Origin of the sequence: Tenacibaculum geojense, assembly GCF_042676005.1 — a bacterium.
GTDB classification, from domain to species: Bacteria; Bacteroidota; Bacteroidia; order Flavobacteriales; family Flavobacteriaceae; genus Polaribacter; species Polaribacter geojense.
Genome location: NZ_JBHTJR010000051.1, coordinates 1 through 230686 on the forward strand (window position 1 = coordinate 1; position 230686 = coordinate 230686).

Consider the following 230686-nt stretch of genomic DNA (forward strand, 5'->3'; position numbering starts at 1 on the left):
GCTTTTTCTTGCGTAAACTGTTATTCATAAAATAAGTCTTATTGGTGTAAACTTATTTTAGGACGGGACAGGATTAATAAAAAAGGCTCTCGATAATCGAGAGCCTTTTTTATGATTTGTAAATCTAAAATTATTTAGCAGGTGCCATTTTAGATTGGATAGCGCTCATAGTAGCTTTGAATTTAGCAGCAGCAGCTTCATCTAAGTTAGCTAATAACTCTTTACCTTTAGCAGCTAATTCAGTACCTTTTTTAGCTAAATCTGCATTTTTTACTACATCACCTCCAGCAGCAATGTACTCTTTTGCGTACTCAGCATAAGACTTTAAATGCTCAGTTACTTCTGCGTTTTCAAAAGATGGAATTTCAACACCTTCTAAAGCAGATTCAACAGATTTTTTAGCCTCATCAGCAGCTTCAGTTACAGCGTCAGCAGCTTCGTTAGCAGCATCTTTTGTAGCTTCTGCAGCCTCAGCAGCAGCGTCTTTTGCCTCGTTAGCAACAGCTTCAGTAGCGTTTTTTGCATCGTCAGCAGCTTTTTCAGCTTTCTTACAAGAAGTTGCTAATAAAGAACCAGCAACTAAAACAGATAAAATTACTTTTTTCATTGTTAATGATTTTTAGTTTAAGATTGTATAACAAATGTAACATTTTGATTGTACTAAACAAATAAAATATAACTTAATTAATGCATACCTTGTTTAAAATCAAAGCTAAAAGCAATACTGTATTTTATCGTTATAACGTACATTTTTTTATACTCTAACTAAACTTACAATTATAATTTTTAGTATTTGGTACTTAAAAAATATTCTTATTTAAAGCTGTATACACCTATACTGTATCTGAACTAAATTGTTTATCATATAAATTTTTGTAATAACCATTCTCCTTTGCTAATAATTCTTGATGATTACCTTTTTCTACAATTACTCCTTTGTCCATAACTATAATGGTATCTGCTTTTTTAATTGTAGCTAGTCTGTGCGCTATAATAATTGAAGTTCTATCTTTAGTAATTTCATCAGTTGCATACTGAATCATTTGTTCTGAATGTGTATCTACAGAGGAGGTTGCTTCATCTAAGATTAAAATACTTGGCTTACTTACAAAAGCTCTTAAAAATGCAATTAATTGACGCTGCCCCGATGATAACATAGCACCTCTTTCTTTTACATTATAATCGTATCCGTTTGGTAAACTCATGATAAAATCATGAATGCCTATTTGCTTTGCTGCCCTTTCTACCTCTTCTTTTGTTACTGTTTCTTCTTTTAAGGTAATATTGTTAAGAATACTATCAGAAAATAAAAAAACATCTTGTAAAACAACAGCTACTTGTTCTCTTAATGTATCTATACTATAGTCTTGCACAGGCGTATCATCAACTAAAATAGTTCCACTATCAATTTCATAAAAACGACTAATTAGATTAATGATTGTAGACTTTCCTGCTCCTGTTGCCCCAACAATAGCAACAGTTTCTCCTTTTTTAACTTCAAATGAAACACCTTTAAGTACTTCTTCACCTTTAACATAGCTGAACCTAACATCTTTAAAAGTGATATCTCCTTTAATTTTATTTGCTGACGTTGTTCCTGATTTATCAATAAAACTATTCGTATCCATAACCTTAAACACTCGCTCTCCAGCAACAATTCCCATTTGTAACTGGTTAAACTTATCAGCAATTTGCCTAAGAGGTCTAAATAACATTTGAGCCATTTGTATAAATCCTAATATTGCACCAACAGTAATTCCATTACTTTTTACAACTTGAGCAATTCCGTTAGCTACTGAACTTGTTTCACTATAGTTCTCTATAACTTGCAAACCTCCAAACCATACAATTAAACCAATTGCTATGGATGATAATATTTCTGCAATTGGAAAGAAAATAGAATAATACCAAACCGTTTTAATATGAGCTTTTTTGTGCTTATCATTTATTTCCATAAAGTTTTTATACTCTATTTTTTCTCTATTAAATAATTGCACAATTTTCATACCTGTAACACGCTCCTGAACAAAACCATTGAGGTTTGCTACTTGGTTTCTTACATCTTGGAATGTTGCTTTGATAGCTATTTGAAATATTTTGGTTGCATAAATTAAAATTGGCATAACCGACATGGCTATTAATGCTAATTTCCAATTAATAACAAACATTACTACAATTACCACTAGCATTTTTAAAACATCACTAACAATCATAAAAACTCCTTGAGAAAAGAAGTTCGCAATTGTTTCTATATCTGACACCACTCTGGTTACCAATCTACCTACCGAGTTGGTATCAAAATAAGTCATTTTAAATTGCATGATATTTCTGAAAATTTTAGCGCGCATATCTCTAATAATATGCTGCCCAACCCAGTTTGCGTAGTAAATAAATGTAAACTGAAGAATTACCTGAATAATTAATACTACTAACATTAAAATAGTGTAGTACAATAAATTATTCACATCTTTTGTAACCGTAAAATCATCTACCGCCCAATGTAGAATAACAGGGCTGGCTGCTGAAAATATAGATAATAAAATGGTAGATATAGTTGCTACCCAAAACTGTACACGATATCTTTTTGCAAAACTCATCAGTCTTGCAAAAATTTTCATATCAAATGCATTTCCTGTATTATTCTTGCTCAAAACTTATATAATCGTATGCTACTTTGGTTAAAAATAATCCTTTTGCTGGAACCGAAACACCAGCATTACCTCTGTTTTTACTTTCAATAACATTTCTAAAGTCTTCTACAGATTTCTTTTGCAAGCCTACCTCTAATAAAGTACCTACAATGGCTCTTACCATATTTCGTAAAAACCTATTTGCAGAAATATAAAAAGTTAATTCATTGCCTTTTTGCTTCCAATACGCTTCTGTTACCTCACAATTAAAAGTATGTACATCTGTTTTAACTTTAGAGAAACATTCAAAATCTTCGTATTCTAATAAAATTTTAGCGGCTTTATTCATGGCATCAATATCAATATTTTTATAATTAAGTTGCCATGTAGTGTCTAATAAAAACGGATTTCTACCCATCCAAATTTTATATTCATAACTTCTACTTGTAGCGTCAAATCTCGCATGTGCCTCGTCATCAACAACTATGGTTTTGTAAATTACAATATCGTTAGGTAAAATGGCATTTAGCTTATATGTAAAATTTTCTTGCAACACTTTATTAGTATCAAAATGTGCAAACATTTGAGAAGCATGTACACCTGCATCTGTTCTACCTGCTCCTACGATATTTATTTCCTCTTGTAAAATAGTACTAATTGCTTTATTTATTTGCTCTTGTACTGAAATTACTTCGGGTTGAATTTGCCAACCGTAATAGTTTTTTCCGTTGTATGAAAGCGCTAAAAAATACCTCAAAAAACTGTTATTTTTTAAATAGCTAAACTACGGATTTTATTTGGTTATTTGTACTTTAGTGGTGTGAAGAAAATTTTACTTTTATCAGATACGCACAGTTATATTGATGATCAAATATTAAAATTTGTAAAACTGGCCGATGAAGTATGGCATGCTGGAGATATTGGTGATTTAGCAGTTACAGATACTTTAAAAAAACACAAACCGCTTAGGGCTGTTTATGGTAATATTGATGATAAAAATGCTAGAGCAGAGTTCCCTCTTGATAACCGATTTGAACTTGAAGGCGTAACTATTTGGATTACACATATTGGGGGATATCCTGGGAAATATAATCAGCGAATAAGAGAGCAATTACATTTAAACCCTCCAACAATTTTCATTTGTGGACACTCGCATATTTTGAAGGTTCAATATGATGAAAAATTACAGTTATTACACATAAATCCAGGTGCAGCTGGTAAGCATGGTTTTCATAAAGTTAGAACTATGGTAAGATTTGAAATTGATAATGGAAATATCAAAAATATGGAAGTTATAGAACTATCTAAGCGCTCTTAGGAACTTGGTTTCTTACTACTGGAACTTTTATTATAATTTTAGTACCTATATTTTTAGCAGATTCTATTTCAAAACTTCCATTTAGCATATCTACTCTCGCTCTAATTTGGTTCAACCCAATTCCGTCTTTACTTTTATTAGTATCAAAGCCTTTTCCATCATCTTTTACCATAATGGTTAGCATACTATCTTCTTCTTCCATAGCTATATATGCTTTTTCTGCTTTGCTATGTTTTAAAATATTATTTATTAACTCTTGAACAATATTAAAAATTTTAATTTCATATTCTTGAGCATACCTATTAACATTAGAAATTGCAGTAAAAAAGCGTAAACTTGAATTAGAATACTTTTTGGCGGCATCTTTAATAGCATATTCTAAACCGAACTTTAACAGTACAGACGATACTAAATTATGAGATAACTCCCTTATTTTTTGGGATGCTTCTAATATAATTTGTTGTGATTTCTGAATTTCAATTGGAACTTCATCTCCTTTAAATTGCTTTTGTGTCGCTTGTAAATGCATATTTGCTGATGATAGTAACGCACTCACATTATCATGTAAAATTTCTGCAATTTGTTTTCTTTCAGTTTCTTTACCATCTATTGCAGCATTAATAATTTTTGCTTGAGAATCTGATTTTAGTTTTTCTAATTTACGTTGTTGCTCTAGCTCATTTTCTGATAGTTTTAAACGTAAATTTTTTTGCTTTAACTTGTATAAGTTAGCTATATACAAAAACAGTAAAGACACTAAAATACCTACAACGCCAATTATCCAATTATTTCTTTCTAAACGTAGTCTTTTGTTTTCTTCGGCTTTTTTTACTAGATCTATATTGTGTCTTAATTGTATTTTTTTTATATCAGCCTTTAATTTTTTTTCATTTAAACTATCTCTTATACTATATGACTTAGTAACATATTCATATGCTGTATAATCTTTTAAATTATACAGAGACCAGGCCATATTATCATATAATGATTCTTTATATTCTACTGACTGTTTATCATTTTTATCCTCAAGTATTTCTAAAGCTTTATTATAAAAATATTTTGCTTTTAAATAATCTTTATTTTTAACATGAATAGTAGCTAAATTAGAATAACTGGCAGCTAAAGATGACAAATTATTTACTTGCTTATGTATTTCAATTGCTTTAGTCAGATAATTTATAACTAATTCAGACTCTGAATCGCTACTTATATATATTGCTGCTAAGTTTCCATAAGCATTTCCTTCTATTTTTCTGTATTTTGTATTAATTTGGTTATTAGAAATTATTTTTTTTAAAAAATAAATTGAGCTATCTTTAATGTTAATTTTATAATAAGCTGCTGATAGTTTTAAATAAACATTTCCTCTTAAAACAGCATCTTCATCAGTAATTTGTTTATCCACAAAGTTATTATTAAAACACCCTAAAGACCTCTTAAAATAATTAATAGATTCGTTATAATTTTCAGATTCAAAATATATACCTGCAATTAATGAGTATATTTCAGCGTTATAAAAAGAAGATGATTTTTCAGTATTTATAGCATCTAACAAATACTTTAAAGATTTAGAATATTCTCCAGATTGATACAACTTTTTACCAATTGTATATTTTTTATACTTTATATTTGAGGTATCGACTTGAATTATAGCAGAAAAAGCCGAGTCTAACGACTCAGCTCTTGCTTGTGAAAATAAAAATACAAATATAAGGGGGACTAATATTTTCGAATATTTAATTTTATTAATCAATATTTAATGTTTAAATTACTCTGTAACAATTATGACTCTTGGCACCTTTTCTGTGTAAAATGTTTTAGAGGAATATTTGCTTGTGAAATTTCCAGATAATTCATTTACAAAATCAATTTGTAGTTTATCAGAACTTTTTCTATAAATTTTAGAATATCTTTTAGACTCACTATCTCCAGACTTTAAAACAATTTCATGTATATTATCAACATCAGAATAGTTAAATTCAACATCAACGCTTTCTTTAGTAACAAAAATTAATTTATATTCATCATTTCCCATATCAGAAATACTGTAACTATCAAGATAAGGCGAGGATTCAATAAATTCGTTATTTTTAGATAAACTAATAATTCCATCTTTAATAAAAATAGATTTCTTTTTAGCATTATTCTCGTAAAACCCTACTTTTAATTCATTATTGTTTAAATCAATATTTTTAGATGAGATAGACTTGCCAACCTCTTCTGGAGCTTTACTACCTTCATATAAATAAATTTCGTTATAGCCGTTCTCATAATTTTTAACGAAATCAGAAACCACTGTTTCATTAACTTTGTAGTCTATAGTAAACCTTCCGTTTATATCTTTCTTTATTTCATAGCTCTTTAAAAGTGCTGTCTCTTCTATTCCTGCTTCATCTTCTGAGGTACATGATGTTAAAAACACCACACCTAACACTAGTAAACTAACTATTTTTTTCATAATAAATATATTTTAGAGGATTTGTTTTATTATTTAAAAATGTTTGGCAACATATGCTTTATAGTTTTAAGGAGTATTTTACGGGGAACTTCTATAAAATAACTGAAGGGAGACTTTAAACTATATTGTTTTTGACCGCATACATTGCCAAACCTACCACATTTCTTACTTTTAATTTTTTGTATAAGCTTCTTCTATGTGCCTCTATCGTTTTTACACTTACATCTAACTTCTCGGCCATTTCAGAAGTACTTAATTCTTGTGTTATTAATTTTAACACTTCAATTTCTCTATCGGTTAACGGTTCGTCTACAACACTTTTGATAGTTTCATCTGTTTTAGATTCGTTAACAAATAGATCAAAAAGGCTACTTTTAATATCATCACTATAATATTGTTCACCTCTATAAACCGATTTTATTGCTTTAATGATATGCTCACTTGCTGAACTTTTTTCAATAAACCCATTGGCACCTAAAGCTATCATTTCTTGCACTAATTTCGGATCACTCAATCCAGACAATATGATGGTTTTTTGGTTTGTACTTCTCTTTTGAAAAGTTTTCAAAACCGATATACCATCCATTTCTGGCATATTAATATCAAGAATTAAAACATCAGCTTTATTTTTCTTAGACCAATCTACAACTTGTTTACCAGTTAAAGAAAAACCTTCTATCTCAATATTATCATCTGTATTTAAAAGAGCTACAACGCCTTCTATCAATATCTTATGATCATCGGCTATATGAACTTTGATTTTTTGTTTCATCGTTACGTTTACAAATTTATGAGGTTACTACGTTATGACCAAATTACAAACACCCTCAATTTACACTAAGGGTTTACCCTAATCATCTAAGGGAAAACCCTAATAAGATTTTTAAAGACCAACTTTAAAAACCTTATAATATATTCAAAAATAAGGAATTAGCATATAACAAAAAACCGAGAATAATTCTCGGTTTCTTTTCGCACTAAATATACTAAGATGTTAGGGTTATCGTAATCTATCAACAGATTTTACAAGATCTTCGTCCTTTTTTATAGCCCTATTTGCAAAAAACAAAAGCAAAATAGCTAAAACTGGAACAAACATCCCAATACCTTTCTCAGAAACAGAAGCTTCTCCAGGTAAAGTTAGTGATACATATATCAATACTCCTAATAAAATAAGGTTTGTCAAAATATTTAAACGCCCCATAACAAATTGTAACTGTCTATTTTTAAATAAAAAAATAGTTACTATTGATAATAAAGCAGAACTGTAAAACAATACAGGTATTAATAAAGATGTAATACCACTTGAAAATAAATCATTAATATATACATCTTTAGATGCAGTAGTCCAAACACTTGTATATTGTGTTAAAACCCCGGATAATAATCCGGCAACTAATAAATGTATTGATTGTATTCTTTGTATCATTTTTTTTGAATGGAAGGCAAATGTAATACTTCTTTTTTTAAAAAGAAACTTTACAAATTAAATTATTTGTATATATTTGCTACAGTTAAACCTCACACAACAGACATATATTTCATATTTCTGTGTTAATCAAAAAGAACTTAACAACTTAACAAATTCCCCCAAAAAGGATTCTCATTAATTAATTTATATTTCTAATGTTCGAAATCTCGGATTTAAAAGCTAAAAAGCTGGCAGAACTTCAACAAATTGCCAAAACTATTGGACTGACAAAAGTGAGTCAGCTAAAAAAATTAGATTTAGTTTACAAAATTTTAGATGCGCAAGCAGAAGCTACAGGAAAGGTAACAACTGAAGAAAAAACAGAAAAACCTAAAAGAAAGCGTATATCTAACTCAACAAAACCAGAGCAAAAAGAAAAAGCTCAAGAAAAAGCTCCCGCTAAGCCTAAAACTGTTGAGAAAAAACAACCTGTTAATAACAACAAAACAGAAGCTGTAGAGAAGAAAAATACTACAGAAGAGGCAAAACCTCAAAACAACAAACCTCAAAGAAGACAAAACAATCAAAAGAATAATAACAACAATAATAAAAATCAAAAAACACAACGTAACCATAAAAATGGTAATAAATACCGTGATCCTGATTTTGAATTTGATGGTATTATAGAAAGTGAAGGTGTATTAGAAATGATGCCTGACGGATATGGTTTTTTACGTTCTTCAGATTACAACTACCTATCATCTCCTGATGATATATATGTATCGCAATCTCAAATCAAGTTATTTGGTTTAAAAACTGGTGATACCGTTAGAGGAAATGTTCGCCCTCCAAAAGAAGGAGAAAAATACTTTCCTTTAATAAGAGTATCTAAAATTAACGGATTAAATCCAAATATTGTTCGTGATCGTGTTTCATTCGAACATTTAACTCCGTTATTCGCTAATGAAAAATTTAATTTAGCAGAAAAAGGAAGCTCTCTTTCAACTAGAATTATCGATTTATTTTCTCCTATTGGTAAAGGTCAACGTGGTATGATTGTAGCACAACCTAAAACTGGTAAGACCATGTTATTAAAAGACGTGGCCAATGCTATTGCTGCCAATCACCCAGAAGTTTATCAGATTGTTTTATTAATTGATGAAAGACCTGAGGAGGTAACTGATATGCAACGAAGCGTTAGAGGTGAAGTGGTTGCTTCTACCTTTGATGAACCAGCAGATAAGCATGTTCGTGTAGCAAACATTGTTTTAGAAAAAGCAAAACGTTTAGTTGAATGTGGGCACGATGTTGTTATTTTATTAGATTCTATAACTCGTTTAGCTAGAGCATACAATACCGTTGCTCCTGCGTCTGGTAAAATATTATCGGGTGGTATTGATGCTAATGCATTACACAAGCCTAAACGCTTCTTTGGAGCTGCTCGTAATATTGAAAATGGTGGTTCTTTAACTATTATTGCTACTGCTTTAACTGAAACTGGTTCAAAAATGGACGAAGTTATTTTTGAAGAATTCAAAGGTACTGGTAACATGGAACTTCAATTAGAACGTAATATTGCTAACCGTAGAATTTATCCTGCTATCGATTTAATTAAATCTAGCACACGTAGAGATGATTTATTACTAGATGACAAAACAGTTCACAGAATGTGGGTATTACGTAAATATTTAGCTGACATGAACCCTATTGAGGCTATGGAGTTTATTAATGAGAAAATCAAGTTTACAAAAAATAATGATGAGTTTTTAATTTCTATGAACGGATAGTAAAACTTTGAAACAAAAAAATCCCGCCAATAGCGGGATTTTTTTATATTGGATAGATCACTTTCTGTAAAGCAACATCATGTTCATCAACATCTTCAATACTAGTAATTGGCTCGAAAAAGTTTAAACCTATGGTTTTTACAGTTGATTTACATTCTTTTAAAAAACGATCATAAAAACCTTTTCCGTATCCTACTCTATAATTTTTAGCATCAGAAATTAACATAGGCACAAATACTAAATCAATATTTTCAACAGCTATTCTTTCAGCATTTACTGGCTCAGGAATTCCATATTCATTTACTTCTAAGCGAGTATTTTCATTATACAAGTAATGTTTTAATGTGTTTGTTTTAAAATCACTTTTACTAATTACAATGGTTTTGCCTAACACTCGTAAAAAATCTATTATAGGCTGTGTATCTATTTCATGTTGCTTTTCAATTGATAAAAAAACATGTATGTAGGTAACCTTTGAAAAATCCAGAAAAAAAACCTGTTTATATATGTTTTTCTGAAGACTAATAACTTGTTCTTTAGTTAACTCTTTTCGCTTTCTTTTGTAAAGTTTTCTTAGTTCACTTTTTTTCATCATGCTAAAGTGTTTAATTCTTTTTGTAATTTTTTAGTTAAACCTTTAACCACAAGATTATAAGAATGATCTATTAATTCGAAAGCTAAATCATCATTAACATCATTATTTAACAAAACGGTATTCCAATGCTTTTTATTCATATGAAAGCCTGGTTTTACTGATTCGTATGTATTTCTTAATAAAACAGCTTTATCTGGATCGCATTTTAGATTGATTTTAGGCTCACCTTGCTCCCACTTATTTAAACCAATCAATGCAAACATTTTTCCCATAACTTTAAACACTAAAGTTACATCATCAAAAGGAAAATGTTCGGTTACTCCTTTTTTTTGAATACAATATTCTCTGAGTTGATCTATATGCATTATTCTATTAGTTTTTGCTCCGAAGGCGGTAATTCTAAAGCAGAATAATCTAACTTCCAACCAATAGTTTCAACTAAATTTTGCATTAACAAAATAGCCTCTAAAGCTTCCTGATTTGCTGTTTGCATTAAATTACTTTCTGGGATCTTTTGTAAAATATGCTCTTTAGCTTCTTTGTTTACCTGAGTTAAATCTTCTGAATTAAACTTATTTAACAAACCGTTTTGAATATCATAAAAACGAATATTGGGTTCTATTGACAAAACTTCTGGCTTAGGAAAATCTGACAAAACAATAGTTTTATTTTTAGTGTTAGATGTCATTTTAATTTTTCTAAAATCAAAACCAATATGAGTTTTTGCATTAATAATTATAATGGCTTTCTTTCTGCTAGAAATTAAACCTAAAAACTTTTCTTGTGTGTTTTCATGATGATAGATTTCAGCAAACTCACCCTCTACTGTAATTAATTTTGATACTTTTTTAATCTTATCCAACAAAACAACCGATTGCTTTTCGGTTAAACTTTTCTTTTGAACAGCTGTAAATTTTTTAAATATAAAGTAAGAGGCAATTGTACCTAATGCCAATCCTAAAAATAATAACTCCATAACACGAAGTTACAAATTTAGTTTGGTACTTAGTACCTTTTGGTATAACTTAGCTTAGCAGCTTTGAGCTAATGTAAATTATGAGAAATCTATTTTTTTTATACACATTTTTTATATGTTTTGTTTCTTGTGACAAAACATATAACAACACTCCTAATATTAAGGTAGATTGGAGTAAACGGACACTAAAAAGCCTTAGTAAAGATTCCTTGCAAAATGGCGCAAGCTATTTGGCAGTTTATTCTGAAATTTATAGTAAAACGGAACATAGGTCTCATAATTTAACTGCTACTGTTAGTATAAGAAATACCAATACAACTGATAGTGTTTATATATCTAAAGCTACGTATTATAATACAGAAGGAAAAGCTATTAGAAATTATATAAACCAACCTGTTTATATAGCTCCAATGGAAACTGTTGAAATTATTATCAATGAAAATGATGATGAAGGCGGTTCTGGTGCTAATTTTATTTTTAATTGGAGTATTCCTAAAAAAACAAATACTCCTTTATTTGATGCTGTTATGATATCTACCTCTGGGCAACAAGGTTTATCTTTTACAACTCAAGGAAAACAACTTAAAAATTATGATTACTGAAATAATTACTAGAATACTTTTTTTAATTGTGGTGATTGACCCATTAGGATCGGTTCCTGTTTTTTTAGAGGCTACAAAAGAACTTGATCAAAAACACAGAAAAAAAGTAGCGATTAGAGCTAGTGTAATCGCTTTTTTAATTCTTTTATTTTTTATTGTTGTAGGTCAAATAATTCTTGAAGGGATGAAAGTTTCTTTAGATGCTTTTCAAATATCTGGTGGTGTTATTCTCTTTTTATTTGCATTAACTATGGTTTTTGGTGAAAGTAAACCTGAAAGCGAAAAACACATGATTACCGATTATAAGCATGTTACAATTTTTCCTGTAGCCATTCCATCTATTGCTTCTCCTGGATCTATTATGGCCGTTGTTTTACTAACCGACAATAATCTTTACACAATACACCAACAAATTACCACTACTTTTTTAGTAATGATTGTTGTTAGTATTACCATGTTAATATTACTTGCTGCAGGTTTAATTCAAAAAAGAGTGGGTGAATATGGTATTAGTGTAATTAGTAAAGTTATGGGACTAATACTTGCTGCATATGCTGTACAAAGTATTTTAAGCGGATTGAAAGATTTTTTTATGACCAACGCTTAGTTTTTATTAATAGCATATAAAATAGGTTTACTTGGTGTAGCGTCATTATGAAAGGGAGCTATCATTAAATTTAAAAAATAAGTTCCGTCAATTACTTTTGTTGGCACATAAATAAACTCTGTAATAGTAGCGCTTAATCTTATCTCGCCTTGCGTATTCCAAAACGCATTGTGTGATAACAACAAACCATCATCCTTTTCCTTATCTACAGAAGGCAAATCTATTAACAAATGCTCTATTCCGATTTCTCTCAAATAAATTGCTGCATCTTCTAATAAATAAGTAGGATTGGTATTAGAATATCGTTTACTCTTCTTGTTATTAGAGTTTGGCAATGTTCTTATTACTAAAGCCTCACATTGTTTATCTTTCAATAAATATGTTAATTGGTCTTTGGTTATCACAGTATCATTTCCATGTTTTTCAGGTGTAATCGAAACTACCTCTGCTAAAAAAAAGAACTGTTGTAAATATTGGTTTACAGAATACACCTTTTCAGTGATATGACCTACACACTCTGTATGTGTAATATGCGAATGTGGATTGAAATGAATACTATTAAAATTAACCGAAGAGCCTTCGGATACTTTTAAGGCCTGATCATTAAACTTTTCAGGATAAATTTTAGGATCATCAATATACCAAGCATTAATATTTGGCGTATTCACATCTATAGGTATTGAAATATCTATAGGTTTAGATAAATCTACCAAATATGTAGTGTTTTTATGGTTGATATTAACAATCATTATAAATTTAATTTAAATAAATCACTTGCAATTCCGTCTGTTAAAAATTTCCCTTTTCGAGTAGCTTTTAACGTATTATTTTCAATATACAATAAATCTTTTGCAACAAACTTCTCTGATTGCATTTTTAAATATGCTAAAAATTTTGGTCCAAAATCTTCTCTTACCTTAGTAAAAGAAACACCCCAAATAGTTCTTAAACCTGTCATAACATATTCATTATAGCTATCTGTTACAGAAAGCTCTTCAATTTCAATCGGTAATTTTTGCTGCTGAATACTATTTATATATTTTTTATTATTCGCTATATTCCAACCCCTTTCTGAACCGTTAAATGAATGTGCAGATGGACCAACACCCATATACTTTTTACCTTGCCAATAAGCAGAATTATTTTTGCTGAAAAAATTATCTTTTCCAAAATTTGAAAGTTCGTAATGCGTAAAACCTTCATTTGTTAAAGTATCTACCAATATTAAAAATTGCTCTTGTGCTTTTTCATCATCAACATCATCAATAATACCCTTTTCTATAAAGCTTGCTAAAGCTGTTTTTGGTTCTACTGTTAAAGCATAACTTGAAATATGAGGAACACCAAATGACAATGCTGTTTCAATATTTTGTTTCCATTCATCATTAGTAGTATTGGGAATACCATATATCAAATCAATAGAAATATTATCAAAATACTGCGTAGCTGTTGCTAGACATCTTTTTGCCTCTTCAGCATCATGCGCCCTATTCATTAGTTTTAAATCTTTTTCAAAAAAAGATTGAATTCCTATGCTTAACCTATTAACTTTTGAGTCTGCAATTTCAAGCAGCCTTTCTGTAGTTAAATCATCTGGATTTGCTTCTAAAGTTATTTCAGGACTTTTAACCACCTTATAATTAGCATAAACCGTTGCTATTAATTGGTTTATTTCATCTGATGATAAAATACTTGGTGTGCCACCTCCAAAATAAATAGTTGCTACTTGCTCGTTTTTAAATGTTTCTTTTCTTAAAATTAGCTCTTGTTGAATTGCCATTAACATCTCTTCTTTATACTTTAAAGAAGTAGAAAAATGAAAATCGCAATAATAACAAGCTTGCTTACAAAACGGTATATGAATGTAAATTCCAGACATTAGTTTTAACTAATTTTATTAGGGTTTTGCTTTACAAACGCAGCCCAACCAGTATAATTTTTACCTCCTATTTTTTTTCCTGAGTTATAATAGTGACATACAGCAGCTGCTAAACCATCTGTAGCATCTAAATTTTTAGGTAACTCTTTTAAATTTAAAACAGATTTTAACATTAAAGCTACCTGTTCTTTACTGGCAGTACCTTTACCTGTTATTGCCATTTTTATTTTTCTTGGTGCATATTCAGTTACCGGTATTTGTCTGGATAACCCAGCAGCCATTGCAACACCTTGTGCTCTTCCCAATTTTAACATAGATTGGACATTTTTACCAAAAAAAGGAGCTTCTAAAGCTATTTCATCAGGATGATAAGTATCAATTAATTCAATGGTACGCTCAAAAATTAACTTTAACTTTAAGTAATGATCATCGTACTTTTTTAACATCAATTCATTCATTTGAACAAATTCCATCTTTTTACCTACCACTTTTATAATCCCAAAACCCATAATGGAAGTTCCTGGATCTATACCTAATATGATTTTTTCTGTCTTCAAATTATCATTTATTTAACCTCTAAAGAGGTAAATTTAAAAGTGTTTCCATCAAACAATCCTTTATCTGAAAGTTTTAATGAAGGAATTACTAACAACGCCATAAATGATAATGTCATGTACGGAGCTCTTAACTTACTACCTAAATCTTTTGCCATTTTATCAAGTTCTGCATAAGCTTTACCAATTTCTTCTGCAGATTTATCAGACATGATTCCTGCAACTGGTAAAGGAACTACTTTTTCTTTAGAAGAAGTAACTGCACAAATACCGCCTTTGTTTTCAATAAGCAAATTTACTGCTTTACAAATCAATTCGTCAGACACTCCTACAGCTATAATATTATGAGAATCGTGACCAACAGAACTAGCAATTGCGCCTTCTTTTAATCCAAAATTTTTAATAAATGCTATAGAAGGTGACGTATTTTGATAACGATTTACTACTGTTATTTTTAATACATCATTCTTAATATCTGAAACTAAATTCCCATCTTTTAATAAAGAATCTGCCTCTATTTCATTCGTTACTAATTCTCCATCTAACGCTTCAATAACTCTAATTTTCTCTGATGCTGAATGAAATTCAAAATCAGAAACATTCTTCTTTTTAATATTAAAGTTATTAAAAACTTCAAAATCAACATGTTTTACAAACGATTGTCCATTGTCAGCAACTAATTCACCATTTATATAAGTTTGAGATACCTCAAACTTTTGTAAATCTTTTACTACTATAAAATCGGCAGCATTACCCTCTTGTAATAATCCTACTTCAAGATTATAGTGTTTTACAGGGTTTATACATGCCGCTTGTAATACTTTGAAAACATCTATTCCTTTGGCAACAGCTCGCTCGCATAGTTGATTAATACCTCCTAACAATAAATCATCAGGATGTTTATCATCAGAACAAAACATCATGTGTTCATAATACTCAGGAAGCAGATTAATTAAAGCCTCAAAATTTTTGGCAGCACTTCCTTCTCTAATAATCACTTTCATTCCTTTTTGTAGCTTTTCTAAACCTTCTTCATAAGTAAAACATTCATGATCGGTATAAATACCTGCCGATATGTAAGTATCTAAATCTTCACCTCTTAATCCTGGTGCATGACCATCTACAGGTTTATTATAATGTTTAGCCCAAGCTATTTTTTTAAGTACCTCATCATCATTGTATATAACTCCTGGATAGTTCATCATTTCAGCTAAATACTTAATATCAGGATTTTGCATCATATTTTTAATATCATCAGCATCTATAATCGCTCCAGCACTTTCAAAAGAAGTAGCTGGCACACATGAGGGTGCTCCAAAATTGAATTTCAACGGAACTTTTTTTCCGTTTTCTATCATAAAATCAACTCCTTTTACACCTAATACATTAGCTATTTCATGCGGATCAGATACCGTGGCTACTGTTCCATGAAGCACCGCTATTTTAGCAAATTCAGATGGAACCAACATAGAACTTTCTATGTGAATATGTGCATCAACAAAACCTGGCAAAATAAAGTCTTCAACTGAGTGTTCAGCTTTTCTGATTGCTATAATTTTTCCTCCTGTAACCTCAACTTCTCCTTTGTAGATATGTTTATTTAGTATATCAACTATATTTCCTTGTACAATCATAATAAGATTTATTTACTGCTAAAATACTGAGTATTTTCCATAAAAAAAGCATCCATAACGGATGCTTTCTTAGTATTTATTTTTAATTAAAATTAAGCGATAGGCCCTCCTTTAATAATCTCTTCGCTTGCCATTTCTTCAAACTTAGCAAAGTTTTTTCTAAATGAATTAGCTAATTCTTGAGCTTTAGCATCATAAGCAGCTTTATCTGCCCATGTTTCTCTAGGGTTTAATACCTCGTCTGGAACGTTTTTACATGTTATTGGCATTGATAAACCAAAAATTGGATGCTCTACAAAAGTTACATTATCTAAATTACCTTCTAGAGCTTCAGTAATCATAGCTCGTGTATACTTTAACTTCATTCTGCTTCCTGTGCCATATGCACCACCAGTCCATCCTGTATTTACTAACCACACATTAACCCCTGCATCTTGCATTTTCTTACTTAGCATTTCTGCATAACGTGTTGGGTGTAGTGGCATAAATGGAGCACCAAAACAAGCAGAAAAACTTGGCAATGGTTCATTAATACCAGCTTCTGTACCTGCTACCTTAGCAGTGTATCCAGAAATAAAATGGTAAGCAGCCTGTCCTGGAGTTAATTTAGATATTGGAGGTAATACTCCAAATGCATCGGCAGTCAAGAAAAATATATTTTTAGGATTCTTTCCTATTGATGGTACTTTAATATTTTCTATATGATGAATTGGGTAGCTTACACGAGTATTTTGCGTAATAGAAGTATCGTGAAAATCTACATTACCATTATCATCCATGATAATATTTTCTAAAATAGCACCTTTCTTAATAGCACCATAAATTTCTGGTTCTTTTTCTTTAGATAAATCAATTACCTTAGCATAACAACCACCTTCAAAATTAAACACTGTATTTTCTGAAGTCCAACCATGTTCGTCATCACCAATTAAACTTCTGTTAGGGTCTGTAGATAAAGTAGTTTTTCCTGTACCTGATAAACCAAAGAAAATTGCTGTATCCCCTTCTTTACCAACGTTAGCAGAACAGTGCATTGGTAATGTATTTTTATATACTGGTAAGATGAAGTTTAAAGCAGAGAAAATTCCTTTTTTAATTTCACCTGTATAACCTGTACCTCCAATTAAAGCAACTTTTCTTGTAAAGTTTAAAATAGCAAAATTATGTTGACGTGTTCCGTCTTCTTCTGGATTTGCCATAAAACCTGGAGCGTTAATTACAGTCCATTCCGGAGAAAAACCTTTCAATTCTTCTTCTGTAGGACGTAAAAACATGTTATTAGCAAACATATTACTCCATGGATATTCATTTACCACTCTAATATTTAAGCGATAATTATCATCTGCACATGCATAACTATCTCGAACAAATACTTCTTTTTCGGATAAATAAGCAGTTACTTTATCGTATAATTTGTCAAACTTTTCTGAATCAAAAGGAATGTTAATATCACCCCACCAAATTTCATCTTTGGTAATGTTGTCTTTAACAATAAATCTATCTTTAGGAGATCTTCCTGTAAATTCACCTGTATTTACGGCTAAAGCTCCAAAGGCAGTTTCTTTTCCTTGTTCTTTTTCAATGGTTTCGTTATGTAACTGCTCAGGAGTCAACTGGTAACGCACGTTGGCATTTTTAATTCCTAAGTTGTCTAACGAAATCGTTTTCGTTTCAAGATTTGTCATCTCTAATTTATTTAGCTGTGTTAAATGTTCGACAAAAATAAGTCTTTTTGTTTAAACAGACCTTGGTTGACTCATTTTTGTCAAATTTTTACTTTTTCTCCCTGTTTTTAAAGAATATAGCAAGCATTACTAACCACGCAACTACTAAAACCATCCCACCCAAAGGTGTTATAAACCAAATGTTTTTAGCGGGGATTCCTAACAAATAAATAGCATAGATTGATCCTGAAAATAATACAACCCCCAAGCTAAAAAGTAAGGTTAAACTTCTACTTTGTTTTGGAGAAAAACCTTTAAATGATGCTACAAACAATAAAACTATAGCATGGTAGATTTGATATCGAACTGCTGTTTCAAAACTATTTAAAGCTTCTAGAGTTAAAATCTTTTTTAATGCATGAGCTCCAAAAGCACCTAAAACTACAGCCAACATCCCAAAAGCTGCTCCTATTGTTAAATTTTTATACATTTTTGTTTTATTTGTTAAATTTCAAACTTATTTTACCGATATTGTGAATCCAAATTTAACAACAAAAGTACAGCATATATTTATGAGACAAATATTAATCATTGGAGCAGGAAGATCTAGTTCTTCATTAATTAAATACCTTTTAGATAAATCTGAACATGAAAACTTACATATAACCATTGCTGACGTAAGTCTGGAATCAGCAAAAAAAAGAACTAACAATCACAGTAAAGCCACTGCAATTGCTTTAGATGTTTTTGATAGTGACAGCAGAATAAAAGCTATTGAAAAAGCAGACATTGTTATTTCTATGCTACCAGCTCACTTACACATTGAAGTAGCTAAAAATTGTGTAACCCTTGGTAAGCATATGGTTACAGCCTCTTATATTTCAAAAGAAATGAAAGCGGTACATGAAGAAGCAACAGCTAAAGGATTAGTTTTTATGAATGAAATTGGTTTAGATCCTGGAATAGATCATATGAGCGCCATGAAAATTATTGATGAAATTAGAGAAAGTGGTGCTGAAATGTTACTATTTGAATCTTTTTGTGGTGGTTTAGTTGCTCCTGAAAGCGATACTAACTTATGGAATTATAAGTTTACTTGGAATCCAAGAAATGTTGTATTAGCAGGACAAGGGGGAGCTTCTATGTTTATACAAGAAGGTACTTACAAGTATATCCCATATCATAAACTATTTAGAAGAACCGAGTTTTTAACTATTAATGGTAGCGGTAAATTTGAAGCATATGCCAACAGAGATTCTTTAAAATACAGAAGTATATATGGTCTCGAAAATATTCCAACAATGTATAGAGGTACTATAAGAAAGGTTGGTTTTTCTCGTGCTTGGAATGTATTTGTTCAATTAGGTATGACAGACGATACGTATACTATTGAGAATTCAGAAAACATGAGTTATCGTGATTTCACAAATTTATTTTTAGCATATTCACCGTCAGATTCTGTTGAATTAAAGTTTAGATCATACTTAAAAATTGATCAAGATGATATTATGTGGGATAAATTTGTAGAGCTTGATATTTTTAATCCGAATAAAAAAATAGGTTTAAAAAATGCAACTCCTGCGCAAATTCTTCAAAAAATATTAATGGATTCATGGACACTACAGGCCGATGATAAAGATATGATTGTTATGCATCATAAATTTGGTTACAAAAATCAGCATGGCAAGCATCAAATTGAAAGTAGTATGGTTATTAAAGGGGATGATCAAACATATACTGCTATGGCAAAAACTGTAGGATTACCTGTTGCTATGGCAACATTACGAATTTTAAATGGTGAAATTACTACTCCTGGTGTACAATTACCTATAAGTAAGGAAGTTTATGAACCAATATTGAAAGAATTAGAAGAATATGGTATTACTTTCATTGAAAAAGAGGTACCTTATTTAGGCTATAACCCTGAATCTGTTAAAGGATAATACTCTACATTTTCAAATAAAAGTCTTTAGTTAACTCAATATAGGCATCAGTATACTGGTGCCTTTCTTTTTCAATAACAAGTTGTTCTTCTTGTACATCTTTTATAATAAATGAAAATTCAAGCAAACTTCTAACAATTTCAGATTTTTCATTTCCCTTAACTCTACAAACTCTGTTTAAAAACAATCCTATTTCCTCAGCTAATGCAACAAAATTAGCTTCTTCTTTACATGGAATTATTACTGAAAACAAACCGTTTTCAGCTAAAATACTTTTTACTCCAATTAATAAATCTTGAAAAGATAACGAACTTGTAAAACGTGCTTTATTCCTAGAATCATTTTCAGTTTCATAAGTATCTGTATAAAAAGGAGGATTTGCAACAATTAATTCGTAAACATCTTCTTCTTCACTCAATTCTTGTGCAAATTCCTGAAAAGATGCATTATAACAAAACAAACGATCTCCCCAATCAGACTGTTCAAAATTTTCTACAGTTTGTTCGTATGCTGCCTCATCAATTTCAACAGCATCAACAGTCATAGCATTTGTACGTTGTGCCAACATTAAACCGATTATACCAGTACCCGATCCAACATCTAGAACAGTATCTGGGTAATGATTAATACTACACCAAGCTCCAAGCAAAACAGCATCTGTACCAATTTTCATGGCAGATTTATCTTGATGAATTGTAAATTCTTTAAAACGAAAAGGTTTCATTAAAATAATTTAGAAAGTATATTTTCTGCATTGAAAAACAGAAATAAAAAAAAGGCTAATAATAAAACTAGTAACAATCCTTTTTTGGGATTCGATTTTTTTCTGCTACCAAATCTACGTTGAAACTTCATAGGGTAAAATTACTTTATTCTTAATTTTTCAATTCTAGGTATTGGTCCTGTACACCTGTCTTTATGACAAGCAATACAAGCATCAACCATGGCATTAAATTGTTGTTCTTGTTTTTCTGAAGCTACCTCAAAAATATCTTGCTGCATTTTTAAAAAATGATTAGCAAAAGTACTGTAAGTGGCGTCTAAATCTGTGCTATCTGTATGTTGCGCTGTATGAATTCCGTAATAAATAGAATCAAAAGCGCCTATACTTTTATTTTGCTCTATTTTATGCTTTAGCTCTTTATTTTTAGCTAACATAGTACGCATCAAATCAGCCATTTCAGAGGTTTTATACATATCGAAGTTTGTAGGAACCTCTTGTACAATTGTTACCTTTTGTTTTTTCTGCTGACAATTCGTAAATAGAACAATAAACACGAACAAGTAAATATACTTAGTCATTTTCTTCTGTAGATGATTCCTCTGCTTTTGCTTCTAGTAAAACACCATCTGCTAAAAATGAATAAGTAATTTTAGGTGATGTTATTTTTGCTATTTCTTCGGCAGACTTACCTGCGTCTTTAGCGTAATGTTGTAACTGAGCTACAGAAATTTCATCTTTAAAAGCTTTACCATTTAGTACAATATCACTTCCAGCTGCATTAAAAGGCATAAAAAATGCATAATCTTTAAACTTTACAAATGTTTCTTGCTCATCAGTCAACGGAACTTTAATCCAACATCCTTTTTTCTGGCACACCTCAGCTACTTTACCTGTAAACTTTACTGTAATAGTATCTCCCGTATTCATCGTTGCAAATTTATCTGATAAATCTTTATGGGTTATGGCATTATCAGCATCTATTTTAGCTCCAAACGAAACAAAAGTTTTTGTATTTTCTTTAGAATTGTTTTCAGTTTTTTCATTTTTACATGCCATTAAACTCAAACCTAAGCCTAACACCAAACAAAGTACCTTCTTCATTATTAACTAGTTATAAATATGTAAGCAAATATACAATAATCGCCTACATATGGTAGTAATTTAGACTGAAAAAGTGATATTGATTTCTTATTTTTGTGGAAACTACTAATACTTATTCATATATGAACACTTCAGACATTCAAATTACTCCAATTCAACAATCAAAAATTAACTCTGTAGATTTTAACAACTTAGCTTTTGGTGCTGTTTTTTCGGATTATATGTTTGAGTGTGATTTTAAAGATGGTAGTTGGCAAAAACCTAAGATAAAACCTTATGGACCAATAAGCTTAGATCCGTCTGCTAGAGTATTCCATTACGGTCAAGCTGTTTTTGAAGGAATGAAAGCTTATAAAGACGATAATGATGACATCTTTTTATTTAGACCTGATGAAAATTTTAAAAGAATTAATAAGTCTGCAGAAAGATTAGCTATTCCTGCTTTTCCTGAAGATTATTTTTTTAATGGATTAACACAGCTTTTAAAATTAGAAAAAGATTGGATTAAAAAAGGATTAGGGAATTCATTATACATTCGTCCTTTTGTAATTGCTACCCAACCAGCAATCTCTGCATCGCCTGCAAATGAATATAAATTTATGATTATCCTATCACCAGCCCAAGCATATTATTCTGGCGAAGTTAAAGTTATTTTTTCTGAAAAATATAGTAGATCTGCAGATGGTGGTGTTGGATTTGCAAAAGCAGCTGGTAACTATGCTGCACAATTTTACCCTACTAAATTAGCTAATGAAAAAGGGTATCAACAAATTATTTGGACAGATGCTAGCACACACAACTATTTAGAAGAAGCTGGAACCATGAACATCTTTTTTAGAGTTGGTGACACATTAATTACCGCTCCTAATAATGATAGGATATTAGATGGTGTAACACGTAAGTCTGTAATTCAAATTGCAAAAGACAATAATATTGATGTAGAAGTTAGAAGAGTTTCTGTGGCTGAAATAAAAGAAGCTGCAAGAAAAGGAGCATTAAAAGAAATTTTTGGATCTGGAACAGCTACGGTTATAAACCCAATTGTAGCATTTAGCCATGGTGGTGAAGATTTCGATTTACCTAAACAAGAAAAATCATACGCTAGCTTTTTTAAAGAGAAACTTACAAGCATTCAATATAACATTTCTGAAGATCCATATGGTTGGCGTTTTAAAATATAAACCAATGTTAAATTATTATATATCAAACTCCTTGTAATTTGTAACAAGGAGTTTTTTTATATATTTGCAATACTTCCCCTTGTTAATCAACGAACTTAACAAAGCTATATGAAAAATATATTACTATCTTTATTAATAATTGCGTTAGCCTTTACAGCTACCTATATTATTATTGATGAGCTTGAGTTTAGTAAAAGGGGAAACAGTAATTCCATAGCTGTTACTCCAACAAACCAAGAAGATTCAGAAGAGCCTTCCGACGAGGAATTTTATGATGACGAACCCACTGAAAAAAGAGTTGTTCATAACTCTATAGACATTTCATCTTTCATAACAGATGTTAAAACTTGGGAAAACTATTACAAAGAAAACATCGACCTTTCTTACGATTTTATTCCGCTTAACGCAGATGGAGAAGAGATTGAGAAAGAAGATTTTTTAACTGAATTACAAACAGGAAATTATATTCCTGTTAAGCTTCCTGAAATGGAAGTTATGTATCAATTACAAACCTTTGACCCAAAATTGCATCAAAAAATATCAAAAGCTATTAAAAGCTCCGCTTCTTTACACTACACCTATTATATGAAAGAAGGAAGAAGTTTTCCTATTTTTGATTTTAAAGATTTATATGGAAACGAGTATAACACGGAGAATACTTTAGGAAAAATTACCGTAATAAAGTGCTGGTTTATAAATTGTAAAGTTTGTGTTGAAGAATTCCCAAAACTTAACGAACTTTTTGACAGATATGAAGGCTACGAAGATCTAGTTTTTTTTAGCTTAGCATTTGATGAGCCAAATAAATTAAGAAAATTTTTAGCTAAAAAGCCTTTTAGGTACCCTGTAATTGCCAAACAAAAAGATTTTATGAACGACCAAATTGGAGTTAAACAATACCCAACTCATATTATTTTAGATGAATATGGCAATGTTTTAAAAATGGTTAATAACGTAGATTCTTTAATTACAACTTTAGATGAAATTATGAACGGTGGACAAATTGCCGATTTAATGACTCATTAACAGTACATACTAATACAAGTAAAAACGCACCCAGTTGGGTGCGTTTTTATTTATCTAAAATAGCTGAAATATTAGGTTTGAAATAATTAGGCCCTTTTAACACTTTTCCATCTTCGCGATAAATCGGTTTTCCATCTTCTCCTAGTTTACTCATGTTACTTTTTTGAATCTCATTAAAAACCTCTTCTATTTTATACTGCATACCATGTTCTATAATAGTACCACATAAAATATAAAGCATATCACCTAAAGCATCTGCAGTTTCAACTAAATCATTATTGTTTACAGCCTCTAAATATTCTTCATTTTCCTCTTTCATTAAGTTAAAACGTAAGCGCTTTCTATCTTCGCCTATATCTACTGTTGGCTTTTCATGAATTCCTAATCCAAAAGCTTTATGAAACTCATAAACGGCTTGTATTTTATTTTTCATATGTTAGTTTGATGATGTTTAAATTTGTAATTTTGCTATTACATTTAATATATATTTATGTTTACTACTGGTAGAATTATTTTTGCTTCATTTTTTATTATTTGCTTTGTTGCTTTAATGATTTACAGCTATAAAAAAGATGCAAATAATAATCAAAAGCATTATCAAAATGCCGCTTTATATGTTGCTATTGGTATTTTAACCGTTATTGGTTTGTTGTTTTTGTCTAAATTTTTATTGAAAGGTTAATTACATTCATTATACCTAAAGCAATTAGTGGTGTGATCATTAACCATTCCTGTTGCTTGCATATGTGCATAAACAACTGTAGATCCCACAAATTTAAACCCTCTCTTTTTTAAATCTTTAGAAATTTTATCTGATAAGGGCGTAGTTGCTGGGACATCTTCTCTATTAACAAAATTATTCTGAATAGGTTTACCATCCACAAAAGCCCAGATATATTTTGAAAAAGAACCAAACTCTTCTTGAACTTTTATAAATGCCTGTGCATTTGATATGGTAGCTTTAATTTTCAGTTTATTTCTAATTATTCCAGCATCTTGAAGTAATGTTTCAAATTTATCTTCAGTATAATTAGCTATTTTTTGATAGTTAAAATTATCAAACGCTTTTCTAAAATTTTCTCTCTTTTTTAAAATAGTAATCCAGCTTAAACCCGCTTGAAAAGTTTCTAAAATTAAAAATTCAAAAAGCGTATCATCGTCATAAACAGGAACTCCCCATTCGTTATCATGATATTCTACATATAATGGATCTTTTGTAACCCAAAAACATCGGTTTTTCATACCTCTTAATTTTGAGTTAAAGTTATAGTTTATACGTTAAAAAACAAGTTCGAAAAAAAATTAAATCAACTATTTTGTATGAAAAGGGTTACATTTACGTCTCACTAAAACAAATAAATTATTTTAGTTTTAATATCATGAAAAAAATAATATTTCTATTTCTTGCCTTGATTTCATTTTCTGGCTTTTCACAAATTTTTGAGCCTATAAAATGGAAAACTGGTGTGCAGAAAATTTCAGATACCGAATATTACTTAATTACCACTGCTACTATTGATGATGGTTGGCACTTATATTCTCAAGATGTGCCTAAAGGCGGGCCTCGACCTTCTGTTTTTTCATACAAATCCAATGAAAACTACGAATTAATTGGTGAAACTATTGAAGAAGAGGGAATCACAGAAGAAGATCAAACCTTTAAAATGGTTATAAAATATTTTGCTAAAAAGACAACTTTCAAGCAAAAAATTAAACTATTATCAGAAAAAACAAAAATAGACGCTGATGTAGAGTTTATGGTTTGTAATAACGTACGTTGCTTACCTCCAAAAGTAGAAACATTAACCTTTATAGCTCCAGCTGGTGCAAAATTTAATACCGATTCAGCCAAAGAAACTGTAAATGCAGTTTCTAACCAAGAAGCTAATATGCTTTTATATGGTATTAATGATGGCGATATTAAACAACCTGTAGTAGATTTATCTTCTGATGAGAATACTGCTGCCGCAAATACATCTGTAGAAAAAAAGAACGAAGGAAGTAATCTTTGGAGTATTTTTGGACTTGGTTTTATTGGTGGATTATTAGCATTGTTAACCCCTTGTGTTTTCCCTATGATTCCTCTTACCGTTAGTTTTTTTACTAAAAAAGACGAAAGTAAAGGATCTGGAGTTTCTAAAGCTTTATTATACGGGTTTTTCATCCTTGCCGTGTATTTATTACTAAGTATCCCTTTTCATTTATTAGATTCTATTAACCCAGACATTCTAAATGAAATATCAACCAATATTTGGTTAAATATTATATTCTTTGTCGTTTTTGTATTTTTTGCTGGATCGTTCTTCGGTTTTTATGAATTAACACTACCTAGTAGCTGGACAAACAAAACCACACAAGGAGAAAGCGCTGGTGGCCTTTTAGGTGTGTTTTTTATGGCCTTAACACTAGCTATTGTATCATTTTCATGTACCGGACCAATTTTAGGATCCTTACTAGCAGGTTCTTTATCTTCTGATGGTGGCGCTTGGCAGTTAACATCAGGCATGGCTGGGTTTGGTTTTGCTTTAGGCTTACCTTTTACCCTATTTGCAATGTTTCCTAATATGTTAAAATCGTTACCAAAATCTGGTGGATGGATGAATACTGTAAAAGTAGTTTTAGGCTTCTTAGAATTAGCTTTAGCATTCAAATTTTTATCAAATGCCGATTTAGTAGCACATTGGAACCTATTAAAAATTGAGCCTTTCTTAATTTTATGGATCGTAATTTTTGGTGGTTTAACATTGTATTTATTTGGAATTATTAAATTCCCGCATGATTCACCTCTTCAAAAAATAGGAATTCCAAGAATAGCAATTGGTGTAATAGTAGCTGCTTTTACTATTTATTTAGCTTCTGGATTTAGAATTAAAGAAGAAACTAAAACCTTCACACCTTTATCTTTATTAAGTGGGTTAGCGCCTCCTGTTGGTTATAGTTTTTTATACCCTAACGATTGCCCAAATAACTTAACTTGTTTTAAAGATTTAAAAGAAGGGATGGCATATGCTAAAAAAGTTAACAAGCCAATAATGTTAGATTTTACGGGTTACGCATGTGTAAATTGTAGAAAAATGGAAGAACATGTTTGGCCTGTAAAAGAAGTAGACGATGTTTTAAGAAATGATTATGTATTAATTTCTTTATATGTAGATGATAAAAAAGAACTACCAAAAGAAGAACAAATTGTAGTAAATAGAATTAACGGTGGAACCAGACAATTAGTTAACTACGGACATAAATGGTCTCACTTTCAAACTATATTCTTTAAAACGAATACACAACCATATTATGTTCTATTAAACTCAGATGGATCACAAATGCTTAACCAACCTGTTGGTTATACCCCCGATGAAAGCTTATATTTAGATTGGCTTAATGACGGTAAAGAAAAAGCAGAAGATTCTTTAGATAATCTTTTTAACACCTCAGATTTAATAAACTAAATAAATTAAGAAACGCCAAAGTGCGTTTCTTTTTTTTATCTTTATAAGTAAGAATCCTTACTTTATGAAAATCAAATATTTTCTTTTTTCAATTTCTCTAATAGTGTTTTTAGTAACCTGTAATTCTACTCAAAAACTCAATAATAACAATAATGAAGAGCCTGTTGTAATTGCAAATGATAGTTTAGAATACGAAATTATTATTATAGATCCAGGATTTAATCTTTACTTAAATTCTGTTGCAAGACCAAAAGGCTTTTACTCACAAAACTATCTCGAAAATAAAAACCAATTCTTTGTTGCTGCATGGAATTATAGAGCAAATAATCCTCTTCAATTCAATCCTTCTATTTATGAAAACGTAATAGAATATGATAACAATGTAGATTACGGCTATGATGTAAACTATAAATTATTCAACTACTTTTTATTTGCTCAACAAAAATATCGAATGCAGTTACGTTAAGCTTTTTAATTTGTTAAAAACGTATATTTGCTTTTAAAAATTAACCATTAACCATGAACTTTTTACGCAATTTAATAGCGGCTATCTTAGGATTTTTTATCGCTATATTTTTATTATTCTTTTTGTTTGCAGGTGTTGCAGCTATGGCTGGATCTGATGATCCTGTTGTTGTTGAAGCAAACTCTATTTTAGAATTAGACTTATCATCACCAATTAAAGATTACGCACCCAAAGATGAAAACCCAATAGCACAAGCTTTAGAGCTTGATAACGAAAAACTATCTTTAGACAAAATAATTAATGCTATAGAAAACGCTAAAACAGATACTAATATTAAAGGAATTAGTATTAACACAGGATTAGTAGGTGCAGGAATGGCGCAAACACAAGCTATTAGAAATAAACTAGAAGAATTTAAAGAAACTGGTAAATTCATATATGCATACAATGATATTTATACACAAAAAAATTACTACCTAAGTTCAGTTGCTGATAGTATTTTTTTAAATCCTGTTGGAGCTATCGAATTTAATGGACTTTCATCTGAAATTTTATATTATAAAGATTTTGAAGATAAATATGGTATTAAAATGGAAGTTGTAAGACACGGAAAATACAAAAGTGCGGTGGAGCCATATTTAACAAATACCATGAGTACTGAAAACAGAGAACAAATCACTTCTTTTTTAAAATCTATTTGGTCAGAAGTACTAGAAGATATTAGCAAAAGCAGAAAAGTTTCTGTAGAAAATTTAAACACATTAGCTGATAACTCAGAAGGAAGAAACGCTACTACAGCAAAAAATGCTAAATTAATAGACGAAGCTATTTATGTTGATGAATACGAAGCTAAATTAGAAAATGCAGCAGCTATTAAACCTAACATGATTACCCTTGAAGATTATATTAAATCTGGAAAAGGTAGAATATCATCTACAGCAAAAAATAAAATTGCCGTAATTTATGCTCAAGGAGAAATTATTTACGGGAAAGGTGATGAAAACTTTATTGGACAAGGAATTATAAATAAAGCTATTAAAAAAGCTCGTAAAGATAAAAATGTAAAAGCAATTGTATTACGCGTAAATTCTCCTGGAGGAAGTGCTTTAGCTTCTGAGTTAATATGGAGAGAGCTTGAACTAACCAAAACAGAAAAACCAATTGTAGTTTCTATGGGTAACGTTGCTGCTTCTGGTGGGTACTACATTGCCAGTAACGCTAACAAAATTGTTGCAGAACCAACTACCATTACAGGTTCTATTGGTGTTTTTGGAGCCATTCCAAACGTTCATAGCTTTGCAAATAATATTGGTATAAATGCAGAACAAGTATCTACTAATAACAGTGCCAACTACAGTCTTTTTGAACCTATGAACCAAAAGTTTTATGATTTAACAAAAGAAGGTGTTGAAGATATTTATGAAACTTTTGTAAATCGAGTTGCTGATGGAAGAAAAATGTCTTTTGAAGATGTAAATGAAATCGCGCAAGGTAGAGTTTGGACAGGTAAAGAAGCTTTAGAAAATGGTTTAGTTGACAAACTAGGAAGTTTAAATGATGCTGTTGAATTAGCTGCTGAGTTAGCTGCTATAGAAAATTATAGAGTTCGTAGTTATCCAAGCTATAAAAAAGACTTTAAAGATGCCTTAAACTCTTTCCCTTTTATTAGGTCACAAAAGGAAACTATATTAAAAGAAGCTTTAGGAGCAGAAAATTATAGATTATTTAATACTGTTAACAATTTAAAAAACAACAAAGGTATTCAAGCAAAAATGCCATTTGTAATAGATATTAAGTAAATAAAAAAAACGCTCAACTTAAGTTGAGCGTTTTTTTTATTTATAATGAAAAGGCTTCTTTTACCTTATCTACATAATCTAATTTCTCCCAAGTAAACAATTCAACATCTATAGTTTTAGATTCTCCATTTGGTTGCACAAATGTTTTTTGAATTACTTCATTAGTTCTTCCCATATGCCCGTAAGCGGCAGTTTCACTATACATTGGTGTACGTAACTTTAAACGTGTTTCAATAGCGTGAGGACGCATATCAAATATCTCGGCAACTCTTGCTGCAATTTCACCATCTGTTAAATTAACTTTAGAAGTACCGTAAGTATCTACAAAAATACCCATTGGCTCTACTACTCCAATCGCATAAGACACCTGAACTAAAACCTCATCGGCAACTCCTGCTGCCACTAAATTTTTAGCAATATGACGTGTTGCATAAGCAGCACTTCTATCTACCTTACTTGGATCTTTACCAGAAAAGGCTCCACCTCCATGGGCTCCTTTTCCTCCGTAGGTATCAACAATAATTTTTCTTCCTGTTAAGCCAGTATCTCCATGAGGTCCGCCAATTACAAACTTACCAGTTGGGTTAATGTGATATTTAATATCATCATTAAATAAAGCTTGAATATCAGCTGATAATTGTGCTTTTACACGCGGAATTAAAATTTCTTGTAAATCTTTTCTAATTTTAGCTAACATTTCTTCATCCGCACCAAAATCATCATGCTGTGTAGAAATTACAATAGCCTCGATCCTTTGTGGTACATTATCATCAGAATACTCTATAGTTACCTGACTCTTTGCATCTGGGCGTAAATATGTAATTTCTTTACCTTCTCTACGAAGTGCAGCTAATTCTTTTAAAATTAAGTGTGATAAATCTAACGCCAACGGCATAAAATTTTTGGTTTCATTAGTTGCATAACCAAACATCATCCCTTGATCTCCTGCTCCTTGTTCTTCTTTACTAGCTCTATCTACACCTCTGTTAATATCGTCTGATTGTTCATGAATAGCAGAAAAAACTCCACATGAATTTCCATCAAACATATACTCACTTTTTGTATATCCAATTTTATTTATAACATCTCTAGCAATCTTTTGAACATCTAAATAAGCTTTAGATTTTACTTCTCCTGCTAATACTACTTGACCAGTAGTTACTAAAGTTTCACAAGCAACTTTGGCATCTTCATCAAAAGCTAAAAAGTTATCTATTAAAGCATCACTAATTTGATCTGCAACCTTATCTGGATGTCCTTCTGATACACTCTCAGATGTAAAAAAATATGACATGTTTATTTATTTTTAATTAGTAAATAAAGAGGTGATTATAAAATGATTGCAATAGCATGAAGCAATAAAGAAACTGCTTTAGCATTTTTTACTGAGGTTGCAATCAGACTCAAATCTTTCCTCTATTTCAGCATGCAAATTTATAACTTATGATTTGTTTATGGTAAAAAAAATGCGTTAAAGTTTGGATTTTAATTTTTTATAACTGAATATTTGCACAGAAGAAGTTCAAACACTTATCGATTTAATGTTATCAAGAAAGGTGGAGGGAATAGACCCTATGATACCTTAGCAACCCTTTGACTACTCAAAGAAGGTGCTACATTCTACCCTAAAAATTTTGGGATAGATAACAAAAAGAAGTTTTTTCGTATTTCTTACGGAATATAAATTTCTATAAATTCTTAATAACATTTTTCTATAAGCATCATCGTAAAAGATGTGTTTTGACTTTTGGTTTAATTATTAATTATTTCAAAAAGAAGAAAAATGAGTACGCAAAAATTTGAAACTTTAGCATTACATGCAGGACACGATGTTCAACAAACCTTAGGAACAAGAGCAGTTCCAATTTATCAATCTAGCTCTTATGTTTTCAACAACTCAGATCATGCAGCAAATCTATTCTCATTAAAAGAATTAGGGTTTATTTACACCCGTCTAAACAATCCAACAAACCAGATATTGCAAGATCGTTTAGCTGCTTTAGAAGGTGGTGTTGGAGCTGTAGTATTTGCTTCAGGAACTGCTGCAATTTCAACAGGATTATTAACGTTATTAAAGGCCGGAGATCATATTGTCGCATCTAGTAGCTTGTATGGAGGAACGTATAACTTGTTAAAAGTTACCTTACCAAGATTAGGAATTACAACCACATTTGTAGATGCATCAAATCCAGAGAACTTTAAGGAAGCTGTTCAGGAAAATACGAGAGCTTTCTTTGTGGAATCGTTAGGAAATCCAAAACTTGATGTATTAGATTTAGAAGGAATTGCTGAGGTTTCTAAAGCAGCAAAAGTTCCGTTTATTGTTGATAATACTGTGGCAACACCATCATTATTAAATCCATTAAAACACGGAGCGAATATTGTAATTCATTCACTTACAAAATATATTGGCGGACAAGGAAACTCTTTAGGAGGAGTAATTATCGACGGTGGAAATTTTGATTGGGATAATGGAAAGTTTCCTGAGTTTACAGAACCATCGGCAGGATATCACGGATTAAAATATTACGAAACGCTTGGGCAGTTATCATTCACTTTTAAATTAATTCTAGAAGGATTAAGAGATTTCGGAGGAGCGTTAAGTCCAACAAATGCATTCCAAATTATACAAGGTTTAGAAACGCTAGGTGTTCGAATCAAGCAACATAGTGAAAATGCGTTAGCTTTAGCAAAATGGTTAGAGCAGCAAGAAGAGGTTACTTGGGTAAATTATCCTGGATTAGAAAGTAGTCCTTATAAAAAATTAGCTGATAAATATTTACCGAAAGGTCAAAGTGGAATTGTAACCTTTGGTGTAAAAGGAGGATACGAAAGCGCCAAAACAGTTGCAGATAATACGGAGTTATTCTCATTACTAGCCAATATTGGAGATACAAAATCTTTAATTATTCATCCAGCGAGTACAACACATCAGCAATTAACAGATGAAGAACAAGAAGCTTCTGGAGTTACTAAAGATTTAATTCGATTATCAGTTGGTATTGAAAATCTTGAAGATTTAAAACAAGATTTACAAGAAGCATTTGCCAAAATTCCAAAATCAGTTTTAGCGTAGAACGGTGAAAAACAATTTATCTCATATAAATATTCTTAGTTATGTTACTGAGAGTGGTACTCAGTTCTCTGATATACGATTAAGTTATCAATTATTTGGAAGAGAATTGGGTACTGCACCAGTAATTCTAGTAAATCATGCGCTAACAGGAAATAGCAATGTTGCTGGAGATTCTGGATGGTGGAAAGATATTATTGGAGTTGATAAAGTTATTGATATCAATTCATATTCAATTCTTTGTTTTAATATTCCAGGAAATGGTTATGACGATTTTTTAATCGACGATTATAAAAGTTTTGTTGCTAGAGATATTGCAAAAATTTTCCTTTTAGGATTGAAAGAACTAGGAGTTGAGCAATTGTTCGCTTTAGTTGGAGGATCACTTGGTGGAGGAATTGCTTGGGAAATGGCAGTTTTGCATCCAAATATTACCAAGCATTTAATTCCAATTGCGACAGATTGTAAATCTACAGATTGGTTAATTGCGAATTGTCAAATTCAAGAATTATTTCTAACAAATTCAAATAATCCAGTACATGATGCTAGAATGCATGCAATGTTGTGTTACAGAACTCCGGAGTCATTTAAACAACGATTTCATCGAAGTAAAAATGAGGAATCAACTTTATTTAATGTAGAAAGCTGGTTGTTACATCATGGGAAAAAATTACAAGAAAGATATCAGTTGGCTTCTTATAAATTGATGAATCAATTATTAAAAACAATAGATGTAACAGATGAACATAATGATGAAGAAGTTTTGAAATATATCAACGCAGAAATTCACATCATAGGAGTAGATTCTGATTTGTTTTTTACGGCAGAAGAGAACAGAGAAACATTCAAAGAGTTAGCACAAAACAATACTAATGTAACGTATAATGAGATTAATTCGGTACATGGACATGATGCGTTTTTAATTGAATATGATCAATTAGAAAACATATTTGCACCAATATTTAACGAGAACGAAAAGACTAAAAAAAATGAAGGTTTTAAAGTTTGGAGGGAAATCATTATCAAATGAAGGAATATCAAAAGTCATAGATATTATTGAAAGTAAAATTGATAATGGTGATAGAATTACAGTAGTTGTTTCTGCTAGAGGAAATGCTACTAATGAATTAGAATCAATATTACAAAAAGCTTCTTCAAGTGAAGTATATCAAGAACAATTAGAGGCGTTTAAATTAAGCCAAAGGCAAATCACACCACTATTGGATTTCAATCCAGAGTTTAATAAACTAGAGAAGTTGTTAGAAGGAGTAAGCTTGTTGGAGGATTTTAGTACAAAAGTAAAAGATGAAGTATTAGCTCAAGGTGAATTAATTGCCATAAAAACGGTAACTGAGTTATTACAACAAAGAGGCATAAATGCTAATGCTACTGACGCTCGCTTATTGCTAAAAACAGATGAGAGTTTTGGAAATGCACAACCTATAGAAGGAGTTTCTAAAGAAAACATTGTCAACTATTATAAAAAACATAATGGTACAACCGTAAACGTAGTTTCTGGATTTATTGGTTCTAACTTGAAGAATGAAACAACAACTTTAGGTCGAAATGGAAGTAATTATACAGCATCATTATTGGCAAATTATTTAGATGCAGATGAATTACAAAACTATACACATGTAGATGGAATATTTACAGCGAATCCTGATTTGGTTTCAGATGCTAAGAAAATTGAAGAATTATCATTTTCTGAAGCGAATGAATTAGCAAATTTTGGTGCGAATATTTTACATGCAAAAACCATTATACCATTAATTGAGAAGAATATCAATTTAAGAATCTTAAACACATTCAATCAAAAAGATGAAGGTACTTTAATAACGGCAAAGTCTTCAGCAAAAGGAATCAAATCAATTTCTGTTTTAGATAATGTAGCCTTATTAAATTTTGAAGGAAGAGGTTTGTTAGGAAAAGTTGGTGTGGATGCAAGAATATTTAAATCTTTAGGAAGTCATGATATTAGTGTGAGTATTATTTCTCAAGGATCTTCTGAAAGAGGAATTGGATTGGTAGTTGACAAAGAAAAAGCGGAATTAGCTGTTAAAGCATTGAAGCACGAGTTCGAGTATGACTTGAAAACCAAAGATGTAAATCATATTAGTATTGTGAACGATGTAGCAGTAATTTCAATAATCGGTCAAGATTTAAGTGAGTTTCATTTACCATACAATGCGCTTATTCAAAACCAAATCGTTCCGTTATTATTCAACAATACCATTACTGGTAAAAATGTAAGTTTAGTTGTAAAGAAAGAAGAACTTCATAAAGCTGTAAATGTAATACATGGACAAATTTTTGGGGTAGCTAAGAAAATAAATATTGCTGTTTTTGGTAAAGGTTTAGTGGGAGGAACTTTAATTGAACAGATCATAAAAAGTACGCCTGCAATTTTAGATAGAAGAAAAATTCAACTGAATATTTTCGCCGTTGCAAATTCTAAAAAGGTATTGCTTTCTCAACACGGAATAGATGAAAATTGGCAAGCGAAATTAAATGAAAGTTCGATTGAAAGCTCTGTAGATGAAGTTATTGATTTTGCAAAAGCTCATCATTTAGAAAATCTAATTGCTGTTGATAATACTGCGAATCAAGATTTTATTGAAAATTATATTCCATTAGTTGAAAATGGGTTCGATTTAGTTTCATCGAACAAAATAGCCAATACCGTTTCTCATTCTTTTTATAAAAAACTAAGACAAGTTTTAGAGAATAATAAGAAAACATATCTCTATGAAACTAATGTTGGAGCTGGATTACCTTTAATCGATACGATTAAATTATTACATGATTCTGGAGAAAATATTACCCGAATTAGAGGTGTGTTCTCTGGTTCTTTAAGTTTTATTTTCAATAAATATTCAGAAGAAAATGTTCCGTTTGCAACTGTACTTAAAGAAGCAATAGAGAATGGATATACAGAGCCGGATCCTAGAGAAGATTTATGTGGCAATGATGTAGCCAGGAAACTTTTGATTTTAGCGAGAGAACTCGATTTGGAAAACGAATTTGAAGACATCCATATAGAGAATTTAATTCCAGAAGAGTTCAGAGATTCTAGTGCAGCTGAGTTTATTGATAATTGTGATAAACTAAACGATCATTTCAATAAAATTAAAGATGGTCAGGAGGAGAATCATGTATTACGATATATAGGAGATTTACATGGAGATCTTCAACAAACTAAAGGAAATTTAGATGTAAAATTAGTTTCTGTCCCAGAAAATACTCCTTTAGGAAGTTTAAAAGGTTCAGATGCCATATTTGAAATATACACAGAATCTTATGGAAATCAGCCTATAGTTATTCAAGGAGCAGGCGCTGGAGCGGAAGTTACAGCAAGAGGTGTTTTCGGAGATATTTTAAGATTAACCAAAAAATAACAAAATGAATATTGAATTATCCAATTATAACAAACATTTAGTTTTTGAAGCTAAAAACCAAACTGGTTATTCATTGCTAGTAGGACAAACCGTGGATCATACTCAGGTAAATGCGATTCGTCCAATGGAATTGATGTTAGTGAGTTTAGCAAGTTGCAGTAGTATTGATGTGGTAAAGATTTTAAACAAACAAAAGGTTTTTGATTTTGAGTATGATGTTTCAATAGATGCTTCTCGAGAAGAAAATCAAATTCCATCAATATTTAAAGAAATTACAATTACCTACAGTTTCGATGGTGAAATAAGTAGTAATAAAGTGAAAAAAGCAACTAACCTAGCATTAGAAAAGTATTGTTCAGTTGCAAAAATTATAGAGCAAACTGCTAAAATTAATTACAAGGTAGTTTTAAATAAAGAGGAAATATGAGCCAGAATTTCGAAACACAAGCAGTAAGAATTCAAACAGAAAGATCTCAGTTTTCTGAGCATTCAACGCCATTATATTTAACATCGAGTTTTATTTTTGAGGATGCTGAAGATATGAGAGCTTCGTTTGCGGAAGAAAAACAGCGTAATCTCTATAGCCGATTTTCAAATCCAAATACGACTGAGTTTGTAGATAAAATTGTTGCTATGGAAGGCGCAGAGGCTGGTTATGCTTTCGCAACAGGAATGTCTGCTGTGTTTTCAACTTTTGCGGCGTTGTTAAATTCAGGAGATCATATTGTTTCTTCTCGTTCTGTATTTGGATCTACTCATAGTTTATTTACAAAGTATTTACCAAAATGGAATATTGAAACAAGTTATTTCAAGGTTAACGAAGTAGACAAAGTTAAATCATTAATTCAACCGAATACTAAAATATTATATGCAGAATCACCAACAAATCCTGCTGTTGATGTTTTAGATTTAGAGTTATTATCAATTATTGCAAAAAAGCACAATTTGTTATTGGTTGTCGATAATTGTTTTGCTACGCCATACCTACAGAATCCTATTAAGTTCGGTGCTGATTTAGTAATTCATTCAGCAACTAAGTTAATAGATGGTCAAGGTCGTGTTTTAGGCGGAGTTACAGTTGGAAAGGCTGATTTGGTTAGAGAAATCTATTTGTTTTCTAGAAATACTGGACCTGCAATGTCACCATTTAATGCTTGGGTACTTTCTAAAAGTTTAGAAACTTTAGCAGTTAGAGCAGATAAACATTGTGAAAATGCATTAAAAGTTGCCCAGTTTTTAGAGAGTCATCCAGAAGTGAATTTTGTGAAATACCCGTTTTTGAAATCTCATCCACAATATGAAGTTGCGAAAAAACAAATGCGTTTGGGCGGTAATATTGTGGCATTCGAAATTAAAGGAGGATTGGTAGCTGGAAAAAGATTTTTAAATAATATAAAACTTTGTTCTTTATCTGCCAATTTAGGTGATAGTAGAACTATTGTTACACACCCCTCCTCTACCACTCACAGTAAATTAAGTGAAGCTGAATTATTAGAGGTTGGAATTACATCTGGTTTAGTAAGGTGCTCGATAGGTTTAGAATGTATAGATGATATAGTTGAAGATTTAAAACAAGCTTTGAATAATTAATTAAAACAAGAAAGTATATATTTGTAATATGCTTTCTAAAAAGACAAAATATGGTATAAAAGCACTCACTTTTATTGCTAGGCAAGAAAAAGGAGTTAAAGTTCAGATAGCAACAATATCTGAAAGCGAAAATATTTCCCATAAATTTTTAGAAAGTATCTTACTTACCTTGAGGAAAGCAGGTATTTTAGGCGCAAAAAAAGGTAAAGGTGGTGGTTATTATCTTATACAAGACGCCTCAGAAGTAGAAATGACAAAGGTTATTAGAACACTTGAAGGTCCTATAGCAATGGTTCCATGTGTGAGTCTTAACTTTTATGAAAAATGTGCCGATTGTCCTGATGAGGACAAATGTTCTGTTCATAAATTAATGATTCAAGTTAGAGATAACACATTAAATGTTTTAAGAAATACTTCTCTTGCTGATTTAGTTTAGTACCTAAACAATAACTTCTATATTGTTAATTTTCAAATATTAATTTTGATTTTTAAAACATGTCGTTATATTTGCATTCTAATTACCCTACTAAACCGATAGGTTAAATATGATAAAATACCATGTTTTTAAAAAAATTAGATCCTAAAAACAACAAAAATCAAGAACAACCTTACAGAAGCGTTCTAAAATCAATTAGCTGGAGAATCATTGGTACCATAGATACAATGGTTATTACATGTATTATAACTGGTAAATTAAACCTTGCATTATCTATTGGCGCTATTGAATTAATAACTAAAATGATGTTGTATTTCTTCCACGAAAGAGTTTGGAACATCATAAAATGGGGAAAAACAAATGAATAAAACTAAATACAATAACAATCCACTAGAAAGTGAAGCAATATATATTCTTCGTGAAGTTGTAGCGCAGTTTGAAAAACCAGTATTGTTATTTTCAGGAGGAAAAGACAGTATCACGCTCGTTCGATTAGCACAAAAAGCATTTTATCCTGCAAAAATACCTTTTCCATTATTACATATAGATACAGGCCATAATTTCCCTGAAACAATTGAATTCAGGGATAGATTGGTCAAAGAACTAGGTGTGGAATTAATTGTACGAAATGTGCAAGACAATATAGATGCAGGTAAAGTAAAGGAAGAAACTGGAAAGTATTCAAGTAGAAATATTTTACAAACAGAAACTTTATTGGATGCTATTGAAGAATTCGGATTCGACGCTTGTATTGGAGGAGCAAGAAGAGATGAAGAAAAGGCAAGAGCGAAAGAACGAATTTTTTCTGTAAGAGATGATTTCGGACAATGGGATGAGAAAAATCAGCGTCCAGAATTATTCGATATGTTGAATGGAAGAATCGATTTAGGTCAAAATGTTCGTGTGTTTCCAATTTCCAATTGGACAGAACTAGATGTTTGGACATACATTCAGAAAGAAGCAATTGAAATTCCGTCTATTTATTTCGCCCATAAACGTGAAACATTTGTCCGTGATGGATTAATCTGGTCTGCAAATGATGAGGTGGTGTATAGAGAGGAAGACGAATTAATCGAAGAGCGTACTGTACGTTTTAGAACAGTTGGAGATATGAGTTGTACAGCAGCTGTTATATCAGATGCAAGTAACATTGATAAAGTTGTTGAAGAAATTAGAGCTTCGAGAATCTCGGAAAGAGGTGCAAGAATCGATGATAAACGATCGGAAGCGGCAATGGAAAAAAGAAAACAGCAAGGATATTTTTAAACAAAACAATATTTAAAGGAGCGAACAGACTGTAGGGGAAAATATTTTGGGGATTATGTATTAACGAACTTACAGTCTCAGCTCTCTAAACACTATATAAAATGAACGTACTTAAATTAGCAACAGCAGGTAGTGTAGATGATGGGAAAAGTACTTTGATTGGTAGAATTTTATACGATACAAATTCCTTAACAGAAGATAAATTAGAGGCAATAGAAGAAAAAAGTAGACAACGTGGATTTGACTATTTAGATTTTTCTTTAGCTACCGATGGTTTAGTAGCTGAGCGTGAACAGGGAATTACAATTGATGTAGCTCATATTTATTTTTCAACACCAAAAACTAGTTTTATTATAGCAGACACTCCTGGTCATATTGAGTATACAAGAAACATGGTGACTGGAGCTTCAAACTCACAAGCATCAATCATTTTAGTAGATGCAAGAAATGGAGTTGTTGAGCAAACATATCGTCATTTCTTTATTAATAATTTATTACAAGTTAAGGAGGTTGTTGTTGCTGTAAATAAAATGGATTTGGTTGATTATTCAGAAGAAAAGTTCAATCAAATAAAAGGAGAAATAGAATATTTAGCTGAAAAAAGCGACTATAAAAATCAGAAGATTACATTCATTCCTATTTCTGCATTACATGGTGATAATGTTGTAAACCCTTCATCGAATATTGATTGGTATACCGGTAAAAGTATTTTAGAATACTTAGAAAGTTTAAATCTTGAAGAAAATGAGAATGACGCTCAAGCTCGATTTCCTGTTCAATCTGTGATTAGACCAAAAACAGATGATTTTCATGATTATAGAGGATATGCAGGAAAATTATACGGTGGTAATTTAGCTGTTGGAGATAAAGTAACTGTATTACCATCAGCCATTGAATCTACCATAAAAAGCATCCATTTTTTTGACCAAGAATTCAATGAAGTAAAGAGTGGAAGTTCGTTTACATTAACTCTTGAGGACGATGTAAATGTAAGTAGAGGAGATATGATTGTAAAATCAGGAGAAGAACCTCAAATTACAAAGCAGTTAGAGGCAACTATTTGTTGGATGGATAAATCACCATTACAAACTTCAGATAAATATTACATCAAGCATGGTGTAAATGATGCTCAAGTAAAGATTACAAGTCTAGAAAATATAATTCATACTGATTTTTCGGGAAAGGATGAAAACCCTTCAAAACTATCCTTAAATGAAATAGGTAAAGTTCAACTAAAGTTAAGTAAGCCTTTACTTGTCGATAGTTATAAAGAGAATAAATCGAATGGAGCTTTTATTCTTATCAATCCAAAAACTAATAATACATCCGGAGTAGGTTTTATAAACTAAAGAAATCATGGCAATTATTATAACAGACGAATGCATCAATTGTGGGGCATGTGAGCCTGAATGCCCAAATACAGCGATTTACGAAGGAGCTGAGGACTGGAAATACAGTCAAGGGACATCCTTGGAAGGAGATATTGAGCTATTAAATGGAGTGAAGCTAAATGCTGATGACGAGCAAGAGCCAATTTCTGATGAATATTATTTCATAGTACCAGATAAATGTACAGAGTGTAAAGGATTTCATGAAGAACCGCAGTGCGCAGCTGTCTGTCCAGTTGATTGCTGTGTTCCAGATGAAAATCATGTTGAAACCGAGGAAGAATTATTAAACAAGCAACAGTTTTTGCATAAGTAAATAGGAAGTCATGCAAAGTTTTAGAAGCGAAATAGAAAACCCAATTGTAGAGAAAGATATCCTAGAGTTGGAAAGAAAAATCCGTCTTTTTAAAGAGGGACAAATAGACGAAGAACGATTCAGAAGTTTACGTTTGGCTCGTGGAGTTTATGGGCAAAGACAGTTAGGCGTACAAATGATTCGTATCAAGTTGCCGTATGGTAAAGTTACGAGTGAACAGTTACATCGAATTGCAAATGTTTCTGATGAATTTTCTAGAGGAAGATTACATATCACAACACGTCAAGATATTCAAATTCACCATGTAAGTTTAGATCGTACTCCAGAATTATGGGCACAGTTAGAAAAAGATGATATTACCTTACGTGAAGCATGTGGAAATGCAGTACGAAATGTTACAGCATCCGAAACAGCTGGGATTGATATAAATGAACCTTTCGATGTGACACCTTACGCGCATGCAACATTTCAATTTTTCTTGAGAAATCCTATTTGCCAAGAAATGGGAAGAAAATTTAAAATGTCTTTTTCTGGAACAGAAGCAGATACTGCTTTAAGCTTTATGCACGATTTAGGTTTTATCGCAAAAACGAAGAAGATTGGAGATACAGATGTTAAAGGTTTTAAAGTATTATTGGCAGGAGGTTTAGGTTCTCAACCAAGACATGCAGATGTTATGTATGAATTCTTAGAGACTGATTTGTTAATTCCAACTATTGAAGGTGTTTTACGAGTTTTTGATCGTTATGGTGAGCGTTCGAAAAGAGCAAAAGCAAGGTTAAAGTTCTTAGTTAAAGATTTAGGATTAGATGGGTTTTTAACCTTGGTTGAAAATGAGAAAAGAGCATTAGCATATCAAACATATCCAATTGACACTTCAGATTTTGAAACCGATATCATTTTTAAGTCAGAGGAAGTTCCATCTGTGATCATTGAAAACGAATCGGAGTATAATGCATGGAAAAAATCAAATGTAATACCTCAAAAACAAGAAGGATTATATGCGATTGGAATTAAGGTTCATTTAGGGGATTTTTATACGGATAAAGCTCGGCTTCTTGCGGATTTAATTAAGAATTATGCTGCAAATGAATTACGTTTTACACTGCGTCAAAATATTTTAATCCGTCATGTAAGAGAAGAGCTTCTACCATTCTTTTATTCAGAACTTAAAAAACTAGGATTTGCCGAAGCGGGTTATAATAGCTTGGTTGATATCACAGCATGTCCAGGAACGGATACATGTAATTTAGGAATTGCTAGTAGCACAGGAATTGCGGTTGAACTTGAAAGAGTGTTGAAAGCAGAATATCCTCAATATATCAATAATAAAGAAGTCACTATTAAAATTAGTGGTTGTATGAATGCTTGTGGTCAACACAACATGGCTCATATTGGTTTCCAAGGAATGTCAATTAAATCAGGACCATTAGTAGCTCCAGCATTACAAATTTTGTTAGGTGGAGGAGTTTTAGGAAATGGTCAAGGTCAATTTTCAGACAAAGTAATTAAAGTACCAAGTAAAAGAGGTCCAAAAGCTTTAAGAATATTGTTGAATGATTTTGAAGATAATAGCAATGAACATGAAGATTTCTTAGCGTACTATGATCGTCAAGGAAAAACGTATTTCTATGATATTCTAAAACATTTATCAGATACCACCAATTTAACGGAAGATGATTTTATCGATTGGGGACATGATAAGAATTATGTGAAAGCTATTGGAGTTGGTGAATGTGCTGGTGTAGTTATTGATTTGGTTGCCACTCTTTTATTTGAAAGTGAAGAGAAAATTGAAAACGCAAACGAAGCTATCAAAGATCAAAAATGGTCTGATAGTATTTATCATTCTTATGCGGCAATCGTAAATACAGCCAAAGCATTATTAACTGCTGAAGGAGCAAAAACCAACACGCATGCTGGAATTATCTCAAACTTTGATGAAGTATTTGTAAATACAAATAAAATCAATATTGATGGAACGTTTTCAGAATTTGTATATCAGATAAATACTAATGAACCTACCGAAGCTTTCGCTAAAAAATATGCAAAGCAAGCGACTGAATTTTATTCTAAAGTAGATGTTTACAGGAAAGAAGTAGTAGAAAGTTAAAAGTAGAAATAATGATTGCACAACCAAAACTAACAGTCGTAGGAGCTGGGCCAGGAGATCCTGATTTAATTACTTTAAAGGCAATTAATGTTTTAAAGGAAGCTGATGTTGTGATGTATGATGCCTTAGTGAATTCGGAGTTGTTGAGATATGTGAATCCAAGTGCAGAACAGATATTCGTTGGTAAAAGAAGAGGTTGCTATCGTTATCAACAAGAACAAATCAACGAGTTAATTGTTGAGCGTGGTTATTCGCATGGACATGTAGTTCGGTTAAAAGGTGGAGATCCTTTCACATTTGGACGTGGAGCAGAAGAAATGGAATACGCCGCGGAAAACGGAATGAATGTAGCGGTTGTGCCAGGTATTTCATCATCTTTAGCCGTTCCTGCTTATCAAAATATACCACTAACAAAAAGAGGAAGTTCAGAGAGTTTTTGGGTTATAACGGGAACTACAAAATTTCATAAATTATCTAGTGATGTTGCTTTGGCAGCAAAGTCAAACGCAACGGTTGTCATACTCATGGGAATGGGAAAACTGTCTCAAATAGTTGAACTTTTTCAAAAAGAAGGCAAGAATGAATTGCCTGTCGCAATTATTCAAAACGGAACAACCATAAGGGAAAAAGTAGGAATAGGAACAGTTGGAACTATTGAAAATGTAGTAACGGAGCAACAACTAAGCAATCCAGCAATAATTATTCTTGGAGAAGTTGTTAATCATCGTCATGAGTTAGTAAGAATACAAAATAGTATAAAGAGTGAATTCACAAAATCAGCTTAATATGAGTGAAGAAAGAAACAATTTATATCCTGTTTTTTTAAAAGTAAAAAATCTGGAAATTCTTATTGTGGGTGGTGGTTTTGTGGCAGAAGAAAAATTAACCTTCTTACTAAAGTCAAGTCCCGATGCAAAAGTAACAATGGTTTCTCCAATGTTTAGAGAAGGAACTTTAGAACTCGCTAAAAAAGGAGATGTAAAGTTTATTGAAGATGTTTATAAAACTTCCTATTTAGAAGGAAAACATATGGTGATTGCAACCACTGATAAACCAGCAGTAAATGTTCAGGTATATATGGATTGTAGAGAGCAACAGAAGTTGGTAAATGTGGCTGATAATCCTCCATATTGTGATTTTTACATGGGTGGAATCGTAACAAAAGGAAATGTGAAAATTGCGATTTCAACAAATGGGAAATCACCAACAACGGCAAAAAGATTACGTCAGTTTTTTGAAGAAGTAATTCCAGATAAAATTGACGATTTGGTTAAAAACCTAAATGATTACAGAAAAACAATAAAAGGAAACTTTGAACAAAAAGTAGAACAACTAAACGAGTTCACAAAGAGTTTAGTAGAAAAGCAAGAGTAATGATAGAGACAGATATACTGATTATTGGAGCAGGGCCAACAGGTTTATTTACAGTTTTTGAAGCAGGATTATTAAAATTGCGTTGTCATCTAATAGACGCATTACCACAACCAGGTGGACAATGTTCGGAGATTTATCCTAAAAAACCGATTTATGATATTCCGGCTTATCCAGAGATTTTAGCTGGAGATTTAACGGAAAAACTATTAGAGCAAGGAAAACAGTTTCAACCTGGATTTACCTTAGGAGAACGTGCTGAAACCATCGAAAAACAAGAGAATGGTAGTTTTATTGTCACTACAAATAAAGGAACAAAACACAAAGCTCCAGTTGTAGCAATAGCAGGAGGATTAGGAAGTTTTGAACCAAGAAAACCTCAAATTGAAAATTTAGCAAAATTCGAAGATAAAGGAGTTGAATATATGATTAAAGAGCCTGAACTGTATCGCGATAAAGATGTAGTAATTGCAGGAGGTGGAGATTCAGCTTTAGATTGGTCTATTTTTTTAGCAGATGTAGCAAAGTCAGTTACCTTAATTCATAGACGAAATGAATTTAGAGGAGCTTTAGATTCTGTAGAAAAAGTTCAAGAGCTTAAAAACTTAGGTAAGATTAATTTAATTACTCCAGCTGAGGTGAAAGGAATTCTTGGAGATGATCATGTAACAGGCGTTGTGGTTGAACAAAAAGATAAGGAACCATTTATTTTAGATACCGATCATTTTATTCCATTATTCGGTTTGGCACCAAAATTAGGTCCAATTGGAAATTGGGGATTAGAAATAGAGAAGAATGCTATTAAAGTTGATAACTCATTAGACTATCAAACAAATATTCCTGGAATTTATGCAATTGGTGATGTAAATACATATCCAGGTAAATTAAAGTTAATTTTATGTGGATTCCATGAAGCTACTTTAATGTGTCAAAGCGCATATAAAAGAATTTTCCCAGACAAAAAGTATGTGATGAAATACACAACTGTTGGAGGAGTTCAAGGTTTTGAAGGAACAAAAAAAGAAGCACCAAAAGCAGTGGTTAAAGCTATTGAGTAATGGAACAAGATGTTACTATAAAAATTAAAGACCGCGATGGTGTAATTCATGAGGTAGTTGCTCCGACAGATATGGCAATGAATCTAATGGAAGTTGTTCGTTCTTACGAATTAGCTCCAGAAGGAACTATTGGTATTTGTGGAGGAATGGCTATGTGTGCATCGTGTCAATGTTATGTGAACTCTAATCACGAGTTGCCAGAAATGACTGATGATGAAGATGCAATGCTAGCAGAAGCTTTTGATGTACAAGATAATAGTAGACTGGGTTGTCAAATTCAAATAACGCCAGCATTAGAAGGGTTAGAGGTTGAATTAGCGCCGGAGAGTTAATAATTTAGGACTACTATAAAATGATCATTATTCAGTATCTTTAGTTGCGACAACATAAAGGTTGTTAAGATAGTTCTAAGTAAGAAGAAGATTACGATTATTAAGAAAAAAATGAAGTTTAATAACTACAACTTAACCCTAAAAGATGATGTAGCAGTTTTTACAAAACAGTTATTTTATGCTTTGTTTGACGATGTTTGCCAAGAGAAGGCTAAGCGTTTAAAAAATCAATTTATAAGTATTTTAGAAGGTTTGTCTGTTGAAAAACCTGAAGATATATGGTCTTATTATCAAAATTCATTTTGTGACATACGAAAAAAGTTGGATTTAGATGCTCAAGCATTTGAAAATACAGATCCTGCCTGTAAAAGTTTAGGAGAAGTTTATTTGGCTTATCCAGGATTTCATGCTATTGCTATTCATAGGCTAAGTCATGAATTGTATAAAATGAAAGTTCCGATTTTGCCCAGAATGATGAGTGAATACGGTCATGGTTTAACTGGAGTAGATATTCATCCTGGTGCAGTTATAGGTGATGCATTTTTTATTGATCATGCAACAGGAGTTGTCATTGGAGAAACAACCATAATTGAAAACAATGTTAGTATTTATCAAGGTGTAACTCTTGGTGGAATCCAAGTAGCCAAAGAGCTTGCAGAAGTAAAAAGACACCCAACAATAAAAAGTAATGTGACTATTTATGCAAATGCAACCATTTTAGGTGATGTTACAATTGGAGAAAATTCTATCATTGGAGCAAATGTTTGCATAACACAATCAATTGAACCAAATTCAAAAGTAATTTATAAATCTCAAAATAGTATTTATACTTAAAAAGAATTATATGAATTCAAAAAATATTACACATTTTGTGGGAAATACTCCTCTTGTAGAGGCTACAAAATTATTAAATAAGAAAAACGTTCGTTTATTTTTTAAACTTGAAGGTCATAATCCTGGAGGTAGTGTAAAAGATCGTGCTGCCTATTTCATGATTTCAGAAGCTTTAAAGAAAAATAATATAAAAAAAGGTGACACATTAGTAGAAGCTACTAGCGGAAATACGGGTATAGCACTAGCTTTAATGGCGAAAGTATTAGGTGTAAATATGGTGTTGGTAATGCCAGAACACGCAACTATTGAGCGTGTAAAAACAATGCGAGCGTATGGCGCAGAAGTTATTCTAACACCTTCTGAAGCAGGAATGGAAGGAGCTATTGATCATGCATTAGAATTAAAATATAAAAAAGGATATTTCAGACTGAATCAGTTTGATAATTTTGATAATCCTAAAGCGCATTATAGTACAACCGGACCAGAAATTTGGAGAGATACTGAAGGTCAAGTAACACATTTTGTTTCTGCTATGGGAACAACAGGAACTATTACTGGAGTTTCAGACTTTTTGAAGGAGCAAAATAAGAATATTCAAATTGTTGGAGTTCAGCCAAAAGAAGGTGCTCGAATTCCGGGAATTAGAAAATGGCCAGAAGAATATTTACCTGCTATTTTTAAACGCGAAAAAATAAATCAAATCTTGGAAGTTAGTCAAGAAGAAGCAAAAGCAATGACTGTTCGTCTTGCTCATGAAGAGGGTATTTTTGCTGGGATGAGTAGCGGAGGAGCTACTGCTGCGGCTTTGAAACTGGCAGAAACGATCGATGAAGGTATAATTGTTTCCATAATTTGTGATCGTGGAGATCGATATTTATCTTCAGATATATACGAGTAAACGGATTCGTTTTGTTCGTTATTTTTAAACAATCCTTTGTAAAACAATCAGATTAATTTATTATTTAAAATAAGTTAATTACATTTGTCAAAATTAGTTCATTAACATTTTTGTTGTTATCAAGAAAGGTGGAGGGAATAGACCCTTTGAAGCCTTAGCAACCCTTTGTATATACTGAAATTGTTTCAGAATCACAAAGAAGGTGCTACATTCTACTGTTCACACTGAATCAGTTTCAGTATTACAGAGAGATAACTCAAAGGAATATCTACTTCTCTTTTCCTGATAACAGCATTAATCTATAATATCAGGAATGTCACATACAATTTATAAAGAAATTCAAAAAAGAATATTGGTCCTTGACGGCGCCATGGGAACAATGCTTCAGGAATATAAATTCACTGAAGAAGATTTTCGTGGAGAACGTTTTAAAGGTCATCCTTCACCATTAAAAGGAAATAATGATTTGTTATCCATAACTCAGCCGGAAGCGGTTAAAGATGTTCACAGAAAATATTTAGCTGTTGGAGCTGATATCATAGAAACCAATACTTTCTCCGGAACCACCATTGCAATGGCCGATTATGAAATGGAAGATTTAGTTTATGAGTTAAACTACCAATCGGCTAAAATTGCGAAAGAAGTAGCGGAAGAATTTACACTAAAAACACCTGGTCAACCTCGATTTGTAGCGGGTTCAATTGGTCCGACAAATCGAACAGCCAGTTTATCTCCAGATGTTAACAAACCAGAATATCGTGCTGTTACTTTTGATGAATTGCGAGTTGCATATAAACTTCAAGTTGAAGCTTTAATAGATGGAGGATCAGATGTTTTATTAGTAGAAACTATTTTCGATACACTAAATGCCAAAGCTGCATTATTTGCTATTGAAGAAGTTAAAGAAGAGCGTAATATTGATATTCCTGTGATGGTTTCAGGAACTATTACGGATGCAAGTGGAAGAACGCTTTCAGGACAAACTGTAGAGGCTTTTTTAATTTCAATTTCACATATTCCTTTATTAAGTGTTGGTTTTAATTGTGCGTTAGGAGCCGAACAATTAGAACCTTATTTAAAGAGATTGTCCCATAATACACATTTTTTTACGTCTGCTCATCCAAATGCAGGATTACCCAATGCTTTTGGAGAGTATGATCAAAGTCCAGAGGAAATGAAGAGATTAATTGAGAGTTTTCTCGAACAAAACTTAGTAAATATTATTGGCGGTTGCTGTGGAACCTCTCCCGCTCATATTGGTGCAATTGCCGAAGCAGCGAAGAATTTTAAACCAAGAAAAACTGTTGTAGAAGCATATGGAGAATAGGTATTTAAAATTATCAGGATTAGAACCATTAATCATAACACCTGAAAGTAATTTTATAAATGTTGGAGAAAGAACAAACGTAACAGGATCACGTAGATTTCTTCGTCTAATTAAAGAAGAAAAATATGGAGAGGCGCTTGCGGTAGCACGTGATCAAGTAGAAGGTGGTGCACAGATTTTGGATGTAAATATGGATGAAGGAATGCTAGATGGTGTTCATGCCATGGTAACATTCTTAAATTTAATTGCTTCTGAACCAGACATTGCTCGAATTCCAATTATGATTGATAGTTCTAAATGGGAAATTATCGAAGCGGGATTGCAAGTTGCGCAAGGAAAATGTGTGGTGAATTCTATTTCTTTGAAAGAAGGAGAAGAAGCTTTTATTCGTCAGGCTAAGTTGATTAAAAGATATGGAGCTGCAACTATTGTAATGGCTTTCGATGAAGTTGGTCAGGCTGATAATTATGAACGTAGAATAGAAATTTGCGAACGTTCGTATAGAATTTTAGTAGATGTTGTAAAATTTCCTCCAGAAGATATCATTTTCGATCCTAATATTTTCCCTGTAGCAACAGGTATGGAAGAGCATAGAAAAAATGCAATTGATTTCTTTAGAGCTACCAAATGGATTCGAACCAATCTACCATATGCCAGTGTTTCTGGTGGTGTAAGTAATGTGTCTTTTTCTTTCAGAGGAAATAATGTTGTTCGAGAAGCAATGCACTCAGCTTTCTTATATCACGCTATTCAACATGGAATGAATATGGGAATTGTGAATCCAACAATGTTGGAAGTTTATGATGAAATTCCAAAAGATTTATTAGAACATGTGGAAGATGTTTTATTAGATAGAAGAGATGATGCTACAGAAAGATTGTTAGAGTTCGCTGAAACAGTAAAAGGAATAAAAAAAGAAGATTCTTCAAGGCAATTAGTTTGGAGAGAAAACTCTTTACAAGACCGTATTACGCATAGTTTAGTAAAAGGAATAGATGCTTTTATTGAAGAAGATGTTGAAGAAGCTCGTCAAAGTGTAGAAAGACCAATTGAAGTTATTGAAGGTCATTTAATGTCTGGAATGAATGTGGTAGGGGATTTGTTTGGAAGCGGAAAAATGTTTTTACCTCAAGTGGTAAAGTCAGCTCGTGTAATGAAAAAAGCTGTGGCATATTTACAGCCATTTATAGAGGAATCAAAAGACAGCGCAGCAAGTTCAGCGGGTAAAATTTTAATGGCAACGGTAAAAGGAGATGTTCATGATATTGGTAAAAATATTGTGAGCGTTGTACTTGGGTGTAATAACTACGAAATAGTTGATCTTGGAGTTATGGTTCCGCCAGAAAAAATTATTGAAGTAGCACAAAAGGAACAAGTTGATGTAATTGGTTTAAGTGGATTAATTACGCCTTCTTTAGATGAAATGGTATATCTGGCCAATGAAATGGAAAAGAAAGAAATGAATATTCCATTGTTAATTGGAGGAGCAACTACTTCTAAAGCACATACAGCTGTTAAAATTGCTCCGAAATACACAAATTCTGTGGTGCATGTAAACGATGCATCAAGAGCAGTAACGGTTATAGGAAATTTATTACAGGAGAATAATACTATTTATAAAGAGGAAATTCGAAGTGAATACAATAAGTTTCGAGATCAGTTTTTAAATAGAACTAAACAGAAAAATTATGTAACCATTGAGGAAGCAAGAAAGAACAAGTTTCAGATTAATTGGGAAACATCAGAAATTACAAAACCTGATTTTTTAGGTTCTTATGTAATCGAAAACTTAGACTTAAACCTTCTTATGGATTATATCGATTGGAGTCCATTTTTTAGATCATGGGATTTACATGGAAAATTTCCAGACATATTAACCGATGATATAGTAGGTAAACAAGCAACCGAATTATATGAAGATGCGAAAGTATTATTAAACCAAGTTATAGAGGAAAAACTACTAAAAGCTAAAGCAGTTTTTGGCTTGTTTGAAGCGAATTCTGTTGAAGACGACATCGTTGTAAACGCAGATGGTAAAGAATTTACATTCCTTACGCTTCGTCAACAATTGAAGAAAAGAGAAGGAGTACCAAATATTGCGTTGTCTGATTTTATTGCACCAAAGGATTCAGGAATTCAAGATTATTTAGGAACATTTTGTGTAACAGCTGGTTTTGGAACGGCTGAGCTTGCTACAGAATATGAAAAGAATAATGATGATTATAATTCCATAATGATTAAAGCAATTGCGGATCGTTTTGCAGAAGCTTTTGCTGAATATCTTCACGAGGAAGTTCGTAAAAAATACTGGGGTTACGCGACTTCAGAAAACTTGTCGAATGAAGAATTAATAAAGGAAAATTATAAAGGAATTCGTCCTGCTCCTGGCTATCCTGCATGTCCAGATCATTTAGAGAAAAATACGATTTGGGATGTATTAAAGGTTGAAGAAAAAATAGGAGTTCAACTTACTGAAAGTTTAGCAATGTGGCCTGCAGCGAGTGTTTCTGGTTATTATTTCGGAAATGCAGAAGCTAAATATTTTGGACTAGGAAAAATAAAAGAAGATCAATTAAAAGATTATACCGAACGAAGAGGAATTAGTGAAGATTTAACTCGAAAATGGTTAAGTCACATTATTGCCGATTAATATATAGCGATGAGCAAAAAGTTTATAGAATTAAAATTAGGAAGTCATCAAATTGTTCATGGATTTGATGAACAACATAAAGAGATAATAGAAGAAATTAAAGTAGAAGGCTATAACAAAAAGCTAGTCAATATTGAAAGAATAAAATCGATAAGTGAAAAATTCATATTAACAGATTATGCGCACGGAAGATGGATATATTGGGAATATGAAGGCGATTTTGAAACCATTAAAAACAAAGTTCTTTAAGAAAGATCAATACAATGAAAGTTACAGAACACATAGAACAATCTAAAGGGAAAACTAGATTTTCATTTGAAATATTACCTCCGTTAAAAGGTCAAAATATAGAATCAATTTTTAATAATATTGATCCTTTAATGGAATTCAATCCACCTTTTATTGACGTCACATATCATAGAGAAGAATATATTTATAAAGAATTAGAAAACGGATTACTACAAAAGCAGGTTGTGAAAAAACGACCAGGAACTGTTGGTATTTGTGCTGCAATTCAAAATAAATACAATGTAGATGCAATACCTCACGTATTGTGTGGTGGATTTACAAAAGAGGACACAGAAAACTTTTTAATCGATTTGGATTTTCTGGGAATTGATAACGTTATGGCATTACGCGGTGATGCTGTTAAAAGCGAAATTTATTTTAAACCTGAAAAAGAAGGTCACCAATATGCTAGCGATTTAGTAGATCAAATTGAGTGTTTAAATCATGGAAAGTATTTGGATGAAGAATTACAAAATTCAGCACCAACAGATTTTTGTGTAGGAGTTGCAGGTTATCCTGAAAAACACATGGAAGCTCCAAGTTTAGATTCAGATATTCATTTTTTGAAGAAAAAAATTAAAAAAGGAGCGGATTATATCGTAACTCAAATGTTTTTCGACAATCAAAAATATTTTGAATTTGTTGATAAATGTCGTGCAGAAGGAATTACCGTGCCAATTATTCCAGGATTAAAACCGATTTCAACAAAAAAGCAATTAAATATGATTCCTCATCGCTTTAAAGTTGATCTTCCTGATGATTTAATTATGGCTGTTGTAAATTGTAAAAACAACCAACAAGTACGAGAAGTTGGTGTGGAATGGTGCATCAATCAGAGTAAAGAATTGATAAATAACGGAGTACCTTTTTTACATTATTATTCAATGGGAAAATCAGATAACATTAAAAACATAGCTTGTAAAGTATTTTAAAGTTATAAAATAGTTTAGAGTAAGTACTAAACATTCATTTAACATTAATTTTTAAAACTGGTAAACTACACTCATTGTAAAGTAATTAGTTTTGCAAAAAATAAAAGAAATGAAAAAATATAATTTAGAAATTAAGTTCATGTTTCAGCTTTTAGCATTGGCTTTTTTCTCACTAATGCTGGCTTATTTTTTATAACCAAAACACTCTAACAAGGTATCAGTAAGACTAATAACTGTATAATAAAAACCAATTTGACAGGGGTTGTAATAGTCAAATATTTGTTTATTTTTGTACATTATCAAATTGATTTATAATTATAAACCCTAAATAAAATGGCTTTAGAAATTACAGATGCGTCTTTTGAGGAAGTTGTATTAAATTCAGACAAACCAGTATTGGTTGATTTTTGGGCAACTTGGTGCGGACCTTGTAGAATGGTAGGACCTATTGTAGACGAAATTAGCGAAGAATACGCTGGAAAAGCAGTTGTTGGTAAAGTAGATGTTGATGCTAACCAAGAATTTGCAGCAAAATATGGTGTAAGAAACATACCAACTGTTTTAATATTTAAAAACGGTGAAGTTGTTGCTAAACAAGTAGGTGCAGCTCCTAAAAAAGCGTATACTGAAAAAATAGACGCAGCTTTATAAAATAACACATACATCAATAAAAAAGGTTTGGCTAATGTCAAACCTTTTTTTATTTTTAAGATCTATGATAGATCTTACGCAACCTCAAAACTCAGAAATAAAAAATCTAGATATTCTTGCCAAACAAGTAGTTGAAGGTTTTATAACAGGTATGCACAAAAGTCCATTTCATGGATTTTCTGTAGAGTTTTCTGAACATAAACTATATAACAAAGGAGAAAGCACCAGACATATAGACTGGAAACTTTTTGCTAAAACAGAAAAACTGTACACCAAAAAATATGAAGAAGAAACAAATTTAAGATGCCATATTATTATAGATAATTCAGCATCTATGCACTACCCTATCAGCAATAATAACAACCTTAAAAACCTTAATAAAATTGGCTTTACGGCTGTAGCAGCGGCTTCTTTACTAGAAATACTTAAAAAACAAAGAGATGCTGTAGGTTTAAGTATATATGCTGATTCTTATGAATTTTATGCCCCTGAAAAAGGAAGTGAACGGCATCGAAAAATGATTTTACAGCAATTAGATACTTTATTACAAACTAAAACTGTAAAAAATAAAGGAACAGAAACGTATCAATATTTACACGAAATAGCAGAAAAAATTCATAGAAGGTCATTAATATTTGTCTTTTCAGATATGTTTCAAACATCTAAAAATCATGACGAATTATTTGAAGCTTTACGTCATTTAAAGTATAACAAACACGAGGTTGTATTGTTTCATACCTATGATAAAGAATTAGAATTTGACTTTAATTTTGATGACACTCCAAAAAAGTTTGTTGATGTTGAAACAAATGAGGAAATAAATTTATATGCTAATTCTATTAAAGAAAAATATAACACTGAAGTCGCTCTTTTTTTTAGCAACCTTAAAAACAAATGCTTACAATATAAAATTGATTACGTTCCTGTAAATATTAGAAAAGGAGTTACACCAATACTCACTTCATATTTAATAAGCAGGCAAAAATTTTTATAAAATTAAGCTTATTAATTAAAAAAAGTTTTTATATTTGCATCCGCTTAGCGCAACGGTCTGGTAGTTCAGCTGGTTAGAATACATGCCTGTCACGCATGGGGTCGCGGGTTCGAGTCCCGTCCAGACCGCTAAAGTTCAAAAACATATTAAAAATATTTGCTAAATGCAAACGGTCTGGTAGTTCAGCTGGTTAGAATACATGCCTGTCACGCATGGGGTCGCGGGTTCGAGTCCCGTCCAGACCGCAAAAAAGCTCTTCAAATTTTGAGGAGCTTTTTCTTTTTACAGTAATTTCAAGGGCTTACTCCTACTCCACTATTCTTTATTTAATTCTTTAAAACAATACTATTTGGTACACTAAACAAAAATTTAGGTGCACAAAAAGAGTTACACTTAAAATTTTATAATTTATTTAATATAAACTTGTACTTCTTTCAAATCTTGACTCATTATTACTTGTCTTATTTGACAAGTGAATAAATGATATAAATTTGTTTAACTTTATGCCATATATGACAATAAGGAATGTTTATTTAAAATGCCTAGAAGAAAAGTTACTAAACCAATAACTAAAGAGTATGCAGATAAACTTGATAATTATATTAAGTATAAACTTGAACCAAAGTTAGATAGAGAAGCTACTTTTCAAGATTTAATTGAAAGTATGATAAAAGCTTCTACTTATCAAAAAGTAGATGATGCTTATAATGTATTAGCTGAAACTTGGGTTAAAACTGGTAGAGAGATAGATAATGTAGAAGTTATATATAAAAGATACTTTTTAAAAAATGAGAAAATGGAGGTGAAAAAAAGTCAAAATAATAATGAGAATACAAATCATTCTGAAGCTTCTAAAAAGAAAGAAAGTAAAGGGTGTTTACTTGCCGCTGGACTTGTATTTGGAATATCATCTATAAGCCCTTTAATAACTTTAATTTTTGGAGGAGACCCAAGAGGATTAGAAGGAGTTGATTATGAAACTGGAGAAACATATAGTGTTATATCAAATTTGAGGTATAGCTTCATAGCATTAATAATTGCTTTAACTTATTATTTATGGGCTCATTATTTAAATAAAACCCAAGAATAACATTTTAATAAAATACATATCAATTATTATGAATAATAAAAATCTAGTCATAAATAGACTTTTAATATTACCTTTATCATTATTAGCATACTTCTTAATATTTCTAGTTATACCAATAATTATTTGTTGGTTTTTAGACAATATGACTTTCAATTTATTTGATAACTTATCTATGAATATTGCTAGAATAGTATCTTCATTAATAGCAGGGTATTTATTTGTTATTGTAGGTGTAAAACTAGAGCCTACACATAAAAATAAGGTAGCTTTAATAATGACATTATTAATTTTAGTAAAGCTACTTGTGTTTGGTTATTTAAGTATTGTTGGAAAAGAATTTTTCATATTATTTTTAAATATACTTGAATTATTTTCTGGTTTTGTAGCATATAAGGCTACTATACATAATGATGAAAAATAAATGATAACAGAATACTTACATTATAAGCTTAAAAGTTGTTATGACTTAAATAAGTCTGACTTGGTGTATCTTACAACTTTACCAAATAAAGTTAAGATTTATAAGAGTTTAAAATCAGAGTTATCTATTCTAGATAGAATTATATCAGTAACAATTTATGTGAGCTTTTATGATAATGAACTAATTGCTGTTACTTACAATACATCTAATGAGAATTTTAACTCTTTACATCAGTTTATAAATTCATTTGCGAATAATGAAAATGAACTTTTATTTGAAGATGTTCTTGGGGGTAATTCAGACTTATTTTGTATTCAAAATGATACAGCTATACATTTAGATTATAAACAAAATGATAGAATTGATTTTAAAGTAGCAGTACCTATAAATAATAGGAAAAATAAAGTGTTTGTATGATTTTAAAAGAACTTCCATTTAAAATAGGTATGTAGTATGAAAATTGGGAGTTTGATCTAGAATTAGTGCATACACATGGTAGTTATGAAGTTTATAAATATATAAAAAATGATATTTTGGAAATTAATGGAGTATTAGTGATTTATATTCATTTATACTTTAGTTTAGATATATTATTAAAAATTATAATTAAAACTAAAAACCAATTAATTACTATTAAGTAAATTAATTTAAAAATTAAATAAATTATGAAAAAAGGAATCTTACTTTTAATTACAATAATTACGTTATTTTCTTGCGGAAATAATGAAGATAATGTACAGTCAGGTTTGATTGGAAAATGGAAAAAAACAAGTGAAACTAAAGAATATCAAAATGGAGAAATAGATGAAATTTCTTTATCTGAATGTGAATTAAAAGAAACTTTAGAATTCAAATCAAATAATCAAGTTTATTTAACTAGATATTCTGGAGTTAACTGTGAAGAGATGACTAACCTAGAAGGAACATATTCTTTTAATACATCAAATAATGAATTAACTCTTCCTGGAGATAATAAACAAATTGTAGAAATAATTGGAAATGATATGAATTTTAAGTTTAGTGTATCAGGTGTTGAAAGTTATATTAAAACAATTAACTATACTCGAATAGAATAAAGGAAAAGGCATACATTTAGGGATACATCAATAATTTAATCTTTTATAAACCATATAAAGACTCATAAAATTTAAAAAGTAGAGAGTCCCGTCCAGACCGCAAAAAAAGCTCTTCAAATTTTTATTTTGAAGAGCTTTTTTCATTTTACCTCACTCCTACTTATAAAACACCTTTTTTAGTTACTTTACCTTAACAAACATTAAAATACGAAACCCTAAAGAAAAATAAGAATACACGAAAAAATTATGTTTAAAAATTAATATTTACCTATTTTTAAACGATTTTATTTTAAAGTTCATAAAACAATAAAAAATTACATATATTTGGTAAACCAATTTGGAAAACCAATAATTGTTTTATGAAACTTAAACTTTACATTTTAATAACAACTACCCTATTTCTCTTTATCTCTTGCAATAAAAAAAACAACCGAAAAATAGTTGTTAATAATAAAGAAGCTTTAAAACAAGCCATCAAAAAAGCAGAGCCAGGAGACCATATTATACTTAAAAATGGGATTTGGAGTGACGTTTCTATAAAGTTTAAAGCCAACGGAACAAAAGAAAATACTATTATTTTGAAAGCCGAGACTCCAGGAAACGTATTTATTGAAGGAAAATCAAACTTAACTATTGGCGGACAATACTTACAGGTTAAAGATTTATATTTTAGAAATGGCCACACTCCTACTAATTCTGTAATACGTTTTAAAACAGATAACGAAACTCCAGCCTTTAATTGTAGTGTTACCAACTGTGTTATTGAAGAGTTTACACAACCTAGCAGAGATATAAAAGATCATTGGATAGAACTTTGGGGACAACACAATACCGTAGCCAACAACTATATTGCTGGAAAATCTAACCAAGGACCAACACTTAGAGTTTTCTTAAAAGGCAACGAACACATTAACAACCAACATCAAATAATTAATAATCATTTTGGACCAAGACCTAGAAAAGGTGGGCCGAAATCTGAAACTATGCAAATTGGAGACAGTTACACCTCTATGACTCCTTCTTATATAAACGTTTCAAATAATTATTTTGAAAGATGTAATGGTGAGGTTGAAATTATCTCCAGTAAATCTAATTTCAATGTATTTAAAAACAATATTTTCTTTGAATGTGAAGGTTCATTAGTTTTAAGACATGGAAATTATGCTACTATAAACGGTAATGTATTTATTGGTAATATTAATTCAGAATTTATTGGTGGCATCAGAGTTATAAATACGGGCCATTGGGTAACTAACAATTATTTTATCAATTTAAAAGGAAAAGAATTTAGAGCTCCACTAGCAATTATGAACGGAATACCTAAATCTCCCTTAAATAGATACAATCAAGTTACAGATGTTGTTATAGCATATAATTCATTTATAAATACTCAAACTCCATTTCATATAGGTGTGGGTGCTAACATAAGTCAAGCTGAAGTATTACCACCTAGTGAAATTAGATCTGCAATTCCTGAAAGAACAATTATTGCTAATAATTTAATACATAACCAAAACACAACCCATAATGTGGTTAAAAACTATGATAAAATTGAAGGTATTCAGTTTTTTAACAATAGTACAAATACGCAATATCAAAAAGAATTAATTAAAAATGGAATTACATCTGAAGATATCAATTTAAAACAACATGATACTTTAATTTTTTATCCTGATAATTACAATAAAGATTTATACAACGGATTCAATTTTAATAAAATTACTACCGATATTTTTGGAAACAAGAGAAGTCTCGATAATAACAATATTGGCGCAATAGTTAAGGCGGATCAAACTACTTCTTTTTCAAACTTTAATTATGGTACCACATGGTACCAACCAAACCAGAACAAATACAATTCTAAAAACCATCTAGTTAACACAAACGAAGAACTACTAAAAGCAATTGATATATCAAAAAATGGCGATACTATTTTACTCAACGCAAATATATTTAATATTAACAAGAGTATTGCAGTAGATAAAAACCTGATTTTAAAGGCAAAAACTACAGAACAAGTTACTATAAACTTTACAAGCTCTAATTCTGCTTTTGAAATGCATCCAAAAGGAAAACTTAAAATTCATAATATTGAAATAGTAGGAAATAAACAACAAGATGCTTTTAAAACTTTAGATAAAAATATGTCTAAAGCATATGATATATTCTTAAATAATGTTTCTGTAAAAAATTTTAAAAGCGTTTTAGAAACTTCCAAAGGCTCTTTTGCTGACACTATTTCTATTATAAATTCGAAGATTAGTCATTGCAAAAAAGGATTATTATTAAATAAAGAAACCAACGACAAGGGAGATTACAATGTTGAATTTTTAATTGTAAAGAATACTCATTTCGATTCTGTTTCAGAAAAAATTATTGATTATTACCGTGGCGGTTATGATGAATCTACCATTGGCGGTAATTTATACTTTATTGGCAATACAGTTACCAATTGCGGAAAACAAGAAAAAGATAACATCTTAATAAAAAACAGAGGGATTGTTCAAGTTTTTTTACATAACAACACATTTATCAATAATCCTGTTAAAACAATTGCCGTTTTATGGGGAGAAAAAAATGATACTCCTAAAAATAATTCAATTAACAACTCAGGAGAAATTAAAATTGTTCAAAATTTAAAATTAAAGCTAGTATACTAGTTCAAATAATGAAACCAATAACTTACTATATTTTTCTTGTTTTACTTGTTAGCTTAGTAAGCTGTAAGCAAACAAAAGTAGAACGTACTAATAAAAATAATTTAGAACACCCAAGACTTTTACTAACCGCCTCTGGTGTTAAAGAGATTAAAAATAATCTTGGTACTATACCTCTTTTTGACAACACACTAAGCGAAATAAAAAAAGAAGTTGATACTGAAATAAAAAAAGGAATAGATGTTCCTATTCCAAAAGATTTATCTGGTGGTTACACGCATACTACACATAAAAAAAACTTTATAACACTTCAAAAAGCTGGCGTTTTATATCAAATATTAAATGATGTTAACTATGCTGAATATGTTAAACAAATGTTGCTTAGCTATGCTAAAATATACCCAACACTTCCAGTGCATCCAAAGGAAAGATCATATGCTAGAGGTAAAATATTTTGGCAATGTTTAAATGATGCTAATTGGCTAGTTTATGTAAGTCAGGCTTATGATTGTGTGTACAATTACTTATCTGTAGAAGAAAGAAAAATTATAGAAAACGATTTATTAATACCAGTTGCCAATTATATTTCTATTGAAAATCCTCAATTTTTTAATAGAATTCATAACCATAGTACTTGGGGAACCGTAGCTGTAGGAATGCTAGCTTTAGTTTTAGATAATGATGAATTATTACAACGCGCATTATATGGAATTCCCTCAGATAATCTGTCTGAAGATATGCGTGACAATGATGGAGGTTACATAAAAAAAGATAGGCAAGATGTTGGTTTTTTAGCCAATTTAGAAGAACCTTTTTCTCCCGATGGTTATTACACAGAAGGACCTTATTATCAACGTTATGCCATGTATCCTTTTTTAGTATTTGCGCAAGCTTTACAAAACAATAAACCTGATTTAAAAATCTTTAACCACAAAAACAGCGTATTACTTAACGGAGTTACAGCATTAATTAATTTATCTAATAAAAATGGTGAATTCTTTACATTAAATGATGCTCAAAAAGGCATGTCTATAAAATCAAATGCTGTGGTTACCGCAGTTGATATTGCGTACAAATCTGGAAACAAAAATCCTGCTCTTTTAAGCATAGCACAACAACAAAACAAAGTAACTTTGGACGATGCTGGATTAGCTGTTGCGTTGGATTTAACGAAAAATATACAAAAGCCTTTTGTTAAAAAGTCTGTAGAATACACAGATGGAAATGATGGAAAACAAGGTGCCGTAGGCGTATTACGTTTAAAAGACCTAGAATTAGTATTTAAATACACTTCACACGGCTTAAGTCATGGTCATTACGATAAATTATCTTATTCTTTCTTTAATAACGGGGATGAAGTAGCTCAAGACTACGGAATGGCACGTTATGTTAATATTGAACAAAAAGGTGGTGGAAATTACTTAAAAGAAAACAAAACTTGGTCAAAGCAAACCATAGCTCATAACACAATAACACAAAACCAACAATCTCACTTTAACGGAAAATATAAAATAGCTAGTGAAAAACATTCTGACAGATATTTATTTGATGTTAACAACCCAAATATTAAAATCGCTAGTGCAAAAGATAATAATGCTTACAATAAAACTTCACTACATAGAACCTTGGCTTTAATCCATGAAGAAACCTTAAACAGTACGTTTCTTTTGGATATTTTTAAAATTTCTTCAAACAAAACACACAGTTATGATTTGCCCTTGCATTATCTAGGTCAGCTCATACAAACAAATTTTGACTATCAAAAACATCAAAACCCAAAGGTTTTTGGCACTCAAAACGGATACCAACATTTGTATGAGGAAGCGAATTATCAAACTAAAAACGAAAATATTAGTACAACGTGGTTACATAAAAATAAATTGTACACTTATACCACACTAGCAAATGAAAAAGACAGTTTATTTCTAACAAGAATTGGCGCAAATGATCCTGATTATAATTTACGATCAGAACCATCTTTTATACACAGAAAAAAAGGGAATAATATATTATTTACTGGAGTTCTAGAACCTCACGGATCTTACAATACTTCTACAGAACTCGCAACCAATGCTTATAGCCATATAAAAGAAATTAAAACAATTGTAAATACACAATACTATACAGCTGTAGAAATAACGTTTAATAACAAGGTATCAAAAATGTTTGTTATAGCGAACAATAATAACGATTCAAAAATTGAACATGAATTAGATATTCAAAATAAAAAAATAACATGGACAGGTACATATACTTATATAGAAATACATTAATCTTAAAAAAATAAAAAATGAAATCATTCGGATCAAGTAAAGAATTTATACTAGACAAAGACTTAGATTGGGAAGTTGTTGGTGAAGGAGTAAAAAGAAAAATAATGGGCTATGATGATAAAATAATGCTTGTAAAAGTACATTTTAGCGAAGGCGGAATTGGTTATAAGCACGAGCATTATCATTCACAGGTAACTTATGTAAAAAGCGGCGAATTTGAGTTTAGCATTGGTGATGAAACCAAATTAGTTAAAGGTGGCGATACTGTTTACATACCTCCACACGTTTTACATGGCGCTATTTGTAAAAAAGAAGGAATTTTAATTGATGTTTTTAGTCCAATTAGAGAAGATTTTATGGAATAGATAATATCATTTAGATAAATTTCAAGTTTTATCAAAAAAAGAAACATTTTTTTATCAAAATATTTTTTTAAGCATAAAAAAACAGTATATTTGGAAAACCAATCTGGATAACCAATTTGGAAAACCAAACAAACAAGATGCTTAAAGTTATTTGAATTCGATTAAAAATATTAAAGGATAAGTAACGTGCTTTTCCTTTAATATTTCTTCAAAATTCTACCATCAATTACAAAAACAGCATTCTTAAACTAAACACCGTTGGTGTTAAAGTACATTATTAAACTATAATAATTATGAAATTTAAGTATAGAATCGCGTTATTACTGGCGTTCTTATGCAGCATTTCAATTTACTCACAAGATAGTTATACATTATCTGGAGTAGTTACTTCAAAAGCTGATAACTTAGGACTTCCAGGAGTTTCTATTAGAATTAAAAATTCTAAAGTTGGAACAGAAACTGATTTAGATGGAAACTTCTCCATCAAAGTATCAAAAGGGAATGTTATCGAAATCTCTTCATTAGGTTTTACCACACAAAACATTACCATTACAAACCAAAAAAAGTTAAACATAGTCTTAACAGAAAATACTGATGTTTTAGAAGAAGTAGTAATTGTAGGTTATGGTAAACAGAAAAAATCTCACTTAACAGGAGCTATTTCAAAATTAAAAAATGAAAAATTAGACCAAATTGCAGTATCAAGAGTAGATGACGCTTTAGTTGGCCAGGTATCTGGAGTTCAAATTGCTGCTACTGAAGGAGAAGCTGGTTCTGCACCAACTATTCGTGTAAGAGGAATTGGTTCAATAACAGGAGAATTAAGTCCATTAATTGTTGTAGATGGATTACCTGTAGACGACGATTACTTGAGTGCGTTAGATATGAATAGTGTAGAATCTTTTGAAGTACTAAAAGATGCTGCCTCTACAGCTATTTATGGGTCTAGAGGTGCACGTGGTGTGATAATGATTACCACCAAACAAGGAAAAGAAGGAAAAACAAAATTTAGCTACAATACCTACACTGGTTTAAAACAGGCCAGACAAAGTGATGCCTATTATTTAACAGTTGCCGAAACTGCTGCTGCAGAATTAGCCGCTACCGGTAGTATTTCTGATAGAACACGCTACAAAAGACTTATTGGCGTAGATACAAATTGGCAAGACATTATATTTGATGGAGGAATTATAACAAATCATTCATTTAGTGCTAGAGGAGGTAATGAAAGCACAAAATTTAGTGCTTCTGTAAATTATTTACATGATGAAGGTGTTTTATTAACCGATGATTTTAAAAAGTATAACTTAGATTTAAAAGTAGACACCAAAGTAAGTAAAAAACTATCTTTTGGAGCAAGAGTAACCCCAACGTTAACTGACAGAAGAAGGTTTGATGGTTCTACTCATGATATTTTGCGACAACCATCTTGGTTACCTGTGTACCTAGATGCAAATACCATACAATTTGTTAACAGAACGCGTGACAATGGAAAATATGCTAATGTACAAATAGGTGATTACGCAATTCAAAGAATGTTTGATGATTTTGACTTAGCCAATGGTATGCCAATGCCAAATGGAGGCGCTGGTTTAGACATCAGTAATACATCTAATACCAACCCTGCAGCAAAAGTTTTAGAAAGAGATAGAACTGATGATAAATTTAAAATTTTTGGTTCTATGTATTTAAAATATAAAGTAGCTAAAGGATTAAGTTTTAGAACAACTTTTGGAGGTGATCTTCAATATACCAAATACAGAAGATGGCAAGGCGTTGAATCTCACAGAAATGGTGCTGCTAATGCATCTCTAGAACTATTGAACACTAATAGAACTCACCTATTAACAGAAAACTATTTTACTTACGACAACGATTTCGGAAAACATGAATTGAACGCTGTAGTTGGTATGAGTGCTGAAAGTTGGGAAACAGAATTAAACGGATCTTTTGGTTCTGGATATACATCAGATTTACTACAAACTTTATCTGCTGCAGACCAAACCACCGTAATCTCCGAGTCTGAAGCTTATGAAGAACGTTTATTATCGTTCTTTGGAAGAGTTAACTATTCATATGATGATGGTAAATATTTAGCTTCTATAAGTTTACGAACTGACGGATCATCTGTTTTTGGACCCAACAATAAATATGGATTTTTTCCGGCAGCTTCTGTAGGATGGAGCTTACATAAAGAAAACTTTTTAAAAGAAAGCAAGTCTGTAAATAACTTAAAAGTTAGAGTTAGTTATGGTATTACCGGAAATAAAGATTTAAGAACCTTTCCAAGAAACTATCAAATAGAGAGCTATCCGTTTTTATCATTGTTAGCGCCTAGTACTGCTGTGTTAGATGGTACTGTTACACAAGCTATCAATCCTATTAACATTGCAAACCCTGATTTACGTTGGGAAAAATCAATAGAATTTAATCCAGGGGTTGATTTTGGATTTTTTAACAACAGAATTACTGGTTCTTTAGATTACTATATAAAAACCAGTAAAGATTTAATTATTGACAATCCTATTTCAACAACAACAGGTTTTGCAAGCTCTTTAGTGAATATTGGTGAGGTAGAAAACAAAGGTTTTGAATTAGAGTTAAGTACAAGAAATATTAGTAATGAAAGCTTTAAATGGTCATCTACTATTATAGCTTCAAGAAATGAAAATACACTTGTTGATTTTGCCGACTCTAACAGACAAATTCAAAATGTAGATTCTAAGAGAGCCGCAGAATGGATAAACTTAGTAGGAAACCCAATCTCATCATTTTATGGTTGGGTGGTTGATAAAGATATTCCTTTAGAATACATAAACAACCCATATCACCCAGTAGGTGCTCAGCCGCAAGATGTATATGTAAAAGATTTAAATGGTGACGGCCTAATTGATGATGATGATAAAACAATTCTAGGCGATCCGTATCCAGATTTAATTTGGAGTTTTGCCAACAATTTTAATATAGGAAACGTAGACTTTAGTTTTATGTTTCAAGGAAGTCACGGAGCTCAGGTAAGAAATATGGGGGATCAATATATTTTTAATCACTTTAACAGTGCCCAAGATTTTGATCCTGTTACTACACCAAATCAACAATTTATAAAAGAGAAAATATTTACTAATGATATCGTGCAAGATGCTTCTTACATAGCATTAAGAAACGTAAACCTTGGGTATAATTTTAAGTATGATATGTTACAAAAATTAGGACTATCTAGGTTAAGAGTATACGCTACGGGACAAAATTTACTGTATTTAACAGCAGATGATTACACAGGTTTTAATCCAGAGTCTATTAACACAACAGTACCTGGAACTTACGGTTATCAAAGAGCTGGTTCACCTGTATTTAGTACAATTTCTTTAGGAGTAAATGTCGAATTTTAAACAACAACCATGAAAACAATCATAAAAATACTAATCTTATCATTATCTGTATCGTTGATTTCATGTAGTGATGATTTTCTAGAACCAACACCAACTTCTGTATTAACAACTGAAAATTATTTTAATACTCCGGAAGAAGTAGAAACCGCTGTTATAAATATGTATGATGCTATACAAGGTGTAAACTCAACTAGATCAGAAGATAATCATGGAGTGATGTATGAGTTTTATTTAACTGAAATGAGAAGTGATAATACCAGAACAAAATCTAGCGAAGGAGAAGCAGCTCAGTTTGAAAATTATAGCATACAACCAACAAATGGTATTGTAAACGATTATTACGCAAGTTTTTACAACGTAATTTACAGAGCAAATGTAGTATTAGCTAACTTAGAAGTTGCAGGAGCCTCAGCAACTAAGTTTGAAGCAGAAGCTAAATTTGTTAGAGCCTATGCGTATTTTAACTTAGTAAGACTATTTGGGGATGTACCATTAGTGGAAACCATTATTTCTCCAGAAGATAAAACAACAGCATATACAAGAGTAGCAACCTCAACCATTTATGAATTAATAGAAAATGATTTATTAACTGCTATTAACGGATTATCTGACGAAAGTAAATACAGAGCCTCTAAAGCTGCAGCTGAAACGTTACTCGCAAAGGTATATTTAACGTTAAGCAGGTATAGTGAAGCTCAAGCTTTATTAGAATCAGTAATGAATCCCTCTCGCGGATTCTCATTAGAGCCTAATTATAAAGATGTGTTTTATAATGAAGGTAATAATGAAATTATTTTTACAATAGGATATTTAGGAGATTCGGAAGATAGTCAAAACTTTTCTGCAGAGTGGTTAAATGCTGTAGGAAGAACGAGTGGAGTGAATTACGTTACTAACGATGCTAAACAAGCGTTGGATGATTTAGGTGGTAACAGAACCGCTTATTCATACAGAGTAGATCAAGCGCAAATAACACAACATCAAGTTGTAAAATATTTACCTAACGGAGATGATAACCTAGGTATACTACCAACTTCTTCAGACCCTACAAAAGCAGGAAACGACTGGATTGTTCTTCGATATGCAGATGTAATTTTAATGCATGTAGAAGCAATTATGGCAGGCGCTGCATCAACAACAAGTTCTACAGCTATAAACTCTATGCAATTAATTAGAAACAGAGCTGGAATAACCACACCTATTACAAGTATTAGCAAACAAGAATTATTAGACGAAAGACGTGTAGAGTTAGCTTTTGAAAATCACAGGTTATTTGACCTGATAAGAATGGGAGAAGCTGAAAACACTTTAGGTACTTTCTCAGCAAACAACGGATTATCTTTCTCATCTACAGATTTATTATTACCAATACCACAAAGAGAAATTAACCTAAGTAATGGTTTACTTACTCAAAACCCTGGGTACTAACAAAAAATTACATCTTATGAAAAGTATTCAAAACACCTACAATTTAATCACAAAAACAAAACACATATTGGTTATAATAGTAATAACTATTTTAAGTTCATGTGATACTAATGATTTACCAGAAGCAGGCTCTATACCAGATGCTACTCCTCCCAATGCTTTATTTTCAGCATCTCAAAATGAAGGTCCTGGTGAGGAATGGAAAACCTATAGCTTTTCCAATCAATCTGCAAGTGCAACTCAATATAGTTGGGACTTTGGTGACGGAAATTCATCAACAGAATTTGAACCACAAAACACCTATCCTGGAGAAGGAACTTTTACAATTACCTTAACTGCTATGGATGAATTAGGAGTTACTAGTTCGTACACAGAAACTATTGAAATTGTTGAACCTGAAATGCCGTCAGCTATCATTCCAGATATTTTAGAAGCAAGCTTTGAAGATGGTATGTTAGAGGGTGGAACAGGAGATGGAAGAGATTCTTGGAGAAATTCAGATTTAGGTGGTGTAATACAAATTACAAGCAGTCCAGTTCAAAATGGCTCTCAAGCAGCTAAACTTCCATCTGATGGTAGTAGAATTGCTTATCAAAAACTAATAGTATCACCAAATACAGATTACACGCTAACTTATTATTATACCATAAAAACTTCTCCAGTAGGAAGTATTACCGTTAATATATTAGAAGGTGGAAATCATACCGATATAAACGCAATACAAGCAGCTACAATTGCTTCTTTTGAAGGCACAGACCAAACTAGTGCTAGCGATTATGTTCAAGTAAACTTAACTTTTAACTCTGGTAATAATTCAACTGTATCAATATTCGTATCTAATCAAGGTGCAGAATCAAGAATCGATAATTTTTCAATAACAGCTAACTAATATCTATGTCTTTTAAAATAAATCCTAAAATATACGTATTAGCTGTTTGCTCCATATTCCTAACTACTTCTATTAGTTGTCAAAACAATAATGAAAATCAAGTAGAAAGTGAAATTCCAAACAATAACAACTATATACTACCAAACATAGATTTGAGTAATTGGAAAGTTACATTACCAATAGGAAATCCCACGGAAGTGAAACCACCAGAGATTTTAAACTATGCAACAAATGAAACTCTAAAACCTTTTATGTACAACGATTCTATAAAAGGAGCATTAGTTTTTTACACCTACCCTGCTGCATCAACAGCTAACTCGTCATACTCCAGAACAGAATTACGAGAACAAATGGTACCAGGAAGTAATAGCACAAACTGGACTTTTCCACAAGGTGGATATTTAAAAGGAGAATTGGCTATGGGGGAAATTACAAAAGATGATAATGATAATTATCACCGAGTAATAATTATGCAGATTCATGGAAGATTAACCAATGAACAACGTGATTTAATAGGACAAAGTGATAATAATGCCCCTCCTGTTCTTAAAATTTATTGGGTTAATGGAAAAGTAAGAGTAAAAACAAAAGAATTGATTGATTTAAATGCCTCAGAAACTGATATTTTAAGAACTAATTCTTGGACAGACGATGAAGGATATACATTTCCTGAACATGTAGGCTTTGATAAATTTACATTAGAGGTAAAAGCTTCTGAAGGAAAAATGGAAGTAATTTTAAATGGAAACTCTAAAGTTTACGAGAATATTCATATGCAAAAATGGAGTGTATTTGAAAATTATTTCAAAGCTGGTAATTATTTGAATACAAGAGACTCTTGGGCCAAATCTAAAGTAGAATATTACGCACTAGAAGCATCACACTAATTATTTAATCCGCAATAGCTTAGTTATTAAAAATTATTAAATTAAATTTGGTAAACCAATTTTAATATTAAGAATATGAAGTTAGAAAGTATCACCAAATTAGAAAACAAAAGTGTAGTTAACACTATTCTATTGCAGATTAAAGAATTAATTAATCGTAAAAACCTAGAACCTGGAGATAAATTACCGTCTGAGAGAACACTTTCAGAAAAATTTGAAGTAACAAGAAGCACTATTAGAGAAGCTATTCAGAAACTAGAATTTTACGGAATATTAATATCAAAACCACAAAGTGGAACATTTGTAGCCGATATTGGTGCAATTGCCATGAACGGAATGATAGATGATATTGTTAAACTAGATGAACCAGATTTTAAATCGTTAGTAGAAATGAGAATTCTATTAGAATTAAAAACGGTTAGGCTAGCTGCATTAAGAAGAACAGAAGAAGATTTACAAGAAATAAAAAAAGCATTGGATGCCTTTACAGCAAAAGCAATGAAAGGCGAAGATGCTGTACAAGAAGATTTATTATTTCACTTAGCCATTGCTAAAGCAACAAAAAATTCAGTGATGAACACTTTTATGCTAAGCATTACACCAGAAATTATTACAAACTTTAAAAAATATCATGTTTGTGATGACGACACCCCTGAAATGCGTATACATGAACATCAGGAAATTTACAATGCTATAAAAGATCAAAACTCAAAAGAGGCTAAAGAAAAAATGAAAATTCATTTTAAAGAACTCTATCAATATTGTTACAATATTGATTAATTAAACTAATACATGAAAATTAAAGGACTTAGATGGTGGATAATTGGGTTAGTATGTTTAGCCACAATTATTAATTACATAGACAGAGCTGCACTAGGAATTATGTGGCCTGCTATGAAAAATGATTTAGGAATGACCGAAGAAGATTATGCCTGGATCATAAATATTTTTACCATAACATACGCAGCAGGTAAATTTATTTCAGGAAAAGTATATGATAAAGTAGGTACTAAAATTGGTTTTGTACTTTCCATTTTTTTTTGGTCATTAGCATCAGTCCTTCATTTTTTCGCAAAAAGTGCAGCATCATTAGGTATTTTTAGAGGTTTATTAGGGGTTGCCGAAGCTGGTAACTGGCCTGGAGCTGTTAAAAACAATGCCGAATGGTTTCCTGTAAACGAAAGAGCAGTTGCTCAAGGTATTTTTAATGCCGGTGCCGCAATTGGCTCAATAGTAGCCGCACCAACCATTTCTAGCCTTTTTGAGGGCTTTGGTTGGAAAATTACCTTTATTATTATTGGTACTTTAGGATTTATATGGATTATTCCTTGGTTAATATTCAACAAAAGCTTACCAAATAAACATCCTTGGATTACCGAGGATGAAAAACAACATATTATTGAAGGCAGACACGCATCTAAAAAAGATTTAGAGAATAGTAAAAGCCTTAAAGTAATTGAAATTTTATCATTTAAAGAATCTTGGGGGGTTATCGCTGCTCGGTTTTTTATTGAACCTATTTGGTGGTTGTTTGTTTTTTGGATGCCTATTTACCTCAACAATGAATATAACTTCAACGTAAAAGAAATTGGTTACTATGCCTGGTTTCCTTACGTAGGTGCTGGTATAGGAAGTATTGTTGGAGGTTGGTATGCTAAAAAGCTATTAAAATCTAATTCTGTAGATAAAGCTCGTAAAAAAGTGGTAAGCATAGGTGCTGCAATCATTTTTGTATCTATTATCATCACTATTTTTTACGCAGATACCCCAGAAAAATTTGTATCATTTGTGTTTCTAGTACTGTTCGGATTCCAATTCGCAATTAGTAACATTCAAACAATTCCAAGTGATTTATTAAGCGGAAAATCAGTAGGTACACTTGCAGGTTTAGCAGGGAGTTTTGGCGCTGTTTCTGTAATTATCATGAACTGGCTTATACCTAAAATTACGGTAAACTCATACCAACCAGCATTCATCATTTTAGCTGTATTGGCTCCGCTATCGGTATTATCTATCTACACATTAATCAAAGAAATTAAACCTATAAATAATAAATAATAAAGTACAAAATGGAGAACTCAAATCAGAAAGTAGCAATAGTAACAGGAGCCACAGGAGGTATTGGTTTTGAAGTAGCTAAAAGATTATGTAAAGACGGCTACAATGTTATTTTAAATGGAATAGATCATGAAGCAGGAGCTAAAAGAGTGGATGAACTTACCGCAGAAGGTTTAAAAGCTGAATATTTAGGTTTTGATGTTACTAATGAAGATGCTGTAACAACTAACATTCAAAAAATTGGTGATAAATATGGTAAAATAGATGTATTGGTGAATAATGCAGGTGGATTAGGTGGTAGATCTCGTTTTGAAGATATGACTACTGAATTTTACAGAAGTGTTATGGCATTAAATTTAGATTCTACTTTTTTTGCCTCAAGAGCTGCAATTCCCTATTTAAAAAAAGGAGAAAATCCTACAATTATTAACTATACATCTAATGCAGGATGGAATGCAGGTGGACCAGGCGCAGGTATTTACGGTACTTCTAAAGCAGGTGTTCATGCTATAACAAGAGCTCTTGCAAAAGATTTAGCGGAATATGGAATCCGTGTAAATGCAGTGTCTCCAGGTACTATAGATACACCTTTTCATGCTCAAATTAAATCTACAAAACCAGAAGTATTTGCCTCTTGGAAAAACAATATTTTATTAGGTAGATTAGGTCAACCAGAAGAAGTTGCTGCTGTTGTTTCTTTCTTAGCAAGTAAAGACGCTTCTTTTATTACCGCTGAAACAATTCAAATTGGTGGTGGTCAAGCATTAGGAATTTAATTTTTTAATTTTAAATGAATAAAGTAGTTTCTTTTGGTGAGATAATGTTACGCTTATCTACCGAACGACATTTACGATTTTCTCAAGCAAAAACATTCGCCGCCTCATATGGAGGTGGCGAATTTAATGTTGCCGTATCATTAGCCAACTATGGAGTTAACGCTAATTTTGTAACTAAAATACCTGCTAATGACATCGGTGAATGCACAATTAAAGAAATGCGTAAATTAAATGTTGGTTTAGATAATGTAGCATACGGTGGTGATCGTTTAGGGATTTATTTTTTAGAAACTGGTGCTGGTACAAGAGGTAGTAAGGTAGTATATGATAGAGCATATAGTTCTTTTGCTACCATGAATGATAATGATTTTAATTGGGATGAAATTTTAAAAGATGTCACTTGGTTTCATTGGAGTGGAATTACTCCAGCAATATCTGAAACTGCCGCAAAACAATGTCTTAAAGCCATACAAACAGCTCATAAATTAGGCATTACAATTTCATGTGATTTAAATTACCGTTCTAAACTATGGAATTATGGTAAAGAACCTCATGAGGTAATGCCAGAATTATTAAAATACAGTAATATTATTTTAGGTGATATAGATACCGCTTATTTTATGTTAGGTAAAAATAAAGTTCAACCTAATTACCAACATAAAGATTCTTTACCAACATTATATGATGCTTTATTTGCTATCTGCCCTAATTTACAAATAGTAGCTACTACACTACGTTATACCGTAAGTGCTTCTCATCAAAGAATAGGCGGAATTCTTTACAATGGGGCACAAGTGTATAATGCTACTATTAAAGAAGTAACTCCGGTAGTTGATAGAGTTGGTAGTGGTGATGCTTTTATGGGCGGACTTATTTATGGTTTATTAAGTTATAAACAAGATTTTCAAAAAGCTTTAGATTTTGCTGTAGCAGCTTGTTGCTTAAAGCACACAATTTCTGGAGATTATAATTTAGTTACTGTTGAAGAGGTTGAACAAATGATGCTTGGAGAAGCAACAGGTAAAGTTTCTCGATAATTATGATAACACTAAGGCAAATATCTAACATAACAGGGTTCTCTGTTTCTACGGTTTCCAAAGCTTTAAATGATGGTATTGATGTTAGCCTGGAAACAAAAAAATACATTCAAGATATCGCTATCCAAAATAATTATGTTCCTAACAAAGCAGCTATTTCTTTAAGAAAAAACAAAACCAATATAATAGCAATCATACTACCGCAAGTTAACCTTGGAATTTATGGTGAAATATTGTTCATTATGCAAAAATTAGCCTCAAACTATGAGTATAGAATTATGATATTTCAATCGCTAAGCGATGAGTGTAGAGAACAAAAATGCTTAAAAGAAATTAATGATGGTAGCGTAGATGGTGTTATCGTAATTTCATCAAAAGAAAATAAAAAAAATTATCAACCAACAATACCAGTATCGTATTTAAAAGTGGTTGATGATAATTTAGACGATTTAAAAAAACAATGTATCAATAACTTTAATCAGTTATTAAATAAAATAGCTTAATGGCACAATTTACTAGAATACAAGTAGCAGAAACAATGAAAAAAACGGGACTTGTTCCCTTATTTTATAACAACGATATAACCATTAGTAAAGAAATATTAAAAGCTTGTTACAAAGGAGGTGCTCGTTTGTTAGAGTTTACTGCTAGAGGTGATTTTGCCCATGAAATATTCTCAGATTTAGTAAAATATGCCAATAAAGAGTTACCCGAAATGATTATTGGTGTGGGATCTGTTACCGATGCCGGTGCAGCATCATTGTATATGCAATTAGGAGCTAATTTTATTGTAACTCCTGTATTTAGAGAAGATATTGCTTTGGTTTGTAATAGAAGAAAAGTTTTGTGGTCTCCTGGTTGCGGATCACTTACTGAAATTGCTAGAGCTGAAGAAATGGGTTGCGAAATTGTTAAACTATTTCCAGGCGGTATATACGGCCCTAACTTTGTAAAAGGTATCAAAGGCCCTCAACCCTGGACTTCAATAATGCCTACTGGCGGTGTTTCACCTACAAAAGAAAGTTTAACTGAATGGTTTAGCGCTGGTGTTACTTGTGTAGGAATGGGTTCTAAACTTATTACTAAAGATATAATAACTCATAAAAACTATAAACAACTAGAGATAAACATAAAAAACGTATTAAATATTATAGAAAATATAAGAACTTAAATTATGTGTTTCTTTTACAGTTCAGTACTTTTAAAACCTTAATTTTAATGACTGAATGATGCAATACAAACCTGTTTTATATATGCTAGTAAGTGCAATATCTTTTGCTTTTATGAATGCTTTGGTAAAACACTTAACCAATTTTAGCGTATATCAAGTAGTTTTTTTTAGGTCAATAGGCACATTAGTTTTTACCTCGGTTTTTATTGCTAAAAATAACATCTCCTTTTTAGGAAATAATAAAAAACTGTTAATTGCCAGAGCTTTTTTGGGAGTTGTATCAATTACCTGTTTTTTTGAATCTTTAAAATATTTACCTGTTGGCACATCAGTGTCATTAAGGTACACCTCGCCTATTTTTGCCGCTATTTTTGCTCTTTTTCTATTAAAAGAAAAAATTAAGTTAATACAATGGTTATTATTTTTATTAGCTTTTTTAGGAGTACTTATTATAAAACAATTTGGTGGAGGTTTACACGAAATTGGTTTGCTTTTAATAATAATATCTGCTATTACTCTTGGCTTTATATTTGTTTTAATAAGAAAAATGGGTAGTACAGAAAATCCGTTAGTTATTATAAATTATTTTATGCTTTTTGCTTTTATTTTTGGCGGAATAATGAGTGTTAGTAACTGGCAAAACCCAACTAGTAACGAGCTTATTTTACTCTTAAGCTTAGGTGTTCTTGGTTACATTGGTCAGTATTATATGACAAAAGCTTTTCAAGCAAATGAAACCAATATTATTGCCCCGTTAAAATACTTAGAAGTAATTGTAGTAATTATTATTGGAGCTGCCTGGTTTAATGAAATATATAATGTTTGGTCTTTACTTGGTGTACTATTAATTATTAGTAGTTTAAGCTTCAATATTTATGTAAAAAGTAAGAAGCAAAAATAAATGTTAATTTTAGCTAAGAATATTTGTTTTTTTCATTTTAATATTTAGATTTGCTTTCTATTCAATAAAGAAGATATATACATGTTACAAAACGTATGGCAAGGTTTCTATTTTTACTTTTACTATTTCAGTAAGAGAAGAGACTTTGTATATGTAATGTAAATAACATTTAATAATAATATAAATATAAAGTCTCGATAATATCGAGGCTTTTTTTTTGCACTTATATGAAAAAAATAGCCATTCAAGGTATAGAAGGTAGTAACCATCATATTGTTGCTAATGCGTTTTTTAACAAAGATATTTTGTTAGATAAATGCATGTCGTTCGACTCATTAGTAGATAGTGTTATGAGTAAAACAAGTGACAGTGCTGTTATGGCTATAGAAAACTCTATAGCAGGTTCAATAATACCTAACTATGCCTTAATTGATGCTAACAACCTTCATATTATTGGTGAATATTATCTAAAAATAAGCATGAATTTCATGGCTTTACAAGGGCAGTCAATTGAAGATATTAGAGAAGTTTACTCTCACCCAATGGCTTTACTTCAATGTAAAAAATACTTTAAAAGCCTACCACATATTAAGTTAATAGAAGATAAAGATACAGCTGAAGTAGCTAAAAGAATACAAAACAATAAATTAAAAGGAGTTGCGGCTTTAGCAAGTAAAGAAGCAGCAGAAATATTTAATTTAAACATATTAGCGGCAGATGTACAAACCATACAAAACAACGCTACTCGTTTTGTAATTGTTCAAACTAGCAACTCTGCTATTCCATTAAAAGAGATAAACAAAGCCTCTCTTAAGTTTCAGTTAAATCACAAAAGAGGGAGCTTAGCATCTGTATTAAATGTTTTGAGTGATTGTAAATTAAACTTAACAAAAATTCAATCGTTACCTAGAATTGAAACACCTTGGAAATATTCATTTTTTGTTGATGTAACTTTTGATGATTATAAAAACTTTGCAAAAGCAAAATCAATTTTAACCATAATGGCAGAAGATTTAAAAGTATTAGGAGAATATAAAAACGGTAACGTATGATAACATTCGCAAATAGATTACAAACCGTTGAAGAATACTACTTCTCTAAAAAACTAAGAGAGGTTCGTGAGTTAATTGCCAACGGAAAACCAATAATAAACATTGGTATCGGTAGCCCTGATTTAAAACCTCCTAAAGAAGTTTTATCTGCAATTTCTGATAGCCTAACAGATGCTACTGCACATAAATATCAGAGTTATCAAGGACTTCCAGAGTTTAGAGAATCGGTAGCTAATTTTTATCAAAAAAAATATGGGGTAACTATTAATCCTAATTCAGAGGTTTTACCCTTAATGGGAAGTAAAGAAGGCATATTACATATTTCATTAGCTGTTTTAAATGAAGGCGATGAAGTATTAATTCCTAATCCAGGATACCCTACTTACACTTCGGTTACCAAATTAATAGGAGCCCAACCAATTTTTTACAATTTAACAGAAGAAAATAATTACCAACCAGACTTTGAGGCTTTAGAAAAATTAGATTTAAGCAATGTTAAAATGATGTGGGTTAACTATCCACACATGCCAACAGGTACTATAGCCTCTGAAGAAACTTATAAAAACCTTATCAATTTTGCCCAAAAACATGAAATACTTTTGGTTAATGATAACCCATATAGTTTCATTTTAAACAATAATCCTACAAGTATTTTAAGTATCAAAGGAGCTTCAAAGGTAGCGCTTGAATTAAATTCTTTAAGTAAAACTTTTAATATGGCAGGATGGCGTGTTGGTATGTTATTAGGTAATCAAACATATTTACAAGAGGTTTTAAAAGTAAAAACACAAATGGATTCTGGAATGTTTTACGGAATTCAAAAAGGAGCGATAGCTGCTTTAAACACCTCAAATGAATGGATAAACGCTCAAAACAACATTTATAAAAAAAGGCAACAACTAGTTATTCAATTAGCTGAAAAGTTACATTGTACTGTTCACAAAAATGGAGCTGGTATGTTTGTTTGGGCTAAAATTCCAAACGGAAGAAAATCGGAGGTATTTATTGATGAAATTTTACATCAATATAACTTGTTTGTTGCACCTGGTAGCATTTTTGGCAGCCAAGGAGAAGGATTTATTCGTTTCTCATTATGTGTTTCTGAAAACGATATTCAACAAGCCTTAAATAATGTACAAAACTTAAATAGTAGTAGTTAGTATGAATGTATTTGTAATTGGAATTGGACTCATTGGAGGAAGTTTGGTGTTGGATATTAAAAATGAATATCAAAATGCTACTATTTACGGTATTGATAATAGTGAAGAACATTTAAATAAAGCTTTAGCTTTAAATATTATTGATAAAAAAGCCACTTATAAAGATCTTGATATAGCAGATATTGTAATTATTTCTATTCCAGTAGATGTATCTTTGCATGTGATACCTAAAGTATTAGATGGTGTACATGATAATTGCTTGGTATTAGATGTTGGCTCTACCAAAGAATTAGTATGTAAATCTGTAGAAAACCACTCAAAAAGAAGAAATTTTTTAGCAGCTCACCCAATTGCAGGTACCGAATTTTCTGGACCAACGGCAGCTATTAGAAACTTATATAAAGGAAAAACAAATATTATTTGTGAGGTTGAAAAAACAGCTTTTAAATTACAAGAAAAAGCATTAGAAATATTTTCGAAATTAGGGATGCGAATACGTTATATGGATCCAAAATCTCACGACAAACATATTGCTTATGTATCTCATTTATCTCACATAAGCTCTTTTATGCTTGGTAAAACGGTGATTGACAAAGAAAAAAACGAGCGAGATATTTTTGATATGGCAGGAAGTGGATTTGCCTCTACTGTTCGTTTAGCTAAAAGTTCACCAGCAATGTGGACTCCTATTTTTGAACAAAATAAAGAAAATGTTATAGAAACATTAGAAGAATACATTCAAAATCTACAACATTTTAAATTGCTTTTAGCAGAAAATAAATTCGATGCAATATATGCAGAGATGGAAAATACAAATCATATAAAACAAATTTTAAACGGAATTCAAGAAGTTAAACTTCAATAACAACAACAAAAACATGGAAAATAGCAAAGAATTGAGAACTTGGTTAGATAATTTTGGATTAGATCATCCATTAGTAATAGCAGGACCTTGTAGCGCAGAAACAGAAGATCAGTTATTAAAAATAGCACACGAGTTAAAAGAAACAGATACTACGGTATTACGTGCTGGTATTTGGAAACCAAGAACAAGGCCAGGGAATTTTGAAGGTGTTGGAGCTTTAGGATTAAAGTGGTTACAAAAAGCCAAAGCAGAAACTGGTTTGTTAACAGCTACGGAAGTTGCTAATAAAGATCATGTTAAATTAGCTTTAGAACACGATATTGATATTTTATGGATTGGTGCTAGAACAACTGTAAGTCCGTTTATAGTTCAAGAAATTGCTGATGCACTTGAAGGCACAGACAAAATTGTGTTGGTTAAAAATCCCGTAAATCCAGATTTAGCCTTATGGTTAGGTGCTATTGAACGTTTATATACTGCAAACATTAAAAACTTAGGAGTTATTCATAGAGGGTTTTCTACTTATGAGAAAACTCGTTATAGAAACAATCCTAATTGGCAAATTCCTATTGAATTACAAAACCGTTTTCCAGATTTACCATTAATATGTGACCCTTCACACATTGCAGGAAGACGCGATATTATTTTTGATATCTGTCAAACAGCATTAGATTTAAACTTTGATGGTTTAATGATTGAAACTCACTACGATCCTGACAACGCTTGGAGTGATGCAAAGCAACAAATTACACCTGAAACTTTGAAGCGAATGACTGTTGATTTAAAAATTAGAAAAGAAACAGACACAGAGGCTGACTATCAAAATGCTTTAGCAACTTTACGTACTCAAATTGACGTGATTGATCATCAATTAATTGAAACCTTGGGTAAAAGAATGCAAATTGCTGATAAAATCGGAGAGCTTAAAAAAGAAAAAAATGTAGCTATTTTACAAACCAAAAGATGGAATGAAATTTTAGGTAAAATGATATTAGAAGGTGATGAAAGAGGTTTAAGTGAAGAATTTGTTTTACGTATATTTAAAGCTATTCATCAAGAAAGTATTAATCATCAGGAAAAAATAATTAAATCATAAAAAAGCGCCCTATTGGGCGCTTTTTTATTTCTTTTTTGTGTATGATAATCGTCGTGATGCCTTTCTCATTAATTTATTAATTAAATCTTCGGGGCTACTTCCTAAACTACCTCTAACTTTTTTATTGTAATTCCATAATAAAACTCCATCTTCCGCATTATGAACACTCATATTAATGGTAGCTGAATTAGTTGTTCCCCAAAAACCTACTAACAATCCCAATGCTACTGAGGCTCCTTCTGACATTGGTTTATCAGTTTTATAATCTCCACTAATAATAGCATCAACCTCTAATAAATTAGCTAGTTCTTGAGGTGTATATTCTATTAAATTTTCTTGTTTAATGTTGTTCTTTCTTAACTTTGCCATAGTAACATTAGGATCTTGTACTTCAATCGTTTGCATATCCCCTCGTTTTTTTCTTTTTAAAAACCATGAATACATTGCTTTCTGAATACTTTTACCTTCGGCTTTTTCAAGTCTAATTAAATCATCATTAGACATGTTTTTCATTTGATTTTTTCTTAACTTAACCTGTGCATTAAAAGGCAATATAGCTATGCTTTTATGATTTTCAGATATTTGATCAAAACTAGGGTTTTCATACAAATTAGTTTGCCCTATTACATGAAGAGTCAAAAAAAAACTCAATAACAAATAAATCTTTTTCATAATATTTTGATTTTTTAAAATTCAGGAGCGAATATAATGTTTATAATTTTATTATTTCTCATCTTTGTTATATGACAGGAATTGTTTACAAATCTACCGGAAGCTGGTATTGGGTAAAAGCAGATAATACTTTTTATAACTGTAGAATTAAAGGTAAATTTAGAATTAAAGGAATTAAAAGCACCAACCCAATTGCTGTTGGCGACAAAGTAGATTTCACCATAGAGACTAAAAATGATGAAGATACTGGCGTTATAATCAATATACATGAACGTGAAAACTACATTGTTAGAAAATCGGTTAACCTATCAAAACAAACTCATATTTTAGCAGCAAATATAGATCAAGTATTCTTACTTATTACTATTAACAACCCTCCAACATTAACAACTTTTATTGATAGATTTTTAGCAACTGCAGAAGCTTATTCTGTAAAAACTATATTGGTATTTAATAAAATTGATAGTTACAGTATTGATGAAAAAGCAGAAATATTATACTTAAAAGACATTTATGAACCTATTGGTTATAAATGCATTGAAGTTTCTGCTATTGAAAAGAAGAATATAGAACTTGTTAAAAATCTAATGACTGATAAAGTAAGTATGTTTTCAGGACATTCTGGAGTTGGTAAAACTACTTTAGTAAATGCCATAGAGCCTGGCTTAGACTTAAAAACTAAAGAAATTTCTGAGCAACATAAACAAGGGCAACATACAACAACATTTGCTGAGATGTTTGATTTAAGTTTCAACGCTCAGATAATAGATACTCCGGGAATAAAAGGATTTGGAGTGGTTGATATGGAAAAAGATGAATTAGGTGATTATTTTCCTGAATTTTTTGCTTTAAAACAACACTGTAAATTTAATAATTGCATTCATGTTAACGAACCTCATTGTGCAGTTAAGCAAGCTTTAGAAGATGATGAAATATCGTGGTCAAGATATAAAAGCTATCTTCAAATACTAGAAGGAGAAGAAGAAAATTACCGAACAGACATTTGGGATTAAACCTAAACTTATGAAAGCAGTAATTCAACGAGTAAGTCAAGCAAGTGTCACTGTAAATAATCATTGTATTGCAAAAATTAATACAGGACTACTCATATTAATTGGTATAGAAGATGAAGACAATCAAGAGGATATTAACTGGCTATCAAAAAAAATAGTAAACCTTAGAATTTTTAATGATGAAAATGGTGTTATGAACAAATCATTAGTAGATGCTGACGGCGATGCAATAATTGTAAGCCAATTTACACTCCACGCATCAACCAAAAAAGGAAATAGACCAAGCTACATAAAAGCCTCAAAACCAAATACTGCAATACCAATTTATAAAAGTTTTATTAGTAAATTTGAATCTGAGTTAGGTAAAAAAGTACAAACAGGAGAATTTGGAGCAGACATGAAAGTCTCCTTATTAAATGACGGTCCCGTAACAATAATTATTGATACAAAAGACAAAAAATAATTTCCAAGGAAAATAAATTTTAATATATTTGCCATGGAAAATAAATTAAAAACCATTAAATCTCTCATAAATTATGAAAAAAGTAATTTTATTAGTAGCAGTAGTTGCTACAACCTTAATTTCTTGTAAAGGAGAAAAAAAGGAAAAAGTTGAAACTAACGAAGAAGTAAAAGTTGAAGAAACTGTTGCTGAAGTAGCTGAAGCTAAAGTTGACAATGTTGATACAGCTAACTCTTTTTTAACATGGAAAGGTACTAAACCTACAGGTGCTCACAATGGAACTGTTGCCTTAAAAAGTGGATCTTTAGTTGTTGAAAATGGAGAAGTAAAATCTGGAGAATTTATTGTTGACTTAAATGCTATTACTTGTTTAGACATTGAGGACGCTGAAACTAACCAAAAATTAGTTGGTCACTTAAAAGCTGCAGACTTTTTTGATGTTGCTACTTACCCAACTGCAAAATTTGTAATTGCTTCTGTAGAAAACAATGAAGGTAAATTAGCTGTAACAGGAAACTTAACGGTAAAAGATGTTACTAAAAGCATTACAATTCCTGCAACTTTAACAGAAGCTGATGGTGTTTACACTTTTAAGAGTGATACTTTTAACATTGACAGATCTGAATTCAATATTAAGTATGCTTCTAAAAAGTTTTTTGATAACTTAAAAGATAAGTTTATTGATGATTTAGTAGAAATGTCTTTTGAAGTTAAAACTGTAAAGTAATTTCAATTAGAATAAATTAAAAAACCGAGTAGTAATACTCGGTTTTTTTATTTAAATAAAAGCTTCAACTTCAAAGAGGTTTTTAAAATGATGAAGTATTTTTTCTTTAACTTCTGCCATAGGTAATTTTTTACCTAATTCAGCTTCCATTGATGTAACAGCTTTTCCACGAATACCGCATGGTACAATATTATCAAAATACCCTAAATCAGTATTTACATTAAGTGCAAAACCATGCATGGTAACCCACCTACTTGTCCTGATACCCATTGCACATATTTTGCGAGCAAAAGGCGTACCTACTCCAAGCCAAACTCCTGTCTCACCTTCACTTCTTTCTCCTTCTAAACCATACTCAGCAATAGTTTTTATAATGGCTTCTTCTAAAAGTCGTAAGTATTTATGAATATCTGTAAAAAAGTTCTCTAAATCTAGAATAGGATAGCCAACTATTTGTCCGGGACCATGATAAGTAATATCACCTCCTCTATTAATTTTATAAAAAGTTGCTCCCTTTTCTTTAAGTTGATCTTCATTTAGTAACAAATGTGCCATATCTCCACTTTTACCAAGCGTGTAAACATGTGGATGTTCAACATAAAGAAAATAATTTGGTGTAGCTATTTCTGTACCTTCTCTCCTATTTTTTATTTTTAAATCGACAATACTTTGAAGTAACTCGGTTTGAAAATCCCAAGTTTCTTTATAATCTTTTTGATTAAGTTCAATTAAATCAACCTTTTTATTCATATATTTCATTAAATTGCACACAAAATTACAGAACATTAAGATAACACTCTATTTTTAAATCTTAAAAAATGAAAAAAATTACCTTTTTTTACTTGTGTTTACTGGTATCATTTACCGTAAGTAGTCAACAAGTTTGGAACAAGACCAATGAAACAGGAAAAACACTAGGTATTTCTACTAGTAAATTCGACCCAGAAAATTCATCAACTTACAATTTAGATTTTAATAAATTTAAATTGATTATCGCTAATTCACTTAAAAACGGGAAAACTCAAGGAAAAAATATTCAAATTCCAAATGAAAAAGGTAATTTAGAAACATTTGAAATTTTCGAAAACTCTGTATTTGCACCTTCATTAGCAGCTAAATATCCTGAAATAAAGTCTTACATTGGTCATAACAAAAAAACAGGGGCTATCTTAAGAATGAGTGTTAGTCCTAAAGGGGTTCAAACTATGGTTAATTATAAAAATAAACCTACCATTTTTATGCAACCTATCGAGGGTGAAACAACTAAATACATTGTTTACAATAGATTATCTAAAGTAAATCTCCCAAAAGAAGATTTTATTTGTTCTACTGCAGACGAACTTGTTGAGTCTGATAACAATTTAAATTCTCTAAGTAGAGACGCAAATGATCAAACACTTAGAACTTTTAGAATTGCCATCTCCGTTAATGGAGAGTATACTACATACCATGGAGGAACTGTTGAAGGTGCTTTAGCAGCTATAAACGCCACAATGACGAGAGTAAATGCTGTTTTTGAAACTGACATGGCTGTAAGATTTGAAGTTCAAGATTTCCCCCAATTAATATACTTAGATGCTGAAACAGACCCTTACTCTGAAAGTTTAAGCGCTTGGAATGTGGAGTTACAAAATACTTTATCAAGTACAATTGGAAACTCCGCTTATGATATAGGTCACATGTTTGGAGCTTCAGGAGGTGGAGGTAATGCTGGTTGTATTGGCTGTGTATGTGTGGATGATGATATTACTGATAACAGTGACAGAAATAAAGGATCAGGAATAACTTCTCCTGCTAACGGTAGACCGGAAGGTGATACCTTTGATATCGACTATGTTGCCCATGAAATTGGTCATCAGATGGGGGCAAATCATACTTTCTCACACCAAACAGAAGGTACTGGTGTAAACGCTGAGCCTGGTTCTGGATCTACCATAATGGGGTATGCGGGTATTACAAGTTCTAATGTTCAACAAAATAGTGATGATTATTTTCATTATCATAGTATTAGACAAATTTTAACAAATCTTGAATCTAAAACTTGCTGGCAAAACAACAGCCCTATAACGTTAGTAAATAATCCTCCAATTGCAAATGCTGGTAACAATTATACAATTCCAGCTGGAACAGCATATGTTTTAAGAGGTACTGCAACTGATAATGATAGTGGTGATAATCTTACATACTGCTGGGAGCAAATAGACAACGGAAGGGTAACTAGAGATATATTTGGGCCTACTTCAACTGAAGGAGCACAAGCAAGATCACTATATCCTTCTTCTAACCCTGACAGATATATTCCAAAACTATCAAGAGTAATCGCAGGTCAACTTATTGAATCTAATCCAAATTCTGGTGATGACTGGGAAACTGTTTCCGAAGTGTCGAGAGACTTAAACTGGGCTTTAACTGTGCGAGATCGAATGCCAACTGCTACTGGATTAGGAGGTCAATCTAGTTATGATTTAATGACTATAAGTGTGGATGATTCTGCTGGCCCATTTATTGTAACATCTCAAAGCACAAACGAAACTTGGAATGTTGGTGCAACTAAAATAGTTACTTGGAATGTTGCTGGAACAAACTCAGGTAGTATTAATGCTCAAACGGTCAATATTAAACTTTCTACTGATGGTGGTCTTACATTCCCTTTAACATTAGCTAGTAATATTGCTAATAATGGTAGTTACGATGTTGTAGTTCCTGATACAGGAAGTGATTCAAACCAGGCTAGAATAATGGTAGAAGCCAATGACAATATCTTTTATGCTGTAAATTCATCAAATTTCACAATAGAAAAGCAAGATTTCATTTTTTCTGTAGATACTCCAGAACAAAACATTTGTTTACCCGTAAACGAAGTACAGTATTCGTTCATTTATAAGACTTTTAATGGATTTAATTCTAATACTGTTTTTTCAGCATCAAACCTGCCAAGTGGTTCTGTAGCTAGTTTCAACCCTGTATCTGCCTCAGAAAACAACACTCCTGTTACAGTTACAATAACTACACAAAATATTAATACTGGAAATTATAATATTAGCCTAGTAGGCACCTCAGGGACAATAACGAATTCTGAATCTGTTTTTTTAAATGTATATGATAATAATTTTGAAGTACCAACCTTAACATCACCAAATAACAATAGTAATAATATTAGTTTACAACCCGAATTTAGTTGGGTAAATGATGTTAATGCACAGTTTTATGAAATACAAGTTGCTACTGATAGTAATTTTACTAATGTAATAATTGCTGATACATCTTTAAATAATCAATTTACACCTTCTTTAGCTTTGCAAAACTCAACTACATATTATTGGAGAATTAAACCAATTAATGATTGTGGTGAAGGTGATTACTCTGCAATATTTAGCTTTTCAACAATAAATTGTAGTGCATGTGAATCTTCAGGTAATACATCATATGCTACAAGTACTACTCAAGTAACTTTTAACACCATAAACAACTCTAGTGCTAAAGAAAATGGTGCCTATTCTGATTTTACCTCAATAAGCACTACTATTGCTAGAGAAAGTTCACACGAACTATCGATAAATGTTAATACTGATGGTAACTATACAACACATACTTTAGTGTGGATTGATTGGAATCAAGATTGTAATTTCGACGACGCTAACGAATCATTTGATTTAGGAGAAGCTACAAACGTAGCTAATGGAACGACAAACTTATCTAACTTAATAGTAACTGTTCCTGTTGATGCCGTATTAGGGAATACTGTAATGAGGGTAAGTACACGTTATAATTCTGACCCTACATCATGTCAAAATGGATATGATGGTGAAGTAGAAGATTATACTATAATTGTAGATAGAGGTGCTTCTGTTGAAGATTTCTCTTTTGGCAACTTTAATTTATATCCGAACCCATCTTCAGGTTTAATGAAATTAAGATTCGAGAAAGCTTCAAATGATAATGTTAATATCTCTATATTCGATATCAGAGGTAGAGAAGTTAAAACAGAAATTTATAATGATAATTCTACAATTTTTTCTCAAGAACTAGACTACAGTAGTTTATCTAGCGGTTTATATATTCTTCAAATTAAAAATGGAGGCAAACAAACTAGTAGAAAAATAATAATTGAATAATTTATAAAATAAAAAAGCGAGCTATTGCTCGCTTTTTTATTTTATAAATTATATTGAACACTAAAAGTAATATACCTTGGCTGAATAACATAAGCTGATGTACTATTAAATATGGTATTAGAACTATCTTGATTTAAAGATTTTGTATCTAATATGTTAGTAACACCTATTTTATACTCCCATTTACTATTGTCTTGTTGAAATGTTAAATCTGCATCCCAAAAACTAAATTCATTAAGCGTTTCAGAATCATTTCTATAATTATTGTACGTATACTTTGTGCTAAAAATTAAATCATTAGTTAAAAAGGTATCAAAATTAATAAAAGGACTATGAGTGGTAAACTGATTAATAATACCTCCTTGATCATATTTATTAATACTTACGTTATAACCAACGTCAAAATTTGGGGCATTTCTGAAATTAGAACTTAATCTTGTTCTATATGATTGTGTAAAAGAATTTGATTCTCTATTTTCGTTTTCTCCACTTATAGGAGAAAAAAATAGGTTATTTGATACTGAATACGATACATTCCCTCCTAAAGTTACTTTAAACTTTCGGTAACTTTTCTGAAAATCTGCATTGGCTGCAATAGTTTCATCAGGAAAAACAGAATTTATTGAAGTAGAAACCTGATCCACACCATCAAATGCAGTTAAACCTTTAATAACTTCAATTCTTTTATTATAAGTTACATTAGCAAATACATTTGTATAATTAAACATGTTAAAACTATAGTAACTTAGATTTACATTGTGAGAAAGTGCACTTTCTAGTGTTCTATTACCTGAAAAAAGCCTGTTGTAATTATTAAATACAAAACCTTCCGCAATATTATTAACGTCTGTAAAACTTACTTGTTGACTGTAATTTAAACGTAAAGTTTCAGATTTTTTTAAAGAAACTTTTATAGAAGCATCAGGAAGAAGCTTTGTAAAACTATTGTCAAAAACAGATCCTAACTGACTATTTTTAGCACTGTATTGATGTAAAGTAATACCTTGATCAAACGTAAAAATTCCTGCTATAAATTTATAATGCAAGCCTGCAAAATAATCATCAAAAGAATAATTAACATCATTTACAGTTGACGGATTGGTTATATTATTTTGAGTACCATCTTGTAAAACTTCGAAAATATCCGAGTTAAAATCTTGAGAACTTATTGTTGTTCCTAATGTTAAGTTTAAATTACTTTTAGTATTCAATACATAATAGTAATCTAACTTTGCATCTAGTTTACTTGTGTAAACTCTTTTATTTTGGGAAACATTATAAACACTTTGACTTGTCAATCCTAATTGGTTTGCAAATGATAATTGTGACAAGGCTGCATTATAAAAGGGATCTTCGTTTTGCCATAAATGTTGCCCTTCAAAAGCAAAAATATTACGTTCATCTAAAGTGTAATAATAGTTCACATTTTGATTGATTGAGAACGGATTTTGTGAAGTTATTTGATTTACAGGAACTGTTGTTGATTCATCTGTTACTGTAGTTCGTATCGATGTTAATTGCTGTAATTCGTTCTGATCTGAAATTTTAGCAAAAACATCATAATCAAATTGATTATTGGTATTCGGTTTATATGATGAGCTCAATTTTATTAATGCTAAATCATTTTGTTGATTTGTATTTGTAGCTGTTGTTTCTTTAGCTATCGCGTTTGAATTATTCTCGTCTGGTAGAATATAATTTCTTATTGTTTTTTCTTCCATATCTGTATCTGTACCAGAATAAATAGCAAACCCACTCAAATCCCAAGTTTTTGAGGGAGAATAACTAAAATTTAATGCTCCAAAGCGAGTCTCAATTTCTTTAGCTCTATCATTTCTCATAGTCAAAAAACCAATATCGGAAGAAGCTACATTAAAGCTTGTTCCTCTTCCTCCTGCTCCTCTAAAACCTCCGGTAAACTTAAAATAGTCTCTTCGAGTGAATGGTATTTCTCCAATGTTATTAAAATCAGTAATAATATTAACACTGTATTTAGGATTGTAATAAAATAATTTAGGATGAAGCAGATATCTAAAGTCTTTGGTAGCCATTCCCATACCAGCAGTTACATCTCCAAACCAAAAACTTTTTTTACCCTCTTTTAATTTTAGATTAATAACTATATTATCTTCATTATCTGTAACAGAACTCATTTGTCTAACTTCACTATGATTTTTTAGTACCTCAACTTTATCTATAGCATTGGCAGGAATATTTTTAGTAGCTAGTTTGGAATCTCCATCAAAAAAGTCTTTTCCTTCAACCATTACTTTTTTTACTGTTTTTCCTTCTACTTGAATTTCACCATCATCATTTACCTCAACACCTGGTAATTTATTTAAAACATCCTCAAGTTTCTTTTCTGTACCACTTTTAAATGAGTCAGCATTATAAACAATAGTGTCTCCTTTTACAGTTACTGGCATTTTAGACACAATTTCTACCTCATCTAATGCATTATCAAAGGTCATTACTATATCTTTTGTTAAATCTTGAGTAGTAGTTGTTACAGGAACTTCTGCCGTTTTCATGCCTACATAACTTACTTTAATTAAATAACTTGAATTTTGTTTTAAATTCAGTTTATAGTTTCCGTAAGCATCTGAAAAACCATAAGAATCAAGCTTTTTAGTATCTGTATTAATTGCAATTAAATTTGCCATTTCAAGATTTTCACCTATACTATCTTTAACAACACCTGACAGTTTAATCTGAGCATTAGCATAGCCTGCAATTAGTAAAATTGCATATATAATTATTTTTTTCATGTAGTTAGTTGTTTCGAGTAAGTTATCTTCTAAAAGGTCTTCCCCCTCCTCTTCTGCCGCGCCACATTTCACGCATTTCTTCCATTTTTTTCTTTACAATACTATTGTATTCTTCTCTAGTAACTTCTTCTCCTTTTGTAGGCTCTTCAATTTCTAGCTTTTCTTTAGTATTTAAAACTACTTCTGTGCATAAAACTGTGGTATTTCCAGAGTTTACCTCTAAAATTAATCCTGGCAAACCCCAGTACATACCAGGACCATTACTGACAGGTATTTGAGGTGTATACCATGCGGTTACTAATATCTGCTTAGGCATTTCAATTTCATCTGTCACCGTTTTAACATGGGTAGAATCTTTTGATTTATTATCTCTTCTTCCTCTTCTACGCATATTTCTCCAATCAAAAGCATCAGTTGATTTTAACATGGTAGCTTTATAACATATATATTCACCAATTTGTTTGGTTTCAGCTGTCATCTCCCATTCTGGTAATGATTCTTCTTCTTGGATCAAAAACTTTTTACCAAAAAACTCAATAGACTCTAAAAACTTTTTTTCTGAAGTATTTTTATATTGAACACCTCCTGAAAAACCTCCGAAACCAAAACCTCCTCTTCCAGGTGCCTCTAGTTTTTCTTCTTCTTTATAAATAGATGTTGTTTTATTAAAATTTAAAACATATGTTTTTTCTAACATATTTTTCATTCTATCCATAATTCGTTTTTTCTGCTGTTCGGACATTTCTCGATTACCAAACCGAGACATATCAAAAGAAGTTTTTGACTGATATACAGCTTTTCCTTGAAATTCTTTTTGGGAAAAAACTGTAAAAGAAATACAGATAAGTAAAAAAGTAATAATTGATTTCATGTAGGTTATTTTAAGTAAAACTATAGTTAATTATAGTTAGACTTACATATAAACCAAAGGTTTAATCACTTCATATAATTATCCTTGAATTTCTATATGGATAGCATCACCATTTTTTTTAGATTTTCTCTTATTATTAAATCGCTCCATCATCTCTTTGGTTTTCTCTATCATTAACTCATCAAACTTAGCTTGCGATATCTTTTTCCCTTTTTTAGGTTTTTTAATTACAATTTTGTCTTTTGGATTAAGTACTAATTCCGTACAAGCAATAGTTTGTTTACCTTCTTGAATTTCTAGAATTAAACCTGGTAAACCCCAATACATACCGGGACCATTACTTACAGGTATTTCAGGAGTGTACCAGGCAGTAGTTGTAATATCAACTATTTTTTTAGTTTCCTCTTTTTCGCCATCAGTAATTATAAAACTTTTATGTGCTTCTTTTCTTGTTTTTAATGCTTTATAACAAGTATAATTTCCTATTTTTTTTGTTTCAGAAGTCATTTCCCAAGCAACATCCGTTAAAGCATCTTCTATAAGAAATCTTTTTCCACTAACTTCTTTCTTATTAGTGTAATTTTTAGCTGATATATTTTTATATAAAACATCATTCCCTCCATCGTCTCCGATCATAAAAACTTGTACTCCGCCTGATTGTGCTTCTGAACTAAGCTTTTTATTTTGTGTATAAATAGATGTTGTTTTATTAAACTGAAGTGTATATGTCTTTTCCGACATTTTTTTTAATCTTTCTTTTAATTTCTTTTGAAAAGACTTATCAACTACTCCTTTATCATTGCTAACATTAATAGAAACAGCGTTATGAGTTTTATATACAGCTTTCCCTTGAAAATCTTGAGCTTGTAAAGTAAAATATGACAAGCATATAACGGTAAGTAATAAAGTTTTCATTTTATATGTTTTAGTAATTAATTTTAATCTAGTTTAACCATAAGTTTAGTAGCTTTTTTAAGCATATTGATTAATTTATCTAAATCATCAACTTTTCCTTTAATTTCAAATTCTTTGTTACTATTTTCTGTAGATTTTGATAAAACTCTACATCCTATTTTTACTTCATCTTGTTTGTTATTGTTCGCAAAAATTTCTTTAACATCATTCCATTTAATAGTTTTTAATTCTTCTGAACTATCTACCGTAAATATCAAAGAGGTTACTCCTTTACTTTGTACATATTCAGCTATATTTTTCTTTTGCGCATTTAAATTTATTACTGATAAGAAGGCAATTACAATACTAATTTTTTTCATGATTAAATGTTTTTAAATTTTTACACTACAAAAATCATCTCAAAAAAACTCTTAGAGGGTTAACAAGTGTTAACGAGTGTTAACCGGTAAAAATGTTAATATATAAATGGTACTTTTGAAATATGAAGTCAAAAAAACATAGTTGGATTTTATATTTTATAACACTTACAGTTATTACAACAATAGCTATTCAAGTTTATTGGAATCATAAAAATTATCAAGAAAACAAACAGCGTGTTATTAATGAAGTACAAATTAGCTTAGACAATGCTGTAGAGGAATATTTTGCACAAATTTCTAAAGAGAATTTTTACGCCATTGTTAAAGGTGATGAAAAAAAATCTGATAAAGACGCTATGAAGGGTATTTGGAAAGATATTTTTGCGAACATTGATACTAAAAAAGAAAAAAAAATAGCAAAAAAAGATACTGCTTCTAACATAGATTTTAAAATTACTTCTCTAAGTATTAAAACAGATTCTCAAAAAGAATTTTCAGATATTTCATATTCTTTTGATACCGTTTTAAACTCAAACAAAAAACTTCAAGAAAATAAAAAACCGAAAGACCTTAAGGTTTTTAAAGGTAAAAAAGCTACTGATAGTTTAAAATTAATTAAAGGGTTAGAAACCATATTTATTGCAGTTCAAAGTGACTCTATAAATCCAAAAGAAATTGATTCTATCTTGAAAAAACAGTTAGCTCAGAAAAAAATTTATATTGATTTTGGTCTGCAATATTTTAAATCTGATACTTTACAATCGGATCTTTTTAAGACCCCTATTAAAGTATTTAACACCATTGAATCAAAATCAACTTTTTTAGGTTCTGACAAATCCTTTAAAATGTCATACTCCAACCCTTCTCTAGAAGCTTTAAAAAGGAGTGCATTAGGCATAATATTGTCTTTTATTTTATCACTATCTGTAATTTCAAGCCTATTTTACTTATTAAACATCATTAATAAACAAAAAGAATTAGCTGAAATAAAAAACGATTTAATAAGTAACATAACTCACGAATTTAAAACACCTATTACAACAGTATCTACTGCACTTGAGGCTATTAATCATTTTAACGGAATTAATGATATTGAAAAAACTAAAAACTATTTATCAATATCAGAAAACCAAATAAAAAAACTGCATTTAATGGTTGAAAAGTTATTAGAAACAGCCACATTAGACAGTGAAAAACTTCTTTTAAAAAAGGATGAAGTTGAACTAATATCTTTGTTAGAAAAACTCACAAAAAAACATCAGTTATTAGCTTCAAATAAAGAAATTTCATTTTCAACAAACGTCAAAAAACTTTACATCGAGTTAGATGAGTTTCATTTCGAAAATGCAATTTCAAACCTAATTGACAATGCTATAAAATATGGTGGCGATTTTATTGATGTTTTAGTAATTTCTGAGAGGGATATAATTACTATTTCTGTATCTGATAACGGTAAGGGAATCGATAAAAACCAACAGCAAAAAATATTTGACAAATTTTACAGAGTGCCAAAAGGAAACACTCACGATGTAAAAGGTTTTGGAATAGGACTTTATTACACTAAAAAAATAATTCAAAAACATGAAGGTGAAATACAGCTAAATTCATCTTCAGAAAAAACAGTATTTAAAATCACATTGCCTAATGGATAATAAAATAAGATTATTATTAGCAGAGGACGAACCTAGTTTAGGTCAAATTGTTAAAGAAAGCTTAGAAACAAGAAATTTTAAAGTAACCCATGCACTAAACGGTGAAGAAGCCTATGAATACTATAAAAATAATGAATTTGATATTTTAGTATTAGATGTAATGATGCCCAAAAAAGATGGATTTACCTTAGCTAAAGAAATTAGAAATGAGAATAAAAATATTCCTATTATTTTTTTAACCGCTAAATCTCAAACCAAAGATGTAATTGACGGTTTTAACCATGGAGGAAACGATTATTTAAAAAAGCCCTTTTCTATGGAAGAATTAATTATTAGAGCTTACAGTTTATTAGACAGAGTTACTGTAAAAAATAACTTTCAAAACATTGTTATTGGTCAATACATTTTTAACTATGAAAAACAAAAATTAATTTTTAATGATGAAAACTTCCTATTAACCCACAGAGAAAGTGAACTTCTATTTCATTTAACTCAAAGAAAAAATGAAATTTTAGATAGATCATTTATCTTAAATAAACTTTGGGGAGACGACGACTTTTTTAATGCTAGAAGTATGGATGTTTTTATTTCTAAGCTAAGAAAAAAACTAAAAAAAGATCAGAATATTCAAATTATTAACATTAGAGGTTATGGCTATAAATTGATGTGCTAATTCCTTTTCAAATTAGAAATAAAGTGTAATTTTACCAATGCCTTTACAAGCAACCCTTAATTATATAAACCTATATTAGTCAATAAATTATGCACGTAGCCATTGCTGGAAACATTGGAGCAGGTAAAACTACTTTAACTAAATTATTAGCAAAACACTATAACTGGGAACCTCATTTTGAATCTGTAGATGAAAATCCGTACTTAGATGATTTTTATGCAGAAATGGAACGCTGGTCTTTTAACTTACAAGTGTACTTTTTAAATAGTCGTTTCCGTCAAGTATTAGAGTTACGTAAATCTGGTAAAAAAATTATTCAAGATAGAACCATTTATGAAGATGCACATATATTTGCACCTAACCTTCATGCAATGGGATTAATGACCAATCGTGATTTTAGCAACTATTCTTCATTATTTGAATTAATGGAAAATCTAGTTACGCCTCCAGATTTATTAATTTATTTACGTGCAGATATCTCTACACTAGTAGGACAGATTCACAAAAGAGGTCGTGATTATGAAAGCTCAATCAGTATTGATTATTTAAGTAGATTAAATGAGCGCTATGAAGCCTGGATTAGTAAATATACAAAAGGTAAACTATTAATTATTGATGTAGACAATTTAGATTTTGTAGACAATCCAGAAGATTTAGGTTATATAATTGACAGAATAGATTCTCAATTACACGGTTTATTTTAAACCACGCTTAAATTCGCTCAATAAAATAGCTGTAGCCGTAGCAACATTTAAACTCTCGGTTTGTTGTAAATCTCCAAATCGAGGTATTGTTAAGGCATTGTCTATTAAACTCCTTATTTCTGTAGAGATACCATTTGCTTCATTCCCCATAACTAAGATGGCTTCTTGAGGTAAGTTAACTGCATATACATTCTGTCCATCCATATCTGCAGTAAAAACAGGTAGATTTGTATTTTCTATATAATTCAGTAAATCTACATACTGAATACTAATTCTTGTTAAAGACCCCATAGTAGATTGTACTACCTTCGGGTTATAACAATCTACCGTATCTTTAGAACAAATTAATTGTTCTACTCCAAACCAATCACACAATCTAATAATTGTCCCTAAGTTTCCAGGATCATTAACAGCATCTAAAGCTATTATTAAACCATTACCCTCACGGGGTTTAGTTTCTGGTATTTCAAAAATCCCTAAAACTTTATTAGGAGTTTTTAAATTACTAACTTTTTTTAACTCTTGCGCTGTAATGTTGGTAATTGTACCATTATAATTATCTGTAGTAAAATCATCAGTGGCAAATAACGCATGAATTTTTAAAGAAGAATTCAATAATTCATTAACCACCTTAACGCCTTCAGCAACAAATAAACCGTTTTTAGTTCTATTTTTCTTTTGCTGTAAGCTATTAATTAATTTAATTTGATTTTTAGATATACTCATTAGATAATTTTTAACAAGTATTAACCACAAAAAATAGTATTTTTGGTGATTAATGCGAGGCGTAAAGTTAATGAAAAAACTTTCTTTTTATTTTTTACTTATTCTAATCTTTAACTCATGTAGCACTATAAAACATGTACCTGATAATGAGTTACTATTAGCTAAAAACACCATTATTGTTGATGAGAAAAAAACAAGTAAAGAGAAAATACATGAACTTCTTCTACAACGCCAAAACGCAAAAGTATTTGGTTTCTTACCACTATCACTCTACTTTTATAATTTAGGTAACCCAAAAGGATCTAAAGATGTTGAAGAATGGAAAGAAAATCATCCGCAACTTTACAAATTATTTAAAGATGTTTTTTCAGAAAAACAAAGCATATCTGTAGCCAGAACATTTATAGGATTAAATACTTGGTATTTAGAAAATGGACAAGCTCCTGTAATAATTAATGATAAGAAAACAAATGCTACTATTGACAACCTTACCAATTACTTTTTTACCGAGGGTTATTTCAGAAATCATGTAAGCGCAACAAAAGATATTTTAGGAAATAAAAAAGGAGCTATAACTTACCGAGTTTTAAAAGGAAAACCTACTTTTTTAGATTTAATTTACACAACTATTGAATCCCCTATTTTAGATTCAATCTACCAAGCGAACAAGCAGAATAGTTTTCTTAAAAAAGGAGAGCAATACAAAAACCAAAATTTTATTGATGAAGCCGACAGGCTTGTAAAATTATACAGAAATAAAGGAATCTTTCATTTTAATGAAAACAGTATTTTATTTGAACCTGATACATTAGATAATTATCAAAAAACAGATGTTGAAATAAAAATTTCTAATCGCTTAATTGAAAGTAAAGGTGAATACTCTTCAAAACCTTTTAACATTCAAAAGGTTAAAAAAATTAATATTTATACAGATTATACATATAATCAACGTTTTGAGCCTTTAAATGATTCTACTAATTATAATGGAGTCAACTATTTTGCACACAAAAAACTAAAATACAATCCAAAATACTTATCACAGTCTATATTTATTCAGCCTGATCAAATTTATACAGACTCGCTAAGAAACTTAACAAGATTACACCTTCGTGGATTAAAAAACTTTAAAACCACTTCAATACGTTATCAAGAAATTAACGATAAAGAATTAGAAGCTAATATTTACTTAACTCCTATAGAAAAATACACACTAGGCTTAGAGACGGAGCTATCTAGATCTAATATTCGAAACTTCGATATTTCAGCTAAATTTTCCATATTAAATAGAAACACATTTAAAGGTGCTGAAATATTTAGATTTTCTGTATTAGGTTCATATTTTAATTCAAGAAATGGACCTGGTTGGGAACTTGGTTCTAACATTTCATTACAAGTACCAAGATTTATGGCCCCTTTTGGACTGCACAAATTTGTACCTAAAAGCATGATGCCTAGAACAACTTTTCAAACCGGAGTAGCTATTCAAAAGAATATTGCTTTAGACAAACAAAGTATTTCTTTAGGTATCGATTATAAATGGCAATTTACTGAAAGAAAAAGCATTCAAGTAGAACTACTAAATGCTCAATACATCAGAAATTTAAACGTTAATAATTATTTTAACATTTACCGATCTGAATACAACAAACTTGTAGAAGTAGCGGAAGCTGATACTAGTTATACATTACCAGAAAACAACTCAGAAAATGCTTCAGAAATTGTTTCTTTTATGAGATCTGTAGCATCAGACGGAAATTTTAGAAACAATAACCCAGAAGAATATCAAGAAAACTTAAATGTTTTTAATCGATATCGAATCATTTCATCAGACTTTTTAATTCCTGAAATAGCCTACTCTTTTACCTACAACAATAAAGAAAAGGTCTCAGATTCTGATTTTTCATATTTTAGAGTTCGACTTGCAAACTCAGGTAATATAATGGGACTTTTATCCAATCAAACCAATATAAATGGCCAAAAAACTGTTTTTAAAATCCCTGTTGCACAATACTTTAAAACAGATATTGAGTATAAAAAATATTGGGATCTAGGAAGAGATAATGTTTTAGCACACAGAACATTTTTAGGCGCTATTGTTACTTACAACAACTCTAACATTCCTTTCAACAGAAGTTATTTTGCTGGAGGATCTAATGATATTAGAGCTTGGAGAACCTATGATTTAGGACCAGGAACACGCCAACCTGGGCTTGAATATAATATTGGAAGTTTAAAGTTTTTAACCTCTTTAGAATATCGTTTTCCAATGGTTGGTAGTTTAAAAGGAGCTGTTTTTTTAGATGCTGGGAATATTTGGGATATTACCAATTCTTCTTTAGTAGATGATGAATCTAGATTTGACGGACTTAAATCTTTAACAGATATGGCTGTAGCATCAGGATTTGGAGTACGTTATGATTTAAAATTTTTAGTATTACGATTAGATCTTGGTTTTAAAACCAGAGAGCCATATAAACAAAACAACCGTTGGTTTCAAAACTATAATTTTAGTAATGCAGTTTATAATATTGGTATAAACTACCCTTTTTAACCATCACTTTATCATAAAAATAAAGCAACACAAACAAAAAAAGTGTAGATTTGTTTTTCATATCAACCAACAACTAAAAAATAAAACAATGATTAAACCAGGAGTTGCCACAGGAAGAGAAGTTCAAGAAATTTTTCAACTAGCTAAACAAAAAGGCTTTGCGCTACCCGCAGTGAATGTAGTAGGTTCTAACACCATTAACTCAGTATTAGAAACAGCAAAAGAGGTTAACTCACCTGTAATTATTCAATTTTCTAACGGAGGTGCTCAATTTAATGCAGGAAAAGGTTTATCTAATGAAAATGAAAAAGCAGCAATTGCTGGAGCTGTAGCCGGTGCAAAACACGTGCACTTAATGGCAGAAGCTTATGGCATACCTGTTATTTTACACACAGATCACGCAGCTAAAAAATTATTACCTTGGATAGACGGTTTATTAACCGCTAGTGAAGAGCACTTTGCCCAAACTGGGAAACCATTATACAGCTCACACATGATAGATTTATCTGAAGAGCCTTTAGAAGAAAACATAGCAATTTGTAAAGAGTACCTAAAAAGAATGAGTAAAATGGGTATGACTTTAGAAATTGAATTAGGTATTACTGGTGGTGAAGAAGATGGTGTTGATAACACAGATGTTGATAGTTCTAAACTTTACACACAACCAGAAGAAGTAGCATACGCATACGAACAATTATTAGAAGTAAGTGATCAATTTACCATTGCTGCCGCATTCGGTAATGTTCATGGGGTTTACAAGCCAGGAAATGTAAAGTTAACTCCTAAAATTTTAAAAAATTCTCAAGAATATATTACAGAAAAATACAATGTTCCTGCAAACACCATTGACTTTGTATTCCACGGAGGATCAGGCTCTACACTTGAAGAAATTAGAGAAGCAATTGGTTACGGTGTAATAAAAATGAACATTGATACAGACCTTCAATATGCATTTTGTGAAGGAGTTCGTGATTATATGAAAGAAAAATCTGCATATTTGCAGGCACAAATAGGTAACCCAGAAGGAGACGATGTACCAAATAAAAAGTATTACGATCCTCGTAAATGGTTACGCGAAGGTGAGCAAACCTTTAAAGCCCGTTTAAAAAAGGCGTTTGAAGATTTAAACAACATCAATACCCTTTAATATTTGGGCGTTTCCTAAAGGTCGCGCTTTCACTACTCGCTTTTTGCTAAAGCCAAAAGAGCTCAAACAAACCGCTCTATCGCTAACGCAGAAACAAGTAAAAATTAAAGAAAAAGAAACCAAGAAACAAAAAGTAATCAGAAGCTAATAACAAAAAACTAAACGTATTATGGCTTGGTTTAAACGAAAAGACAAAGGAATTCATACTCCTACAGAAGAAAAAAAAGACACTCCAAAAGGCTTGTGGTATAAAACCCCAAGTGGAAAAATAATTGACACCGACGAACTAAAGAAAAATCTTTATGTTAGTCCAGAAGACGGTTACCATGTTAGAATTGGTAGTAAAGAGTACTTCGAGTTATTTTTCGACAATAATGAGTTTACAGAATTAAACGAAGAGTTAGATTCTAAAGATCCTTTAAAGTTTGAAGACACGAAAAAGTATCCAGACAGAGTTAAAGCAGTTCAGAAAAAAACTGGTTTAAAAGATGCTGTTAGAACAGCTGTTGGAAAATCTTACGGTAAAAACATTGTTATTGCAGCAATGGACTTTGCATTTATTGGTGGCTCAATGGGGAGTGTAGTTGGTGAAAAAATAGCAAGAGCTATCGATTATGCCATTGAAAACAAGTTACCATTTTTAATGGTTTCTAAATCTGGTGGTGCTCGAATGATGGAAGCATCACTATCATTAATGCAATTAGCTAAAACATCTGTAAAACTAGCACAATTAGCAGATGCTAAGTTACCATACATTTCTTTATGTACAGATCCTACTACCGGAGGAACCACTGCTTCATTTGCTATGTTAGGTGATATAAATATTGCAGAACCAAATGCTTTAATAGCTTTTGCTGGACCACGTGTTGTAAAAGACACAACTGGTAAAGATTTACCAGAAGGTTTTCAACGTTCTGAATTTTTATTAGAACACGGATTTTTAGATGCCATTTATGAGCGTAAAGATTTAAAAAAGCAGGTTAATTTATATATAGATTTAATACAGAATCAACCTGTAAGAGCATAAAAAAAGCCAGCGTTTCGCTGGCTTTTCCGTTTTTAACTATCAAAACTACGGTTAAAATCTTCGTAAAGTTACTACTCTACTATCACCGTTTTCATTACTCAAAATTGCTGAATTATCACAACTTCCATCACCAAAATCTAACGAATAAATTACGCCGTTTTTTGTTATTTCTGTTACTCCACTTACAATAAACCTACACGCAAACTCTCTTCTTAAATTTTCAACTATATTTCCTGTAAATACAGTACCTAAAACATTAGTGTATTGCCAGTTTCCTGAAATAGAATAAACATCATCACCTCTTTCTCTAGTATCAGCTCCTGCAATCATTTCTCTAACTCTAGTTCCCGTCTTTGTTACTGATGCACCATTTTCAAAAATCACAGTAATATCAACTGTATGTGTAGCCTCTCTATTACCATTTTCATTTTCCCTAACTTTTACTACTGATTTACCACCTTGAATTGCATTACCTTCAATCATAAAGTTTTCAAAAGAGATTGTTTTTGAATAACCTTCTGAAGTTTGAACGTATTCTATAATAATGATCCCAGAAAATTCTCTTCCCCAATGACTCATGCAACTATCACCAAAATCTAACGTAATTGTTTTACTATTAGCATTTTCAACTACAGTTCTAGTAACACAATCTGAAATACTACTAGTTGATGTAGATCTTCCTAATAAATTGTAGTCATAATCATCCTCTTCTAAAACATTGTCAATATCAGAAGTGATATCATCAGTTAAAATAGAATTTTGAATTTCTTGATTTGAAAGTTCATCGCTGCTTAAATTCTCCCCATTATCAGAACACGCAACTAATAACATAGTACCAACTATTGAAAGTAAACTAATTTTTAAGATTTTAATTTTCATAATATAAATGTTTAAAAAAGTTAATCTGCTATTTAGACTAAACACTTCTCAAAAGGTTTAATTTTTGTTAAAAAAAACTTAAAATCACACAAAAAATAAGCTGATAATTATACTGTATTTTTATAAAAATTAATTGTACATTTGCAACTTCAATGAAGATCATTGAGTACATTAAAATCATTTAAACAATATTGGTATGTATTTAACTAAAGAAGTAAAAGAGCAAATTTTTGCAAAACACGGTAAAGGAGCTAATGATACTGGTTCTGCCGAAGGTCAAATTGCGTTATTTACGCACAGAATTAACCACTTAACTGAGCACTTAAAGCAAAATCGTAAAGATTTTAACACTGAGCGCTCATTAGTAAGAATGGTTGGTAAGCGTAGAAGCCTTTTAGATTACCTTAAGAAAAAAGATATCAACAGATATCGTGCGATTATCAAGGAATTAGGAATTAGAAAATAATACCTACGTAAAAGAGGCTGGAATATTCAGCCTCTTTTTTTTATATTGCAAAAGTATTTATTACTTCCATTGGAACAACAACAACACCTAACAACAACAACAAAAACAATTAAAAAAATTAGAACAAAAACTGTATGATTCCACAAGTATTTACCCAAGTAATAGAACTTGGAGATGGAAGAACCATCACATTAGAAACTGGTAAATTAGCCAAACAAGCAGATGGTTCAGTTGTTGTAAGAATGGGAGACTCAATGTTATTGGCAACAGTAGTATCTGCTAGAACAGCGGCTCCTGGTATCGATTTCTTACCTTTAACTGTTGATTACCGCGAAAAATTTGCGGCAGCAGGACGTTACCCTGGTGGGTTTATGAAGCGTGAAGCAAGACCTAGTAATGAGGAAATTTTAACCATGCGTTTGGTTGATCGTGTTTTACGTCCATTATTCCCAAAAGATTACCATGCTGAAACGCAGGTAATGATTCAATTAATGTCTCATGATGATAATGTATTACCTGATGCATTAGCAGGTTTAGCAGCATCTGCAGCTATTCAATTATCAGACATTCCTTTCGAAGCTCCTATCTCAGAAGTAAGAGTAGCTAGAGTAAACGGAGAATTTATTGTAAACCCTAGTCCTTCACAATTAAAAGAAGCAGACATCGACTTAATGGTTGGTGCTTCTAACGAATTTGTTGCAATGGTAGAGGGTGAAATGGATGAAGTTTCTGAAGAAGAAATGGCAGAAGCTATCCGTATTGCTCACGAAGCAATTAAAGTACAATGTGATGCTCAAGTTGCCTTAGCTGAAGCATTTGGTAAAAAAGAAACTCGTGAATATGATGCTGAGGCTACCAATGAAGAATTGGCTCAAAAAATTTACGATGCTGCATATCAAAAGTGTTATGATATTGCAAAAAAAGGAACTTCTAAACAAGAAAGAGGTGAAGCATTTTCTTTAGTAAAAGAAGAAGTTATCGCTATGTTTACAGAAGAAGAGTTAGAAGAATATGGAGACTTAGTTTCGAAATACTTCAATAAAGCTCAAAAAGAAGCTGTAAGAAACTTAACTTTAAATGAAGGTTTACGTTTAGATGGACGTAAAACTACAGATATTAGACCAATTTGGTGTGAGGTAGACTATTTACCAAGCACTCATGGTTCATCAATCTTTACACGTGGGGAAACACAAGCATTAGCTACCGTTACTTTAGGTACCTCTAGAGATGCTAACATGATTGATTCACCTACTTTACAAGACGAAGAACGTTTTTATTTACACTATAACTTCCCTCCTTTTTCTACTGGAGAAGCAAGACCTATCAGAGGAACTTCTCGCCGTGAAATAGGACATGGTAACCTTGCACAACGTGCATTAAAAGGTATGATACCTGAAGATTGTCCATATACAGTTCGTATTGTATCTGAAGTATTAGAAAGTAATGGTTCTTCATCTATGGCAACAGTTTGTGCTGGTACGATGGCATTAATGGATGCCGGTGTACAAATGAAAAAACCTGTTTCTGGTATTGCTATGGGATTAATTTCTGATGGTGATAAATATGCAGTTTTATCTGATATTTTAGGTGATGAAGATCACTTAGGAGACATGGACTTTAAAGTTACTGGTACTGCAGATGGTATTACTGCCTGTCAAATGGATATTAAAATCAAAGGATTATCTTATGAGATTTTAGTTAAAGCCTTAATGCAAGCTCGTGATGGACGTTTACATATCTTAGAGAAATTAACAGATACAATTACAACTCCTAACCAAGATGTAAAAGCTCATGCTCCTAAAATGGTTAACAGAACAATCCCTAATGACATGATTGGGGCATTTATTGGTCCTGGAGGTAAACATATTCAAGAGTTACAAAAGGAAACTGAAACTACTATTGTAATTAATGAAGATCCGGTTACAGAAGAAGGTATTGTAGAGATATTAGGAACAAATCAAGAAGGAATTGATAGAGTTCTTGCTCGTATTGATGCAATGTTATTTAAGCCTGAAAAAGGAAGTGTTTACGAAGTTAAAGTTATTAAAATTTTAGATTTTGGAGCAGTTGTTGAGTATACTGAAGCTCCAGGAAACGAAGTTTTACTTCATGTTAGTGAATTAGCTTGGGAGCGTACAAATAACGTAACTGATGTTGTTAACATAGGTGATGTTATTGACGTAAAATACTTTGGTACGGATCCTAAAACTAGAAAAGAAAAAGTATCACGCAAAGCATTATTACCAAAACCTGAAGGTTATGTTTCTAAACCAAGAAACAATAACAATAAAGGTGGTGATAACCGAAACCGAGATAATCGTCGTGAAGATAGAAAGCCACGTACCGATAAAAAAGAAGAATAACAACCTCTTTTTATATAAAATTAAAAATCGCCAACAATTTTGGCGATTTTTTTTGTTTTCAACGCAACCTTTTTTGTTTTTATATACTACAAGTTAAAGACTTATAAAAACATACACTATGAAAACAATATTTTTCCTTAAAGCCTTACTCATTTTACTAACAACATTTTTATTTAGCAATTGTAATAATAATGATGAATTTCCTGAGGACATAATTAATATTACAATATTAAATAATAAAGAAGAAACTTTTACCTCAATGAAAATTGAGGTTACTTCAACCTATGAAGGTCAAAACGAAATTATTGAACGTGGAATAGCCTATAGTACAAATACTAATCCTACAATTAATGACAATATTATTATTAAAACTAATAATACATATACAGCATCAATTTTTAATTTAACTGCTAATACAACTTACCATTTTAGAGCATATATAAAAACAGATGATAAAACTACTTATAGTGATGAAAAAACATTTAAAACACTCTCATTAGATGATACTTCCTGGAAAGTAACCACAGTTTACCCTAACTCTAATAATTATGAAATTATATCACAGGTAGATTTTTTACAAAATGGAACTACAAAATTTGACGAGATAGACTTTCCTGGCACATATACAACTTTAGGAACATGGTCTTTAAACGGAAACAATCTTACCTATATTTGGGAAGGGAATAACTCAAATAATTCAACTTATATATATTACGGTGTTTTATCTGGAATGAGTATAGAAGGAACTTATTCTCATATACATTTATCAGATGGTATTTGGAGTGCAACTCCGTTATAACACGATGAATCTAAACTGGTTTAACTAAAAATGAATGTTCTACACATGAACTTTTCATTTTTAAACATTTTACAGAGTATTAAACAAAAAAACACGATCATGAAAACACTAAGATCATCAATTAAACTATTAATTATTTTAATAATATCATCTTGTAATCTTGATGAGGATTCTCATACTTTGAACAGCACACGAAGTTTAAAAGTAATAAAAAAGGATTATTACACTAACAATATTCTAACTAGCTCTAAAAAAAATAATTTTTCATCAGATAAATTAATTAACATTCAATATAATAACGGTAATTATTATAATATATATTATGAAGGAGATTTAGTTTCAAAGATTTTAGAGTTTAATGCAAATAATCAATTACAATGGACAAGAGCATACAGTTACAATAGTTATGGTAAGCTAACACAAAAAAAAATAACTCCAGGTCCTGCTTTAAGAAAGCAATATGTCGAAGGGCAAAAAGATATTGTATATGATGGAAACCTAGTTACTCATATAGATTCTTGGTCTGATGGTAGCAGAGAATCAAAAAACATAACTTCTTTTGATAACGAAGGTTTAATCTTAGAACATAATGAACTTAATGCACACAACATAACTGCGTTTCAAAACATCTATGAATATCAAAATGATAATTTAGTTAGTAGAATTAGAAAAACATATAATACTATTAGAACTGAAGAAACATATAATTATTTAGATAAAAAAAGTTCAAAAGAGTATAGATATATCGAATATTTATTTGGTAGTCACTGGAGAATTAATAGTTTTCTTGACAACGAAATAATGGGTTTGTATAACTACGAAATTTATGAAGTAAGTGATAATTATATTTCAAATCATTATTATTTTGATCATACTACAAATATATCAGTAACGAGTACATTTAGTTATGAATTTGATTCTAATGATTATATAACAAAGCAAACTAAAAACACTAATTCTGAAGGCTCTATATATAAAACAATTACTACTTATGAATATGAATAAAAAATGTTTGTAATACAGTATAAAAAATTAAACTATTCTTTTATTTATCATAACAACTAACCAACTGTTTGAATATAGAAAAACTCATAAAAAATTGTGCAAAAGGAAATAGTAAATCACAAAGCATCTTGTATGAGAAATACAAAGATGCTTTATATGCTATATCACTAAAGTACTGTGCAACTAAAGAGGCAGCACAAGATAATTTACAAGATGCCTTTATAGAAATATTTAAAAACATTAAAAAATATAATGGCAAAGGTTCATTTGAAGGATGGATAAAAAAAATAACAATTAATAAAGCAATTGACAAATTCAAATATGATATTAAAACAAAACCTTTAGATAATTTTTTATTTAAGGAAAAACAAGAAGAAATTACTTTAAATAATATAGACAACGTTCCTCTATCAATTATTTTAGAATATATTCAAAATTTACCACCTCAATATAGATTAGTTTTTAATTTATATGAACTTGATAATTACTCTCACAAAGAGATATCTGAACTATTAAACATATCAATTGGGACTTCAAAATCAAATCTTTTTAGAGCTAAAAAATTATTAAAAACAGCTATTGAAAAATACCAAAATAAAGTTAAACATGAAGCATAAAAACGAAATAGGATTGGTATTAAAAAAACGCTTAAATGAACATTTAGGGTCGCCTGATGAAGAAGTATGGATCCAGATAGAATCAATATTAAAGCGAGAAAAGAGAAAAAAAATTAAACGATTAATTTTAATAACTTTTCTAATTATAAGTTTTTGTCTTTCTCTATTTATAGTTAATAGTCGTCCTATAACAAGAAAAAACAACAATAAACATGAGATTATTGTAGATAAAAAACATGAAGAAAACACAGATAAAGCATCAAGTAAAAGCACTTTTCATTCAAGCAATTTAAATAAAAACTCTAAAGTAAAGAGTACCAAAATCACTAAAAATAAAACTAAACTAAATAAGAAAAAATCATTAAAGAATAACAAAAAAGAAAAAGTATTTAAAATAGAACTAGATCCCAATGGTTTTGTATTACAAATTAAAAATGAAATTGAAAAGCTTCATATTAATGTTCAAAAAACAAATGAAAAAGACCCAATTGAAAAATTAATAAAAACGAGTGTTAGTATTAACAATGGGATTAATTATTTCAACTCTTATTCAATCAACAATAGTTTAAACAATAATTTGGCAAACAACCCTAATTCAAAAAAATTATCATATAATTTTGGTTTATATATAAATTTTCAACTTAAAGATATATACTCAATTAGAATTGGAGCACAGTACTTAAGTTTAAATAGAAATATTAACAATATTAATATAAATAGTAATTCCCCACAGCTTATATCATTTAGAGAAATTAACAATTTAAATTCAGAATACATTAATAGCAATCTTGAATTTCTATTTAACAATGATCAGAATATTTCGTTAAATGAAACTATCAAATACTTAGAAGTGCCTGTTGAATTTGGTTATACTTTTTATAACTCTGAAAAATCTAATTTTAAAATATTGTTAGGATATAGCCAATTATTTCTTAGAAGTGCAGAAATTTGGGGAAGCTCTCCAAATACAAATAATTTCTTTATTGGTGAACTTAAGAGTGTAAGTAAAACTAATATTTCTATCAATTTTGGCGTTTTAAATAAAATTAAACTTTATGATAACTTCTATTTATATCTTGAATTGAATTATAAGAATTATTTAAATACCTATAACACAAAAGCTATCAACTCAAAACCGTTTAATATTAATTTTCAAACAGGTTTTATATTTGATTTAAAATAAAATTGTTAACAAAAGCATTAGTATTTATATTATTTTTTTAGGGTGGTTTTCGTTTCTTTGCACTCTAAATAGATACGCTTTTTTTACATTGAAAATCCAACGAATTACATACCTCTCTTTAGGAACAAATCAAGGAAATAAACTTGAAAATCTTCAAAAAGCAATCAACATAATTGCTAATAAGGTGGGTGCTGTTTTAAAAATTGCTTCCGTATATAAAACTCCATCATGGGGTTATGAAGGTGAGGATTTTTTAAATACTTGTATAAAAGTATCTACCTATTTACCTCCTGAAGCTTTAATGCGTACGCTATTAAAAATAGAAAAAGAATTAGGTAGAGTAAGGCAAGACTCAAATAAAGGATATAGTGACAGGTTAATAGATATTGATATTTTATTATTTGATGATGAAATTATCTTTTCAAAAACTTTAATTGTTCCGCATCCGAGAATGTTAGAACGAAAATTTGCTCTAGCACCACTAGCGGAAATTGCTAGAAATGTAATTCATCCTATAGAAAAAAAGCACTTATATATTTGTTTGGAAAACTGTCTGGATACATCAGAAATTTCTTGTACTAACGATAAGCTTACTAGACCAATTCCTATTACAGAAAAATACAATTATATTGCTATAGAAGGTAATATTGGAGCTGGAAAAACGTCATTAGCCAATATGATGTCTGATGAGTTTAATGCAAAATTAGTTTTAGAACGATTTGCTGACAATCCATTTTTACCAAAATTTTACAAAGATGAAGAGCGCTATGCTTTTCCTTTAGAAATGAGTTTTTTAGCTGATAGATACCAACAATTATCAGACGATTTAGCTCAGTTTGATTTATTTAAAAATTTTATCGTTTCTGATTATTATATTTTTAAATCTTTAATTTTTGCACAGGTAACACTACATAAAGATGAGTATAAGCTTTACCGCAAAATGTTTGATTTAATGTATAAAGAAATTACTAAACCAGATGTGTATGTATATTTGTATCAAAACACAGAAAGGTTATTGCAGAACATCAAAAAAAGAGGGAGAGATTATGAACAAAACATTGAAGCTAGCTATTTACAAAAAATACATGACGGCTATAGTAACTTTATAAAAACACAACAAGATTTAAATATTTTAATTATTGATGTGTCTGAACTTGATTTTGTAAATAATGAAGAAGATTATCACTTTATAATCAACAAAATTAAAAATCATAACGCATAAAAAAACAGCCTTTCGGCTGTTTTTTTATTTCTTTATTAACTCTAATTTTTCTGCAAAATATTCACAAAAATCACGCATGGTTGCACTCATTTTCTCATCATTAGTAGCTCTTTCAAAGGTATTTGCCATAGACACTAATGTTTGATGAAAAAATTGCTTCATTTCATCTACAGGCATATCTTTCGTCCATAAATCCATACGCAAAGTATCTTTTTGCTTATGATCCCAAACAGATAGCATGATTGCTTTAGATGCTTCATTGGTAATACCTCCATCTTCTGCATTCCATGTTATTTCTTCCGGAACTCTGTTTTCATCTAATCCAATTGTAAAAGTTACTTTTGATGTATGTGCTGTTGCCATTATCTTTTGGGTTTGTATTTTGATTTTTTAAAAATTTCGTCTTCATCAGCCTTTAAAAGCTCAGGCAAAGATACGTCATTATTTCTCATATAAGATCTTACAATTTGCCAACCTACCCAAACACCTACGCTACCTGGAGATAACCTATCATACTCTGTATAAAACTTTGAAAACGGCGCTAAGTCTAAAAATCTTCTATTTAATTTAGTGTCGGTACTATATAAAAGCTCTTTGTCTATAAAATAACGCCAAACCTCTTCTTCATTATGTAAAATCCAATTATACTTTTCAGTAGAATATCCTGCTTTTTCTTTATCAGACACAGAAGGTAAAAATAAATCCATTACATACATTTTTTTTCCTTCATAAATCATTTTATCTATAAAAGTTCGTTTGGTATTTGGTAAAACTTCTTGATTAATAATTGCTGAAGCCACATCAACTATTAAGTGTTCTTTATCTAAGTTTTCTTTAATATAAAACGGGTAATCTTCATAAAAAGGATGATTTGTACCTAAATAAGCATCTATAGATATTAATAGTAAACTATCAGCATAAACTACTCTATTATCGTAATCCACATTGGTCAGCATAGTAATAACGTTGGGTTCTTTAAACGAATTGTTATAATGCTTTATATGTTTAAATAACAACGTTAATTCTTCTTTTTGCTGAGAAAAATCTTTATAAATCTTTTGCGTTTCGGCAAATAATTCTCGCTCATCAGAATCATTAATTTTCTGCAACCATATGCTATCTGGTTGTGGAGGAAATAACAACGGATATTTAGATTTTATTTTAGGTAAAGTACTACTATCTGCGGTATAAAAATCAATATCAAACCTTTTTACAGTAAAATCTACTGGAATAGAAGATACATCTATATCATTATTTTTTCTTGAATTACAAGACAGTATACTAGTTACTGCAATTAGTATGAATAGAAATTTTCGCATTATCTTAGCTGTTATATTAAATTGAACATCAAAATTAAAAAAATAGTATAACATGAATACACCAAAAGTTGCTAATCATATTGTTAATTGGTTAAAAGATTATGCTGTAAACGCAAAAGTTAAAGGATTTGTTGTTGGCGTTTCTGGAGGAATAGATAGTGCTGTTACCTCTACATTATGTGCTAAAACAGGCTTACCTACTTTATGTGTTGAAATGCCTATACACCAAGCACAAAGTCAAGTTAATAGAGCTCAAGAACATATTGCACAATTAAAAAATCGTTTCAAGAATGTATCTGACACTCGTGTAGATTTAACAAGTACTTTTGAAGATTTTATAAAATCGGTACCAGCAGTAGAAACTTCACCACAAAACGATTTAGCTTTAGCGAACACTAGAGCTCGTTTACGAATGACTACTTTATATTATTTTGCTGGTTTACAAGCTTTGTTGGTAGCTGGAACTGGAAATAAAGTGGAAGATTTTGGTGTTGGTTTCTATACAAAGTATGGTGATGGAGGAGTTGATTTAAGTCCAATTGCTGATTTAGTAAAATCTGAAGTATTCCAATTAGGTGCTTATTTAGAAGTGCCTGAATCTATACAAAAAGCACAACCTACCGATGGCTTATTTGGTGACAGTAGAACAGACGAAGACCAAATTGGTGCTTCTTATGATGAATTAGAATGGGCCATGCAAATGCAGGATGCTGGTAAAACTGCAAATGATTTTTCTGGACGTGAACAAGAAGTGTATAAAATATACACTCGTTTAAACACAATTAACCAACATAAAATGATTCCAATACCTGTTTGTGAAATTCCTAAAGAATTAAAGTAGGTTAGCAGAAATCATTAACTGTTTAATTTTTTTGTAAGTATGCTTTTTTTGCCCGTTAGAAATTTTAAATGGTAATTGAACTAACAAAAGAAGCAATTGCCCTATTTGTTGCAATTTTCTCATAGTTTTCAGCTTTCTTGATCTTTTATTTCTTTTCTTTTCTTAGGGGAAGGGATTGCTAAAGTACAAAAAAATATAAAGTAACTACTAAAAAAATAGTACCAGTTTTTAAATCACACGATTAAGCTTTTCAAATAATAATTTTTTTAAATCTGTATAACCCGATATTTCTTCTAGATCGGGTTGTACTTGATTTTCTCTTATTTCTTCTAAAATACCATTGATTTTCTTTTCAATTAGTAATCTTCTAATATTTAATAAAGCGTCTGTAACTAATTTAGGGAGTATTTTATGAGTTTCGGTTACAAAAATCTCTTTTCTACTCCAATCACTTAAAGTATATTTCTCTTCATCCATTAAAATATTGGTGACTAAGTTTGCTACCTCAGGATTTTCATGAGTAATTAATTGCTCTATTGAAATTTTTTCATCTTGATTTAACTGATGAATCAATTCAAAATAAATCACTTGAAAAAGATCATTTGTAAATGCTATTTCGTCTTCTTGTAAGTTTAAATAAATTTCGTTACAAACTGTATTCCTATACTCTTCTTTTTCTAAAGTATGGCGACCGTATTTATCTACTGCATCTATCCAGTTTATAAAATCTATTTCTTCATTTCCGTATAGTAATAAAATTCTAATAATTTCTTTTTCTAAAAGAAATAAGCTGTCTACTTTAGGTTTTGTTGTTTCTTTTACCGGCTGTAAAACAGGAGTAGGTTTACTTTTTTGAATATTTTGTGCATCTGTTTTACTAACCAACTGTGCAAGCTCACTAAATAAAACACGCTCAGAAATATCCATAACACGAGCACATTCTTGCACATAGACTTCTCGTTGTATTGCATCTGGAATCTTTGCTATACTAGACACAATATCTCTGATTAATCCTGCTTTTTTAACAGGATCATTTTCTGCGTCTTTCATTAATAAAGACACTTTAAAATCTATAAAATCTTGAGCTTTATCTGTTAAGTATTGTTTTAATTCTGCATCAGAGTGAGATTTTGCAAAACTATCTGGATCTTCTCCTTCAGGAAAAGAAACCACTTTCACATTCATTCCTTGCTCTAGAATTAAGTCTACACCTTTAATTGCTGCACGTATTCCTGCTGCATCTCCATCAAATAAAACAGTAATATTATTTGTTAGTCTATGAACTAATCTAATTTGATCCGGAGTTAATGCTGTTCCGGATGAAGCTACTACATTTTCTATTCCAGATTGATGAAAAGAAATAACATCTGTATATCCCTCTACTAAATAACAGTTGTCTTGTTTTGCTATTTCTTTTTTAGCCTGATAAATTCCATATAAAATTTTACTTTTATGGTAGATATCACTTTCTGGTGAATTTAAGTATTTTGCAGCTTTTTTATCATTGGTTAAAATTCTACCTCCAAAGCCGAGAATCCTACCAGACATACTATGTATAGGAAACATAACACGCCCTTTAAAACGATCAAATTTTTTATCCTCTGCGCCACCCTCTTTAACAATGGTTAAACCTGTAGATTTTAAATATTTAAGGTCGTAACCCTTCTGAAGTGCTGTTTTGGTAAAATTATCCCATTCATCTTTACAATAACCTAAATCAAACTTAGTAATAGTATCTTCTCTAAAACCACGTTCTTTAAAATATGATAAACCAATAGCTCTACCTTGTTGAGTATTCATTAATACTTCATGAAAGTAATCTTTTGCAAATTTTGAAACCAAAAACATACTTTCACGTTCGTTAATTTGTTGTTTTTGCTCATCCGTTTGCTCGGTTTCTTCAATTTCTATATTATACTTTTTAGCTAACCATTTTATAGCTTCTGGATAGGTATAATGCTCATGTTCCATTAAAAATGAAATTGCATTTCCTCCTTTACCTGTACTAAAATCTTTCCAAATTTGTTTAACAGGTGACACCATAAATGAAGGTGTTTTTTCATCTGTAAACGGACTTAACCCTTTAAAGTTACTTCCTGATTTTTTCAGCTGAACAAACTCTCCAATTACCTCTTCTACTCGTGCTACTTCAAAAACACTTTCTATGGTTTGCTTTGATATCATTTATAAAAATAAAAACCTCACAAACTTATAAAAATTATGTGAGGTTATTAGTGTATTAAATGGGTTATGCTATGAGGCTGCTTTTAATTTTTGTAACGCTGATTTTGTAATTCTACTTTCTGCGTACTCTTTAGTTACTGCAAACTCTTTAGTATCAGAGCTTGGTAACTCAAACATTGCTTCGGTTAAAATAGCTTCACATAAAGACCTTAATCCTCTTGCTCCCAACTTATATTCTATAGCTTTTTCTACAATATAATCTAGAGCTTCATTTGTTACGGTAAAGCTCACATCATCCATTTCAAAAAGCTTTGTGTATTGCTTTATAATCGAATTTTTAGGTTCGGTCAAAATAGCTCTAAGCGTTTTAGCATCTAATGGATTCATATAGCTTAATACTGGTAAACGCCCTATTATTTCTGGTATTAAACCAAAGCTTTTTAAATCTGCTGGAATGATATATTGTAATAAGTTATCCTCATCAATTTTATCTTCTTCAATTGATGCACCGTAACCTACTGCTTGACGATTTAAACGCTTGCTAATTACTCTATCTATACCAGAAAACGCACCTCCAGCAATAAACAGAATATCTTTAGTATTAACCTCTATAAACTTTTGCTCAGGATGTTTTCTACCTCCTTTTGGGGCTACATTTACTAACGATCCTTCAAGTAATTTTAATAAAGCTTGTTGAACTCCTTCTCCAGAAACATCTCTAGTGATAGATGGGTTATCACCTTTTCGGGCAATTTTATCAATCTCATCAATGAAAACAATTCCTTTTTCAGCTTTTTCAACATCATAATCAGCAGCCTGTAACAATCTGCTTAAAATACTTTCAACATCTTCTCCAACATAACCAGCTTGCGTTAAAACTGTAGCATCAACAATTGCAAAAGGTACATTTAACATTTTTGCGATTGTTTTGGCTACTAACGTTTTTCCTGTTCCTGTTTCTCCAACTAAAACGATGTTAGATTTTTCAATTTCAACCTCATTATCATCATTTTTTGTTTGTAACAATCTTTTATAATGATTGTATACAGCAACAGCCATGGCTATCTTGGTTTCTTGCTGACCAATAATATATTCATCTAAAAAGGCCTTGATTTCTTTTGGCTTTTTTAGTATTAAATCTTTAGATAGGCTCGTTGTTTTTGCTTCTGCAATTTCCTCCTCAACAATACCATGAGCTTGTTCGATACATTTATCACAAATATGGGCATCCATACCTGCAATTAATAAATCTGTTTCAGCTTTTTTTCTTCCGCAGAAAGAACAGTTTAAATTTTGATCTTTTGTCATTCTTTAATTATTAACGTAACCTAACGTTGTTATTTGTCGTTATTTTCTAGCTAAAATTTCATCAACCATACCATATTCTTTCGCTTCATCTGCTTTCATCCAATAATCTCTATCAGAATCTTGATTTACTTTATCGAATGGCTGCCCTGAATGGTTTGCAATAATGTGATATAATTCGTCTTTTAACTTTAAAATTTCACGTGCTGTAATCTCAATATCAGACGCTTGACCTTGAGCCCCACCTAACGGTTGGTGAATCATGATACGAGAATGTGGTAAGGCAGAACGTTTTCCTTTTTCACCTGCACACATTAATACGGCACCCATAGATGCTGCCATACCTGTACAAATAGTTGCAACATCTGGTTTAATAAACTGCATAGTATCATAAATACCTAAACCTGCATATACCCCTCCACCTGGCGAATTAATATATAATGAAATGTCTTTAGTAGCGTCAACACTCTCTAAAAATAATAACTGAGCTTGAATAATATTTGCTACCTGATCATTAATACCAGTACCTAAAAATATAATTCTATCCATCATTAAACGAGAAAACACATCCATTTGTGTTATGTTTAATTGACGCTCTTCCATAATATATGGAGTTAAACTACTGGTAATTTTATTATAATAAGTACTACTAATTCCATGGTGTTTAGTAGCATACTTTTCAAATTCTTTTCCGAAATCCATATGTATTTGTTATAATTTATCTTAACAAAGATAAGAAGATTTCTTTTAAATAGTTAAGTTGTATAGTTAGCATAAAAAGAAAAAAACCGACTGGGGAAGTCGGTTTTTTCTACTCAATCGGCCAATGCTAAATAGAATAGGGATCATTAATTGTGGGGATAGCCGATGAGTAACTATTATATTTGCAATTCAAAAGTATATAACTATTTAAAACAACCTAAAAAAAGGGAGTGACAAAAAGTGACATTTACCTAAAGAGCTTGAATAAAGCACTCTAACTCTTTATTTTTGGGTATATTCATTTTTTTTTCGAATTCTATATCGTAATGATTTTACAGCGTCTATACTTGAATTTCTGATCGCTGCAATCTCTTTTATAGACAAATTTAAGCGTAAAAAGGAGCAAATTTCTCGTTCAGTTTTGGTTAATTGAGGGTAAAGTTGAATAATTTTTTGATTAAAATTATGATTTACTTCGTCTATTTTTTCTTGTAGTGCAGATAGTTTGTTTTCTGTGCTAATTTGATTTTGAATTGTAAGTAATAACTTATTAGTATACTCTTTCAATACCGTTGAATCAGCCTCATTTTTATCTTTTTTAATTTGAGAGGATAATGTTTTTAAAAATTCTAAACGCATAGAATTATCAGCTATTAAACTCTTAAGCTCTTCTTCACTTGTTTTAACTTTTTCAGTTAATTTCTCTTTACTTTCCTTTTCAATTTCAACCTCAGTTGCTAATATTCTAGATTTAGACTTATAAATTCTTGTGATTAACAATGCAACTAAAAAGGCTATTAATGAAACAATTATAATAATAAAGCCATAAAGTTGATACTGCTTTTCCTTATTACTAGCAACTAATTCAAGCTCCTTCTTTTTAATAGCAAATTCATTTTTAAGCTCTAACTCTTTTATTTGCTCTTGTTTTTGAACATCAAAAATAGAATCTGAGTAAATTTTATATAACCTATGCTGATTATAAGCTTGTTTATAGTTTCCTAGATCAGCGTACAATTTACTTTTTAAACTAGTGATTCTACTAAGCCTATATTTAAAACCCTCTCTTTTAGCTATTAAATATGATGAATCTAGGTATTTTAAAGATTGTGAAAAGTTTTTAATTTTACTAAACGAGTAACCAATGTTAAAATATGTAGTGGCAATATTAGCATTACTATGATTTTTCTTAATATATGATAGGCTTGATAAATGAACTTCTAACGCTTTATCATATCTTTTTTCTAAACCATAAAGAATCGCCAAATCATTTTTAACATTAGAAACTTTCTTTTTATTATTTATTAAATTAAAAATTCTTAAAGCGTTATTGTAAGAAAGGTATGATGAATCTATTTTATTAAGTCTTCTGTATGTTCCACCAAGAAAATTATATGCACGACCTAAAACTAAAGAGTCATTAATAGATTTGGAAATAGCTATCGCTTTGTAATAATATCCTTTCGACTTATCTAATTGTTTTAAGTATTTATAGCATAGTCCAATTTTTATATAAGTATCTGCTTCTCTTTCTTTCCTTGTAGTATTTTTAAATAAGTCTGCTGCTTTGTAAAAATGATTTAACGCTTTATTAAAATCTCCTTTTCTATAGGCAACACTTCCTAACCCATGATTTAAAGCAGCTACATGTTTTTTATTATCGATATTAACTAACAAACTAGCTCTATTAATGTAAACTTCAGCCGTATTAAGGTCTTTCTCTAAATAACTCTTAAATTGATCAAATAAGAACTGAAATTTATAAGTATATGTTTGATATTTTGTTAATTCTTTATCTATAAAGACATTAGGATCATCTATTTGCGCATTTATTGTAAAGGTAAGTAGTAAAAAAAATACTAGAATAGGGGATTTATAAAACATAAAATAAATATATATTAAAAAAGCCAGCGTAATAGCTGGCTTTATATATATAAGAAAATTTTAACATTTTATCCTCCAAAGTCGTCAAAACGAATGTTTTCATCTGGAATACCAAAATCTTCACCCATTTTTTGAACAGCTTTGTTCATTAACGGTGGTCCACAGAAGTACAATTCGATATCTTCTGGTGAATCATGCTTACTTAAATAGTTATCTATCACACAATTGTGTACAAAACCTACAAATCCATCTCCTTCTCCGTCAATACTATCTTTAACTTTCCAGTTATCTTCTGGTAAAGGTTCAGATAATGCAATATGGAATTTGAAGTTAGGGAAGTCTTTTTCTAACTGATAGAAGTGATCTAAGTAGAATAATTCACGCTTAGAACGTCCACCATACCAGTAAGAAACTTTTCTTCCTGTTTTTAAGGTTTTAAATAAGTGATACAAGTGAGAACGCATTGGTGCCATACCTGCTCCACCACCTACATATAACATTTCTGCTTCAGAATCATTAATAAAGAACTCTCCATAAGGTCCTGAAATAACAACTTTATCTCCTTTTTTTCTTGAGAATACATAAGAAGATGCAATTCCTGGATTAACATCCATCCAACCGCCTTTAGCTCTATCAAAAGGTGGTGTTGCAATACGTACGTTTAACATAATTTCACGACCTTCTGCTGGGTAAGAAGCCATAGAGTAAGCTCTTTCTACTAACTCATCATTCTTCATTACTAAAGGCCATAATTTAAACTTATCCCATTCAACTTGGAACTTGTCTGGAGTTTCATGCTCATCTGGGTGAGCAGTAATATCCATATCAGAGAACTTTACTTCACATGGTGGAATTTCAATTTGAATGTATCCACCTGCTTTGTAGTTCATATCTTCTGGAATTTCTACAACAAACTCTTTAATAAAAGACGCTACGTTATAATTACGAACAACAGTAGCTTCCCATTTTTTAATACCAAAAATTTCTTCTGGTATAGAAATGTCCATGTCTTGCTTTACTTTAACTTGGCATGCTAAACGTGCTCCATGTTGTAATTCTTTTCGTGTAAAATGTGGAGTCTCTGTAGGTAATGCTTCTCCACCACCTGCATTAACGTGACATTCACACTGAATACAAGAACCACCTCCACCACATGCTGATGGTAAAAAGATTTTTTCATTACCTAAAGTAGATAATAAAGTTCCTCCTGATGGTACTTCAATAGTTTTTTCTCCGTTGATGGTAATTTTTACCGGTCCAGACGGAGCTAATTTTTGCTTTACAAATAACAATAAAGCTACTAACAATAATATTACCGTTAAAAATGCAAATACTGTTATAGCAACTGTTCCTCCTGTGCTTACTTCTAAAAACATCATTATTCTGTAATTTCTTTAGTGTTATTAGCTAATTCTTCTGCTTTTGGTGTTTCTTTTTTCACTTCCTCTTCAACTTGCACCTCTACAGTTTCTTGTTTTTCTTTCTTCTCTTCATCTCCACCAGTTAACATACCACCAAAACTCATAAATCCGATAGCCATTAAACCTGTAATGATAAAAGTAATTCCTAAACCTCTTAATGCAGGTGGTACTTGAGAGTATCTGATTTTTTCACGGATAGCAGCAATTGCTAAAATTGCTAAAAACCATCCGATTCCAGAACCTGTACCATATACTAAAGATTGCGTTAAAGTTGGTATTTCACGAGATTGCATAAATAATGAACCTCCTAAAATAGCACAGTTTACAGCAATTAACGGTAAGAAAATACCTAAAGAGTTATATAAAGCAGGCGCAAATTTTTCTACAATAATTTCTACCAATTGTACCATGGTTGCAATAGTTGCAATAAACATAATAAATGATAAGAAACTTAAATCATACCCTGCATATTCTGCTCCTAACCAAGATAATGCTCCTGGTTGTAATATATATTGATCTAATAACCAGTTTACAGGTACCGTAACTGCTAATACAAAGATTACAGCTGCACCTAAACCAACGGCTGTAGATACTTTTTTAGATACTGCTAGGTAAGAACACATCCCTAAGAATGTTGCAAAAACCATGTTATCTATAAATATCGATTTGAAAAATAATTCTAATAATTCCATATTTTTTTCAGTTATCAATGATCATTTACCAGTGAATAGCTACTGATCATTATTCATTGACTTAATCTTCAATTAAAGCTTTGTTTCTTGAACGTTGTACCCAAATAATAATACCTACAACAATTAATGCCATTGGTGATAATAACATAAATCCGTTGTTTTCATATCCTAGAGCATATAATCCAGTTTTTTCAATTGGATCTCCTAATACTTTAAATCCTAATAAAGTACCAGAACCTAATAATTCTCTAAAAAATGCTACTAATATTAATATTACACCGTAACCTAAAGCGTTACCAATACCATCTAAAAATGATTTCCAAGGTCCGTTACCTAAAGCGAAAGCTTCAAAACGTCCCATAATAATACAGTTTGTAATAATAAGACCAACGAAAACCGATAAAGTTTTACTAAGCTCATAAGCGAATGCTTTTAATACCTGATCTACAATAATTACTAAAGAAGCAACTACAATTAACTGTACAATAATTCTAATTTTAGAAGGAATAATATTTCTCATCAAAGAAATAATTACGTTTCCTACGCCTAAAACAAATAATACTGAGATAGACATTACAATAGCAGCCTTTAATTCAGCAGTAATTGCTAATGCTGAACAAATACCTAATACTTGAATAGTAATTGGGTTGTTATCTGCTAACGGATCTGTTATTAATTTTGCGTCTTTTTTTGATAAAAGTCCCATAATTATTTTAAGTTTTTAAAGTAAGGTACGTACTGAGCTAACTCAGATTTAATCATTGCCGTAACTCCGTCACCGGTAATAGTTGCACCAGCAATTGCATCTACCTCATTATCTGTTTTATCTTCATTCTTTGGATCATTGTTACCTTTTTTAACAACAATACCCTTAAAGTTTCCATTAGACATCATTTCTTCACCTTTAAAATCATCCATGAAAAAACGTTGTTTAATGTTAGCTCCTAAACCTGGTGTTTCTCCTTTATGATCAAAGAATACTCCTTGTACTACCATGTTTTTATCCATAGCTACATAACCCCAAATAGCATCCCAAAGACCTTTACCTCTAATTGGAGCGATGTAATACTGTTGTCCATCCTTTTCTCCAACAAATAATGGTAACTTTCTTGTTTTACCTTCTTTTGCTAAGGTTTGTTGCTTTTTAACATCAATTAAAAAAGCTTTATCATCTTCAGAAACTTTATCTCCTTCAATCACTAATTGCTTAGTGATGTATTTATTAAACTCTTCTGGTGCATTTTCTGCAGATACAAACTCTACACTTGTTTCATCGTTTTGATTAACACCCATTGCATACAAAATGTTTTGTTGTCTTTCTGTACGCTCATTTGCATTAATTAACGGACGTAGTGAAGATGCTGTAAAAGCTAATAACGCACCTACTACTAATACCATTCCAATAGCAAATAGTATTGTATACACATTACTGTCTGTTCTTTTACTCATAATTAGGCAGTTTTAGCTTTTAAACGTTTTAATCTTCTTTTTACATTTCCTTGAACCACATAGTGATCAATAGTTGGAGCAAAAACATTCATTAATAAGATTGCTAAAAATACTCCTTCTGGGTATGCTGGGTTAAATACACGAATCATAATAGAAATAAATCCTATTAAAAATCCGTAAATCCATTTTCCTTTATTCGTTTGTGATGCTGTTACTGGATCAGTAGCCATGTACACAGCTCCAAATGCTAAACCACCAATTATTAGGTGTTCATACCAGTCAGCACTCATTAATCCGTAAAATTTACTTGTGTCAGCAATAATTCCGTTTGCAGCAATTGCATTAAAAATCATTCCCATTACAGCAGCTCCTAGGAATGTAGAAACAATTATTCTCCAGCTTCCAATCTTTGTAAATATTAAGAAAGCAGCTCCTACTAAAATTAAAAATGCTGAAGTTTCTCCTACTGAACCTGGAATAAATCCGAAGAACTTATCAAACATAGAGTAAGCCACTTCTTGATTTTGTGCGTAACTACCTAAAATAGTTTCACCCGAAATAGCATCAGCAGAACCCGCTTTTGCTACTGCATCGTGCACCCAAACTTTATCTCCTGACATCCAAGTTGGATATGCAAAGAATAAAAATGCACGAATTGTTAATGCAGGGTTTAAGATATTCATTCCTGTACCACCAAATACTTCTTTACCAATAACAACTCCAAAGGCAACAGCAACGGCTAACATCCAAAGTGGTAAATCTACTGGTACAATTAATGGTACTAACATTCCAGTAACTAAGTATCCTTCTTCAACCTCGTGTCCTTTAATTACTGCAAAAATAAACTCAATTAATAATCCAACTCCATAAGAAACAATTACTAACGGAAGTATTTTCACAATACCAATCCATAAGTTATCAAAATTCCAGAAGTTCGTTGAAAAGAAATTTCCTGCTACGCTTTCAATTTCTCCAGTTGCTAAATGATGTTGGTAACCTGCATTAAACATTCCAAAGATTAAACAAGGAATTAATGCCATAATTACCGTATTCATTGTACGCTTTAAATCGTCTGCCGCTTTAATATGAGTACCACCGTGAGTGGTTTCATTTGGCAAATATAAAAAGGTATGGATTGCGTTAAACGCAGGAGCCATTTTCGTCCCTTTATATTTCTCTTTTAAATTATGTAAATTTTGTTTTAAGCCCATCTTATCCTAATTCTTTCATCATTAAATCTAAACCTTCACGAATAATTTTCTGGTGTGGTTGTTTAGATACACAAATAAATTCAGTTAATGCGAAATCTTCAGGAGCAATTTCGTAAGCTCCTAAACCTTCCATTTCATCAAGATCTTTATACATACATGCTTTTAACAATTGCATTGGATAAATATCTAGTGGAAATACTTCCTCATAAGAACCAGTTACAACAAACGCTCTATGCTCACCGTTTGTATTGGTATTTAAGTCATATTTCTTCTTTGGATTTAACCAAGAGAATGTTAAAGCTCTTGAAGTAGATATTTTATTAAACACTGGCTTATTCCATCCGAAGAATTCATAATCATCCCCTTCTGGAATTGCAGTTACTTGATTGTCATAATATCCTAAGAAACCATTTTCACCTACTTGCGCTCCACTCAATACATTTCCACTAATCACACGTGTGTTGTCATTGTTTAAGTTACCCTTAACAACATCAATCATTTGAGCACCTGCAACTGCTGTAACATATTTAGGCTCGTTAAACTTAGAACCTGTTAAAGCAACTGTACGTTGTAAGTTTAATTTTCCTGTTAATAACAATTCACCAATTACTACTAAATCTTGAGGAGTAACAACCCAAACAACCTCTCCTTTGTTAATAGGATCTATGGTTGCAATTTGTGTACTTACATTTCCTACTGGATGCGGACCTGATACTTTATGTACCTCTGCTCCTTTTAAGTTTGCTAATGGTGAATTAGATGACCCTACAGATACATGAACCTTGCCTGACGTTAACTTTGTTAACGCAGTGATAGCTGCCTGTAAAAACTCTTCTTTACCTTGCAAAACATAATCGTAGTTTGCAGCTAATGGAGCACTTGCGTAAGCAGATACAAATATTGATTTTGGCGCTTGGTTTGGATTAGCAACCACGTCATAAGGACGTTGCTTAACAAATGGCCAACATCCTGATGCAAAAAGATGACTTTTCACCTCTTCTCCAGACATTGAAGCAACATCTACTTTACCAAAATCTTTGTAATCTTGAGTACCGTTAGAAGTAATTTTAATTTCAAGAACTTTTCTTCGAGCTCCACGTACAATCTCTGTAACTTTACCACTTACCGGACTGGCAAATAAAACACGCTCATCACTTTTATCATAAAAAAGTGCCTCACCCGCTTTTACTTCAGTTCCTTCTTTTGCTAAAATCTTTGGAATAACGCCGTGAAAATCGCTTGGTTTAACAGCAAAAACACTACCTAATGGAAGTTCGGTAGTTACCTGTTTCGCCTCACCAACGAGCTTAATATCAAGCCCTTTTTTTATACGGATGTCTTTTGACATAGTAACTATATATTTGATTTCCTTTAAAAACACGCAAATTTAAAAATTTTGAAATCGACTTACAGCTAATTGTCATTTTATATCGTTTTAAAACGCTTATTTATACCTATTCTAAATAATTAATTATGGCTTTGGTCTATAATTTGATACTTTTGTAAGCATGAATTTAAAAATCAAATGGCTGTTAACCTGTTTTATAATTTGCATAACTACATCAGCACAAAATATTAAAACAGTTCAATTAAGACCTCTTGGCTCAAAAGCCTACGCCCCAATAACCAGGTTAGGCAATGTATTAGAATTATCTTTTGATGATTTAGATGCAGATAACAAACGTTATCAGTATAAAATTCAACACATGACTCCAAATTGGACTCCAAGTGATATACAATCTAACCAATATATTCAAGGGTTTGACCAAGATTACATTATCAACGTTACCAATTCATTTAACACCTTACAAGACTATACACATTACCAGGTTCAATTCCCTAATGAAAACACTCGAATAACAAAAAGCGGCAATTATTTAATTTCGATTTTAAATGATTATGATGAAGTTGTTTTTACAAGAAAATGTGTTTTTTATGAAGACTTAGCTACTGTTGGTGTATCTGTGTTAAGAAGCAGAAATATTAACTACGTTAATGAGAAACAAACCGTACAGTTTATTGTAAACCATCCTAACATCAATATCCAAAACCCTAATCAAGAGATTAAAGTTAGTGTTTTACAAAATCACAATTGGAACATTGCCAAAAACAATATTGAACCGCTATTCATTAAACCTTATCAACTTGTTTATAATCACACCATGAAAACAAATTTTTGGGGCGGAAATGAGTTTTTGAATTTTGACAATAAATACATCAGAAACACAAGCTTAAACATTGCAAAAACCTCACGAGAAGATGTTTTTCACAATTACTTATATCCAAACGAACCTCGAGAATACAAACCATACACCTATAACCCTGATATTAACGGACAATTTATTGTAAGAACATTAGATGCACAAGATACTGATACAGAAGCAGATTATGCAACTATGCATTTTACCCTTGAAACCATAGAACCTTACAATGAAGATGTTTATGTGTATGGAGCTTTTAACAACTTTGCGTTAAATGAAGAGAATAAAATGGAGTACGATAATGACATTGCAGCTTACACTTGCAAAATTCCAATAAAACAAGGATTTTATAATTATACTTTTGTAACAAAGAATAACAACACACCTAACATAACCCAAATTGAAGGGTCTTTTTATCAAACTGAAAATGAATATACAGTAATTGTTTATTACAAGCCTTTTGGTGAAATATACCACAGAGTTATTGGTGTAGGTTTTGGTTACTTTAATCAAAACCAATAAAAAAACCATCTATGTTTGAACAAATTACCAAAGGCATAAAAATAGCCGTAAAATCAAACTATAACGGCATGATTCTGCATGATGGCAACCATTATCATGCCTTTAGTTATTTAATTAGTATTACAAATACTAGTAAAGAAACGGTACAACTTTTAAAAAGATATTGGACTATTAATGACAGCCTTCATAATACTGAAAAAATTGAAGGACCGGGTGTGGTTGGCGAAACACCAATAATCCCTCCCAATAAACAATACAAATACACCTCTAATTGTTTCTTACAATCAACTGCTGGATCTATGTTTGGAAGTTATAAAATGATAAATATTGATACAAACGAGGCTTTTTTAGTAAGAATTCCTAAATTTCAACTTTTTACAACCTCTATGCTAAACTAAATGAGCAAACAACTAACCAATTACAAAAATCTACACTGCTTAAATTGTAACTATCCTTTTTTTGGACATGAAAAATTTTGCCCTGAATGTGGACAAAAGAACAAAAAGAAAAAAATAACATTTGGTAATTTTGTTAGTGAAATATTTGCTGGTTTTTTTTCTTGGGACACCAAGTTTTGGCGAACCATTCTTCCTCTTTTAGTTAAACCAGGTAGGGTTACAGATGATTATATAAACGGAAAAAGAGCACGCTATGTAAATCCTTTTCGATTTTACATTACCACCTCAATTATATTCTTTTTAATTCTAAGCTTAACAGATGGCTACACCAAATACAACAAACTAAATGGTAATGAAGACACCCAAAAAACATCATTGTTTGGTTTAAACGTCAATAAAAACGATGAAGATTTTGACTTGGAAGATTTTAGTAATGATTTTTTTGACAAACTCGAAAAACAAGAAAAGGAAAAAGATTCTTTAAACAAACTGGTAGCAAACGGAATTATTACAACTGCTCAGAAAGACTCTATATATAACTTAAAAAAAGGAAGGGCTTCGTTTTCTGTTTCAGGAAATGGTAATAATTTAAAGTTCATACTTTTTAAAAGAAAACATCCAAAAATGAAGATTGACGATGCTTTAGATTCTTTGAAAGTAGAAAAAACTTTCATGAATAGGTTTTGGTATTCTAGATCTGATTTTTTTCACAGCATGCTATCTGATGAAGAAGCGAGTTATGAATACATGAATAAAATTATTTCTTACAGTTCAATTGCTTTATTTGTTCTGTTACCTTTATTTACTCTGTTTTTATTATTGTTATACATTAGAAAGAAAAAACACACATATATAGAACATTTGATATTTGTTTTTCATATACAAACAGTATTTTTTATACTTTTTACGCTTTTTGTTTTACTGAAGTTAATTACTAACTCTTCAGATGCAATACTGATTTTTACTTTATTATTTTTAATATATCTATTTCTATCAATGAAAAACTTTTACAAACAAAGCTACTCTAAAACCTTAGTTAAGTTTGTAATATTAAACGGAGTTTATGCTGGTTTAACTATGCTTGGAATGATTGCGCTATCTTTTATAGCGTTTGCATTGTATTAAAAGTAACATTCTTATAATCATGTACCTTACCTGATAAAAAATCATGGTACAGCACTGAAATTGTATTATTATTTTTTTTTACAGAAGTTACACTAACAGTCTCTACTTGAGGTCTTTTCATTTTTAAAGACACATCTGGAGAGCCTAACTTATCGTTTTTATGAAACTGTAAAATAGATTCTTGTGAAAAGTCGTTAGTATCATTTAGCCAATTCTTAAACCAAGACTTTCGTAACTGCTTCATTTCATCATCATATAAAGTAGCACTAGACCAAATGTGGGGTTTGGTATTACTTAGCTGTTGAAAATGCTTTGTTTGACCTGTCCAAACCAACTCATAATACTGTAAATTACTATTCCAATCAACCAAAACAATAGTAAACGGCTCAATATCTTCAAAAACATAATTTTCTATCATAGAAACTGCATCTTCAGACGCTAGTAATTCTTTAACTACAACACCTCTACTTAACCTATAACTATCCTTTCTTACATGTTTTTCATAACCACCATTTAACAAACATATCAGTCTTTTTTTCTCACTTAACCCAATCCAGGTACCACCAGCTAATTCATCTTTAGGAAATAACATGTTGGTTTTATTCTCTGTATATAATTTAGGAGGAATAGTTTTCCTTTTGGGAGTTTCATCTCTATTGGATGTTAAAATAAAATCAGAAGAATTTACAGGAAACAAAGTTACTGTACACATATGTTAAGGGATTTACAAGCACAAATATACAACCTAGATCTGTACTTTTAGTGTCAGTTAAAAATCGTACATTTACACTTCAAAATTATCACAATTAAACCAATAAACAAACAACCATGGGAAAAGGATTTTTCAATGTACCAGTAGCTGTTAACGAACCTGTAAAAGGATACGCTCCTGGAACACCAGAAAGAGAAGCCGTTTTACAACAATATAAAGCCTATTTTAACGGTTCCGTAGAAGTACCAATGTACATCGGACACGAAGAGATTAAAACTGGAAACACTAATAATATGACTCCTCCGCATGATCATAAACATGTAGTAGGAACCTATCATACTGGTGGAAAAGAACATGCCAACAAAGCTATTGAAGCTGCTTTAGAAGCTCGCAAAGACTGGTCACAAATGCCATGGGAGCAACGCGCTGCAATATTTTTACGCGCTGCAGATTTAATTGCAGGTCCATACCGTGCAAAAATTAATGCTGCAACCATGATTGCACAGTCTAAAACAATCCACCAGGCTGAAATTGATGCTGCTTGTGAATTAATTGACTTTTTACGTTTTAACGTAGAATACATGTCTGATATTTACGCAGAGCAACCAAACTCTGACGATGGAATTTGGAACCGTGTTGAATATCGTCCGTTAGAAGGATTCATTTACGCTATCACACCATTTAACTTTACTGCTATTGCTGCAAATTTACCAGCGTCTGCAGCAATGATGGGTAATACAGTTGTTTGGAAACCATCTGACAGTCAAATTTTCTCTGCACAAGTAATTATGGAGGTATTCCAAGAAGCAGGCTTACCAAACGGAGTTATTAATATGATCATGGGAGACCCTGTTGAGATTACTGATACCGTGTTAAGCTCTCCTGATTTCTCTGGATTACACTTTACAGGATCTACTTTTGTATTTAAAGAATTATGGAAAAAAATTGGAGAAAACATCCATACATATAAAACATACCCAAGAATTGTTGGAGAAACAGGTGGTAAAGATTTTATAATCGCACATCCATCTGCAAACCCAAAACAAGTAGCTACAGGTATTTCAAGAGGTGCTTTTGAATTCCAAGGACAAAAATGTTCTGCGGCATCAAGAGTATATCTGCCAAAATCAATGGCTAACGAAGTATTAGAATTTGTTAAAGAAGATGTTGCTTCATTTAAAATGGGATCTCCTGAAGATATGAGTAACTTTATTACTGCTGTTATTCACGAAGGATCTTTTGACAAATTAGCTAAATATATTGACCAAGCAAAAGCTGATAGTGATGCTGAAATTATTGCGGGTGGAAACTATGATAAATCTAAAGGATATTTTATTGAACCTACTGTTATCTTAACAACGAATCCTAAATATACTACCATGGAAACTGAATTATTCGGACCAGTAGTAACTGTTTATGTTTATGAAGATGCAGATTGGGCTAAAACTTTAGAATTAGTAGACGGAACTTCTGAATACGCCTTAACAGGAGCTGTATTCTCAACAGATAGATACGCTGTTGCTGAAGCTACAAAAGCTTTAGAGAACTGTGCTGGAAACTTCTATATCAACGACAAACCAACTGGAGCTGTTGTAGGACAACAACCTTTTGGTGGTGCTAGAGCTTCTGGAACCAATGATAAAGCAGGATCAGCTCAAAACCTATTACGTTGGGTATCTCCTCGATTAATTAAAGAAACTTTTGTTTCTCCAAAAGATTATAGATATCCTTTCTTAGGAGAATAAAGTTTTTATTCTGAAATGTCACCTTTAGCAGAGTCGAAAGGTCTTTCAGAATATCATTATAAAACAAAAACCAACCTCAAATGAGGTTGGTTTTGTTTTTATTCATTAAAAGATTATTAAGCTAGATATAAATCTTTATAGCTATTGATATAACTTTTAAGCCTTAAAAATTGATTCTTTGATCCTTTAAACCTCACTGTTTCTTTGAAGTTTATATATCCATATTTATCCAAAAAACTACCGATAGAAGTATTCAAAAAAGATGAAGACATCGATAGGTCAGAATCTACATATAAAAGTAATTGTTCTTCATTTAGATATGCCTTTTGTAGAGCATCAAACAAAACAAGTCCTTCTTTATTTGAACTTGAATTTCTCACGATATTTTTTAACACCAAAGTTTTCATCAGAAAAAATATTTTAATTACCACCTACAAATTCTATGCAAAAATAGAATTAAATATACAATTCTTTTATTAAAAATCAAATATTTCATCTAAATCGTCTTTTTCAACAAAAGTATTCAAGTCAACCTCTACTTTAATCAAAGTACCTGAAAAATCAAAGTCAACCTCCCCTGAAACATACATTTTACCAGCAGACTTTTCTACAAAACCATTGTTAGATAAAATCAGTAATTTACCATTAGATGTTTCTGTAAGTTCTAAAATATTACTCAACCCAAACCCCCTATTTCTTGGAGTTGAATTTATAGAAAACCCTCTCTCTAATGATTTTAATATCGCTTTCCAATCCTCTAAAGGCTTTTCTTCCTTAGATGCTTTATCATTATTAATTGAAGTTGGAATCCCTATTCCAAAATCACAAACTGAAAACGAAATTTTATTATTCTTAGGGTAATACTGCGTAATAATGTAACCTGTAACCGGAGATCTAGAATGATCAAAAACGTTATTAAAAACTTCATCCATATTGGATGATAATGGTATTAAATCCTTGTTGTTTGTATATCTTTCAAAGTATTGTTTAGCATACATTGAATAAGTATATATCATGTCTTCTGATATCTTCCAAAGGCAAAGGGTAGTTCTATTATGAGACAAAGTAAATTTTGTCCTATCAAAACCTTCCTTCCAATACTCCTTAAACTTTACATTAAACAAATGATTATTAAACCTTTCTGTCCCACCAATAAATTTAACCTCACAATTTGTGATATAAAAACTCTCAATTAAACAAGCTAAAATCACAAAATCATCCGTTTCCATAAAACGAACATTATTGAAATCTACTATTAACAAATCAACATCATTAACATAATTCAAACTCTCTTTTACAAATTGAAACCAGTCTCTTGCCTTTTGATTGGATGGAACTTTTAAAATATACTTTTTCATTAACTTTTTTGATAAAAATAACCGTTTTACAAGAAAACATATACTAAACCAAAATAAAAAATTCTTTTTTAAAAGAAGTAAATTTACTTCTATCCTCTTTTAATATACCTTTGCAAAAAAATAATATATGCAGTTTTCTGATTTACCATTACATAAAAACATCTTAAAAGCAGTTGCTGAATTAAGATTTCATTCACCAACCGTAGTTCAACAAAAAGCTATACCTGTTATTATAGCTAAAAAAGATGTTATTATAGCTGCACAAACTGGAACGGGTAAAACTGCCGCTTTTGCATTACCTATAATAAACCAGTTAATTGAAACTCAAGACACTGAAAAAGGCGAAAAAAAAATTAAAGCATTAATTATTAGCCCCACCAGAGAACTTGCACATCAAATAAACGAAAACTTTAAAGCTTTTTGTAAATACACTAACCTCAGAACCACAGTTGTATATGGTGGTGTATCTTTAGAGCCACAAAAAGATGTATTAAAAAAAGGAGTAGATATTTTAATTGCTACCCCTGGAAGACTTTTAGACTTGCACAGGCAAGGTGAAATTGATTTAAGACTTCTTAAAACATTAGTAATAGACGAAGCTGATTTAATGCTTGACATGGGCTTTATTAACGATGTTCAAAACATCGAAGAGTTATGCCCACGTAAAAAACAAACACTGCTGTTTTCCGCTACAATGCCTGATAAAATTGTTGCTTTGGCTAGCACAATTCTTCAAAATCCAGAAAAACTTAGTGTAGCATCAACAGAAACTAAAGCTAAAGAAATTGGTCAGTTGTTATATTACGTTCCTAAAAGAAATAAAACAGATTTATGTTTACAGCTATTAAGAACAGAAATTAATGGAAAGGTTATAATATTTAGACGTACAAAATTTGGAGTTGATAAATTAGAACAAACTTTACAAAAAAATGGATATCAGGTTACAAGCTTACACGGTGATAAAAGTCAGAATTTAAGAAATAAAGCTATTGAAGATTTTAAAAACAACAAAGCTCATATATTAATCGCTACAGATGTTGCTGCTAGAGGTATTGACATAAGCAAGGTAGATGTAGTTATTAATTTTGATTTACCAAACATTGCCGAAACCTATGTTCACAGAATAGGAAGAACAGGTAGAGCAGGAAAATCTGGTTTAGCTATCTCTTTATGTAGTATAGACGAAGTAGCTTATGTTAAAATCATACAAGCTTTTATTGGTAAAGATTTAAAAGTTATTGAAGATCATCCGTTTCCAGTAAAAAAACCCAAACCTAAAAAACAACCCAACACTATTAATCCAAATAAGAAAAGTAGAAAATCTAAAAACTCTAAAAAAAACAAAAAACGCTGGTATTAACCAGCGTTTTTTTATCCTTTATATTTAATTGGTAAATGAACCACTTTTTTAGTTTCAAAAAAATCTTCATCAAAAAAGTTTGGCAAATCATAAATAGTTGCACTTGGAAACTTAGCTAATTCTTCAGTCAAATCTCCACCTTTTAAGTATAAAATACCATTTTTAAGTGCATGATTCTGCTTTTTTTGAACCTTGTTTTTTACCCAACGATGAAAAGTTTCCATTTGAGCAACAGCTCTACTTACAATAAAATCATAGGTTTCTTTTACCTCTTCTACTCTACCATGAGTAGTTTTTACATTTTCAAGCCCTAAACCTTCTTTAACTTCGTTAACAACCTTTATCTTTTTCCCAATAGAATCTACCAAATGAAAGTTGGTTTCAGGAAATAAAATTGCTAACGGTATTCCAGGAAAACCGCCTCCAGTTCCAACATCCATAACAGCGCTACCCGGTTCAAACTGCATAACCTTGGCTATTCCTAAAGAATGTAAAACATGACGTAGATATAATTCATCAATATCTTTTCTAGAAACCACATTAATTTTCAAGTTCCAATCTTGATATAATTCTTGTAGTTTAGAAAACTTTGCTATTTGATCTTCGGTTAAATCCGGAAAATATTTTAAAACGATTTCCATAATACTAATTTCAACCGCAAAAATAAAAAAGTATTCATCAAATAAGTTACTTATACAACAAAACAATAATTATCGTTAAAAAATTGCGTTATAAAAATAGTTGATGCAAAAAAGATGTATTTTTACCCACTTTAAGAACGATTATGAAGCAAGTACAATTTTCCCGAATAGATAAAACAAAATTTTTTAGAACCCTTAATAAAAGAGTTAACACATATTTTAAAGAAAATAATATTAAAAGAACTGGTAACTGGAAACTATACACCAAAGCAATAATAATGTTTGCTATGTTTTTAGTTCCGTTTATTTTAATACTTACAGTAAATATGCCACAATGGGTTCAACTTTTACTAACCATTGTTATTGGCGTTGGAATGGCTGGTGTTGGAATGAATGTTATGCATGATGCTAACCATGAATCTTTTTCTACAAAAAAATGGGTAAATAAATTAATGGGGAGTAGCATTTACATTTTAGCAGGAAATGTATATAACTGGAAAGTTCAACACAATGTTTTACACCACACCTACACAAACATACCAGAACATGATGAAGATATTGATGCTGGAAGAATTATTCGTTTTTCTAAAAAAGCAGAATGGTTACCAATTCATAAATTTCAAAAATATTATTCACCTGTGTTATATGGATTATTAACAATTAACTGGGCAATTACTACAGATTTTAAACAAATGCACCGATATTTAAAAAGAAAATTATCTTACGGTGAGTTTCCTAATCCAGCAACAGAATGGACAAAATTAGTGGTCTCTAAAATTGCATATTACTTATTATGGTTAGTATTGCCAATAGCCGTATTAAATGTAGCATGGTGGAAAGTATTAATTGGCTTTTTTGTTATGCATTACACAGCTGGTATTATTTTAAGTATTATTTTTCAGTTAGCACATATTGTTCCTTCAACAGAAATGCCTTCTCCAGATGAAAATGGTAATATGAAAAATACATGGGCAATTCATCAATTATACACTACTGCTAACTTTGCGCCTAAAAATTGGTTTATTAATTTTTATTCTGGTGGATTAAACCATCAAGTAGAACATCATATTTTCCCGAATATTTCTCATATTCATTATAAAAAAATAGCGCAAATTGTTAAAGAAACAGCTAAAGAATTCAATTTACCTTACAACGAATATAAAACCACCAGAAAAGCTATTATTGAACATTTTAGACACATAGCTGAGCTGGGTAAAAAACCTCAATTAGCATAAACACAACACAATGTCACAACCATTATCTAACAAAATTCAAAGTTTACCAGTTTCACAAACTTTAGCAATGGCTGCTAAAGCAAGAGAATTAAGAGCCGAAGGAAAAGATATTATTAGTTTAAGTTTAGGTGAACCTGACTTTAACACACCAGATTTTATTAAAAATGCGGCTATAGAAGCTATCAATCAAGATTACAATTCGTACACTCCTGTAGATGGCTATGCAGAGCTTAAAGAAGCAATATGCACCAAATTTAAACGCGATAATGGTTTAACATACCAACCCAATCAAATTGTTGTATCTACAGGAGCAAAACAATCTATTGCTAATGTAATGCAAGTATTATTAAACCCAGGTGATGAAGTTTTATTACCTTGTCCTTATTGGGTTAGTTACTCTGCCATTGCAACATTATGTGAAGCAGTTTCAGTAGAAATACCATCTACTATTGAAACCAATTTTAAAATTACCCCAGCACAACTTGAAGCTGCCATTACACCAAAAACTAAGTTAATTTTATTTAATTCTCCCAACAACCCAAGTGGAACTATTTACACAAAGGAAGAATATGAAGCGTTAGCTAAAGTATTAGAAAAATATCCTCAGATATTTGTAATGTCTGATGAAATATACGAGCATATCAACTACGGAACTAAACCTTTTAGTTTTGCAGCTATCGAAAGTATGTACGAAAGAACAATAACAGTTAACGGATTAGCTAAAGCATTTGCTATGACTGGCTGGAGAATTGGCTATATTGGTGCTCCAGACTGGATTGCAAAAGCTTGTACAAAAATGCAAGGGCAAATAACTTCAGGAACCAACTGTATTGCTCAAAGAGCTGCCATTACAGCTGTTTTGGCAAATCCAAGTCAAATTCAATACATGGTTACAGAATTTGAAGCCAGAAGAAACATGATGCTTGATTTATTAAGCAAAATTAATGGCTTTAAATTAAACGTACCAGAAGGTGCCTTTTATATTTTTCCAGATATTTCTGACTTTTTTGGTAAAACCATAAAAGGAAAGGAAATAAAAAATGCCGGTGATTTTTCTATGCTTTTACTAGAAGAAGCAAATGTTGCCACGGTTACTGGTGAAGCTTTTGGAGAACCAAATTGCATCAGAATCTCTTATGCTGCTTCTGAACTACAATTACGTGAGGCTGTTAAAAGAATTAAAGAGGTAGTAAGCTAAAAATATTACTATTACACGTAAAAAATGCTTGAAGAAAAAACTCTTCAAGCATTTTTTATTAAAAAGGTAACTTTAGTTTATTTGCTTTTTTCTTTTTAGACTTTTTTAGGTATAAAACCTTTTTATCGTAATCTATAAAGGCTTTTCCTTTTTCTAAAACATCTGCACCAATAATTCCATGAACTTCTGAAGCATTATGATGTTTTAAAGCGGTATTTACATGAGTTAAATCAAACAAAACTAAGTCTGAATTTTTTAATTTCCAATCTCCTATTTTTAGAATATTATTAGAAGATTTATGAGTTTCCATATCTGTTGCTCCAGCACCCGCTGCTTTTACATCACTTTCTTCTGTAATAAGTTTAAAATAATCTTTTAAATCTAACCCAACACACGAGTTTGATGCTCCAGTATCCAATATAAATACTCCTTTTACCCCGTTAATTTTTGCAGATAACTCTAGATGATTCGTTACCATTTTTTTTAACTTAACTCGTATATATTTCTTTTTACGTAATACTTTTTTCAAACTTGCCATTTCTCGTACTTTTGCACTCGCAAAGATACAGTACTATTTTATGATTACAGATACTCACACACACTTATATTCAGAGCAGTTTAATGAAGATAGAGATGAAATGATACAACGTGCTAAAGCTGCTGGTGTATCTCGTTTTTTTATTCCTGCCATAGACAGTTCATATACAGAAAGTATGATGACACTTGAAAAGAACTATCCGAATGATGTTTTTTTGATGATGGGTTTACACCCAACTTCTGTAAAAGAAAACTTTGAAGAAGAGCTTGCTCATGTAAAACAATGGTTAGAGCAAAAAGATTTTTACGCAATAGGTGAAATTGGTATCGATTTGTACTGGGATAAAACATTTTTAGCGCAACAACAACAAGCTTTTAAAACTCAAATTCAATGGGCAAAAGAAAAAAAACTACCAATAGTTATTCACTGTAGAGATGCTTTTGATGAAATTTTTGAAATTTTAGAAGAAGAAAAAAGTGAAGATTTATTTGGAATTTTTCACTGCTTTACTGGAACATTAGAGCAAGCACAAAAAGCAATATCGTATAATATGAAGCTAGGAATTGGCGGTGTAGTTACTTTTAAAAATGGTAAAATAGATAAGTTTTTAGATCAAATTGATATTAAAAATATTGTTTTAGAAACCGATTCACCCTATTTAGCACCTACTCCTTTCAGAGGCAAAAGAAATGAAAGTAGTTATATAGAGCAAGTTGTTGGTAAATTAGTTGATATATACGGGCTTTCTTTCGAAGAAATTTCCGAAATTACTACTCAAAATTCAAAAGACGTTTTTGGTGTCTAAAACACAAATAGCATATTATAAATCTCCTATCGGAACTCTAGAAATAACTGGAGGTTCTAAGGGAATTTATAGTATTATTTTTGTTGATGAAACTTCAGAAAATCCTTCTCAAGTAATAGCTACAGAAATACAAAATTGCATTCAACAGTTAGATGAATACTTTAAAGGAACACGTAAAGAATTTGAACTAAAATTAGCCCCAAAAGGAACTAAATTTCAAGGAAAAGTTTGGAAAGAGTTACTAAAGGTACCCTATGGTAAAACAAAAAGCTACTCACAACAATCTATAGCATTAGGCGATGTTAAAGCCATTAGAGCAGTTGCAACTGCCAATGGAAAAAACCCTATTTCAATTATTATTCCATGTCATAGAATCATTGGCTCAGACGGATCTTTAACCGGATATGCTGGTGGTATTTGGAGAAAAAAATGGTTGTTAGAGCACGAAGGTGTATTGAAAAAACAAACAAGCTTGTTTTAATTTAAATTTCTTTTTTCAGCAAAAAACTTCTTTAATAAAAAACTACATTCATTTTCTAAAACACCTTTTATTACCTTTGTTTTTGGGTGTAATCTTGTATTTAATACACTAAAACCTAGTTTAGGTTCACTAGCCCCGTAAACTATTTTTCCTATTTGAGCCCAATAACTAGCTCCAGCACACATTTGACAAGGTTCTAACGTTACATAAAGTACACAATCTTTTAAAAATTTACCCCCTAAATAATCTGAAGCAGCGGTGTAAGCTTGCATTTCTGCATGTGCTGTAACATCATTAAGTGTTTCTGTTAAGTTATGAGCTCTTGCAATAATTTGTCCATTTAAAACAATTATTGCTCCAACAGGAACTTCCCCCTTATCAAAAGCAGTTTGCGCCTCTACAAGCGCTTTTTTCATAAAATAAACATCATCAAAAGGCTCCATAACTTATAAATCGATATTAGCTAAACAAAAGTAACTAATTTTTATAGGCTTTCAATTTTGTTAAAATGGTTATTTTTACCAAAAATTTATAATTTGATTTCTTTAGAAACCGCTACAAATAAAAAAATTTACTTTGCTTCAGATCAACATTTAGGAGCCCCCACTAATGAACTTAGCTTCCCTAGAGAACAAAAATTTGTTCAATGGCTAAACGAAGTAAAACATGATGCTTGCGCCATTTTTTTACTTGGGGACTTATTTGATTTTTGGTTTGAATACAAGAAAGTTGTTCCTAAAGGATTTGTCAGGGTTTTAGGAAAACTAGCAGAAATAAGAGATTCTGGTATCCCTATTTACTTTTTTGTAGGTAATCATGATTTATGGATGCATGATTATTTTGAAAAAGAGTTAAACATTCCTGTTTTTCATTCTCCACAAGAATTTAAAATTAATAATCAACTTTTTTTAATTGGTCATGGTGATGGTTTAGGACCTCACGACAAAGGCTATAAACGAATGAAAAAAGTATTCACTTTCGCACCTTTTAAATGGTTGTTCAGGTGGTTACATCCTGATTTAGGAGTTAAACTCGGCCAATATATGTCTGTAAAAAATAAAATGATTTCAGGCGATGAAGATTTTAAATTTTTAGGAGAAGATAAAGAATGGCTTGTTCAATATTGCAAGCGCAAACTAAATCATAAACATTATGATTATTTTATTTTTGGACACCGACACCTTCCTTTAGAAATTCAGTTAAAACCAGATAGTAAGTATATAAACCTTGGTGACTGGGTGAACTACTTTACATTTGCAGTTTATTATAACAAAGAGTTGTCTCTTGAAAAATATTCATAAAAAAGCCTCATGTTACATGAGGCTTTTTTTTAAAACTATTAAAATCTAAATGTAAGTCCAGCTTTAAAAGTCATACCATTAAAGCCAAATTGATTTACCTCCCAAGGATATTTAAATCTTCCTCCTAAATCGGTGACTACATCTCCTTTTGTATCAATTTCATCTGGATACACATCAAATAAATTATTTATCATCACATTTGCAGAGATAACTTCTGAAAATTTATAACCTAAAGCTAAATCTGTTACTGTTTTACCTGAAAAAGTTTGATCTTTTGAAGGATCTGATGCATGCTGCCATGTTACTTCTCCAAAGTAAGTATTATTTAATGACGTTGTAAAATTACCTACTTCATAATTAGCTCCAAATAATAATTTTGTATTTGGTCGAGAGCTAGTAATTCTAGACTGTTCTTTTCTATTAAATATTTTGTTTTTATAATTTTCTAAACTCTCAGGAGTATCTACCTCTCCTTCTAACTTAGTTCTATTAATGTTTAATGCCATATTTAAAGCAAGTTTCCCTGCTGCAAAATCTATATTTCTATATCTCATCGTATAATCAAACCCTTGGGTAATTGTATTAACCGCATTAATAAAGAATTTTAGACTCGTTATATCATTATTATCAAGTATTTCTTCAACTGCAGCATTAGTATTACCAAAGTCATCTGTAGCTCCAATTTCACCAGTAAATAAAACCCTATCATCAACAGTTACATGATAATAATCTAAAGAAATAGTAAAATCTGAAGATGCTTTTACTGTTAAGCCTGCTGATATGTTATTAGAGGTTTCAGCAAACAATGGTTTTACCCCTAAGCTCTTAACTACTGGACTAACATTATTAAAAGTTCCTTGATTTGAGATAGTTTGATTAGATACTAAAGTCTGAACATTACTTAAATACACTTGATGCAATGAAGGCGCTCTAAAACCTGTACTGTATGAGGCTCTCAAAACCCCTGCTTCACCTACTTTTAATCTTGAATTTAATTTCCATGAAAAATTATCTCCAAAATCAGAGTAATTTTCATAACGAATGGCACCTCCAATTAAAAACTTCTCAGTAATATCCCAATCTAATGTAGAATATGCTCCAATATTTGTTCTAGTTTCACTTAAAGCATTCCCTGGTTGTAATCCCGGAAAAGACTGTGCTCCACCGTCAACATATGAAGCTTCTTCTCCTGCTTCAACATCAAATTGCTCTTGACGTCCTTCTAAACCAAAACCAACACTAACTTTCCCAAAAGATCTGCTAACATCAAAATTACCTACAATATTACTAAAACCATACCCTCCTGCATTAAAAACAATTGGACTAGCTGCACCCAAACTCGGATTAATAGTATTTCCTATAGTGTAATCTACTGTATTACCACCGTAAGTTGCACTTGCATCTGCATCAAATTCTCCTAATTTAAATTTCACTCCTCCCGTAAATAAAACATCAATAATATCTGTTTCAAAAGTTGGCTGAAAACCATTATAATCCTGGCCGTCTGGCGTTAATAAACCAAAATCATCTGTAATCCAGTATGGAGGCCTGTATAAGGCAAAACTCTTTCCTAACCTATAATCCATACCACCAAATGCATACAATGTTGTATTTTCAGATAATGGATACTCTGTATTTAAATACAAATCTCCTTTTGTCATTTGAGGCTGACCAATAATCATTCCTAAATCAGGGTTTTCACGTGTCCATTCATTATCAACTCCAAATAAGTCATCTCTTCCTGGCTCACCTGCCCTATCAGTATAATCTTGATGATATCCACTTAATGTAGCATTCAAAAAACCTCCTTCTCCAAAAGTAAAAGTATGATTCACATTTGCTCCTGCGTTGAACCCATCTCCTTCTTTAGTAATACCAGAACTTACATTAACTTCCGTGTTTTTTATATTCTTTTTTAAAATAATATTTACAACACCTGCAACAGCATCAGATCCATATTGAGCAGACGCTCCATCTCTTAATACTTCTACTCTCTCTATAGCAGCAGTTGGAATACTTTTCATATCTGTACCTACTTCTCCTTTTCCTGGAGTATCATTCACATACACTAACGCACTTTGGTTTTTCCTCTTGCCGTTAACTAAAACCAAAGTTCTACTCGGGCCCAAACCCCTTAAGTCAGCTGGATCAAAATGTGCTGTAGCATCAGATACTGTTTGATTACTTGCATTGTAAGATGGCACAGCATAAGTTAACATTTGGTCTATATTATTTTGACCTGTTGATTGTAATTCTCTAACACTAATATTATCAATAGGTACTGCTGAATCTAAAATAGTTCTTGGCTTCGATCTGTTTCCTGTTAAAACAACCTCATCTAAAACATTACCCTCCTCTAAAACAACGTTTAAAACACCACCTGAAACCTTTTTTTCTACAACATTAAAACCAATGGATGAAAATACTAAAATAGACGGACTGGATTTTAAATTCAAATTAAACTCTCCTTCTAAGTTGGTAGAAGTTCCATTTGATGTCCCTTTTTCAACTACATTCACTCCTGGTAGTGGCTCTCCGCTAGTATCGGTTACCTTTCCTTTTACAACTTGCCCTAACAATGAGAAAGAACATAAAAACAAGAAAAGCCCTAACGTGCTTCTAATCGATAAATTTTTCATACTCTAGTTTAGATTTAATGTTTACATTAACAAATCTTTACATTTTTTTTAACAAAAACAAGCAAAAATTAAAAATAGATCAGTTTTTAAGTTAAAAAAAACAATAAACAAAACCGTAAAAGCCGTTTAAGTAACTTTTTATCAAAAACAACCCAACTAAAAACAATCTTTAACCAACTTTTAACAACTAAAAAATTGTTATTATTGTAGCTTTGTTTTCACAACCCTTAACCTTAATTATAAATTGTAATATGGATATAGATGTAAGAGCCATTAATGAGAAAATCGAAAAAGAAAGTGCTTTTGTTGATATTCTTACTGCTGAAATGAACAAAGTGATTGTTGGTCAAAAGCAGATGATTGAAACACTTTTAATAGGTTTATTAGGAAACGGCCATATTTTACTTGAAGGTGTACCTGGTTTAGCAAAAACATTAGCTATCAATACTCTTTCTAAAGCTGTAAATGGATCTTTTAGCAGAGTACAATTTACACCAGATTTACTTCCTGCAGATGTAGTTGGTACTATGATTTATAATGTTAAAGAAAATGACTTTTCTATTAAAAAAGGTCCAATTTTTGCAAATTTTGTTCTTGCTGATGAAATTAACCGTGCTCCTGCCAAAGTACAATCAGCTTTGTTAGAAGCCATGCAAGAACGACAAATTACTATTGGTGATGAAACTTTTAAACTAGACGAACCATTTCTTGTAATGGCAACACAAAACCCAGTTGAACAAGAGGGAACATATCCATTACCTGAAGCACAAGTTGATCGTTTTATGCTAAAAACTGTAATTGAATATCCTAAATTACAAGACGAACAACTTATCATGAGAATGAATTTAAATGGAGGTTTCCAAAAAGTAAACCCTGTTATTTCTATTGATCAAATATTAAGAGCAAGAAGTGTAGCTAACGAAGTTTACATGGATGAAAAGATTGAAAAATATATCTTAGACATTATTTTTGCTACACGTTTCCCTGAAAAATACAATTTAGAAAAACTTCAAGGTTTAATTAGCTTTGGTTCTTCACCTCGTGGTAGTATTGCTTTAGCCAAAGCTGCTAAATGTTATGCTTTCATCAAAAGAAGAGGTTACGTAATTCCTGAAGATGTAAGAGCTGTTGTTTACGATGTTCTAAGACACAGAATTGGAATCACTTACGAGGCTGAAGCTGAAAATATTACATCTGTAGATATTATAAACACCATAATAAACGAGATACAAGTCCCTTAAATCTATCCCCATAGATTATTATTAATTACCCCCCAAAAAAATGACATACAAATTAACAACGTACAAAACCTTACGAGGTAAGAAAAGAATTTTAGAAATCCCTAGAAAAAAAAGCACAGAAGCAATTGTTTACTTAGATGAAAAACCATCATTTTATGTGGATTGTTTTGATTTACAAACCGAATCTAATGTTATAATGAATAGCTTGGTATTATGCCAGCAAAGAAGCATTACAGAGGTTGTAAAAGAAATTGGAAAAAAGAATAATGTTAATTTATCAATAAAAGAAGCTCCGATATTTGCTGTTGAAAGTTCGTATGAAATGAAAGATATTGAGCTTCCACCGTTGCCTGAAAACTGGTTAAACTAATAGATGAATACCAAAGAATTATTAAAGAAAGTTCGAAAAATTGAAATAAAAACCAAAAGATTGTCTAACCACATCTTTGGAGGTGAATACCATTCTACTTTTAAAGGTAGAGGTATGACTTTTTCTGAGGTTAGACAATATCAATTTGGTGATGATGTTCGCTCTATAGACTGGAATGTTACTGCCAGGTATAATGAACCTTATGTAAAAGTTTTTGAAGAAGAACGAGAACTTACCATGATGTTAATGGTAGATGTTTCTGGCTCCGAATTCTTTGGTACCACCAATCAATTTAAAAAAGATACTGTTACAGAAATTGCAGCTACATTAGCTTTTTCTGCCATTCAAAACAATGATAAAGTAGGCTTGGTTTTATTTAGTGACCAAGTTGAACTTTTCATACCTCCTAAAAAAGGAAAAAGTCATGTACTTCGTATCATCCGAGAGTTAATTGAATTTTCTCCGAAGAGCAAAAAAACAAATATTAATGAGGCCTTAAAATTTCTTTCTGGTGTTATGAAAAAGAAAGCTATTGTTTTTGTTTTATCTGATTTTATGGATGATAATTATGCTAAGACACTAAAAATAGTTGGCAACAAGCATGATGTTACTGGTATACGTATTTATGATTCTTTTGATGAAGAATTACCTAACTTAGGAATGGTGCCAATGCTTGATAGCGAAACTAGTTCCGTACAGTTAGTAAACACCAGTTCTAAATCTGTACGAAATCAATACAAAGCAAACGCATTACAGTTAAAAGATGAATTTATCAATTCATTTAAAAAAAGTGGCTCGGGTACAATCAATATAAATACCAATGACAGCTACGTGAAAAAATTGTTGAGTTATTTTAAAAACAAAGCATAAGTTGAAAAATTACCTAACATACCTATTTTTATTTGTAACCTGTTTATGCTTTTCACAATCACCTCTTGTAAAAGCAGAAGTAGATACAACATCAATACGAATTGGAGAACAATTTGAATATAAAATTACTGTTAATGAAACAGACAATGTAATTATTCCTAAACTAAATGAAATATTAGGTTTAGAAGTTGTTGACACTTTAAAAATAGACACTCTAAAAAATAAATTAGTTAGAAAATATATTTTAACTGGTTTTGATAGTGGAGCATATTATATTCCGCAACAACAAGTATTCATTAAAAACCAAGCTCATTTAACAGATAGTTTACTTATAAATGTTGCTTCCATAGCTATAGATACCACAAAAGTTCAAAAGTTTCCTATAAAAGGGATTAAAGCTGAACCTTATCAGTTTGATGATTTTAAAAATACAATTTACTGGATTTTAGCCATCTTTTTAATAGTTGGAACAGTTTTATATTTTGCTCTAAAAAGAACAGACAATCAACAAACGTACACTTCAGAACCTTTGTTAGCACCTTACCAAGAAGCAATAAGAAGCCTTAAGCTTTTAGACGGAAAACTTCTGTGGCAAAATAATAAAGTAAAAGAATATTACAGTGAACTTACAGATATTATTAGGCATTTTATAGAACGCGAACTACATGTTCCAGCGCTAGAGACTACAACTGATGGATTGTTAGAAACGTTAAATGATTTTAGTGGCACTAAGGCTATTGATACTGATAAAGAAACCTTACAAAAGCTTCATAAACTATTACAACAATCTGATTTAGTAAAGTTTGCAAAGTCCAAACCTTTAGCTCATGAAATTGAAGCAGATAGAAATATTGCAGAACACATAATAAAAAACATAAAACCGAAAGAAATTGATACAGAACAAGAAATAGTTAATCTTCAACCAGTTGTGATTGTTGAAAAACCTATTGTTCAAAAACCATCAATATGGGTTAAAATTGTAGTTATCTCTCTTTTATTAGCCCTAGTAATAATTATTGCTGCCTATGTAGGGAAACTTGCTGAATTGTCTAACACCATAAACAATACTGTACCTTATGCTCAATAATTTTGAATTCCATAGTCCAGAGTTTTTTTGGCTGTTAATAGCTATTCCGCTACTAGCTGTTTGGTATTTTTACAACCGAAGAGAAGAAAGCGCAACGCTAAATATTCCTTCTACACGTGGCATAAAACCAACTATAACTGCGCAACTAAAACCTTTATTATATGTTTTAAGGTTAGCAGCATTATCAGCTTTAATTATTGCATTAACAAGACCAAGAAATGTTTCAGTAAGTAAAAAAACCAAAACAAATCGTGGTATTGATATTGTTATGGCCATAGATGTTTCTGCAAGTATGCTTGCTAAAGATCTTCAACCTAACAGACTGGACGCATTAAAAAGAGTAGCTACAGATTTTGTGAATCGTAGACCAAATGATAGAATTGGTATTGTTGTGTATGCTGGTGAAAGCTTCACGCAAACCCCAATTACAAGCGATAAATCCATAGTTAAAAGAACAATTGCTGAAATTAAATGGGGACAGTTAGAAGGCGGTACAGCAATAGGTATGGGTTTAGGTTCTGCAGTAAACAGACTTAAAGAGAGTGAAGCTAAAAGTAAAGTAATTATATTGCTTACAGATGGAGTTAACAATGCTGGATTTATTGATCCTGTTACGGCTACAGAATTAGCAAAAGGTAATAGTATTAAAGTATATACTATTGGTATTGGTACTAACGGAATGGCTCCTTTCCCTTGGGCTAAAGACCCAAGAACCGGAAAATTATCATTTAGAAATCAGCAAGTTGAAATTGACGAAGATTTACTGAAATTTATAGCGAAAGAAACAGATGGCAAATACTTTAGAGCTACCAATAACGAAAAATTAAAAGCTATTTATAACGAAATTGATAAGTTAGAAAAAACTAAAATAGAAGAATTCAAATATTATAATTATACTGAAAAATTCAGATTATGGATATTTTTAGCAGGTATTTTATTACTTATTGAATTTGTTTTAAGAAATACTTTATTTAAAAGTTTTATATAAAAATCAGCAAAAATGTATAAGTTAGAAGAACCTATCTATTTTTATTTATTTGCAATTATACCCATTTTAATTGTGGTGTTTTTGTTGGTTTCATGGTGGAAAAAAAGAACACAAAAAAAATATTTTAATACTACTTTATTAAGCAGGTTAGCTCCGTACAGCTCTAACTTTAAACCTAGGTTGAAATTGTTTTTTTTAATACTAAGTTTTAGTTTTTTAATAATTGCTTTGGTTAACCCTAAAATGGGCACACAATTAAAAACTGTAAAACGCGAAGGAGTGGATGTAGTTTTTGCACTTGACGTATCTAAAAGTATGTTAGCCGAAGATATTGCTCCTAATCGTTTAGAAAAATCAAAGCAAATAATATCAAAAATTATTGACAAACTAGGAAGTGACAGAGTTGGAATTATTATTTACGCAGGAAATGCCTACCCGCTGCTTCCAATCACAACAGACCATGCTGCTGCAAAAATGTTTTTGCAAAACGCAAATCCAGACATGGTATCCAGCCAAGGAACAGCAATTAATGAAGCTTTAGAGTTAACTTCTACTTATTATAATAATGAAGAACAAACGAATAAATTTTTAATCATAATTTCTGACGGAGAAGACCATCAAGAAGAAACTAAACAAATTGCTCAAAATTTAGCAAATACTGGTGTAAAGCTTTACACTATTGGTGTTGGTACAGAAAAAGGTGGGCCAATTCCTATTAAATTAAACGGATCTTTAATCGGTTATAAAAAAGACAACAAAGGCGAAACCGTAATTACCCAAAGAAAACCAGCTGTTTTACAAGGTATAGCAGACGCCTCAAGTGGAATTTATATAGATGGAAATAAAACAGATGAACCTGTTAAAACTATTGAAAAAATTATAGCGAACGCTCAAAAAAGCGAGTTTGAGACGCAACAATTTTCTGATTATAAAGATCAATTTCAATGGTTCATTGCACTTGGACTTCTGTTTTTAATTATCGATGCATTTGTTTTTGAAAAGAAAACTAAATGGCTGAAAAAAGTAGATTTATTTGATGAAGAAAAGAAGTAGAAGTATGAAAACACTAATCAATTTACTTATCATAATTTTATTATGTAGTTCAAGCTTTACTTGGGCACAAAAAGACACGCTACAACTTAACCGAGAGGCAAGATCTTTACTTAGAAAAGGAAACAAGCTTTATAATAAACAAAAATTTAGTGAAGCTGCTATTGCCTACAGAAAAGCTTTGGGTAAAAACAGTAACTACGATAAAGCTACTTATAATTACGGAAACGCTTTATATCAAAGTAAAAAATACAAAGAAGCTGTATCTGAATACGAGACTACCATTAAAACATCTAAAGATAAATATGCAAAAGCACAAGCTTATCACAACATGGGCAATGCATTAATGGAACAAAAACAATATCAGGGAGCTGTAGATGCCTATAAAAATGCATTAAGAAATAATCCTAAAGATGATGAAACTCGTTACAATCTTGCTGTTGCTCAACAAAAATTAGATGAGCAACAAGAAAAAAACAACCAACAAAACAATAATAACAAAGACGACAAACAAAACAAAGACAATAAAGACCAAAACAAGGATAAGAAACAAAATAAAGATCAACAAGAACAAAACGATCAGCAACAAGATAAACAGCAAGACCAAAAAGAGGGTGGCGATAATGATGAGAATAAAGATCAGAAGGAGAAAGAAAATCCAAAAGATCAAAATCAACAACAAAAAGGAGATAATAAAGATCCTAACAAGCAACCTAAACCTCAACCTGGTAAAATGACGCCTGAGCAAATGAAGCAGTTATTAGAAAGTTTAAATAACGAGGAAAAGAAAACGCAAAAGAAAATGAACGTTCAAAAAGCTAAAGGTAAAAAAGTAAATCAAGAGAAAGATTGGTAAACTTTAATATAATTTTAAGAGTAAACACTTAACAATCAATTAAATTATTGTTTTAAAATTTAGTTATTTTTATCCGATTTTTGAATACCAATGAAGCTGAAACTTAACATATCAATATTAGTATTTTTTATTAGTCTTTTTTCTTATTCCCAAGATGTGGAATTTAAGGCTACTGTTAGTAAAAATAAATTAGGTGTAAACCAACGTTTACGTGTAGAGTTTTCTATAAACAAACAAGGAGCTGATAATTTCAAAGAGCCAAATTTTAAAAACTTTAAAATTGTTGGAGGACCGAGTCAATCTGTAAGTCAATCATGGATTAACGGAAAAGCCAGCTTTAACCAATCATACACTTACATTATTCAACCATTACGTCAAGGAGAATTTAATTTACCTCCTGCAACGATTGAATATAAAAATGAAACATTAAAAACAGAACCTGTAAAAATTATTGTTACGGAAGCTGTTAAAATTCCAAAAAATCCTAACGACCCTAATTATATAGCGGAGCAAAACATTCATTTAGTTGCAGAAGTTTCTAAAGGAAATCCTTATGTAGGTGAATCTGTATATGTAGAGTATAGAATTTATTTTAGCGATAATATTCAAATATATGACAACGCAATAACAGAGGCTCCTAAATATAATGGTTTCTGGAATCAAGAAATTAAAAGAAATGGAATGCCTGTTAAAAGTACAATGTACAATGGTGAGCAATATAATTATGCCGTATTACATAAAGCATTATTAATTCCAACTAAAAGCGGCAAACTAACTATTGAACCAATGAAAATGGATATTCTAGTGGCTGTACCAACTGGAAGAGGAGATTTTTTTGGAAACGCAATTGTTAGGCAGGTTAAACGTGAGTTTTCCTCAGCTAAAAAAACTATAAACGCCAGAGCACTTCCTAACGAAGGTAAACCTGTTGATTTCACAGGAGCGGTTGGAGACTTTACTTATAGTGTAGATTTAAGTAAAACAAATCTTAAAGCAAATGAATCTTCAACCATAACAGTACAAGTAGAAGGTACAGGTAACTTAAAATTAATAGAACTACCTAGTATTGAAACTCCAAAAGAGTTAGAAGTATACCAACCTGAAAGAAAAGAAAAAATAAGTACTACTTCAAAAGGTTTAAGAGGTTATATAGCCAATAAATATACTGTAGTACCAGAATACAAAGGAAAATATAAAATACCTGGCACATCTTTTAGTTATTTTAACCCTGATGAAGAAAAATATTACACCATTTCTTCTGATGATTTATATGTAGATGTTTTAGAAGGTAAAGAGCTTACAACAACAAACAATAATACTGTTGTAAAACAAACCGTAACAGGTGGTAATAACTTTAGATTTATTCAAACTAAAAGTAATTTTACACCAATTAATACGTCTTCATTTTTTAATAGTACTACTTTTTATATTTTATTATTACTTCCATTAGTAGTAATACCATTAGTTATACTTCTTTACAAGAAAAAAGAAGAAAGAGATGGAGATGTTATGGGGAATAAAATTAGAAAAGCAGATAAATTAGCTAAAAAATATTTATCAGAAGCCCAGAAACAACTTGGCAATAAAGAAGCTTTTTATGAATCTTTAGAAAGAGCCTTTCACAACTATTTAAAAGCTAAACTAAAAGTTGAAACTGCAGACATCAGTAAAGAAAGAGTAACTAGTTTATTAACTAACAAAAAAGTAGACAGCAGTACCATTAACCAATTTATTGCTATTTTAAATGAATGTGATTTTGCTCGTTACACTCCGATAGATAACGTACAAATGAACGAGCAATACGAACAAGCAAAACAAGTAATAACCCAACTAGACAAACAGTTATAATGAAAAAAGTATTTTTAATTTTATTATTTGTAGGTCAAGTTTTGTTGGGACAAAATACCAACGAATTATTTACTAACGCAAATAATTTATACAAAAATGGCAAATATGAAGAAGCCATAGAGCTATATAAAAAAATAGAAAATAATGGATTAATTTCATCTGAATTGTATTACAATTTGGGTAATTGCTATTATAAACTAAACAAAGTAGCTCATACAATTTATAATTATGAAAAAGCGTTACAGATAGACCCAACTAATGATGACGTTAAAAACAACCTAATTTTTGCAAAAAGATTAACTCTTGATAGAATTGAAGAATTGCCTAAAAGTTTATCGCAAAAAATAGAAACAGCAATATTCTCAAAGATCAGCTACAATACATGGGGAATAATTGCAATATTATTTTCTAGCCTTGCAACCTTATTATTTTTAGCATACTATTTTTCTGATAAATCATCATTAAAAAAACTATATTTTACCTTGAGCGTTGTTTGTGTATTATTTTTACTAAGTAGTTTTGGTATTGCTAAGCACCAATATAACAAAGAGAAAAACACTACTGAAGCCATCATTTTTACTGAAGAAATTATAGTTTTTAATGAACCTACACAAAGTGCTGATGAAGCTTTTAAATTACATGAAGGCACAAAAGTTTTAGTTTTAGATGCTGTAGATGAATGGAAAAAAATTAAATTAGCTGACGGTAAATTAGGATGGATTATTGCGAAAAACATCAAAGAATTATAATTCGCAATATTATAATTCTTATTTTCGTAACAATTCCATGAAATCTAAAAGACACATATTTTTAAAGTATTTACTACTATTACTGCTCTCTTTAAAAGCAGTTTATTTTGTGTCTGAGAATATAAATATTCTTGATAATGATATTGAACTATGTTCTGAAATAGATCAAGATGAAAATGAAAACGATAGTAAACAAGAACTTGATGAAAATGAAAAAATAACTCATCAACACAGTACTTTGTTTAAACTTCAAATTCAAAACACCAATAACAACAATCATTTTATAATAAAACACTACAAAACACTGCTTGTAGAGTTTACTACTCCACCACCAGAAAAACATACTTATAATCAGGTTTCATAAATAAATTTAAAAAACAGAAGTTGATAAATAACTTCTTTAAACCCTTATAATATGTTTAAAACATTAAAAAATGATTTACCCGCAAGTGTTGTGGTATTTTTTGTAGCATTACCATTATGTTTAGGTATTGCTTTAGCCAGTGGAGCTCCATTATTTTCAGGATTAATTGCTGGTATTGTTGGAGGAATTGTAGTTGGTGCTATCAGTGGCTCTAAAATTGGAGTAAGTGGACCCGCAGCTGGTTTAGCGGCTATTGTATTTAGCGCAATAGATAATTTAGGTAGTTTCGAAATATTTTTAACAGCTGTAGTTTTAGGTGGAATTATACAATTAATACTAGGTTTAGCTAAAGCGGGTGTAATTGCGTATTTCTTCCCTTCATCAGTTATAAAAGGAATGTTGACAGGTATTGGTATTATCATTATCAAGAAACAGATTCCTTATTTCTTTGGCCATGAAACACCAAGAACTGTTGGTTTTTTGGAATTCTTTACCTCTTTGGATAAAACTAGGATGAGTCCAATTATAATTGGATTAATAGGATTAGGTATTTTAATTTTATGGCAACAAGTATTAAGTAAAAAAGGAAAAATATTTCAATTAATACAAGGTCCTGTAGTCGCTGTGGTTATAGGTATTGTTTATTATTTTGCAACTTTAGGAAATAGTGATTTAGCATTAAACGCTGTTGAATTGGTAAGTGTACCAGTACCAGATAGCGTTGATTCGTTTTTTGGTCAATTTACTTTTCCAGATTTTTCAGGTATAACAAATCAAGAAGTTTGGATTGTTGCTTTCACCATTGCAATTGTTGCTAGTTTAGAGACTTTATTATGTGTTGAAGCTACCGATAAATTAGATCCGGATAAAAATGTAACTCCTACTAACAGAGAACTATTTGCACAGGGTGCGGGAAATATTTTTTCAGGATTAATTGGAGGTTTACCAATTACACAAGTTATTGTTCGTAGTTCGGCAAATATTCAATCTGGAGGAAAAAGTAAAATGTCTGCTATAATTCATGGTTTCTTTTTATTAATCTCTATTATTTTAATTCCAACTTTATTAAACAAAATTCCATTATCTGTATTAGCAGCTATTTTATTTATTGTTGGTTTTAAGTTAGCAAAACCTTCAACATTTATGAATATGTTTAAGTTAGGATGGAAGCAATTTATTCCTTTCATGGCAACTGTACTACCAATGGCAATAACAGGTGATTTATTATTAGGTATTGGGTTAGGTTTAGCTGTTGGTATTGTGATTATTTTGTATAAGAACTATGAAAATTCACATTTTTTACATAAAGAAGGAGAAAAAGGACATGTTAAAATGACATTAGCCGAAGAAGTAACCTTTTTTAATAAAGGTGCTATTTTAAAAGAATTAGATAGCTTACCAGAAAATTCTGATTTAGTATTAGATGTTACCAATACTAGGTATTTAGATAATGATATTATTGAAATTTTAGAAGATTTTGCTCACAAAGCAAAAGAAAGGCACATTAATATCAAATTAATTTCTGAAAGAGGTATTGTAGAAAATCCTGATAGTTATATAGAATTTTTTAAATTAAGACCAAAATCAGCATAACTAACAATTAAAACTTATAAAATGAGAAATAAAGCATTATCAAAAGATATTCAAGTAGGATTAACTCCTAACGCTGTTTTACACGATTTATTAGCGGGTAATGAGCGTTACACAAGTAATAATATAACAGCTTCAGACGTTCCTAGCTTAGTTGAACAAACAACTAACGGACAATTTCCTAAAGCAGTAATTTTATCATGTATAGACTCTCGTGTTCCTGTAGAAATGGTTTTTGATCAAACTATCGGAGACGTATTTGTTGCTCGTGTTGCAGGAAACTTTGAAAACGTTGATATTTTAGGAAGTATGGAGTACTCATGTAAAGTAGCTGGTAGTAAATTAGTATTGGTTTTAGGTCATGAAAGCTGCGGTGCTGTTAAAGCTGCTTGTGATGGCGTAGAGCTTGGAAACATAACTGCAATGTTAGATAATATTGTTCCTGCTGCTAAAATGGCTTCAGAAGAAGTAGATGGTGTTGCTGATTCTTCTAACAGTGCTTTTGTTGCTAAAACTGTAGAAAATAACGTAAAATTAACCGTTGAAAGAATCCGTGAAAAAAGTCCAATTTTAGCAGAAATGGAAAAGAATGGAGAAATTCAAATAGTTGGCGGAGTATATTCATTAACCACTGGAAAAGTTACCATGTTGTAAATTTTAAATTTACATAATAAAAAAGTCCGAAAACTAAATTTTCGGACTTTTTTATTATATGGTTTCTTTGGATTTTGATTCTTCTTTAGTTGCATCGGCCTCTTCCTCATCACCTTTTATTATTGACGGAAACAACATTGGTGCAATTTTTTTTACAGGCCTATACAAAATAGATTCATTTAAACCTTCTTGAGATACAAAAGGAATGGTATCATTCATTTTTCCAAAAAAGATAAATATTACACTTAAGATTAATCCTATTTTTAACGCTCCAAATACTCCTCCTAAAATTTTATTTAAAATACCTAAAGATGCAAAATCTGCAATTTTAGTTAATATTTTACCTAATAAAGCTATTACTACTATAATTACAACAAAAGTCGCTGCAAATGCAGCAAGTGTAATATATTTTTCATCCCAACTTACACTTGTTTTTAACCAATCTCCTATAAAATAAGAAAAGTGAATAGCTCCATAAACTCCAGCTACCAAAGCAACCAAAGAAGCAACCTCAACAAAAAGTCCTTTCATTAAACCTCTTACAAAACCAAATAAAAGCAAAGCCGCAATGATAATATCAAATGTATTCATAGTGTAAAATATTTTAACAAATATAGTAACTGGTTTGTATCTTTGCTACAATTAAAAATTATGAATAAAGACATTAATTTAAAAGAAAAGTGGGATACGCTTGTAAACTCTTTATCTAATGAGTTTGCTGATGGTGATGATTTAAATGTAGATGGAATAATCTATTTAATTGGTGTTCAAGAACTAGGACAAGGACATCGATCTTTTAAAAAAGATGAAAAAATAAACTTAATGCATATTGCTATTTGCAAATTATTAGAACCATACGGCTATTATGAATTTGATTATTTTGATAATGATGGGTGGCCACACTATAAAACCTTAACGGAACTTCCGAATTTAAAACCTGGCGAACAAACTGTATTAATTAAAGAAGCAATTATTAATTACTTTGAAAGTATAAACTATTTTTAAGTAACAGACATTTTTTTAATCAAGTACGAAAATAACCTAGGAAAATAACGTTTAACGTATACACCAAATTTTTCTTTAGCACCAGCAATATAAGCTTCCTCTTTATTAGTAATGATAGCATTTGTCATTAATTTAGCAAATCTATCAGGATGTATACCAGAATCGGTTGCCAAATCCATTTTATTTTGTGGAGATCCATCGCCAGTCAATGCATTTATAGATATATTAGTAGTTACAAAGCCAGGACAAATTAAGGTTATAATGATATTATACTTTGCAACTTCTGCTCTTAAACTATCAAAAAAACCATGAAGCGCATGTTTTGATGCCGCATAAGAAGAACGCAACGGAGTACCTATTTTACCTACAATACTAGTTGTTACAACTAATTGACCTGATTTCTTTTCTATAAAATAAGGCAGTATAGCTTTTGTTAGTGCAACAGTTCCTAAATAATTTATGTCCATAATTCTTTTATCAACATCAATAGAAGTGTTTTCAGCTAATGAACGTTGACTAATGCCTCCGTTATTTACTAAAATATCAATGGTTCCAAAAAATGATAGGGCTTCAGAAACTTTTTCTTCTAAATTATTATAATTTTCAAGGTCTAATGGTAAAACACTCACCTCCTTAGAATTGCTACACAACGATTTAACTGCATTTAATTGTGTTATATTTCTAGATGATAAAATTAATTTTGTATTTTGCTGCGATAAGTATATCGCTAATGATTTACCAATACCAGAAGATGCTCCAGTGATCCAAATAACTTTATTTTTCACTTGCATTGTAAGGTTTTTTAATTGCAATGTACTTAATATTAAATAAGAAATAGTAATTTTGGTACGTTTATTGAAATGTGTACAGTGAAAATTAGAATATATAATAAAATAAATCCCTAAATGATGAAAAAAATTCTTGCATTATTAGTATTTGTTACATCTATTGCAAATGCTCAATTCTCTATAAAAGGAACAATGACCCCACCAGATAAAGGTGATTGGGTAATTTTATATAAAATTGAAGGAGCTAAACAAAAATTTATAAAAAACGAAACTGTTCAGTTTAGTAAAGTGAATATTGGTGGGAGAGAACAAGAAATTGCTCGTTTTGAATTCAAATTACCTGCTGACACTAAACCAGGAGCATATCGTTTAACATACAGAGACCGAGGAGCTGGTTTTGTTGATTTTTTATTTAACAAAGAAGATGTTGAATTAATTTTTAACCCGCAATATCCTGACGAGTCTGTTATTTATACTAAATCTTTAGAAAATAAAGTATACCGTGAGTATATGGATGCTTTATCTTTAACGCAAAGAACGGTTGATTCTTTACAAGTTGCTTACTTAAAAGATCCTTCCAAAAGTACCAAAAAACAGTATAAGAAAGCTGTTGAAGCTGTTGAAGATATGCAAGATATTTATGAAGGTAAGTCTAAAGGAATGTTAGCTAATCATTTCATCAAATCTTCAAAGTCTTCTAATCCAGATAGTCCATTAGATGACACACAAGAATATTTAAACTCGGTAGTTGATAATTTCTTTAAAAACATCGATTTTTCAGATGAAAAATTATACTACTCATCATTCTTTATTGACAAAATTACGGACTATGTATTTTATTTAAACGTTGCTGAAGGTCAAGAAGCACAACAAGCTTTGTATCAAAAATCTATTGATAAAGTAATGGACGTTATCAAAGAAGATAAATTACGAAAAGAAGTGATTGAGTATTTAGTAACACGTTTTACTAATGCTAGAAATTCAGGAGTAGTTGATCGTCTTTTTGATGAATATTACAGCAAATTACCTTCTGAGATGCAAGACAATAAATTTAAAGATGAAAAATTAAGTTTATTAACTGCTTCTGTTGGAAGAACAGCACCAGATTTTTCTTGGACAGAGGAAGGAAAAGAGTATAAATTATCTACTATTAATGAAGCCGATAAGTATTTATTAGTATTTTGGAGTACTGGTTGTCCTCACTGTGTTGATGAAATTCCTTTATTACACAAAGAAATGCAAGCGTATAAAAATGTTTCTGTAATTTCTTTTGGAATTGAAAATGAGGTTACAGAATGGCAAGAGTTTGTTAAAAACTTACCTAATTTCCATAATGCAGTTGGAACACACCCTGATTACAAGTTTGATAATGAAACAGTAAAAAAATATAATTTAACTGGAACACCTTCTTATTTCATTTTAGACAAAGACAAAAAGATTATTGCTTTACCTAATGGTTTAGAGGATGTAAAAGCTTATTTAAACGAACTATAGGGTTCTAAAAATATTCTAATAAAAAAGACACTGATAACAGTGTCTTTTTTTTATGCTAAAAAAATAAAAAGGCATCTTCAATATGTTTAATATCATACGAATTTGAATCTTTTAAAATGGCTATAATATCAAAACGTACATCTGAATTTATATTATTATGAACAATATAATGATCCATTGCACTTATTAAAAGTTTTATCTTTTTGGGAGAAACAAAATCTTGTGGATTACCAAAATAACTAGATGATCTTGTTTTTACTTCTACAGCAGCTATAATAGCTTCTTTTTGGACAATTATATCTACTTCTGCTTTTAAAAATCTATAATTTGTCTCTAAAATTTTATAGCCATTTCTCTTCAAATAATCAATAGCTATTGCCTCTCCTTTATTACCAAGATCATTGTGTTGTGCCATAGTTTGTATTATATTTGAATAACTGCTAAAAAAAATAATGAATAAAAATATTGGAAATTTAGACAAAACCATAAGAATTGCAAGCGCTTTAATAATAGCTGGACTTTCTTATTTTAACATAATAACCGGTGTACTTGAAATTACACTTTTGCTTATAGCTATTATTTTTCTTGTAACTAGCTTACTTAATTTTTGTCCTTTGTATAAAATATTTCGTTATAGTAGTTGCAAAAAAGAATAACTATTAGTTAAAAACTACTTTTCCTTCAGTTTTAGTAATAGCAACATTAATATTTCTACCAAAAATCAAGGCTCGATTATCCGGTTCATGTCCAGCAGGAAAATCAAACAAAACAGGAATCTGTTTTGGAACTACAGCTAAAACCAAATGTTCTATAGTGTATCCCCAAGGCGTAGTGTTTTTTTTAATTTTAGTCATATCACCTACAATTACTGCCTTAACTTTATTAAAATACCCCGCTCTTTTCAGACTTTGCAACATTCTATCTACAGAATATTTATATTCACCAATTTCTTCTATAAATAAAATTTTTCCATTGGTATTTAATTGACTTTCGGAACCCAACATCGATGCTAAAATTGCTATATTTCCTCCAACTAGCACTCCATTAGCCTCTCCTGTTCTGTTATTTTTATTTGCTTTTATCGTATAGCTCAACCTTTCTCCAAACAATGCTTTTTTAAAGGTGCTAATTGTTTCAGGGATATCAGAAGGTAAATCTTGCATACTTGTTCCCATCATTGCATGTAATGTTTCATATCCTAAATTATGAATATGATTGTGAAACGCTGTAATATCAGAATAACCAATTATCCATTTTGGATTTTTCTTAAATTGAGTAAAATCCAATTTATCTAAAATCCTTACAGAACCATAACCGCCTCTTGCACTCCAAATAGCTTTGATATTTGGATTGTCTAATGCATTTTGAAAATCTTGGCAACGTTCTTCATCTGTACCAGCAAAATGATAGTTTTGGTTAAACATGTGTTTACCATACACTACATGTAACCCCCAACTTTCTGCAAGTTCTTTTGCTTTATCAATAACATGTTTTCTATTTTTTAAAATTCCAGCAGGAGCAACCATTGCAATAGTATCTCCCTTTTGTAAATAGGGCGGAGTAATTAATTTATTATTAGCTACCTGAGAAAAAGCCGATGAACTCATCAATATAAAAAATAAAACGGTTAAATATTTCATAAACAATAGTATTAGTAAATTTTAAAAAGGTAAAATCTACATCAGTAAATGTACCAAATTATACCAGTTTAAAAAATTGCTTTTTTGTACTTTTGCCCTTTAATTTAGCACAAAACATGAGTACACCAAAAAAATATACAATTACTGCAGCTTTACCATATACTAACGGGCCTATTCATATTGGTCATTTAGCCGGAGTTTATGTACCTGCAGATATTTACGCAAGATATTTACGTTTAACAGGAAACGATGTTGCTTACATATGTGGTTCCGATGAGCATGGTGTAGCCATACCAATGCGTGCTAAAAAAGAAGGAGTTTCTCCTCAAGAAATTATAGACAAATATCATGGTATAATTAAAAAATCTTTTGAAGATTTTGGAATTTCTTTTGATAATTACTCAAGAACTTCTAATAAAATACATCATGAAACAGCATCAAACTTTTTTAAAAACCTATACAATTCTGGAGAGTTTGTTGAAGAGGTTTCTGAACAATTATACGATGCTGAAGCAGATCAGTTTTTAGCCGATCGTTTTGTGGTTGGAACTTGTCCGAAATGTGGAAATGAAGAAAGTTATGGAGATCAATGTGAAAAATGTGGAACAAGTCATAATGCTACCGATTTAATAAATCCTAAATCTGCAATAACAGGAAATGTTCCTGTGTTAAAACAAACAAAACACTGGTTTTTACCATTAGACAAACATGAAGCTTTTTTACGTGAATGGATATTAGAAGGTCATAAAAACGATTGGAAATCAAACGTATTAGGACAAGTTAAATCGTGGATTGATGACGGTTTACGTCCACGTGCCGTAACAAGAGATTTAGATTGGGGAATTCCTGTTCCTGTTGAAGGAGCTGACGGAAAAGTACTTTACGTTTGGTTTGATGCGCCAATTGGTTATATTTCTTCTACCAAAGAATGGGCTGCAAAAGAAGGTAAAAATTGGGAAGACTACTGGAAAGATGAAAACACAAAATTGGTGCACTTTATTGGTAAAGACAATATTGTTTTTCACTGTATCATTTTCCCATCTATGTTAAAAGCACATGGAGATTATATTTTACCAGAAAATGTGCCTGCTAATGAATTTTTAAACTTAGAAGGAAACAAACTATCCACTTCAAAAAACTGGGCTGTTTGGTTACATGAATATTTAGAAGAGTTTCCAGGACAACAAGATGTATTACGTTACACATTAACTGCAAATGCTCCTGAAAATAAGGATAACGATTTTACTTGGAAAGATTTTCAGGCTAAAAACAATAATGAGTTAGTAGCCATATTTGGTAACTTTATCAATAGAGTAGTTGTATTAACCAATAAATATTACAACGGTATTGTTCCTGAAGCGAGTGATTTATCTGAAATTGATGAAGAAGTTTTAGAGCAATTACAACAGTACCCAGAAATAATTGCCAAATCTATTGAACGTTATCGCTTTAGAGAAGCTTCTCAAGAATTAATGAATTTAGCCAGACTTGGTAATAAATATTTAGCCGATGAAGAACCTTGGAAGGTTATTAAACAAGATGAAGAACGTGTAAAAACCATTATGAATGTAGCCTTACAAATTGCCACAGGCTTAGCTGTATTATCAGAACCTTTTATTCCGTTTACTTCAAATAAATTAAAATCTATATTAAATATTGATGCAAGTTTAAGTTGGACTGATGTAACTACAAAAGACACTTTAATTACTGCAAACCATCAAATAGGAAAAGCAGAATTATTATTTACCAAAATTGAAGATAAAACTATTGATGTGCAACTAGAAAAACTAGAAGCTACAAAAAAGGCTAATGAAGCAGCCAATAAAACTGTAGAACCACAAAAAGACACCATTGAGTTTGATGATTTTACGAAAATGGATATTAGAATTGGTACTATTTTAGAAGCAGAAAAGGTTGCAAAAACAAAGAAATTACTAAAATTAAAAGTTGATGTTGGTATCGATATTAGAACTATTGTTTCAGGAATTGCTGAAAGCTTTAACCCTGAAGATATAGTTGGACAACAAGTAACAGTTTTATGTAATCTTGCACCAAGAAAAATTCGTGGCGTAGAAAGTCAAGGAATGATATTAATGACGGATACTCCAGACGGAAAATTAGCATTTGTAGAACCTCAACAAACTATTCAAAACGGAGGACAAGTTTGTTAAACTTATTTAGAAAATAAACATTAAAAAAAATTGCTATTGAGTTTATTTTTAATAACTCAAATATTTTGTTTTGCACAACAGATAAAATTGGAATTTCAGTTATTGAAATGGAAAATGGTTATTAAAAATAACTCTTAGTGATTTTGTTGTTAGGGCTCAAACTAGTGCTACTAGGATAGGAATGACTGGTTTGGAGGAATGCCTGTATTATACTAAAGGAAACTATAATCCTAAAAGAAAAGTATATAAACCTCAAAAAAATAAAAAGAATTAAGATCAATAACACATTATTAAACAACAATTCAAAGTGTTATTTATAAAGTATATAAAAATTGAATATGAAATTTAGAATTTTAACAACATTGGTTTTCTTGGTCACTTTAACAACTAATAGTCAAGAAAAATTAGGTTATTTTTTCAACAATCTTAAGAAAAGTAGCTACTCCATCAATATTAAAGAAATATTTCCTGTAGTTAATCAGCAAAATGGTAATACTGTTGTTTTTTTAAAAGATGCTAAAAATATTTATGCTTATAAACTAAATGATAGTTTTAAAGTAATATCTAAAATTGCTTTAGAAAATTCAAAAAGAAAATTCAAAACCTTGTTAGGTTTCAGCATTTCTGATAACGAAGATTATAGTTTATACCTATCAAATAAAAGCAAAAATAAATTTATTAGAACAACTTTTTCTTTTAAAAATAAAAAATCATCGTCAAGAGAGTTTACGCTAGGAAATAATGAAGAATTTGTTCAAACTGCTTCTTTAAATAATAAGTTTTATCTAATTACATCAAAGAAACACTCTGACATAGTTAATCTTCACATTCATCAAAATGAAAATTCTGAAAGTAAAAAGATTGATTTTTCAGATCAAAAAATTATTGATAAGCTCGGACAAGGCACATACGTTGGTAATTTACTATTATATAAACCTTTTATTGCTTCTGATGGCTTTGTAAAAAACAAAAAATCCGAAGAAATAATTAAAATTGATAGTGATGTTCCTAATGCTATTGAAATAGTTTCAAAGACTAATAAAATGTATCTAAATAAAGATCAAATTATTTTCACTTTTGATAGCAGCAACAAAAATACTCAAGCTATTGTTATAGATCCAGAAAAATATAAAGGTACGTTCAAATCTTTTCCAAAAGATTTAAGATCGGCCAAAAAAACAAACTCTTTTTTTGTTGATGAAAAAATATTTATCAGTACAACAAATAAAAACAAGCTGTTTTTACAAATTTTCGATTTTAATTCAGAAAAGCTTTTAAAAAAATATACTATTGAAAAAGACAAACCAATTAGTTTTAAAAACACACCTATTATTCAAGAAGGTGGTGCATATACTATGGTGAGAAAGTTAGAGAGTGCTAAAAAATTTCTACGTAAAATAAATGCAGGTGAGTTTGGAATATCTGCAAGAAAAACAAATAACACGTATAAAGTAACTATTGGAGGTTATGTAAAAAAAGCTTCTCCAGGTCAAATGGGAGCAATGGGTTTTTCAATGACTATGTCTGGTTCCTTTTTAAGCCCTACTTTTAATGCATTTGTTTCTTCATCAAATACAAGATCTATAAGAATAAAAAGCCTGCTTGACTTAAACTTTGAGCATGTTAAAGATAAAATTCCAGACAATGTATTTGATAAAATTAATGATTACACTTTTAATAACTCTCTAGAAACTACTATATTTAAGTATAAAGACTTTTATATAAAGGGTGAATATAGTCAAGGGAGTAAATTATTTACTTTAAAGAAATTTACTGACTAACATTTGTCATGCTCAAAATAGCTTATCACGAAATATACAATCATCCTTTGCCTGAAAATCATCGTTTTCCTATGGAAAAATATGACTTATTACCTCAACAATTAATACATGAAGGCACTTGTATACAGGATAACTTTTTTGAACCAGAAATACCCAATAACAAACATTTTTTTACAGTTCATACTCCCGAATATTTTTTTGACTTATTAAATATTACATTATCAAAAAAAGAGGAACGTAAAATTGGTTTCCCTCTAACTGAGCAATTAGTAGCCAGAGAAATGAAAATTGCCGATGGCACTTTAAAAGCTAGTGAATATGCCTTAAAGTTTGGAGTCGCTATGAATATTGCTGGCGGAACACATCATGCATTTTCTAACAGAGGAGAAGGATTTTGTATGTTAAATGATCAAGCAATTGCAGCAAAATATCTTCAAAACTATTATGGTTTAAAAAAAATACTAATTATAGATCTAGATGTGCATCAAGGTAACGGAACTGCGGAAATATTTGCGAATGATAGCAGTGTTTTTACATTTTCTATGCATGGAAAAACCAACTATCCGTTTCATAAAGAAACATCAAACCTTGATATTCCACTAGAAAACAATACTACGGATGAAGTTTACCTCGAAATTTTACAAACACATCTTTTTAATCTGATTAATACCGTAAAACCAGATTTCATCTTTTATCAATGTGGTGTAGATATTTTAGCGAGTGATAAACTTGGTAAACTTAGCATTAGTTTAGAAGGATGTAAAGAAAGAGATCGAATGGTATTACAAACTTGTAAAAATTATCAAATACCAGTTATGTGTAGTATGGGAGGTGGGTACTCTAAAGAAATTAAAACTATTGTTGAGGCTCATGCTAACACCTTTCGCTTAGCGCAAGAAATATTTTTTTAAAACACTTTATACACATACCTCTTAAAAAGGCATTTTTTGTTTCTTTGTCATTCAATAAAATAAGACCCCTTTCTTATTACAAAAAAGAAAAAAGCATGCAAATTATTCAATATATAACAGCACAATCGTCGTTATCAGAAAAAAGTATTACAAATACCTTAGAACTCTTACATGAAGATTGCACCGTTCCGTTTATTGCTCGTTACCGAAAGGAAAAAACTGGAAATTTAGACGAAGTTGAAATCGGACTTATTGTAAAACTTAAAGAACAATTTGAGGCATTAGAAAAAAGAAAAAAAGCAATTTTAAAAGCACTTAAAGAACAAGAAGTATTAACAAAAGAGCTTGAAAACAAAATACTAAATACAAGTGATCTTACAGTTTTAGAAGATATTTACTTGCCGTATAAGAAAAAACGCAAAACAAAGGCTGAAACAGCACGAAATCAAGGTTTAGAACCATTGGCAAAAATACTAATGAGTCAGCGTAATGATGATGTTTCTTTTGTAGCTTCAAAATACATTAACAACGAAATCACTTCCGAGGAAAAAGCGCTAGAAGGTGCTCGATTTATTATTGCTGAATGGATAAGTGAACGTACCGATGTTAGAAACCTAATAAGACGAGAACTTGAACACTTTTCTACCATTAACACAAAGGTTAAAAAGGCCAAGAAAGAAGACGACAGCGCGTTAAAATTTAAAGATTATTTTGATTGGTCTGAGAATTTAAGTAAAATCCCATCTCATAGACTGTTGGCTATTTTAAGAGCAGAAAAAGAAGGTTTTATTCGTGTAAAAATCACAATTGATGATGAACGTGTTTTAGAAAAAATAGATAGGAAAGTCATCAAAAATAATAACGAAAGTGGCGCCGAAGTTCAATTAGCTATTGATGATGCTTATAAACGTTTATTACTTCCCTCTTTAACTACTGAAGCAATGAATATTGCTAAAGAAAAAGCAGATGATTCTGCCATTCAGGTATTTACAAAAAACTTAGAACAATTATTGTTAGGTGCACCATTAGGAGAAAAAAGAATTTTAGCACTGGATCCTGGATATAGAACTGGTTGTAAGGTTGTTTGTTTAAATGAACAAGGTAAATTATTATACAATACCACAATTTTTCCGCATCCGCCTCAACAAAAAACTACCGAAGCTGCTTATACAATAGAACATTTAATTGAAAAATATACTATCCAAGCTATTTCTATTGGAAACGGAACAGCATCCAGAGAAACAGAGAGGTTTATTAAAAATATAAAAGCTACAAAAACACTTGAAGTTTTTGTTGTGAATGAAGCAGGAGCTTCTATATATTCTGCATCAAAAATTGCAAGAGATGAGTTTCCAGACCATGATGTTACCGTTAGAGGTGCTGTTTCTATAGGAAGACGTTTAGCAGACCCATTAGCAGAGTTGGTAAAAATTGAGGCTAAATCTATAGGTGTTGGTCAGTATCAACATGATGTAGATCAAACTAAACTTAAAAAATCATTAGATACCGTAGTAGAACATTGTGTGAATAAAGTTGGTGTTAACATTAATACAGCAAGTGCTTCTTTATTAAGTTATGTTTCAGGTATTGGTCCTAAATTAGCAGATAATATTGTTAGTTATAGAAACGAAAATGGAATTTTTAAAAATAGAAGCGAAATAAAAAAAGTAGCAAGATTAGGAGGCAAAGCTTTTGAACAATCGGCTGGTTTTTTACGTATAAAAAACGGAACGAATCCTCTAGATGATTCCAGCGTTCATCCTGAGAGTTATGCTTTAGTAGAAAGTATTGCTAAAGATTTACAAACCAAAACTCAAAATTTAATTGGTAATACCGCTACCTTAAAGCAAATACACTTATCAAAATATGTTACCGATAAATTTGGACTACCTACTTTAAAAGATATTATAAAAGAATTAGAAAAACCTGGTTTAGACCCTAGAGATACCGCTAAAGCGTTTTCTTTTGATGACAGTATTCAAACTATAAATGATATTTCAACCGGGTTAATTTTACCAGGTATTGTAAATAACATTACAAATTTTGGTTGTTTTGTTGATATTGGAATTAAAGAAAGTGGTTTAATTCACATTTCTAATCTTTCTGACACTTATGTTAGTGATGTTAATGAACATGTAAGCTTACAACAACAAGTAATTGTAAAAGTTTTAGAAGTTGACCTTCAACGTAAAAGAATCCAATTACAATTAGTTAAAAAATAACTCTAAAACTTCCATTTTCAATGGAAGTTTTTTTATGGAATTCCTAAAACGGAAACTGGCAACTCTTTTAACCATTTGTCACCATATTTTTCGGTTAGTAGTTCATAAATTAGTCTATTTCTTGTTACAGCTTTATTATACAAATCTGGTGATATTACACAATTGTTTGTTTCAACACCTACATTATATTTTTCTTTAAACTCATTTAATCCTTTTGGATTATTATCATATATTCCAAAAACTGTAAAATTAAGCCCTTCGTTCTCTAATTTTGTGGCTAATTGATGTTTATTACACCCTACTTTTTCAGTTGAAAAAAAAGAATTACGAACATCAAGATTCTTTAAAACAATGGTTATAACATTTTTTTTAGAGGTGATTTTTTTTGGTTGAAGAATGTATGTATAAAACGCTGGTGCATAAAAATTAAAAGTATACTTCCCTTTTCTAGGTAGTTGAACCGTAAAATTATCAGTATTATTAATCGTTACTTTTTTTGACAATTCATTTATTACCAATTCACCATATACCATCTCTTTATTTGTAGTATTTAATAATTTCACTGTTAAAGATACTTCCTTAGCAAATATTGATGTGTAAATAAAAAAGACCGAAATTAATACATATATTTTCATAATACTTATTTAACCCTAAAGACGAGATAAAAATTAGCATGTTGCATTTTATACTGAATTTTTAACTACTAAAACTAAATCCAATCAGAATCTTCTAATGTAAAAATTTCGCTAATTTCAACTTCGAAAATCTGAGCTAACTTTAAAGCTAAAACAGTTGAGGGCACATATTTACCTAGCTCCATGGCATTAATTGTTTGTCTACTAACCTTTGCTAATATAGCAAGCTCTGCTTGAGTTATATTCTTTTTTGCTCTCTCAACCTTAATGTTATTTTTCATAATTAGCTGATTGTTTTAATTTAAAAATTTGCCAATTAAATTTTATTATAAAAAACAATAAAACTGTAAACATATTTAATATCATAACCCACAAAAAAGAAAAATCATAAATAAAGAGAAATGAAAATAATAAGATTCCGTAATTAACATATACTGCCCAAACTAAAGATTCCAATCGAATTTTTGAAATGTATTCATCTTCTAATCTTTCTTTAGAAAAAGCAACGAGTACCGAGCTAAAAATTATAAAAATTGCTAAAATCTCATCAAGGATATTATTCTTAACAATTCCAATGAACGATTTATTTTCGCCACGTAAAATTTCGTCTATAAAAATTGCAGGCATATTAAAATCTAAAAAGGTTGGCTCATATTCATAAAAAAGGGTAACCAAACCAATAATTGAAGAAGGAATAAGTATAAACAAGCCTAACCTTTTAAAGTTACTAGGAAATAAAAAATTTACTTTCATAATATTACAGATTTGTTCTACAAATGTAAAACAAACTAACCTAAAAGACAAATAAACTTTACTTTTTAAAAGTCGAAAAATTTATTTTAGAAAGAATTTAATTATTTAGTATTTGTTGGATTTCTCTAAGCCGAATTTCTACTTGCATTAATGTTTCCAAAAAGAGATCTTGTTACCATTTTTTCAAAAACTTCTACTTCTGCTGTATTTTTTTTATCAATTTTTTCAAATTCTTGAAGCTTTTTTAGTGCGTATTGCTGTATTGTTAACAAAGGGAGTACAATAGATTCTCTGACCTCTATTGATGCCTTACCTGCTGGTTCATTTTCCATCAACTCTTTATAACCAGACAATTTTAACAATAGCTTTTTTGTTACCTTATATTCATCATAAATTATGTTCCAAAATGGACTAAACTCTATATCATCAGACATATATTTTGTTAATGCAAAAAATGATTTTGTAAGAGACATCATACTGTTTGCTAATAAAGCTCTAAAAAAGCTTGAGTTTTTATAAAACTGTGCTACTTTATCCCATTGATTAGTTTCCTCAAAATGTCTTAACGCCGTTCCTACTCCAAAAAAACCAGGGACATTTTGTTTTAACTGACTCCATGATCCTACAAAAGGAATTGCTCTTAAATCTGAAAAGATTAACGTATCTGAATTTGATCTTTTAGATGGTCTACTGCCAATATTTGTTTTTCCATAATATTTTAGAGTACTCATTCTTTCTAAATACGGAACAAACATTGGGTGATTTTTAAAATCTGTATATTTTTTATAACTAATTTCTGCCAATTCATTCATTACCGATATATCATTTTCAGTCAATCCTAGATTGGTACTTTGCAATCGGTTAGAAACTCCAGAACTAATTAATTGCTCCAAATTGTACTGCGCACTGTCATTAGTGCCAAAATTAGAGCTAATTGTTTGTCCCTGAATAGTTAACTGCACCTCCTTATCTTCAATAGTAGGACCTAAAGATGCATAGAATTGATGTGTTTTACCTCCTCCTCTGGCAGGTGGTCCTCCTCTACCATCAAAAAACACTACATCAACATCATACTTTCTAGAAATAGTAGTCAAGGCTTCTTTAGCTTTAAAAATAGCCCAATTCGCCATTAAATAACCTCCATCTTTGGTTCCGTCGGAGAAACCTAACATAATCGTTTGTTTGTTATCTCTATTTGATAAATGTTTTCTATAGTTTCTATTTTCATACAACTGTTGCATAACTTTTGGAGCATTTTGCAAGTCATTTACAGTTTCAAAAAGTGGCACAACATCTACCGTTAAGTCTGTATTAAAAGCTACTAATTTTAACATTGCAAACAGCTGCATTACATTTAAGGCGGTTTGATTATTACTAATTACATACCTATTGGCTCCTTTTTCTCCGTTTTGTTGCTGAATTTGTTTAACTACTTTTATTGTTTTTAGTGTATTGTACACTAAATCGTCATGTTTTGTAATTTCTATATCAACAGTAGTATTTACTTCAGATAAAATCTGGATTTGTTCTTCTGAAGATAAATCGTGATAATTGTCTGGAAAAATAGTTAACCCGTTAGCTAAAGTTGCATCTACAAAAGAAGTAAATACTTTATGATGAACTCTACTATCTTGACGAATATCTAAAGACGCAAAATGAAAGCCAAAAAGTTTAATTTTATTGAGCAAGTTGTTAATATCACTTAAATATAAAGATTGATGCTTACTTAAAATATCTTGTTTAACATTCTCTAATTCTTTTAATAGTACAGAAAGCTCAATAGTATCTAATTCATCATCATCAAAACTACTTTTGTAAAGCATTTTGTCTAATAATTCCATTTTATCTATTACTTCTTTAAACGTAAGTTTTCTTTTAAGCTTTCTAATATCTTTATAGTAAGATTTTAAAATGGTTTGCTTTAATCTGCGAGCAACTTTTTGAGTAATTTCTGGTGTCACAAAAGGGTTACCGTCTCTATCACCTCCTGGCCAAAACCCAATATTAATAATCTCATTAGAAATATCTGATGATTCAAAAATATTTTGTTGTATGTAGTCAAAAATGCCTCCAAATGAATCGTAAAAAACATTTTCTAAATACCATATTAAACTTACAGCTTCATCATACGGGGTTGGTTTTTGTCTATTTAAAAATGGTGTTTTACCTAATTGAGCCAATAATGTGTTTATTGAATTTAAATCATTCTTTTTTATTGCTTTGGTAAGATCTGTAATAATCCCTAAAACAGCACCAGGATAAAATTGTGTTGGATGCGCTGTTAAAACAATTCTTACCTTAAAATCTTCTAAATACTGTTGAAGTTCTTTTAGTTTATTTTGTAGCAAGGCACTTTCTTTTAAACTGCGTAGTGTACCTATTCCATCCATATTATTAATAACAGGAAATGCTGCATCCTCTATAGCATCAAACAAAACAACCTGCCTTTCTATATATTGAATAAACCTAAAAAGTAAATTTATTTTATCTTTTACTGAACTATCATCTAAATACTTTCTAAAAAAAGTTTCTACAATAGTTGTTGGGTCTTTACCTTCGTTAAAACCTTGTTTGCATGCATCATGAAAAAGAGGTAATAAAACACCTGTTTTTGATATTGCATCAAAAGGAAGGGTCATGAAAATACTATTGTAAATTTGAAATCTAGATAATACGTTTTCATTAAATCGGACCAATTTTGGCTGCGCAGACATATGTATTTTTTTCACTAAAGATAATAAAAAAAGACACCTAAGTGTCTTTTTATTACAACATCAATAACTCATTACATACTACTTCTGTTACATACCTTTTTTCTCCTTGATTATTCTCGTAACTTCTATTTGTTAACTTCCCCTCTATTAAAACTTCGCTCCCTTTATCTAAATAATTTTCAATAATTTCAGCTGTTTTATTCCATGCAATAACGTTATGCCATTGTGTATCTGTAATCTTTTCTCCTTGTGCGTTTTTGTAAACTTCATTGGTAGCTATAGAAAACTTTGCTAATTTTTTACCAGATTCTAATGTTATCACTTCTGGTTTCATTCCTAAATTTCCAATTAACTGTACTCTGTTTTTTAGTGCATTCATGTTATATTATTTTTTAAATTAAACAGTTAAGACTCATAATTACAACTAATTACACTGCAAATATCTATACTTACTTCTTTTACTGTAAACTATTAAACATTTGCTTTCGTTAGTAATTAGTTGTAGTCGTTTACATTCATATAAATTCGTATATTTACACAAGTTCAAAATCAATTTTTTTATGAAAGCATACAGAAATGAAAAGTGGAAACTTTTCAATTTAGGTAATTGCGATCTTGAAAAAGAAGAAATAATGGTTTCGAGCTATGGGAGAGTAAAAAAGAAAAAGAAAGGCGAAGAAGAGTTTAAGTTTTATGATAACGGTATAATTAATAATTTTGAAACATTACGTTATTATAAAAAAGGCAAAAAAAAGAACGACAACTATTATGTGCACAGAGCTATGGCACAGTTGTTTTTAGAAAAGGATGCTGATGATAAACGATTTGTTATTCACTTAAATCATGATTTAACTGATAACAGAATTGAAAATTTAAAATGGGTTAACCAGAAAGAGTTAACTAAACATCAAGTTACCAACCCAAAAAGAATTGCTGTTAAGCATCAGCGAACAAATTGTAAACTAACTGAAGGAAGAGTTAGATTGATTAAGAAAAAAATTTTTGACCCAAATAGAAAGACCAGAATGCGCTTAATTGCTAAACAATTTGGTATTTCTGAAATGCAATTATACCGCATAAAATCGGGCGAAAATTGGGGTAGCGTAACAGACTACTAAATAATAATTGCTATGGATAATAGAAATTGCTTGGAATGCAATGAACCTGTTGTAGGAAGAATTGATAAAAAATTCTGTTCGGACTATTGTAGAAATACTTACAATAATAAAGTTGATAAAGATTATAAAAATCTTATCAGGAACACTAATAACAGACTTAGAAAAAATTATAAAATTTTAACTGAATTGAATACCACTGGTAAAACAAAAGTTAGTAGACGTAAATTGTTTGACCGTGGTTTCGATTTTCAGTTAGTTACATCTTTGTATACCACAAAAACAGGTAATACCTATTTTTATATATATAACCAAGGGTATTTAAACCTTGAAAACGACATGTGTCTTTTAGTGAAACAAGACTAATTTATTTCCAGGTATTAGCTTTTAATTGTAACGCTGCTTTTAACACGTCTTTTTGGCTAATTTGCCCCACTAATTTTCCGTTATCTACAATAGGAAATCTTCTTCTTTTAGAAGCTAAAAATTTATTTGCAGCATCAAAAATATTCATGTTACCGTCTATAGTTTCTACATTTTTAACCATTGCATTTTCTACTAAATTATTTTTATCTACTGGCATGTTATAATATCTACTTTCAGAAATTTGCTTAATACAATCTCCTTCAGAAATTATACCTACCAATTCATTTTGTTCATTAACCACAGGACCTCCAGAAATTTTATTAGAAATTAATGTTTCAATTACCTCTTCTATAGTTTGATGCGTTTGAAAAGTAATTAATTTTTTAGTCATGTAATCAGATACTAAAATAGGTTCTTGAACCTCTATTGTTTGTGTACTTCTTTTACCTTGAAAACTTTTAATAGCCATAGTTTTTAAATTTAAATTTTATTAAATATACTGATTTTTAGTTAGTTATAAAATTATTTTATCTAATGCTATTTTTTTTTCTACTTTTAGTGCTATAAATTACACTATGAAAACGACAACCAAACCACTCACACTACTATTATTAATTTTAATAGTTTTTTGGAGCTTTTCTGAATTAAAACCCTCATATAATTCGGTAGAAAACCAAACAGATCCCACAAAATTTTCAATTAATTCTGCACTATATCATTTAAAAAACATTTCGCAAAAACCACATGCCGTTGGTACCGACGAACACAAACACGTACAACAATATCTATTTAATGAATTAAAAAAAATTGGTTTAACACCGTCAATACAAAAAGCAACTGTTTTTAATAAAAGTTGGAAAGCAGGCACTAGTGTTGAAAATATTGTTGCCAAAATAGAAGGAACAGCTAATACCGAAAAATCATTACTTGTTTTATCTCATTATGATAGCAACCCACACTCTGCAATTGGTGCAGCCGATGCAGGTTCTGGAGTTGTAACTATTTTAGAAGGAATTAGAGCTTATTTAGCTTCAAATAAGCCTCCAAAAAATGACATTATAATTGTTTTTTCTGATGCTGAAGAGCTTGGCTTATTAGGGGCTCAAGCTTTTGCTCAACAACATGAGTTTGCAAAAGATATTGGCGTAATTTTAAACTTTGAAGCCAGAGGTAGTGGCGGCCCAAGTTATATGTTAATGGAAACTAATGGTAAAAACAGTAAATTACTATCTGAGTTTTTAAACGCAAAACCTAACTTCCCTCTAGCAAACTCATTAATGTATAGTATTTATAAAATGCTACCTAATGATACTGACTTGACAGTTTTTAGAGAAGAGTGTGACATTAATGGTTTTAATGTAGCTTTTATTGGAGACCATTTTGATTATCATACAGTCCAAGATAATTATTCTAGATTAGACAGGTCTTCATTAGCTCATCAAGTAGATTATTTCACAACTTTAGTTCCTTATTTTGCCAACAGTGATATTAGCAACTTACACAGTGATACAGATTGGGTATACGCTAACTTTCCTCTCATAAAAATAATAAATTATCCTTTTGCATGGGTATTACCTTTATTAATCATAGCTTCTTTACTATTTATTACTTTATTAATAATGGGTATTCGCAATCAAAAAATAAATATTAAGGATAGCTTTAAGGGAATAATTCCATTTTTAGTAAGTATTTTACTTTGTACCAGTATCTCCTATGGTTTATGGCAAATAATTTTAATTGCACATCCTTACTATCAAGATATTTTGCATGGTTTTCCTTATAATGGATACACATATATAGCTGCTTTTTGTAGTTTGAATGTATATATTGTTTTTAAAACCTATAACTATTTCACTGCTATTAAAAGAGAGAATTTACTAATTGCTCCAATATTTTTCTGGCTAATCATTAATTGTTTGATTTATTTATATTTAAAAGGAGCAGGATTTTTTATTATTCCTGTTTTTATTGCCTTATTGTCTTTAACTATCTTGATTTTTTCCAATATTAAAACACATAAAAAACCGTTATTATTTACTCTTATAGCCATACCAACTATTTATATGCTAACCCCAATTATTAAAATGTTTCCTGTTGGCTTAGGGTTAAAAAACATTTTTATATCCGGACTATTTATAGCATTAACAGCAAGCTTATTAACACCTATATTTCATCAATATAAAAAGAAAAATGGATGGCAGTTTATATTTGGTGTTGCTAGTATCATACTATTTTTAATAGCTACGTTTAATAGCAAGTTTTCTTATGACAAGAAAAAACCAAATAGCTTACTTTATGTTCAAGATGATGATAATAATAATGCATACTGGGCTACTTATAATAAAACTTTAGATGCTTATACAAAGCAAATTTTTGATACGGATTATGAGCAAGGTGGTATAAAAAACGCTGAAACGAAAAGTAAATACAACTCAACTTTTAGTTATCATAAAAAAACTAAAAACAGAAACATTAAAAACTCAGAGTTAACTATTTTAAAAGATACTATAGTAGGCAACCTAAGACTTATTGACCTATTAATTACACCAAGTAGAAAAATAAATAAATTTGAAATTTATAATAATCAAAAATTAATTATATCTAAATTAACAGCAAATACGGCAGAAATTATTAACTATAAAACCATGGTTAATAAAGGTACTTTATTAATTTATCATATGGCTAGTTCAGATACTAGTTTAAAAATCTCTATGGCATTTGATAAAAATGAGCACCCTAACTTAACTATTAATGAAGTCTCAAATGATTTGCTAACGCATCCCAGTTTTAAATTAACTCCCAGAACTGAAACCATGATGCCTATGCCTTTTGTTACCAATGATGCTATAATATGTACTAAAACTATTAAATTATAAAAACAAAAAAGCTCAGTGTAATACTGAGCTTTTATATCTTTTAAATAAAAATAATTATTCAATTTGAGTAACACGCAAAGTATTTACCATACCACGAGCTTCCACCGGCATAGATGTTAGGTTTATTACAAAATCGCCTGTATTTACAAACCCTTTCTCTTGAATAATTTCATTGATATCTTTTACGGTATCATCTGTACTCAAATCTCTATCATAATAAAAAGCTCTTACACCCCAAAGTAAATTTAGTTTTCCTAAAATTCTTCTTTCTGATGAAAATGCTATTACATGAGATTTTGGTCTCCAAGCAGATATTTGAAAAGCAGTATAACCACTATTTGTTAATGTTGAAATTGCTGAAGCTTTCATATCATCTGCCATTAGCGCAGCATGATAACATACTGATTTAGTTACAAATCTATTGGTGCGTACATGTGGTGGCTCAATAGGTACTTTAATTAATGGAGAAAACTCAACACTTTTAATAATTTCTGTCATTTTTTCAATTACCTTAAGTGGATGTTTTCCTACCGATGTTTCTCCTGATAACATTACTGCATCTGCACCATCCATAATTGAGTTAGCTACGTCATTTACCTCTGCACGAGTTGGTACAGGGTTCTCAATCATAGTTTCCATCATTTGAGTAGCTATTATTACTGGAATACGAGCTTTTTTAGCGCGTTGCACTAAACTTTTTTGTATTAATGGTACTTCTTGCATTGGTACTTCAACTCCTAGATCTCCACGTGCTACCATTAGTCCGTCACAATAAGGTATTAAAGCATCAATATTTTCAACAGCCTCTGGCTTTTCTATTTTTGCTATTACAGGAACTCTATATTGTGATTTTTGTTTAATTAAATCACGTAGCATTCTTAAATCTTCTGGATTTCTTACAAACGATAAAGCAATCCAATCAACTTCTTGTTCTAAAGCAAAAACAACATCTTTCTTATCTTTTTCGGTAAGAGCAGGTAGTGATATATTTGTATTAGGTAGGTTTACTCCTTTTTTTGATTTTAAAGGACCTCCAACTACCACTTTAGTAACTACTTCTTTTTCTTTATCAGTAGAAACTACCTCAAAATTTAATTTACCATCATCTACTAAAATACGTTCTCCTGGTTTTACATCTTTAGGAAAACGTTGGTAAGTCATAAATGCTTTTTTAGCGGTTCCCTCGCATTCTTCTGTAGTGAAAGTAAAGGTATCTCCAGCTTTTAACACAACTCCTTCTTGCATTACCCCAACACGTAATTTTGGCCCTTGTAAATCGGCTAAAATAGCTACGTTATACCCTTTTTCTTTATTAATTTCTCTAATACGCTTAATTTGTTCTTTAACATTGTCGTATTGAGCGTGCGAAAAATTAATTCTAAAAACATTCACACCAGCAGTTGCCATTTTGGAAAGTATTTCTTTATTGTTGGTTGCTGGACCTAGTGTAGCTACTATTTTGGTTTTTTTGTTGTTTGGCATAGGTTAAAAAATTAAGGATTCTTTAGATTTTAGTGTGTTTGTTTCTATAGAATATGAAGTTATCACTTGCGGTAATTTGTTAATAGCTTCTACTGTTTTAACAATATATTCATAATCAAATTCACCATCTATTTTAATAAAAAAATCAACTCGCTTTTTTTCTGGAATTAAATATACTTTAGTATCACTTTCAGGAAACAAACCAGCAGTATTAGACTGTATTTTTGTTTTGAAAACGTTAGATATTAGATACCAATCGAAATGTTGACTCGCATTTTTATTTTCATAAACCGCAAAAGAGGAATTATAATTTTTATTTTCAAAATCTAAATTATAGCTGGCTCTTTTAAAATTTGTTTTTAAATGCTGATTTAAGAAAAATGCTAGTTTATAATCTTCTAAGGTGGTATGAATACCTATTAACGCATAATCATTATCAGAAAAATCATCGATTTCTAACGAATAAACAGGCATATATAACTTATATTCTACGTATGCTAAGTTACAGAATGTATTGTAATTTTGTAAGGAAAATAACGAAAACGTTTTCGTCTAAGTGCTATGTATTGGCTATTTGTTTTTGAAATGCAAAGTAAACTCTTTTGGCAGCCATTTCTTCTGCTTTCTTTTTAGAAGTAGATCTACCTTTGGCTATTTTTTGTCCATCAATTGTAATTTTAACACTAAAATGTTTTACTGATTGATTTCCGGTATCTTCATAACTTTCAAAAGAATATCGTCTTTTTGTTTTTTGGCACCATTCAATTATTAACCCTTTATAGCTTGTAATTTTACCTTCTAAGTGTTGTAAATCTACATAAGGAATAATAACTTGTTCGTAGATAAATTGATGACAATAGTTATACCCTCTATCTAAATATATAGCTCCTATTAAGGCTTCAAAAATATTACCATGAATATTTTCTCCAACCTGATCATTGGATACATTACTACGAACAAATTTAATTAACTCAAGCTCTTTACCTAGTTTGTTTAAGTTTTCTCTGCTTACTACTTTGGAGCGCATTTGAGTTAAATACCCTTCGTTTCCTTTAGGTGCTTCTTTATATAAATACGAAGCAATAACGGAACCTAAAATAGCGTCTCCTAAAAACTCAAGCCTTTCATAATTAATAGGCTTTCCATTTTTGTCGGTCATTTTTAAAGACCTATGGGTAAAAGCCTTTTTATAATGATTAAGCTTTATAGGTTTAAAGTTCAGTAAATTTTTTAGTTCGTAGAAGAATTCCTCATCTTCTTTGTTTTGAGTATTTACTATTCTACGAATAAAATTCATTAATTAGTCTAACTTTTTGAAGGCAATACATGCATTATGTCCGCCAAAACCAAATGTGTTACTAATAGCTACTTTAATATCTCTTTTTTGGGCTTTATTAAGAGTTAGATTTAATTCTGGATTGATGTTTTCATCAACTGTAGTATGGTTAATAGTTGGAGGAACTATTCCGTGTTGCATTGCTAATATAGACGCAATAGCTTCAACGGCTCCTGCAGCTCCAAGTAAGTGCCCAGTCATAGATTTTGTAGAGTTAATATTGATGTTTTTAGCATGCGATCCAAAAACTTCAGATATAGCTTTTAACTCTGCTACATCACCTAACGGTGTAGAAGTACCATGTGTATTAATATGATCTACCTCTTCAGGTTGTAAACCTGCATTTTCTAAACAGTTTTTCATTACTGCTATTACACCAATTCCATCTGGATGTGGTGCTGTCATGTGGTGAGCGTCTGAAGACATTCCACCACCAACTACTTCTGCATAAATTTTTGCTCCACGAGCTTTAGCATGCTCATATTCTTCTAAAATAATTGCTCCTGCTCCTTCTCCTAACACAAAACCATCTCTAGTAGCATCAAACGGTCTTGATGCTGATTCATGATCTTCATTATTCGTAGATAAAGCATGCATGGCATTAAAACCTCCCATACCAGCAATAGTCACTGCTGCTTCACTACCTCCAGTTACAATTACATCACAGTGCCCTAATCTAATATAATTTAAAGCATCTATCATTGCATTTGCTGAAGACGCACATGCAGAAACTGTTGTGTAATTAGGCCCCATAAATCCATTTTTAATAGATATATTACCTGGAGCGATATCTGCAATCATTTTAGGAATAAAGAAAGGATTAAATCTAGGTGTACCATCTCCTTCGGCATAGTTTATAACTTCATTTTGAAAAGTTTCTAAACCACCAATTCCGGCACCCCAAATTACGCCTACTCTAAGCTTGTTAATTTCGTCTAGATTTAAATTAGCATCTGCAATTGCTTCGTCTGAAGCAACCATGGCATATTGTGTAAATCTATCCATTTTGCGAGCTTCTTTTCGATCCATATGTTCTCTTGGATCAAAACCTTTAAGCTCGCAAGCAAAACGAGTTTTGAACTTGGCAGCATCAAAATATGTAATAGGTGCAGCCCCGCTAACTCCGTTAACTAAGCCATTCCAATATTGTTCTATATTATTTCCTATTGGCGTTAATGCGCCAAGTCCAGTTACGACAACTCGTTTTAATTGCATATAATTCTTACTTTTTTGCTTCTTCTATATAGCTAATTGCTTGACCTACTGTTCCAATGTTTTCAGCTTGATCATCTGGAATTTGAATATCGAATTCTTTTTCGAACTCCATGATTAACTCAACAGTGTCTAATGAATCTGCTCCTAAATCATTTGTGAAGCTAGCTTCGTTAGTTACTTCGTTATCGTCAACTCCTAATTTATCAACGATAATTGCTTTTACTCTTGATGCAATGTCTGACATAATTTTCTAATTTTAAAATTTTAAATCGGGACAAAAATACGAATCTTACCTTTTTATTCTAATTTTTCCTCAAAAATGTGATGTCTAAATTAAAAAAATCTTTTGGTTTATTCTATCCCTTTGTTAATAATTATTCTTTTTTTTGCAGTAACAACGCAACTTTGACACTCATGAAACGTATTGCTATTTTTGCTTCTGGCTCTGGAACTAATGCCGAAAATATTATAAAGTTTTTTCAATCTTCAAAAACTGCCACTGTTACTCGTGTTTTGTCTAACAACGAGCATGCCAAAGTTTTAGAAAGGTCTAAAAATCTAAAAATCAACACCTTTACTTTTAACAAAGATCTTTTTTTTAATAGTAATAACATTGTGAACCTTTTAAAAGAAGAAGCAGATTACATTGTATTAGCTGGTTTTTTATGGAAAATACCAGCTAATATTATTAATGCTTTTCCTAATAAAATTGTAAATATTCACCCAGCTTTACTTCCGAAATACGGCGGAAAAGGCATGTACGGAATGCATGTTCACAAAGCTGTAAAAAACAATAAAGAATCTGAAACTGGTATCACAATTCACTATGTAAATGAGAATTATGATGAAGGTGCTATTATATTTCAAGCAAAAACAGACGTAGAAAACGATGATACTCCAGAAGATATTGCACAAAAAGTACATGCTTTAGAGCATAAATATTTTCCAAAAATTATTGAAGAACTTATTCGTAATAATGAGTAAAAAGAAAAAATATTACGTTGTTTGGAAAGGAAAAAAAACTGGTGTTTTTTCTTCTTGGGATACTTGCAAAAAGCAAATTCATGGTTTTGAAGGGGCGCAGTATAAGGCTTTTTCTAATAAAGAAGAGGCTGAAAAAGCTTACACTAAAAGTTACAATGACTATAAAGGCAAAGACACAAAAAAACCAACTATCTCCGCTTCAGAAAAACTAAAATACGGCAACCCAATTCTAGAAAGCCTATCTGTTGATGCTGCTTGTGCTGGCAACCCAGGAAAAATGGAGTACAGAGGCGTTTTAACAAAGTCTAAAAAACAAGTTTTTATTCAAGGCCCTTTTGAAAACGGTACAAATAATATTGGAGAGTTTTTAGCTTTGGTTCATGGATTAGCATTACTTCAACAAAAAAAACTTTATAATTACCCAATTTACACCGATTCTAAAATTGCTATGTCATGGATACAAAAAAAACAATGCAGAACTAATATTACATTTAATAGTTCTAACAAAGAATTATTAGCAATGATTAAAAGAGCGGAAGAATGGCTTCAGAAAAATACATTTAAAAACCCCATACTAAAATGGGAAACAAAAGCTTGGGGAGAAATACCTGCCGACTTTGGTAGAAAATAATTATTTAGATTCTGCTAATTTTAGTAAATAATTTGAAAGTGACATTAGTTCACTTGGTGGGTTATCATGATCAAACTGACTTGACACATATTCTTTACCCTCAAATTTAATTGTTATCGTAGTGTGCATAGCACCATCAAAAAGTCGTTGATTAGTTGGTGATTTTAATGATGAAATTTTATCTAAATCAATTAAAGCGACCTCTTTATTAAGTTTACTCAACTCTTCAGGTGATAATTTAACAGTTTGAGAATCGTTTTGAGTTTTATGAACTAAACTAGCTTTAGTTACGGTTATAGCATTAATTCTTCCTCTTGTATGCGCATCATAAACAATTTCTTCAAATGATGATTTTACCTCACTAGAAGCAGACTCTTTTTTCGTTGCACAACTCATTATGCAGAATAATAAAATTGATATATATAATTTTCCCATATTGTAAAGTTACAAAAAAGAGGTTTACATATTGCAAACCTCTTTTAATTACATGTTATAATTCAAAACTAATTTAACATTGAAGCTCTTGCACCTCCAGATTGAAATATAGCTCGCATTCTAGCTTTTTGACCTTCAGAGAACATATACATACAAGCATCATCTACATAATCCATATAATTCATTGTCATATCATTAGATCGACAGTTAACCGTTGGGTATGATGGACATCCGTAATTTGGCCCATCTGATGAAGGTGTATCTGCTACAAAATCATCTTGACGACATCTTCCGTCTCCCCAAATGTGACGTAAATTTAAATAATGACCAACTTCGTGAGTCATTGTACGTCCTTTATTAAATGGAGCCTGAACATATCCTGTTGTTCCAAAATATTGTGGTGCACAAACTACACCATCTGTACTTAAACTACCCCCAGGAAACTGAGCATATCCTAAGATTCCACCACCAATATTACATACCCAAATATTTAAGTGTGTTTGTGGTGTTACAGGAGGATAAGCAGATTTTACAGCATCATTAGTACCCCAAGATGTTCTTGTATTTGCGTATCTAAAGGTACCTGCTAATGTAAAGTTAATTTCTGCATCTGCTGCTAATCCAGCAAATTCAGCTGGTGCATTGCTCACATCTGAGTTTTGCTTTCTAAAATCAGCATTTAAAACACTCATTTGTGATGCAATTTGGTTATCACTAATATTTTCTTGTGAATTACTGTAAACAACATGAACATAAACAGGAATATTTATAACTCCTAAGTTATCTGTTCCGCCTCCACCAGTGTCTCCACCTCCGGAACCTCCACCATTACCTTTTCCAGGTTTTTTGGCAGCAATAAACCTTCTTGTTGCATACTCAACATCATACATTTTCTTAAATAAGTCTGGATTTTGCTCTAATTTCTCATTCAGAACTCTCATAGAGTGACACTTCTCAGCTCCTCTACTTTCGTCATTAGCTTCTGTATGAACATAAAAATCGCTCATATCAATTGCTTGTTCTTGAGTTAATTCAACATCTTTTTCGTTAGTTTCACAACTTATCATAAAAGTCGCTACTGCCGCTACAGTCAAAAAGATTTTCTTCATTTTGTAAAAATTTTAAATTGTTAGTATTTAATCCCTTTTTCATGTAGCAACTTATAATACTTTAACAAAAACAAGAATTAAATATATATTTCACTTAACTTTTGTTAACTTATTAAAGATGCTGCAATATATTCTTTTTTGTCTTATATAAAAAATATTTTAAAACTTTTGTTAAAAAGTTAAAAACTCAGCAAAACAAAGACCTTATGGGTACAAATACAATAATAAAACTTGAAAATAATTGCAAAAAATTGTTTAAAACCCAACAAAGTGAATCATATATGTTATTTTTGAAACAAAAAATGTATTGTTAAAAATAAAAAAAGCAGCCAAAAACTTGACTGCTTTTTTACATAGTATAATATTTATGCTATTTATTAACTCAACATAGCTTTTGCCTTTTTTACTGCTGAAACTAATAAATCTACTTCTTCTTTAGTATTGTAAAATGAAAATGATGCTCTAACTGTACCAGGTATTTTAAAATAATCCATAATTGGCTGTGCACAATGATGCCCTGTTCTTACAGCTATTCCAAGTTTATCTAAAATAGCACCAATATCATAAGGATGTATACCATCAATATTAAATGATATAACAGAAGTTTTATAAGCCGTTCCGTAAATTTTTAATCCATCTACTTTTAATAGTTCATTTGTAGCGTACATTAATAACTCATTTTCTTGAGTCTGAATATTATCAAAACCAACAGAATTCATATAATCAATCGCTGCTCCAAAGGCAATACCTCCACAAATATTAGGTGTTCCGGCTTCAAATTTATGTGGTAATCCTGCATAAGTAGTTTTTTCAAAGGTTACGGTAGCTATCATTTCACCTCCTCCTTGATAAGGTGGTAACATTTCTAACAGCTCTTGCTTACCATATAACATACCTACTCCTGTAGGGCCACACATTTTATGTGCGGAAGTAACATAAAAATCAACATCTAACTCCTGGACATTAGGCTTTAAGTGCGGACAAGCCTGTGCACCATCTATTAAAACATAAGCTCCAAATTTATGAGCTCTATGGATAATTTCTTCGATCGGGTTTATTGTTCCTAATGCATTAGAAACATGATTACAGAAAACTAATTTTGTTTTATTTGTTAGCAATTCATCAAACAAATCCATTCTTAAAGCACCTTCTTCATCCATAGGTAACACTTTTAAAACAGCACCTGTTTTTTCACACATCATTTGCCAAGGCACAATATTAGAGTGGTGTTCTAATGCCGAAACTATTACCTCATCGCCTTCTTTTAATATAGATGCAAAACCAGATGCTACTATATTAATACTTTCTGTAGTTCCTGAAGTTAGTATAATTTCATAGGCATGTTTTGCATTAAAATGCTGTTGTATTTTAATGCGAGCCTCTTCATATTTATCTGTTGCTTCCTGACTTAATGTATGAACCCCTCTATGAATATTAGCGTTATAATTACTGTAATAATCTACAATTGTATTTATAACCGACTGTGGTGTTTGTGATGTTGCTCCGTTATCTAAATATACTAATGGTTTTCCATGCACTTTTCTATTTAAAATAGGAAAATCTGCACGAATTTTATCGATATTCAACATAAAAATCATATTTACAACAAAGGTACTGCTTGTTTATCAAATCAACAATCAAACAATTAAATTCTTATTTTTGAAAAAACCTCAATCATGAAACTAATTAAAAGAACCTTTTTATTACTAGCAACTGTAATAACACTTATTATATTTTTTAATTATCCTAAGCTTAACATTATTGCTGGCTACTCTGCTAAAAGTACTGCTTCTTCTGTATTTTTAGCAAAAAGATCACTATCACTAACCGATAAAACCGATAATAATTTTTCTCCTATAAATTTAGCTAACGATATTGTTTCTGAAATAAAAAAAGAAGCAACAGCTACCGCAATTGGTCTACTTAAAAGAAAAGCTTCATACAGAGACGGACTTGGTGCTGTTTTAATTCCAAATAAAAAAACAAAACTTGTTAATAACAAACCAAAAAGATCTACTCCAGACTTAAAAACACCTTTCCCTTATGGAAATAAAGCCCCAAAAGACACAGTATTTAATAATATAAATTACACCAAAATTAGAAGCGCTGTAGATGATATTTTTAACGACAGTACGCAAACTAGAGCGGCACTTGTAATTTATAAAGATCAAATTATTGCAGAAAAATATGACACCGGTTTCGATAAAAACTCATTATTACTTGGGTGGTCAATGACAAAAAGTATTACGAGTACTATTTTTGGTATTTTACAATGCCAAGGTAAAATAAACATTCAAGATAACGCTCCCTTCGATGAATGGAAAAATGATGAGCGTAAAAACATTACTATCCATAACTTATTACAAATGAATAGCGGTCTGGAATGGGATGAAGATTATAATTCGATTTCAGATGTTACAAAAATGCTTTTTTTAGAAGAAGACATGACAAAAGTTCAATTAGAAAAGCCCCTCATAGGAAAACCAAACGAGCGCTGGAACTACTCTTCCGGAACCACAAATTTACTGTCTGGTATTTTGAGAAAACAGTTTGATTCGCATCAAGAGTATTTAGATTTTTGGTACACTAATTTAATTGATAAAATAGGCATGAACTCTATGGTTATAGAAACAGATGCTAAAGGAAATTATGTAGGTTCTTCATACGCATGGGCCACAGCAAGAGACTGGGCTAAGCTTGGACTACTATACTTACATAACGGAAATTGGAATGGTACAAACCTATTTGATAAAGACTGGGTTAATTATGCAACCACACCCACTCCAACATCTGATGGATGGTATGGCGCTCAAATATGGTTAAACGCTGGTAGTAGATACTCAGATTTACCTAAAAATATGTTTTCTTTTGATGGATACCAAGGACAGTATGTGTTTATTATTCCTGATTATGATTTGGTAATTGTTCGATTAGGACTAACTAAAAACATCGATTTTAATCAGTATTTAAAGAAAATTATTAATTCTATACAATAAAAAAAACCGGAGCTTTACTCCGGTTTTTTTGTTTTATTAAACATCTATAGACTTACTACTGATGTAAAAATCTTCATAAGTTTCTAGTAAACTAATTATTGCAGATATTAAATCTTGTGTTTCTAGTAGTAAACTAAAATATAAAGTAGTGTTTTTTGGACTTGTTTCTGTTGTTCTAATTCTTTCTACTTGCTTTTCAATAGAATTAGCAACATTCTTTAACAAGCTACGCTTTTCTGCTAAGATATTCGCCAAATCATCTAAAGACTGTTTATCAAAAGCTACGCTAATTCTCTCTAACAACCTTGACAATTCATTAGCTATTTCTTTCAAATCTGCCAACTGACCTTTTTTAAGATTCTTATGGTTATTGTTTACATGCTTATAAGTAGCTCTAGATATAAAACTAATAGATTGAGCAACATCTTGAAGATACCCTAAGATTAAGATATAAAATCTACTTGCTTGAACTGAAGAATCATCTAAAGATTTAATAAAATAGAAAACACCATCTTTTAAGTTATCAATCTCATCATTTAAACGAGTAACGTGTTTGTCTGTTTTTCTTAATTTATTTAAATCATGATTCGCTAAATCATTTACAACATTAGAATATAATTTATTAACTCTATTAGCAACCTCTGAGATATGACTTGAACTTTCCTCAATAACTCCATTGATAGAAATTAACTCAGCTCTTTCAGCAAATATTTGTTTTTTCTCTTCTTTTGCCTTTTGAGTATATTTTAATGACGACCTTACCAACATACCAATTACTAATAGTAACATTACTGGTACCATAGCAACATGCCAACTTATAAAATATGCTACTAATCCTGCAGCAGTAAAAGCAATAATAGCGGTTAAAAACCAACCACCAATTACATTAAAAACTCCCGCTACCCTGTACACAGCACTTTCTCTTCCCCAAGCTCTATCAGCTAAAGATGTTCCCATAGCAACCATAAAAGTAACATAAGTGGTAGAAAGCGGTAATTTCATAGAAGTTGCTATAGAAATTAACACACTGGCCATAATTAAGTTAACTGCTGCTCTTACTAAATCAAAAGCAGGCAGCTCATATGTTTTATCTTTTGGTAATTTTATAATTGGTTTTTCAAACTTACTATTTATGTAACCTTGCGTTTTTGTAGGTAAAATAAAATTAAAACCCTGGTTTGCAAACATAGCTGCTCTTACCACAATTCTAGATAAGTTATTCGGTTGAAACTTCTCTTGCCCATCACCTTGTCTAGACAGGTTAATTCCAGTTTCTATAACTGCACGCGCTTTTTTTGAAGTCCACAATGTGATTACCATTATTAAACCTGCTAGTAAGAGTAACCATGTATTTGAAGGTACTTTATTTGCTAAAACTCCCATTGAAAATTGATTTGCATCTAGCCCAGATGCTTGCCATGCCTCATAAGAATTTAAAGCTGCAATTGGTACTCCGATAAAATTTACCAAATCATTTCCAGAGAAAGCCATTGCTAAAGAAAAAGTTCCTACCGCTATGATTGCAACTAATATGTTTACTTTAAAAAACTTTATTAAACTATATGATAAAAGTGAAAAAATAGCAAAACTACCTACTATAATGGCAGCAGTATTACCTTCTATAATACTAGAAATACCACCATAAAAAGGTGTTCCTTTTAAACCTTTAATTATAATAAAATATGTTATAGACGTGATAGCAAAACCACCAAAAAGTGCATTAATATAAACTGGTCTTTTTTCAAACTCAAAAGAATAAATTAATCTAGAAAAATATTGTACTATCGCACCTACTGTAAATGCTACCAGTACAGAGAGCACAATACCTAATATAATGTCTGTAGCGGTTTCATGATTAATGTAATTCCAAATTTCTGAAACTGAATGATCATTTCCTGATATTTTAATTAAGGCAATTGCCACAGAAGCTCCCAAAAGTTCAAACACAATAGATACTGTGGTGGAGGTAGGCATTCCTAAAGAGTTAAAAATATCCAGAAGTAAAATATCGGTAATCATAACTGCCATGAATATGTACATAATTTCATCAAACATGAACATATTTGGATTAAAAATACCTTTACGAGCAACTTCCATCATACCACTTGAGGTAACCGCTCCAAAGAAAACACCAACACTGGCGATTATCATTATTTTTTTTACAGGAATTGCTTTTGATCCAATGGCAGAATTTAAAAAGTTCACCGCATCATTACTAACCCCTACAACTAAATCTAAAATTGCTAGTGCTGCCAAGGCAACAAGCATTAAAATATATGGATCTCCCATTATAAAAATTTAAAACTCGACAAATTTATAAACCCTCATTGTCCGCAATGTTAATTTAATGTTAACAAATAAAGTTTAAGCTATATAATCAGTTATATTTTGAGGACCCTCCAACACTGTTCTTTGAACCTGCATAACTCCTTCACTTGTAGTTATTAAGTGCCATTTTATTAATGTAATTTGATTGTTTTCGATCTCTAAACCTGTTATACAACGTGGATGTACACAGCTACCATCATTAAAATAAGGCAATTCTTTAGGTTGAGGAAATCTAGGTCTGTGAGTATGACCTGTTATTAAAACTTGATTATTATTGTTTAAAATCCATTTTTCAATATGTCTTTCTACACGAATTAACTCTCTAAAATTTTTAGCGGGACTTGTTGGATCATCTATCCCTAAAGTTTGTAATGGTCGCCATAAAACTCGAACCAAAAACCTACTTAACTTCCAAAACCTATAATTAAACCAATCTGCCTGATGCCCGTGAAGTAAAAATAAACTTTGCTTATTTTCTGTTTCTAAACGAATCGCTTCGGAATACGATGCGTTTACTAATAATTCTTTTTGCTGACCCGTAGCCGCATCATAATAGTGATGAAGATTTTTTCTTATATTTTTTGGTTTTTTATAATCCATATCATGATTTCCCCAAATAAAATGCAATCTATCTTTATCATGAAATTTCTTTAACAATAAAAAAACATCTTTATTAGCTCTAAAAATTTTATCGAAAGAGTTTTCCCAAAGCTCATCACCGTCACCAAGTTCTATATACGTAAAATTGTTAGCAAAATATTGTGACAGTGCAAACTGATATACATACCTATTACGAGCAAAATCATCAGCAAAACCATTATCCCCTCTATGACAATCTGAAAACAACACATATTTTGTATTGCTGTTTAATGGAAGTTTTTTAGCATTTTTAAATGCCTTAGTTATTCTACTTTGCGCAGACATTGTTTTATTATTTTTGATAAAGATGCATAGAAAAACCCAAGTTTTAAAACTCAGGTTTATTACTTTTTAATCAACTGTAACTTTAATATTATCTAACTCAAATGTGCCATCAAAATTTTCATCACCACTACCAATATATTTAAATGCTATATAAATTGAAGAGGTTTCACATGATAAGTCTACAATTCCAGAAGAATACCATGATGAGAATAAATCACCATCGTTTACTACATAAGCATTTGATAAAACTCCCCAAGTAGCGTTAGAAACTCCCGTTTCTGTTCCATCCCAGTCAGCTGAATATAAAACCTCCAAATTACTTCCATCTGCATAGCTATTTGAAGTTTCAAAACTTAGCGTTATCAAATCATATGAATTTAAGTTAATCTCTGGACTAATTAACCAAGTAACAGAACTTACATCTTGAGAGCGATAAGAACCAATTCTTGCAGAAACCCCTTGAGAGGCATTGGTACCGGTTTGAGTATATGTTTCCCATAAGACCGAACCTTCTTCATTATAATTCAACCAGCCTTCTAAAGCAACAGGGTTTGATACAGGGTGTTCTTCAAAATTTTCATAAAACAACACAGTGGAAGCCTCTGAAGCTAAAACACCACAATTCAACTCTACAGGATCACACCTATTCTCATCAGTAAAATCAATATTAGTTGGAGAATTAATAAGTAACACATCAAAACCATCTGTAAAATCTCTACTTAAAACTCCGCTAATATTACCTTTATTTCTATTTACTGTCAACGATTTAAAATCAGCGAAAGTACTTGTTTCAAGCATAATACTAGCATTTCCTACACAACTTTCAACTGTTCTTAATCCGCTATATTCATCAGTAGCTTCTCCCGCAAAGGTTAATCCCAAATCTCCTCTATAAAACTGTGTTTCATCTAGTTTGATAAAAGTATTATAGTCTGAGTCCTGAATTGTTGAAATTGTTATTGTTTTAGGAATTATGGTAGCTACCTCAACACCTCTTAATACAATATTTTTATATTCATACGCTTGAATTTGACCTACAGAAGTTCCTTTTCCAATAGTTAAAACACCATTTAACTTTCCAATAGATAAATTTTTTAATTTGATAAAAACTTTTCTACCAAATTCATACGTTTGATACAAACCTGATTGATTTATTGAAACCCTAAAACCAAGTCTATCATCATCAGACGATGCTTCTTCGCCACTTGTATTTTGAACTATCAGCTCTTCAAAAAAATTCCCTGCTTTATCGCTAGAAACTACATAACCCTCTATATACAGGTCTTCTTCAAAAACTACCACATCATCTCCATTTAACAAAGCTTGCTCATAAGCAGCTTTAACTGCTCTAAAAGTTATTTTTTGCAAACCACTCATGTCTGGGTTTTCTGTCACATTAGCAACAGGAATATCAAATGATTGATTATCAACACAAGCTGCAATTAATAGTAGCATCGACATAATCAATCCTGTAAATTTTATCTTTTTATTTTTCATTTTTATAGCTTTTAATTAAAATCTCACATTAACATTCACAAAATAAGTAGCACCTCTACCATACCAATACCTGGAACCAAATACAGGGGTTGCTAATGCTTTATCATCTCTTAGTTGTCTAAAATTTGCATTCCGTCCATTTTCAAAACCTCCTGTTTTGTATGTTGTATTTAACAAATTATTTACACTGGCAAAAACACTTAGGTATTTGTCTTTTATTTTCCATGATTTTCCTCCAATCAAGTTAACTACCATGTAGCTATCTATTTTTTCTTGAGTTAGTAATTGCTTTGCCAATTCTGAATCATAGTCATTGAAAACTTGTCCATCAAAATCTGTATAAAAATTAGCACTACGCTGAATAGGACTTATACCTATAAATGCATTTGAGAAAAAATTTGCAGTTGCTCCAAACCACCAATAATCTGGATCTGAATACTCAAACCCTACTGAAAATGCTTGTTGTGGTCCAGTAGCTGTTTTGTAATTTTTTAAATACGTTTTTCCAAAATATTTTCTTCCAAATTCATCAGCATCTTCATCACCCACAAAATTTTCAGATGATATGTATAAATCTGGATTATTACCATAAGTATACTTACCAACTGCTGCTACGGCTTTTAACTTAAAAGTTGATGTAGCTTGATACTCCAAAGCAAATTCTCCACCTATATAATTTGTGCTAATTCCTTGCAATGCCTCTTGAATAAATGCAGTATTATCACCTCCTATTCCATCTGCATAAAAGAATGATATTTTATTAGCATCTTTAACTTGTGTATAAAAACCAGTAGCTTTTGCCTGAATTTTTGGTAAGCGTAACACATAACTAGTATCAAAACTTACTATTTTTTCTTCTGATATGTTAGGTACTATAGCATTATTTTCTCTTGAGTTTGAAAATGTATTATTGATGGTTGGTGCCTTAGTTAAGTAAGCAGCATTCATCATGAATAAATGTCGACCTGTTAACTTGTATGTAACTCCTGACTTTATTCCTAAACCAGTAAAAGCTACCTTCTCACTTTTTCCTAATGAAGTATTTATAAAACCTCCATTTTGATACAAACCCTCTCTCTGATATGAGGTTTGAGTTAAATTAATACCTATATTTACATCTAACTTATGATAATTAAACTGTGCTTGTGCAAATGCTTTAAATATATTGGAGTTTATAGTATAATTATACCTAAAAGTATCACCAGTTTTTACAATTCTATTAGGGGAAAGAACATTATTTTGAATTTGATCTGGATTGTTTTCTAAGTCTTGTGCAAAAGTGTCTACATCTAAATATCCAGTACCTCCTAACAAGTCTAAAACGTTAGCAAAATTTTGCGATTTCAGCTTTTGATACCCTAATGATCCATTAATTGTTAAATGATCATTAACCTTTGTATTCATTATTGTATTAAAAGAAAGCGTAGTGTCATCTACTCTATCTTCGTACTGAATAAACACAGCGTTCTCACCTCTTTCTGCACTATCTATATTGGTTTGGTATAATGAATTCCAATTAATTTGACCGTTACTTAAAAACTCCTGCTGTAAACCATAAGCTATCCCTAAATTATCAGGATATTCTCTAACAGCATAACTTGGTAATTTTTGATAATATGTAGGATCAGGATTCGTTCCACTTCCTTCTGGAAAACCTGAAGAAGGATTGATATCTGATCCATTAAACTCTAATCTAGAATTACCTATTTGCCCCCATTGATAAGCAAGATTGGTTTGCAAAAAAGTTTTATCGGACAAATTCCAGTAGTGATTTAAAATAATTATGGGCTCTATTACTTTATTAATTCTAGAGTTTCTAATTTCTCCATTTTGAACTCCCCAATAAGAATTATATTTAATATTCTTTAAGTCAAAAACTTCTTGTGTGTTAGAAGATGATTTCCCTCTTACATTTGGTGCAAATATTGATGTTAAACTTAGCGTATGTTTTCTATTAATTTTCTTTTCTGCTGACGCAAATACTGAATACGCATTGTAATTTGTTCCATCCACAAATCCTTCTTCTCCAACTCGTCGACTAGCAGATAGTGAAAATGCCCAATTATTTTTTAACAATCCTGAACTGTAAGTAGCCATTACCCTATGCTTATAACTCCGATTGGCACTAGCATAGGATATTCTTATTCCGGGAGCTTGATCGGACGGCCTTGTATTTATGTAAGTTGCACCTAAAACTCCACCAAACGTATATACTGAGGGAGTTAGAAAACTACTAAACTCTTGATTTCTGGTTACATCATTCAAACCATCCCAATTACTCCATTGAGGTCTGCCGTTTATCTGTTTATTCATTTCAATACCGTTAAGTAATACGGTACTGTTTTCAGAGCCTAAACCTCTTAAACTATAAAACGAACTTCCAAAATCAAAGGCAGCTGTTCTTAAATACAAATCTCGAGAAGCTTGAAGTAAACCAACAATGTTATCAGTAATTGCCGTATCATCATTTAATTCATCATCTGTAAGCGTAATAATACTAACATCTTGATTAACCTCTTCAAATAAATCAAGCATGAAAACATCTCCTAAATCAATATCTTCGTCTGAAACAATTACCGTATAATTTTGATTCTCATACCCAACTTTCGAAAAAGTGATAGTATGCTCTCCCGCTGGCAACTTTTGAAGCTTAAATTTCCCTATGTTATCGGTACTACTTGAAATAGTAGTTCCTAATACACTAACTGTAACTTCTGGTAATGGTTTTTGATTGGCATCTGATTTCACGACACCTTTTACAGTATTTTGTGCTTGTAGATGAGTAAATAACAGGAAGCACAAAACAACTGTTATAATTTTTTTCATAACAATAGTTTTTCAATTTCTTTTAGCAATTCTAACATCAAAATTACATTTTTTGACATAAAAACCTAATTTTCAGTAACAAAAATGAATTTTTATAATACTTTTGATTTTAAAAACTCTGCTATGAGAAAAGTTTTGACAATACTTTTTTTAAGTATTTATTCCTTTGTCTTTGCTCAAACTAAATACACAATAAGAACAGTTGCTTTTTATAATTTAGAAAACTTATTTGACACTATAAATGCGGTTAACTCTTTGGATGAAATGAGCCCTATATTAAAAATGAAAGGCAATAAATCTGAAGTTTACTGGGATAAAATTGATAAACTAAGCTACGTGCTATCACAAATAGGATCTGACAAAACAAAAACCAGCCCAGCTATTATTGGAGTTGCTGAAGTGGAAAATGATAGTGTACTTACTGATCTTATTAATAGCAATCATCTTAAAAATAAAAAATACGACTTTATTCATTTTAATTCTCCTGATAAAAGAGGCATTGATGTAGCCTTACTTTATCAAAAAAAGTACTTTAAACCAATACATTATCAGAAATTTAATCCTAATATATATCAAAACAACTATAAAATATATACCAGAGATATTTTATGGGTTGCTGGTTATTTAGATAATGAACTTGTTAATATTATTGTAAATCACTGGCCTTCGAGACGAGGTGGAGAAGCAACTAGTAGCCACTTAAGGCAAAAGGCTGCATATAAAGTAAACCAAATTATTAGTAGTATTAAAAGTAATGATGCCAATGCAAAAATTATAATTATGGGTGATTTTAACGATGATCCAACTAACGATAGTTTTAAAAAAGTTTTAAGAGCTAAAGCAAAAAAAAGTGGATTAAAACCGGATGATATTTATAATCCGTTCGAAGGCATGTTTAAAAAAGGAATGAATACACTTGGACATCGCGATCAAATTAATTTATTTGATCAAATCTTAACAAGTAGTTCACTGGTAAACACCAATAAAAATGACAATTACAGTAACTTTAAAATTTACAAAGCTGGTATTTTTAATAAGCAATTTTTAATTCAGCAAAAAGGTAAATTTAAAGGATATCCTTTCAGAAGTTTTAACTGGAATTCATACACTGGTGGATATAGTGATCATTTTCCTGTGTATATTTATTTAATAAAAGAAATGGACTAAAACCTAAAATCAGGTTTTAGTTTTTACAAATATCATTTATATACTTGTTTAATTTAACCTGAAAGAGGGTGCCTTTTAATAAATCTTCAATCTGTTGTAATTCTGATAACGATACTGCTAATGTTACTTTACTCAGAGGTGTTTGAAGTAAAATTGATTTACAATTAGGCCCCATATCACAGTTTTTACATTGTTTTTGAAACTTTGCTTCCGTTATTTTATCTGTAAACAATTCTAATTCTTCTTCAGAAAGATGAAAACCAATATCTCTGAAAATAATTTGAGTTAAATCTGTTTCTATATGTGTCCACTGAAAAGAAATACCTATAGCATTGTCGTAAATTTTAATAATATTTTCCATAACCTTAATTGTTATTATCTCAACAAATATAATTATTTAGAATAAATCTAAATAATTATTTAAGGTCTTTTATTTGCAGTTGTATAGATGTTTTACCATTCCATGTATTTTCATCTAAACAATAGGCTAAATCGAATTGGTTTTTTGTTAAAGAAAACTTTTCTCCTAAACCAAAACCAATACAGCCAAAAACAATATTTGGAGTTCCTTGAAAAACAGATAATTTTAAATGAGATTCATCTGCTCCAACCTTTTTTCCATATCCATTATCACGTAAACCACTTGTAACAAAAACAGGTCGCATATTCTGTGGACCAAACGGAGCCATTTGTTGAATAATTCTATAAAACTTGGGGGTTATATCAACCAAGTCTATTTCAGCATCAATAGTTATTTCAGGAGTTAACAACTCTTTGGTTATACTTCTTTTAACTACTTCTTCAAACTTCGCCTTAAAATTTAGATAGTTTTCTGGTAAAATTGTTAATCCTGCAGCATATTTATGCCCGCCAAATTGCTCAATAAATTCCGAACATTGATCTATGGCATTATATACGTCAAACCCTTTAACGGATCTTGCTGATGCTGCTAACTTATCTCCACTTTTTGTAAAAACAATAGTTGGCCTGTAATAAGTTTCTGTTAATCTAGATGCTACAATTCCTATAACACCTTTATGCCAATTTTCATCAAACACTACCGTTGTAAAAGCAGCCGTTTCATTATTACTTTCTATCTGAAGTAATGCTTCTTTTGTAATTTCCTTATCTAACTCTTTTCTGTCCGAATTATAATTTTCTATGGATGAAGCTACTTCAACAGCGGTATCAAAATCCATTTCAGTAAGTAGCTCTACAGCATGATTTCCATGCTTCATTCTTCCTGCAGCATTAATTCTTGGTGCTATAATAAAAACTACATCGGTAATTGTTAACTCTTCTTTTTTTAATTGATGTGTTAAAGCTTTTATACCATTTCTTGGACGTGAATTAATAACCTGTAAACCATGATAGGCTAACACCCTATTCTCACCAGTCATAGGTACAATATCTGCTGCTATGGCTGTAGCAACTAAATCTAAAAACGGCACTAAATCATCAATAGTTTCTCCCTTATTAATACCTAATGCTTGTAATAACTTAAAACCAACTCCACAACCACATAATTCTTTATAAGGATATTCACAATCTAATCTTTTTGGATTTAAAACTGCAACTGCATCAGGAATTTCATCTCCAGGTTTATGATGATCGCAAATTATAAAATCGATGTTTTTAGAAGATGCATAAGCTACTTTATCGATAGCTTTTATACCACAATCTAATGCAATAATTAATGTAAAGCCATTATCGTCTGCAAAATCAATCCCTTGATAAGAGACACCGTAACCTTCTTCATATCTATCCGGTATGTATGTAGCTACATTGGGGTAATATTTTTTTAAATAGGAATACACTAAAGATACTGCAGTGGTACCATCTACATCATAATCACCAAAAACTAATATATTTTCGCTGTTAGAAATAGCCTTTTCAATTCTTTCAACCGCTTTGTCCATATCTTTTAATAAATACGGATCATGCAAATCTGTTAACGACGGTCTAAAAAAATTTTTAGCTTTCTCAAAAGTTGTAATTCCTCTTTGAACTAATATGGTAGCAATTTTTTTATTCACAGATAATGAAGCTGCTAACTGTGTAACAAGCGCATCATCTGGTTTTGGTTGAAAAGTCCAACGCATGTAAAGTTATTTATTTTGAAAAATGAATATGAGTGGTAACCGTGGCAAATTTTCTAAACATTTCTAACACACCACAATATTTATCGATAGATAAATTTACAGCTTTTGTAATTTTTTCCTCATCTAAATCATTTCCAAAAAACATATAATCCACATGTACTTTATCATAATATTTTGGATGCTCTTCTGTTAAGTCAGCATTAATTTTAATTTGTAAATCATAACCAGAAACTTTCATTTTTTCTAAAATCATTACCACATCTAATCCAGAGCATCCTGCTAAAGAAGATAACATTAATGCTTTAGGAGAAGCACCAACTTCATTACCGCCTAACTCTTTAGAAGTATCCATTAAAATGGTTGCTCCGTTTGGATTATCACTTTTAAATAATCTATTATTTTTCCATTCAGTAGTTACTGTATGTGTTGCCATGTTTGCTATTTTTTTTGTTTCTTGTGATTAAATACAAATTTACTTAATTAAAACTAGAAAAAATGCCATTAGTAACTCCGTTAGATCCAAACCATGATGAAGAAACCAAGCGTTTAGCTGACTTTTATAATGAAACATTAGGCTTTTGCCCTAATTCTGTACTAACCATGCAACGCAGGCCAGAAATTTCTAAAGCTTTTATCAACTTAAACAAAGCTGTAATGGCCAATCATGGTCGTGTTACTTCTGCTTTAAAAAGAATGATTGCTTGGGTTAGTAGCAATGCTACTGGTTGTAGGTACTGCCAAGCTCATGCAATTAGGGCTGCAGAAAGATATGGAGCTGAGCAGGAAAAATTAGATAATATTTGGGAATATAAGACTCATTCTGCTTTTTCTGATGCCGAAAGAGCTGCACTTGATTTTTCATTAGCTGCTTCTGTAATTCCAAATAATGTAGATGAAAATATTAAAACCGAATTATATAAATATTGGAATGAAGGTGAAATAGTTGAAATGTTAGGTGTGATTTCGTTATTTGGATATTTAAATAGATGGAACGACAGCATGGGAACCAGTATTGAAGATGGCGCTGTAGAAAGCGGTGAGCAATACCTTGGTAAACATGGATGGAACAAGGGTAAGCATATTTAAAAAAAAAGGCTCGCAACAAAAGCGAGCCTTTTTTTATTAAGTAGAACAATTTATTGTTTTTTTAATAAATCTCTAATTTCTGCTAATAAATCTTCTTGAGAAGGTCCTTTTGGAGCTTCTGGAGCCGGTTCTTCTTTCTTCTTTAATGCATTTACGCCTTTTACCACCATAAACATTACAAATGCTACAATAATAAAATCAATAACATTGGTTAAAAACTCACCGTATAAAACAGCAACTTCACCTGCTATTTTACCTTCTGCATCGGCTACACCTTCTTTTACAACTAACTTCAAGTCTTTAAAATCAGCTTTAAAAATTAAACCTATTAACGGAGATACAATACCTCCTGTAAAAGAAGTTACAACTTGCTTAAAGGCTGCACCCATTACAAAACCAACTGCAATGTCTACAAGGTTACCCTTCATTGCAAACTCTTTAAATTCTTTTAACATTCCCATAAATATTCTTTTTTAATAGTTATTGAACTGGAAAATTAAGAAAAATTTAACGTTTTACCAATCTTTTAATTCGTTGGGATAAACCTGTTAGAATTTCATAAGGTATTGTTTCACATTTATGCGCCATGTATTCTATATGTTGCTGATGATTAAAAACAATAACCTCATCACCTTCTTTACAATCTATTTTTGTAACATCAACCATAATCATATCCATACAAACGTTTCCTATAATTGGTGCTGGCTGATTATTAATAAATACAAATCCATTTTTTTTACCTAACCTTCTGGAAATACCATCAGCATGACCAATAGGAATAGTGGCCGATTTAGTTTCTTTTGAAGCTACAAAAGCTCTATTATAACCAACAGTTTCTCCTGGTTGAATAATATGAATTTGGGAAATAATTGACTTTAAAGTATGTGTATTTTTTAGTTGTGCTGTTTCTTGTTCAGAGTTTCCAAAACCATACAACCCAACACCTACTCTTACCATATCAAATTGAGCTTTGGTATAATTTACCACACCAGATGTATTAAGTATATGAATCATCGGCTCATACCCTAAATGTTCATACATCTGCTTAACAGTGTATGCAAAATTATTAATTTGATTTACGGTAAATTCTTGCTCACTCAAATCTTCACTAGCAGCTAAATGTGAAAAAATTGATTGAACCTTAACGTTATTAGATTGCTTTAACTCTGCTATAATGGTTGGCACATCTGTATGCCAAAACCCCAATCTATTTAAGCCTGTATTAAATTTTATATGAACAGGATAATTCATTAACGGAGCTTCATCAGCATACTTTAAAAATGCATCAAAAATTTTAAAGCTATATAAATTAGGTTCTAAACCATGTTGCACTAACAATGGTATATTAGGTATTTGAGGGTGTAAAACTAAAATAGGAGTTTTAATACCTGCTTCTCTTAAAGCAATACCTTCATCTGTGTATGCAACAGCAAAATAATCTACTTTCTCTTGAACTATTTTAGCTACTTCTACAGCTTCACTCCCATATCCAAAAGCCTTTACAACAGCTAAAAATTTGGTAGTAGGCTGTAATTTTTGTTTAAAGTAATTGAGATTGTGTAATAATCCATTACTATCTATCTCTAACACCGTTACATGGTTATTCATACCTTATTCTTCTTCTTGATTATGTGTTGCCACTTTTTTCATGGCTTTAAAATAGGCTGCTCTACTTAAAGGCTCATACTCTAATGTTTCTCCAAGTAAAACTAAATCATCACTTTGCGCTTTTCTGTAGCTGTAATGAGCTAAATTACCAGTTCTGGTACAAACAGCATGTACTTTTGTAACATATTCTGCTGTTGCCATTAAAGCGGGCATTGGTCCAAAAGGCTTCCCTTTAAAATCCATGTCTAAACCAGCAACAATAACACGAATACCTCTGTTTGCTAAATCGTTACAAACGGCTACAATTTCATCATCAAAAAATTGAGCTTCATCAATACCAACAACATCAACATTGTTTGCTAACAATCTTATATTTGAAGATGCAGGCACTGGCGTAGACCTAATTCTACTATCGTTGTGAGATACTACTTCTTCGTCATCATATCTAGTATCTACGGCGGGTTTAAAAATCTCAACACGTTGCTTTGCAAATTGTGCTCTTTTTAATCGTCTGATTAATTCTTCTGTTTTACCAGAAAACATGGAGCCACAAATTACCTCTATCCACCCAAATTGTTCTGTATGATTTACTGTATTTTCAAGAAACATTTTGTAATTTTAAAGCTCGAAACATTATTTTTGTGCGCCAAATGGCAACGAGCAAATTTATTAAAATTTAACAGCATAAAATAAAAACCGTCTATAACTTATGCACAAAAAATTAGCATCAGACTTAACCAGTTTAGCACACAGTATTTTACAAATGAAAAATAAAGAAGATGTGCTTGCTCTAAAACAAAAAGCGCACGAAGTGTACGAAAAACTTGCGTTATTAGCGTATGTAGATGAATATTTAACCACTACACCCAATGCTGATGTTAGTAAGGAAGAGTTAATTGAAAAAATTACATCTGCAGAAAAAAACCAGACATTAATTTCATTAGAAAGAACAGCAAAATTAGAAGCCGAACCAATAACGGAAATTGTTACAGAAAATAACAACTTACCTATTGAAGATAATTTATTAGAGGAAGCTGCTAATGATATTTCTGAACAAGTAATTGAAGATGTAGCAGAAGAAATTATTTCTGAAGATAAAATAGAACAAACTACAGAAGAAGTTATTGAGCAACCTTTTGATGAATTAGAGAATTTACTTTTTGGGGATCCTGAAATTAAAGATGAGGCTACTTTTATTGAAGAAACTAAAAGTCCATCTACACCCACTTTAGAAGATGAATTAAAAGATACGTTATCTGTAGATGTTATGGCTGATTTATTTCAAAAAGTAGAAACGCCAAAAACAATTAATGACAAACTTCAAAATACAATTCAGATAGGTTTAAATGATAGAATTGCCTTTGTGAAAAATTTATTTGACGGAAATCAAGAAGATTTTAATCGTGTTATATCGCAATTGAATACCTTTGACAACGAAAAAGACGCGAAAAAATTTATTTCGAAAATGGTAAAACCAGATTACGATTGGAGTAGTAAAGAAGAATACGAAACGCGTTTATTAGATTATATAGAGAGAAGATTTGCGTAGGCAAATTATAAATTAAATACAAGTTCATGTTTACTACAAAAGCAAACAAAATATTTCAAGAGGTAATTAATGATTATCATATTAAAGATGACGTTTACCAATCATTCACCAATAAGTACAGTGAAAAAGACGACTTAATTGCTCATCTATTATACAGAAAATGCTGGATAGACACTGTTCAATGGCATTATGAAGATATTATTAGAGATCCAAATATTGAGCCAGTTGCTGCCTTAGATTTAAAAAGAAAAATAGATGCATCTAACCAAGACAGAACTGATATGGTTGAGTATATTGATGCTTATTTCTTAGATAAATACAAACACATAACCCCAAAAGAAAACGCTGGAATTAATACTGAAAGTCCTGCCTGGGGAATTGATCGTTTATCAATTTTAGCACTTAAAATTTACCATATGCAAGAAGAAGCAACAAGAGAAAACGCTTCTGAAAACCATAGGGTAAACTGTCAAAAAAAATTAGATGTTTTATTAGAACAAAGAGTAGATTTATCTACTGCTATTGATACTTTACTTACAGATATCGAAAACGGAGATAAATTCATGAAAGTGTACAAGCAAATGAAAATGTACAATGATGATGAGTTAAATCCAGTTCTTCGTTCTCAAAAATAACCCTTTTGAGTCACAAAAAAACAATACACATTTTAGTAATTCGTCTCTCAGCAATGGGAGACGTTGCTATGACTGTACCTGTATTAAGAGCATTACTTCAACAAAACGCTAACTTAAAAATAACGGTTGTCACTCGCGCTTTTTTTAGTCCTTTTTTCGACGAATTTGAAAACATAACTTTAATAACACCAGATTTAAAAGGAGAACATAAAGGTTTCTTTGGGATACTTCGATTATTTAAAAGTTTAAAATCCCTAAAGTTTGATGCTGTTGCAGACCTTCATAATGTATTACGCTCTAAAATACTAGTAACTTTATTTAGAATAAATGGTACGACTTGTGCGCAATTAAACAAAGGAAGAAAAGAAAAAAAATTGCTTACTAAAAATGATGTAACAAAAAAACTACACCCATTAAAAACTATGCATCAGCGTTATGCGTTAGTTTTTCATAAGCTTGGTTTATCTTTGGATTTATTAACAATAAAAACTATTCAAAAAAGAAAAGTTAGCACGCCTTTTTTTAACAAATATAAAGGCAAACCTGTAATAGGAATTGCTCCATTTGCAGCATTTAAAAGCAAATCATTACCAATTAATATTCTTGAACAAATACTCCAAAAATTAAATTTTACAGAAGTTATACTATTTGGAGGTGGTGATAAAGAAAAAGAAATTTTAGAAAAGGTTGCTAAAAAATACAGCAATGTTACCTCTATTATTCAAAAAGTAACATTTAAAGAAGAATTAGATATTATAGCTAATTTAGATGTAATGATTGCAATGGATTCTGGCAACGGCCATATTGCCGCCATGTTACAAACTCCAGTTATTACCATCTGGGGACTAACTCATCCTTATCTTGGTTTTACAGCGTTTAATCAACCAAAAACACATCAAATAACACCAGATTTAACAAAATACCCACTCATTCCAACGTCTGTTTACGGAAATAAATTTCCGGAAGAGTATCTTACATGTTTTAACACTATTAATATTGATAAAATTATCGATTTAGTAAAAAAACATACTCGTACTAAAAAAGAGTAAAAACTAAAAGTCTTCACTCTTTTTTAAACTAATCAAGTACTTGTTTTAAAGCCTCTATAGTTTTTTTACTATTACCTACAAAAATTTGATCGTTCACTACAAAAACAGGACGTTTTAAAAATGTATACTCATCTAAAATATACTGACGGTAGTCTTGTTCTTGTAACTTTTGATTTTTCAAATCCATTTCACGATACAATTTTGCTCGTTTATTAAACAACGCTTCATAACTATTTGTATAGCTATAAAGCTCTTCTAGTTGCGAAGCAGTGATAGGATTTGCCTTTATTTCTTGTTTTTCAAAACCTTCAATATTTACTTCTTTTAAAATTTTTCTACACGTGTCACAAGTTTGTAAAAAGTACACTTTCTTCATGGTAATTAAGTATCTTTAGCAACGCTAAAATACTAACAAAATGAAAACCCAGTTCAATATTCTAAGAAAAACAAGAGAATTAGTTTTAAAAAACATTGAAGGCTTAACTCATGAGCAGTTACATGTAATTCCTGAAGGCTTTAAAAACAATATTATTTGGAACATTACTCACTTAGTTGTTACGCAACAATTACTTCACTATAAATTATCAGATCTGCAATGTTTAGTTCCAGATGAATTAATTGACGCATATAGAAAAGGTACATTTCCATCAGAAACAATATCTGAGGAAGATTTTGAAGATATTAAAGAATTATTTTTAGGACTTCCTGATACTTTGGAAGAAGATTTTAATGCTAATATTTTTGAAACTTATCAAGAATATCCAACTAGTACTGGCTATGTTTTAACTGATATACAAACTGCCATTGCTTTTAACAATTTACATGAAGCGATGCATTTAGGAGTTATAATGTCATTAAAAAAGCTGGTATAATTATGAAATTTAACACCAAAACAATTCACGGAAATCAACATCCCGAAGAAAGTACTGGAGCTGTGATGGTGCCTGTTTTTCAAACCTCAACATATGCACAAAATAGTCCTGGTAACCATAAAGGATATGCATATTCAAGAGGTAAAAACCCAACCCGCTTTGCTTTAGAAAACGCAATAGCATCATTAGAAAACGGAACTCATGGTTTTGCATTTGCTTCTGGTTTAGCTGCTATTGACTGTGTTTTGAGAACATTAAATCCAGGTGATGAAATTATTGCAGGTGATGATTTATATGGTGGAACTTACCGATTATTTACTGAGTTGTTTCAAAAATACGGATTGAGCTTTCAGTATGTAAATATGGATAAACCTGAAAATGTAGTCAATGCTATTTCTATTAAAACAAAATTAATATGGATTGAAACACCTACCAATCCGTTAATGAAAATTGCCGATATTGAAGCAATAACTAAAATGGTTAAACAAATTAACAACACTATTTTAGTTGCTGTTGATAACACCTTTGCTACTCCTTATTTACAACGTCCTTTAGATTTAGGTGCAGATATTGTAATGCATTCAGCTACAAAATATTTAGGCGGGCATTCAGATCTTGTTATGGGTGCTTTAGTAGTAAAAAATAATAAGCTTGCAGAGCAATTACACTTTATACAATTTGCGGCTGGTGCTATTGCAGGCCCAATGGATTCTTTTTTAGCTTTAAGAGGTATTAAAACGTTACACGTTAGAATGCAAAGACATTGTGAAAATGCAATGTTTGTAGCACAATTTTTATCAAGTCACCCTAGTATCGAGACTGTTTTTTACCCTGGATTGACTAATCATTCTAACCATGAAATAGCCAAGAAGCAAATGGATGATTTTGGCGGAATGGTCTCTTTTCGTTTTAAAGAAGATACTAAAACTGCTGCTTTTTCTTTTTTAGAAAAAATTAAAGTATTTACCCTAGCAGAATCTTTAGGTGGTGTAGAAAGTTTAGCTAATCATTCAGTTACTATGACTCATGGATCTATACCAGAAGAAGAACGCTTAAAAGTTGGTATTACAGATTCTTTAGTTAGATTAAGTGTAGGTATTGAAGATATTGATGATTTAATTGCTGACTTAGATCAAGCTTTATCTAAATAAAAAAATCCGAAGTAAAAACTTCGGATTTTTAGTTTATTTGATGTTTACAAGCTTTTATTTAGCTTCAGCATATCTTCTTTCTACTTCGTTCCAGTTAATTACATTGAAAAAAGCATCAATATAATCAGGACGACGGTTTTGATAATTTAAATAGTAAGCATGTTCCCAAACATCTAATCCTAATATTGGAGTACCTCCACAAGTTACTCCTGGCATTAATGGATTATCTTGGTTTGGAGTAGAACAAACCTCTACTTTACCTCCTTTATGTACACATAACCATGCCCATCCTGAACCAAACTGAGTTGCAGCTGCTTTAGAAAAAGCATCTTTAAAAGCATCTACAGAACCAAATTCAGCTTCAATAGCATCTTTTAACTCTCCAGATAAACGACCTTTACCTTCAGGGTTCATTACTGACCAAAATAATGAGTGATTGTAAAAACCACCTCCATTATTACGAACAGCAGCATTGTTCATATCTAAGTTAGTTAAAATATCCTCGATAGATTTATCTGCTAAATCTGTTCCTTCGATAGCTGCATTTAATTTAGTTGTATATCCGTTGTGGTGCTTAGAATGGTGAATTTCCATTGTTCTAGCATCAATATGTGGTTCTAACGCATCATAAGCGTAGCCTAATTCTGGTAAATTGAAAGCCATTTTTTATGTTTTTATTGGTTAATAAATCTTTATTGTACGAATTTACCATAAAAAAACAGGACTAACAACCGTTAGTCCTATATCATTTTTATATCTGTATAAGAAATAACTATTCTTTAATACATAGGTTTTTCATTTGCAGAATATTCGCTCATAAACTGCTCTGCTTTTTCAACTAATAATTTACTTCCACAATAAAAAGGTACTCGTTGGTGTAATTCTGTTGGCTTAATATCTAAAATTCTAGTAAAACCATCGGTAGCTTTTCCTCCTGCTTGCTCACAAATAAATGCCATAGGATTACATTCATATAATAAGCGTAGTTTTCCTTTAGGTGTAATTGCTGTAGCAGGATAAATATAAATACCTCCTTTTATCATATTTCTATGAAAATCTGACACTAAAGACCCAATATATCGAGCAGTGTAAGGTCTTCCGTCATCTTTATTCAACTCTTTACAATATACTAAAAATCGCTTCATTCCTTCTTGAAAATGAGTAAAATACCCTTCACTTACCGAATAAATTTTACCCATTTCTGCATAAGTCATATTGGGGTGCGATAAATAAAATGTACCAATAGCTGGATTTAACGTAAAACCGTTAACACCATTACCTGTAGTAAATACTAACATAGTAGAGGTGCCATACACTACATAACCTGCGGCTACTTGCTCACTTCCTTTTTGTAAAAAATCTTCTTTAGTAACAGGAGTTCCTACTGGTGAAACCCTTCTGTAAATAGAAAAAATAGTTCCAACAGAAACATTCACGTCTATGTTAGATGATCCATCAAGCGGATCCATCATTAACACATATTTATTATTATTCGATTTATCTTTTCCTTCAACCACTACATAATCATCTTCCTCTTCACTAGCAATACCACAAACAATTTCTCTATTAATTAATGTTTGTTTAAACAAATCATTTGCTAATACATCTAGTTTTTGCTGTGCTTCTCCTTGAACATTAACATCTCCAGCTGCTCCTGTAATATCAACTAATCCTGCTTTTCTGATTTCGTGATTAACTACTTTGGCTGCTAAACGAATCGAGTTAATTAATCGAGACAACTCACCTGATGAATATTTGAAGTCTTTTTGTTTACTGATGATAAACTCACCAAGTGTCATGTGTTTGTTGTTCATATCAAATTTTTGTGTTGTGTGCAAAGATGCCAACTTTTTTAAGCAACTACAACGATTTCGCTAAATAATTTGGGGTTAAAATTTTTATTTACATTCGCAGACTATGAAAACCCTTATCATGAAAAAATTATTTTTATTAGCAGCTATTCTATTAACCTACAGTAGTTTTGCTCAAAGCACAGATTTAGACAGAGAGTATTTTAACGTCTCTTTTGTTAAATTACCAAGTAAGCCAATTTTAGAAAACGATAAAAGAACGTATTCTTTAAACTTAAACGGTGTTACCATTAAAGGTTTTACAAAGGTTAATAAACCTGGTACCTTAGACTTAGATTATAAATTTACCGGAACTACATCTAGTGAAGTTAAAATTGAAAAAATTAAGCATGAAAAGAAAGATGACGATGGTAACGTAATTTCCACTTCGTACACCTATCAAGCTAAATCTAAATTTACTTCTTCAGCTACTTTAAATGTTATTAATTCTTTTAATAACAATAGCTATGAACAATCTTTTCAAGAGTCAACTGATTACAAAAGCTCAGAGTTCAACAGCTATTACAAAGCAGAAAGACACTATGCTAATAACAAATATGAAATAAAGAATAACTACAGAAATCAACACAGAAAAAACATTAAAAATAGAGTTCGTAATTTTTTAAACGATAAATACGGATATCAACCATATAAAGGTAGAGACTTCTTGTGGATTTTAGGTTCTAAAAGACATCCTGAACACGCTAAACATCACGAAGCTTTCAACAACATGAAAGAGATTTTTAGTAAAATGAAGTTTGACAAACCTATGACAGAAATTGAAGCAGCCCTTGCTCCTGTTATTACTTATTTTGAAGAGGTAATCCCAAGATATCCTGGAACTAAAAGAAAAATGAGAAAAGTTAAATATGCTAGTTATTATAATTTAGCTAACATATATTACTTTTTAGATAAACCTGAAAAAGTAAAAGAATACGGTCAGAAAATTATAGACAATGGTTATGATAAATCTGATGGAAAAAAGTTCATTAGATACGGAGATAATCTTGCTAACATTCTAGCTACTAACAAAATGACTTCTCGTCATATGGAAATTATCACTGAAGATAATAGCAACGAAGTTAGTGAAGCTCCAGAAGTAGCTGAAGAACCAAAAGAAAAACCTTTATTAGAACTTAATAAAGCCTTTTTAATTACTCAAAAAAATGACACTTTACAGGTAGATGTTGAAACTAAAAATATTGCAAGCATTGGTTACGACGTTAAGACTGTTGTTTTTGACACTAATGGAACACCTGTAGGAACAAGAACCAAAAAAGCTGAAGGATGTAAAGAAATTTTATTTGTTGATGGTTTACATTACAAAACCATTAATTTTAATGAAGCATCTAAAAACTCTGTTAGTATTGGTGGTGGTTCTGGTAAATTATGTAAAGTTTTATTTGAATCCGATAAGATCAATTTATATCAATTTAATAATAAAGAACTTATTATAGTAACTCCAGGTGCTAAAAACGGAAAATCTACATCAAGTGCAGGATTTGTTTTTGGGTTTAATAAAAGATTAAAGAAAATGGCAGAAAATTGTCCAGCCGTTATAGAAAAAGTTAATGCTAAAACTTATAAAAACACCTCAGAGAGTTTGTTACAATACTGTAAAGACTTAACTAGTTGTTCTAAATAATTTAGATTAACATACATACTTTTTAAAAGCATGAATCAATTGTTTGATTCATGCTTTTTTATTTTACTGTTTATTTTTAAACAATTTGTTAAAAATCTAAATTTTCAACAAAAAAATTTAGATGTGTTGTAAATTCGTATTTACTTTACAAGCCTATTATAAAAAGTATCTTTGTCAAAAAATTACAAATCATGAGTTTTACTATAAGACCTGGTAAAAAAGAAGACGTATCCGCAATTTTAACCTTAATTAATGAACTAGCTGTTTTTGAAAAACTTCCTAATGAGGTAGAGTTAACAGAAAATGATTTAATTAAAGATGGTTTTACTAATAATCCAAAATTTAAAACCTTTGTTGCTGAAGAAAATAATACCATAATTGGAATGGCTTTATTTTATGAACGTTATTCTACCTGGAAAGGAAAAACCGTGCATTTAGAAGACTTAATGGTAACCCAAAGTAAACGTGGTATTGGAGCTGGAAAAGCATTGTATAGCGCAGTGCTTAAATATGCACATGAACAAGGATGTAAACGTGTTGCTTGGGATGTTTTAGATTGGAATACGAACGCCATTAATTTTTACAAAAGTACTGGAGCAAAAGTTTTACCAGACTGGAGAGTAGTACACATGAATGAGCAAAATTTAGATACTTTTATTAATGAGAATTTTTAAGTTTGGAGGAGCATCAGTAAAAAACCCTGATGCAGTTAAAAATGTAGCTGAAGTTTTACAACATGAAGGAACAGAAAATACCTTAGTCGTAATTTCTGCTATGGGAAAAATGACAAATGCTTTTGAAAAAGTTGTAGAAGCTTATTGTTATCAGAAAGAAAATTTAGAAAACGCTATTTTATTCATAAAAAACTTTCATCAAGAAATGATGGAAGGTCTCTTTGATAAAGATCATGATGTATTTTCTATTGTAAATAATTTATTTGGTGAGTTAGCTGGTTTTATGGCCACCAATAAATCTTTAGACTATAATTATATTTATGATCAAATTGTAGGATACGGTGAGTTATTATCAACCACTATAGTTAGTCATTATTTAATTAGTATTAACATTGAAAACAATTGGTTAGATGTAAGAAACTGTATAAAAACAGATGCTAACTACAGAGATGCTAAAATAAATTGGGAAGCTACACAACAAGCTATTCATGAGCAAGTAACACTTTCTAGTTTACACATTACACAAGGTTTTTTAGGTTCTAATGAAAAAAACGATACAACTACGCTGGGAAGAGAAGGATCTGACTATACAGCTGGTATTTTTGCTTATTGTTTAGATGCTGAAAGTGTAACTATATGGAAAGATGTTCCAGGAGTTTTGAATGCAGACCCAAGAGTTTTTGATAATACCGAGTTATTAACCAAAATATCTTATACCGAAGCTATTGAAATGGCATTTTACGGTGCATCTGTAATTCACCCAAAAACCATACAACCTTTAGAACAAAAACAAATTCCATTGTTTGTTCGTTCTTTTGAAAATGTAAATCAACAGGGCACTCAAGTAACCAAAGCAATTGGTATAGAACCCTTAACACCTTGTTTTATTGTTAAGAAAAATCAGATTTTAATTTCGATTGCAGCTAAAGATTTTTCTTTTATGGTAGAAGATAATATTAGTCATGTTTTTCAAAAATTACATGAACATAAATTAAAAGTAAACTTAATACAAAACTCTGCCATTAGTTTTTCGGTATGTGTAGAAGATAAATTTGGTAACTTTCAACAGTTTATTAATGATTTACAGTATTCATACTCTATAAAATCATACCATAACGTTGCATTATATACCGTTCGTCATTTTGACAATAGCGCTATTGAAAGTATTTTAAAAAGAGGCAAGTCTATCATCAGACAAATAAACACTGAAACCGCTCAATTAGTAATTCAAGAAAACGTATAATCAAACGTTTTTTCTTCTATATTTGCAATTAGCTCTAATGAGAATGGTATGGGTTTAGTTTCATCTAAAGAAGTTGCAAAAGCAATTAAAGTTGATAAGTTCGGTATAGTAGGAACTTTTATTGGTTGGCTGTTAATGAAGATATTACGTATCTCAACAGCTAATAAGGTATACAACAAACATAAACACAAGAATGACCTTGAGTTTTTAAATGGGTTGTTAAATGAATTTCAAATTGAGTTTGAAATTCCAGAAGAAGACTTAAAACGTATTCCTAAAGAAGGACCTTTTATAACAATTTCTAATCATCCACTGGGTGGTATAGACGGGATTTTATTGCTTAAGCTTTTGTTAGAGCACAGAACTGACTACAAGATTATTGCTAACTTTTTACTTCACAGAATTGAGCCTTTAAAACCATATGTGATGCCGGTTAATCCGTTTGAGAATCACAAAGATGCTAAATCGAGTGTAGCAGGTATAAAAAGTGCATTATTACATTTAAGAGAAGGAAAACCTTTGGGTTTGTTCCCTGCTGGTGAAGTTTCTACATACAGAGATGGTAAACTTATGGTTGACAAACCATGGGAAGAAGGTGCTGTTAAGCTTATAAAAAAAGCAAATGTGCCTGTAATTCCTATTTACTTTCATGCAAAAAATAGTAAGTTATTTTATTTCTTATCAAAAATTAGTGATACGCTTCGTACTGCTAAGCTTCCTTCTGAGCTTTTATCACAAAAAAAACGTGTTATAAAAGTTAGAATTGGAAAACCTATTTCTGTAGCAGATCAAAATAATTACAAAAACATACCAGATTTTTATGAGTATTTACGTAAGAAAACCTACATGCTTGCAAATCCTTTTAGTAAATCTCAAAAAATTCTTTCAACACAAAGTTTAAAAATACCTAAAAAGGCAAAAAAGATCAGCTCTCAAAAAAGCCCTGATTTATTTGTTAAAGAAATTACAGACTTAAGAGATACTGGTAAACGCTTACTTGAAAGTAAAAACTATGAAGTGTTTTTCTCTTCTGCAAAAGAAATACCTAATCTATTGCATGAAATTGGTCGATTACGTGAAATTACTTTTAGAGAAGTTGGAGAAGGAACCAATAATTCTATTGATTTAGATAAGTTTGACAAATATTATCACCATTTAATTTTATGGGATAATAAAACAAATCAATTAGTAGGTGCCTATAGAATGGGGTTAGGTAAAGAGATTTTTAAAAGGTTTGGCATTAACGGTTTTTATGTACAAACTTTATTTAAAATAGAGCCAGAATTGCACCCAATGATGGAACAAACCATTGAAATGGGGCGTGCTTTTATTATAAAGCAATACCAACAAAGACCTATGCCTTTATTTTTACTTTGGAAAGGTATTGTTCATGTTACCTTACGTTATCCTGTTTACAAATATTTAATGGGTGGTGTAAGTATTAGTGATCAGTTTTCTGATTTCTCCAAATCGTTAATGATTGAATTTATGAAATCTCATTATTATGATCCGTATGTAGCCCAATATATTCATCCTAAAAAAGAATATAAGGTTAAGTTAAAAGATGTAGATAAAGACTTTGTTTTTGATGCAACACAGTCGGATATGAATAAGTTTGATAAGGTTATTGATGAAATTGAACCAGGAGCTTTAAGAATACCTGTATTAATTAAAAAATACGTTAAGCAAAACGCACGTTTAGTAGCCTTTAACGTAGATCCAAAGTTTAACAACTCTGTAGACGGTTTAATGTACATAAAGGTTGCAGACTTACCTGAAAGCACTGTTAAACCAGTATTAGAAGAGTTCCAAGAAGAACTTGAACGTAAAGCTGCAGAAGAAGCTGCTAACAAATAATAAAAAAGCGAACCAATTGGTTCGCTTTTTTAGTATTACTTTTTTCCAAAAAGACGTTGAAAAAAGTTTTTGGCTTTTCCTTTAACCTCTTTCATCTCTTCTGCAGCATCTTCCGCAAAATCGGCTAATTTCTCTCCAGCCTCTCCTGCTAATTCCGCAGCTTTTTCACCAACATTTTCTAGAGCCTCTTTGGCCTTTTGAACTTCTTCGCTATCTAATATTTCATGAACCTTTTCTTTAGCTTCATGAAAAGCTTCTTTAGCATCATCGGCAAAATCTGCTAATTTTTCTCCTGCTTCTCCTGCTAATTCAGATGCTTTTTCTTCAGCATTTTTAGCAAAACTTTCAGCTTTTTCTGATAAATTATCTAAAGAGCTTTTAACTTTTTCATCATTTGATGATGCTTTCTTTTCTTCTGACATTATGTAAAATTTTTAGGGGTTACTAATTAAAACCATGGTTTACTATTGGTTTGATAGGTATAAACAAATTCTTCATCGGTTTTGGTTAAATAAATAATTCCTTCTATCAATCCAATAAGTCCAGTTACTGCTGTAGCAATACCAAAAGTAATTATAGCAGAAATTAATAATAACAAACCTTGTTTAGTATAGCCTAAAACAAATTTATGTACTCCTAATGATCCTAATAAAATAGCCAATATTCCTGATATAACTCTTTTACTTTCTTGATTTGGTATATTATTACCTTTTTCATCCACAATATTCATAGTTTCTTAATTTTAAGTTAGTTCTTAAATTTATAAAAAAACCTCAACAATTTTGTATTGTTGAGGCTAATAATGATTAATTGTGAATTAATCGAACTATCAAAACAATTTTTTATTGTTTTTCATTTTCACTTCTGTCTATAAAAGCTATATCTCTAGTATTTTTTTGAACTGCAATTGCTGCATATATACTTAACAAAAAGGAAATGGCATAAAATCCCTTTTCGCTCAAAGCTAATTCTGCATTCCATAATCCTATTATCAATAATAAAATAGCTATAATAGTAGTTATCCAGCTTATACTATAATACAATTGTGTTACTGCTATTCCTTCTAATTTATCTCTAACAGATTTCTGAACAGATATTACAGAAAACAGACCGAAAAGTAGAATTGTAAAATAGTATCCTTTCTCGTTTAATAACATTTCTGCATTCCATAAACCAATACAATAACTAACTACCCCAATACATAATGAAGCCCATGATGCTCCCACAAAAGCAGCTGTTGGTTTTTGGTCAAATGCTTTGTTTTCTTTTTTCTTTTGTTTTTTAGATGTGGTTTCATTACCAGAAACCGTTGTTTGATAATCCATAATAATTAATTTTAAATAATTACATGGCAAAGATGGAAGGTTGATAGGTGATTAAAAAATAAATTTATTTTAAAAACTGACGATTTAAAATATATTAAAATTAATTATAATCAAATAATAAAGTACTTTTACAAAAAATAACTGACTATTTATTATGAGTTTAGAAACTATAATTTCTTCTTTTTCTGATGAAAATGCGAATAAGTTTTTGATGTATTTACAAAAGAAAAACAGGAGAAGTGATGTAAAAAACTCAACACTTTTTAAGTTAATTTATACACAAAAGTTTACATCTAAAGAAATAAAAAACCAATTATATAAAGCAGACACTAATAACGATGCTTACCATGCTTTAAGAAAAAGATTACATCAAACTATAATAGATTTTTTGGCTGCTATTAATTTAGAAGAAGAAAACTCTGAGAAAACAACAGTAATTAAGTACATACTAGTTGCCCGTTCTTTTTTACAACAAAATCATTATAATGTTGGTAGTAAATTATTAGATAAAGCTCATAAAATTGCAGACAATAGTCAGTTATATCCGTATTTAAACGAGATCTATCGTTTACGTATTCAATACGCTCATTTAAATCCAAAAGAGGATCTTGAAAAATTAATTGATCAGTTCAATAAAAATCAAAATTTATTAAAATTAGAAGAGCAATTAAATATTGTATATGCTAAGGTAAAAGCTATTTTATATAAAATTAGCAATAAGGGTGAAGTTATAGATTTTCAGAAAATTGTATTAAAAATTCTTCATGAACAGCATATAGACATCAATAAAAATCTATCTTTTAAATCATTTTATCAATTACTTAGTATTGTTAGTATTTCAGCCTTTATTTCTAAAGACTATTTACAAATAGAGTCTTTTATGCTAAATACTTATGATATTTTACGTAAACACCCTAATAAAGATAAAGAACGCTTTTATCATATTCATGTACTATATATGATAGCAAATACTTTATTTAGAACTAAACAATTTAAAAAATCCATGTATTTTTTAGGTTTAATGAATAATGAAATTGACAAAAACCCTAAGAAATATGAAGCTGTTTTTAAATTAAAGTATGAATTACTCTATAATTTAAATCTAAACTATACCAATAATCAAGACATCGCTATTAATCGATTAGAAAATTTACTGGTTAAAAAAAGAAAAGATTACGAAACTACTTTGGATTTATTTTTAGCGTTAATTGTATTTCTTTTTCAAAAAGGAGCTGTAAAAAAATCATATAAATTAATAACAGAACTATATCATACAGATTCTTGGTATGAAGAAAAAGTAGGTAATGAATGGGTAATTAAAAAGAATTTAATTGAAATTTTACTTTTAGTAGAACTTGATTATTCTGATTTATTTGATAATAGGCTAGCAAAATTTAAAAGACAACATGGTGCTTTTTTAAAGAAGATTGGACAAGAACAAGTACTCATCTTTTTAAAATATGTTGAATTATTTTTTTACAATCCTAAAACTGTAACTACTATTGATTTTTACAATAAAGTAGAAAACTCGTTTAGATGGATTGGTGCTAAAGAAGAAGATATTTTTGTAATGAGTTTTTATGCTTGGCTAAAGAGTAAAATGATTCAAAAACCTATTTATGAAACCACATTAGCTTTAGTAAAACAGGCACAAGACTTATAAAAAAGCTTGATCATTAGGTTCCCATAGTTCAATTTTATTCCCTTCTAAATCTAGTATCCAGCCAAATTTACCATAGCTATACTCTTCTACTTTATCTATTACCTCAACTCCATTTTCTTTTAGTTCAGCTAATAATTCATCTAAATTTTCTACTCTATAATTAAACATAAAATCTTTAGAAGATGGCTTAAAATAATCAGTATTTTTATCAAACGGACTCCATTGTGTTGAAGCCTTTTTACCTTCATTATCTTTCCACCAAAAAGTACACCCCCAATCATCTGTATTAAAACCTAAATTCTTCTTATACCATTCTTTGGATGCTGTTGGGTTATCAGACTTAAAAAAAACACCGCCAATACCTAATACTTTACCTTTTTTCATATTAAACTTACTTTTTAATACTTTCTTCGTATTTAACAATCCATTCTTTAACTGATATTTTACGACATAATTCAGCTATTAAGTCATACGGAATTTCATCTATCTTCTTAAATCGTATACAGCTTTTTCCCATATCTAGCTTTCTTTTACAATGCTTTGGATACTCGTTTACAAACCAATCGTGAATATCTGGCATAGCATAAATTCCGCTATGATATAAATTAACAGAATTCTTTTGAGAAGCAAAACTCATAAACGGCAATGGCTGCTCTGGTGAACAATGATATCCTTCTGGGTAAATATCATGAGGTACATAATAAGCAATCATCCCATATTGTATTCCTTCATTAAAACCATCAGGTAAATTATTTGTTATTACAGTTCTTAGTTGCTCTAGAGCTTCTTTTCTCTCTTCAGGAACTTGCGCTATATATTCTTCAGGACTGCTAGCTTCGTATTTCATATCCAATTACATATATATTCTTCTAATTTTATCAACTATAGTTTGAGCTAATTTTTCTTTACTTTCTACTGTCCATCCTGCTACATGCGGACTTAAAATTACATTGTCTGCTTTTATTAAATACTTAAAAGCATCTGGCATATCTGTATCTGAAAATAAATTTTCAAACGATTTCTTTTCATATTCTAATACATCTAATCCTGCTCCTAAAATTTTACCCGATTGCAATGCTGATACTACATCTTTTGTTACTACAGATGTTCCTCTTGCGGTATTTATTAACCAAAAAGGTTTTGAAAAATGATTAATAAAATTTTCAGAAACCATATTTATAGTTAAAGGTGTTTGCGGTGTATGTAGACTTAACACATCGGCTTTTTCTTGTAATTCTTTTAAAGAAACTTGTGTTGCGTTTTCATCACCAACATTTTCTTTTAAGTCATAGCATAAAACAGTAACATCAAAACCTCTAAGTTTTTTTGCAAAAGCTTTCCCCATGTTACCATAACCTATTAAGCCTACTGTTTTCCCATCAAGCTCTATTCCTCTATTTTCTTCGCGTAACCATTGTCCGTTTTTAACTTCGGTGTTTGCTTTTGTTATTTTATTAAACAAGGATAATAATAATGCTAAAGAGTGCTCACCCACTGCATTTCTATTTCCTTCGGGTGCAGCAATAAGATGAATACTTTTAGTAGCAGCATAATCACAATCTATATTTTCTAAACCAGCACCTACTCTACCTATAAACTTAAGATTTGTTGCTTTGTCTAAAAACTGTTGGTCTATAGTAAACCTACTTCTTATGATAATTCCATCATATTGATGAATTTTTGCCTCTATAGTTTCTTTTGATGATGTATAATCTTCGTCATTTGTAAAACCTAATTGAGATAATTGAGTTTTTAATAACGGATGGTTAGTATCTAAATGTAGTACTTTCATTGCAATTAATACTGTTCGTTTTCGTTTGGAAAATCAACAGATTTTACGTCTTTTATATATTGCTCAAAAGCATTTGTCATTTCGGTGTGTAAGTCCAAATATCGACGTAAAAAACGTGGGTTAAACTCGTGTGTCATCCCAACCATATCATGTGTTACCAATACCTGGCCATCTACACCACTACCAGCTCCAATTCCAATAACAGGTATAGATACACTTGCTGCAACTTCAGCCGCTAATTTTGCGGGAACTTTTTCTAAAACTATCGCAAAACACCCTAATTCTTCAAGCATTTTAGCATCTTGTTTTAACTTATCGGCCTCCTCTTCTTCTTTCGCTCTTACAGTGTATGTTCCAAATTTATAAATAGATTGTGGTGTTAACCCTAAATGGCCCATTACTGGAATACCTGCTGTTAATATTCTTGAAATAGATTCAGCAATCTCGCTTCCTCCTTCTAATTTTACAGCATGCCCTCCAGATTCTTTCATTATTCTAATGGCAGAATCTAAAGCATTCTTAGAATTACCTTGATAAGTACCAAAAGGTAAATCTACTACCACTAAACAACGATCAATAGCTCTAACCACAGAGCTAGCATGATAAATCATTTGATCTAAAGTAATTGGTAACGTAGTCTCATGACCAGCCATTACATTAGAAGCAGAGTCTCCTACTAGAATTACATCAATACCTGCACCATCTACAATTTTTGCCATGGTATAATCATAAGCCGTTAACATAGATATTTTTTCTCCATTAGCTTTCATATCCACTAATGACTTTACGGTAACTCTTTTGTATTGTTTTTTTGCTACTGACATTGTTTATTTTTTAATGATGTGTAAAAATAGTTAATTTAAGCATAGGTTTTGTAAGTTAATCTTGTGTTAATTTCAAATTACACCTATAATTTTTACATAGTTTTACAACTACTAACAAATTCTAAATATGATTAAAATATTTAATCTCGTCTTTCTTACTTTATTTTATTCTAATATACAATCGCAAAATACAGTAGAAGAAGAAAAAATAAAACAAACGCTTAGTACTTTTTTTAATGGTTTACATCAAGGAGACAGTACTTTAATTGCTTCTGTAATGCATCCAACAATTAAAATACAAACTACTTACACCAATACAGAGGGAAAATCAATTTTAAAAACTGATACTAAAAAGCAACTATTAATCAATATTGCAAACAAACGAGAATCAGACACCTATTTTGAGAAACTTCATTCCTACACGATTCATGTTGATAATAATTTAGCCTCGGTATGGACACCTTATACTTTTTATTACAACAATAAAAAGAGTCATTGTGGAGCTAATACCTTTCAGCTTTTTAAAACGGATGGCACTTGGAAAATTATTTATATAGCCGATAGTAGGCGGAAAAATAATTGCACTGATTAATAAAAGAGAAAAGTTTGTATTTTAATAATCAAAACAAATTGCTAATCACCGAAAAAGAATACCTTTTGGTTAGATAATATATGTATTTTTTAATCGAATAGAAGAAGATACATATCATCTAAATTTATAATATATTAGCAATCTATTATTTAGACAATGTCAGAAAAACTTAAAGTTAATACCCTAAATCCAGATAATTGGATAGATAATTATGCCGATTATCTATTTAATTATGCAATTGCCAGGGTTAATAATTATGATATTGCCAAAGATTTGGTTCAAGAAACCTTTTTTGCAGGGTTAAAGTCTGCTAAAAATTTTGAAGGAAAATCCACAGAACGAACTTGGCTAATATCTATTTTAAAAAGAAAAATTATTGATTATTACCGTAAAATAAACTCAAAAAAAGGACAGGCAGAAGTTCGTATGAGTTTTTATGATGATGGTGATAATGAAGGTAATTGGATTGAAGAGCGTGTACCTCAATCTTGGGACAGTACTACCGAAAAAGATATAGAAAATGACGAATTAAAACTACAAATAGACAGTTGTATTAATAAATTACCTGAAAAGTATGCCTTAGTTTTTAGAATGAAAACAATACAAGGTTTTGAAACTGAAGACATTTGTAAGGAGTTAGATATAACAGCGTCTAATCTTTGGGTAATAATACACAGAGCACGTACACAACTGCGTGATTGTTTAGAAAAAAATTGGTTTAATAAATAATATTACATGGGTAATTTTTTTAATATAAAGTGCGAAGAAGCTAACCAAATCTGTAATAAAGCACAATACAACGAAGCTACTTTTATTGAAAAGTTAAAGCTTAACTGGCACATTATGTTCTGTAAAGTATGTAAACTTTACTCAAAACAAAATAAAATACTTACAGGTGCTTACAATAATTGTAAACCAAAAGATATCGATAACAAAAGTCGTTGTTTAAAAGAAGAAGACAAACAGTTATTAAAAGATAAAATTAAAGAAATATCATAATAACTATTTTCGGTTTACAACCGTTTTTTGATTTTTTGTTAGATTGAAACGGAGGTTACTTTTACAAGTAAGCTCCGTTTTTTACTTTTGTATAAAATATTAAGCATGCATTTTTTACCTGAAAAAATAGACAATTATGTTGTTAATCATTCACAACAAGAACCAGAATTATTACAACAATTAAGTAAAGAAACTTGGCAAAAAGTATTAAACCCAAGAATGTTAAGTGGTGCATTTCAAGGAAGAGTACTTTCTATGATTTCAAAATTAATCAACCCTAAAAACATTTTAGAAATAGGCACATATACAGGTTATTCTGCACTTTGTTTAGCTGAGGGCATGCAATTGGATGGAAAATTAATAACAATTGATAAAAACGAAGAATTAGAAGATTTACAAGTAAAATACTTTCAAAAATCTGATTATAAAAATCAAATTCAACAACATATAGGTAATGCCATAGAAATAATTCCTACATTAAATGAAAAGTTTGATTTGGTTTTCATTGATGCAGATAAATCTAATTATGTAAACTATTTCAACTTAATTATTAATAAAATAAATAAAGGTGGCATTATTTTATCAGATAATGTACTATGGAGCGGAAAAATTGTGGAAGAACTTGATGATAAAGACATTGATACTAAGGTGCTTTTAGAATACAATAAACTCTTAAATGAAGATCATCGATTAGAAACCGTTCTACTTCCAATACGTGACGGTTTAACAATTAGTAGAGTAAAATAATAAAAAGCCTGAGTTTAACTCAGGCTTTTTAATTACATATTTCTTTTGATAGGACCGGTAAAATCATCTATATTTTCTTTTACCTCATTTACTTGTTTATTAATATCAGAAACAATATCTGTATCAATACCTTGTTTCTTGGCACTATCATTTATTTCTCTTTTAATTTCATTGGTAGCGTCTTTAACTTGACGTATACCCTTGCCTAAACCTCTGGCAATTTCAGGTATTTTATCTGCTCCAAATAACATTACTACAATTAGTAGAATAATAAATATTTCAGGACCACTAATAAATAAAAAAGGTATATTCATACTGCAAATTTACATAAATAAACGCCTAGAATTAAAAAAAGCCAAACTTAATTAAGTTTGGCTTCTATTATATTATTAAAGATAATTAGTCTGCTAAAATAATAGCCTTGTTATCTTTAATTTCTAATGTTCCAGAATTAATGGTTAATCCTAATCTTCCGTCAGTAGTTTTTACAAATCTATCTTCAAACTTCTCGTCAATCGATGGATTTGAAACTTCAATTTTAACAACACCTGCGGCTAATAAAGAAACAGCTGGTGCGTGATTATTTAACATTTGAAACTCACCATTTATACCTGGTACCGCAACAGATGTTACTTCTGATGAAAATAAAACCGCTTCTGGACTTACAATTTCTAAATACATAATTTGATGATTTAGGTTTTAAGCAAAATACTTAAAACAATTTAATTACGCTTCTGCTAACATTTTCTCACCAGCTTCAATTGCATCTTGAATTGAACCTCTTAAGTTGAATGCTGCTTCTGGTAAATGATCTAACTCACCATCCATAATCATGTTAAATCCTTTTATAGTATCTTTAATATCAACTAATACACCAGGAATACCAGTAAACTGTTCTGCTACATGGAATGGCTGAGATAAGAAACGTTGCACACGACGAGCTCTGTGTACTACTAACTTATCTTCTTCAGATAATTCTTCCATACCTAAAATAGCAATAATATCTTGTAACTCTTTATAACGTTGTAATAACTCTTTTACTCTTTGTGCAGTATTATAGTGCTCATCACCTAAAATTTCTGGAGTTAAAATCCTAGAAGTAGAATCTAATGGGTCTACTGCTGGATAAATACCTAACTCTGCAATTTTACGAGATAATACCGTAGTTGCATCTAAGTGAGCAAACGTAGTTGCAGGTGCTGGATCCGTTAAATCATCTGCAGGTACATATACTGCTTGTACAGAAGTAATAGATCCTTTTTTAGTAGAAGTAATACGCTCTTGCATTGCTCCCATTTCTGTAGCTAAAGTTGGTTGGTAACCTACTGCAGATGGCATACGACCTAATAATGCAGACACCTCAGAACCAGCTTGAGTAAAACGGAAAATATTATCTACGAAGAATAAAACATCTTTACCTTGATCTTCACCAGCTCCATCACGGAAATATTCAGCAATTGTTAAACCTGATAATGCTACACGAGCACGTGCTCCTGGTGGCTCATTCATTTGTCCAAATACGAAAGTAGCTTTAGAATCTCTCATTCCAGTTTTATCAACTTTAGTTAAATCCCATCCACCTTCTTCCATAGAGTGCATAAAATCGTCACCATACTTAATAATACCAGACTCTAACATCTCACGTAATAAGTCGTTTCCTTCACGAGTTCTTTCACCAACACCAGCAAATACAGATAAACCTCCGTGACCTTTTGCAATGTTGTTAATTAACTCCTGAATTAATACTGTTTTTCCTACTCCGGCACCACCAAATAAACCAATTTTACCTCCTTTTGCGTAAGGCTCAATTAAATCGATTACTTTAATACCGGTATATAAAACTTCCGTAGAAGTAGATAACTCTTCAAACTTTGGAGCTTGACGGTGAATAGGTAAACCTGCATCACCAGTTTTTGGTAAATCTCCTAATCCATCAATAGCTTCACCAGTTACATTGAATAAACGACCATAGATATCATTACCTATTGGCATTTGAATTGGATTACCTGTAGCAACAACTTCTTGCCCTCTTTGTAAACCATCAGTAGCATCCATAGAAATGGTACGTACTGTATTCTCTCCAATGTGTTGTTGAACTTCTAAAACTAAGGTTGTACCATCAGCTTTTTTAATTTCTAATGAATCGTAAATTTTTGGTAACTCAGCATTTTCATTGTTGAACTCAACATCGATAACTGGACCAATAATTTGAGAAACTTTACCTGTTATTGTAGACATTACTTTTGTGTAATTAAGTTATTTTATTTATCGAGTGATATTTACCTCACTTTTTCAGAGCGCAAAGGTAATTTTTTTATAACAATTTTAAAAACGTTTACGTGTATTTTTCTATAATTAAAAAATCAACATAAAAAAAGCCTCGCTTTTGCGAGGCTTTTAATTATTGTTGTGAATTAAATTATTTTTTTAATTTAATCTCTACACGTCTGTTTTGTGCTCTACCATCTCTAGTAGCATTCGATGCGATTGGGTAATCTTCACCAAAACCTTTAGAAGATAATCTTGCAGCTGGAATACCTTTTTTGATTAAGTAATCAACTACAGCAGCAGCTCTCTTATCAGATAATCTTAAGTTAGTACTTGCAGCACCTGAACTATCAGTATGACCTTCAATGTTGAAGTTAGCTTCTGGATATTGAGCCATAATCTCAGCGATTAAGTCTAATTTTCCTGATACTCCTGGTCTGAAAGAAGATCTTCCTGAGTTAAAGTAGATAGCTCTTGCAAATTCGTTTAATTTAGCAGTAGCCTCTTCAGTAATTACTGGCTCTGGAGGACATCCGTTGTTTGAAGCAACACCAGCTACGTCTGGACACTTATCAACGTTATCTTTAACTCCGTCATTATCTTTATCTCCCCAAGGACATCCATTGTTTTCAGCTGGACCAGCTTCTTGTGGACATTTATCTTTATTATCAGCGATACCGTCACCGTCAGAATCTGGACAACCGTTCATTGCTTTTGTACCAGCGTCATTTGGACAAGCATCATCTTTATCAGCGATACCATCGTTATCAGCATCTGGACAACCGTTTAATTCAGCTTTACCAGCTACGTTAGGACAAGCATCATCAGAATCTTTGATACCATCTCCGTCAGCATCTGGACATCCATTGAACTCTTCTAAACCAGGAACCTCAGGACAAGCATCATTCTTATCGAATACACCATCACCATCAGTATCTTTTCCTCCAAAACGGAAAACTAATCCTAAAGAGTGTTGGAAGTGATCTCTTACTTTATCAGCAAATTCTTTTTTACCACCTGTTTGGAAAGATAAACCTAAGTTATCGTTAAACCAAGTATTGAAACCAACACCAGCGTTTAACATTCCTTCTCCTCCAAAAGTATCTAAGTCAGTGTAACCACCACCAACATATACGAAAGGATCAAACCATCCAGTTTCTCCAAATAAACTGTTTAAGTCATACTTTACGTTAGCATCAATAGCCCAGTATAATAAATCTGAGTCATCTTTAGCCACAACAGTTTTAACCTTGTTTAAAGACCCTGCTAATTGTAATGTAAAACCATCACTTAAGTATCTCTCAGCAGAGATTCTAGAAATAGAAGGTAAAGTGTTATCACCCCACTCACTAGTTCCGATGTAATCTTTTACATAGTCACCAAATTCAGAAGGAATTCTAACGTCAACAGTGTTAACACCAAAACTCACAGCCCAAGGGTTGTTTTCATCTTGTGCGTTTACTGTGTTCACAGCAAGGAACGCAACCATAGCTAACATAGCTAATTTTAATCGTTTCATTATCAAAAATTTAAATTAAAAGTTCGTTATTATAATACGCAAATGTAAGTTCTAAAAACTTATTTACAAAAACAAATCTACAAAATCTTGTTAAATAAACAAGATTTATTCTTCTTTTAGGTAATAATGTTTAACTCCTTACCCACTTTTATAAATGCTTGTATTGCTTTGTCTAAATGTTCTTTTTCGTGAGCGGCTGATAACTGCACTCTGATACGAGCTTTTTCTTTAGGAACTACAGGGTAAAAGAACCCTATTACATAAATTCCTTCTTCTAGTAATTTATCAGCCATTACTTGAGACAATTTTGCATCATATAGCATTACCGGAACAATTGCAGAATCTGCTCCTACTAAATCAAAACCTGCTTTTTCCATTTCAGTTCTGAAGTAAGTTGTATTCCACTCTAATTTGTCTCTTAAAGATGTATCGTTTGATAAGATATCAAATACTTTTAAAGACGCCCCTACAATTGCAGGTGCTAAAGAGTTTGAAAATAAATACGGACGAGAACGTTGACGTAATATTTCTATAATTTCTTTTTTTCCAGTAGTGTAACCTCCCATAGCGCCACCTAAAGCTTTACCGAGTGTTCCTGTAATAATGTCTATTCTACCTAACACATTTTTTAACTCTAAGGTACCTCTACCCGTTGCTCCAATAAAACCTGCCGCATGACATTCATCAATCATCACCATTGCATTGTATTTTTCTGCTAAATCACAGATTTCATCTAACTTAGCCACAATACCATCCATAGAAAAAACACCGTCTGTTACAATGATTTTGAAACGATGGTTTTGTTTATTCGCCTCGATTAACTGAGCCTCCAATGATGCCATGTCATTGTTATCATATCGATATCTTGCTGCTTTACATAAACGAACTCCGTCTATAATTGAAGCATGATTTAAGCTATCAGAAATTATAGCATCTTCTTTGGTTAATAATGGTTCAAAAACACCTCCATTAGCATCAAAAGCTGCTGCGTACAAAATAGTGTCTTCTGTTTGATAAAATGATGCAATTTTAGCTTCTAATTCTTTGTGAATATCTTGAGTTCCACAGATAAAACGAACTGAAGACATTCCGAAACCATGAGTATCCATAGTGTCTTTTGCTGCCTGAATAACCGCTGGATTATTTGACAACCCTAAGTAGTTATTAGCACAAAAATTAATCACTTCTTCTCCTGTTGAAATTTTAATAACAGCATCTTGAGATGAAGTAATAATTCGCTCAGTTTTATATAAACCTGCGTCTTTAATATCTTGTATTTCTTTTTGTAAATGTTCTTTTATGTTTCCGTACATAGTATGTTTGTTTGCTACAAATTTAATAGTTCTTTATTAGCTATTAAACTTCTTCTACAATAATTTCGTTATCTATATAAACTAATATTTTTTTGCTTACAGAATATCCTATAGTTTTTAATACATGTGCATATTTTAATAATTGCTGATGGTATTTCTTATCGGGTTTTCCCGTCTTGTAATCTATTACTATAACATCATCACCCTGAAACACCAAACGGTCTGGAATTATTATCTGATTGTCAGCCGTTACAATTTCCCTTTCATTATAAACTGTTACATCTTCTGAAAAATAATCTTGTAGCTTGTTATGATTTATAATTTTAGATACAATAGTAGTAATGTCATCTTTTTTATTTTGCGGAATCTCACCTTGTTGAATTGCTAATTTTATAACATTATCCACATCTGAAACAGTTTGTATTTTAGCCATTAATTCATGTACTAAATTACCATAGTCTATCGCTTTTCCTTGCTCTGTTCCCCATAACTTAGATGAACTAGCCAACATAACTATATTATGATCTTTCCATGGTGTTGAAATAAAAGTATCTTGTATAGTAATGGTATTTTCTTTTTGTTTTTTAACACTGATACGTTTAGTATCACCGAATGTATACACTAACTGATCATCTTTCCACAATTTTTGAGTTTTTAGATAATTGATAAAAATACCCGAATAATGGTTTGTGCTTTCTGCTCCATTTCTAAGTAAATATTTCTCTGTGATGATATGCAATTGCTCTACTGCTCTTGTTAAAGCAACGTATAAAAGATTAAAATTATCTAACTCTAATTCTTCTTGTTGAAGTTGATATATTTCTGACCCTTTATTGTTTACATTTTGAATTACTGAGGTTGCGTTGATTAACAACTCATTAAAATTTCCGTATACCTCTTCTGGTAAATCATCAAACCAAACTTTTGGGTCAATTGTTTTGTAAATTTCTAAATCATATGGAAAAATTACTACCGGAAATTCCAAACCTTTACTTTTATGAATTGTCATAATATTAACAGCACTTTCGTTTTCTGGCGCTATTATGCTCAAAGTTTCTTGTTTTTCATTCCAATACTCTAAAAAAGACTGCAGATCTACCCCTTTTCTCTGCTGGTCTAACACAACATCTAAAAAAAACTGTACGTAAGCATCTGATGTTCTCACTAGTGAAAAACTCCTGATAATTTGTTCAATTTTTTCATAAAAAGGCAATTGATAAAATTCATTTAAATCGAAATAAACGCCTCTCTCAGCTAATACTGTAAAAAAGTTTTCTAATGGTTCTTTTACCAAAGCGCCTATAAACTCATGAATTGCTTCTGATATTTGCAAATGCTCATGAATAAAATATAACAATTCAAACCTTGTTTCTTGATCGTTTGGGTGATGGATAGCCTTTAACAAATTGACTATAAAATTAATTTTAGAACTGTTTTTCAACAACAATGTTTCCGAGGATACAATAGTTACACCGTTCTCAGATAAGTAATTAGCTACTGCAACACCATCTTTTTTCTTTCTAACTAATACACATATTTCGTTTAGTGCATATTGTTGTGATAACTCTTGAATAGTTTCCAATACTTTTTGAGGAAATTTAATTTTATCCTCTTCTTTATCAGGAAGCTTCTCTAAGAAACTAATTGAAACACAACCTCCTTTTTTTGCGTTTTCTTTTTGTGTATTACCTTCTATAAATAATTGCTGGTATTCTTTATTTTGAAGAAAGTTTGCTGTATGCTGAAAAAAACTATTATTAAAATTAATTACCTCAGCATAACTTCTGTAATTTGTATCTAGTGTTTTTACTTCTTTTGGAGCTTGAAAAGGATTGTAATTATCTTGTCCCAAATTAATAAATTGCTCAGCCTTACCTCCTCTCCATCTGTAAATTGCTTGTTTTCCATCTCCTACTAACAACAAACTACTAGCATCTTGTGCTAAAGCATTATCTATTAATGGAATTAAATTTTGCCATTGTAATACAGAAGTATCTTGCATTTCATCTATAAAATAATGCATAAATCGCTGGCCAATTCTTTCATAAATAAACGGAGCTGGTTGATCTTTTATATTATCAGAAATTAACTGATTAAACTCTGCATTTAATCGTATGTTATTTTCTTCTTTTAAATTCTGAAGCTCTGAATGTATATTGTTAAGTACCGCTAACGGAATTATACTTTTTAATGCTAAGTTATTTAATAAATATGCTCCATAATATTGCTCGTATGCATTTTTAGATTTTTGGTATAAACTTTTAAAATCTTGGTATAGATCATCAATACAATCTTTAGTATCAATGGTTGCTTTTGCTGCATATAATTTTTTATCAGACTCAAAATTTTTATTTATTCTGCCATCAAACTTTAAATCTGTATGCTTTAGTAGTTTTAATTTAGTAAGCTTTTCGAAATGTTTTGGAACTTCTCCGGAATTAGCAAAATCTGAAAATTGTAAATTATTATTTTTTATGAGTAATAAAGCTTCTTCACCAATGTTAGAAAACAATATTTCTATTGTAGAATTTACTTCAGATAAACGAGCTTTTAACTCAAAAAAATCTTGAATAGATTTATTTGCTAATTTTCTAAAATGCTTTGTGTCTTCTTCATTTAGCAGAATTTTAGAAAAGTTATGAAGATCTCTAGAAATATCCCATGATTTATCTGCATCAATCTTAGACAGTGAAAAATCTATTAACAAATTTGTTAATTCTTTATCTGTTCCAATTTTTGATATTAGAACATCTACTGCTTGCCTTAACAAAGAAGGACCATCCATTTCTACTTCAAAATTTAAGGTTAGTCCTAAATCATAAGCGAAATTTTTAATAATTTTATGGGTAAAACTATCAATAGTTGTAATCGCAAACGCAGAATAGTTTTGCAAAACAGCCTCTAAAATCTTAGCACTTCTTTTTTGAATTACAGTAACATCTAAAGAAGTTTCATTAATTATTTGAACTAGCAAATCATTATCTATCCCTTCAGAAAAATCGTGTAAATTATGCATTACACGTTCTTTCATTTCTCCTGCTGCCTTATTGGTAAATGTTATTGCTAATACTTTTTGAAATTTAAAAATATCTTCTGATGTCAATAATATTTTTAAATATTCTTTTACTAACGTAAATGTTTTTCCGCTACCTGCAGATGCGTTATAAACTTGAAAAGTAGATGGTTGATGCACAAATGAATTTTTATGCAATTTAAATAAAAAACCCCTTAAAATAAGGGGTTTTAAAAAAGGTTTATTTACTTAATGCTGATATAATATCTGAATTTATTTTTATAAAATCTTTGTTTTTAGCTTTTTTAGACAACTCTAAAGCCCTTTTAGCCACAAGCAAAGCTTCTTTATTTTTACTTAAATCTTGTAAAATTAACGCCTCTCTAGTAACCTGGAAAAACAATGCATTATCTGAAGATGTTACTTTTTGAATATAAGTTAAAGCTTTTTGTAAATCTGTTTTTGTTTCATGATAATATAAAGCCGCTCTAAAATACTCAGATGTACTTGGCCCAGACAATGATTTATCTATTGATTTAATTATCTCTTCATGTTCACTAACCTCGAACGGAATTACAATTCTAGTATTTTCCCACTCTATAAACAAATCAGCACTTTGCAATGTAACGTTTTGAAAAGTCATTGAAAACGTTTCTATTGTTTCTTGAATTCTTTGTACAGGAATATCTAAACTTATTATTGGAGTTTTTTCTTTGTAATTGTTCCAATTTGTACTTTCATAAACATACCATTTCACCTTCCATGAACTCTTTTCTGGAATTGTTAATAAAGTATAATCTCCTTTTTCTAACAACTTTCCATTAATAATTATTGATTTTGAAAATGAAAACTTAGTTGCAATGTTTGCTCCTGTTCTCCAATATTGACCATAAGGCAATATACCATTGAAAATTTTTCGGTTCTTTTTACTAGGTCGTGAATATGCTACCTCAACCGTTGTTAATCCTATATCTTGACTAAAAGTTGCTGTTGAACTTAGATTAGGAATTTTTAATTGCGCTAGTATTGAAGCACTCATAAACATAAGTGCTATAATTATATATTTTTTCATGATTTTTTATTGTTGATTAAAGTAAACAGAAGGCGATACTCCCATTAAACTTTTAAATGATTTATTAAATGTTGTTTTAGAATTAAAACCTGCTTCTTGAGCTAAACCAAAAAAAGTAAGTTGTTTTCCTTTTTCACTTTTTGCCAAACTAACAAACTCTTTTATTCTATAATAATTTACATACTCAAAAAAATTCATCCCTATATTTTCATTAAGTAGCCTTGAAAGCTCTGGACTATGCACACCTAACATTTCTGCTAGTTCTATTTTTAAAAGTTTGGCATTTAAATATGGCTTTTTTTCAATCATAATTTTCTCTAACGCTAACTTTAACTTATCCAAATCAGCCGTAGTTAATTTAGATTGATGGTATTTTTTCTCTTTAACATTTGGTATAGCTATTAAAACAGATGGTTTTAGCAACATATAATAACTGATAAACATGACTATAAACGTTAAAACAATCCATATATAAGGTCTTGCTGTTCTTTCTAACATTGGAAACCCTAAAAAGCTAGTTAAAAAGAGAACTAACCAAACTAACATACAAAAACCTGTAACTAACAAAAACCCATAAATAAAACGAGTATAAGGAACATAAGATGCAACTTGCTTAAAGTCTTTTAGAAAAAATTGATAACTTTTAAAACCAAGTACCCAATACCAAATATTAACCACCAATCCAACAGCATGACATATATAAATAACTGTCATTAAAGGTAAAGTTTTACTTCTTTCTATTTGATATTCATTAGAAGGTATGATAAAATACCCCAGTATAAATAATGAATAAATTATTCCCGGAAAGTAGTGGATAGTTTTTTCTTTAGTAAAACTTTCTCTAAACAATACAGATCGGACAAATAAATAGATAGTTGGACCAAAAAGTAATGCTGAAAATTCAGACATTGCATTAAGCCTGAAGTTTTTATTAAAAATTTCAGCACTATATAAAAACTTACCTAACAAACCTACAGTTAACATAATTAACAGCACCAATAAAAATTCATTTACTTTCTGACGTTTTTTTATTGAAACCAATAAAATAGTTAGCAATAATAAGCTTTGAAAAAAACCAAAATAAATTAATTGCTCTAAAACAAATTGCATGAAATTACTTTTTATGACGGGAAATTAATCAATTTGAAATTGATGAACATGATTTAATTCTTCATAAGATGATAACGGATATTTATTAGAAAAACGCTCAAAGTCTTTTACTGAATCCCAAGCTACTATTGTCATCAAACTAGGCTTGTAATAATAACCTGTTGGAGATTCTCCATCTTGAAGTTTCAATACAACTTTCCCTCCTAATTTTTCAACATTTTTTTTCCATTGATTGTAAAAAGACATGTTATCATTGTCCTTATTCCAAAAAGAAGTAACCACGTTGTATTTATTTTTTGATATTGTAAAATGAGTATCTTTTTTAATCTCAAAATAAATCAGCCCAAAATAAGTAAATAATTCTCTTCTTTGCTGGTGAAAGTCAGCAACTTCTTTTTCAATGTTAGCAATAAATCCTCTTCTTTTTTCAATATTTTCCCACTTTCCAAAAACAAAACTATTTGGTAAATGATTACCTAAGGTTAGTTTTTTTATTTTAAAACCAGATTGTGGTTGGTAAGAATAAGCATAGCCAACCGGATACACTGTTTCTTTATATCGGTCAAAACGTTTATTGAAGTCTTTTTTTACTCCTGTTAAAATAAGCACATCTAGCACTTCTCCTTTTTTAAAGTGAAACTCCTTTTTACCTTCTTGTGCAGAAATGCAACAACAATATAGTAGCAAGAAAATTAACTTAACAGATGATACATTCATTTTTTACTGTTTTAAAATTACAGCACAAAACAAACCTAAAACTCATTGAAAGTAAAGAAAAAACAGGTACGCATACCTTATGTGTACCTTAATTTGAAGGTTATAAAACGAAAAAGCTTATTAAAAAGCACCTTTCTTATCTACAATTATTAACAGCTATATAAAACAAGCTATCTTTTGAATGATTTATCCTAAACCAACATCTAAAGACATCATAACAATAAAACCACCAATAAAACCAAGTGTGGCTATATCTGTAAATTTATCTCGTTGTGTTTCGGGAATTACCTCTTCAACAACAACAAAAATCATTGCCCCTGCAGCAAAAGCAAGAGCATACGGTAAAATTGGCGTAAAAAATGATACTGCTAAAGCTCCAAGTACTGCTGCAAACGGCTCAACAATGGCTGATAATTGTCCATACCAAAAACTCTTAAACCTACTAACACCTTGTCTTCTTAAAGGCATTGCTACCGCAAACCCTTCTGGAAAGTTTTGAATACCGATTCCAATAGCTAATGATATGGCTGCAATAATCATTTCTGTTTGTTCTACACCAACCATTGTAGAGGCTGCTCCAAACAATACACCAACAGCTAAACCTTCTGGAATATTATGTAAAGTAATTGCTAATACTAGTAAGGTAGTTTTATGCCAATTTGTTTTTACGCCTTCTGCCTCATCAACACCAAAATTTATATGTAAATGAGGTAACCATTTATCCATCCCAAATAAAGCTAAAGCACCTAACGCAAAACCTACTGCAGAAGGTAAAACTTTAACAAATCCTTCTCCTGGACTATTTTCTATTGCTGGTGATAACAAACTCCAAAAACTTGCTGCCACCATAACTCCTCCGGTAAATCCTAACATTCCATCTAAAACAGCACGATTTAATTTTTTAAAAAAGAACACTAAACCAGCACCAGCTGCTGTTAAACCCCATGTAAACAATGACGCAAATAAGGCGCCTAAAATTGGATGTTCTTTACAATAATCTACTATTTGATCAAATAAACTCATATTTTTTGAATGTATAAATTATTAGCAATCTTATTGGAAATAGTCATTGTATTTCCTTCTAATTTAATAGATAAAGACCCATCAAATGGTTCTTTTTCTAAAACTGTTATTTTTTTTCCTAAAGCTATTCCTTGTTTATCTAAAAACTGCAAAAACTCAGAAGAGCTATCATTTACCCCTACACAAACACCACTTTCTCTTACTGATAATGTTGCCAGTAAGCATTTTTCTATTTGTTGAAAATTCCCTTTACTATCAGGTATAGGATCACCGTGCGGATCTTGCTTTGGAAAACCTAGAAAAGCATCTAGTTCATTTATTAATTTAGGTGATTTTATATGTTCTAATTGCTCAGCAACCTCGTGAACTTCGTCCCAAGAAAAATTCAACTTATCCACTAAAAAAACTTCCCATAATCTATGCTTTCTAATAATAGTTATAGCTGTTTTTTTTCCAAAATCAGTTAATGTAACTCCTTGATACTTTTTATAAACTACTAAATCTTTTTCTGATAGTTTTTTAATCATATCAGTAACAGAAGACGCTTTAGTTTCTAATTTTTTAGCAATAGCATTGGTACTTATCCCTTTATCTGTTAAAACAGCTAAATGGTAAATGGTTTTTATGTAATTTTCTTCTGACTGACTAAACATAGTACAAACATACAAAAATTTGCTATATGAAAATATATTTTTAGCCTTGTCTAAAAAATATTTTATATTTGCGTAAATAATTTTTTAAATGAGACTGTTAACAATTCTTTTGCTTGGTATTATTAATACAATAAATTCTCAAAAAATCGAAGGGGTTATTACTTCTTCAAAAGGAGATGTTATCCCTTTTGCTAATGTGTATTCTAAAAATAAAAAAATCGGAACCACCTCAGATGAAAATGGAGTATTTAAACTTAATATCACTCAAAAAAAAATAACATTAGTAGCGTCTGCAATTGGGTATTTATCTGAAACCAAAAACATAATTTTTACAAATACTGATAATAAACAGATAGATTTTGTACTTACAGAAACCGATGAGATTTTAAATCAAGTAACAGTTACAGGAACTAGAACTGATAAAAGAAAAACAAATAGCCCTGTAATTGTGAATATAATCAGTAGTGAAACATTAGCTGATGTTGAAGCCTGTAACTTATCTGAAGGATTAAAATTTCAAACAGGATTGCGAGTAGAAACAGACTGCCAAACTTGTAGTTACACTCAACTCCGAATGAATGGATTAGCAGGTGGCTATTCTCAAATATTAATTAACGGGCGTCCAATATTTAGCCCATTAACAGGTTTGTATGGTTTAGAACAAATACCAACCAACATGGTTGAACGTATTGAAGTTGTTAGAGGTGGCGGTTCTGCATTATACGGGTCTAGCGCCATAGGCGGAACTGTAAATGTAATAACTAAAGTTCCTACAAGAAACAATTACAGTATTGGTTATACATATCAAAATATCAAAGGAACTTCTGACCATATTATTAATGGGAATGGCACACTAGTTAATACTAATAAAACATTAGGAGCTACAGTATTTTTTAATAGTAGAGAAAGAGGTTTGTTTGATGCTAATAATGATAATTTTTCAGAACTACCTTCCTTAACCAACCTTGCATTTGGTGGTACTATATTCTATACCCCTAATAATAATGAAAAACTTGAAGTAAGTTTTAGTAAATTGTATGAATATAGATATGGTGGAGACATGATAGAAACAAACCCATCATTAGCGCTACAAGCAGAAGAAAGAACTCACAATGTGTATATGAGTAATATTGATTACCAAAAAAACTTTAACAATAATAAAACTTCATTTATAGCTTATTTAGCATCACAATTTACTGATAGAGATCACTATACTGGAGTAAGACCAGATGTTGGCTCTCCAGAAGATGTAAATCATTTACAAAACTTACCATACGGAACATCTGAAACTACAACATTACAAGGTGGTATTCAACTAAACCATAAAATAGAAAACTTTATTAGTGGAGATAATATTATCACATTGGGTTCAGAATTTATAAAAGATGATGTTTTTGATGATATTGAAACCTACAATTATACTGTTGACCAGACAACTAAAAACCTAGGAGTGTTTTTACAATCAGACTGGGAAATAAATTCAAAATGGAATCTTTTAGCAGGAGTTCGATATGATAATCATACATTAAACAGCCTAAAAATTGATAAAACTCAAAAACAAATAACCAACAATGTATTAAGCCCAAGGGTATCATTATTATACAAGCCATTTGATAAAACACAAATTAGAGCTACTTGGGGTACAGGTTTTAGAGCTCCACAGGCGTTTGACACCGATTTACACATTGCTTTTGCAGGTGGAGGCGTTTCCAGGATACAACTTTCTGATAACCTAAAAAGAGAACGTTCAAATAGTTACACAGTTTCATTTAATTATGACAAACCAACCGAACATTATATATACGGATTCACCATTGAAGGTTTTTACACTCAATTAAATAATGCTTTTGTTTTAGAAAATATTGGGGAGGACAATTTTGGAGAATTATTTGAAAAAAGAAATGGTGATAAAGCTACAGTAAAAGGAGTTACAATAGAATCTAGATTTAATTATGAAGGTATTTTACAATTAGAAACTGGCTTTACCTTACAAGAGAGTTTTAATAGAACCCCTGTTAACTACTCTACTGACTTACCTACTATTAAAGAGTTTTTAAGAACCCCTAACACATATGGATATGCTACATTTTCTTATGAACCTAACACAAAATTTAACAGCGCAATAAACTTAGTTTATACTGGACCTATGAAAGTACTTCATTTAGCCTCTCCTGAA

General features: G+C 30.8%; 224 protein-coding genes, 2 tRNA genes and 2 riboswitches (1 of these 228 cut by a window edge). Of the genes, 128 read left to right on the forward strand and 98 right to left on the reverse strand.

Annotated elements, in window-relative coordinates; all coding sequences use genetic code 11:
* Positions 1 to 130 precede the first annotated feature (130 nt).
* The 3 genes from ACFQ1U_RS10605 to truA all read right to left on the reverse strand — a co-directional run bounded on the left by ACFQ1U_RS10605 (position 131) and on the right by truA (position 3387).
* Positions 131 to 607, reverse strand: a complete 477-nt coding sequence (locus ACFQ1U_RS10605) for a hypothetical protein (RefSeq protein WP_386108138.1) — start codon at positions 605 to 607, stop codon at positions 131 to 133.
* A gap of 226 nt (positions 608 to 833) precedes the next feature.
* Positions 834 to 2618 (reverse strand): ABC transporter ATP-binding protein, encoded by a 1785-nt coding sequence (locus ACFQ1U_RS10610; RefSeq protein WP_386108139.1) that lies wholly within the window; start codon positions 2616 to 2618, stop codon positions 834 to 836.
* A 19-nt stretch (positions 2619 to 2637) separates the two neighbouring features.
* The gene (gene truA / locus ACFQ1U_RS10615) at positions 2638 to 3387 is read right to left on the reverse strand and encodes a tRNA pseudouridine(38-40) synthase TruA (protein WP_386108141.1); all 750 of its coding nucleotides are present in this window, start codon (positions 3385 to 3387) and stop codon (positions 2638 to 2640) included.
* Between the two features lie 63 nt (positions 3388 to 3450).
* Between truA and ACFQ1U_RS10620 the strand changes: the two genes are divergently transcribed.
* Entirely contained in the window at positions 3451 to 3948 is a 498-nt protein-coding gene (locus ACFQ1U_RS10620) for a metallophosphoesterase family protein (RefSeq protein ID WP_386108143.1), read from the forward strand.
* On the opposite strand, the gene ACFQ1U_RS10625 is transcribed toward ACFQ1U_RS10620, so the two are convergent.
* From ACFQ1U_RS10625 to ACFQ1U_RS10640, 4 genes are all read right to left on the reverse strand, one after another.
* Complete coding sequence (locus ACFQ1U_RS10625) at positions 3935 to 5701, reverse strand: tetratricopeptide repeat-containing sensor histidine kinase (protein ID WP_386108145.1); 1767 nt, start codon at positions 5699 to 5701, stop codon at positions 3935 to 3937. The two genes, ACFQ1U_RS10620 and ACFQ1U_RS10625, sit on opposite strands and share 14 nt — an antisense overlap.
* 15 nt (positions 5702 to 5716) lie before the next feature.
* Positions 5717 to 6406, reverse strand: a complete 690-nt coding sequence (locus ACFQ1U_RS10630; RefSeq protein WP_386108147.1) for a hypothetical protein — start codon at positions 6404 to 6406, stop codon at positions 5717 to 5719.
* 115 nt (positions 6407 to 6521) lie between these two features.
* Complete coding sequence (locus ACFQ1U_RS10635) at positions 6522 to 7178, reverse strand: response regulator (RefSeq protein ID WP_386108149.1); 657 nt, start codon at positions 7176 to 7178, stop codon at positions 6522 to 6524.
* Between the two features lie 228 nt (positions 7179 to 7406).
* On the reverse strand, positions 7407 to 7835 hold the full coding sequence (locus ACFQ1U_RS10640; RefSeq protein ID WP_386108151.1) for a DUF4293 domain-containing protein: 429 nt from the start codon (positions 7833 to 7835) through the stop codon (positions 7407 to 7409).
* Between the two features lie 197 nt (positions 7836 to 8032).
* On the opposite strand from ACFQ1U_RS10640, the gene rho reads away from it, so the two are divergent.
* Positions 8033 to 9604, forward strand: coding sequence for a transcription termination factor Rho (gene rho, locus ACFQ1U_RS10645; protein ID WP_386108153.1), 1572 nt, complete (start codon positions 8033 to 8035; stop codon positions 9602 to 9604).
* Between the two features lie 43 nt (positions 9605 to 9647).
* Here the strand turns inward: rho and ACFQ1U_RS10650 are convergent, their stop codons facing one another.
* From ACFQ1U_RS10650 to ACFQ1U_RS10660, 3 genes are read right to left on the reverse strand one after another with little or no spacing between them, the layout of a single operon-like run.
* Positions 9648 to 10199, reverse strand: coding sequence for a 5-formyltetrahydrofolate cyclo-ligase (locus ACFQ1U_RS10650; protein WP_386108155.1), 552 nt, complete (start codon positions 10197 to 10199; stop codon positions 9648 to 9650).
* Complete coding sequence (locus ACFQ1U_RS10655) at positions 10196 to 10564, reverse strand: MmcQ/YjbR family DNA-binding protein (RefSeq protein WP_386108157.1); 369 nt, start codon at positions 10562 to 10564, stop codon at positions 10196 to 10198. Before ACFQ1U_RS10655 ends, ACFQ1U_RS10650 begins: the two co-directional genes overlap by 4 nt.
* On the reverse strand, positions 10564 to 11175 hold the full coding sequence (locus ACFQ1U_RS10660) for a DUF4230 domain-containing protein (protein WP_386108159.1): 612 nt from the start codon (positions 11173 to 11175) through the stop codon (positions 10564 to 10566). Before ACFQ1U_RS10660 ends, ACFQ1U_RS10655 begins: the two co-directional genes overlap by 1 nt.
* 80 nt (positions 11176 to 11255) lie before the next feature.
* Here ACFQ1U_RS10660 and ACFQ1U_RS10665 point away from each other — a divergent pair, with 80 nt between their 5' ends.
* The gene (locus ACFQ1U_RS10665) at positions 11256 to 11777 is read left to right on the forward strand and encodes a DUF3124 domain-containing protein (protein WP_386108161.1); all 522 of its coding nucleotides are present in this window, start codon (positions 11256 to 11258) and stop codon (positions 11775 to 11777) included.
* On the forward strand, positions 11770 to 12384 hold the full coding sequence (locus ACFQ1U_RS10670; RefSeq protein ID WP_386108843.1) for a MarC family protein: 615 nt from the start codon (positions 11770 to 11772) through the stop codon (positions 12382 to 12384). Before ACFQ1U_RS10665 ends, ACFQ1U_RS10670 begins: the two co-directional genes overlap by 8 nt.
* On the opposite strand, the gene ACFQ1U_RS10675 is transcribed toward ACFQ1U_RS10670, so the two are convergent.
* From ACFQ1U_RS10675 to ACFQ1U_RS10700, 6 genes are all read right to left on the reverse strand, one after another.
* Complete coding sequence (locus tag ACFQ1U_RS10675) at positions 12381 to 13133, reverse strand: cyclase family protein (RefSeq protein ID WP_386108163.1); 753 nt, start codon at positions 13131 to 13133, stop codon at positions 12381 to 12383. The two genes, ACFQ1U_RS10670 and ACFQ1U_RS10675, sit on opposite strands and share 4 nt — an antisense overlap.
* Entirely contained in the window at positions 13133 to 14263 is a 1131-nt protein-coding gene (hemW, locus tag ACFQ1U_RS10680; protein ID WP_386108165.1) for a radical SAM family heme chaperone HemW, read from the reverse strand. The genes ACFQ1U_RS10675 and hemW overlap by 1 nt, the downstream gene beginning before the upstream one ends.
* Before the next feature lie 5 nt (positions 14264 to 14268).
* Positions 14269 to 14820, reverse strand: coding sequence for a crossover junction endodeoxyribonuclease RuvC (ruvC, locus tag ACFQ1U_RS10685; RefSeq protein WP_386108167.1), 552 nt, complete (start codon positions 14818 to 14820; stop codon positions 14269 to 14271).
* Between the two features lie 8 nt (positions 14821 to 14828).
* Positions 14829 to 16451, reverse strand: coding sequence for an adenine deaminase (gene ade, locus ACFQ1U_RS10690; RefSeq protein WP_386108169.1), 1623 nt, complete (start codon positions 16449 to 16451; stop codon positions 14829 to 14831).
* A gap of 92 nt (positions 16452 to 16543) precedes the next feature.
* Positions 16544 to 18136, reverse strand: coding sequence for a phosphoenolpyruvate carboxykinase (ATP) (gene pckA / locus ACFQ1U_RS10695; protein WP_386108171.1), 1593 nt, complete (start codon positions 18134 to 18136; stop codon positions 16544 to 16546).
* Positions 18137 to 18224: 88 nt separating this feature from the next.
* Positions 18225 to 18605, reverse strand: coding sequence for a DUF423 domain-containing protein (locus ACFQ1U_RS10700; RefSeq protein WP_386108174.1), 381 nt, complete (start codon positions 18603 to 18605; stop codon positions 18225 to 18227).
* Positions 18606 to 18687: 82 nt separating this feature from the next.
* Here ACFQ1U_RS10700 and ACFQ1U_RS10705 point away from each other — a divergent pair, with 82 nt between their 5' ends.
* Positions 18688 to 20058, forward strand: a complete 1371-nt coding sequence (locus ACFQ1U_RS10705; protein ID WP_386108176.1) for a saccharopine dehydrogenase family protein — start codon at positions 18688 to 18690, stop codon at positions 20056 to 20058.
* 4 nt (positions 20059 to 20062) lie between these two features.
* Here ACFQ1U_RS10705 and ACFQ1U_RS10710 read toward each other — a convergent pair whose 3' ends face one another.
* From ACFQ1U_RS10710 to ACFQ1U_RS10720, 3 genes are all read right to left on the reverse strand, one after another.
* Positions 20063 to 20782 (reverse strand): tRNA1(Val) (adenine(37)-N6)-methyltransferase, encoded by a 720-nt coding sequence (locus tag ACFQ1U_RS10710; RefSeq protein WP_386108178.1) that lies wholly within the window; start codon positions 20780 to 20782, stop codon positions 20063 to 20065.
* A 140-nt stretch (positions 20783 to 20922) separates the two neighbouring features.
* Complete coding sequence (locus ACFQ1U_RS10715) at positions 20923 to 21255, reverse strand: hypothetical protein (RefSeq protein ID WP_386108179.1); 333 nt, start codon at positions 21253 to 21255, stop codon at positions 20923 to 20925.
* Positions 21256 to 21352: 97 nt separating this feature from the next.
* Positions 21353 to 21883 carry a DUF4920 domain-containing protein gene (locus tag ACFQ1U_RS10720; protein ID WP_386108181.1) on the reverse strand — a complete coding sequence of 177 codons (531 nt, stop codon included), beginning with the start codon at positions 21881 to 21883 and terminating at the stop codon, positions 21353 to 21355.
* A 122-nt stretch (positions 21884 to 22005) separates the two neighbouring features.
* Here ACFQ1U_RS10720 and ACFQ1U_RS10725 point away from each other — a divergent pair, with 122 nt between their 5' ends.
* Together ACFQ1U_RS10725 and ACFQ1U_RS10730 are read left to right on the forward strand one after the other, a co-directional pair.
* On the forward strand, positions 22006 to 23064 hold the full coding sequence (locus tag ACFQ1U_RS10725) for a branched-chain amino acid aminotransferase (protein WP_386108183.1): 1059 nt from the start codon (positions 22006 to 22008) through the stop codon (positions 23062 to 23064).
* A gap of 108 nt (positions 23065 to 23172) precedes the next feature.
* On the forward strand, positions 23173 to 24090 hold the full coding sequence (locus ACFQ1U_RS10730) for a TlpA family protein disulfide reductase (protein ID WP_386108184.1): 918 nt from the start codon (positions 23173 to 23175) through the stop codon (positions 24088 to 24090).
* A 46-nt stretch (positions 24091 to 24136) separates the two neighbouring features.
* Here ACFQ1U_RS10730 and ACFQ1U_RS10735 read toward each other — a convergent pair whose 3' ends face one another.
* Positions 24137 to 24523: a pyrophosphohydrolase domain-containing protein gene (locus ACFQ1U_RS10735; protein WP_386108186.1), complete on the reverse strand. Its 387-nt coding sequence runs from the start codon at positions 24521 to 24523 to the stop codon at positions 24137 to 24139.
* 57 nt (positions 24524 to 24580) lie between these two features.
* Between ACFQ1U_RS10735 and ACFQ1U_RS10740 the strand changes: the two genes are divergently transcribed.
* Entirely contained in the window at positions 24581 to 24772 is a 192-nt protein-coding gene (locus ACFQ1U_RS10740) for a hypothetical protein (RefSeq protein WP_386108188.1), read from the forward strand.
* Here ACFQ1U_RS10740 and ACFQ1U_RS10745 read toward each other — a convergent pair.
* Positions 24769 to 25332 (reverse strand): DNA-3-methyladenine glycosylase I, encoded by a 564-nt coding sequence (locus ACFQ1U_RS10745; RefSeq protein ID WP_386108190.1) that lies wholly within the window; start codon positions 25330 to 25332, stop codon positions 24769 to 24771. The genes ACFQ1U_RS10740 and ACFQ1U_RS10745 overlap by 4 nt on opposite strands.
* A 137-nt stretch (positions 25333 to 25469) precedes the next feature.
* Between ACFQ1U_RS10745 and ACFQ1U_RS10750 the strand changes: the two genes are divergently transcribed.
* From ACFQ1U_RS10750 to sppA, 3 genes are all read left to right on the forward strand, one after another.
* The gene (locus tag ACFQ1U_RS10750) at positions 25470 to 27536 is read left to right on the forward strand and encodes a protein-disulfide reductase DsbD family protein (RefSeq protein WP_386108192.1); all 2067 of its coding nucleotides are present in this window, start codon (positions 25470 to 25472) and stop codon (positions 27534 to 27536) included.
* Positions 27537 to 27600: 64 nt separating this feature from the next.
* Complete coding sequence (locus tag ACFQ1U_RS10755; protein ID WP_386108194.1) at positions 27601 to 28002, forward strand: DUF6146 family protein; 402 nt, start codon at positions 27601 to 27603, stop codon at positions 28000 to 28002.
* A 53-nt stretch (positions 28003 to 28055) separates the two neighbouring features.
* Positions 28056 to 29801 (forward strand): signal peptide peptidase SppA, encoded by a 1746-nt coding sequence (gene sppA, locus ACFQ1U_RS10760; RefSeq protein WP_386108196.1) that lies wholly within the window; start codon positions 28056 to 28058, stop codon positions 29799 to 29801.
* A gap of 40 nt (positions 29802 to 29841) precedes the next feature.
* Here sppA and metK read toward each other — a convergent pair whose 3' ends face one another.
* Positions 29842 to 31095 carry a methionine adenosyltransferase gene (gene metK, locus ACFQ1U_RS10765; protein ID WP_386108198.1) on the reverse strand — a complete coding sequence of 418 codons (1254 nt, stop codon included), beginning with the start codon at positions 31093 to 31095 and terminating at the stop codon, positions 29842 to 29844.
* Between the two features lie 247 nt (positions 31096 to 31342).
* A riboswitch (SAM riboswitch) is annotated at positions 31343 to 31451 on the forward strand.
* A 133-nt stretch (positions 31452 to 31584) separates the two neighbouring features.
* Here metK and ACFQ1U_RS10770 point away from each other — a divergent pair.
* The 47 genes from ACFQ1U_RS10770 (at position 31585) to ACFQ1U_RS11000 (ending at position 79307) form a co-directional block, all read left to right on the forward strand.
* Positions 31585 to 32877: an O-acetylhomoserine aminocarboxypropyltransferase/cysteine synthase family protein gene (locus ACFQ1U_RS10770; RefSeq protein ID WP_386108200.1), complete on the forward strand. Its 1293-nt coding sequence runs from the start codon at positions 31585 to 31587 to the stop codon at positions 32875 to 32877.
* Positions 32878 to 32881: 4 nt separating this feature from the next.
* Positions 32882 to 33904, forward strand: coding sequence for an alpha/beta fold hydrolase (locus ACFQ1U_RS10775; protein ID WP_386108202.1), 1023 nt, complete (start codon positions 32882 to 32884; stop codon positions 33902 to 33904).
* Positions 33864 to 36272 carry a bifunctional aspartate kinase/homoserine dehydrogenase I gene (gene thrA / locus ACFQ1U_RS10780; RefSeq protein ID WP_386108204.1) on the forward strand — a complete coding sequence of 803 codons (2409 nt, stop codon included), beginning with the start codon at positions 33864 to 33866 and terminating at the stop codon, positions 36270 to 36272. Before ACFQ1U_RS10775 ends, thrA begins: the two co-directional genes overlap by 41 nt.
* 4 nt (positions 36273 to 36276) lie before the next feature.
* Positions 36277 to 36699: an OsmC family protein gene (locus ACFQ1U_RS10785; protein ID WP_386108206.1), complete on the forward strand. Its 423-nt coding sequence runs from the start codon at positions 36277 to 36279 to the stop codon at positions 36697 to 36699.
* Positions 36696 to 37862 carry a trans-sulfuration enzyme family protein gene (locus tag ACFQ1U_RS10790; protein WP_386108208.1) on the forward strand — a complete coding sequence of 389 codons (1167 nt, stop codon included), beginning with the start codon at positions 36696 to 36698 and terminating at the stop codon, positions 37860 to 37862. Before ACFQ1U_RS10785 ends, ACFQ1U_RS10790 begins: the two co-directional genes overlap by 4 nt.
* Before the next feature lie 28 nt (positions 37863 to 37890).
* On the forward strand, positions 37891 to 38298 hold the full coding sequence (locus tag ACFQ1U_RS10795; RefSeq protein ID WP_386108210.1) for an RrF2 family transcriptional regulator: 408 nt from the start codon (positions 37891 to 37893) through the stop codon (positions 38296 to 38298).
* Positions 38299 to 38420: 122 nt separating this feature from the next.
* Entirely contained in the window at positions 38421 to 38666 is a 246-nt protein-coding gene (locus tag ACFQ1U_RS10800; RefSeq protein WP_386108212.1) for a DUF2061 domain-containing protein, read from the forward strand.
* Positions 38659 to 39564: a sulfate adenylyltransferase subunit CysD gene (gene cysD / locus ACFQ1U_RS10805; RefSeq protein WP_386108214.1), complete on the forward strand. Its 906-nt coding sequence runs from the start codon at positions 38659 to 38661 to the stop codon at positions 39562 to 39564. The genes ACFQ1U_RS10800 and cysD overlap by 8 nt, the downstream gene beginning before the upstream one ends.
* 101 nt (positions 39565 to 39665) lie before the next feature.
* Positions 39666 to 40913 (forward strand): sulfate adenylyltransferase subunit 1, encoded by a 1248-nt coding sequence (locus ACFQ1U_RS10810; protein WP_386108216.1) that lies wholly within the window; start codon positions 39666 to 39668, stop codon positions 40911 to 40913.
* A gap of 7 nt (positions 40914 to 40920) precedes the next feature.
* Positions 40921 to 41268 carry a 4Fe-4S dicluster domain-containing protein gene (locus ACFQ1U_RS10815; RefSeq protein ID WP_386108218.1) on the forward strand — a complete coding sequence of 116 codons (348 nt, stop codon included), beginning with the start codon at positions 40921 to 40923 and terminating at the stop codon, positions 41266 to 41268.
* A 10-nt stretch (positions 41269 to 41278) separates the two neighbouring features.
* On the forward strand, positions 41279 to 43381 hold the full coding sequence (locus tag ACFQ1U_RS10820; RefSeq protein WP_386108220.1) for a HEPN domain-containing protein: 2103 nt from the start codon (positions 41279 to 41281) through the stop codon (positions 43379 to 43381).
* A gap of 11 nt (positions 43382 to 43392) precedes the next feature.
* Complete coding sequence (cobA, locus tag ACFQ1U_RS10825) at positions 43393 to 44166, forward strand: uroporphyrinogen-III C-methyltransferase (protein WP_386108222.1); 774 nt, start codon at positions 43393 to 43395, stop codon at positions 44164 to 44166.
* 1 nt (position 44167) lies between these two features.
* Entirely contained in the window at positions 44168 to 44755 is a 588-nt protein-coding gene (locus tag ACFQ1U_RS10830; RefSeq protein WP_386108224.1) for a precorrin-2 dehydrogenase/sirohydrochlorin ferrochelatase family protein, read from the forward strand.
* Positions 44755 to 45810 (forward strand): NAD(P)/FAD-dependent oxidoreductase, encoded by a 1056-nt coding sequence (locus tag ACFQ1U_RS10835; protein WP_386108226.1) that lies wholly within the window; start codon positions 44755 to 44757, stop codon positions 45808 to 45810. The genes ACFQ1U_RS10830 and ACFQ1U_RS10835 overlap by 1 nt, the downstream gene beginning before the upstream one ends.
* A complete protein-coding gene (locus ACFQ1U_RS10840; RefSeq protein WP_386108228.1) occupies positions 45810 to 46142 on the forward strand; it encodes a ferredoxin in 333 nt (110 codons plus the stop codon). The genes ACFQ1U_RS10835 and ACFQ1U_RS10840 overlap by 1 nt, the downstream gene beginning before the upstream one ends.
* A 111-nt stretch (positions 46143 to 46253) precedes the next feature.
* Positions 46254 to 46976, forward strand: coding sequence for a serine O-acetyltransferase EpsC (epsC, locus tag ACFQ1U_RS10845; protein ID WP_386108230.1), 723 nt, complete (start codon positions 46254 to 46256; stop codon positions 46974 to 46976).
* 10 nt (positions 46977 to 46986) lie between these two features.
* Positions 46987 to 47874, forward strand: coding sequence for a cysteine synthase CysM (gene cysM / locus ACFQ1U_RS10850; RefSeq protein WP_386108232.1), 888 nt, complete (start codon positions 46987 to 46989; stop codon positions 47872 to 47874).
* A gap of 113 nt (positions 47875 to 47987) precedes the next feature.
* A riboswitch (SAM riboswitch) is annotated at positions 47988 to 48132 on the forward strand.
* Positions 48133 to 48187: 55 nt separating this feature from the next.
* Positions 48188 to 49201 carry a homocysteine S-methyltransferase family protein gene (locus tag ACFQ1U_RS10855; protein WP_386108234.1) on the forward strand — a complete coding sequence of 338 codons (1014 nt, stop codon included), beginning with the start codon at positions 48188 to 48190 and terminating at the stop codon, positions 49199 to 49201.
* Positions 49191 to 51851, forward strand: coding sequence for a methionine synthase (gene metH / locus ACFQ1U_RS10860; protein WP_386108237.1), 2661 nt, complete (start codon positions 49191 to 49193; stop codon positions 51849 to 51851). The genes ACFQ1U_RS10855 and metH overlap by 11 nt, the downstream gene beginning before the upstream one ends.
* A gap of 9 nt (positions 51852 to 51860) precedes the next feature.
* Positions 51861 to 52100, forward strand: a complete 240-nt coding sequence (locus ACFQ1U_RS10865) for a hypothetical protein (RefSeq protein ID WP_386108239.1) — start codon at positions 51861 to 51863, stop codon at positions 52098 to 52100.
* 14 nt (positions 52101 to 52114) lie between these two features.
* A complete protein-coding gene (gene metF, locus ACFQ1U_RS10870; RefSeq protein ID WP_386108242.1) occupies positions 52115 to 53071 on the forward strand; it encodes a methylenetetrahydrofolate reductase [NAD(P)H] in 957 nt (318 codons plus the stop codon).
* A 333-nt stretch (positions 53072 to 53404) separates the two neighbouring features.
* Complete coding sequence (gene trxA / locus ACFQ1U_RS10875; RefSeq protein ID WP_386108245.1) at positions 53405 to 53722, forward strand: thioredoxin; 318 nt, start codon at positions 53405 to 53407, stop codon at positions 53720 to 53722.
* Between the two features lie 34 nt (positions 53723 to 53756).
* On the forward strand, positions 53757 to 54716 hold the full coding sequence (locus ACFQ1U_RS10880) for a DUF58 domain-containing protein (RefSeq protein ID WP_386108247.1): 960 nt from the start codon (positions 53757 to 53759) through the stop codon (positions 54714 to 54716).
* A gap of 54 nt (positions 54717 to 54770) precedes the next feature.
* Positions 54771 to 54844 (forward strand) — tRNA-Asp (locus ACFQ1U_RS10885).
* A 43-nt stretch (positions 54845 to 54887) separates the two neighbouring features.
* Positions 54888 to 54961: transfer RNA gene (locus ACFQ1U_RS10890), tRNA-Asp, on the forward strand.
* 293 nt (positions 54962 to 55254) lie between these two features.
* Complete coding sequence (locus ACFQ1U_RS10895) at positions 55255 to 55806, forward strand: hypothetical protein (RefSeq protein WP_386108249.1); 552 nt, start codon at positions 55255 to 55257, stop codon at positions 55804 to 55806.
* Between the two features lie 28 nt (positions 55807 to 55834).
* Complete coding sequence (locus ACFQ1U_RS10900) at positions 55835 to 56227, forward strand: hypothetical protein (RefSeq protein WP_386108251.1); 393 nt, start codon at positions 55835 to 55837, stop codon at positions 56225 to 56227.
* Positions 56228 to 56644 carry a hypothetical protein gene (locus ACFQ1U_RS10905; RefSeq protein ID WP_386108253.1) on the forward strand — a complete coding sequence of 139 codons (417 nt, stop codon included), beginning with the start codon at positions 56228 to 56230 and terminating at the stop codon, positions 56642 to 56644.
* 248 nt (positions 56645 to 56892) lie between these two features.
* Positions 56893 to 57303 carry a lipocalin family protein gene (locus ACFQ1U_RS10910; protein ID WP_386108255.1) on the forward strand — a complete coding sequence of 137 codons (411 nt, stop codon included), beginning with the start codon at positions 56893 to 56895 and terminating at the stop codon, positions 57301 to 57303.
* A gap of 359 nt (positions 57304 to 57662) precedes the next feature.
* Positions 57663 to 59963 carry a chondroitinase-B domain-containing protein gene (locus ACFQ1U_RS10915; RefSeq protein WP_386108257.1) on the forward strand — a complete coding sequence of 767 codons (2301 nt, stop codon included), beginning with the start codon at positions 57663 to 57665 and terminating at the stop codon, positions 59961 to 59963.
* Positions 59964 to 59971: 8 nt separating this feature from the next.
* The gene (locus ACFQ1U_RS10920) at positions 59972 to 62233 is read left to right on the forward strand and encodes a heparinase II/III domain-containing protein (protein WP_386108259.1); all 2262 of its coding nucleotides are present in this window, start codon (positions 59972 to 59974) and stop codon (positions 62231 to 62233) included.
* 17 nt (positions 62234 to 62250) lie between these two features.
* Entirely contained in the window at positions 62251 to 62598 is a 348-nt protein-coding gene (locus tag ACFQ1U_RS10925) for a cupin domain-containing protein (protein ID WP_386108261.1), read from the forward strand.
* A gap of 293 nt (positions 62599 to 62891) precedes the next feature.
* On the forward strand, positions 62892 to 65987 hold the full coding sequence (locus tag ACFQ1U_RS10930; RefSeq protein WP_386108263.1) for a SusC/RagA family TonB-linked outer membrane protein: 3096 nt from the start codon (positions 62892 to 62894) through the stop codon (positions 65985 to 65987).
* 9 nt (positions 65988 to 65996) lie between these two features.
* Positions 65997 to 67415 (forward strand): RagB/SusD family nutrient uptake outer membrane protein, encoded by a 1419-nt coding sequence (locus ACFQ1U_RS10935; RefSeq protein ID WP_386108264.1) that lies wholly within the window; start codon positions 65997 to 65999, stop codon positions 67413 to 67415.
* A gap of 16 nt (positions 67416 to 67431) precedes the next feature.
* Positions 67432 to 68304 (forward strand): PKD domain-containing protein, encoded by an 873-nt coding sequence (locus ACFQ1U_RS10940; protein WP_386108266.1) that lies wholly within the window; start codon positions 67432 to 67434, stop codon positions 68302 to 68304.
* 5 nt (positions 68305 to 68309) lie between these two features.
* On the forward strand, positions 68310 to 69191 hold the full coding sequence (locus ACFQ1U_RS10945) for a polysaccharide lyase family 7 protein (RefSeq protein WP_386108268.1): 882 nt from the start codon (positions 68310 to 68312) through the stop codon (positions 69189 to 69191).
* 75 nt (positions 69192 to 69266) lie between these two features.
* Positions 69267 to 69971, forward strand: coding sequence for a FadR/GntR family transcriptional regulator (locus ACFQ1U_RS10950; RefSeq protein ID WP_386108270.1), 705 nt, complete (start codon positions 69267 to 69269; stop codon positions 69969 to 69971).
* 12 nt (positions 69972 to 69983) lie between these two features.
* Positions 69984 to 71249, forward strand: a complete 1266-nt coding sequence (locus ACFQ1U_RS10955) for an MFS transporter (RefSeq protein WP_386108272.1) — start codon at positions 69984 to 69986, stop codon at positions 71247 to 71249.
* An 11-nt stretch (positions 71250 to 71260) separates the two neighbouring features.
* A complete protein-coding gene (locus ACFQ1U_RS10960) occupies positions 71261 to 72025 on the forward strand; it encodes an SDR family NAD(P)-dependent oxidoreductase (RefSeq protein ID WP_386108274.1) in 765 nt (254 codons plus the stop codon).
* Positions 72026 to 72039: 14 nt separating this feature from the next.
* The gene (locus tag ACFQ1U_RS10965) at positions 72040 to 73062 is read left to right on the forward strand and encodes a PfkB family carbohydrate kinase (protein ID WP_386108276.1); all 1023 of its coding nucleotides are present in this window, start codon (positions 72040 to 72042) and stop codon (positions 73060 to 73062) included.
* Positions 73063 to 73064: 2 nt separating this feature from the next.
* A complete protein-coding gene (locus ACFQ1U_RS10970; RefSeq protein WP_386108278.1) occupies positions 73065 to 73565 on the forward strand; it encodes a LacI family DNA-binding transcriptional regulator in 501 nt (166 codons plus the stop codon).
* Entirely contained in the window at positions 73565 to 74233 is a 669-nt protein-coding gene (locus ACFQ1U_RS10975; RefSeq protein WP_386108280.1) for a bifunctional 4-hydroxy-2-oxoglutarate aldolase/2-dehydro-3-deoxy-phosphogluconate aldolase, read from the forward strand. Before ACFQ1U_RS10970 ends, ACFQ1U_RS10975 begins: the two co-directional genes overlap by 1 nt.
* A 58-nt stretch (positions 74234 to 74291) precedes the next feature.
* Positions 74292 to 75134: a DMT family transporter gene (locus ACFQ1U_RS10980; protein ID WP_386108845.1), complete on the forward strand. Its 843-nt coding sequence runs from the start codon at positions 74292 to 74294 to the stop codon at positions 75132 to 75134.
* A 227-nt stretch (positions 75135 to 75361) separates the two neighbouring features.
* Positions 75362 to 76186 (forward strand): prephenate dehydratase, encoded by an 825-nt coding sequence (locus ACFQ1U_RS10985; protein WP_386108282.1) that lies wholly within the window; start codon positions 75362 to 75364, stop codon positions 76184 to 76186.
* The gene (locus ACFQ1U_RS10990; RefSeq protein ID WP_386108284.1) at positions 76183 to 77346 is read left to right on the forward strand and encodes a pyridoxal phosphate-dependent aminotransferase; all 1164 of its coding nucleotides are present in this window, start codon (positions 76183 to 76185) and stop codon (positions 77344 to 77346) included. Before ACFQ1U_RS10985 ends, ACFQ1U_RS10990 begins: the two co-directional genes overlap by 4 nt.
* Before the next feature lies 1 nt (position 77347).
* The gene (locus ACFQ1U_RS10995) at positions 77348 to 78211 is read left to right on the forward strand and encodes a prephenate dehydrogenase (RefSeq protein WP_386108286.1); all 864 of its coding nucleotides are present in this window, start codon (positions 77348 to 77350) and stop codon (positions 78209 to 78211) included.
* Between the two features lie 13 nt (positions 78212 to 78224).
* The gene (locus ACFQ1U_RS11000; protein ID WP_386108288.1) at positions 78225 to 79307 is read left to right on the forward strand and encodes a chorismate mutase; all 1083 of its coding nucleotides are present in this window, start codon (positions 78225 to 78227) and stop codon (positions 79305 to 79307) included.
* Positions 79308 to 79331: 24 nt separating this feature from the next.
* Here ACFQ1U_RS11000 and ACFQ1U_RS11005 read toward each other — a convergent pair whose 3' ends face one another.
* The gene (locus ACFQ1U_RS11005; protein ID WP_386108290.1) at positions 79332 to 79979 is read right to left on the reverse strand and encodes a hypothetical protein; all 648 of its coding nucleotides are present in this window, start codon (positions 79977 to 79979) and stop codon (positions 79332 to 79334) included.
* A gap of 71 nt (positions 79980 to 80050) precedes the next feature.
* On the opposite strand from ACFQ1U_RS11005, the gene rsgA reads away from it, so the two are divergent.
* The 3 genes from rsgA to ACFQ1U_RS11020 all read left to right on the forward strand — a co-directional run bounded on the left by rsgA (position 80051) and on the right by ACFQ1U_RS11020 (position 82182).
* A complete protein-coding gene (gene rsgA, locus ACFQ1U_RS11010) occupies positions 80051 to 80992 on the forward strand; it encodes a ribosome small subunit-dependent GTPase A (RefSeq protein ID WP_386108292.1) in 942 nt (313 codons plus the stop codon).
* Between the two features lie 10 nt (positions 80993 to 81002).
* Positions 81003 to 81455, forward strand: coding sequence for a D-aminoacyl-tRNA deacylase (gene dtd / locus ACFQ1U_RS11015; protein ID WP_386108294.1), 453 nt, complete (start codon positions 81003 to 81005; stop codon positions 81453 to 81455).
* Between the two features lie 73 nt (positions 81456 to 81528).
* Positions 81529 to 82182 carry a YceI family protein gene (locus ACFQ1U_RS11020; protein WP_386108296.1) on the forward strand — a complete coding sequence of 218 codons (654 nt, stop codon included), beginning with the start codon at positions 81529 to 81531 and terminating at the stop codon, positions 82180 to 82182.
* 51 nt (positions 82183 to 82233) lie between these two features.
* On the opposite strand, the gene lipB is transcribed toward ACFQ1U_RS11020, so the two are convergent.
* Positions 82234 to 82932 carry a lipoyl(octanoyl) transferase LipB gene (lipB, locus tag ACFQ1U_RS11025; RefSeq protein WP_386108298.1) on the reverse strand — a complete coding sequence of 233 codons (699 nt, stop codon included), beginning with the start codon at positions 82930 to 82932 and terminating at the stop codon, positions 82234 to 82236.
* A gap of 68 nt (positions 82933 to 83000) precedes the next feature.
* On the opposite strand from lipB, the gene ACFQ1U_RS11030 reads away from it, so the two are divergent.
* Positions 83001 to 86297: a reprolysin-like metallopeptidase gene (locus tag ACFQ1U_RS11030; protein ID WP_386108300.1), complete on the forward strand. Its 3297-nt coding sequence runs from the start codon at positions 83001 to 83003 to the stop codon at positions 86295 to 86297.
* Positions 86298 to 86338: 41 nt separating this feature from the next.
* On the opposite strand, the gene ACFQ1U_RS11035 is transcribed toward ACFQ1U_RS11030, so the two are convergent.
* From ACFQ1U_RS11035 to ACFQ1U_RS11050, 4 genes are all read right to left on the reverse strand, one after another.
* A complete protein-coding gene (locus ACFQ1U_RS11035; protein ID WP_386108302.1) occupies positions 86339 to 89065 on the reverse strand; it encodes a carboxypeptidase-like regulatory domain-containing protein in 2727 nt (908 codons plus the stop codon).
* A 22-nt stretch (positions 89066 to 89087) separates the two neighbouring features.
* Positions 89088 to 89936, reverse strand: coding sequence for a GLPGLI family protein (locus tag ACFQ1U_RS11040; RefSeq protein WP_386108304.1), 849 nt, complete (start codon positions 89934 to 89936; stop codon positions 89088 to 89090).
* A 78-nt stretch (positions 89937 to 90014) separates the two neighbouring features.
* On the reverse strand, positions 90015 to 90851 hold the full coding sequence (locus tag ACFQ1U_RS11045; RefSeq protein WP_386108307.1) for a GLPGLI family protein: 837 nt from the start codon (positions 90849 to 90851) through the stop codon (positions 90015 to 90017).
* 23 nt (positions 90852 to 90874) lie between these two features.
* Positions 90875 to 91210, reverse strand: a complete 336-nt coding sequence (locus tag ACFQ1U_RS11050) for a hypothetical protein (protein WP_386108309.1) — start codon at positions 91208 to 91210, stop codon at positions 90875 to 90877.
* A 122-nt stretch (positions 91211 to 91332) separates the two neighbouring features.
* Between ACFQ1U_RS11050 and ACFQ1U_RS11055 the strand changes: the two genes are divergently transcribed.
* The 3 genes from ACFQ1U_RS11055 to ACFQ1U_RS11065 all read left to right on the forward strand — a co-directional run bounded on the left by ACFQ1U_RS11055 (position 91333) and on the right by ACFQ1U_RS11065 (position 94239).
* Positions 91333 to 92862: a sensor histidine kinase gene (locus ACFQ1U_RS11055; RefSeq protein WP_386108311.1), complete on the forward strand. Its 1530-nt coding sequence runs from the start codon at positions 91333 to 91335 to the stop codon at positions 92860 to 92862.
* Entirely contained in the window at positions 92855 to 93535 is a 681-nt protein-coding gene (locus ACFQ1U_RS11060) for a response regulator transcription factor (protein WP_386108313.1), read from the forward strand. The genes ACFQ1U_RS11055 and ACFQ1U_RS11060 overlap by 8 nt, the downstream gene beginning before the upstream one ends.
* 89 nt (positions 93536 to 93624) lie before the next feature.
* Positions 93625 to 94239, forward strand: coding sequence for a deoxynucleoside kinase (locus ACFQ1U_RS11065; RefSeq protein WP_386108315.1), 615 nt, complete (start codon positions 93625 to 93627; stop codon positions 94237 to 94239).
* Here ACFQ1U_RS11065 and ACFQ1U_RS11070 read toward each other — a convergent pair.
* On the reverse strand, positions 94231 to 94965 hold the full coding sequence (locus ACFQ1U_RS11070; RefSeq protein ID WP_386108318.1) for a TrmH family RNA methyltransferase: 735 nt from the start codon (positions 94963 to 94965) through the stop codon (positions 94231 to 94233). The two genes, ACFQ1U_RS11065 and ACFQ1U_RS11070, sit on opposite strands and share 9 nt — an antisense overlap.
* A 70-nt stretch (positions 94966 to 95035) precedes the next feature.
* Here ACFQ1U_RS11070 and tamL point away from each other — a divergent pair, with 70 nt between their 5' ends.
* The 3 genes from tamL (at position 95036) to accD (ending at position 99690) form a co-directional block, all read left to right on the forward strand.
* Positions 95036 to 97516 (forward strand): translocation and assembly module lipoprotein TamL, encoded by a 2481-nt coding sequence (gene tamL, locus ACFQ1U_RS11075; RefSeq protein ID WP_386108320.1) that lies wholly within the window; start codon positions 95036 to 95038, stop codon positions 97514 to 97516.
* Between the two features lie 88 nt (positions 97517 to 97604).
* Complete coding sequence (fbaA, locus tag ACFQ1U_RS11080; protein WP_386108322.1) at positions 97605 to 98663, forward strand: class II fructose-bisphosphate aldolase; 1059 nt, start codon at positions 97605 to 97607, stop codon at positions 98661 to 98663.
* Between the two features lie 169 nt (positions 98664 to 98832).
* A complete protein-coding gene (accD, locus tag ACFQ1U_RS11085) occupies positions 98833 to 99690 on the forward strand; it encodes an acetyl-CoA carboxylase, carboxyltransferase subunit beta (RefSeq protein ID WP_386108324.1) in 858 nt (285 codons plus the stop codon).
* Between the two features lie 51 nt (positions 99691 to 99741).
* Here accD and ACFQ1U_RS11090 read toward each other — a convergent pair whose 3' ends face one another.
* Positions 99742 to 100569: a hypothetical protein gene (locus ACFQ1U_RS11090; RefSeq protein ID WP_386108326.1), complete on the reverse strand. Its 828-nt coding sequence runs from the start codon at positions 100567 to 100569 to the stop codon at positions 99742 to 99744.
* Positions 100570 to 100765: 196 nt separating this feature from the next.
* Here ACFQ1U_RS11090 and rpsO point away from each other — a divergent pair, with 196 nt between their 5' ends.
* The 7 genes from rpsO (at position 100766) to folK (ending at position 108224) form a co-directional block, all read left to right on the forward strand.
* Positions 100766 to 101035: a 30S ribosomal protein S15 gene (rpsO, locus tag ACFQ1U_RS11095; RefSeq protein ID WP_386108328.1), complete on the forward strand. Its 270-nt coding sequence runs from the start codon at positions 100766 to 100768 to the stop codon at positions 101033 to 101035.
* Positions 101036 to 101169: 134 nt separating this feature from the next.
* Positions 101170 to 103398, forward strand: coding sequence for a polyribonucleotide nucleotidyltransferase (locus ACFQ1U_RS11100; protein WP_386108330.1), 2229 nt, complete (start codon positions 101170 to 101172; stop codon positions 103396 to 103398).
* 118 nt (positions 103399 to 103516) lie between these two features.
* Entirely contained in the window at positions 103517 to 104197 is a 681-nt protein-coding gene (locus ACFQ1U_RS11105) for a hypothetical protein (protein ID WP_386108332.1), read from the forward strand.
* 99 nt (positions 104198 to 104296) lie between these two features.
* On the forward strand, positions 104297 to 105202 hold the full coding sequence (locus ACFQ1U_RS11110) for a hypothetical protein (protein ID WP_386108334.1): 906 nt from the start codon (positions 104297 to 104299) through the stop codon (positions 105200 to 105202).
* 68 nt (positions 105203 to 105270) lie between these two features.
* On the forward strand, positions 105271 to 105819 hold the full coding sequence (locus tag ACFQ1U_RS11115) for an RNA polymerase sigma factor (RefSeq protein WP_386108336.1): 549 nt from the start codon (positions 105271 to 105273) through the stop codon (positions 105817 to 105819).
* Complete coding sequence (locus ACFQ1U_RS11120) at positions 105809 to 107002, forward strand: hypothetical protein (protein ID WP_386108338.1); 1194 nt, start codon at positions 105809 to 105811, stop codon at positions 107000 to 107002. The genes ACFQ1U_RS11115 and ACFQ1U_RS11120 overlap by 11 nt, the downstream gene beginning before the upstream one ends.
* 88 nt (positions 107003 to 107090) lie before the next feature.
* Entirely contained in the window at positions 107091 to 108224 is a 1134-nt protein-coding gene (folK, locus tag ACFQ1U_RS11125) for a 2-amino-4-hydroxy-6-hydroxymethyldihydropteridine diphosphokinase (protein ID WP_386108340.1), read from the forward strand.
* 24 nt (positions 108225 to 108248) lie between these two features.
* Here folK and gldC read toward each other — a convergent pair whose 3' ends face one another.
* Positions 108249 to 108587: a gliding motility protein GldC gene (gldC, locus tag ACFQ1U_RS11130; protein WP_386108342.1), complete on the reverse strand. Its 339-nt coding sequence runs from the start codon at positions 108585 to 108587 to the stop codon at positions 108249 to 108251.
* Positions 108587 to 109543: a gliding motility lipoprotein GldB gene (gldB, locus tag ACFQ1U_RS11135; protein ID WP_386108344.1), complete on the reverse strand. Its 957-nt coding sequence runs from the start codon at positions 109541 to 109543 to the stop codon at positions 108587 to 108589. The genes gldC and gldB overlap by 1 nt, the downstream gene beginning before the upstream one ends.
* A 52-nt stretch (positions 109544 to 109595) precedes the next feature.
* On the opposite strand from gldB, the gene nadE reads away from it, so the two are divergent.
* Positions 109596 to 110384, forward strand: coding sequence for an NAD(+) synthase (gene nadE / locus ACFQ1U_RS11140; RefSeq protein ID WP_386108347.1), 789 nt, complete (start codon positions 109596 to 109598; stop codon positions 110382 to 110384).
* Between the two features lie 228 nt (positions 110385 to 110612).
* Here the strand turns inward: nadE and dnaG are convergent, their stop codons facing one another.
* The 10 genes from dnaG to ACFQ1U_RS11190 form a co-directional block, all read right to left on the reverse strand.
* Complete coding sequence (gene dnaG, locus ACFQ1U_RS11145) at positions 110613 to 112568, reverse strand: DNA primase (RefSeq protein WP_386108353.1); 1956 nt, start codon at positions 112566 to 112568, stop codon at positions 110613 to 110615.
* A gap of 69 nt (positions 112569 to 112637) precedes the next feature.
* Positions 112638 to 113876 (reverse strand): ATP-dependent Clp protease ATP-binding subunit ClpX, encoded by a 1239-nt coding sequence (gene clpX, locus ACFQ1U_RS11150; RefSeq protein WP_386108355.1) that lies wholly within the window; start codon positions 113874 to 113876, stop codon positions 112638 to 112640.
* A gap of 39 nt (positions 113877 to 113915) precedes the next feature.
* Positions 113916 to 114575, reverse strand: a complete 660-nt coding sequence (gene clpP, locus ACFQ1U_RS11155) for an ATP-dependent Clp endopeptidase proteolytic subunit ClpP (protein WP_386108357.1) — start codon at positions 114573 to 114575, stop codon at positions 113916 to 113918.
* A gap of 282 nt (positions 114576 to 114857) precedes the next feature.
* Entirely contained in the window at positions 114858 to 116459 is a 1602-nt protein-coding gene (locus ACFQ1U_RS11160; RefSeq protein ID WP_386108359.1) for a tetratricopeptide repeat protein, read from the reverse strand.
* 68 nt (positions 116460 to 116527) lie between these two features.
* Positions 116528 to 117835: an NADH:ubiquinone reductase (Na(+)-transporting) subunit F gene (nqrF, locus tag ACFQ1U_RS11165; RefSeq protein ID WP_386108847.1), complete on the reverse strand. Its 1308-nt coding sequence runs from the start codon at positions 117833 to 117835 to the stop codon at positions 116528 to 116530.
* A gap of 2 nt (positions 117836 to 117837) precedes the next feature.
* Positions 117838 to 118572 (reverse strand): NADH:ubiquinone reductase (Na(+)-transporting) subunit E, encoded by a 735-nt coding sequence (gene nqrE, locus ACFQ1U_RS11170; RefSeq protein ID WP_386108361.1) that lies wholly within the window; start codon positions 118570 to 118572, stop codon positions 117838 to 117840.
* 61 nt (positions 118573 to 118633) lie between these two features.
* Positions 118634 to 119278 (reverse strand): NADH:ubiquinone reductase (Na(+)-transporting) subunit D, encoded by a 645-nt coding sequence (locus tag ACFQ1U_RS11175; RefSeq protein WP_386108363.1) that lies wholly within the window; start codon positions 119276 to 119278, stop codon positions 118634 to 118636.
* Positions 119279 to 119280: 2 nt separating this feature from the next.
* Positions 119281 to 120021 (reverse strand): Na(+)-translocating NADH-quinone reductase subunit C, encoded by a 741-nt coding sequence (locus ACFQ1U_RS11180; RefSeq protein WP_386108366.1) that lies wholly within the window; start codon positions 120019 to 120021, stop codon positions 119281 to 119283.
* A gap of 2 nt (positions 120022 to 120023) precedes the next feature.
* Positions 120024 to 121232, reverse strand: a complete 1209-nt coding sequence (locus ACFQ1U_RS11185; protein ID WP_386108368.1) for an NADH:ubiquinone reductase (Na(+)-transporting) subunit B — start codon at positions 121230 to 121232, stop codon at positions 120024 to 120026.
* 1 nt (position 121233) lies between these two features.
* Positions 121234 to 122580, reverse strand: a complete 1347-nt coding sequence (locus tag ACFQ1U_RS11190; protein WP_386108370.1) for a Na(+)-translocating NADH-quinone reductase subunit A — start codon at positions 122578 to 122580, stop codon at positions 121234 to 121236.
* Positions 122581 to 122740: 160 nt separating this feature from the next.
* Between ACFQ1U_RS11190 and ACFQ1U_RS11195 the strand changes: the two genes are divergently transcribed.
* Genes ACFQ1U_RS11195 through ACFQ1U_RS11205 form a run of 3 tightly spaced genes read left to right on the forward strand, consistent with a single transcriptional unit; the run spans position 122741 to position 125478 of the window.
* Entirely contained in the window at positions 122741 to 123955 is a 1215-nt protein-coding gene (locus ACFQ1U_RS11195; RefSeq protein ID WP_386108372.1) for a type IX secretion system plug protein, read from the forward strand.
* 11 nt (positions 123956 to 123966) lie between these two features.
* On the forward strand, positions 123967 to 124353 hold the full coding sequence (gene apaG, locus ACFQ1U_RS11200; RefSeq protein WP_386108374.1) for a Co2+/Mg2+ efflux protein ApaG: 387 nt from the start codon (positions 123967 to 123969) through the stop codon (positions 124351 to 124353).
* Positions 124354 to 125478 (forward strand): DUF3667 domain-containing protein, encoded by a 1125-nt coding sequence (locus ACFQ1U_RS11205; protein WP_386108377.1) that lies wholly within the window; start codon positions 124354 to 124356, stop codon positions 125476 to 125478.
* Here ACFQ1U_RS11205 and ACFQ1U_RS11210 read toward each other — a convergent pair.
* Entirely contained in the window at positions 125456 to 126190 is a 735-nt protein-coding gene (locus ACFQ1U_RS11210) for an NRDE family protein (protein WP_386108379.1), read from the reverse strand. The genes ACFQ1U_RS11205 and ACFQ1U_RS11210 overlap by 23 nt on opposite strands.
* A gap of 116 nt (positions 126191 to 126306) precedes the next feature.
* Here ACFQ1U_RS11210 and pruA point away from each other — a divergent pair, with 116 nt between their 5' ends.
* Positions 126307 to 127935, forward strand: coding sequence for an L-glutamate gamma-semialdehyde dehydrogenase (pruA, locus tag ACFQ1U_RS11215; RefSeq protein WP_386108381.1), 1629 nt, complete (start codon positions 126307 to 126309; stop codon positions 127933 to 127935).
* A gap of 116 nt (positions 127936 to 128051) precedes the next feature.
* On the opposite strand, the gene ACFQ1U_RS11220 is transcribed toward pruA, so the two are convergent.
* Together ACFQ1U_RS11220 and ACFQ1U_RS11225 are read right to left on the reverse strand one after the other, a co-directional pair.
* Positions 128052 to 128342, reverse strand: a complete 291-nt coding sequence (locus ACFQ1U_RS11220) for a hypothetical protein (protein ID WP_386108383.1) — start codon at positions 128340 to 128342, stop codon at positions 128052 to 128054.
* Between the two features lie 69 nt (positions 128343 to 128411).
* Positions 128412 to 129293, reverse strand: coding sequence for an ATP-binding protein (locus tag ACFQ1U_RS11225; protein WP_386108385.1), 882 nt, complete (start codon positions 129291 to 129293; stop codon positions 128412 to 128414).
* A 127-nt stretch (positions 129294 to 129420) separates the two neighbouring features.
* Between ACFQ1U_RS11225 and ACFQ1U_RS11230 the strand changes: the two genes are divergently transcribed.
* Positions 129421 to 130653, forward strand: coding sequence for a DEAD/DEAH box helicase (locus tag ACFQ1U_RS11230; RefSeq protein ID WP_386108387.1), 1233 nt, complete (start codon positions 129421 to 129423; stop codon positions 130651 to 130653).
* Between the two features lie 11 nt (positions 130654 to 130664).
* Here ACFQ1U_RS11230 and rsmG read toward each other — a convergent pair whose 3' ends face one another.
* Positions 130665 to 131294, reverse strand: a complete 630-nt coding sequence (rsmG, locus tag ACFQ1U_RS11235) for a 16S rRNA (guanine(527)-N(7))-methyltransferase RsmG (RefSeq protein ID WP_386108389.1) — start codon at positions 131292 to 131294, stop codon at positions 130665 to 130667.
* Positions 131295 to 131437: 143 nt separating this feature from the next.
* On the opposite strand from rsmG, the gene ACFQ1U_RS11240 reads away from it, so the two are divergent.
* Together ACFQ1U_RS11240 and ACFQ1U_RS11245 are read left to right on the forward strand one after the other, a co-directional pair.
* On the forward strand, positions 131438 to 132529 hold the full coding sequence (locus tag ACFQ1U_RS11240) for a fatty acid desaturase family protein (protein ID WP_386108391.1): 1092 nt from the start codon (positions 131438 to 131440) through the stop codon (positions 132527 to 132529).
* Between the two features lie 10 nt (positions 132530 to 132539).
* On the forward strand, positions 132540 to 133727 hold the full coding sequence (locus tag ACFQ1U_RS11245) for a pyridoxal phosphate-dependent aminotransferase (protein WP_386108393.1): 1188 nt from the start codon (positions 132540 to 132542) through the stop codon (positions 133725 to 133727).
* A 58-nt stretch (positions 133728 to 133785) separates the two neighbouring features.
* Here the strand turns inward: ACFQ1U_RS11245 and ACFQ1U_RS11250 are convergent, their stop codons facing one another.
* Positions 133786 to 134265 carry a retropepsin-like aspartic protease gene (locus ACFQ1U_RS11250; RefSeq protein WP_386108395.1) on the reverse strand — a complete coding sequence of 160 codons (480 nt, stop codon included), beginning with the start codon at positions 134263 to 134265 and terminating at the stop codon, positions 133786 to 133788.
* A gap of 40 nt (positions 134266 to 134305) precedes the next feature.
* Between ACFQ1U_RS11250 and ACFQ1U_RS11255 the strand changes: the two genes are divergently transcribed.
* Both ACFQ1U_RS11255 and ACFQ1U_RS11260 read left to right on the forward strand, forming a co-directional pair.
* Positions 134306 to 135070, forward strand: coding sequence for a TatD family hydrolase (locus ACFQ1U_RS11255; RefSeq protein ID WP_386108397.1), 765 nt, complete (start codon positions 134306 to 134308; stop codon positions 135068 to 135070).
* Positions 135063 to 135551 (forward strand): methylated-DNA--[protein]-cysteine S-methyltransferase, encoded by a 489-nt coding sequence (locus tag ACFQ1U_RS11260; protein WP_386108399.1) that lies wholly within the window; start codon positions 135063 to 135065, stop codon positions 135549 to 135551. The genes ACFQ1U_RS11255 and ACFQ1U_RS11260 overlap by 8 nt, the downstream gene beginning before the upstream one ends.
* Here ACFQ1U_RS11260 and ACFQ1U_RS11265 read toward each other — a convergent pair.
* Positions 135548 to 135994, reverse strand: a complete 447-nt coding sequence (locus tag ACFQ1U_RS11265; protein ID WP_386108401.1) for a nucleoside deaminase — start codon at positions 135992 to 135994, stop codon at positions 135548 to 135550. The two genes, ACFQ1U_RS11260 and ACFQ1U_RS11265, sit on opposite strands and share 4 nt — an antisense overlap.
* Positions 135995 to 136087: 93 nt before the next feature.
* On the opposite strand from ACFQ1U_RS11265, the gene ACFQ1U_RS11270 reads away from it, so the two are divergent.
* The gene (locus tag ACFQ1U_RS11270) at positions 136088 to 136852 is read left to right on the forward strand and encodes a UDP-2,3-diacylglucosamine diphosphatase (RefSeq protein ID WP_386108403.1); all 765 of its coding nucleotides are present in this window, start codon (positions 136088 to 136090) and stop codon (positions 136850 to 136852) included.
* A 38-nt stretch (positions 136853 to 136890) separates the two neighbouring features.
* Here the strand turns inward: ACFQ1U_RS11270 and ACFQ1U_RS11275 are convergent, their stop codons facing one another.
* Entirely contained in the window at positions 136891 to 139491 is a 2601-nt protein-coding gene (locus ACFQ1U_RS11275) for a TonB-dependent receptor (protein ID WP_386108405.1), read from the reverse strand.
* A gap of 251 nt (positions 139492 to 139742) precedes the next feature.
* Between ACFQ1U_RS11275 and ACFQ1U_RS11280 the strand changes: the two genes are divergently transcribed.
* The 12 genes from ACFQ1U_RS11280 (at position 139743) to ACFQ1U_RS11335 (ending at position 151158) form a co-directional block, all read left to right on the forward strand.
* The gene (locus ACFQ1U_RS11280; RefSeq protein ID WP_386108407.1) at positions 139743 to 140732 is read left to right on the forward strand and encodes an AAA family ATPase; all 990 of its coding nucleotides are present in this window, start codon (positions 139743 to 139745) and stop codon (positions 140730 to 140732) included.
* 40 nt (positions 140733 to 140772) lie between these two features.
* Positions 140773 to 141102 (forward strand): hypothetical protein, encoded by a 330-nt coding sequence (locus ACFQ1U_RS11285; protein ID WP_386108409.1) that lies wholly within the window; start codon positions 140773 to 140775, stop codon positions 141100 to 141102.
* 3 nt (positions 141103 to 141105) lie between these two features.
* Entirely contained in the window at positions 141106 to 141972 is an 867-nt protein-coding gene (locus tag ACFQ1U_RS11290; protein ID WP_386108411.1) for a DUF58 domain-containing protein, read from the forward strand.
* Between the two features lies 1 nt (position 141973).
* Entirely contained in the window at positions 141974 to 143059 is a 1086-nt protein-coding gene (locus ACFQ1U_RS11295; protein WP_386108413.1) for a hypothetical protein, read from the forward strand.
* A complete protein-coding gene (locus ACFQ1U_RS11300) occupies positions 143049 to 144047 on the forward strand; it encodes a vWA domain-containing protein (protein WP_386108415.1) in 999 nt (332 codons plus the stop codon). Before ACFQ1U_RS11295 ends, ACFQ1U_RS11300 begins: the two co-directional genes overlap by 11 nt.
* Positions 144048 to 144059: 12 nt before the next feature.
* Entirely contained in the window at positions 144060 to 145100 is a 1041-nt protein-coding gene (locus tag ACFQ1U_RS11305; RefSeq protein ID WP_386108417.1) for a vWA domain-containing protein, read from the forward strand.
* A 4-nt stretch (positions 145101 to 145104) separates the two neighbouring features.
* Positions 145105 to 145953: a tetratricopeptide repeat protein gene (locus ACFQ1U_RS11310; protein ID WP_386108419.1), complete on the forward strand. Its 849-nt coding sequence runs from the start codon at positions 145105 to 145107 to the stop codon at positions 145951 to 145953.
* 90 nt (positions 145954 to 146043) lie between these two features.
* The gene (locus tag ACFQ1U_RS11315) at positions 146044 to 147801 is read left to right on the forward strand and encodes a BatD family protein (RefSeq protein ID WP_386108421.1); all 1758 of its coding nucleotides are present in this window, start codon (positions 146044 to 146046) and stop codon (positions 147799 to 147801) included.
* Complete coding sequence (locus ACFQ1U_RS11320) at positions 147801 to 148550, forward strand: tetratricopeptide repeat protein (protein ID WP_386108423.1); 750 nt, start codon at positions 147801 to 147803, stop codon at positions 148548 to 148550. Before ACFQ1U_RS11315 ends, ACFQ1U_RS11320 begins: the two co-directional genes overlap by 1 nt.
* A gap of 37 nt (positions 148551 to 148587) precedes the next feature.
* On the forward strand, positions 148588 to 148914 hold the full coding sequence (locus ACFQ1U_RS11325; protein WP_386108425.1) for a hypothetical protein: 327 nt from the start codon (positions 148588 to 148590) through the stop codon (positions 148912 to 148914).
* 51 nt (positions 148915 to 148965) lie between these two features.
* Positions 148966 to 150507: a SulP family inorganic anion transporter gene (locus ACFQ1U_RS11330; protein ID WP_386108428.1), complete on the forward strand. Its 1542-nt coding sequence runs from the start codon at positions 148966 to 148968 to the stop codon at positions 150505 to 150507.
* 21 nt (positions 150508 to 150528) lie between these two features.
* Entirely contained in the window at positions 150529 to 151158 is a 630-nt protein-coding gene (locus ACFQ1U_RS11335; RefSeq protein WP_386108430.1) for a carbonic anhydrase family protein, read from the forward strand.
* 54 nt (positions 151159 to 151212) lie between these two features.
* Here the strand turns inward: ACFQ1U_RS11335 and ACFQ1U_RS11340 are convergent, their stop codons facing one another.
* Positions 151213 to 151749: a CvpA family protein gene (locus ACFQ1U_RS11340; RefSeq protein WP_386108432.1), complete on the reverse strand. Its 537-nt coding sequence runs from the start codon at positions 151747 to 151749 to the stop codon at positions 151213 to 151215.
* Positions 151750 to 151809: 60 nt separating this feature from the next.
* Here ACFQ1U_RS11340 and ACFQ1U_RS11345 point away from each other — a divergent pair, with 60 nt between their 5' ends.
* Positions 151810 to 152163, forward strand: a complete 354-nt coding sequence (locus tag ACFQ1U_RS11345; protein ID WP_386108434.1) for a hypothetical protein — start codon at positions 151810 to 151812, stop codon at positions 152161 to 152163.
* On the opposite strand, the gene ACFQ1U_RS11350 is transcribed toward ACFQ1U_RS11345, so the two are convergent.
* Positions 152160 to 152954 (reverse strand): SDR family oxidoreductase, encoded by a 795-nt coding sequence (locus tag ACFQ1U_RS11350; RefSeq protein WP_386108436.1) that lies wholly within the window; start codon positions 152952 to 152954, stop codon positions 152160 to 152162. The two genes, ACFQ1U_RS11345 and ACFQ1U_RS11350, sit on opposite strands and share 4 nt — an antisense overlap.
* Before the next feature lie 114 nt (positions 152955 to 153068).
* On the opposite strand from ACFQ1U_RS11350, the gene ACFQ1U_RS11355 reads away from it, so the two are divergent.
* The gene (locus ACFQ1U_RS11355; protein WP_386108438.1) at positions 153069 to 154445 is read left to right on the forward strand and encodes a TlpA family protein disulfide reductase; all 1377 of its coding nucleotides are present in this window, start codon (positions 153069 to 153071) and stop codon (positions 154443 to 154445) included.
* A 55-nt stretch (positions 154446 to 154500) separates the two neighbouring features.
* Here the strand turns inward: ACFQ1U_RS11355 and ACFQ1U_RS11360 are convergent, their stop codons facing one another.
* Positions 154501 to 154860 (reverse strand): YraN family protein, encoded by a 360-nt coding sequence (locus ACFQ1U_RS11360; RefSeq protein ID WP_386108440.1) that lies wholly within the window; start codon positions 154858 to 154860, stop codon positions 154501 to 154503.
* Positions 154861 to 154897: 37 nt separating this feature from the next.
* Here ACFQ1U_RS11360 and ACFQ1U_RS11365 point away from each other — a divergent pair, with 37 nt between their 5' ends.
* A complete protein-coding gene (locus tag ACFQ1U_RS11365) occupies positions 154898 to 155101 on the forward strand; it encodes a YgaP family membrane protein (RefSeq protein WP_386108442.1) in 204 nt (67 codons plus the stop codon).
* Positions 155102 to 155104: 3 nt separating this feature from the next.
* Here ACFQ1U_RS11365 and ACFQ1U_RS11370 read toward each other — a convergent pair whose 3' ends face one another.
* On the reverse strand, positions 155105 to 156085 hold the full coding sequence (locus tag ACFQ1U_RS11370; protein ID WP_386108444.1) for a S66 peptidase family protein: 981 nt from the start codon (positions 156083 to 156085) through the stop codon (positions 155105 to 155107).
* 116 nt (positions 156086 to 156201) lie between these two features.
* On the opposite strand from ACFQ1U_RS11370, the gene metG reads away from it, so the two are divergent.
* The 4 genes from metG (at position 156202) to ACFQ1U_RS11390 (ending at position 163170) form a co-directional block, all read left to right on the forward strand.
* Positions 156202 to 158256, forward strand: a complete 2055-nt coding sequence (gene metG, locus ACFQ1U_RS11375; RefSeq protein ID WP_386108446.1) for a methionine--tRNA ligase — start codon at positions 156202 to 156204, stop codon at positions 158254 to 158256.
* A gap of 338 nt (positions 158257 to 158594) precedes the next feature.
* Positions 158595 to 160037: a hypothetical protein gene (locus ACFQ1U_RS11380; RefSeq protein ID WP_386108448.1), complete on the forward strand. Its 1443-nt coding sequence runs from the start codon at positions 158595 to 158597 to the stop codon at positions 160035 to 160037.
* 8 nt (positions 160038 to 160045) lie between these two features.
* Complete coding sequence (locus ACFQ1U_RS11385) at positions 160046 to 160948, forward strand: histone deacetylase family protein (RefSeq protein WP_386108450.1); 903 nt, start codon at positions 160046 to 160048, stop codon at positions 160946 to 160948.
* Positions 160949 to 161043: 95 nt separating this feature from the next.
* Positions 161044 to 163170, forward strand: coding sequence for a Tex family protein (locus ACFQ1U_RS11390; protein ID WP_386108452.1), 2127 nt, complete (start codon positions 161044 to 161046; stop codon positions 163168 to 163170).
* A gap of 32 nt (positions 163171 to 163202) precedes the next feature.
* Here the strand turns inward: ACFQ1U_RS11390 and ACFQ1U_RS11395 are convergent, their stop codons facing one another.
* From ACFQ1U_RS11395 to ACFQ1U_RS11415, 5 genes are all read right to left on the reverse strand, one after another.
* A complete protein-coding gene (locus ACFQ1U_RS11395; protein ID WP_386108454.1) occupies positions 163203 to 163805 on the reverse strand; it encodes an FEKKY domain-containing protein in 603 nt (200 codons plus the stop codon).
* Between the two features lie 74 nt (positions 163806 to 163879).
* Entirely contained in the window at positions 163880 to 164086 is a 207-nt protein-coding gene (locus ACFQ1U_RS11400; protein WP_386108455.1) for a helix-turn-helix transcriptional regulator, read from the reverse strand.
* Positions 164076 to 164558 carry a hypothetical protein gene (locus tag ACFQ1U_RS11405; RefSeq protein ID WP_386108457.1) on the reverse strand — a complete coding sequence of 161 codons (483 nt, stop codon included), beginning with the start codon at positions 164556 to 164558 and terminating at the stop codon, positions 164076 to 164078. Before ACFQ1U_RS11405 ends, ACFQ1U_RS11400 begins: the two co-directional genes overlap by 11 nt.
* 125 nt (positions 164559 to 164683) lie before the next feature.
* Entirely contained in the window at positions 164684 to 167272 is a 2589-nt protein-coding gene (locus ACFQ1U_RS11410; protein ID WP_386108459.1) for a phosphoenolpyruvate carboxylase, read from the reverse strand.
* Positions 167273 to 167324: 52 nt separating this feature from the next.
* On the reverse strand, positions 167325 to 167651 hold the full coding sequence (locus ACFQ1U_RS11415) for a single-stranded DNA-binding protein (protein WP_386108461.1): 327 nt from the start codon (positions 167649 to 167651) through the stop codon (positions 167325 to 167327).
* A 181-nt stretch (positions 167652 to 167832) separates the two neighbouring features.
* On the opposite strand from ACFQ1U_RS11415, the gene ACFQ1U_RS11420 reads away from it, so the two are divergent.
* Together ACFQ1U_RS11420 and ACFQ1U_RS11425 are read left to right on the forward strand one after the other, a co-directional pair.
* Positions 167833 to 168390 (forward strand): HNH endonuclease, encoded by a 558-nt coding sequence (locus ACFQ1U_RS11420; RefSeq protein WP_386108464.1) that lies wholly within the window; start codon positions 167833 to 167835, stop codon positions 168388 to 168390.
* 12 nt (positions 168391 to 168402) lie between these two features.
* On the forward strand, positions 168403 to 168753 hold the full coding sequence (locus ACFQ1U_RS11425; protein ID WP_386108466.1) for a hypothetical protein: 351 nt from the start codon (positions 168403 to 168405) through the stop codon (positions 168751 to 168753).
* A 1-nt stretch (position 168754) separates the two neighbouring features.
* On the opposite strand, the gene ACFQ1U_RS11430 is transcribed toward ACFQ1U_RS11425, so the two are convergent.
* The gene (locus ACFQ1U_RS11430; protein WP_386108468.1) at positions 168755 to 169222 is read right to left on the reverse strand and encodes a CBS domain-containing protein; all 468 of its coding nucleotides are present in this window, start codon (positions 169220 to 169222) and stop codon (positions 168755 to 168757) included.
* Between the two features lie 106 nt (positions 169223 to 169328).
* Between ACFQ1U_RS11430 and ACFQ1U_RS11435 the strand changes: the two genes are divergently transcribed.
* The gene (locus ACFQ1U_RS11435; RefSeq protein WP_386108470.1) at positions 169329 to 171629 is read left to right on the forward strand and encodes a M20/M25/M40 family metallo-hydrolase; all 2301 of its coding nucleotides are present in this window, start codon (positions 169329 to 169331) and stop codon (positions 171627 to 171629) included.
* A gap of 54 nt (positions 171630 to 171683) precedes the next feature.
* Here the strand turns inward: ACFQ1U_RS11435 and pyk are convergent, their stop codons facing one another.
* From pyk to ACFQ1U_RS11460, 5 genes are all read right to left on the reverse strand, one after another.
* The gene (gene pyk / locus ACFQ1U_RS11440) at positions 171684 to 173111 is read right to left on the reverse strand and encodes a pyruvate kinase (RefSeq protein WP_386108472.1); all 1428 of its coding nucleotides are present in this window, start codon (positions 173109 to 173111) and stop codon (positions 171684 to 171686) included.
* Positions 173112 to 173114: 3 nt separating this feature from the next.
* Positions 173115 to 173585 carry an IPExxxVDY family protein gene (locus tag ACFQ1U_RS11445; protein ID WP_386108474.1) on the reverse strand — a complete coding sequence of 157 codons (471 nt, stop codon included), beginning with the start codon at positions 173583 to 173585 and terminating at the stop codon, positions 173115 to 173117.
* An 85-nt stretch (positions 173586 to 173670) separates the two neighbouring features.
* Positions 173671 to 174408 (reverse strand): ribonuclease III, encoded by a 738-nt coding sequence (gene rnc / locus ACFQ1U_RS11450; protein WP_386108476.1) that lies wholly within the window; start codon positions 174406 to 174408, stop codon positions 173671 to 173673.
* Between the two features lie 3 nt (positions 174409 to 174411).
* Positions 174412 to 175662: a beta-ketoacyl-ACP synthase II gene (gene fabF / locus ACFQ1U_RS11455; RefSeq protein WP_386108478.1), complete on the reverse strand. Its 1251-nt coding sequence runs from the start codon at positions 175660 to 175662 to the stop codon at positions 174412 to 174414.
* Positions 175663 to 175669: 7 nt separating this feature from the next.
* Positions 175670 to 175906, reverse strand: a complete 237-nt coding sequence (locus ACFQ1U_RS11460) for an acyl carrier protein (protein WP_320419046.1) — start codon at positions 175904 to 175906, stop codon at positions 175670 to 175672.
* 170 nt (positions 175907 to 176076) lie between these two features.
* Here ACFQ1U_RS11460 and purN point away from each other — a divergent pair, with 170 nt between their 5' ends.
* Positions 176077 to 176646 (forward strand): phosphoribosylglycinamide formyltransferase, encoded by a 570-nt coding sequence (gene purN, locus ACFQ1U_RS11465; protein WP_386108480.1) that lies wholly within the window; start codon positions 176077 to 176079, stop codon positions 176644 to 176646.
* Complete coding sequence (locus tag ACFQ1U_RS11470; RefSeq protein WP_386108482.1) at positions 176639 to 177277, forward strand: ribonuclease H1 domain-containing protein; 639 nt, start codon at positions 176639 to 176641, stop codon at positions 177275 to 177277. The genes purN and ACFQ1U_RS11470 overlap by 8 nt, the downstream gene beginning before the upstream one ends.
* Here ACFQ1U_RS11470 and ACFQ1U_RS11475 read toward each other — a convergent pair whose 3' ends face one another.
* The 3 genes from ACFQ1U_RS11475 to ACFQ1U_RS11485 all read right to left on the reverse strand — a co-directional run bounded on the left by ACFQ1U_RS11475 (position 177278) and on the right by ACFQ1U_RS11485 (position 180410).
* Positions 177278 to 177673: a hypothetical protein gene (locus ACFQ1U_RS11475; RefSeq protein WP_386108484.1), complete on the reverse strand. Its 396-nt coding sequence runs from the start codon at positions 177671 to 177673 to the stop codon at positions 177278 to 177280. It abuts the gene before it with no gap.
* A 107-nt stretch (positions 177674 to 177780) separates the two neighbouring features.
* A complete protein-coding gene (locus ACFQ1U_RS11480) occupies positions 177781 to 178821 on the reverse strand; it encodes a zinc metalloprotease (RefSeq protein WP_386108486.1) in 1041 nt (346 codons plus the stop codon).
* Between the two features lie 377 nt (positions 178822 to 179198).
* Positions 179199 to 180410: an aminotransferase class V-fold PLP-dependent enzyme gene (locus ACFQ1U_RS11485; protein WP_386108488.1), complete on the reverse strand. Its 1212-nt coding sequence runs from the start codon at positions 180408 to 180410 to the stop codon at positions 179199 to 179201.
* Positions 180411 to 180497: 87 nt separating this feature from the next.
* On the opposite strand from ACFQ1U_RS11485, the gene ACFQ1U_RS11490 reads away from it, so the two are divergent.
* Positions 180498 to 181817, forward strand: a complete 1320-nt coding sequence (locus ACFQ1U_RS11490; protein ID WP_386108490.1) for a serine hydrolase domain-containing protein — start codon at positions 180498 to 180500, stop codon at positions 181815 to 181817.
* Between the two features lie 36 nt (positions 181818 to 181853).
* Here ACFQ1U_RS11490 and ACFQ1U_RS11495 read toward each other — a convergent pair whose 3' ends face one another.
* The 4 genes from ACFQ1U_RS11495 to ACFQ1U_RS11510 form a co-directional block, all read right to left on the reverse strand.
* Positions 181854 to 184106: an inorganic phosphate transporter gene (locus ACFQ1U_RS11495; RefSeq protein ID WP_386108492.1), complete on the reverse strand. Its 2253-nt coding sequence runs from the start codon at positions 184104 to 184106 to the stop codon at positions 181854 to 181856.
* A gap of 75 nt (positions 184107 to 184181) precedes the next feature.
* Complete coding sequence (locus tag ACFQ1U_RS11500; protein ID WP_386108494.1) at positions 184182 to 185069, reverse strand: metallophosphoesterase; 888 nt, start codon at positions 185067 to 185069, stop codon at positions 184182 to 184184.
* A gap of 66 nt (positions 185070 to 185135) precedes the next feature.
* A complete protein-coding gene (locus ACFQ1U_RS11505; RefSeq protein ID WP_386108496.1) occupies positions 185136 to 186566 on the reverse strand; it encodes a DUF5689 domain-containing protein in 1431 nt (476 codons plus the stop codon).
* A 15-nt stretch (positions 186567 to 186581) separates the two neighbouring features.
* Positions 186582 to 189392 carry a carboxypeptidase-like regulatory domain-containing protein gene (locus tag ACFQ1U_RS11510; RefSeq protein ID WP_386108498.1) on the reverse strand — a complete coding sequence of 937 codons (2811 nt, stop codon included), beginning with the start codon at positions 189390 to 189392 and terminating at the stop codon, positions 186582 to 186584.
* Between the two features lie 123 nt (positions 189393 to 189515).
* Between ACFQ1U_RS11510 and ACFQ1U_RS11515 the strand changes: the two genes are divergently transcribed.
* Entirely contained in the window at positions 189516 to 190559 is a 1044-nt protein-coding gene (locus tag ACFQ1U_RS11515; protein ID WP_386108500.1) for an endonuclease/exonuclease/phosphatase family protein, read from the forward strand.
* Between the two features lie 16 nt (positions 190560 to 190575).
* On the opposite strand, the gene ACFQ1U_RS11520 is transcribed toward ACFQ1U_RS11515, so the two are convergent.
* The 3 genes from ACFQ1U_RS11520 to ACFQ1U_RS11530 are packed head-to-tail and all read right to left on the reverse strand — an operon-like array spanning position 190576 to position 193094.
* A complete protein-coding gene (locus ACFQ1U_RS11520) occupies positions 190576 to 190920 on the reverse strand; it encodes a hypothetical protein (protein ID WP_386108502.1) in 345 nt (114 codons plus the stop codon).
* Positions 190921 to 190975: 55 nt separating this feature from the next.
* Positions 190976 to 192661, reverse strand: coding sequence for a single-stranded-DNA-specific exonuclease RecJ (gene recJ / locus ACFQ1U_RS11525; RefSeq protein WP_386108504.1), 1686 nt, complete (start codon positions 192659 to 192661; stop codon positions 190976 to 190978).
* A 10-nt stretch (positions 192662 to 192671) separates the two neighbouring features.
* Entirely contained in the window at positions 192672 to 193094 is a 423-nt protein-coding gene (locus ACFQ1U_RS11530; protein WP_386108507.1) for an OsmC family protein, read from the reverse strand.
* A gap of 62 nt (positions 193095 to 193156) precedes the next feature.
* On the opposite strand from ACFQ1U_RS11530, the gene ACFQ1U_RS11535 reads away from it, so the two are divergent.
* Entirely contained in the window at positions 193157 to 193747 is a 591-nt protein-coding gene (locus ACFQ1U_RS11535) for a carboxymuconolactone decarboxylase family protein (protein WP_386108509.1), read from the forward strand.
* 50 nt (positions 193748 to 193797) lie between these two features.
* Here the strand turns inward: ACFQ1U_RS11535 and mscL are convergent, their stop codons facing one another.
* The 3 genes from mscL to ACFQ1U_RS11550 are packed head-to-tail and all read right to left on the reverse strand — an operon-like array spanning position 193798 to position 195964.
* Entirely contained in the window at positions 193798 to 194202 is a 405-nt protein-coding gene (mscL, locus tag ACFQ1U_RS11540; protein ID WP_386108849.1) for a large-conductance mechanosensitive channel protein MscL, read from the reverse strand.
* Between the two features lie 52 nt (positions 194203 to 194254).
* A complete protein-coding gene (gene alr, locus ACFQ1U_RS11545; protein WP_386108511.1) occupies positions 194255 to 195355 on the reverse strand; it encodes an alanine racemase in 1101 nt (366 codons plus the stop codon).
* A 3-nt stretch (positions 195356 to 195358) separates the two neighbouring features.
* Positions 195359 to 195964: a thymidine kinase gene (locus tag ACFQ1U_RS11550; protein WP_386108513.1), complete on the reverse strand. Its 606-nt coding sequence runs from the start codon at positions 195962 to 195964 to the stop codon at positions 195359 to 195361.
* A 100-nt stretch (positions 195965 to 196064) separates the two neighbouring features.
* Between ACFQ1U_RS11550 and ACFQ1U_RS11555 the strand changes: the two genes are divergently transcribed.
* From ACFQ1U_RS11555 to ACFQ1U_RS11565, 3 genes are read left to right on the forward strand one after another with little or no spacing between them, the layout of a single operon-like run.
* Positions 196065 to 196904: a hypothetical protein gene (locus ACFQ1U_RS11555; RefSeq protein ID WP_386108515.1), complete on the forward strand. Its 840-nt coding sequence runs from the start codon at positions 196065 to 196067 to the stop codon at positions 196902 to 196904.
* Positions 196905 to 196930: 26 nt separating this feature from the next.
* Positions 196931 to 197539, forward strand: a complete 609-nt coding sequence (locus tag ACFQ1U_RS11560) for a DUF4254 domain-containing protein (RefSeq protein WP_386108517.1) — start codon at positions 196931 to 196933, stop codon at positions 197537 to 197539.
* 5 nt (positions 197540 to 197544) lie between these two features.
* The gene (locus ACFQ1U_RS11565; protein ID WP_386108519.1) at positions 197545 to 198588 is read left to right on the forward strand and encodes a glycosyltransferase family 9 protein; all 1044 of its coding nucleotides are present in this window, start codon (positions 197545 to 197547) and stop codon (positions 198586 to 198588) included.
* A 28-nt stretch (positions 198589 to 198616) separates the two neighbouring features.
* Here the strand turns inward: ACFQ1U_RS11565 and ACFQ1U_RS11570 are convergent, their stop codons facing one another.
* A complete protein-coding gene (locus ACFQ1U_RS11570; RefSeq protein WP_386108521.1) occupies positions 198617 to 198964 on the reverse strand; it encodes an arsenate reductase family protein in 348 nt (115 codons plus the stop codon).
* A gap of 40 nt (positions 198965 to 199004) precedes the next feature.
* On the opposite strand from ACFQ1U_RS11570, the gene ACFQ1U_RS11575 reads away from it, so the two are divergent.
* The gene (locus tag ACFQ1U_RS11575) at positions 199005 to 199460 is read left to right on the forward strand and encodes a DinB family protein (protein WP_386108523.1); all 456 of its coding nucleotides are present in this window, start codon (positions 199005 to 199007) and stop codon (positions 199458 to 199460) included.
* Positions 199461 to 199462: 2 nt separating this feature from the next.
* Positions 199463 to 200611 (forward strand): cystathionine gamma-synthase, encoded by a 1149-nt coding sequence (locus ACFQ1U_RS11580; protein ID WP_386108525.1) that lies wholly within the window; start codon positions 199463 to 199465, stop codon positions 200609 to 200611.
* Positions 200612 to 200665: 54 nt separating this feature from the next.
* On the opposite strand, the gene ACFQ1U_RS11585 is transcribed toward ACFQ1U_RS11580, so the two are convergent.
* Positions 200666 to 201274 (reverse strand): superoxide dismutase, encoded by a 609-nt coding sequence (locus ACFQ1U_RS11585; protein ID WP_386108527.1) that lies wholly within the window; start codon positions 201272 to 201274, stop codon positions 200666 to 200668.
* A 116-nt stretch (positions 201275 to 201390) separates the two neighbouring features.
* Positions 201391 to 202425 carry a class 1 fructose-bisphosphatase gene (gene fbp / locus ACFQ1U_RS11590; RefSeq protein ID WP_386108529.1) on the reverse strand — a complete coding sequence of 345 codons (1035 nt, stop codon included), beginning with the start codon at positions 202423 to 202425 and terminating at the stop codon, positions 201391 to 201393.
* A 118-nt stretch (positions 202426 to 202543) separates the two neighbouring features.
* Here fbp and ACFQ1U_RS11595 point away from each other — a divergent pair, with 118 nt between their 5' ends.
* From ACFQ1U_RS11595 to ACFQ1U_RS11610, 4 genes are all read left to right on the forward strand, one after another.
* Complete coding sequence (locus tag ACFQ1U_RS11595; protein ID WP_386108531.1) at positions 202544 to 204106, forward strand: hypothetical protein; 1563 nt, start codon at positions 202544 to 202546, stop codon at positions 204104 to 204106.
* Positions 204107 to 204297: 191 nt separating this feature from the next.
* Positions 204298 to 204780 (forward strand): GNAT family N-acetyltransferase, encoded by a 483-nt coding sequence (locus tag ACFQ1U_RS11600; protein ID WP_386108533.1) that lies wholly within the window; start codon positions 204298 to 204300, stop codon positions 204778 to 204780.
* A complete protein-coding gene (locus tag ACFQ1U_RS11605; protein WP_386108534.1) occupies positions 204767 to 206023 on the forward strand; it encodes an aspartate kinase in 1257 nt (418 codons plus the stop codon). Before ACFQ1U_RS11600 ends, ACFQ1U_RS11605 begins: the two co-directional genes overlap by 14 nt.
* Positions 206024 to 206071: 48 nt before the next feature.
* The gene (locus ACFQ1U_RS11610; RefSeq protein WP_386108536.1) at positions 206072 to 207880 is read left to right on the forward strand and encodes a GNAT family N-acyltransferase; all 1809 of its coding nucleotides are present in this window, start codon (positions 206072 to 206074) and stop codon (positions 207878 to 207880) included.
* Between the two features lie 35 nt (positions 207881 to 207915).
* On the opposite strand, the gene ACFQ1U_RS11615 is transcribed toward ACFQ1U_RS11610, so the two are convergent.
* From ACFQ1U_RS11615 to yiaA, 3 genes are all read right to left on the reverse strand, one after another.
* Entirely contained in the window at positions 207916 to 208302 is a 387-nt protein-coding gene (locus ACFQ1U_RS11615; protein WP_386108538.1) for a hypothetical protein, read from the reverse strand.
* Between the two features lie 26 nt (positions 208303 to 208328).
* A complete protein-coding gene (locus ACFQ1U_RS11620) occupies positions 208329 to 208610 on the reverse strand; it encodes a TM2 domain-containing protein (protein WP_386108540.1) in 282 nt (93 codons plus the stop codon).
* Between the two features lie 112 nt (positions 208611 to 208722).
* On the reverse strand, positions 208723 to 209205 hold the full coding sequence (gene yiaA / locus ACFQ1U_RS11625; RefSeq protein ID WP_386108542.1) for an inner membrane protein YiaA: 483 nt from the start codon (positions 209203 to 209205) through the stop codon (positions 208723 to 208725).
* A gap of 154 nt (positions 209206 to 209359) precedes the next feature.
* Here yiaA and ACFQ1U_RS11630 point away from each other — a divergent pair, with 154 nt between their 5' ends.
* Positions 209360 to 210868 carry a hypothetical protein gene (locus ACFQ1U_RS11630; protein WP_386108544.1) on the forward strand — a complete coding sequence of 503 codons (1509 nt, stop codon included), beginning with the start codon at positions 209360 to 209362 and terminating at the stop codon, positions 210866 to 210868.
* Here ACFQ1U_RS11630 and ACFQ1U_RS11635 read toward each other — a convergent pair.
* The 4 genes from ACFQ1U_RS11635 to panB are packed head-to-tail and all read right to left on the reverse strand — an operon-like array spanning position 210863 to position 213484.
* Complete coding sequence (locus ACFQ1U_RS11635) at positions 210863 to 211252, reverse strand: VOC family protein (RefSeq protein WP_386108546.1); 390 nt, start codon at positions 211250 to 211252, stop codon at positions 210863 to 210865. The genes ACFQ1U_RS11630 and ACFQ1U_RS11635 overlap by 6 nt on opposite strands.
* A 7-nt stretch (positions 211253 to 211259) precedes the next feature.
* Positions 211260 to 211715, reverse strand: a complete 456-nt coding sequence (locus ACFQ1U_RS11640; RefSeq protein ID WP_386108548.1) for a DUF1801 domain-containing protein — start codon at positions 211713 to 211715, stop codon at positions 211260 to 211262.
* Positions 211716 to 211721: 6 nt separating this feature from the next.
* A complete protein-coding gene (locus tag ACFQ1U_RS11645; RefSeq protein ID WP_386108550.1) occupies positions 211722 to 212660 on the reverse strand; it encodes a 2-hydroxyacid dehydrogenase in 939 nt (312 codons plus the stop codon).
* Between the two features lie 5 nt (positions 212661 to 212665).
* The gene (gene panB / locus ACFQ1U_RS11650) at positions 212666 to 213484 is read right to left on the reverse strand and encodes a 3-methyl-2-oxobutanoate hydroxymethyltransferase (RefSeq protein ID WP_386108552.1); all 819 of its coding nucleotides are present in this window, start codon (positions 213482 to 213484) and stop codon (positions 212666 to 212668) included.
* Between the two features lie 127 nt (positions 213485 to 213611).
* Between panB and ACFQ1U_RS11655 the strand changes: the two genes are divergently transcribed.
* The 4 genes from ACFQ1U_RS11655 (at position 213612) to ACFQ1U_RS11670 (ending at position 215822) form a co-directional block, all read left to right on the forward strand.
* The gene (locus tag ACFQ1U_RS11655) at positions 213612 to 214076 is read left to right on the forward strand and encodes a nuclear transport factor 2 family protein (protein WP_386108554.1); all 465 of its coding nucleotides are present in this window, start codon (positions 213612 to 213614) and stop codon (positions 214074 to 214076) included.
* A gap of 156 nt (positions 214077 to 214232) precedes the next feature.
* Complete coding sequence (locus ACFQ1U_RS11660) at positions 214233 to 214805, forward strand: sigma-70 family RNA polymerase sigma factor (protein ID WP_386108556.1); 573 nt, start codon at positions 214233 to 214235, stop codon at positions 214803 to 214805.
* A gap of 6 nt (positions 214806 to 214811) precedes the next feature.
* A complete protein-coding gene (locus tag ACFQ1U_RS11665; RefSeq protein ID WP_386108558.1) occupies positions 214812 to 215075 on the forward strand; it encodes a hypothetical protein in 264 nt (87 codons plus the stop codon).
* Positions 215076 to 215180: 105 nt separating this feature from the next.
* The gene (locus tag ACFQ1U_RS11670; protein ID WP_386108560.1) at positions 215181 to 215822 is read left to right on the forward strand and encodes an O-methyltransferase; all 642 of its coding nucleotides are present in this window, start codon (positions 215181 to 215183) and stop codon (positions 215820 to 215822) included.
* Positions 215823 to 215854: 32 nt separating this feature from the next.
* Here ACFQ1U_RS11670 and ACFQ1U_RS11675 read toward each other — a convergent pair whose 3' ends face one another.
* The 11 genes from ACFQ1U_RS11675 to ACFQ1U_RS11725 all read right to left on the reverse strand — a co-directional run bounded on the left by ACFQ1U_RS11675 (position 215855) and on the right by ACFQ1U_RS11725 (position 228510).
* Positions 215855 to 216136: a Sec-independent protein translocase subunit TatA/TatB gene (locus ACFQ1U_RS11675; protein WP_386108562.1), complete on the reverse strand. Its 282-nt coding sequence runs from the start codon at positions 216134 to 216136 to the stop codon at positions 215855 to 215857.
* An 85-nt stretch (positions 216137 to 216221) separates the two neighbouring features.
* A complete protein-coding gene (locus ACFQ1U_RS11680; RefSeq protein WP_386108564.1) occupies positions 216222 to 216503 on the reverse strand; it encodes a F0F1 ATP synthase subunit epsilon in 282 nt (93 codons plus the stop codon).
* A 45-nt stretch (positions 216504 to 216548) separates the two neighbouring features.
* Positions 216549 to 218060 (reverse strand): F0F1 ATP synthase subunit beta, encoded by a 1512-nt coding sequence (gene atpD / locus ACFQ1U_RS11685; RefSeq protein WP_386108566.1) that lies wholly within the window; start codon positions 218058 to 218060, stop codon positions 216549 to 216551.
* A 181-nt stretch (positions 218061 to 218241) separates the two neighbouring features.
* Positions 218242 to 219609, reverse strand: a complete 1368-nt coding sequence (locus tag ACFQ1U_RS11690; RefSeq protein WP_386108568.1) for an OmpA family protein — start codon at positions 219607 to 219609, stop codon at positions 218242 to 218244.
* A gap of 116 nt (positions 219610 to 219725) precedes the next feature.
* Complete coding sequence (gene kbl / locus ACFQ1U_RS11695; protein ID WP_386108570.1) at positions 219726 to 220922, reverse strand: glycine C-acetyltransferase; 1197 nt, start codon at positions 220920 to 220922, stop codon at positions 219726 to 219728.
* A 43-nt stretch (positions 220923 to 220965) separates the two neighbouring features.
* Positions 220966 to 224115: a UvrD-helicase domain-containing protein gene (locus ACFQ1U_RS11700; RefSeq protein WP_386108572.1), complete on the reverse strand. Its 3150-nt coding sequence runs from the start codon at positions 224113 to 224115 to the stop codon at positions 220966 to 220968.
* 61 nt (positions 224116 to 224176) lie between these two features.
* The gene (locus ACFQ1U_RS11705) at positions 224177 to 225007 is read right to left on the reverse strand and encodes a DUF2911 domain-containing protein (RefSeq protein WP_386108574.1); all 831 of its coding nucleotides are present in this window, start codon (positions 225005 to 225007) and stop codon (positions 224177 to 224179) included.
* A gap of 6 nt (positions 225008 to 225013) precedes the next feature.
* Positions 225014 to 226117 carry an AraC family transcriptional regulator gene (locus ACFQ1U_RS11710; RefSeq protein ID WP_386108576.1) on the reverse strand — a complete coding sequence of 368 codons (1104 nt, stop codon included), beginning with the start codon at positions 226115 to 226117 and terminating at the stop codon, positions 225014 to 225016.
* Positions 226118 to 226141: 24 nt separating this feature from the next.
* Entirely contained in the window at positions 226142 to 226834 is a 693-nt protein-coding gene (locus ACFQ1U_RS11715) for a hypothetical protein (RefSeq protein ID WP_386108578.1), read from the reverse strand.
* Positions 226835 to 227020: 186 nt separating this feature from the next.
* Positions 227021 to 227857 (reverse strand): ZIP family metal transporter, encoded by an 837-nt coding sequence (locus ACFQ1U_RS11720; RefSeq protein WP_386108580.1) that lies wholly within the window; start codon positions 227855 to 227857, stop codon positions 227021 to 227023.
* Positions 227854 to 228510, reverse strand: a complete 657-nt coding sequence (locus ACFQ1U_RS11725; protein WP_386108582.1) for a metal-dependent transcriptional regulator — start codon at positions 228508 to 228510, stop codon at positions 227854 to 227856. Before ACFQ1U_RS11725 ends, ACFQ1U_RS11720 begins: the two co-directional genes overlap by 4 nt.
* Positions 228511 to 228598: 88 nt before the next feature.
* Between ACFQ1U_RS11725 and ACFQ1U_RS11730 the strand changes: the two genes are divergently transcribed.
* A protein-coding gene (locus tag ACFQ1U_RS11730) for a TonB-dependent receptor (protein WP_386108584.1) crosses the window boundary here: on the forward strand, positions 228599 to 230686 show its 5' portion. The gene runs 240 nt beyond the window's last position; 2088 of the gene's 2328 nt are visible here — the first part of the coding sequence; it begins with the start codon at positions 228599 to 228601; its stop codon lies beyond the right edge, outside the window.

Coding starts and splice junctions, on each gene's coding strand:
- ACFQ1U_RS11290 (WP_386108411.1), top strand. CDS start 141,106: ATGAATACCAAAGAATTATTAAAGAAAGTTCGAAAAATTGAAATAAAA.
- ACFQ1U_RS11400 (WP_386108455.1), bottom strand. CDS start 164,086: ATGAAAAATAACATTAAGGTTGAGAGAGCAAAAAAGAATATAACTCAA.
- ACFQ1U_RS10940 (WP_386108266.1), top strand. CDS start 67,432: ATGAAAAGTATTCAAAACACCTACAATTTAATCACAAAAACAAAACAC.
- yiaA (WP_386108542.1), bottom strand. CDS start 209,205: ATGGATTATCAAACAACGGTTTCTGGTAATGAAACCACATCTAAAAAA.
- ACFQ1U_RS11225 (WP_386108385.1), bottom strand. CDS start 129,293: ATGAAAAAGTATATTTTAAAAGTTCCATCCAATCAAAAGGCAAGAGAC.
- ACFQ1U_RS10995 (WP_386108286.1), top strand. CDS start 77,348: ATGAATGTATTTGTAATTGGAATTGGACTCATTGGAGGAAGTTTGGTG.
- trxA (WP_386108245.1), top strand. CDS start 53,405: ATGGCTTTAGAAATTACAGATGCGTCTTTTGAGGAAGTTGTATTAAAT.
- ACFQ1U_RS11105 (WP_386108332.1), top strand. CDS start 103,517: ATGAAAACAATATTTTTCCTTAAAGCCTTACTCATTTTACTAACAACA.
- ACFQ1U_RS11580 (WP_386108525.1), top strand. CDS start 199,463: ATGAAATTTAACACCAAAACAATTCACGGAAATCAACATCCCGAAGAA.
- ACFQ1U_RS11245 (WP_386108393.1), top strand. CDS start 132,540: ATGTCACAACCATTATCTAACAAAATTCAAAGTTTACCAGTTTCACAA.
- ACFQ1U_RS11610 (WP_386108536.1), top strand. CDS start 206,072: ATGGGTTTAGTTTCATCTAAAGAAGTTGCAAAAGCAATTAAAGTTGAT.
- ACFQ1U_RS11000 (WP_386108288.1), top strand. CDS start 78,225: ATGGAAAATAGCAAAGAATTGAGAACTTGGTTAGATAATTTTGGATTA.
- ACFQ1U_RS10905 (WP_386108253.1), top strand. CDS start 56,228: ATGATAACAGAATACTTACATTATAAGCTTAAAAGTTGTTATGACTTA.
- ACFQ1U_RS11665 (WP_386108558.1), top strand. CDS start 214,812: ATGGGTAATTTTTTTAATATAAAGTGCGAAGAAGCTAACCAAATCTGT.
- ACFQ1U_RS11195 (WP_386108372.1), top strand. CDS start 122,741: ATGAATTTAAAAATCAAATGGCTGTTAACCTGTTTTATAATTTGCATA.
- rho (WP_386108153.1), top strand. CDS start 8,033: ATGTTCGAAATCTCGGATTTAAAAGCTAAAAAGCTGGCAGAACTTCAA.
- ACFQ1U_RS10800 (WP_386108212.1), top strand. CDS start 38,421: ATGTTTTTAAAAAAATTAGATCCTAAAAACAACAAAAATCAAGAACAA.
- ACFQ1U_RS11435 (WP_386108470.1), top strand. CDS start 169,329: ATGAAAACGACAACCAAACCACTCACACTACTATTATTAATTTTAATA.
- ACFQ1U_RS10660 (WP_386108159.1), bottom strand. CDS start 11,175: ATGGAGTTATTATTTTTAGGATTGGCATTAGGTACAATTGCCTCTTAC.
- mscL (WP_386108849.1), bottom strand. CDS start 194,202: ATGTTAAAAGAATTTAAAGAGTTTGCAATGAAGGGTAACCTTGTAGAC.
- ACFQ1U_RS11240 (WP_386108391.1), top strand. CDS start 131,438: ATGAAGCAAGTACAATTTTCCCGAATAGATAAAACAAAATTTTTTAGA.
- ACFQ1U_RS11705 (WP_386108574.1), bottom strand. CDS start 225,007: ATGAAAAAATATATAATTATAGCACTTATGTTTATGAGTGCTTCAATA.
- ACFQ1U_RS11425 (WP_386108466.1), top strand. CDS start 168,403: ATGGATAATAGAAATTGCTTGGAATGCAATGAACCTGTTGTAGGAAGA.
- ACFQ1U_RS11280 (WP_386108407.1), top strand. CDS start 139,743: ATGGATATAGATGTAAGAGCCATTAATGAGAAAATCGAAAAAGAAAGT.
- ACFQ1U_RS10610 (WP_386108139.1), bottom strand. CDS start 2,618: ATGAAAATTTTTGCAAGACTGATGAGTTTTGCAAAAAGATATCGTGTA.
- ACFQ1U_RS10770 (WP_386108200.1), top strand. CDS start 31,585: ATGAGTACGCAAAAATTTGAAACTTTAGCATTACATGCAGGACACGAT.
- ACFQ1U_RS11160 (WP_386108359.1), bottom strand. CDS start 116,459: ATGTTTTATAAATCCCCTATTCTAGTATTTTTTTTACTACTTACCTTT.
- ACFQ1U_RS11230 (WP_386108387.1), top strand. CDS start 129,421: ATGCAGTTTTCTGATTTACCATTACATAAAAACATCTTAAAAGCAGTT.
- ACFQ1U_RS10795 (WP_386108210.1), top strand. CDS start 37,891: ATGCTTTCTAAAAAGACAAAATATGGTATAAAAGCACTCACTTTTATT.
- ACFQ1U_RS11515 (WP_386108500.1), top strand. CDS start 189,516: ATGAGAAAAGTTTTGACAATACTTTTTTTAAGTATTTATTCCTTTGTC.
- ACFQ1U_RS11690 (WP_386108568.1), bottom strand. CDS start 219,609: ATGAAACGATTAAAATTAGCTATGTTAGCTATGGTTGCGTTCCTTGCT.
- ACFQ1U_RS11630 (WP_386108544.1), top strand. CDS start 209,360: ATGAGTTTAGAAACTATAATTTCTTCTTTTTCTGATGAAAATGCGAAT.
- gldC (WP_386108342.1), bottom strand. CDS start 108,587: ATGGCAACAGCACATACATCAAAAGTAACTTTTACAATTGGATTAGAT.
- atpD (WP_386108566.1), bottom strand. CDS start 218,060: ATGTCTACAATAACAGGTAAAGTTTCTCAAATTATTGGTCCAGTTATC.
- ACFQ1U_RS11635 (WP_386108546.1), bottom strand. CDS start 211,252: ATGAAAAAAGGTAAAGTATTAGGTATTGGCGGTGTTTTTTTTAAGTCT.
- rsgA (WP_386108292.1), top strand. CDS start 80,051: ATGACAGGAATTGTTTACAAATCTACCGGAAGCTGGTATTGGGTAAAA.
- ACFQ1U_RS11005 (WP_386108290.1), bottom strand. CDS start 79,979: ATGAAAAAGATTTATTTGTTATTGAGTTTTTTTTTGACTCTTCATGTA.
- ACFQ1U_RS11490 (WP_386108490.1), top strand. CDS start 180,498: ATGAAACTAATTAAAAGAACCTTTTTATTACTAGCAACTGTAATAACA.
- ACFQ1U_RS11495 (WP_386108492.1), bottom strand. CDS start 184,106: ATGGGAGATCCATATATTTTAATGCTTGTTGCCTTGGCAGCACTAGCA.
- ACFQ1U_RS10965 (WP_386108276.1), top strand. CDS start 72,040: ATGAATAAAGTAGTTTCTTTTGGTGAGATAATGTTACGCTTATCTACC.
- ACFQ1U_RS11600 (WP_386108533.1), top strand. CDS start 204,298: ATGAGTTTTACTATAAGACCTGGTAAAAAAGAAGACGTATCCGCAATT.
- ACFQ1U_RS11500 (WP_386108494.1), bottom strand. CDS start 185,069: ATGTCTGCGCAAAGTAGAATAACTAAGGCATTTAAAAATGCTAAAAAA.
- ACFQ1U_RS11585 (WP_386108527.1), bottom strand. CDS start 201,274: ATGGCTTTCAATTTACCAGAATTAGGCTACGCTTATGATGCGTTAGAA.
- ACFQ1U_RS11470 (WP_386108482.1), top strand. CDS start 176,639: ATGAGTAAAAAGAAAAAATATTACGTTGTTTGGAAAGGAAAAAAAACT.
- ACFQ1U_RS10745 (WP_386108190.1), bottom strand. CDS start 25,332: ATGAAAAACCGATGTTTTTGGGTTACAAAAGATCCATTATATGTAGAA.
- ACFQ1U_RS10755 (WP_386108194.1), top strand. CDS start 27,601: ATGAAAATCAAATATTTTCTTTTTTCAATTTCTCTAATAGTGTTTTTA.
- ACFQ1U_RS11330 (WP_386108428.1), top strand. CDS start 148,966: ATGTTTAAAACATTAAAAAATGATTTACCCGCAAGTGTTGTGGTATTT.
- ACFQ1U_RS10635 (WP_386108149.1), bottom strand. CDS start 7,178: ATGAAACAAAAAATCAAAGTTCATATAGCCGATGATCATAAGATATTG.
- ACFQ1U_RS11030 (WP_386108300.1), top strand. CDS start 83,001: ATGAAAAAAATTACCTTTTTTTACTTGTGTTTACTGGTATCATTTACC.
- gldB (WP_386108344.1), bottom strand. CDS start 109,543: ATGCGAAAATTTCTATTCATACTAATTGCAGTAACTAGTATACTGTCT.
- ACFQ1U_RS11410 (WP_386108459.1), bottom strand. CDS start 167,272: ATGTCTGCGCAGCCAAAATTGGTCCGATTTAATGAAAACGTATTATCT.
- ACFQ1U_RS10910 (WP_386108255.1), top strand. CDS start 56,893: ATGAAAAAAGGAATCTTACTTTTAATTACAATAATTACGTTATTTTCT.
- ACFQ1U_RS11395 (WP_386108454.1), bottom strand. CDS start 163,805: ATGAAAATATATGTATTAATTTCGGTCTTTTTTATTTACACATCAATA.
- clpX (WP_386108355.1), bottom strand. CDS start 113,876: ATGACAAAAGATCAAAATTTAAACTGTTCTTTCTGCGGAAGAAAAAAA.
- ACFQ1U_RS10925 (WP_386108261.1), top strand. CDS start 62,251: ATGAAATCATTCGGATCAAGTAAAGAATTTATACTAGACAAAGACTTA.
- ACFQ1U_RS11655 (WP_386108554.1), top strand. CDS start 213,612: ATGATTAAAATATTTAATCTCGTCTTTCTTACTTTATTTTATTCTAAT.
- ACFQ1U_RS11175 (WP_386108363.1), bottom strand. CDS start 119,278: ATGGGACTTTTATCAAAAAAAGACGCAAAATTAATAACAGATCCGTTA.
- ACFQ1U_RS11045 (WP_386108307.1), bottom strand. CDS start 90,851: ATGAAAACTTTATTACTTACCGTTATATGCTTGTCATATTTTACTTTA.
- ACFQ1U_RS11220 (WP_386108383.1), bottom strand. CDS start 128,342: ATGAAAACTTTGGTGTTAAAAAATATCGTGAGAAATTCAAGTTCAAAT.
- sppA (WP_386108196.1), top strand. CDS start 28,056: ATGAACTTTTTACGCAATTTAATAGCGGCTATCTTAGGATTTTTTATC.
- ACFQ1U_RS11420 (WP_386108464.1), top strand. CDS start 167,833: ATGAAAGCATACAGAAATGAAAAGTGGAAACTTTTCAATTTAGGTAAT.
- ACFQ1U_RS11535 (WP_386108509.1), top strand. CDS start 193,157: ATGCCATTAGTAACTCCGTTAGATCCAAACCATGATGAAGAAACCAAG.
- ACFQ1U_RS11090 (WP_386108326.1), bottom strand. CDS start 100,569: ATGAAAATTAAAATCTTAAAAATTAGTTTACTTTCAATAGTTGGTACT.
- ACFQ1U_RS10810 (WP_386108216.1), top strand. CDS start 39,666: ATGAACGTACTTAAATTAGCAACAGCAGGTAGTGTAGATGATGGGAAA.
- ACFQ1U_RS10715 (WP_386108179.1), bottom strand. CDS start 21,255: ATGTATAAAACCTCTGAAATGGCTGATTTGATGCGTACTATGTTAGCT.
- ACFQ1U_RS11325 (WP_386108425.1), top strand. CDS start 148,588: ATGAAATCTAAAAGACACATATTTTTAAAGTATTTACTACTATTACTG.
- ACFQ1U_RS11365 (WP_386108442.1), top strand. CDS start 154,898: ATGAATAAAAATATTGGAAATTTAGACAAAACCATAAGAATTGCAAGC.
- ACFQ1U_RS11385 (WP_386108450.1), top strand. CDS start 160,046: ATGCTCAAAATAGCTTATCACGAAATATACAATCATCCTTTGCCTGAA.
- epsC (WP_386108230.1), top strand. CDS start 46,254: ATGAAGTTTAATAACTACAACTTAACCCTAAAAGATGATGTAGCAGTT.
- ACFQ1U_RS11615 (WP_386108538.1), bottom strand. CDS start 208,302: ATGTCAGAAGAAAAGAAAGCATCATCAAATGATGAAAAAGTTAAAAGC.
- metF (WP_386108242.1), top strand. CDS start 52,115: ATGAAAGTTACAGAACACATAGAACAATCTAAAGGGAAAACTAGATTT.
- ACFQ1U_RS11320 (WP_386108423.1), top strand. CDS start 147,801: ATGAAAAAAGTATTTTTAATTTTATTATTTGTAGGTCAAGTTTTGTTG.
- ACFQ1U_RS11725 (WP_386108582.1), bottom strand. CDS start 228,510: ATGTTTAGTCAGTCAGAAGAAAATTACATAAAAACCATTTACCATTTA.
- ACFQ1U_RS11110 (WP_386108334.1), top strand. CDS start 104,297: ATGAAAACACTAAGATCATCAATTAAACTATTAATTATTTTAATAATA.
- panB (WP_386108552.1), bottom strand. CDS start 213,484: ATGTCAGTAGCAAAAAAACAATACAAAAGAGTTACCGTAAAGTCATTA.
- ACFQ1U_RS10935 (WP_386108264.1), top strand. CDS start 65,997: ATGAAAACAATCATAAAAATACTAATCTTATCATTATCTGTATCGTTG.
- ACFQ1U_RS11660 (WP_386108556.1), top strand. CDS start 214,233: ATGTCAGAAAAACTTAAAGTTAATACCCTAAATCCAGATAATTGGATA.
- ACFQ1U_RS11370 (WP_386108444.1), bottom strand. CDS start 156,085: ATGAAATATTTAACCGTTTTATTTTTTATATTGATGAGTTCATCGGCT.
- ACFQ1U_RS10955 (WP_386108272.1), top strand. CDS start 69,984: ATGAAAATTAAAGGACTTAGATGGTGGATAATTGGGTTAGTATGTTTA.
- ACFQ1U_RS10820 (WP_386108220.1), top strand. CDS start 41,279: ATGCAAAGTTTTAGAAGCGAAATAGAAAACCCAATTGTAGAGAAAGAT.
- ACFQ1U_RS10950 (WP_386108270.1), top strand. CDS start 69,267: ATGAAGTTAGAAAGTATCACCAAATTAGAAAACAAAAGTGTAGTTAAC.
- ACFQ1U_RS10725 (WP_386108183.1), top strand. CDS start 22,006: ATGAACACTTCAGACATTCAAATTACTCCAATTCAACAATCAAAAATT.
- metH (WP_386108237.1), top strand. CDS start 49,191: ATGGAGAATAGGTATTTAAAATTATCAGGATTAGAACCATTAATCATA.
- tamL (WP_386108320.1), top strand. CDS start 95,036: ATGAAAAAACTTTCTTTTTATTTTTTACTTATTCTAATCTTTAACTCA.
- ACFQ1U_RS11510 (WP_386108498.1), bottom strand. CDS start 189,392: ATGAAAAAAATTATAACAGTTGTTTTGTGCTTCCTGTTATTTACTCAT.
- ACFQ1U_RS10900 (WP_386108251.1), top strand. CDS start 55,835: ATGAATAATAAAAATCTAGTCATAAATAGACTTTTAATATTACCTTTA.
- ACFQ1U_RS11430 (WP_386108468.1), bottom strand. CDS start 169,222: ATGGCTATTAAAAGTTTTCAAGGTAAAAGAAGTACACAAACAATAGAG.
- ACFQ1U_RS11715 (WP_386108578.1), bottom strand. CDS start 226,834: ATGAATGTATCATCTGTTAAGTTAATTTTCTTGCTACTATATTGTTGT.
- ACFQ1U_RS11520 (WP_386108502.1), bottom strand. CDS start 190,920: ATGGAAAATATTATTAAAATTTACGACAATGCTATAGGTATTTCTTTT.
- ACFQ1U_RS10740 (WP_386108188.1), top strand. CDS start 24,581: ATGTTTACTACTGGTAGAATTATTTTTGCTTCATTTTTTATTATTTGC.
- kbl (WP_386108570.1), bottom strand. CDS start 220,922: ATGTACGGAAACATAAAAGAACATTTACAAAAAGAAATACAAGATATT.
- cysD (WP_386108214.1), top strand. CDS start 38,659: ATGAATAAAACTAAATACAATAACAATCCACTAGAAAGTGAAGCAATA.
- ACFQ1U_RS11205 (WP_386108377.1), top strand. CDS start 124,354: ATGAGCAAACAACTAACCAATTACAAAAATCTACACTGCTTAAATTGT.
- ACFQ1U_RS11620 (WP_386108540.1), bottom strand. CDS start 208,610: ATGAATATTGTGGATGAAAAAGGTAATAATATACCAAATCAAGAAAGT.
- rnc (WP_386108476.1), bottom strand. CDS start 174,408: ATGAATTTTATTCGTAGAATAGTAAATACTCAAAACAAAGAAGATGAG.
- ACFQ1U_RS11675 (WP_386108562.1), bottom strand. CDS start 216,136: ATGAATATACCTTTTTTATTTATTAGTGGTCCTGAAATATTTATTATT.
- ACFQ1U_RS10650 (WP_386108155.1), bottom strand. CDS start 10,199: ATGATGAAAAAAAGTGAACTAAGAAAACTTTACAAAAGAAAGCGAAAA.
- ACFQ1U_RS10815 (WP_386108218.1), top strand. CDS start 40,921: ATGGCAATTATTATAACAGACGAATGCATCAATTGTGGGGCATGTGAG.
- ACFQ1U_RS11670 (WP_386108560.1), top strand. CDS start 215,181: ATGCATTTTTTACCTGAAAAAATAGACAATTATGTTGTTAATCATTCA.
- pruA (WP_386108381.1), top strand. CDS start 126,307: ATGGGAAAAGGATTTTTCAATGTACCAGTAGCTGTTAACGAACCTGTA.
- ACFQ1U_RS10655 (WP_386108157.1), bottom strand. CDS start 10,564: ATGCATATAGATCAACTCAGAGAATATTGTATTCAAAAAAAAGGAGTA.
- ACFQ1U_RS11265 (WP_386108401.1), bottom strand. CDS start 135,994: ATGGAGCCTTTTGATGATGTTTATTTTATGAAAAAAGCGCTTGTAGAG.
- ACFQ1U_RS11550 (WP_386108513.1), bottom strand. CDS start 195,964: ATGTTTCTTGAAAATACAGTAAATCATACAGAACAATTTGGGTGGATA.
- ACFQ1U_RS10970 (WP_386108278.1), top strand. CDS start 73,065: ATGATAACACTAAGGCAAATATCTAACATAACAGGGTTCTCTGTTTCT.
- ACFQ1U_RS10840 (WP_386108228.1), top strand. CDS start 45,810: ATGGAACAAGATGTTACTATAAAAATTAAAGACCGCGATGGTGTAATT.
- ACFQ1U_RS11250 (WP_386108395.1), bottom strand. CDS start 134,265: ATGGCAAGTTTGAAAAAAGTATTACGTAAAAAGAAATATATACGAGTT.
- ACFQ1U_RS11340 (WP_386108432.1), bottom strand. CDS start 151,749: ATGAATACATTTGATATTATCATTGCGGCTTTGCTTTTATTTGGTTTT.
- dnaG (WP_386108353.1), bottom strand. CDS start 112,568: ATGATATCAAAGCAAACCATAGAAAGTGTTTTTGAAGTAGCACGAGTA.
- ACFQ1U_RS11605 (WP_386108534.1), top strand. CDS start 204,767: ATGAGAATTTTTAAGTTTGGAGGAGCATCAGTAAAAAACCCTGATGCA.
- ACFQ1U_RS10960 (WP_386108274.1), top strand. CDS start 71,261: ATGGAGAACTCAAATCAGAAAGTAGCAATAGTAACAGGAGCCACAGGA.
- fabF (WP_386108478.1), bottom strand. CDS start 175,662: ATGCAATTAAAACGAGTTGTCGTAACTGGACTTGGCGCATTAACGCCA.
- ACFQ1U_RS11305 (WP_386108417.1), top strand. CDS start 144,060: ATGTATAAGTTAGAAGAACCTATCTATTTTTATTTATTTGCAATTATA.
- ACFQ1U_RS11390 (WP_386108452.1), top strand. CDS start 161,044: ATGCAAATTATTCAATATATAACAGCACAATCGTCGTTATCAGAAAAA.
- ACFQ1U_RS11415 (WP_386108461.1), bottom strand. CDS start 167,651: ATGAATGCACTAAAAAACAGAGTACAGTTAATTGGAAATTTAGGAATG.
- ACFQ1U_RS11315 (WP_386108421.1), top strand. CDS start 146,044: ATGAAGCTGAAACTTAACATATCAATATTAGTATTTTTTATTAGTCTT.
- dtd (WP_386108294.1), top strand. CDS start 81,003: ATGAAAGCAGTAATTCAACGAGTAAGTCAAGCAAGTGTCACTGTAAAT.
- ACFQ1U_RS10705 (WP_386108176.1), top strand. CDS start 18,688: ATGAGACAAATATTAATCATTGGAGCAGGAAGATCTAGTTCTTCATTA.
- ACFQ1U_RS10675 (WP_386108163.1), bottom strand. CDS start 13,133: ATGATTGTTAATATCAACCATAAAAACACTACATATTTGGTAGATTTA.
- ACFQ1U_RS11040 (WP_386108304.1), bottom strand. CDS start 89,936: ATGAAATCAATTATTACTTTTTTACTTATCTGTATTTCTTTTACAGTT.
- fbaA (WP_386108322.1), top strand. CDS start 97,605: ATGATTAAACCAGGAGTTGCCACAGGAAGAGAAGTTCAAGAAATTTTT.
- ACFQ1U_RS11300 (WP_386108415.1), top strand. CDS start 143,049: ATGCTCAATAATTTTGAATTCCATAGTCCAGAGTTTTTTTGGCTGTTA.
- metG (WP_386108446.1), top strand. CDS start 156,202: ATGAGTACACCAAAAAAATATACAATTACTGCAGCTTTACCATATACT.
- ACFQ1U_RS10665 (WP_386108161.1), top strand. CDS start 11,256: ATGAGAAATCTATTTTTTTTATACACATTTTTTATATGTTTTGTTTCT.
- fbp (WP_386108529.1), bottom strand. CDS start 202,425: ATGAACAACAAACACATGACACTTGGTGAGTTTATCATCAGTAAACAA.
- ACFQ1U_RS11065 (WP_386108315.1), top strand. CDS start 93,625: ATGCACGTAGCCATTGCTGGAAACATTGGAGCAGGTAAAACTACTTTA.
- ACFQ1U_RS11210 (WP_386108379.1), bottom strand. CDS start 126,190: ATGTGTACAGTAACTTTGTTTCCTGTAAATTCTTCTGATTTTATTTTA.
- ACFQ1U_RS10980 (WP_386108845.1), top strand. CDS start 74,292: ATGCAATACAAACCTGTTTTATATATGCTAGTAAGTGCAATATCTTTT.
- ACFQ1U_RS11480 (WP_386108486.1), bottom strand. CDS start 178,821: ATGAAGAAAATCTTTTTGACTGTAGCGGCAGTAGCGACTTTTATGATA.
- ACFQ1U_RS11680 (WP_386108564.1), bottom strand. CDS start 216,503: ATGTATTTAGAAATTGTAAGTCCAGAAGCGGTTTTATTTTCATCAGAA.
- ACFQ1U_RS11555 (WP_386108515.1), top strand. CDS start 196,065: ATGCACAAAAAATTAGCATCAGACTTAACCAGTTTAGCACACAGTATT.
- ACFQ1U_RS10915 (WP_386108257.1), top strand. CDS start 57,663: ATGAAACTTAAACTTTACATTTTAATAACAACTACCCTATTTCTCTTT.
- ACFQ1U_RS11180 (WP_386108366.1), bottom strand. CDS start 120,021: ATGAGTAAAAGAACAGACAGTAATGTGTATACAATACTATTTGCTATT.
- ACFQ1U_RS11595 (WP_386108531.1), top strand. CDS start 202,544: ATGAAAAAATTATTTTTATTAGCAGCTATTCTATTAACCTACAGTAGT.
- ACFQ1U_RS10930 (WP_386108263.1), top strand. CDS start 62,892: ATGAAATTTAAGTATAGAATCGCGTTATTACTGGCGTTCTTATGCAGC.
- ACFQ1U_RS10630 (WP_386108147.1), bottom strand. CDS start 6,406: ATGAAAAAAATAGTTAGTTTACTAGTGTTAGGTGTGGTGTTTTTAACA.
- ACFQ1U_RS10985 (WP_386108282.1), top strand. CDS start 75,362: ATGAAAAAAATAGCCATTCAAGGTATAGAAGGTAGTAACCATCATATT.
- ACFQ1U_RS11355 (WP_386108438.1), top strand. CDS start 153,069: ATGATGAAAAAAATTCTTGCATTATTAGTATTTGTTACATCTATTGCA.
- ACFQ1U_RS11020 (WP_386108296.1), top strand. CDS start 81,529: ATGAAAAAAGTAATTTTATTAGTAGCAGTAGTTGCTACAACCTTAATT.
- ACFQ1U_RS11285 (WP_386108409.1), top strand. CDS start 140,773: ATGACATACAAATTAACAACGTACAAAACCTTACGAGGTAAGAAAAGA.
- ACFQ1U_RS11360 (WP_386108440.1), bottom strand. CDS start 154,860: ATGGCACAACACAATGATCTTGGTAATAAAGGAGAGGCAATAGCTATT.
- ACFQ1U_RS10855 (WP_386108234.1), top strand. CDS start 48,188: ATGTCACATACAATTTATAAAGAAATTCAAAAAAGAATATTGGTCCTT.
- ACFQ1U_RS11255 (WP_386108397.1), top strand. CDS start 134,306: ATGATTACAGATACTCACACACACTTATATTCAGAGCAGTTTAATGAA.
- ACFQ1U_RS11310 (WP_386108419.1), top strand. CDS start 145,105: ATGAAAACACTAATCAATTTACTTATCATAATTTTATTATGTAGTTCA.
- ACFQ1U_RS11505 (WP_386108496.1), bottom strand. CDS start 186,566: ATGAAAAATAAAAAGATAAAATTTACAGGATTGATTATGTCGATGCTA.
- nqrF (WP_386108847.1), bottom strand. CDS start 117,835: ATGTTTTTAGAAGTAAGCACAGGAGGAACAGTTGCTATAACAGTATTT.
- alr (WP_386108511.1), bottom strand. CDS start 195,355: ATGAATAACCATGTAACGGTGTTAGAGATAGATAGTAATGGATTATTA.
- ACFQ1U_RS11055 (WP_386108311.1), top strand. CDS start 91,333: ATGAAGTCAAAAAAACATAGTTGGATTTTATATTTTATAACACTTACA.
- cysM (WP_386108232.1), top strand. CDS start 46,987: ATGAATTCAAAAAATATTACACATTTTGTGGGAAATACTCCTCTTGTA.
- hemW (WP_386108165.1), bottom strand. CDS start 14,263: ATGTCTGGAATTTACATTCATATACCGTTTTGTAAGCAAGCTTGTTAT.
- purN (WP_386108480.1), top strand. CDS start 176,077: ATGAAACGTATTGCTATTTTTGCTTCTGGCTCTGGAACTAATGCCGAA.
- ACFQ1U_RS11380 (WP_386108448.1), top strand. CDS start 158,595: ATGAAATTTAGAATTTTAACAACATTGGTTTTCTTGGTCACTTTAACA.
- ACFQ1U_RS11570 (WP_386108521.1), bottom strand. CDS start 198,964: ATGAAGAAAGTGTACTTTTTACAAACTTGTGACACGTGTAGAAAAATT.
- ACFQ1U_RS10785 (WP_386108206.1), top strand. CDS start 36,277: ATGAATATTGAATTATCCAATTATAACAAACATTTAGTTTTTGAAGCT.
- ACFQ1U_RS11475 (WP_386108484.1), bottom strand. CDS start 177,673: ATGAGTTGTGCAACGAAAAAAGAGTCTGCTTCTAGTGAGGTAAAATCA.
- ACFQ1U_RS11710 (WP_386108576.1), bottom strand. CDS start 226,117: ATGCAATTTGTTTTAGAGCAATTAATTTATTTTGGTTTTTTTCAAAGC.
- nqrE (WP_386108361.1), bottom strand. CDS start 118,572: ATGGAATTATTAGAATTATTTTTCAAATCGATATTTATAGATAACATG.
- nadE (WP_386108347.1), top strand. CDS start 109,596: ATGAATACACCAAAAGTTGCTAATCATATTGTTAATTGGTTAAAAGAT.
- ACFQ1U_RS10880 (WP_386108247.1), top strand. CDS start 53,757: ATGTCAAACCTTTTTTTATTTTTAAGATCTATGATAGATCTTACGCAA.
- rsmG (WP_386108389.1), bottom strand. CDS start 131,294: ATGGAAATCGTTTTAAAATATTTTCCGGATTTAACCGAAGATCAAATA.
- ACFQ1U_RS10700 (WP_386108174.1), bottom strand. CDS start 18,605: ATGTATAAAAATTTAACAATAGGAGCAGCTTTTGGGATGTTGGCTGTA.
- recJ (WP_386108504.1), bottom strand. CDS start 192,661: ATGCGTTGGACTTTTCAACCAAAACCAGATGATGCGCTTGTTACACAG.
- ACFQ1U_RS10730 (WP_386108184.1), top strand. CDS start 23,173: ATGAAAAATATATTACTATCTTTATTAATAATTGCGTTAGCCTTTACA.
- ACFQ1U_RS11185 (WP_386108368.1), bottom strand. CDS start 121,232: ATGGGCTTAAAACAAAATTTACATAATTTAAAAGAGAAATATAAAGGG.
- ACFQ1U_RS11485 (WP_386108488.1), bottom strand. CDS start 180,410: ATGTTGAATATCGATAAAATTCGTGCAGATTTTCCTATTTTAAATAGA.
- ACFQ1U_RS11640 (WP_386108548.1), bottom strand. CDS start 211,715: ATGAAATACGAAGCTAGCAGTCCTGAAGAATATATAGCGCAAGTTCCT.
- ACFQ1U_RS11035 (WP_386108302.1), bottom strand. CDS start 89,065: ATGAAAAAAATAATTATATATGCAATTTTACTAATTGCAGGCTATGCT.
- ACFQ1U_RS10830 (WP_386108224.1), top strand. CDS start 44,168: ATGAGTGAAGAAAGAAACAATTTATATCCTGTTTTTTTAAAAGTAAAA.
- ACFQ1U_RS10640 (WP_386108151.1), bottom strand. CDS start 7,835: ATGATACAAAGAATACAATCAATACATTTATTAGTTGCCGGATTATTA.
- ACFQ1U_RS11350 (WP_386108436.1), bottom strand. CDS start 152,954: ATGCAAGTGAAAAATAAAGTTATTTGGATCACTGGAGCATCTTCTGGT.
- ACFQ1U_RS11050 (WP_386108309.1), bottom strand. CDS start 91,210: ATGAAAAAAATTAGTATTGTAATTGCCTTCTTATCAGTAATAAATTTA.
- ACFQ1U_RS10605 (WP_386108138.1), bottom strand. CDS start 607: ATGAAAAAAGTAATTTTATCTGTTTTAGTTGCTGGTTCTTTATTAGCA.
- ACFQ1U_RS11575 (WP_386108523.1), top strand. CDS start 199,005: ATGAAAACCCAGTTCAATATTCTAAGAAAAACAAGAGAATTAGTTTTA.
- ACFQ1U_RS10735 (WP_386108186.1), bottom strand. CDS start 24,523: ATGAAAAATAAAATACAAGCCGTTTATGAGTTTCATAAAGCTTTTGGA.
- pckA (WP_386108171.1), bottom strand. CDS start 18,136: ATGACAAATCTTGAAACGAAAACGATTTCGTTAGACAACTTAGGAATT.
- ACFQ1U_RS11190 (WP_386108370.1), bottom strand. CDS start 122,580: ATGTCAAAAGACATCCGTATAAAAAAAGGGCTTGATATTAAGCTCGTT.
- ade (WP_386108169.1), bottom strand. CDS start 16,451: ATGATTGTACAAGGAAATATAGTTGATATACTAAATAAACATATCTAC.
- ACFQ1U_RS11405 (WP_386108457.1), bottom strand. CDS start 164,558: ATGAAAGTAAATTTTTTATTTCCTAGTAACTTTAAAAGGTTAGGCTTG.
- ACFQ1U_RS10710 (WP_386108178.1), bottom strand. CDS start 20,782: ATGAAACCTTTTCGTTTTAAAGAATTTACAATTCATCAAGATAAATCT.
- ACFQ1U_RS11120 (WP_386108338.1), top strand. CDS start 105,809: ATGAAGCATAAAAACGAAATAGGATTGGTATTAAAAAAACGCTTAAAT.
- ACFQ1U_RS10790 (WP_386108208.1), top strand. CDS start 36,696: ATGAGCCAGAATTTCGAAACACAAGCAGTAAGAATTCAAACAGAAAGA.
- ACFQ1U_RS10720 (WP_386108181.1), bottom strand. CDS start 21,883: ATGAAGAAGGTACTTTGTTTGGTGTTAGGCTTAGGTTTGAGTTTAATG.
- lipB (WP_386108298.1), bottom strand. CDS start 82,932: ATGAATAAAAAGGTTGATTTAATTGAACTTAATCAAAAAGATTATAAA.
- ACFQ1U_RS11645 (WP_386108550.1), bottom strand. CDS start 212,660: ATGAAAGTACTACATTTAGATACTAACCATCCGTTATTAAAAACTCAA.
- ACFQ1U_RS11275 (WP_386108405.1), bottom strand. CDS start 139,491: ATGAAAAATTTATCGATTAGAAGCACGTTAGGGCTTTTCTTGTTTTTA.
- metK (WP_386108198.1), bottom strand. CDS start 31,095: ATGTCATATTTTTTTACATCTGAGAGTGTATCAGAAGGACATCCAGAT.
- ACFQ1U_RS10990 (WP_386108284.1), top strand. CDS start 76,183: ATGATAACATTCGCAAATAGATTACAAACCGTTGAAGAATACTACTTC.
- accD (WP_386108324.1), top strand. CDS start 98,833: ATGGCTTGGTTTAAACGAAAAGACAAAGGAATTCATACTCCTACAGAA.
- ACFQ1U_RS10835 (WP_386108226.1), top strand. CDS start 44,755: ATGATAGAGACAGATATACTGATTATTGGAGCAGGGCCAACAGGTTTA.
- apaG (WP_386108374.1), top strand. CDS start 123,967: ATGTTTGAACAAATTACCAAAGGCATAAAAATAGCCGTAAAATCAAAC.
- thrA (WP_386108204.1), top strand. CDS start 33,864: ATGAAGGTTTTAAAGTTTGGAGGGAAATCATTATCAAATGAAGGAATA.
- ACFQ1U_RS11445 (WP_386108474.1), bottom strand. CDS start 173,585: ATGCCTGTTTATTCGTTAGAAATCGATGATTTTTCTGATAATGATTAT.
- ACFQ1U_RS10975 (WP_386108280.1), top strand. CDS start 73,565: ATGGCACAATTTACTAGAATACAAGTAGCAGAAACAATGAAAAAAACG.
- ACFQ1U_RS11335 (WP_386108430.1), top strand. CDS start 150,529: ATGAGAAATAAAGCATTATCAAAAGATATTCAAGTAGGATTAACTCCT.
- ACFQ1U_RS10945 (WP_386108268.1), top strand. CDS start 68,310: ATGTCTTTTAAAATAAATCCTAAAATATACGTATTAGCTGTTTGCTCC.
- rpsO (WP_386108328.1), top strand. CDS start 100,766: ATGTATTTAACTAAAGAAGTAAAAGAGCAAATTTTTGCAAAACACGGT.
- ACFQ1U_RS11060 (WP_386108313.1), top strand. CDS start 92,855: ATGGATAATAAAATAAGATTATTATTAGCAGAGGACGAACCTAGTTTA.
- ACFQ1U_RS11070 (WP_386108318.1), bottom strand. CDS start 94,965: ATGAGTATATCTAAAAATCAAATTAAATTAATTAATAGCTTACAGCAA.
- pyk (WP_386108472.1), bottom strand. CDS start 173,111: ATGCCAAACAACAAAAAAACCAAAATAGTAGCTACACTAGGTCCAGCA.
- cobA (WP_386108222.1), top strand. CDS start 43,393: ATGATTGCACAACCAAAACTAACAGTCGTAGGAGCTGGGCCAGGAGAT.
- ACFQ1U_RS10920 (WP_386108259.1), top strand. CDS start 59,972: ATGAAACCAATAACTTACTATATTTTTCTTGTTTTACTTGTTAGCTTA.
- ACFQ1U_RS11345 (WP_386108434.1), top strand. CDS start 151,810: ATGAATAAAGACATTAATTTAAAAGAAAAGTGGGATACGCTTGTAAAC.
- ACFQ1U_RS10895 (WP_386108249.1), top strand. CDS start 55,255: ATGCCTAGAAGAAAAGTTACTAAACCAATAACTAAAGAGTATGCAGAT.
- ACFQ1U_RS11560 (WP_386108517.1), top strand. CDS start 196,931: ATGTTTACTACAAAAGCAAACAAAATATTTCAAGAGGTAATTAATGAT.
- clpP (WP_386108357.1), bottom strand. CDS start 114,575: ATGGATTTCGGAAAAGAATTTGAAAAGTATGCTACTAAACACCATGGA.
- ACFQ1U_RS10865 (WP_386108239.1), top strand. CDS start 51,861: ATGAGCAAAAAGTTTATAGAATTAAAATTAGGAAGTCATCAAATTGTT.
- ACFQ1U_RS10750 (WP_386108192.1), top strand. CDS start 25,470: ATGAAAAAAATAATATTTCTATTTCTTGCCTTGATTTCATTTTCTGGC.
- ACFQ1U_RS11100 (WP_386108330.1), top strand. CDS start 101,170: ATGATTCCACAAGTATTTACCCAAGTAATAGAACTTGGAGATGGAAGA.
- ACFQ1U_RS11460 (WP_320419046.1), bottom strand. CDS start 175,906: ATGTCAGACATTGCATCAAGAGTAAAAGCAATTATCGTTGATAAATTA.
- ACFQ1U_RS11720 (WP_386108580.1), bottom strand. CDS start 227,857: ATGAGTTTATTTGATCAAATAGTAGATTATTGTAAAGAACATCCAATT.
- ACFQ1U_RS11530 (WP_386108507.1), bottom strand. CDS start 193,094: ATGGCAACACATACAGTAACTACTGAATGGAAAAATAATAGATTATTT.